At 53.3% G+C, this 230,686-nt stretch carries 197 protein-coding genes, 3 tRNA genes, 3 pseudogenes, 1 riboswitch and 1 other annotated feature (1 of these 205 running past the window's edge); of the genes and pseudogenes, 62 read left to right on the forward strand and 141 right to left on the reverse strand.

The window, feature by feature from the left end:
- From DFO57_RS12635 to DFO57_RS12755, 24 genes are all read right to left on the reverse strand, one after another.
- Positions 1-1,206, reverse strand: a 1,206-nt coding sequence (locus tag DFO57_RS12635) for a type VI secretion system Vgr family protein (RefSeq protein ID WP_146206690.1), incomplete at its 3' end; no start/stop codon positions are given.
- A gap of 47 nt (positions 1,207-1,253) precedes the next feature.
- Entirely contained in the window at positions 1,254-1,646 is a 393-nt protein-coding gene (locus DFO57_RS12640; RefSeq protein WP_014605535.1) for a DUF4150 domain-containing protein, read from the reverse strand.
- A 9-nt stretch (positions 1,647-1,655) separates the two neighbouring features.
- The gene (locus tag DFO57_RS12645) at positions 1,656-2,261 is read right to left on the reverse strand and encodes a DUF3540 domain-containing protein (RefSeq protein ID WP_014605534.1); all 606 of its coding nucleotides are present in this window, start codon (positions 2,259-2,261) and stop codon (positions 1,656-1,658) included.
- Positions 2,262-2,273: 12 nt separating this feature from the next.
- Positions 2,274-3,344, reverse strand: coding sequence for a pentapeptide repeat-containing protein (locus DFO57_RS12650; protein ID WP_014605533.1), 1,071 nt, complete (start codon positions 3,342-3,344; stop codon positions 2,274-2,276).
- On the reverse strand, positions 3,341-5,881 hold the full coding sequence (locus DFO57_RS12655; protein WP_110015391.1) for a DUF2169 domain-containing protein: 2,541 nt from the start codon (positions 5,879-5,881) through the stop codon (positions 3,341-3,343). The genes DFO57_RS12650 and DFO57_RS12655 overlap by 4 nt, the downstream gene beginning before the upstream one ends.
- Before the next feature lie 371 nt (positions 5,882-6,252).
- Positions 6,253-6,639 carry a DUF3592 domain-containing protein gene (locus tag DFO57_RS12660; RefSeq protein WP_014605531.1) on the reverse strand — a complete coding sequence of 129 codons (387 nt, stop codon included), beginning with the start codon at positions 6,637-6,639 and terminating at the stop codon, positions 6,253-6,255.
- Positions 6,640-6,733: 94 nt separating this feature from the next.
- Positions 6,734-7,108: a hypothetical protein gene (locus tag DFO57_RS12665; RefSeq protein ID WP_014605530.1), complete on the reverse strand. Its 375-nt coding sequence runs from the start codon at positions 7,106-7,108 to the stop codon at positions 6,734-6,736.
- A 201-nt stretch (positions 7,109-7,309) separates the two neighbouring features.
- Positions 7,310-7,690: a hypothetical protein gene (locus DFO57_RS12670; RefSeq protein WP_014605529.1), complete on the reverse strand. Its 381-nt coding sequence runs from the start codon at positions 7,688-7,690 to the stop codon at positions 7,310-7,312.
- Between the two features lie 9 nt (positions 7,691-7,699).
- Positions 7,700-9,943 carry a type VI secretion system Vgr family protein gene (locus tag DFO57_RS12675; protein ID WP_110015392.1) on the reverse strand — a complete coding sequence of 748 codons (2,244 nt, stop codon included), beginning with the start codon at positions 9,941-9,943 and terminating at the stop codon, positions 7,700-7,702.
- An 11-nt stretch (positions 9,944-9,954) separates the two neighbouring features.
- Positions 9,955-11,418 carry a serine/threonine protein kinase gene (locus DFO57_RS12680; RefSeq protein WP_014605527.1) on the reverse strand — a complete coding sequence of 488 codons (1,464 nt, stop codon included), beginning with the start codon at positions 11,416-11,418 and terminating at the stop codon, positions 9,955-9,957.
- 29 nt (positions 11,419-11,447) lie between these two features.
- Complete coding sequence (gene tssH, locus DFO57_RS12685) at positions 11,448-14,057, reverse strand: type VI secretion system ATPase TssH (RefSeq protein ID WP_013026233.1); 2,610 nt, start codon at positions 14,055-14,057, stop codon at positions 11,448-11,450.
- 53 nt (positions 14,058-14,110) lie between these two features.
- Positions 14,111-15,160, reverse strand: a complete 1,050-nt coding sequence (tssG, locus tag DFO57_RS12690) for a type VI secretion system baseplate subunit TssG (protein ID WP_014605526.1) — start codon at positions 15,158-15,160, stop codon at positions 14,111-14,113.
- Entirely contained in the window at positions 15,157-17,034 is a 1,878-nt protein-coding gene (gene tssF / locus DFO57_RS12695) for a type VI secretion system baseplate subunit TssF (RefSeq protein ID WP_013026235.1), read from the reverse strand. Before tssF ends, tssG begins: the two co-directional genes overlap by 4 nt.
- Before the next feature lie 2 nt (positions 17,035-17,036).
- On the reverse strand, positions 17,037-17,612 hold the full coding sequence (gene tssE / locus DFO57_RS12700) for a type VI secretion system baseplate subunit TssE (protein ID WP_013026236.1): 576 nt from the start codon (positions 17,610-17,612) through the stop codon (positions 17,037-17,039).
- Positions 17,602-18,429 carry a type VI secretion system accessory protein TagJ gene (locus tag DFO57_RS12705; RefSeq protein WP_019106469.1) on the reverse strand — a complete coding sequence of 276 codons (828 nt, stop codon included), beginning with the start codon at positions 18,427-18,429 and terminating at the stop codon, positions 17,602-17,604. The genes tssE and DFO57_RS12705 overlap by 11 nt, the downstream gene beginning before the upstream one ends.
- A gap of 16 nt (positions 18,430-18,445) precedes the next feature.
- On the reverse strand, positions 18,446-19,459 hold the full coding sequence (locus tag DFO57_RS12710; RefSeq protein WP_033776385.1) for a hypothetical protein: 1,014 nt from the start codon (positions 19,457-19,459) through the stop codon (positions 18,446-18,448).
- A 10-nt stretch (positions 19,460-19,469) separates the two neighbouring features.
- A complete protein-coding gene (locus DFO57_RS12715; RefSeq protein WP_013026239.1) occupies positions 19,470-20,261 on the reverse strand; it encodes a PP2C family serine/threonine-protein phosphatase in 792 nt (263 codons plus the stop codon).
- Complete coding sequence (gene tagH, locus DFO57_RS12720) at positions 20,258-22,153, reverse strand: type VI secretion system-associated FHA domain protein TagH (RefSeq protein ID WP_110015393.1); 1,896 nt, start codon at positions 22,151-22,153, stop codon at positions 20,258-20,260. The genes DFO57_RS12715 and tagH overlap by 4 nt, the downstream gene beginning before the upstream one ends.
- 133 nt (positions 22,154-22,286) lie before the next feature.
- Positions 22,287-22,688 (reverse strand): lysozyme inhibitor LprI family protein, encoded by a 402-nt coding sequence (locus DFO57_RS12725; protein WP_110015394.1) that lies wholly within the window; start codon positions 22,686-22,688, stop codon positions 22,287-22,289.
- Positions 22,689-22,782: 94 nt separating this feature from the next.
- A complete protein-coding gene (locus DFO57_RS12730; protein WP_072404037.1) occupies positions 22,783-23,334 on the reverse strand; it encodes a hypothetical protein in 552 nt (183 codons plus the stop codon).
- Between the two features lie 595 nt (positions 23,335-23,929).
- Positions 23,930-24,739 (reverse strand): lysozyme inhibitor LprI family protein, encoded by an 810-nt coding sequence (locus DFO57_RS12740; RefSeq protein WP_158279692.1) that lies wholly within the window; start codon positions 24,737-24,739, stop codon positions 23,930-23,932.
- A 155-nt stretch (positions 24,740-24,894) separates the two neighbouring features.
- Positions 24,895-25,446, reverse strand: a complete 552-nt coding sequence (locus DFO57_RS12745) for a hypothetical protein (protein ID WP_022623337.1) — start codon at positions 25,444-25,446, stop codon at positions 24,895-24,897.
- An 18-nt stretch (positions 25,447-25,464) separates the two neighbouring features.
- Positions 25,465-26,322 carry an N-acetylmuramidase domain-containing protein gene (locus DFO57_RS12750; protein WP_015700016.1) on the reverse strand — a complete coding sequence of 286 codons (858 nt, stop codon included), beginning with the start codon at positions 26,320-26,322 and terminating at the stop codon, positions 25,465-25,467.
- Between the two features lie 69 nt (positions 26,323-26,391).
- Positions 26,392-26,874 carry a type VI secretion system tube protein Hcp gene (locus DFO57_RS12755; RefSeq protein WP_013026243.1) on the reverse strand — a complete coding sequence of 161 codons (483 nt, stop codon included), beginning with the start codon at positions 26,872-26,874 and terminating at the stop codon, positions 26,392-26,394.
- Between the two features lie 69 nt (positions 26,875-26,943).
- On the opposite strand from DFO57_RS12755, the gene DFO57_RS22675 reads away from it, so the two are divergent.
- Positions 26,944-27,183 (forward strand): hypothetical protein, encoded by a 240-nt coding sequence (locus DFO57_RS22675; RefSeq protein ID WP_155270043.1) that lies wholly within the window; start codon positions 26,944-26,946, stop codon positions 27,181-27,183.
- A 270-nt stretch (positions 27,184-27,453) separates the two neighbouring features.
- Here the strand turns inward: DFO57_RS22675 and tssC are convergent, their stop codons facing one another.
- From tssC to DFO57_RS12805, 10 genes are all read right to left on the reverse strand, one after another.
- On the reverse strand, positions 27,454-28,953 hold the full coding sequence (gene tssC / locus DFO57_RS12760) for a type VI secretion system contractile sheath large subunit (RefSeq protein ID WP_110015396.1): 1,500 nt from the start codon (positions 28,951-28,953) through the stop codon (positions 27,454-27,456).
- Positions 28,953-29,483, reverse strand: a complete 531-nt coding sequence (tssB, locus tag DFO57_RS12765) for a type VI secretion system contractile sheath small subunit (protein ID WP_014605521.1) — start codon at positions 29,481-29,483, stop codon at positions 28,953-28,955. Before tssB ends, tssC begins: the two co-directional genes overlap by 1 nt.
- 80 nt (positions 29,484-29,563) lie before the next feature.
- On the reverse strand, positions 29,564-30,586 hold the full coding sequence (gene tssA / locus DFO57_RS12770; RefSeq protein WP_105079086.1) for a type VI secretion system protein TssA: 1,023 nt from the start codon (positions 30,584-30,586) through the stop codon (positions 29,564-29,566).
- Between the two features lie 10 nt (positions 30,587-30,596).
- On the reverse strand, positions 30,597-31,310 hold the full coding sequence (tagF, locus tag DFO57_RS12775; RefSeq protein WP_013026247.1) for a type VI secretion system-associated protein TagF: 714 nt from the start codon (positions 31,308-31,310) through the stop codon (positions 30,597-30,599).
- A 14-nt stretch (positions 31,311-31,324) separates the two neighbouring features.
- Positions 31,325-34,951, reverse strand: coding sequence for a type VI secretion system membrane subunit TssM (gene tssM, locus DFO57_RS12780; protein ID WP_110015397.1), 3,627 nt, complete (start codon positions 34,949-34,951; stop codon positions 31,325-31,327).
- Between the two features lie 3 nt (positions 34,952-34,954).
- The gene (locus DFO57_RS12785) at positions 34,955-36,196 is read right to left on the reverse strand and encodes a DotU family type VI secretion system protein (RefSeq protein ID WP_013026249.1); all 1,242 of its coding nucleotides are present in this window, start codon (positions 36,194-36,196) and stop codon (positions 34,955-34,957) included.
- Positions 36,197-36,212: 16 nt separating this feature from the next.
- Positions 36,213-37,553, reverse strand: coding sequence for a type VI secretion system baseplate subunit TssK (tssK, locus tag DFO57_RS12790; protein ID WP_014605520.1), 1,341 nt, complete (start codon positions 37,551-37,553; stop codon positions 36,213-36,215).
- A 21-nt stretch (positions 37,554-37,574) separates the two neighbouring features.
- Positions 37,575-38,078, reverse strand: coding sequence for a type VI secretion system lipoprotein TssJ (gene tssJ, locus DFO57_RS12795; RefSeq protein WP_013026251.1), 504 nt, complete (start codon positions 38,076-38,078; stop codon positions 37,575-37,577).
- A gap of 23 nt (positions 38,079-38,101) precedes the next feature.
- On the reverse strand, positions 38,102-38,701 hold the full coding sequence (locus DFO57_RS12800; RefSeq protein WP_014593989.1) for a hypothetical protein: 600 nt from the start codon (positions 38,699-38,701) through the stop codon (positions 38,102-38,104).
- A gap of 1,111 nt (positions 38,702-39,812) precedes the next feature.
- Positions 39,813-41,228 (reverse strand): EmmdR/YeeO family multidrug/toxin efflux MATE transporter, encoded by a 1,416-nt coding sequence (locus DFO57_RS12805; protein WP_024470994.1) that lies wholly within the window; start codon positions 41,226-41,228, stop codon positions 39,813-39,815.
- Between the two features lie 394 nt (positions 41,229-41,622).
- On the opposite strand from DFO57_RS12805, the gene DFO57_RS12810 reads away from it, so the two are divergent.
- Positions 41,623-43,077, forward strand: coding sequence for an AMP nucleosidase (locus DFO57_RS12810; protein WP_014593991.1), 1,455 nt, complete (start codon positions 41,623-41,625; stop codon positions 43,075-43,077).
- An 82-nt stretch (positions 43,078-43,159) separates the two neighbouring features.
- On the opposite strand, the gene DFO57_RS12815 is transcribed toward DFO57_RS12810, so the two are convergent.
- Positions 43,160-43,945: a hypothetical protein gene (locus DFO57_RS12815; protein ID WP_064352415.1), complete on the reverse strand. Its 786-nt coding sequence runs from the start codon at positions 43,943-43,945 to the stop codon at positions 43,160-43,162.
- 337 nt (positions 43,946-44,282) lie between these two features.
- Positions 44,283-45,581: an NCS2 family permease gene (locus tag DFO57_RS12820; RefSeq protein WP_013026256.1), complete on the reverse strand. Its 1,299-nt coding sequence runs from the start codon at positions 45,579-45,581 to the stop codon at positions 44,283-44,285.
- A gap of 447 nt (positions 45,582-46,028) precedes the next feature.
- Between DFO57_RS12820 and DFO57_RS12825 the strand changes: the two genes are divergently transcribed.
- On the forward strand, positions 46,029-46,772 hold the full coding sequence (locus DFO57_RS12825) for a response regulator (RefSeq protein ID WP_024470991.1): 744 nt from the start codon (positions 46,029-46,031) through the stop codon (positions 46,770-46,772).
- On the opposite strand, the gene DFO57_RS12830 is transcribed toward DFO57_RS12825, so the two are convergent.
- From DFO57_RS12830 to DFO57_RS12855, 6 genes are all read right to left on the reverse strand, one after another.
- Positions 46,709-47,761 carry a carbohydrate kinase family protein gene (locus DFO57_RS12830; protein WP_105082185.1) on the reverse strand — a complete coding sequence of 351 codons (1,053 nt, stop codon included), beginning with the start codon at positions 47,759-47,761 and terminating at the stop codon, positions 46,709-46,711. The genes DFO57_RS12825 and DFO57_RS12830 overlap by 64 nt on opposite strands.
- Positions 47,762-48,622, reverse strand: a complete 861-nt coding sequence (locus tag DFO57_RS12835; RefSeq protein WP_014593996.1) for a ketose 1,6-bisphosphate aldolase — start codon at positions 48,620-48,622, stop codon at positions 47,762-47,764.
- A complete protein-coding gene (locus DFO57_RS12840; protein ID WP_022623343.1) occupies positions 48,622-49,314 on the reverse strand; it encodes a D-lyxose/D-mannose family sugar isomerase in 693 nt (230 codons plus the stop codon). Before DFO57_RS12840 ends, DFO57_RS12835 begins: the two co-directional genes overlap by 1 nt.
- Positions 49,315-49,362: 48 nt before the next feature.
- On the reverse strand, positions 49,363-50,301 hold the full coding sequence (locus DFO57_RS12845; protein ID WP_013026261.1) for an ABC transporter substrate-binding protein: 939 nt from the start codon (positions 50,299-50,301) through the stop codon (positions 49,363-49,365).
- Positions 50,302-50,372: 71 nt separating this feature from the next.
- Entirely contained in the window at positions 50,373-51,353 is a 981-nt protein-coding gene (locus DFO57_RS12850) for a ribose ABC transporter permease (RefSeq protein WP_014593999.1), read from the reverse strand.
- A gap of 10 nt (positions 51,354-51,363) precedes the next feature.
- A complete protein-coding gene (locus DFO57_RS12855) occupies positions 51,364-52,878 on the reverse strand; it encodes a sugar ABC transporter ATP-binding protein (RefSeq protein WP_014605513.1) in 1,515 nt (504 codons plus the stop codon).
- 144 nt (positions 52,879-53,022) lie between these two features.
- Here DFO57_RS12855 and DFO57_RS12860 point away from each other — a divergent pair, with 144 nt between their 5' ends.
- On the forward strand, positions 53,023-55,623 hold the full coding sequence (locus DFO57_RS12860) for an ATP-binding protein (protein WP_064352411.1): 2,601 nt from the start codon (positions 53,023-53,025) through the stop codon (positions 55,621-55,623).
- Here the strand turns inward: DFO57_RS12860 and phnE (DFO57_RS12865) are convergent.
- The 16 genes from phnE (DFO57_RS12865) to DFO57_RS12940 all read right to left on the reverse strand — a co-directional run bounded on the left by phnE (DFO57_RS12865) (position 55,577) and on the right by DFO57_RS12940 (position 69,116).
- Positions 55,577-56,461 carry a phosphonate ABC transporter, permease protein PhnE gene (gene phnE / locus DFO57_RS12865; RefSeq protein ID WP_013026265.1) on the reverse strand — a complete coding sequence of 295 codons (885 nt, stop codon included), beginning with the start codon at positions 56,459-56,461 and terminating at the stop codon, positions 55,577-55,579. The two genes, DFO57_RS12860 and phnE (DFO57_RS12865), sit on opposite strands and share 47 nt — an antisense overlap.
- Positions 56,462-56,463: 2 nt before the next feature.
- Positions 56,464-57,318 carry a phosphonate ABC transporter, permease protein PhnE gene (gene phnE / locus DFO57_RS12870; RefSeq protein ID WP_064352410.1) on the reverse strand — a complete coding sequence of 285 codons (855 nt, stop codon included), beginning with the start codon at positions 57,316-57,318 and terminating at the stop codon, positions 56,464-56,466.
- Positions 57,319-57,448: 130 nt separating this feature from the next.
- The gene (phnD, locus tag DFO57_RS12875; protein WP_110015398.1) at positions 57,449-58,378 is read right to left on the reverse strand and encodes a phosphonate ABC transporter substrate-binding protein; all 930 of its coding nucleotides are present in this window, start codon (positions 58,376-58,378) and stop codon (positions 57,449-57,451) included.
- A 25-nt stretch (positions 58,379-58,403) separates the two neighbouring features.
- Positions 58,404-59,234, reverse strand: coding sequence for a phosphonate ABC transporter ATP-binding protein (gene phnC / locus DFO57_RS12880; protein ID WP_013026268.1), 831 nt, complete (start codon positions 59,232-59,234; stop codon positions 58,404-58,406).
- A 173-nt stretch (positions 59,235-59,407) separates the two neighbouring features.
- Complete coding sequence (gene phnP, locus DFO57_RS12885) at positions 59,408-60,178, reverse strand: phosphonate metabolism protein PhnP (RefSeq protein WP_014594004.1); 771 nt, start codon at positions 60,176-60,178, stop codon at positions 59,408-59,410.
- Positions 60,175-60,711 (reverse strand): ribose 1,5-bisphosphokinase, encoded by a 537-nt coding sequence (gene phnN / locus DFO57_RS12890; protein WP_014594005.1) that lies wholly within the window; start codon positions 60,709-60,711, stop codon positions 60,175-60,177. The genes phnP and phnN overlap by 4 nt, the downstream gene beginning before the upstream one ends.
- Positions 60,711-61,847: an alpha-D-ribose 1-methylphosphonate 5-triphosphate diphosphatase gene (phnM, locus tag DFO57_RS12895; RefSeq protein ID WP_110015399.1), complete on the reverse strand. Its 1,137-nt coding sequence runs from the start codon at positions 61,845-61,847 to the stop codon at positions 60,711-60,713. Before phnM ends, phnN begins: the two co-directional genes overlap by 1 nt.
- Positions 61,844-62,563, reverse strand: a complete 720-nt coding sequence (gene phnL, locus DFO57_RS12900) for a phosphonate C-P lyase system protein PhnL (RefSeq protein WP_013026272.1) — start codon at positions 62,561-62,563, stop codon at positions 61,844-61,846. Before phnL ends, phnM begins: the two co-directional genes overlap by 4 nt.
- Positions 62,563-63,324, reverse strand: a complete 762-nt coding sequence (gene phnK, locus DFO57_RS12905; protein ID WP_014594006.1) for a phosphonate C-P lyase system protein PhnK — start codon at positions 63,322-63,324, stop codon at positions 62,563-62,565. Before phnK ends, phnL begins: the two co-directional genes overlap by 1 nt.
- Positions 63,314-64,162 carry an alpha-D-ribose 1-methylphosphonate 5-phosphate C-P-lyase PhnJ gene (locus DFO57_RS12910; RefSeq protein WP_014594007.1) on the reverse strand — a complete coding sequence of 283 codons (849 nt, stop codon included), beginning with the start codon at positions 64,160-64,162 and terminating at the stop codon, positions 63,314-63,316. The genes phnK and DFO57_RS12910 overlap by 11 nt, the downstream gene beginning before the upstream one ends.
- Positions 64,155-65,231 carry a carbon-phosphorus lyase complex subunit PhnI gene (locus DFO57_RS12915; protein ID WP_014605509.1) on the reverse strand — a complete coding sequence of 359 codons (1,077 nt, stop codon included), beginning with the start codon at positions 65,229-65,231 and terminating at the stop codon, positions 64,155-64,157. The genes DFO57_RS12910 and DFO57_RS12915 overlap by 8 nt, the downstream gene beginning before the upstream one ends.
- Positions 65,222-65,806, reverse strand: coding sequence for a phosphonate C-P lyase system protein PhnH (gene phnH / locus DFO57_RS12920; protein ID WP_014594010.1), 585 nt, complete (start codon positions 65,804-65,806; stop codon positions 65,222-65,224). Before phnH ends, DFO57_RS12915 begins: the two co-directional genes overlap by 10 nt.
- The gene (phnG, locus tag DFO57_RS12925) at positions 65,803-66,252 is read right to left on the reverse strand and encodes a phosphonate C-P lyase system protein PhnG (RefSeq protein WP_013026277.1); all 450 of its coding nucleotides are present in this window, start codon (positions 66,250-66,252) and stop codon (positions 65,803-65,805) included. The genes phnH and phnG overlap by 4 nt, the downstream gene beginning before the upstream one ends.
- A complete protein-coding gene (gene phnF, locus DFO57_RS12930) occupies positions 66,252-66,965 on the reverse strand; it encodes a phosphonate metabolism transcriptional regulator PhnF (RefSeq protein WP_028715290.1) in 714 nt (237 codons plus the stop codon). The genes phnG and phnF overlap by 1 nt, the downstream gene beginning before the upstream one ends.
- A gap of 164 nt (positions 66,966-67,129) precedes the next feature.
- A complete protein-coding gene (locus tag DFO57_RS12935; protein WP_014594012.1) occupies positions 67,130-67,819 on the reverse strand; it encodes a cysteine hydrolase family protein in 690 nt (229 codons plus the stop codon).
- Positions 67,812-69,116, reverse strand: coding sequence for a cytosine permease (locus DFO57_RS12940; protein WP_014594013.1), 1,305 nt, complete (start codon positions 69,114-69,116; stop codon positions 67,812-67,814). Before DFO57_RS12940 ends, DFO57_RS12935 begins: the two co-directional genes overlap by 8 nt.
- 492 nt (positions 69,117-69,608) lie before the next feature.
- Here DFO57_RS12940 and DFO57_RS23020 point away from each other — a divergent pair, with 492 nt between their 5' ends.
- Complete coding sequence (locus tag DFO57_RS23020; protein WP_110015400.1) at positions 69,609-71,534, forward strand: phosphatase PAP2 family protein; 1,926 nt, start codon at positions 69,609-69,611, stop codon at positions 71,532-71,534.
- A gap of 69 nt (positions 71,535-71,603) precedes the next feature.
- Here DFO57_RS23020 and DFO57_RS12950 read toward each other — a convergent pair whose 3' ends face one another.
- From DFO57_RS12950 to DFO57_RS13040, 19 genes are all read right to left on the reverse strand, one after another.
- Positions 71,604-72,116, reverse strand: a complete 513-nt coding sequence (locus DFO57_RS12950) for an Lrp/AsnC family transcriptional regulator (RefSeq protein WP_019106483.1) — start codon at positions 72,114-72,116, stop codon at positions 71,604-71,606.
- Between the two features lie 251 nt (positions 72,117-72,367).
- Positions 72,368-73,684, reverse strand: a complete 1,317-nt coding sequence (gene gabT, locus DFO57_RS12955; RefSeq protein WP_013026283.1) for a 4-aminobutyrate--2-oxoglutarate transaminase — start codon at positions 73,682-73,684, stop codon at positions 72,368-72,370.
- Between the two features lie 113 nt (positions 73,685-73,797).
- Entirely contained in the window at positions 73,798-74,931 is a 1,134-nt protein-coding gene (locus DFO57_RS12960) for a M20 aminoacylase family protein (RefSeq protein WP_110015401.1), read from the reverse strand.
- Between the two features lies 1 nt (position 74,932).
- Positions 74,933-75,859 carry a glyoxylate/hydroxypyruvate reductase A gene (locus DFO57_RS12965; RefSeq protein ID WP_013026285.1) on the reverse strand — a complete coding sequence of 309 codons (927 nt, stop codon included), beginning with the start codon at positions 75,857-75,859 and terminating at the stop codon, positions 74,933-74,935.
- Positions 75,859-76,701 carry a GNAT family N-acetyltransferase gene (locus tag DFO57_RS12970; RefSeq protein ID WP_029570232.1) on the reverse strand — a complete coding sequence of 281 codons (843 nt, stop codon included), beginning with the start codon at positions 76,699-76,701 and terminating at the stop codon, positions 75,859-75,861. Before DFO57_RS12970 ends, DFO57_RS12965 begins: the two co-directional genes overlap by 1 nt.
- 10 nt (positions 76,702-76,711) lie before the next feature.
- Positions 76,712-78,043 carry an FAD-binding oxidoreductase gene (locus DFO57_RS12975; protein WP_105082191.1) on the reverse strand — a complete coding sequence of 444 codons (1,332 nt, stop codon included), beginning with the start codon at positions 78,041-78,043 and terminating at the stop codon, positions 76,712-76,714.
- An 89-nt stretch (positions 78,044-78,132) separates the two neighbouring features.
- A complete protein-coding gene (locus DFO57_RS12980) occupies positions 78,133-79,797 on the reverse strand; it encodes an ABC transporter ATP-binding protein (RefSeq protein WP_013026288.1) in 1,665 nt (554 codons plus the stop codon).
- Complete coding sequence (locus DFO57_RS12985) at positions 79,794-80,642, reverse strand: ABC transporter permease (protein ID WP_014605501.1); 849 nt, start codon at positions 80,640-80,642, stop codon at positions 79,794-79,796. The genes DFO57_RS12980 and DFO57_RS12985 overlap by 4 nt, the downstream gene beginning before the upstream one ends.
- The gene (locus DFO57_RS12990) at positions 80,642-81,595 is read right to left on the reverse strand and encodes an ABC transporter permease (protein WP_110015402.1); all 954 of its coding nucleotides are present in this window, start codon (positions 81,593-81,595) and stop codon (positions 80,642-80,644) included. The genes DFO57_RS12985 and DFO57_RS12990 overlap by 1 nt, the downstream gene beginning before the upstream one ends.
- Before the next feature lie 26 nt (positions 81,596-81,621).
- Positions 81,622-83,229, reverse strand: a complete 1,608-nt coding sequence (locus DFO57_RS12995) for an ABC transporter substrate-binding protein (RefSeq protein ID WP_014605500.1) — start codon at positions 83,227-83,229, stop codon at positions 81,622-81,624.
- A gap of 145 nt (positions 83,230-83,374) precedes the next feature.
- Positions 83,375-84,652, reverse strand: coding sequence for an FAD-binding oxidoreductase (locus tag DFO57_RS13000; protein WP_014605499.1), 1,278 nt, complete (start codon positions 84,650-84,652; stop codon positions 83,375-83,377).
- 10 nt (positions 84,653-84,662) lie between these two features.
- Entirely contained in the window at positions 84,663-85,331 is a 669-nt protein-coding gene (locus DFO57_RS13005; protein WP_013026293.1) for a haloacid dehalogenase type II, read from the reverse strand.
- A 32-nt stretch (positions 85,332-85,363) separates the two neighbouring features.
- Positions 85,364-86,833, reverse strand: a complete 1,470-nt coding sequence (locus DFO57_RS13010) for an aldehyde dehydrogenase (RefSeq protein WP_014605498.1) — start codon at positions 86,831-86,833, stop codon at positions 85,364-85,366.
- 354 nt (positions 86,834-87,187) lie between these two features.
- Positions 87,188-88,645: an NAD-dependent succinate-semialdehyde dehydrogenase gene (locus DFO57_RS13015; protein WP_029570234.1), complete on the reverse strand. Its 1,458-nt coding sequence runs from the start codon at positions 88,643-88,645 to the stop codon at positions 87,188-87,190.
- 151 nt (positions 88,646-88,796) lie between these two features.
- The gene (gene cbl, locus DFO57_RS13020) at positions 88,797-89,756 is read right to left on the reverse strand and encodes an HTH-type transcriptional regulator Cbl (RefSeq protein ID WP_013026296.1); all 960 of its coding nucleotides are present in this window, start codon (positions 89,754-89,756) and stop codon (positions 88,797-88,799) included.
- Positions 89,757-89,966: 210 nt separating this feature from the next.
- Positions 89,967-90,884, reverse strand: a complete 918-nt coding sequence (gene nac, locus DFO57_RS13025) for a nitrogen assimilation transcriptional regulator NAC (protein ID WP_013026297.1) — start codon at positions 90,882-90,884, stop codon at positions 89,967-89,969.
- A gap of 788 nt (positions 90,885-91,672) precedes the next feature.
- Positions 91,673-92,698 carry an ABC transporter permease gene (locus tag DFO57_RS13030; protein ID WP_028715298.1) on the reverse strand — a complete coding sequence of 342 codons (1,026 nt, stop codon included), beginning with the start codon at positions 92,696-92,698 and terminating at the stop codon, positions 91,673-91,675.
- A 23-nt stretch (positions 92,699-92,721) separates the two neighbouring features.
- Positions 92,722-94,206, reverse strand: a complete 1,485-nt coding sequence (locus tag DFO57_RS13035) for a sugar ABC transporter ATP-binding protein (RefSeq protein ID WP_013026299.1) — start codon at positions 94,204-94,206, stop codon at positions 92,722-92,724.
- Positions 94,207-94,236: 30 nt separating this feature from the next.
- A complete protein-coding gene (locus DFO57_RS13040; RefSeq protein ID WP_013026300.1) occupies positions 94,237-95,160 on the reverse strand; it encodes a sugar ABC transporter substrate-binding protein in 924 nt (307 codons plus the stop codon).
- A 503-nt stretch (positions 95,161-95,663) separates the two neighbouring features.
- Here DFO57_RS13040 and DFO57_RS13045 point away from each other — a divergent pair.
- Both DFO57_RS13045 and DFO57_RS13050 read left to right on the forward strand, forming a co-directional pair.
- Positions 95,664-95,739: transfer RNA gene (locus DFO57_RS13045), tRNA-Asn, on the forward strand.
- A gap of 797 nt (positions 95,740-96,536) precedes the next feature.
- On the forward strand, positions 96,537-98,081 hold the full coding sequence (locus DFO57_RS13050; protein ID WP_110015403.1) for a methyl-accepting chemotaxis protein: 1,545 nt from the start codon (positions 96,537-96,539) through the stop codon (positions 98,079-98,081).
- 309 nt (positions 98,082-98,390) lie between these two features.
- Here the strand turns inward: DFO57_RS13050 and DFO57_RS13055 are convergent.
- Both DFO57_RS13055 and DFO57_RS13060 read right to left on the reverse strand, forming a co-directional pair.
- Positions 98,391-98,573, reverse strand: a pseudogene (locus DFO57_RS13055) (2Fe-2S iron-sulfur cluster-binding protein); the annotation flags it as partial.
- Between the two features lie 31 nt (positions 98,574-98,604).
- Positions 98,605-100,404: a DNA/RNA non-specific endonuclease gene (locus DFO57_RS13060; RefSeq protein ID WP_022623361.1), complete on the reverse strand. Its 1,800-nt coding sequence runs from the start codon at positions 100,402-100,404 to the stop codon at positions 98,605-98,607.
- Between the two features lie 286 nt (positions 100,405-100,690).
- Here DFO57_RS13060 and DFO57_RS13065 point away from each other — a divergent pair.
- Together DFO57_RS13065 and DFO57_RS13070 are read left to right on the forward strand one after the other, a co-directional pair.
- A tRNA-Asn gene (locus tag DFO57_RS13065) sits at positions 100,691-100,766 on the forward strand.
- Positions 100,767-101,033: 267 nt separating this feature from the next.
- The gene (locus DFO57_RS13070; RefSeq protein WP_110015404.1) at positions 101,034-101,435 is read left to right on the forward strand and encodes a hypothetical protein; all 402 of its coding nucleotides are present in this window, start codon (positions 101,034-101,036) and stop codon (positions 101,433-101,435) included.
- Between the two features lie 302 nt (positions 101,436-101,737).
- On the opposite strand, the gene DFO57_RS13075 is transcribed toward DFO57_RS13070, so the two are convergent.
- On the reverse strand, positions 101,738-102,208 hold the full coding sequence (locus DFO57_RS13075) for an Lrp/AsnC family transcriptional regulator (RefSeq protein ID WP_014605491.1): 471 nt from the start codon (positions 102,206-102,208) through the stop codon (positions 101,738-101,740).
- A gap of 281 nt (positions 102,209-102,489) precedes the next feature.
- On the opposite strand from DFO57_RS13075, the gene DFO57_RS13080 reads away from it, so the two are divergent.
- The 4 genes from DFO57_RS13080 (at position 102,490) to DFO57_RS13095 (ending at position 106,225) form a co-directional block, all read left to right on the forward strand.
- Positions 102,490-103,116: a LysE family translocator gene (locus tag DFO57_RS13080; RefSeq protein ID WP_015699983.1), complete on the forward strand. Its 627-nt coding sequence runs from the start codon at positions 102,490-102,492 to the stop codon at positions 103,114-103,116.
- A gap of 170 nt (positions 103,117-103,286) precedes the next feature.
- Positions 103,287-103,925, forward strand: coding sequence for a TetR family transcriptional regulator (locus DFO57_RS13085; RefSeq protein WP_013026308.1), 639 nt, complete (start codon positions 103,287-103,289; stop codon positions 103,923-103,925).
- A gap of 73 nt (positions 103,926-103,998) precedes the next feature.
- Positions 103,999-105,396, forward strand: coding sequence for a D-arabinono-1,4-lactone oxidase (locus DFO57_RS13090; RefSeq protein ID WP_013026309.1), 1,398 nt, complete (start codon positions 103,999-104,001; stop codon positions 105,394-105,396).
- Between the two features lies 1 nt (position 105,397).
- Entirely contained in the window at positions 105,398-106,225 is an 828-nt protein-coding gene (locus DFO57_RS13095; RefSeq protein WP_013026310.1) for a glycosyltransferase family 8 protein, read from the forward strand.
- Positions 106,226-106,304: 79 nt separating this feature from the next.
- Here the strand turns inward: DFO57_RS13095 and DFO57_RS13100 are convergent, their stop codons facing one another.
- On the reverse strand, positions 106,305-107,426 hold the full coding sequence (locus DFO57_RS13100; RefSeq protein ID WP_022623363.1) for a Gfo/Idh/MocA family protein: 1,122 nt from the start codon (positions 107,424-107,426) through the stop codon (positions 106,305-106,307).
- Positions 107,427-107,746: 320 nt separating this feature from the next.
- Here DFO57_RS13100 and DFO57_RS13105 point away from each other — a divergent pair.
- Positions 107,747-107,822 (forward strand) — tRNA-Asn (locus DFO57_RS13105).
- A 522-nt stretch (positions 107,823-108,344) separates the two neighbouring features.
- Here DFO57_RS13105 and DFO57_RS13115 read toward each other — a convergent pair.
- From DFO57_RS13115 to rhaB, 6 genes and pseudogenes are all read right to left on the reverse strand, one after another.
- Positions 108,345-108,646: pseudogene (locus tag DFO57_RS13115) on the reverse strand (helix-turn-helix domain-containing protein).
- 15 nt (positions 108,647-108,661) lie between these two features.
- A pseudogene (locus DFO57_RS13120) lies at positions 108,662-109,002 on the reverse strand (type II toxin-antitoxin system RelE/ParE family toxin); the annotation flags it as partial.
- 283 nt (positions 109,003-109,285) lie between these two features.
- Positions 109,286-109,600, reverse strand: coding sequence for an L-rhamnose mutarotase (gene rhaM / locus DFO57_RS13125; protein ID WP_015699977.1), 315 nt, complete (start codon positions 109,598-109,600; stop codon positions 109,286-109,288).
- A complete protein-coding gene (gene rhaD, locus DFO57_RS13130) occupies positions 109,590-110,432 on the reverse strand; it encodes a rhamnulose-1-phosphate aldolase (protein WP_013026315.1) in 843 nt (280 codons plus the stop codon). The genes rhaM and rhaD overlap by 11 nt, the downstream gene beginning before the upstream one ends.
- Before the next feature lie 10 nt (positions 110,433-110,442).
- Positions 110,443-111,699 (reverse strand): L-rhamnose isomerase, encoded by a 1,257-nt coding sequence (locus DFO57_RS13135; protein WP_072138140.1) that lies wholly within the window; start codon positions 111,697-111,699, stop codon positions 110,443-110,445.
- Entirely contained in the window at positions 111,683-113,164 is a 1,482-nt protein-coding gene (gene rhaB, locus DFO57_RS13140; protein WP_042676332.1) for a rhamnulokinase, read from the reverse strand. The genes DFO57_RS13135 and rhaB overlap by 17 nt, the downstream gene beginning before the upstream one ends.
- A 288-nt stretch (positions 113,165-113,452) precedes the next feature.
- Between rhaB and rhaS the strand changes: the two genes are divergently transcribed.
- Positions 113,453-114,274 (forward strand): HTH-type transcriptional activator RhaS, encoded by an 822-nt coding sequence (gene rhaS, locus DFO57_RS13145; RefSeq protein WP_029568966.1) that lies wholly within the window; start codon positions 113,453-113,455, stop codon positions 114,272-114,274.
- 14 nt (positions 114,275-114,288) lie between these two features.
- Positions 114,289-115,155: an HTH-type transcriptional activator RhaR gene (rhaR, locus tag DFO57_RS13150; protein WP_015699971.1), complete on the forward strand. Its 867-nt coding sequence runs from the start codon at positions 114,289-114,291 to the stop codon at positions 115,153-115,155.
- Between the two features lie 36 nt (positions 115,156-115,191).
- Here rhaR and rhaT read toward each other — a convergent pair whose 3' ends face one another.
- Entirely contained in the window at positions 115,192-116,226 is a 1,035-nt protein-coding gene (rhaT, locus tag DFO57_RS13155; protein ID WP_014594040.1) for an L-rhamnose/proton symporter RhaT, read from the reverse strand.
- Between the two features lie 830 nt (positions 116,227-117,056).
- Here rhaT and aldA point away from each other — a divergent pair.
- On the forward strand, positions 117,057-118,490 hold the full coding sequence (aldA, locus tag DFO57_RS13165; RefSeq protein WP_014594041.1) for an aldehyde dehydrogenase: 1,434 nt from the start codon (positions 117,057-117,059) through the stop codon (positions 118,488-118,490).
- Positions 118,491-118,710: 220 nt separating this feature from the next.
- Here aldA and DFO57_RS13170 read toward each other — a convergent pair whose 3' ends face one another.
- From DFO57_RS13170 to DFO57_RS13190, 5 genes are all read right to left on the reverse strand, one after another.
- Positions 118,711-118,932 (reverse strand): SymE family type I addiction module toxin, encoded by a 222-nt coding sequence (locus DFO57_RS13170; RefSeq protein WP_013026323.1) that lies wholly within the window; start codon positions 118,930-118,932, stop codon positions 118,711-118,713.
- Between the two features lie 302 nt (positions 118,933-119,234).
- Positions 119,235-120,065 (reverse strand): hypothetical protein, encoded by an 831-nt coding sequence (locus DFO57_RS13175; protein WP_013026324.1) that lies wholly within the window; start codon positions 120,063-120,065, stop codon positions 119,235-119,237.
- A gap of 35 nt (positions 120,066-120,100) precedes the next feature.
- Positions 120,101-120,583, reverse strand: coding sequence for a type VI secretion system tube protein Hcp (locus DFO57_RS13180; protein WP_013026325.1), 483 nt, complete (start codon positions 120,581-120,583; stop codon positions 120,101-120,103).
- A 30-nt stretch (positions 120,584-120,613) separates the two neighbouring features.
- Complete coding sequence (locus tag DFO57_RS13185; RefSeq protein ID WP_013026326.1) at positions 120,614-121,096, reverse strand: type VI secretion system tube protein Hcp; 483 nt, start codon at positions 121,094-121,096, stop codon at positions 120,614-120,616.
- A gap of 480 nt (positions 121,097-121,576) precedes the next feature.
- Entirely contained in the window at positions 121,577-122,599 is a 1,023-nt protein-coding gene (locus DFO57_RS13190) for an LLM class flavin-dependent oxidoreductase (protein ID WP_110015406.1), read from the reverse strand.
- A 269-nt stretch (positions 122,600-122,868) separates the two neighbouring features.
- On the opposite strand from DFO57_RS13190, the gene DFO57_RS13195 reads away from it, so the two are divergent.
- The gene (locus DFO57_RS13195; RefSeq protein WP_072136934.1) at positions 122,869-123,783 is read left to right on the forward strand and encodes a ketopantoate reductase family protein; all 915 of its coding nucleotides are present in this window, start codon (positions 122,869-122,871) and stop codon (positions 123,781-123,783) included.
- Positions 123,784-123,875: 92 nt separating this feature from the next.
- Positions 123,876-124,934: a LacI family DNA-binding transcriptional regulator gene (locus DFO57_RS13200; RefSeq protein WP_015699965.1), complete on the forward strand. Its 1,059-nt coding sequence runs from the start codon at positions 123,876-123,878 to the stop codon at positions 124,932-124,934.
- 100 nt (positions 124,935-125,034) lie between these two features.
- On the opposite strand, the gene tmaR is transcribed toward DFO57_RS13200, so the two are convergent.
- The 3 genes from tmaR to dacD form a co-directional block, all read right to left on the reverse strand.
- Positions 125,035-125,361, reverse strand: coding sequence for a PTS system regulator TmaR (gene tmaR, locus DFO57_RS13205; protein WP_013026330.1), 327 nt, complete (start codon positions 125,359-125,361; stop codon positions 125,035-125,037).
- A gap of 160 nt (positions 125,362-125,521) precedes the next feature.
- A complete protein-coding gene (locus DFO57_RS13210) occupies positions 125,522-126,577 on the reverse strand; it encodes an FUSC family protein (protein WP_024471873.1) in 1,056 nt (351 codons plus the stop codon).
- A gap of 213 nt (positions 126,578-126,790) precedes the next feature.
- Positions 126,791-127,948, reverse strand: a complete 1,158-nt coding sequence (gene dacD, locus DFO57_RS13215) for a serine-type D-Ala-D-Ala carboxypeptidase DacD (RefSeq protein ID WP_014605477.1) — start codon at positions 127,946-127,948, stop codon at positions 126,791-126,793.
- Positions 127,949-128,146: 198 nt separating this feature from the next.
- Between dacD and sbcB the strand changes: the two genes are divergently transcribed.
- The gene (sbcB, locus tag DFO57_RS13220; RefSeq protein ID WP_110015407.1) at positions 128,147-129,568 is read left to right on the forward strand and encodes an exodeoxyribonuclease I; all 1,422 of its coding nucleotides are present in this window, start codon (positions 128,147-128,149) and stop codon (positions 129,566-129,568) included.
- A 47-nt stretch (positions 129,569-129,615) separates the two neighbouring features.
- On the opposite strand, the gene DFO57_RS13225 is transcribed toward sbcB, so the two are convergent.
- The 5 genes from DFO57_RS13225 to ltnD all read right to left on the reverse strand — a co-directional run bounded on the left by DFO57_RS13225 (position 129,616) and on the right by ltnD (position 134,671).
- A complete protein-coding gene (locus DFO57_RS13225; RefSeq protein ID WP_014594048.1) occupies positions 129,616-130,971 on the reverse strand; it encodes a GntP family transporter in 1,356 nt (451 codons plus the stop codon).
- 128 nt (positions 130,972-131,099) lie between these two features.
- Entirely contained in the window at positions 131,100-131,885 is a 786-nt protein-coding gene (locus DFO57_RS13230; protein ID WP_110015408.1) for an HPr family phosphocarrier protein, read from the reverse strand.
- Entirely contained in the window at positions 131,885-132,511 is a 627-nt protein-coding gene (locus tag DFO57_RS13235; protein ID WP_014605475.1) for an aldolase, read from the reverse strand. The genes DFO57_RS13230 and DFO57_RS13235 overlap by 1 nt, the downstream gene beginning before the upstream one ends.
- Positions 132,504-133,766 (reverse strand): 3-oxo-tetronate kinase, encoded by a 1,263-nt coding sequence (otnK, locus tag DFO57_RS13240; RefSeq protein ID WP_013026337.1) that lies wholly within the window; start codon positions 133,764-133,766, stop codon positions 132,504-132,506. Before otnK ends, DFO57_RS13235 begins: the two co-directional genes overlap by 8 nt.
- The gene (ltnD, locus tag DFO57_RS13245; RefSeq protein ID WP_013026338.1) at positions 133,766-134,671 is read right to left on the reverse strand and encodes an L-threonate dehydrogenase; all 906 of its coding nucleotides are present in this window, start codon (positions 134,669-134,671) and stop codon (positions 133,766-133,768) included. The genes otnK and ltnD overlap by 1 nt, the downstream gene beginning before the upstream one ends.
- A gap of 264 nt (positions 134,672-134,935) precedes the next feature.
- On the opposite strand from ltnD, the gene ygbI reads away from it, so the two are divergent.
- On the forward strand, positions 134,936-135,706 hold the full coding sequence (ygbI, locus tag DFO57_RS13250; RefSeq protein ID WP_110015409.1) for a DNA-binding transcriptional repressor YgbI: 771 nt from the start codon (positions 134,936-134,938) through the stop codon (positions 135,704-135,706).
- Positions 135,707-135,756: 50 nt separating this feature from the next.
- On the opposite strand, the gene DFO57_RS13255 is transcribed toward ygbI, so the two are convergent.
- Positions 135,757-137,115: an APC family permease gene (locus DFO57_RS13255; protein WP_013026340.1), complete on the reverse strand. Its 1,359-nt coding sequence runs from the start codon at positions 137,113-137,115 to the stop codon at positions 135,757-135,759.
- A gap of 372 nt (positions 137,116-137,487) precedes the next feature.
- On the reverse strand, positions 137,488-138,906 hold the full coding sequence (locus DFO57_RS13260) for a glutamine synthetase family protein (protein ID WP_181134497.1): 1,419 nt from the start codon (positions 138,904-138,906) through the stop codon (positions 137,488-137,490).
- Between the two features lie 209 nt (positions 138,907-139,115).
- Between DFO57_RS13260 and puuD the strand changes: the two genes are divergently transcribed.
- Genes puuD through DFO57_RS13275 form a run of 3 tightly spaced genes read left to right on the forward strand, consistent with a single transcriptional unit; the run spans position 139,116 to position 141,736 of the window.
- Positions 139,116-139,877, forward strand: a complete 762-nt coding sequence (gene puuD / locus DFO57_RS13265; RefSeq protein ID WP_013026342.1) for a gamma-glutamyl-gamma-aminobutyrate hydrolase — start codon at positions 139,116-139,118, stop codon at positions 139,875-139,877.
- Positions 139,874-140,431: an HTH-type transcriptional regulator PuuR gene (puuR, locus tag DFO57_RS13270; RefSeq protein ID WP_110015410.1), complete on the forward strand. Its 558-nt coding sequence runs from the start codon at positions 139,874-139,876 to the stop codon at positions 140,429-140,431. The genes puuD and puuR overlap by 4 nt, the downstream gene beginning before the upstream one ends.
- Before the next feature lie 27 nt (positions 140,432-140,458).
- A complete protein-coding gene (locus tag DFO57_RS13275; protein WP_013026344.1) occupies positions 140,459-141,736 on the forward strand; it encodes an FAD-binding oxidoreductase in 1,278 nt (425 codons plus the stop codon).
- 33 nt (positions 141,737-141,769) lie between these two features.
- Here DFO57_RS13275 and DFO57_RS13280 read toward each other — a convergent pair whose 3' ends face one another.
- Positions 141,770-142,597, reverse strand: a complete 828-nt coding sequence (locus DFO57_RS13280; RefSeq protein WP_110015411.1) for an SDR family oxidoreductase — start codon at positions 142,595-142,597, stop codon at positions 141,770-141,772.
- Between the two features lie 179 nt (positions 142,598-142,776).
- Here DFO57_RS13280 and hisL point away from each other — a divergent pair, with 179 nt between their 5' ends.
- The 14 genes from hisL (at position 142,777) to DFO57_RS13350 (ending at position 154,498) form a co-directional block, all read left to right on the forward strand.
- Positions 142,777-142,824, forward strand: coding sequence for a his operon leader peptide (gene hisL, locus DFO57_RS13285; RefSeq protein ID WP_100396937.1), 48 nt, complete (start codon positions 142,777-142,779; stop codon positions 142,822-142,824).
- Positions 142,800-142,920 (forward strand) — a sequence feature (His leader region). Its footprint overlaps the gene before it by 25 nt.
- A gap of 52 nt (positions 142,921-142,972) precedes the next feature.
- Positions 142,973-143,872: an ATP phosphoribosyltransferase gene (gene hisG / locus DFO57_RS13290; protein ID WP_013026346.1), complete on the forward strand. Its 900-nt coding sequence runs from the start codon at positions 142,973-142,975 to the stop codon at positions 143,870-143,872.
- 3 nt (positions 143,873-143,875) lie between these two features.
- The gene (hisD, locus tag DFO57_RS13295) at positions 143,876-145,183 is read left to right on the forward strand and encodes a histidinol dehydrogenase (RefSeq protein ID WP_110015412.1); all 1,308 of its coding nucleotides are present in this window, start codon (positions 143,876-143,878) and stop codon (positions 145,181-145,183) included.
- Positions 145,180-146,250, forward strand: coding sequence for a histidinol-phosphate transaminase (hisC, locus tag DFO57_RS13300; RefSeq protein ID WP_013026348.1), 1,071 nt, complete (start codon positions 145,180-145,182; stop codon positions 146,248-146,250). The genes hisD and hisC overlap by 4 nt, the downstream gene beginning before the upstream one ends.
- Before the next feature lie 2 nt (positions 146,251-146,252).
- A complete protein-coding gene (gene hisB, locus DFO57_RS13305; protein WP_014594058.1) occupies positions 146,253-147,320 on the forward strand; it encodes a bifunctional histidinol-phosphatase/imidazoleglycerol-phosphate dehydratase HisB in 1,068 nt (355 codons plus the stop codon).
- Positions 147,320-147,910, forward strand: a complete 591-nt coding sequence (gene hisH / locus DFO57_RS13310; RefSeq protein WP_013026351.1) for an imidazole glycerol phosphate synthase subunit HisH — start codon at positions 147,320-147,322, stop codon at positions 147,908-147,910. The genes hisB and hisH overlap by 1 nt, the downstream gene beginning before the upstream one ends.
- The gene (hisA, locus tag DFO57_RS13315; RefSeq protein WP_014594060.1) at positions 147,910-148,647 is read left to right on the forward strand and encodes a 1-(5-phosphoribosyl)-5-[(5-phosphoribosylamino)methylideneamino]imidazole-4-carboxamide isomerase; all 738 of its coding nucleotides are present in this window, start codon (positions 147,910-147,912) and stop codon (positions 148,645-148,647) included. The genes hisH and hisA overlap by 1 nt, the downstream gene beginning before the upstream one ends.
- A complete protein-coding gene (hisF, locus tag DFO57_RS13320) occupies positions 148,629-149,405 on the forward strand; it encodes an imidazole glycerol phosphate synthase subunit HisF (protein WP_110015413.1) in 777 nt (258 codons plus the stop codon). Before hisA ends, hisF begins: the two co-directional genes overlap by 19 nt.
- Positions 149,399-150,010, forward strand: coding sequence for a bifunctional phosphoribosyl-AMP cyclohydrolase/phosphoribosyl-ATP diphosphatase HisIE (gene hisIE / locus DFO57_RS13325; protein WP_013026354.1), 612 nt, complete (start codon positions 149,399-149,401; stop codon positions 150,008-150,010). Before hisF ends, hisIE begins: the two co-directional genes overlap by 7 nt.
- Before the next feature lie 113 nt (positions 150,011-150,123).
- Positions 150,124-151,440, forward strand: coding sequence for a type II toxin-antitoxin system HipA family toxin (locus DFO57_RS13330; protein ID WP_014594062.1), 1,317 nt, complete (start codon positions 150,124-150,126; stop codon positions 151,438-151,440).
- Entirely contained in the window at positions 151,437-151,772 is a 336-nt protein-coding gene (locus tag DFO57_RS13335) for a helix-turn-helix domain-containing protein (RefSeq protein ID WP_110015414.1), read from the forward strand. The genes DFO57_RS13330 and DFO57_RS13335 overlap by 4 nt, the downstream gene beginning before the upstream one ends.
- The gene (locus tag DFO57_RS13340) at positions 151,759-152,235 is read left to right on the forward strand and encodes a YbaK/prolyl-tRNA synthetase associated domain-containing protein (protein WP_014605469.1); all 477 of its coding nucleotides are present in this window, start codon (positions 151,759-151,761) and stop codon (positions 152,233-152,235) included. Before DFO57_RS13335 ends, DFO57_RS13340 begins: the two co-directional genes overlap by 14 nt.
- 66 nt (positions 152,236-152,301) lie before the next feature.
- On the forward strand, positions 152,302-153,099 hold the full coding sequence (locus DFO57_RS13345) for an ABC transporter substrate-binding protein (RefSeq protein WP_014605468.1): 798 nt from the start codon (positions 152,302-152,304) through the stop codon (positions 153,097-153,099).
- Positions 153,100-153,202: 103 nt separating this feature from the next.
- Positions 153,203-154,498, forward strand: a complete 1,296-nt coding sequence (locus DFO57_RS13350; protein WP_110015415.1) for a succinylglutamate desuccinylase/aspartoacylase family protein — start codon at positions 153,203-153,205, stop codon at positions 154,496-154,498.
- Positions 154,499-154,632: 134 nt separating this feature from the next.
- On the opposite strand, the gene wzzB is transcribed toward DFO57_RS13350, so the two are convergent.
- The 28 genes from wzzB to wbaP form a co-directional block, all read right to left on the reverse strand.
- Positions 154,633-155,649 (reverse strand): LPS O-antigen chain length determinant protein WzzB, encoded by a 1,017-nt coding sequence (wzzB, locus tag DFO57_RS13355; protein WP_064374034.1) that lies wholly within the window; start codon positions 155,647-155,649, stop codon positions 154,633-154,635.
- Between the two features lie 100 nt (positions 155,650-155,749).
- Positions 155,750-157,159 carry an NADP-dependent phosphogluconate dehydrogenase gene (gndA, locus tag DFO57_RS13360; protein WP_064374036.1) on the reverse strand — a complete coding sequence of 470 codons (1,410 nt, stop codon included), beginning with the start codon at positions 157,157-157,159 and terminating at the stop codon, positions 155,750-155,752.
- A gap of 135 nt (positions 157,160-157,294) precedes the next feature.
- Positions 157,295-158,962 (reverse strand): LTA synthase family protein, encoded by a 1,668-nt coding sequence (locus DFO57_RS13365; protein WP_146206688.1) that lies wholly within the window; start codon positions 158,960-158,962, stop codon positions 157,295-157,297.
- On the reverse strand, positions 158,925-160,022 hold the full coding sequence (locus DFO57_RS13370) for a glycosyltransferase family 4 protein (RefSeq protein ID WP_064374040.1): 1,098 nt from the start codon (positions 160,020-160,022) through the stop codon (positions 158,925-158,927). The genes DFO57_RS13365 and DFO57_RS13370 overlap by 38 nt, the downstream gene beginning before the upstream one ends.
- Complete coding sequence (locus tag DFO57_RS13375; RefSeq protein ID WP_078828791.1) at positions 160,022-160,774, reverse strand: glycosyltransferase; 753 nt, start codon at positions 160,772-160,774, stop codon at positions 160,022-160,024. Before DFO57_RS13375 ends, DFO57_RS13370 begins: the two co-directional genes overlap by 1 nt.
- Positions 160,771-161,619, reverse strand: coding sequence for a glycosyltransferase (locus DFO57_RS13380; RefSeq protein WP_064374044.1), 849 nt, complete (start codon positions 161,617-161,619; stop codon positions 160,771-160,773). Before DFO57_RS13380 ends, DFO57_RS13375 begins: the two co-directional genes overlap by 4 nt.
- Positions 161,620-162,660, reverse strand: coding sequence for an EpsG family protein (locus tag DFO57_RS13385; RefSeq protein ID WP_064374045.1), 1,041 nt, complete (start codon positions 162,658-162,660; stop codon positions 161,620-161,622).
- Positions 162,661-162,670: 10 nt separating this feature from the next.
- Positions 162,671-163,537: a glycosyltransferase family 2 protein gene (locus DFO57_RS13390; protein WP_064374047.1), complete on the reverse strand. Its 867-nt coding sequence runs from the start codon at positions 163,535-163,537 to the stop codon at positions 162,671-162,673.
- On the reverse strand, positions 163,527-165,053 hold the full coding sequence (locus DFO57_RS13395; protein WP_064374048.1) for a lipopolysaccharide biosynthesis protein: 1,527 nt from the start codon (positions 165,051-165,053) through the stop codon (positions 163,527-163,529). Before DFO57_RS13395 ends, DFO57_RS13390 begins: the two co-directional genes overlap by 11 nt.
- 68 nt (positions 165,054-165,121) lie before the next feature.
- Entirely contained in the window at positions 165,122-165,670 is a 549-nt protein-coding gene (gene rfbC / locus DFO57_RS13400; protein WP_064374050.1) for a dTDP-4-dehydrorhamnose 3,5-epimerase, read from the reverse strand.
- 3 nt (positions 165,671-165,673) lie between these two features.
- Positions 165,674-166,552 carry a glucose-1-phosphate thymidylyltransferase RfbA gene (gene rfbA / locus DFO57_RS13405; protein ID WP_064374051.1) on the reverse strand — a complete coding sequence of 293 codons (879 nt, stop codon included), beginning with the start codon at positions 166,550-166,552 and terminating at the stop codon, positions 165,674-165,676.
- Between the two features lie 45 nt (positions 166,553-166,597).
- Positions 166,598-167,494, reverse strand: coding sequence for a dTDP-4-dehydrorhamnose reductase (rfbD, locus tag DFO57_RS13410; protein WP_064374053.1), 897 nt, complete (start codon positions 167,492-167,494; stop codon positions 166,598-166,600).
- Positions 167,494-168,579, reverse strand: a complete 1,086-nt coding sequence (rfbB, locus tag DFO57_RS13415; RefSeq protein WP_064374055.1) for a dTDP-glucose 4,6-dehydratase — start codon at positions 168,577-168,579, stop codon at positions 167,494-167,496. Before rfbB ends, rfbD begins: the two co-directional genes overlap by 1 nt.
- Before the next feature lie 142 nt (positions 168,580-168,721).
- Positions 168,722-169,798 (reverse strand): UDP-N-acetylglucosamine--undecaprenyl-phosphate N-acetylglucosaminephosphotransferase, encoded by a 1,077-nt coding sequence (gene wecA / locus DFO57_RS13420; protein WP_064374057.1) that lies wholly within the window; start codon positions 169,796-169,798, stop codon positions 168,722-168,724.
- Positions 169,799-170,308: 510 nt separating this feature from the next.
- Positions 170,309-171,322 carry a UDP-glucose 4-epimerase GalE gene (gene galE, locus DFO57_RS13425; RefSeq protein ID WP_022623396.1) on the reverse strand — a complete coding sequence of 338 codons (1,014 nt, stop codon included), beginning with the start codon at positions 171,320-171,322 and terminating at the stop codon, positions 170,309-170,311.
- A gap of 45 nt (positions 171,323-171,367) precedes the next feature.
- Positions 171,368-172,264 (reverse strand): UTP--glucose-1-phosphate uridylyltransferase GalF, encoded by an 897-nt coding sequence (galF, locus tag DFO57_RS13430; RefSeq protein ID WP_014594076.1) that lies wholly within the window; start codon positions 172,262-172,264, stop codon positions 171,368-171,370.
- 246 nt (positions 172,265-172,510) lie between these two features.
- The gene (locus DFO57_RS13435; protein ID WP_110015417.1) at positions 172,511-173,851 is read right to left on the reverse strand and encodes a lipopolysaccharide biosynthesis protein; all 1,341 of its coding nucleotides are present in this window, start codon (positions 173,849-173,851) and stop codon (positions 172,511-172,513) included.
- A complete protein-coding gene (locus DFO57_RS13440; protein WP_014594078.1) occupies positions 173,848-175,071 on the reverse strand; it encodes a glycosyltransferase in 1,224 nt (407 codons plus the stop codon). The genes DFO57_RS13435 and DFO57_RS13440 overlap by 4 nt, the downstream gene beginning before the upstream one ends.
- Positions 175,072-175,075: 4 nt before the next feature.
- On the reverse strand, positions 175,076-176,338 hold the full coding sequence (wcaK, locus tag DFO57_RS13445) for a colanic acid biosynthesis pyruvyl transferase WcaK (RefSeq protein ID WP_013026376.1): 1,263 nt from the start codon (positions 176,336-176,338) through the stop codon (positions 175,076-175,078).
- A 150-nt stretch (positions 176,339-176,488) separates the two neighbouring features.
- A complete protein-coding gene (locus DFO57_RS13450) occupies positions 176,489-178,699 on the reverse strand; it encodes a phage tailspike protein (protein ID WP_110015418.1) in 2,211 nt (736 codons plus the stop codon).
- A gap of 86 nt (positions 178,700-178,785) precedes the next feature.
- On the reverse strand, positions 178,786-179,820 hold the full coding sequence (locus tag DFO57_RS13455) for a glycosyltransferase family 4 protein (RefSeq protein ID WP_014605451.1): 1,035 nt from the start codon (positions 179,818-179,820) through the stop codon (positions 178,786-178,788).
- Between the two features lie 45 nt (positions 179,821-179,865).
- Positions 179,866-180,618, reverse strand: coding sequence for a glycosyltransferase family 2 protein (locus DFO57_RS13460; RefSeq protein ID WP_014605450.1), 753 nt, complete (start codon positions 180,616-180,618; stop codon positions 179,866-179,868).
- A gap of 81 nt (positions 180,619-180,699) precedes the next feature.
- Positions 180,700-181,617: a glycosyltransferase family 2 protein gene (locus DFO57_RS13465; RefSeq protein ID WP_014594081.1), complete on the reverse strand. Its 918-nt coding sequence runs from the start codon at positions 181,615-181,617 to the stop codon at positions 180,700-180,702.
- Between the two features lie 129 nt (positions 181,618-181,746).
- Positions 181,747-182,883 carry an EpsG family protein gene (locus tag DFO57_RS13470; RefSeq protein WP_041457716.1) on the reverse strand — a complete coding sequence of 379 codons (1,137 nt, stop codon included), beginning with the start codon at positions 182,881-182,883 and terminating at the stop codon, positions 181,747-181,749.
- A 255-nt stretch (positions 182,884-183,138) separates the two neighbouring features.
- Positions 183,139-185,316, reverse strand: coding sequence for a tyrosine-protein kinase Wzc (wzc, locus tag DFO57_RS13475; RefSeq protein WP_014594083.1), 2,178 nt, complete (start codon positions 185,314-185,316; stop codon positions 183,139-183,141).
- A 12-nt stretch (positions 185,317-185,328) separates the two neighbouring features.
- Positions 185,329-185,763, reverse strand: a complete 435-nt coding sequence (locus DFO57_RS13480; protein WP_013026383.1) for a protein-tyrosine-phosphatase — start codon at positions 185,761-185,763, stop codon at positions 185,329-185,331.
- A gap of 9 nt (positions 185,764-185,772) precedes the next feature.
- Positions 185,773-186,912 (reverse strand): polysaccharide export protein, encoded by a 1,140-nt coding sequence (locus tag DFO57_RS13485; protein ID WP_013026384.1) that lies wholly within the window; start codon positions 186,910-186,912, stop codon positions 185,773-185,775.
- A 274-nt stretch (positions 186,913-187,186) separates the two neighbouring features.
- Positions 187,187-188,620 (reverse strand): undecaprenyl-phosphate galactose phosphotransferase WbaP, encoded by a 1,434-nt coding sequence (gene wbaP / locus DFO57_RS13490; protein WP_110015419.1) that lies wholly within the window; start codon positions 188,618-188,620, stop codon positions 187,187-187,189.
- A gap of 777 nt (positions 188,621-189,397) precedes the next feature.
- On the opposite strand from wbaP, the gene DFO57_RS13495 reads away from it, so the two are divergent.
- The gene (locus tag DFO57_RS13495) at positions 189,398-190,975 is read left to right on the forward strand and encodes a TerC family protein (RefSeq protein WP_110015420.1); all 1,578 of its coding nucleotides are present in this window, start codon (positions 189,398-189,400) and stop codon (positions 190,973-190,975) included.
- Here the strand turns inward: DFO57_RS13495 and asmA are convergent.
- The 3 genes from asmA to udk all read right to left on the reverse strand — a co-directional run bounded on the left by asmA (position 190,972) and on the right by udk (position 194,117).
- On the reverse strand, positions 190,972-192,795 hold the full coding sequence (gene asmA, locus DFO57_RS13500) for an outer membrane assembly protein AsmA (RefSeq protein ID WP_072138152.1): 1,824 nt from the start codon (positions 192,793-192,795) through the stop codon (positions 190,972-190,974). The genes DFO57_RS13495 and asmA overlap by 4 nt on opposite strands.
- A gap of 14 nt (positions 192,796-192,809) precedes the next feature.
- A complete protein-coding gene (dcd, locus tag DFO57_RS13505; RefSeq protein WP_013026388.1) occupies positions 192,810-193,391 on the reverse strand; it encodes a dCTP deaminase in 582 nt (193 codons plus the stop codon).
- An 84-nt stretch (positions 193,392-193,475) separates the two neighbouring features.
- Complete coding sequence (gene udk, locus DFO57_RS13510) at positions 193,476-194,117, reverse strand: uridine kinase (protein ID WP_013026389.1); 642 nt, start codon at positions 194,115-194,117, stop codon at positions 193,476-193,478.
- 280 nt (positions 194,118-194,397) lie between these two features.
- Between udk and DFO57_RS13515 the strand changes: the two genes are divergently transcribed.
- The 10 genes from DFO57_RS13515 to yegQ all read left to right on the forward strand — a co-directional run bounded on the left by DFO57_RS13515 (position 194,398) and on the right by yegQ (position 212,778).
- Positions 194,398-195,012 (forward strand): phosphatase PAP2 family protein, encoded by a 615-nt coding sequence (locus DFO57_RS13515; RefSeq protein ID WP_013026390.1) that lies wholly within the window; start codon positions 194,398-194,400, stop codon positions 195,010-195,012.
- Positions 195,013-195,175: 163 nt separating this feature from the next.
- Positions 195,176-198,514: a diguanylate cyclase gene (locus tag DFO57_RS13520; RefSeq protein WP_110015421.1), complete on the forward strand. Its 3,339-nt coding sequence runs from the start codon at positions 195,176-195,178 to the stop codon at positions 198,512-198,514.
- 76 nt (positions 198,515-198,590) lie between these two features.
- Complete coding sequence (gene yegD / locus DFO57_RS13525; RefSeq protein ID WP_110015422.1) at positions 198,591-199,943, forward strand: molecular chaperone; 1,353 nt, start codon at positions 198,591-198,593, stop codon at positions 199,941-199,943.
- 401 nt (positions 199,944-200,344) lie between these two features.
- A complete protein-coding gene (locus tag DFO57_RS13535; RefSeq protein WP_014605441.1) occupies positions 200,345-201,577 on the forward strand; it encodes an MdtA/MuxA family multidrug efflux RND transporter periplasmic adaptor subunit in 1,233 nt (410 codons plus the stop codon).
- Entirely contained in the window at positions 201,577-204,699 is a 3,123-nt protein-coding gene (locus tag DFO57_RS13540) for an MdtB/MuxB family multidrug efflux RND transporter permease subunit (RefSeq protein ID WP_022623403.1), read from the forward strand. Before DFO57_RS13535 ends, DFO57_RS13540 begins: the two co-directional genes overlap by 1 nt.
- Complete coding sequence (gene mdtC / locus DFO57_RS13545) at positions 204,696-207,773, forward strand: multidrug efflux RND transporter permease subunit MdtC (protein WP_028715330.1); 3,078 nt, start codon at positions 204,696-204,698, stop codon at positions 207,771-207,773. The genes DFO57_RS13540 and mdtC overlap by 4 nt, the downstream gene beginning before the upstream one ends.
- Positions 207,774-207,785: 12 nt before the next feature.
- Positions 207,786-209,186, forward strand: coding sequence for an MFS transporter (locus DFO57_RS13550; protein ID WP_078828794.1), 1,401 nt, complete (start codon positions 207,786-207,788; stop codon positions 209,184-209,186).
- A complete protein-coding gene (baeS, locus tag DFO57_RS13555; protein WP_014594091.1) occupies positions 209,183-210,571 on the forward strand; it encodes a two-component system sensor histidine kinase BaeS in 1,389 nt (462 codons plus the stop codon). Before DFO57_RS13550 ends, baeS begins: the two co-directional genes overlap by 4 nt.
- A 6-nt stretch (positions 210,572-210,577) precedes the next feature.
- A complete protein-coding gene (gene baeR / locus DFO57_RS13560) occupies positions 210,578-211,285 on the forward strand; it encodes a two-component system response regulator BaeR (RefSeq protein ID WP_013026399.1) in 708 nt (235 codons plus the stop codon).
- Positions 211,286-211,401: 116 nt separating this feature from the next.
- Complete coding sequence (gene yegQ / locus DFO57_RS13565; protein WP_110015423.1) at positions 211,402-212,778, forward strand: tRNA 5-hydroxyuridine modification protein YegQ; 1,377 nt, start codon at positions 211,402-211,404, stop codon at positions 212,776-212,778.
- 38 nt (positions 212,779-212,816) lie between these two features.
- Here yegQ and DFO57_RS23005 read toward each other — a convergent pair whose 3' ends face one another.
- Positions 212,817-212,948: a hypothetical protein gene (locus DFO57_RS23005; RefSeq protein WP_019106532.1), complete on the reverse strand. Its 132-nt coding sequence runs from the start codon at positions 212,946-212,948 to the stop codon at positions 212,817-212,819.
- Positions 212,949-213,008: 60 nt separating this feature from the next.
- On the opposite strand from DFO57_RS23005, the gene yegS reads away from it, so the two are divergent.
- The 3 genes from yegS (at position 213,009) to DFO57_RS13580 (ending at position 216,265) form a co-directional block, all read left to right on the forward strand.
- On the forward strand, positions 213,009-213,911 hold the full coding sequence (gene yegS, locus DFO57_RS13570; protein WP_014594093.1) for a lipid kinase YegS: 903 nt from the start codon (positions 213,009-213,011) through the stop codon (positions 213,909-213,911).
- 156 nt (positions 213,912-214,067) lie between these two features.
- On the forward strand, positions 214,068-215,534 hold the full coding sequence (locus DFO57_RS13575; protein ID WP_024471930.1) for a mannitol dehydrogenase family protein: 1,467 nt from the start codon (positions 214,068-214,070) through the stop codon (positions 215,532-215,534).
- Between the two features lie 44 nt (positions 215,535-215,578).
- On the forward strand, positions 215,579-216,265 hold the full coding sequence (locus tag DFO57_RS13580) for a GntR family transcriptional regulator (protein ID WP_013026403.1): 687 nt from the start codon (positions 215,579-215,581) through the stop codon (positions 216,263-216,265).
- Positions 216,266-216,299: 34 nt separating this feature from the next.
- Here DFO57_RS13580 and thiD read toward each other — a convergent pair whose 3' ends face one another.
- Together thiD and thiM are read right to left on the reverse strand one after the other, a co-directional pair.
- A complete protein-coding gene (thiD, locus tag DFO57_RS13585; RefSeq protein WP_105076788.1) occupies positions 216,300-217,100 on the reverse strand; it encodes a bifunctional hydroxymethylpyrimidine kinase/phosphomethylpyrimidine kinase in 801 nt (266 codons plus the stop codon).
- Positions 217,087-217,887: a hydroxyethylthiazole kinase gene (gene thiM / locus DFO57_RS13590; RefSeq protein WP_233255863.1), complete on the reverse strand. Its 801-nt coding sequence runs from the start codon at positions 217,885-217,887 to the stop codon at positions 217,087-217,089. Before thiM ends, thiD begins: the two co-directional genes overlap by 14 nt.
- Positions 217,888-217,918: 31 nt before the next feature.
- A riboswitch (TPP riboswitch) is annotated at positions 217,919-218,015 on the reverse strand.
- A 151-nt stretch (positions 218,016-218,166) separates the two neighbouring features.
- Here thiM and DFO57_RS13595 point away from each other — a divergent pair.
- The 4 genes from DFO57_RS13595 to DFO57_RS13615 all read left to right on the forward strand — a co-directional run bounded on the left by DFO57_RS13595 (position 218,167) and on the right by DFO57_RS13615 (position 221,349).
- Positions 218,167-219,237: a lysozyme inhibitor LprI family protein gene (locus DFO57_RS13595; protein ID WP_110015425.1), complete on the forward strand. Its 1,071-nt coding sequence runs from the start codon at positions 218,167-218,169 to the stop codon at positions 219,235-219,237.
- A gap of 6 nt (positions 219,238-219,243) precedes the next feature.
- A complete protein-coding gene (locus tag DFO57_RS13600; RefSeq protein ID WP_110015426.1) occupies positions 219,244-219,783 on the forward strand; it encodes a hypothetical protein in 540 nt (179 codons plus the stop codon).
- A 316-nt stretch (positions 219,784-220,099) separates the two neighbouring features.
- Positions 220,100-220,297, forward strand: coding sequence for a hypothetical protein (locus DFO57_RS13610; protein ID WP_014605434.1), 198 nt, complete (start codon positions 220,100-220,102; stop codon positions 220,295-220,297).
- A gap of 92 nt (positions 220,298-220,389) precedes the next feature.
- Positions 220,390-221,349: an AEC family transporter gene (locus tag DFO57_RS13615; protein WP_014605433.1), complete on the forward strand. Its 960-nt coding sequence runs from the start codon at positions 220,390-220,392 to the stop codon at positions 221,347-221,349.
- 47 nt (positions 221,350-221,396) lie between these two features.
- Here DFO57_RS13615 and ahpF read toward each other — a convergent pair whose 3' ends face one another.
- On the reverse strand, positions 221,397-222,965 hold the full coding sequence (ahpF, locus tag DFO57_RS13620; RefSeq protein ID WP_013026407.1) for an alkyl hydroperoxide reductase subunit F: 1,569 nt from the start codon (positions 222,963-222,965) through the stop codon (positions 221,397-221,399).
- A gap of 71 nt (positions 222,966-223,036) precedes the next feature.
- Positions 223,037-223,600, reverse strand: coding sequence for an alkyl hydroperoxide reductase subunit C (gene ahpC / locus DFO57_RS13625; RefSeq protein ID WP_013026408.1), 564 nt, complete (start codon positions 223,598-223,600; stop codon positions 223,037-223,039).
- Positions 223,601-223,922: 322 nt separating this feature from the next.
- On the opposite strand from ahpC, the gene DFO57_RS13635 reads away from it, so the two are divergent.
- The gene (locus DFO57_RS13635; RefSeq protein WP_014594101.1) at positions 223,923-224,390 is read left to right on the forward strand and encodes a GNAT family N-acetyltransferase; all 468 of its coding nucleotides are present in this window, start codon (positions 223,923-223,925) and stop codon (positions 224,388-224,390) included.
- Here DFO57_RS13635 and apbC read toward each other — a convergent pair.
- On the reverse strand, positions 224,387-225,499 hold the full coding sequence (apbC, locus tag DFO57_RS13640; protein ID WP_110015427.1) for an iron-sulfur cluster carrier protein ApbC: 1,113 nt from the start codon (positions 225,497-225,499) through the stop codon (positions 224,387-224,389). The two genes, DFO57_RS13635 and apbC, sit on opposite strands and share 4 nt — an antisense overlap.
- A 176-nt stretch (positions 225,500-225,675) precedes the next feature.
- On the opposite strand from apbC, the gene metG reads away from it, so the two are divergent.
- From metG to DFO57_RS13665, 5 genes are all read left to right on the forward strand, one after another.
- Positions 225,676-227,709 (forward strand): methionine--tRNA ligase, encoded by a 2,034-nt coding sequence (gene metG, locus DFO57_RS13645; protein ID WP_013026412.1) that lies wholly within the window; start codon positions 225,676-225,678, stop codon positions 227,707-227,709.
- A 119-nt stretch (positions 227,710-227,828) separates the two neighbouring features.
- Positions 227,829-228,221 carry a CidA/LrgA family protein gene (locus DFO57_RS13650; RefSeq protein ID WP_014605429.1) on the forward strand — a complete coding sequence of 131 codons (393 nt, stop codon included), beginning with the start codon at positions 227,829-227,831 and terminating at the stop codon, positions 228,219-228,221.
- Positions 228,214-228,906: a CidB/LrgB family autolysis modulator gene (locus tag DFO57_RS13655; protein WP_014594105.1), complete on the forward strand. Its 693-nt coding sequence runs from the start codon at positions 228,214-228,216 to the stop codon at positions 228,904-228,906. The genes DFO57_RS13650 and DFO57_RS13655 overlap by 8 nt, the downstream gene beginning before the upstream one ends.
- 119 nt (positions 228,907-229,025) lie before the next feature.
- Positions 229,026-229,916 carry a cytidine deaminase gene (gene cdd, locus DFO57_RS13660; RefSeq protein WP_014594106.1) on the forward strand — a complete coding sequence of 297 codons (891 nt, stop codon included), beginning with the start codon at positions 229,026-229,028 and terminating at the stop codon, positions 229,914-229,916.
- Between the two features lie 168 nt (positions 229,917-230,084).
- On the forward strand, positions 230,085-230,686 hold the 5' portion of the coding sequence (locus tag DFO57_RS13665) for an NAD-dependent malic enzyme (RefSeq protein WP_014594107.1). It continues 1,096 nt past the right edge of the window; 602 of the gene's 1,698 nt are visible here — the first part of the coding sequence; its start codon is at positions 230,085-230,087; its stop codon lies beyond the right edge, outside the window.

Below are 230,686 nucleotides of genomic sequence, written 5' to 3' on the forward strand. Positions count from 1 at the left end.
ACCCTTCGCCAGACGGTCCCAGTGGAACTTCACCTTCACCCGGCCGTATTTGTCCGTCCAGATGCTCTCGCCTTTCGGCCCCACCACCTTCGCCGTCTGCGGGCCGTGCGTCTTCGGCCACGGCGTCTCCGGCTTCGCACGGTACGTCACCGCCGCCGGCAGCACCGTGAAGTCGATGTTGTGCCGCGTGGCGCCCACGTCGCCGCTCGCGTAGCTGTTCTCTTCAAAGTCGTAGTGCGCCGACGTCACCAGGTATTTGCCGTTGTCGCTGAAGTGCGGCGCGTTCAGCAGCGAAAAAGTGTAGCCCGGCGCGATGCCCGTCGCCGTGCCGCTCCCACTCACCATGTGGTGCTCCACCTGCCACACCTCCTGGCGGATACGCGCGTAGTATTCGCCGTGACCGTGCTCCACGAAGCGACCCGGCCAGTCGTACACGTCCACCGAGCCCGGGGTCGGCGACACCGGGTTCTGCCGCGCCTGCAGCATCCACGCGTTCGGCTTGCGGAAGTCGTAGTCGTCCGTGCTGTACATCCCCGGCGTCACGCTTTCCGACAGCGCCCACTGGCTCACGCCCTCTTCCGTCACGCTGCCGCCCGACGGCGTCACGTGGTAGGCTATGGTTTCGTAGCCCGGGAACGCCTGGTGCTGGTCCGGCGCGTCACACAGCACCAGCGTGTGCTTGTCCGCCTCGTGACGGAAGAAGTAGTAAATCCCCTCCAGCTCCATCAGCCGGCTGATAAAGTCGAAGCTGCTCTCCTGATACTGCACGCAGTATTCCCACACCCGGTAGCTTCCCGCCAGGCGCGTTTCCACGTTCACTCCGTACTCCTTCAGCAGCGTCTGCACAATCTGCGGCACCGTCTGGCTCTGGAAGATGCGCAGGTTGCGGTCGCGCTTCATCGGCCACAGATCCGACTCCACCGTCAGCCCGTAAACGGCGTAGCGCACGCCGCCCAGCTCCTCGCTGCGCACGCCTATCTGAGTAATTTTGCCGTTGATGTAGCGCGGATTCACCGCGCTCAGCAGACCATCCGTCGGCAGCGTGAAAGTGACCGGCTTGCCCAGCAACGACTTACGATCAATGCGCGCGTCGGTGGAGAGCAGCTCCGCTTGCAGCACGAACGACTGGGACAGCGCTTCGCTGCCGCTCAGACGTCGGAACAGCAGTCCTTGTGCGGGTAACTGGACTGTAATACGTGAAAACATAAAATTCATCCCTGTCAGAAAAGGGGTTGGTAAAAAGGGTTAACGCGTTAAGGCGCAAGCATCAATACTTTGAACTGGCTGGGAACAATACGCATGCCGATCGCATTCGTTGAATTTTGCAGACTCATGCTCGTAAGCCGCGTTGCCGGCGTGCCTTTCAATAACACCGTGAATGAACCGGTAAGGTGACGCGAAGGTCCCATGACCGTTCCCGATGCCACACCGGTTGCGACGCCTGGGTTATCGCCGTTGGTGAGTGGCGTTACGGTTGCCATATTATGCGCAGGCATTCCCATGAAAAGGATATTGAGCGCATTTGGGATTGCCGTCGGCCCCAGCGCAATATCGGGATAAGGAATCGGCACCGGTGCGGGCGTCGGCGTCAGGCACACATCCGGGAAAGCCAGATCCACACCAAAAAGCTGACAGTTTGCAAACATCGTTTCTCCTTAACCCATATGGATCTGTTCAGAATCCACTTTAGTTATCGCTTTCGAGGTGATTACCGTATTGTGAGCATGCAAACGTGCGTAATCTTCCGCTTTCATATCAAGTTGCCCGGCACGGACCTGCTCTGTGTTATGCGTGGTACGCAGCAGGTTATGGCTAATCTGGGTGATGGTTTGCCATACGGATTCTGCACGTTTGCCCACGATACGAGAAAGACTGACCCAGGCAGACAGTTTGTCACCACTGTAATTCATCTCGTTGATATGGCAATCCCCTTGCTCAGCGCTGACGCGCAGCGCGGCACTGCTTAAGCTCAGCTCGCCGGCGCTATTGATATGTAAATCGCCCGGTACGCTGAGTTCGGCCTTTTGCGGATCGCTACGCTCCAGCACGGCCAGTAGCCAAATCTGGTTTTCGACGCTGGTAACTAATACTGTGTCACCCGTTTGCGGCACAATGACGCAACTTGCTGCCCGGCGACAATGCCAGCCTCGCCCTTCACATTCAACTGTCAGGCTGCCATCGACGAAGCAGTGCGTGACAACACCCGCGGCCTGCACCGGCGGTAAAATGGCTTTTGCCAGCGTATGATTGACATTATTCATTGTTTGATCTCCTCAACTGCGGCTCTGGCGCTGCGCGCTCCAGGCTTCAGCTGCCAGTAATTCTTCATCAAATTCAAGAATGCCCTGACGACCAGAGAACTGCGCGTTCTCCTGGCGCGCCCGATGCATGCGCGTTCGGGAAAAGGTTGCACCGCGTAGGTCTGCCATGCTGATATCGGCTGCGGTAAAGTCGCTGTATGTCAGGTCGCAGCGAATGAAGAGCGCCTGAGAGGCCTTTACCTGGTGCAGGATGCTCTGGAAAAAACGACTGCCTGTAAAATCAGTGCGCTCAAGCATGGCACCAACGAAAATGGCCTGATCAAACAGGCTTCCTTTGCATTGTGCTCCAGTGAGATCGGCTTCCATGAACAGCGCCTGGCTGGCGTTTACCTGATTAAGCTGAGCGGCTTTAAGCGAAGCGCCTTTAAAATTGCATTGCGAAAGTTGAGCACCATTAAACAGCGCTTTATCCAGCGCGCAGTCCATGAACTGGCAACCAATAAACCGTTGCTGTGCATAATTCTTTTCGCGTTGGTCGCATTTAAAAAATACCGTGCGTTCAAACTCACCCGCACTCAGGACTGTCTGGCGTAGGTCAATGCTGTAAAAGGTCGTCAGCAGACTTTTGCAGCCCTCAAAGTCTGTTCCATCCAGCACTGAATCAAAAAAGACGCAGCGATCAAACTGAGCCTGTTTAAACTGAGCTTGCGCGAGCGGGCATTGCATAAACTGCGTGCTCAACAAGGTGCTACGCGCAAAACTGCTATTGGTAAGCGCACACTGGTTAAATACGGTTTCGCTCAGGCTTGTCTCATCTGCCATTAACCCCGACATTTCGCACTGGTTAAAGACACTCTGCTCAATTATTGCCTGGCGCAAATCAGCCTGGTCAAGCTCACATTCAGTAAAAACCGTTTCTTTTAAATTGGCACCCTGCAGATTCGCCCCTGTTAAGGACACGTCCTGAAAGATCCCACCAGAAAGATCATATCCCTGCAGATTGAGGCCATTCAGGTTTAATTCGCTGACGACCTCACCTTGTTTGATTCGCCGATGCAGCTCCGCTGGAGTGAGCGCTGTCATACAATTTCTCCATCACGCTTCGGCAACGTTTTGATACGCTTTGTAAAGGCGCCATCAAGTTCCGTGGTTTCGCTGGTAAAAGCCTGAGACAGATCGGCGCGAAAAAGCGTCGTGCCCCGAAAACATGCCCCACCTAACTGGCTTTTTTGCAATATCGCGCCCATCAGATTGGCATCAGTGAAGTCTGCATCGCGAAAATCCGTGCGCACAAACAGGCTGCCTGCTAGGTTCGCTTGCTGAAAATTAGCCCCTTTACAGCTTGCCTCACTCAAATCACTGTTCTCCAGTTTTGCCTGGATAAACACCGCAGCGTTAAGGGGTGTCTGGCGCAGATTACTTTGCCGCAGCGTGGCGTGCGTGAAATCTGCATCATTAAGGGAACTGCCGGAAGCCACCGCACAGGTCAACCATATTGAGCCGCTGAAAGTTGCATGGTCAGCCTGCGTTTCCACCCATGAGCAGCTCTCTAATTCAGCACGGTTAAAAACAGCCTGTTCCAGTGTGGATTTTATAAATGTCGTTTTACTGAGTTTCGCCTCTGTAAAATCAAGACCCGGCAAATCGAGTTCCATAAACACGCAAGCCTGAAGGATGGCGCGTTGAAAACGGCATTGGGTAAACCAGGTTTCCCGGAACAACAATTCACAGAAGGTCGCTTCATTAAAGGTACAGTTATCGAAAAGCGTTTCTTGCAACTGTGTATCTTTAAAGTACGATCCCGAGAAATCACTTTGGCAACACTGGGCTAAAGCAAAGCTGGCACGTTCAAAATTACAGTTGCGTAGCGAACTATGGTGCAATTCGGTTCGCGCCAACATTGCGCTGTTGAAATTGGCCCCGTCCAGTTGGCAGTGACTTAAATCGGCACATTCCAGCAGCGTCTTACTAAAGTCGGCACCGCGAAGATCCATACCCGAAAAGTCCGCGCCGGTCAGATCCATGCCGCTAAAGTTTCCACCCTGAGCAAGCGTCCTTTCCGCACGTTGACGAATGATCTGTGCCAGGTCGCCCTTCAGGCGCAGGGCGGGTGGCTGACTGTTGACGGACATGAGGTACATTTGATGAAGAGCATCACGCATCTGTGCCAGCTTTTTCTCACTTAAGCTCGCTTTGTTGCGCTGGAGCATTTCCTGCATACGAAAAAGCGTTTCCGGACCACGCGGCTGATGTTCGTCACCTTCATTTTGCGGATAACGAGCCTCAATATCGCGTTTACGTTGCTCTGCCTGTGCCTTCATCTCCTCGGCCTGGCGCTCCATTTTTTCGATAAACTCCGGCAGGTCTTCCAGCTTCGGCAGTTCGGGCTCATCGGGTTCGTTGAGTAAGTCACCTATATCTCCACCGGATGCCTCAATACGCGCACGGTGCTGCTCACGAAGAAGTTTTGCCCGCGTTTGCATATTATCCCGCATCGGACTGGGCGTTTGCTCAACCTGGTTATCAATCCAGGGGCCGATCGTGTCATCTGGAATAAGATCCTTTTCGCGGAATGAAAAGAGCGCCCCGCTTTCCTTGTCCAGGCGTTGCGTGAGCACCTTGCGGTAATGGTTGACCGAGCGCGGCGAACCCCGTTTTTCCAGCGCGGGCATCAACTGCAAGACATCAGCCGCGTCATCTTCATTGATGCGCGTGTTCCCTTGCCATAACAGAACCATTTGCTCCAGATGAGGAAAGAACCACACCGTGGTTGCCCGCAGTGAAATTTCCTCAAACAGTGTTTCATCTTCGCGCTGACGATTAATAAAGCAGCGTGCCTGCCAGGGAGGGAGTTTGCCCTCCTGCACCGGCTTTTGCGGATGCATATTCCAGATTCGCCAGGCGGCTTGTTCAGGTAAGGTATCGCGATCTACCCACCATTGATCAGGACTGGCAGCATTAAAGACTTTCCAGTCGATATCGCGCGCAAAACCGGGAAAATCATTTTGTAACCAACTGGAATCGTATTTTTTTCCCATACGACTAAAACGTCGTGGCCAGCTAATATCCAGCGGACCAAATCCAGCAGGTTCAGGCTTTTGTTTAGGCTGCGTAAGACGTCCGCTCATCGCTTCGATGTTAGGTAGGCGGACGAACTCATGGCCCTGATGTATTTCGGGATGAATGCCAATGCCATAGGGATTGTCATCGTGCCCTTCGCCGCCAAAAGCCCGGCTCCAGTCAAGTCGCATCTGTTCAAAGGGCTGCGGCGCTGTGATGTTATTTCCAACCCAGTAGCGATCGCCAAATACCGCCAGCGACTTGCTTAGCGTATCGACTTCGATCTTTACTGCGCAGGCGGTTTTATCGCTTTGATGATGCGTGTAGGCATGGCCGGTCGCCAGAAATTCGGCGCACACTTTTGGCATGGCTAAATCGAGGACGCCGCCGCTGGTTTGTAATTCGCTGGCGGCGAGTTGCCACAGTTCCATTTCCGGGCGGAGTTTAGGATTGTCACTCATATCGGCTAATGCCAGCACGGTGACGCCAAGATGGTTTTTACCCTGCCAGCGAAAAGGACGATTAAGTACGCTCAGGCGGAGAGGTTTAATAATTTTCATGCCTGGGTTTCCTTTATATAAAGCGTGTAGAACTAAGACCCGGCTATCCCGGCCAAGATTTCAGTCAAAGAACAGGACGAGATGTCAGTCAAAAACCAACCAAGATATTTTTGTTACTCTGTTAAACCGACGGTATTCAGTTTGATGATGCCTGGCTGTTTTTCATTACAATGTGGCTAAATTCATTACCGACTTTTTATAGCGGTTAGTTTTCCGCTCAAATAACACAACTTCCTATACCTAAGGCAAACTCGCACTAACATTATGCGTCTTTGCATAATTTACGCCAACCCCATAGCATGCTATAAAATTAGGAAACAAACGCGAATTTTTAATTACAAAAAATTCTTAAAGCCTGATGAAAGTTACCTTTACAATATGAGAGGTTTATCATAGAGCGCAATTCTCTTGGGATTTTTAGCATCATATTTTATGGTCGTACCATTTCCTGGTTTAAACCGTTCAATCTCTTCAAACGTTAAGCTCCGCATTATACTGGCCTCAATCTGTTTATTTTCTAAGGTTCTAAATTTAACACAAATTGTATAAACAGGTTGACCACCACTCCAAACCGTAGTCTGTTGTGTGGAGATAATATCAGCATTAGCGGCAATACCTGTTTTGATAATATTAGCTTGCACGAAACCATTTTTAATAAGCGGCAAAAAAATTCTGGTGGAAACGTTTACCATACGAAACAGAACAACGACTGAAACGGCTGCAGCAAAAATTGCCCATCCCTTCTCTGATGCACTCATAACAACCTCTGAAGCATATTTTCATACCCAAACATAGTCATTCACCGCATGAAGGTTATTCTTGAAGGCTGTCAAAATTATAGGGCAATGAATCTTATTCGAGATTAACCACAGCCATTTTAGGTGGATCACCACAACTGTACTTCACAGAAAGCTTAATTCCTTTTTTTATTTTATGTATTTGACTGGATTTAACGGCACACATAGCAGAATATCTTTTCTTAACACCATAAATGGTAGCATTAAAATAAAAAGTATAAAAATAATCATCGCCGTACTTGGTATCATTTTGACACCAATTTAACGCAGATACGATGATCACGTCACCTGACCAATCGTCACGAGTAACCCACTCTTTAATCCCTTTCAATTGTGATTTATCAGGCTTCAACACAGAGAATGATATCGCAATCGCACAAAGCGTAATGATAACGCCAATCAAAAAAGGGGCCTCAGTTAAAAAAGTCATATATATAACCTGATTAGTTCAGCCATTATGAACGTTACGTTAATCAAAAGGTATAATTCACTAAAAACAAAAATCAATATGATTACAACATTTAAAAATTAAAGATATCAGCGCAAAATCATATAAAATCAGTCATAATCTGCTTTTATACATGACCAGGTAAAGATACAAAGGCATCAATAAAACCAGAGCCTAATATTATTATTTAGCCCTTATTGGTTTCCCGCTCTCATCTTTAACAAATAAAATGCTACTGGTTTTTATATCGAACTTACCGTCATACACATCGCCAACCTGATATTTATCAAGCGCAATTAGCAATACTGTTTCTTCGTGTTTTTCGACTAACCAACTTTTCCCATGTAAGTCCGTTACTCTCAAGCTCATTTCCACTACTGGATTATTATTAAGAAAAAGACCGTTCTGCTTCATCGACAGTATAGTTATCTGCACGTCACTGCCATTCTCAATAATAGTTTGTTCGCGCTGCTGTGAGCCTCGCACTATCTTATTCGCAAAATAATAACATGCAAAAATAACCAGAATAGTTAAAACAACATTCACAATACCTGATATCGACATAAATCCTCTTTACATAATCATGTGGAGAGCAAACAATGCTGTCCTCAGGCTTCCACTGTCAACACGAGCGGCTTCAACTCTTTGAGCATTAATGATGGTCCGACCGAAAGCAAACCCTTGATGTGATATATTCACACCTGTCATGCCATAGTTGACACCTTTGAAAGCCACACTTCCTACCGAAAATGAAACATACTTACTAATAAAATCCATTGCATCTTGTGCAAAGCTATTTTTTTGGACATCGTTTCTTTCAAAAACAGGTGAATCAATAAAAACTTTAGTACTACTTTTTATAGTAATATCTTGCGGCGATTCAATTTTCACACCTGCGGTTGCACTCTGATGCCATAAGCCATTTACGTTAACATTAAGTCCTCCATTTGTAATGGTTAGTGTATCACCGTTATCTATAGTGGCCGCTCTGCTACCTTTAATGTGTTCTTCATCGTTGCCACTTATTTTTCTGGAAAAATGGCCGTCGAGTTTTAAAAACTTATCACCTGTTACTTCACTGTGGCTCCCACCACTAGAAATGATGGTTTTGCGACCATTTTTTACTTTAACACTTTCACCGTTATTAAAATTTTTTGACTCGAGCTGGTCAACTGTTATCGTCCGCTTTTGTTTGTAATGAAAAGTCGCATCACCTGTTACTTCGTCATTCTGCTCTTTGCCAATAGTGGTGGTCCGGGATCCATCAATGGCAACGGTCTTATCATTCTCCACCGAAATATTCATGTCTTTCTCAGCATGCATATTCAGCAGTTCACCGCCCGGCTTATCTTCAAAGAACAGATAGCTGGCATTGGCCTGATGTCCGTCTTTACTCCGTGTCATAAAGCCCATTCGTGTAGCATCGCCGGGGAGATCCCAGGGTGGCATGCTGGCTTCGTTGTAGACACGGCCAGTAATAATTGGCCGGTCTGGATCGCCGTTGATAAAATCGACGACGACTTCATCGCCCACGCGCGGGATCTGCACCCCGCCGAAGCCCTGACCCGCCCAGGCACTCGATACGCGCACCCAGCACGAACTGGTGTCGTCGCCCTTCGCCAGACGGTCCCAGTGGAACTTCACCTTCACCCGGCCGTATTTGTCCGTCCAGATGCTCTCGCCTTTCGGCCCCACCACCTTCGCCGTCTGCGGGCCGTGCGTCTTCGGCCACGGCGTCTCCGGCTTCGCACGGTACGTCACCGCCGCCGGCAGCACCGTGAAGTCAATGTTGTGCCGCGTGGCGCCCGCGTCGCCGCTCGCGTAGCTGTTCTCTTCAAAGTCGTAGTGCGCCGACGTCACCAGGTATTTGCCGTTGTCGCTGAAGTGCGGTGCGTTCAGCAGCGCGAAAGTGTAGCCCGGCGCGATGCCCGTCGCCGTGCCGCTGCCGCTCACCATGTGGTGCTCCACCTGCCACACCTCCTGGCGGATACGCGCGTAGTACTCGCCGTGACCGTGCTCCACGAAGCGACCCGGCCAGTCGTACACGTCCACCGAGCCCGGGGTCGGCGACACCGGGTTCTGCCGCGCCTGCAGCATCCACGCGTTCGGCTTGCGGAAGTCGTAGTCGTCCGTGCTGTACATCCCCGGCGTCACGCTTTCCGACAGCGCCCACTGGCTCACGCCCTCTTCCGTCACGCTGCCGCCCGACGGCGTCACGTGGTAGGCTATGGTTTCGTAGCCCGGGAACGCCTGGTGCTGGTCCGGCGCGTCACACAGCACCAGCGTGTGCTTGTCCGCCTCGTGACGGAAGAAGTAGTACATCCCCTCCAGCTCCATCAGCCGGCTGATAAAGTCGAAGCTGCTCTCCTGATACTGCACGCAGTATTCCCACACCCGGTAACTGCCCGCCAGGCGCGTTTCCACGTTCACTCCGTACTCCTTCAGCAGCGTCTGCACAATCTGCGGCACCGTCTGGCTCTGGAAGATGCGCAGGTTGCGGTCGCGCTTCATCGGCCACAGATCCGACTCCACCGTCAGCCCGTACACCGCGTAACGCACGCCGCCCAGCTCCTCGCTGCGCACGCCTATCTGCGTAATTTTGCCGTTGATGTAGCGCGGGCTCGCCGCGCTCAGCAGGCCGTCCGTCGGCAGCGTGAACGTGACCGGCTTGCCCAGCAACGACTTACGATCAATGCGCGCGTCGGTGGAGAGCAGCTCCGCTTGCAGCACGAACGACTGGGACAGCGCTTCGCTGCCGCTCAGACGTCGGAACAGCAGTCCTTGTGCGGGAAGTTGTACAGTAATACGTGAGAACATAGACATACCTGTTAACTATGGGGATCAAGTAACCAGACGCCTTGCTGATTAATGGTCAACGTTTGTTCACGTTCGCCACCCTGACCTGTTACAGAAAACGTGTAGTTGCCGGGTGCCAGCTGCAGTGCCGCAAAACCATTGGCTGCCGGAACCACTGCCTGAGGCTTGCCATTCACCTGAACACGCTCGCCGGGCTGGAGCTTAATATAAACCTGCGCCACAGGTTCAGGCGGTGGTGCCACCGGCTCCTGAGGTTTTTCCGGCTCGGCCTGGGCGGTCTGGGTTTGCACAGGCGTTGCAGCAGGTTGTTCAGCCGGTGCCTGAGTGGCTGGGGCCGTTTCGGTCTGTGCGACATTGGCAGGTGGATCACCTTCTTTGTCGCCGCCCGCCATCAGGACACCGACGCAAACCCCCACCAACACACCTGCAGCCACCAGGCCCGGCAGAGCAAAGCGGTGACGCATCAGCTTTTTCAGCGGTGTTGCCGGAGTGGCAGCCGCCTCATCCTCTTCCTGAACCGGTACCAACATGGTCCCCGGCCCGCTCTGCTTCATTTCAGGCAGTGGTTCAGGCGCTTTTTCTGGCAGTACCATTGAGGCCGCGAAGGCATCAATGCTCTGCGGGCGATCTTCCGGCTTAAGGGACAAGGCGCTATCGACCGCTGCCAGCAGCGTTGCGCTGTAACCCGCAGGTGCGCGTTGCACGAGCGGTTGATAATTATCTTCAATACTGCGCACCACGCTGACCGGCGGCGGTGCGCCGGTGATTAACGTGTGCAGCACGGCCCCCAGCGCGTAAATGTCCGTCCACGCGCCCTGTTCGCTTTCATCGTTATCGCTGTACTGTTCAATCGGCGCATAGCCCGGACGCAGCATGGTTTCACTTTCATCAGAAAGGTTACCGATGGTTTTGCGCGCGGAGCCGAAATCCAGTAATACCGGATCGCCATTGCTCTGGATTTGAATATTATCCAGCGAGATGTCGCGGTGCAGATAGCCCGCATCATGAATGGTCTTGATGGCACCCAGCAGCGGTGGCAGCAGGCGACGTATCCAGTTCTCATCAATCAGATGGGGATGGCGTTCACGCATGTTAGACAGCGTGGTGCCGCTGTAAAACACCGTGCCCATATAGGCCGTATCGTTTTGCACCCAAAAGCGCAGAACGTGAAGCAGGTTCGGATGATTAAAACGTGCCAGCAGACGGGCTTCCTGAATAAAGCTGTTCAGGCCCGCATGGAAAGTTTTACTGAATCGCTCACTCCGCAATACCAGGTTCAGGTCGTCGCTGCGCACGGCCAGCGACGCGGGCATAAACTCTTTAATCGCGATATCGCGCTCCAGTTGGTGATCCCAGGCACGATAGACAATGCCGAAACCGCCACCGCCGATGACATCTTTGATTTCAAACTCATTAAACCGGTAACCAATCGGGAGGGCATTGGGTACATTCTGGTGATTATCATTTTCCGACATATTCGAAAGCTCTCTGATAACAAACGGCTTTAGACAGCAAACTGGCAAACAAACTCGCCCTGATCACAGCTGACCTGCACGCGACGATAACGTTCATCACGAGCATGGCCGCTGAGCAGTATCTGGCTCATCTGCGGCAACAGGGTATTTGTCAGGATGGCATCGACCATGCGACCTCCAGACTCCACTTCCGTACAACGCTGCACGATCTGGCTGACGACCGAATCGTCAATAATGGCTTCAATACCGTGGTTCTCTTCCAGGCGGCGTACAATGCGCCCCAGTTGCAGCTTAACAATCTCTGCCAGCATCTCGTCACTGAGGGGATAGTAAGGCACCACCAGCAGACGGCCCAGCAGTGCAGGCGGGAACACCTCCAGTAAGGGTTTACGTAAAGCGGTGCTGAGCGCGTCGGGATCCGGCATGAGTTCCGGATCGGCACAGAGCGCACTGATCAGTTGCGTACCGACGTTAGAGGTGAGGATGATAATGGTATTGCGGAAATCAATGTGGCGCCCTTCTCCATCTTCCATCCAGCCTTTGTCGAATACCTGGAAAAACAGCTCATGCACATCAGGATGCGCTTTTTCAATCTCATCCAGCAGCACGACGCTGTAAGGACGACGACGCACGGCCTCCGTCAGCACACCGCCTTCACCGTAACCTACATAGCCTGGAGGGGCACCTTTCAGCGTTGAAACGGTGTGCGCTTCCTGGAACTCGCTCATGTTGATGGTGATGATGTTTTGCTCTCCACCATAAAGCGATTCGGCCAGCGCCAGCGCGGTTTCGGTTTTCCCGACGCCTGACGGGCCACAGAGCATAAACACACCGACCGGTTTATTGGGATTGTCCAGTCGGGCGCGTGAGGTGCGAACGCGTTTGGCAATCAGATCCAGCCCATGACGCTGCCCAATTACGCGCTGATTCAACGTGTCCGCGAGGTTAAGCACGGCGTCAATTTCGTTTTTCACCATCCGGCCCAGCGGAATGCCGGTCCAGTCGGATACCACTGCGGCAACGACGCTGGCGTCAACGGCAGCAAACAGTAACGGGGCTTCACCCTGAACCGCATGCAACTTCTGTCGGGTTTCATCGAGCTGCTCGCGCAGGGAAGTTTCGCCTTCGGTCACGCAACGCGCGCGCAGGGCAATCAGCTGTTCGACCAGCTCACGCTCCTGCTGCCAGCGGGCGTCCAGCGCATCGCGCTCTGCTTCCAGGGCAGCGCGCTGGGCGGCAATCGTGGCCTGGCGGGTTTCATCACCCAGCCCCACTTTGACTTCACGTTCGGCGATCTCCGCTTCGATTTCCAGCGCGGCCAGACGGTGCAGGCAGTCTTCCAGCGCGGCAGGCTGTGCGCCCTGGCTGACGGCAACGCGTGCACAGGCGGTATCCAGTAAGGCTACGGCTTTATCCGGCAGCTGGCGGGCAGGAATGTAACGGTGAGAGAGCTTAACGGCGGCGCTGACGGCTTCATCCAGTAACAGCACCTGATGGTGTTTTTCCAGCGCGCTCACGGTGCTGCGCAGCATCAGAATCGCTTTTGCTTCATCCGGCTCCTGCACCTGAACGGTCTGGAAGCGGCGGGTCAATGCAGGATCTTTTTCGATGTATTTCTTGTATTCCGCCCAGGTCGTTGCGCCAATCGTGCGCAACTGTCCGCGCGCCAGGGCCGGCTTTAACAGGTTGGCGGCATCGCCTGTGCCCTGCTGACCGCCTGCACCGACCAGGGTATGAATTTCATCAATGAATAACACAATCGGCGTAGGGCTGGATTGCACTTCGTTAATCAGGGCCTGTAAACGCGCTTCGAATTCGCCTTTCATGCCGGCGCCTGCCTGCAACATGCCAATATCCAGCAGCCACAGTTGCACGTCACGAAGCGGTGCCGGTACATCACCGGCGGCAATGCGCAGCGCCAGCCCTTCTACCACCGCCGTTTTACCCACGCCAGCTTCACCGGTGAGTAACGGGTTGTTCTGGCGACGGCGCATCAGGATATCCACCATCTGGCGGATCTCTTCATCACGGCCCGCAACCGGGTCGATTTTTCCGTCGCGCGCTCGCGCGGTCAGATCCTGCGCATACTGCGCTAACGTGCTGTCGCCCGCCGCCGGAGGGGCGGCAGCATCGCCTGCGGGCTGAACCAGCGCCTGCTGAACTTCTTTACTGTTCGCCAGCAAGGTATCGAACTGCTCCAGTAAAGCATCGGCGTTCACGCGTGAAAACTGGGGTGAAATGCCTTTCAGGACGCTGGCGAGCGTAAAGGTCTTCAGCATACCTATCAGCAGGTGACCACCGCGAATACGGGTAGCACCGTATTTGAGTGATGCATAAACCCAGGCGCGCTCAACGGCGCTGTCGATGTGTTCTGCGAGATCGGACACCGCACCCGCACCGCGCGGCAGGCGGTCCAGTGCAGCGACGATATCCCGCGTCAGCGCGTTTTCATCCAGTGAAAAATGCTTAATCACCTGCTGAAGATCGCCATCCTGCTGCTGCATGAGCTGATGCAACCAGTGCACCAGTTCAACATAGGGGTTGCCACGCAGTTTACAAAAGGCGGTCGCACTCTCAAGCGAGGTAAATAACAGCGTATCCAGTTTGCCGAATAGCACGGCACGGCTGATCTCTGACATATCGGTTCTCTTTATTGAAAGAAGCGGGCTAACTATCGGGGAAAGCGGTTGGGCTATGACGGCGTAGCTTCAACCTCAAAGGCAAAATCTTCACGATCGACAGGCTGCGGTTGCTGTCCAAGCCAACTGGTGTAGCCCAGCCGCGCCTGACCGCCAAGGGTTAAGCCCTTAACGGCATCGGCTGCCAGAATCAGGCTGAGATCCCACTGCATCTCAATACCCAGATAGTGGCGCACCCAGTCACGCACTTCGCAAGCGCCCTGCGCGTTGGGTAAAAAACGTTCGTACTGCTCGGCGCTCAGTGGACCGATGCGCAGACGAAAACGATGCTGTACATCACGAACGGCCACACCGAGAAAGGCCGATTCACCCAGGCGCGGCATATGGCGACCGGCCGACAGACGGGCCTGATCGCGGCTGTCCAGGGATAACCACTGCGGCACGTTCTGTTGCAGCTTAACCGGAACGGCAAAGTAGTGACGCAAAATGCGTACCAGCCCTTCGGCATCGTGACCGTGGCGGCTGAGATGCCCTGACAGCATGAGGCGCGCATGCAGACTCAGCGAACTGGCTTTCTGCTGGGCCGGTAACCCAATACCGGCCACGCAGGCCAGATAATCCTGAAACCGCCGATCGTCGCGGCGATCCAGGGAGCTGGTTGGCTGTGAATTAGCCCAGGCACGGTAGAACAGCAGCGTGGCACGATGATGAAACAGATCGGCGAAAGCGCTCAGGCTGTGATCCTGATGGTGATCGATACGTCCGCGTACATATTCCGTCAGGTGCGTAGGGAGAGGACCGTTGGGACCAAACAGCCCAAAGCTGTAAATGGAGACGTCGTAGCGTTCGTCCTGCTCACGCGCTTTAACCTGTGACACGGTCGATGGTGCAAAGGCCAGGGATGGCTTTTGCCCAATACGCACGGCTTCAAATTTGGGCAGTGGCGCTTTACCTAAGGCATAACGCTGCCCACTCTGGGCGTCCAGCTTGCGTAACAACTGAAACAGATCATAGCGCCAGGGCGCGGCCATCACGGCCTGCCAGAAACCGTCAGGCAGACGCACCGCCCGCTGTAGGGGAATAACGTGCGCCGTCTCACTCATAGCAGCGCCTTTTTGCCCATGCGCGGCGGCCAGTAGCCCACTTCGCCGCGCTGCTGGCTGCTCAGGGTGAATTCGGTAAAGCTGTTAAGCGCCACGAGGCGAGAAAAGACCCGCTCCAGCACGCTGCCGAACAGCCAGGGGCTGGCACCTGAAAACGCCTGCTCATCCACCTCAAGCGCAATGCTGACCCCGCGCGCAAACACCACGGGGCCCGGCTCGGGCACCCGGCGGTGAACGGCTTTGAGGTTGCAGTGCCGAATTCCGTCAATCTGACGCGTTAGCGGCGTTTCGGCCAGGCTGGCATACAGGCTCAGCATCTGGCGCAGTGCCGCAGCCCCTTCGCCATCGCTGCTGTCCATCAGGCTTAGATAGTTCATCTGCAGATGACTGATGAGTCGCCATGCTGAAAGCCCTTCAGCCAGCGCCGGACGCGGTGGCGTCGGGCCTTTGCACAATTTAAGTTGCCCGACAGGAATGGAATCCGGCATTACAAAGTTGGCCTGCTCTTGCTGTAGCAGCATCAAAGGCAGGTCACGGCTGGTACACATCACTTCCGCAGACAAATAGCGGATATCGCTGTTCCACGGTGTATGATTTTGATCCACCAGGGAGAGAAACACTTCAGAACCGATATAGCCTGTTCGGGTGCCATAGCGCAACGCGTGCTCAGAGAGCGTGCGCTGTTCACGACGCAGGGAGAAGTAAGCGCCATAATCCCCGCCGTCATGGCTGAAGGTGCTCCAGAACGGCCGGAAGATCTGCTCTTCGCGCTGCCCTTCGACAGAGGCAAACAAGCGCTTCACCGAATGGATCTCATAGTCCAGCGGACGGATGTTATCGACCACCAGGTGATACTCGTGCTGACTGTCGCTGACCTTAAGCCGCTCGGCGGTTTTCGGGAACAGGTTAATGACCGGCGTGCAGTGCAGGGCCAGATGGGCGCTGTCGACAACGCTTTCCAGCGCCGCATCGGCCTTATCCAGCAGGATGACGATGTCAAACGACAGGGCGTTATCGCAGCGCTGCAGGAAAGGCGCCAGCTGACGCAGGCTGATAAACTGGAAGCGTGCCGGGAATGCAAAATACTCCTGCAGCAGGCGGTAGCCGTCAAAATTACGCAGATCGTCGGGCAACAGGGCCTGCTCGGTCGAAAAGCCTTCCTGTTGAAGCGCGTCATCCGGCAGAACCTGACGTTGCGGTTTTGCTTCCACGGACTGCAGGATGATTCCGACACGATGCTGCATCAGCAGCTCCATCAGTTTCAGGGCCTGGATATCGGGTCCGCTCAGGAAAAACATCACGTCATCGAGACTGAGCTGGCTTAACGATGAAATGCCTTCGCAGGTGATGCGGATACGGAGGGCGCTGGACGCCGCCGTCGAGCCGCCCGCTTTCAACTCGCCTAACGGGATATCCGCTGGCACGCCACCTAACGACACATCGCTGATACGCAGGGGCTGTAACATCACATCGTGCGCGGTGGTATAGCTGCAGGTGACGCCCGTTTTTTTCAGGTTCTGGCTTTCCATCATTGTGCCGCGCGGCACTAAGAAACCGTTGCTGATATCGCCTTTGCGGCTGTCCGGCGTGAGCTGGGCGATGGCCATCGACGGCGTAGGTGAAAGGTAGCCCGGTGCCACCATTTCCAGCATCCGCTGAGAAAAGCGTGGAAACTCGGCATCCATCTTTAACTGCACGCGTGACGTCAGAAACGCGAAACCCTCCATAAGTCTTTCGACATAAGGATCGGCGACGTCAATGCCGCGCATACCAAGCCGCCCGGCGACCTTGGGATACTGGGCAGCAAACTCCGCGCCCATCTCGCGCAGATAGGCCAGTTCACGGTTGTAGTAATCAAGCAGCTTGCTGTCCATGATTAACCTGCATCCTGTAGTTCAAAATGGCCGCTCTCTAAATCAACCTGAGTGCGGAACAGAAACTCCAGCGGGTACGGCACGCACCATAACCGGCCTTTAATCTCAATCGATAGTACGTTGTGCAGACTCAGAGAGGTCAGGTCGCTTACGCAGCGAACCTGTAAGCCCTGGGGTAAAATGCGTGGCTCAAAGTGCAGAATGGCATCGGTCATTTTCCGTTGCATATCCTGCCATTCGATGTCCGAGATATTCTGTCCGGCCAGGGGGGCCACGCCAAAATTCAGCACGGAACGCTGGACCTCCGTCAGGTCGCTCAGATCGTGCTGCGCCTCGTTATTGATGGTGTTGAATAACCACTGGAGATCGCGCAGAACATTACGTCGCAGCGTACTGTGGGTAATAATCGAACTGTTGCCTGACTCGGTGGTTTTATCTGGCGCGTCGTCTGTCAGCCTGTCCAGCAGGGACGACTGCAGTTTGTCACGCGCCGTCAGCGTGTCGCGATTTTTGCGCGCACGATAGCCGCCATGCAGCTGCGAATAGCCGTCACCGGACGAATTGTCATTACGACTCATGAGGTAACTCAGTTTCGTTGAAAATAAGCTGCTGCAGCGTCAGTAAGGGATAATCTGCTTCATCGCTGAGCCACATCTTTTGCCCGTGACCGATAAACTGACCGTCATCGCTGCCTGATTCCTGCCACTCCGTTACGCTTGCCCGCAGGAAGCGTTCATCAGCCTTGTCCTGAAGCGGGTAGCGCACCGGAATCTGACAAATTTGCTCACTTCCGTCCACCAACTGCAGGCGAGTATGGCGCCAGACCAGATCCGTGACGCTTGCCGGAGCCTGAAACTCTATTTCACTGATGGCAGCAAACGGGATCCAGTAATAATGTCCATTGGCGATGGCCTCACAGACCGGTCCGAAGCGACTGTCACCGTCCATTATCCAGGCGAACTGGCTTTCCCCCTCCTGGGTTGTGGCCGTACCGGCGCTCGCCTCTGCGCTTTCCAACGCCTGAGCACGCAGTGCCGCACCGACGGCCTTGTCGCCAGCTATGTCCGCTTTCAGCGCGGCCAGTAAGACCTGGCACCACGGCCAGGCGCTTCCTGGCAGTTGCGGCTCGGCTTCACCGCGCAAAACCGCTGCACGTTTCTGTTCGCCCTCAATGGCCTGTTGCAGCAAGGTCACGGTGGGCTGCGCCTGAGGCAGCATGGCCAGCCAGGATTTCAGCTGTGTCTGCGCCCTGCTCCAGTTACCGTCAAGGCACAGGAGTTGCACAAACGCCGCCCGTAAATCCGCATCAGCCGGATTCGCCTGGATTTGTGCAGTGATGCTGGACAGGTTTTCCGCCAGGGTGGCATTGGCCAGTCGCTGTTGTAATGAGTCCATTCAAACTCCTTATGCCTTAGTTGATGGTGCGATACACGGCTGCGGCCGGATCTTTGAGTTCCGGATGCAGTTTTTCCACCAACTGCACCTTAATGGATGCAGGGCTGCTTAACCAGGGTGACCAGATCTTACGCACTTCCTGCAGGCGCGCACGCAGCGCATTTTCGTCTGCCGCTTCACTGGCGGGCATCTCAACCACCACCTGGTTTATCGCCTGCCAGCCGTTAAACTGCTGGCTAAATGGCAACACCAGCCAGCTGTCGGGTGACTTTTCATCACTCAGCACCATGCGTTCGCTGTTAACCGTGGTAATGGTCAGTTCATCAACCTGCTGTTTATCGTTCAGGCCCGCAACCGGGAACCCCTGCAGAAAACTCACGGAAACGGATTTGGTCGCGTCTTTGCCCGTCTGGGTCAGTGTGCTGTGCCCGCTTAACCAACCATCTTTCCCGCAGGTGACGCCCTGCTTAGCCGGCACAAACAGGGCGCTGGCCTGCGAGGGCTGATGCCACCAGGTGCGGAAATGGCAACCGTCCAGCAAGCTAAACTGGAGCCACGGTGTGGTATCCGCCGCTGGCGAATTCAGCACGACAGGCGCGGCGGGCGGGCTGACGGGCGCCTGCTGCACCGGCGCCTGTTGGGCGGGCTGAACCGGTTGAACGGGCTGTGCAGCGGCAGGCGGAGTCACCACCGATTTCCACTGCTGCGCTTTCGCGGCCGTACCATTGGCCAGTGCGCCGCCCTCGGTATCGGTTAATTGCCAGTGCAGCTGCTGTAACGGCTTACATTGTGAGGCCATCAAGCCCGCAACGCGCGGCAGGAAATCACTCAGCACCGACGCATCTTTATCGCCATGCGTCACAATGCGCAGGTTTACGGTGCTCTTACACCAGCTCGACAGCTGGTTATCTTTTACATCATCAATCCAGACATCCAGTTTCTGAGTTGGCGACTGCACAATGCGATAGTTCTCTGCAAAGGCATGTGTACTCAACAGCAATGCAGTCAGGCCCACTAATCCATATTTCATGTTGGCGTTCTCAATCTCGAAGAGGGAAAAACTGCGCCGCATCAGACAGCGAGTGCAATAAGGTGGTGTCTTCTGGTGAACCTACCCACACAGCCATGGCGCTGAAGTTGTCTTGTTGACCCCCCTGCGGTTGGCTGTTTTTGATAATTTGTTGCATCAGGGTCAGCCACTCTTCTGGCGTATTCACCATATGCAATGATTGCTGCATTTGTTCCAGAGTCACGCCATGCCAGAAACCATCCGTACACAGCAAAAAGGCATCCCCATCCTCAATAGGCACCACATCGCTGTAACTGGCATCCCGCTGTTCATCGCCCATGCCTAATGCAAAATAGAGCAGGTTACTGTTAATGCCTTCTGTCTGGTGCCCGGCATCTTTCATTTGCTGAATCAGGCTGTGGTCTGTGGTCACGTGGTAGAGATAGCCCCGACGAAACAGGTAAAGCCGACTGTCGCCTGCATGCGCCCAGTAGGCCAGTTCATAGTCTCTGTCGATAAACAAACTCACCAGCGTGGTGCCCATCCGGCTGTGCTGACTGTTTGCCTTTTGCTGTTGCCGAATGGCGCCATTGGCATAATTCACGTAATCGCGAATGGTTTGCGCATCGAGATGCGCATTGCCATCAAAGGCTTCCATCAGGCTACTGCGTGCAATTTTTGCTGCCACGTCACCGCCGGGAAACCCTGCCACACCATCACACACCACAAAGCAAGCCGAACGCTCGCCGATGCTCTCACCGGTTTGATCCTGATTGCTGGCGCGGTCGCCCTGATTCGACGTGGAAGCAGTAGAGATATTCATGCGTCATCCGTGTGGGTTTGTGAGTCTTTATACTGATTTACTTCCATGTCGTACGCGTGCAAGAAGGCTTCGCCAAACAAGGTATGGAAGTCATCTTCAATTTCACCGGCAGTTTCGCCATAGCGCTGGATAAAATGCTCCCACAGCGCGGCTTTACGGCTGCCGGGTAGTCCAATGCGCGATACGGAACCGTTTTGACGCGCTTCTTCTTCGAGCTGATCGGGGTTAAAGGACTGCAGCATGGAAGCAATAATGGCGCGAATCCCGGCAATCATCCCTAACTGGTGCGCCTGGAGGTCAATCAGAGCGTCACGCACGGCCTGGCGTGGCGGCATAAAACCTGGCATACGGCTGCCAAACATCTGCATCAATACGGTTTTACCCGACGGCAGCAGCTTAAACGGGTTGTTAGCATCATCCAGGATCACGGTCATGTCGGCTTTTACACCGCGTTTTAAAATCGATCGGGAAGACAGCAGTGCCACCGTTCCCTGCGAGAACATGCTGAGCATCTGGCCGAACTGCCGCATCTGCTCGCGATCGAACTGCGGTGTCGGTTGCAGATCCTGCAGGCCCATACCTTCCAGCAGTGCATCCAGCAACTCGCCCTTTAAGGCATCGCCGCTACTGGCGTTGCCACTCTGCTCGGTCCCGCCGCTGTTATTGTGCGAGGCAACCGGATCGATGCGCAGCCGCCCTTTTGGCGTGGGCGAAGGCGTGCGTTGCACCGCCTGCGGTGTTGGCAAGGTAATGCCGCCGTAATCAATCGGGCTTTGCGCTCCTTCAGGCTGGGCAGGCTGCGGTTGAGGATCGAAACCGGGATCGTGAGTGACCTGCGTTTCAGTGTGATCAAACAGCGGTGAACTGCTTAAATCAGCCAACTCAACCGGTGCAGTATCCAGGATATCTGGCATCGGCTGGTGATTTTCTTGCGGCTGTAATGGCGCCGCTTGATGGAGTTCTTTCTGCTGCAAGGGTGCAGACTGATGGTTTTCTTTCGGCTGCGATGGCGCAGCCACAGGTTGCGAAACCGGCATATCTGGCTGAGCCAGCGGCACGGCACCGCTCATCATTAACCCCAGCGGATCGTCATGATGACGCGGGTCCGGCGTGGTCTGGCTGCCAAACAGATTTAACGGGTCCACGTCTGTGGAGGTTTCCTCTATTTTGGGCTGCCCTTGCGCATTTTGTTTTGCCGACAAGGTGCTGGGCGTGCGGTCATCAAAAATGCTTTCCTGAGCAAACAGTGCATCCTCTTCATCAAACAGGCTGCTTGTCTTAGGTTGTTGACCGATATCTAGCGGTTTATCGCTCATTAACTGAGCCAGCGGATCTTCGGGATTACGGTTTGCCGCTGTAGAGGTTAACGGATTTGCCTCCGGCATTTCTGGCGCAGCACTTTTACGTTTCGATAAATCATCAGAAATTGAAAACTCTTTGGCAAGGCTGTCCCAGATCTCGCTGGGAATGGCAGCCGTGCTGGCAGCCGGCGCCTGTACAGGGACCGCATTGGGTACGGGCTGCGGCTTAGGTGCGGCTGCAGCGGTCAACGGAGGCTGCTGCGATTGCTGCTCGCCATTAAGATCGTTAACCAGCAGGCGATAGTCGTCGATGCCGAGAATATCTCCGTCCTGCAACTCCACCTGACGTCCACGTTCAAGCGGGATGTCATTCAGCAGCACGCGCGTAACGTTACCGCGGTTGGTCAGGCGACATTCACCCTCTGCAGTAATATGCACGATAGCCTGCAGGCGAGAAATAGTGCGATCGTCGTCGGGCAATATCAGATTATTATCCACGCCTCGACCAATAGTGCCGCCTGGAGGAAGAAAATCGAAACTGATTTGCGGCGGTTCATGGCCGGGTTTAGCGGTTATTATCGTAAAGCGCATCACGGATTCCTGCGGTTAGCTGTTCGACATCTATATCGCGCGTCTCTCGGGGAGAAAGGCGGGATATAGAAGCGTAGTCAATGGTACGGAAGATAAACGCAACCCTAATGTTGCAGATAGCCATCCGTGAAAGTTAATCGTAGGGCATTTCTGATAATTCTTTCGTGCGTAACTCATCAAGCCTGGCGACGCACTCGTTATTAAATACGGTGTGCGCATTGCTGCCTTTATCTGCGGGATGCGCATATAACTGGCACGGCTCGTCACGGTAGGCTAACCAGTGACGCTGGGATTGAATAAACAGGTTCTGGTAGTTCTTTTTAGCTTGAGGTTCACTTTGAAAAACATGTTCGATACGTTTTTTCGTCGCCCCGTAGGCCTGATTTAAATCGTCTTCTGCATGTGCCCGGTTATTCTCGGCACAGCTAAACACATCGGCATCACTGGTCTTTTTAGCGCAGTCATCAAGGGCGTAAACGGCGGAAGAAAAACCAAACATGATAAAAGTCGCACATCCCAAAAAAGATATCTTCATTTTTTATATTGACCTGTTTTAAAGATGTAAAAGCGCATTGTTTAACTGATGTCAGACTACGGTGAGGAACTCGCCTATTAGGGCAAGGCGCAACTCAGGGCATTGTCCTGTAAAGGGTTCGCAGTTCCTTGATCGATTTTGCTCCTGAAGCTCCAATTTTCCTCGTCAGCGGCTCATTGATAATGATCGAGTGATTGGTCAGGTCGACAGAAACGATAATGGCTTCCTGTGCTGTCGTATTGGGAGACGCAACGTCATATATCACCGCGATGATGACTTTATTATCTTTTTCATCGAGCATACCGACAGAGCGAGTCGCATGACATGTTTCCGCTTCCCAGTCACCGAATCCAATTGTTGGTAAAACACGCTCTGCCTGATGAGCGTTGTTTGACCAGGCGACAAAACACACGTCCTTATCTTGTGAGTCGAAACCCTGCCCGGCAATAAAACTGCCCAGAACTTTGCCTTCATTAACCAGATGAAAACTTTGGTGTGGAACTGGAGAACCGCCCTGAATGCCTTTATCAGACGATAATTTATAAATACTTTTCTGATAGGGCGTATCTGCTATAGGAGCAAGGGAAAGCGCAGCCAATACGTGAAAAGGGGTTAATAGCGATATAAACATTAGTACATAGCGCATAATATTTTATGTATCCATTGACGTAATGACCACTTAAATGATGCAAATATCATTGCACCACTATAACGTCATATCAGCCTGTTAAAAAATCAGTATGGCAGCAGTTTAAGTACGGCCGTAAGCTCAGTATCCATTCTATAAATGCAGAGATTCGTTGTGACAGCATATGGATTACTGCCTTCTTCTGCAGCAAAAGCTTCAAGATGACATTGACCATTCCTGCATTTAAGCCAATTACGCTGCGTATCAACCATAATCCCGGCATACTGCTCACCCAGTTTTTTTGAGAGCCGTACATTTTTACAATGCGCTCTCTTGCAAGAGCCTATTCGTGATTTAACTCTTTTTCAACCTGGCTTTTGTATTTAACAGAACATTGATATAGCTCGACATCATTACTTGTTTTAGAACACGGTGTTTCTGCGAAGCAGGAAGCTGAAAAAACAGCGATTGAAGCCACGAAAAACGCTGCGTAAATTTTCATTACTCACTCAACTCCGAAAGTTACAGATCTCATCTCATCAACAAGCGTATTAAGGTAAAGAAAGCGCGCTCGCTTATCTTAAAAGACTCACTTAAACAGGCACTGATCATTTCATTGCTTTGCCAACTCAACGAGTTCATCAACACGATCTTGCATTTTTTTCTTAAGACATGCTGGATTAACAGAACACGCATTTCTTTCGTCAAGCCAGCGTTTCTGTGTTTGACGGAGCTCGACTGAACGTGATTTGACATCAACCCCTGTATTCACAATTTGCTTTAACGCCACATTGTATGCCTCGGCCACGCTTACATCCCAGGAGGACAGATCCGAATCATGACAGATGGTTTTTTCACTGTCGTTTGTAGCTCTTGCGCAGGCGAACGAAGGTTGTAATTTGGCATTGTTAGCGAGTTTTTTTAGTAAAAGATAAGACTGGTTATCCCAGTTCAGGAATATTGACTCTTCATCAAGTTTTACAAGCCAGCGTTCGCTATTTTCACCCGACAGGGTGATTTTTCCATTCTGACAATGAATGCGATAAGGACGAATTTCTAACGTTCCTTTGATGGGAAGAGCATAGCTTTTAGACGGATCGGAGAGCTGCCCTTCTGTCGTCCTGCTCATCAAAGAGTTTATTGATGTCACGTCCATGGAATCATAATCTGGCAAGTCGCAGTGACTAGCTGTTGGTATTGACGTTTTTATTATATCCGGAGTGAATTCAAAAATACGTTCTCTCAGCGTCGGGTCATCAGAAATTAGTGCCATCAGGTTTGTAGAAGTGGAATCTTCGTTAACATAAACATGTTCAACTTTCCAATTACCATCAAGTTTTAAAACACGTCCCTGTTCAGCAGAACACAGTAACGGCATAACCAGCGAAGCGATAAAAAGTAAAAAAAAGCCGGTTCTCTGCATGATGGACGCCTGAGAGTGAGATACAGAAAAGACATTTATTTTTAAATTCATAATTGGCTGTAAGAAACTTTTTTAGCTTGTTGATTCTTTTTACTTCTTCATTTAAATAAGTATAAAGCCTCCTTCTGTTTGCTAAAGAGGCTTCATTAAAAAATCTACTTCTGATAAGCCTTACGAAGTTGAGAGAGATTTTTAATATATGAATTTTGAAACTTCTCAGTAGCACCTTGGTCGTAGTATACGCTGTCACTATCATCTTTTAATCCCAAGATGTAGTAATCATTACCATAGTGATCAGGAGCTTCGGTTGTATAAATAACCGCGATTTTTGTAGCAGGATCGTCTTTTTTTGAAATCAGACCAACTGAATCAACTTTATGGCAACCCACAGTTTCCCAATCCCCCTGACCGATTGTCTGAATAAATTGATCAGATTTTTTGCTATCCTTAGTCCAGGCAATAAAACACACAGGTTGAACTTGTCTTATCCATCCTTTGCCTTGCACAAGAGTGCCTAATACTTTGCCATCTTTTACTAAATCGAAGGTTTGAGCTTTATCTAATTCAACTCGCTCAAGGCCTGCATGCTGAGCTTCTTGAACAATACTTTTTTCGTAATCACTGGAATGAGGTTTAGAAAGGGTTACTGAAGCATTTGCTAAAGGACTGATAACAAGTAATGACAGAACTAAATTGATAATTTTCATTTTTTATAAAACCCTTAATTAATTATGTAGAGCCCGGTCATAATTTTGTGATAAGTGAACATCATAGTTATTCTTTTTATAATCACTACCATTATAATATCTTGCAAAACTTGCCCAGTTTTTAGTACGGATTGCATTCAAGAGCGTAGGTGTATGAGAAACATGATTTACAAAAGCGTATACTTGCCCCGGAATAGTATTCATTCCCTTAACAAACTCTTCAATATTCGCATAACCTGAAGTAACATAGTTACTTCCCATAATTTGGAATGCTCCCCAAGAGGCTGACTGAAGTGCAGCTGCACGATCAAGTGCTATGGCTTTATTTAACTTATCGTATTGCTCGCTAAATTTACCGTAGTGATCATATCTTTTCCCCGATATATCAGGGTGAGTTGCATCATATTTGTTATTGGTCAATCTGCTGAAATAATGTCTTTCATATAAAATGGTCGGCCGACCAGATGAATCGAATGGACTTTGCTTCGTCTCCGACATCACCACGGCTTTTATTGCTGCTGGCTCACAATTTAATGCTTTCGCCATACTGATATACATTTCATCAGTCACTGCAGATGCCGTGGTGTCAAGATTTAACTTAATATTGCTGGCTGGAGTGATATTTCCGTGCAGTCTACGCATCGTAGGACCCTGGGGAGAAATAATACCGTCAGGGTTACGGAGTCCAACAACCTTCTCCTGAAAAACTTTTATTTTAGCAATGGTTTTTTCGCCCATGAAACCATCAACTTTTAATTCATTACCAGGAGAGGTAATAGCCTTATTGGCGTTTAGTAATGATTGAACGGTTTTAACATCTTGTGGTTTATTCGGTTGTCTTATGCCAACACCTTGGCTTATCTGTATTGTAGTCACGTAAAATCCCTCTTGATCCAGCCTTAACAGATCATATGAAAGTGCGCCTCCAGATGGAGGCGCATTCCATTACGCTTCTTTATTCTCTTTGATATTCCAGCCAGCGCTGCTTTCTGCGCCTTTGCCACCGGAAGAACTCTGCTCCCAGTACTGCTGTTTCACTTTCGCAGCCTGGAATGCATAGGTCACGCCCAGGGTATCGTCGTGCTCAGAGCCCACGAACTGTACGTTGGTGACCAGCACGTCTTCCAGGGTGATGCGGGTATACTCGATTTGCGTACCGCCAGCCTTGCAAACTGAAACTTCAACCTTAGTGACGTGCTTACCACTGGCACAGTTTTTCAACAGCGCAGTGACAGCCTTGTCGATTTTGGCATTAATGTGCAGGTCGTTGAAGTTTACTTTACCAGCACCGCCGCCGCCGCCCACGCTCATATTACCCGGCTGATTAGCGCCCCAGGAGAAAGAGGTAATATCAATCCAGCCGGTATGGTTTGAATCTTTAGATTCACCAGTAATACCGTCTACCTTCAAATACATATCAATAGCCATAATATTTACTCTTCGTTATGGAAAAAGTTGTCGCTTTCGAAAAAGCATCTATATGGCAAAGAGAAAAGCATGGGGCTGAATAAAACAGTCCATATTTTACTTTTGCCTCGACTCGGGAGGTTGCTACAGGCTCTCCGAAGTATCCCACCACAATTAACCGCTATAGCAGGAGATTTTTTTGCTGTATTCGTATTTCAAATTAATGTCATTGTGCAAAAAGCCATGACAATTATGGGGCAACCCGATTATGTTGCGCACTTTGTTTCAAGAAAATTACTCTGCTGGAACAAAGTCAAAAAAAACGATTAAAGAAGCCCAAATAATTTTCAGCTCGCCAAAGCCGACATTTTTATATTTTAAACACAGGTCGATCATTATACTGATAAATGTATGATGAAAGCTTCCAGCCATTCGCCAAAGACATCACTTTAGGAAAAGGTTTATTCCGCTTCATCAGCATAATCAAAGTATGAGGGATGACATACATCAGCCATTTTTTTACATACGGCATGTTTTCATGCTTTAGTGCAGTTGCTCGCAAGAAGCACGCTCCGAAGAGCGTGCTTAGCGTTTCAACGATTAGTTTTCGTTCGACTTCAGCGAAGGCAGTTTCGATACCAGACGCAGCGAAACGGTTAACCCTTCCAGCTGGTAATGCGGACGCAGGAAGAATTTCGCGGCGTAATAACCTGGGTTGTCTTCCTGCTCTTCCACATTCACCTCTGCAGCAGCCAGTGGCTTGCGTGATTTGGTTTCCTGAGAAGAGTTAGCCGGGTCACCATCGACATAGTTCATCACCCAGTCGTTCAACCAGCGTTCCATTTCGTCGCGCTCGCGGAACGAACCGATCTTGTCGCGCACAATACACTTCAGATAGTGAGCGAAACGGCAGCAGGCGAACAGATAAGGCAGTCGCGCTGCCAGACGCGCATTGGCGGTGGCGTCAGCATCGTGGTACTCCGCAGGTTTTTGCAGCGACTGGGCGCCGATAAAGGCGGCAAAGTCAGAGTTTTTGCGGTGAACTAACGGCATGAAGCCATTCTTCGCGAGCTCGGCTTCGCGGCGATCGCTGATGGCGATTTCCGTTGGGCATTTCATGTCTACGCCGCCGTCATCGCTTGGGAACGTGTGGCAAGGCAGATCTTCAACGGCCCCACCCGACTCCACGCCGCGAATAGATGTACACCAGCCGTACTCCTTGAAGGAACGGTTGATGTTAGTCGCCATGGCATAAGCCGCGTTGGTCCAGCTGTAGTTGCTGTGGTCGGAACCGTCGGTCTGCTCTTCAAAATCAAAGCTGTCCACGGGGTTGGTGCGAATACCGTAAGGCAAGCGAGAAAGGAAGCGCGGCATCACCAGGCCCAGATAGCGGGCGTCCTCAGACTCGCGCAGGCTGCGCCAGGCAGCATATTCGGTATTCTGGAAGATTTTGGTCAGATCGCGTGGATTCGCCAGTTCCTGCCAGGATTCCATCTGCATTACGCTTGGGGCTGTCCCGGTGATAAACGGACAGTGTGCGGCAGCACCGATACGCGCCATTTCGCCCAGCAGCTCGACGTCCTGCGGGCTGTGATCGAAATAGTAGTCGCCCACCAGGCAGCCAAAAGGTTCACCACCAAACTGGCCATATTCCTGTTCGTAGATTTTCTTGAACAGCGGGCTCTGATCCCAGCCCACACCTTTATAGCGTTTCAGGGTGCGGCTCAGCTCCTGCTTGGAGATGCTCATAAAGCGAATCTTGAGCATCTCATCAGTTTCGGTGTTATTCACCAGATAGCTCAGACCACGCCAGGCGCTTTCCAGCTTCTGAAACTCTTCGTGATGAATAATCTGGTTAACCTGCTGAGACAGCTTTTCGTCAATCTCAGCGATCAGCGCCTGAATGGTGCGGTAGGCATCGCTGGACATGGTCACGGTGTTTTCCAGCGCCTGCTGCGCCAGGGTTTTTACCGCGCTTTCTACAGCTTCGCGTGCCTGGTCGCTTTTAGGACGAAATTCTTTGTTCAGTAACGCGCTGAATTCATCCTGACTAAAGCTGGCGCCGCCCTGCGATTGTGGTTGTTGAGAAGTCTGGTTCATTACTGCTCCTCCTTACCTTCAGGGGCATCCGTTTGCTTAGGCACGTGTGACAGCGCCTGCAGCAGTGTCGGATCCTGTAAAATCTTGCCGATCAGCTCTTCGGCGCCGTTTTTGCCGTCCATATAGGTCAGCAGGTTGGAGAGCTGGGTACGTGCTTCAAGCAGGCTGTTTAGTGGATCGACTTTGCGGGCAATGGCATCAGGAGAAAAATCGTCCATGCTTTCGAAGGTCAGATCGATGTTCAGTTTGCCGTCACCGTTCAACGTATTGTCTACCTGGAATGCCGCACGTGGCTTCATGGCTTTCATACGCTCATCGAAATTGTCGATGTCGATTTCCATGAATTTACGGTCATCAACGCTGGCCTGCGGCTCCAGCGGTTTACCGGCTAAATCGGCCAGAACACCCATGATGAATGGCAGCTGAATTTTACGTTCTGCGCCATAGACTTCCACGTCATATTCAATCTGAACGCGTGGCGCGCGATTGCGGGCGATAAATTTCTGCCCACTGGACTTCATTGTTGGCATGGTTCTCTCCATAAATAATGCGCGGGTATAGGCTCGCAGGAGGCGCGCAGGTCTCGCTGCGTAAAGGCTTGACTGTTAGCTTAGTCGCGGCGTCCAAAAATGTTTTCTAACTGATGTACACCATCGGGCGCGAGATCGCGAATGATGTCCATAAAATCGAGTTCGATAAGGCGCTGTACCCTGTCAATCATCAGCGGTGCCGGGTGGCTCGGCTCATGCTGACTAAAGTACTGTTTGACTTTTTCCAGCATAAGTTGGGCTTCTGCCCGCGAATTCAGTTGGGCACTGCGCCAGTCGGTAGCCGCACGTGGTGCAGCGACGCTGGGCTGTTGCTCCGGTGCGGGTGCGGATTGCATCGCCGCCGCCAGGGAGTGTAACGATTCCATATCCGTGGCCTGACAGCGCTCATTCAGCATTGCCATGCTGCGTTGCAGCTGGCTCATATCCGGCAAGGCCGTTTCATCCAGCTTTTCAATCACGATGCGGCGAATATTTTGCAAACGCTCAGCAATGTTTTGAATCGCTGCGATGCCCGGTTGTTCCCCTCGTGCAAGTTCGTCATTCAGACGCGGCAGCCCACCCGGATAATCTGGCACCTCTGTTTTACTGCCGTCACACAGCGCCGAAGCATCACGCAGCGTAATACCATCGGACGCATAGCGCATGAGCCATGACTGACGAACGGCGGCCGTAAGTGCCGACTGATCGCCCAGCACAGCCAGCGCGTTGATGCGGTAAAACGGATCGTGCTCGCCATCTTCTTCAAGGCGAGGCCAGAGCGGTTCCCAGAACTGCAACATCGCCTGTTCAATCAGTTGCAGGCCCTGTGCATAGCCCGGTAACCCTTTCAGGCGCGTCCAGGCATGTGTCAGGGTCAGCATGACACGCAGGTCTTTGCTGCGGCTCATCAGTTCCAGTGCAAGCTTTTCAACTTTGTTCCAGTCCGCTGGCTCAGCCGGAATAATGGTGTTACCGAACTGCTGTTCGGCTTTTCCCACGCTGGCCTGCTCCATCGCCTGAAAGTCCGCGTCGTACTCCAGGTTTTCACCGCACGGATTATCATGGCTTACCGGTATCAGCAACGTGTCAATATCAATACTCATCCGCTTCGCCTCAGGATTCAAACATCGGGGGATAAAGTCCGTTTCGTCCCGGCTTTGCACCGCCTGCCGGATCAAACAACAGGGAAAATAACTGCGCGGTTAAGTTTCCACTGTGGACATGGGTATAAAGCGGAAAACCGTCGCTCTGATTCGTCCACCAGAAACTGGTCTGGAACTGCGGATCAAAGCTTTGAGACGGCAGATGCCAGCTCAGTGTTGAATCCTGTTCACCGTTGCCGATCACCGCCAGAATATCTGATGACGCCTCATCCTGCTGAGGCTGCGGCAGTGGAATGCTCAACAACGCCTGATCAAACTGTTCGGGCGTACCGCCATCCTGAACCGCCCGCAATAAGGTATTTCCCATCTGGTGATACCAGTCGCCTGAACGCGTCAGCAACAAAGGCATCCACTCCGCTGGGGTAAAATAGCGGAGGGCACAGAGGGGATAATGGCGACCCACGCTATCGCGTGCGGCCGTCAGACAGCCCATTTGAATCAGCTGCGTACCCAACATCGGTGGTACCACAAAATTCCACACCGGGGCTTTAAGAAAAGCCCGAGAAGGCGCATTTTCGCCTTCAGCACTGGTCTTCCAGTGGTGCAATCCCACCTGAAACCAGTTAGACCACTGGCGCTGCAAGGTATCGGGAAAGCGTCGTTTAACAAAATCACCCGAACTAGGCAGTTTGCCGTACCAGCCAGGTGCTGCGTAATGGGTCATAGTCAGGTCCTGTTTCAGGGACAGCTAAATGCGGGTAGCTGGAAAGGATTACGAATGCTGCCTGGCGTGAATGACAGCGTCACATTATGGCCGTCCACACTAAAGCTGGCTTCGCGAGTCAGTCCACCTACCGACGTCACCCGGGCGCGATCAAAGAAGCGATTAAGCGCCCATGGGCCGCTGGTGGTCAGGGTTGAGGTCGTGCCGTTCGTTAGCCCCAGTTGCATGCGCACCTGACTGGTTCCACCTGGTCCGGGCCAACTCACTAACTGCACTGCCTGTGGTCCATGACTGTAGCGCAAAATCTGTCCATCGACATCCAGCGTCATATTCAGGATATCGTTATCCATCTTCACCGTCCTTAACGTGACGCGAAAGGATGGCGTAGTGGCTCCATTGGCAAAGAAGGCGTCGCGAATCGACTGCGCCTGCTGGAAAGGACGCAGCAAGGCTTCTCCGCCTGGCAAGGTTTTGCCATCAATGCCGGGCGTGAAGCGCCATGCCGCACGGGTGGTATCCACTTTGCTGGCCAGATTATCGCGGAAGAAGCTGTCCATCAGTCCGGTGCCCGGCGCAAACATGCGCGCCAGGTCATCAGGCGTGACTTCGCTGCGTGCATTGCGAACCAGCGGGTAACGGCCTGCTATCGCCTGACGGCAGAAGCTGCCGACTTCCATGGTGATGCGCTTGCGAACGTTATCCATGTCGCGACGCTGTGCATCGCTGCTGGCGCCCACTGCCATGCCTGACACCATATTTTGCAGTGAACCGGGCAAACGTCCGGCGCTGGCCTGCAAACGGCTAATGGCATCACTCGCCGGCGGTGGCATACCGCTATTCGCGGCATCCTGCACGGCAGTGAGATAGCGATAGAGATCGTCGATCTGCTTAAGAAAATCATCAACGGCCAGGACCTTACTGCCCTGCTGTAACGGCTGTGCCAGCTCGATGACAGGTGCAAAGTGCGCGGTCACCGCCTGCTCAGGCGTTTGCTGCACCACCGCCTGCTCGCCGTTTGCGCGCGGCGAGGTAAACAGTGCCTGCAGCGTTCGTGTGGCGCTGTTATCCGATGACGCGGCCGTATCTTTGGCATTCTTGTCTTCAGGCTGCGCCCGGGTGAGCGTGAGCTGTTTGCTCAGGTTAATCACTAACTGCCGCAGCGGCGAATGATTCCCTGACAGCAGGCGCGCCGTATTAATACGTTGGGTCAAATCGGCGCTGCTGTTGAGTTGAATATCGCTGAGAAACTGCTCCCACTGGCGGATGTAATCCTGAATATAGAGCTGGCGCACCGCAAGGTCGGTTTGTTTGCTGTCTTCATGGGCCGTCTCTGCACCCAGCACCCAGATATCGTCTTTGTAGAGCGCATCCGTGACCGGCGCGATCTGTTTATCCACATGGTTCCAGTAGCCGTCTGGCGTAAAGAGCCCGGAAACACCTTCATTGACAGACTTACCGCTTTTACGGGAAAAAACCAGTTCACTTTGCGGTCCACCCAGCGCGGACAAGGTAACCGGTGACATTGAGCCATCGCGTTCCAGCAGGCGTTTCAGGCGTCCGTAAACGCGCTGTGACAGCGGCATCTGACTAATCAGCGCCTGCTCGCGCTTTACCAGCGCATCATCCTTCGCATAGGGCGAGGACTGAATCTGCGTTTCCAGTAGCTGTTGCAGATGCCACGCCAGCTGTTTCACCTCAGCCTGAGTCACGTCCTGCGGCAATTCACGCGAGATGTTTAACATCATCCACGCCTGAAGAAACTTACCGTCATAGTGTTTTGGCTGGTACAGCATCTGATAAGCCTTGAGCGCCTCATAGCTGTAGTCAGCGTCACTTCCCGTATCATTGCGTAACCAGCGGGTGATATTCTGCGCAACCTGCGGCATCAGCAGCTGTTTCAGCGCCCTTTCGTACAAGGCCTGGGTCGCATCACTGACTTCCGTTCCGCGATATAGCCCCATCCGGCGCGTGAGCGGCGGATGCTCCAGAGAAAAGGAGGCGCTCTCAGGCAGGTGCAGCAGCGTATTGAGGTAAGGCACCAGTGCAAAGAGGTTGCCGTTCACCTCTTTTTGTAACTTGTCACCGAGCTGCTCAACCTGGGGGCTTTTCGCCGCCATCTCCTGCAGGTAGGTTTTGTTTTTGTTATAGCTCACCAGCCACAGTGCACCGGCAATGAGTACGACAACCAGTAACGCCAGATAACCCGACCACAGGCCCACGCGGTTACGTAGCTCCCACCAGCGGTTACTGCCGGCCAGACCGGACTCCTGGAAGATGACATTTTCCAGCACGCCCTTAAGGAAAAAGCTCTGGCCTTTGTTTTGAGGGATCGGCGCGTCTTTATCCACTTTGTCCCAACTGCCCGACTCACTCTGCTGCTGGCCTGGCAGATGCAGGGCGCGCGTCAGTTCACCCATTACGCGGTCAAAGGGTAAGCCTTCCTGCGTACCGCTGGCAAAGTAGATGCCGCGCGGGGCGAACTGCGTTTCGAAATCGGAACGCGCAAACAGAATATCCAGCGCCTCAGCCAACTGAGGGCGCAATGCCGCAAACTCCTGTGGAAACAGGTAGCTTTCGGCACGTGCCTGGGCATCACTTTCCGCCAGCAGCACATCGGCCAGTCCGGCATCCAGGCGCTGTTGCAGCAGCGAATATTCCTGCTGAAACTGGCTGCTGAGTTCAAATTCAGCCGTTGATGCTTTGGCCCACGGAAAGGTAAAGCCCCAAATCTGCTCGCGCTGTGCCTTATCCAGGCTGGCAAAGTAGCTGCGGAACCCCTTCAACAGGTCGGTTTTGGTGACCAGGACATACACCGGAAAGCGAATACCAAGCCGATCGTGCAGCTCCATCAGACGCTGGCGCAGCGCCACGGCCTGATTGCGCATGGCCTCGGGCGACTGTGATAACAGGTCTGCCACGCTCAAGGTGACGATGACGCCGTTAACCGGCTGACGGCCACGGTATTTACGCAGAAGGTCGAGAAACTGATGCCATTCGCCGGCATCGCGCTCCTGCTGGCTCTCCTGCGTGGTATAGCGCCCCGCCGTATCCAGCAGCACGGCTTCGTTAGTAAACCACCAGTCACAGTTACGCGTCCCGCCGATCCCACGTAGCGCAGCCTTACCGAACTTGTCCGCCAGTGGGAACTGCAAGCCAGAATTCACCAGAGCGGTGGTTTTACCGGCACCTGGCGCGCCGATGATCATGTACCAGGGCAGTTGATAGAGATATTGATGACTGAAGCGCTGCGCCCAGAAAGGCGCACCTTTGCTGCTCTGCCGCTGGAAGTGTGCTTTTTTCAGCATCTCAGTCGCTTCAGAGAAGCGGCTGGCCAGCACCTGATCTTCACTGGTCAGTCGCTTGCGGTCTTCTTCCGGCGTATCCGATTTGCTGGTTTCCAGGCTGGACATCAGCTTACGGTTGAGCCAGTAGTTATAGACACGCGGAATCGCCTGGCTCAGGCCCCAGACAACATAGAGCAGCGCAATACTGATTACGCGGTTCTGTTCTGACTCCAACGGACGGGAGTCCACAATCGAGAACACCGGGCCAATGACCCAGATAATAAACGAAAGTGCGGTGATACCGACAAAGCCCCAGGCCAGACGGCTGGTCAGTACCGCAAATAGTACATTCAGCATGGATTAGTTCCCTCTCGCCAGGCCGTTAACTTCAGCTTGCGTCGTATCAGGTGCAACCTGCAGCGTAATTTCAACACGACGATTACGCGCGCGATTTTCTGCACTGGTATTCGGCACCAACGGATGCGTTTCACCCCGCCCTTCCGCTTTAACGCGTGATGGTTTTGCCAGCTGTTTTTGTAACAGCGTCTGAACAGACTGGGCACGGGCCAGAGACAGCTCATAGTTGGAGGCAAATCGGGCACTGCGAATCGGTACGTTATCGCTGTAGCCCACCACCAGGATTTTCCCGCTGACGTTATTCATGGCTTCAGCTACACGCTGGATAACGGCATCATAACGTCCGCGAACCTCTGTCGAACCGGATGCGAACAAGCCATCGCCTTTCAACGTCACCACACTTTGATCTGCCTCATCGCGCACGGCCACCAGGCCTTCGTCGATTTCAGGTTTCAGGAATGACTTCAGGTTCAGTGACGGCGGCGGCGGCGGTGCCGGATTACGAATCTGCACTTCTGGCAGCGTCGTTTGGTAGATTTTGGCCAGCACGGGCGAGGTGTAATCCCCCAGACGCCAGTTCAGCACGATATAGAACAGGCAGGCAGCCAGGCCCGCCAGAGCCGCACAGGCCCACAGCGGAATCATGGGGCGCCAGAGTTTACGCAGAACCGGCTGATCGGTCGGATGCGGCGACAAGGCGGCGGCAAAGCTGCCCCTGACGCTCCTGATCATCTGCAACAGACGCTGTTTAATCGTATCCAGTTGCGAGCGTCCGTTATCCAGAACCCGATAGCGCCCTTCAAAACCAAGCAGTAAGCAGAAATAGATCAGCTCCAGTAACAGGATGTGCTGACGCGGGTTTTGCGACAGTTTCGCCAGCAGCTGGAAGAATTTCTCCCCGCCCCAGGTTTCGTTGTGGAAGGTGACCAGTAAGCCATTACTGGTCCACACGCCACGGCTTCCCCAAGGCGTCAGTGCTGCGGCTTCATCAAGCGCCGTACACAGACAATAGCGCGCGCCAACGATCACCTCATAGCTCAGTCCGGACTGCTGGCAGGCCAGCTCGAAACGGCGGATCTGGTCAATAAGCTGTTGACGTAAACGTGCGGGATCGTCATGGGAGACGGAGTGACGAATCTGTGGAATCGCGTTAATCAGCGGATTCGCTGCAGCCACCAAACTATTCTGGTGGCTAAGATCCTGCTGAAAAGCATCACTGTTCGGTTTATTTTGTTCCTGCATCATGCCTGCTCAGTTTGAATTATTCTGACTGACTGCGAATGGCCCAGAACTCCATGTTCAGGCCCGGAAACTCACCGGCAAGGTGCAGCGCGAAGGCACCCGATCGCTCCATCTCCTGCCATAGCTCGCTGTTCTTATCCAGCTCAAAATAGCTGTATCCTGCGTGCCATGGGATCTGCGGTGGCGCCCCCGGCATGGCTTTCAGGGCAAGGCCTGGTAGCTGCAGTTGGACGAGATCGCGAATTTTGGTGACGGGGGCGACTTTCATCTGCGCCGGGAAATGCGTTTTCAGCGCGTCGGCCGGGACGTTTGCTTTTACGGCCAGCACAAAACCGAATTCACGCACCATGCTGTTATCCGGCACGGTCGCCACATTCAGGCCGTGTGAGCGTTGCGTCAGCGGCAACTGAATGGCGCTCTCTTCCATCACCTGCGACAGGCCCTGACGGAGTAATAGCGTCAGGCGCGAGAAGCAGCCCTGCAGGTCGTCGTGGTCATAGAGAGGGAAAGCATCCGGCGTACGCGCCTCTGTCCACGTTGCCAGCTCAGCAGCCAGCTGCAGCCAGTGGCTGTAGAGGGTTTCAGGATGTAATAGCGGCAGATGCTGCAGATGCGCATGAAGGCCCAACTGGCGGTTAAGCAGCGCCAGCAGCATAAAATCAACCATATCCGCGCTGTTAAAGCGGCCCGTTCCGGGTGCGCGCTGGCTCAGCTGCTGGCTACGTTGTTGAATCATGCCGTGCAGGTCGGTCATCATGCTCTGAAGCGGACGACTGCCAGCAAGGGTTAACGTGGGAGGGATATAATCATTGTCTAAACGGATATGGTTGTCGCTGCGCTTTTCAACGATCTGAGCAACGCCCATCGCCGTCCATTCCGCCGTGAGATCCTGCTCCAGCATCAAGCGGAGGCGCAGCTTGCCAAACTGAACGGTGGCCGTTCCGACAGCCTGCGCATTGTCATCTTCAACTTCCGCTTCCCAGGCCAGATAGCGAGCCAGCGAATCAGGCGCGTCCTGAAACGTCACCGCCTCGCGACCATTGCGGCGAGCGGGAATGGCCAAAACCACTTTGGCGCGGTCGGTATTGCTGGGAACGTCCAGCGGCGCAGGGCCGTGTTGTGGCTGACTGAAGGCAAAAAACGTTCCATCCGGCAGGCATCCACTGGCGGCGCTCAGTGCCAGTTTACCCTGCCGCAACAGCGCTTCATCAAATTCGAGATCGAAAAATCCCCAAACATAAGGGCGTTGCGACTGGCCCCATTCACGCAGCGAGCTTTGCAGAAAGTTTTCTGCCTGCTGGAAATGGTGAGGACGTAAAAACATCCCTTCCGCCCAAACAACCTTTTCGGCTCTGTTCATAATCATCCTTTGAAGACGGTTTTATTGCTTAACGGGACGCATGCCGGCATCGTCAACGATAATGTTGGCGTTTAACTCACCATCATTGCTTTTCCAGAACTGCCAGAACGAGCTGCTGTCACTGTCTGGGAAAGGCAGCGCAAGTCGCCACACCTTGCCATCCAGCTTTTGATATTCCGCCATGATGCCGATAAAGCGCGCGTCGGGGAGGCTTTTGGCACTCAGCGTTTTACTGAGCTGACCGGACATCAGGAAAAACTGCTGATTGTTGAGCAGCGTATTTCCCAGTGCGGTAGCGGGTTGATTCTGCAGAGTGAAGAAGTCGGCGGACATAAATTCTGCATCAGACGTCAGCAACATCACCCGGACTTTGAGAGGTGCGCCCGAATTGATGGAAGGATGTGCCTGGAAGTGCAGGTTGTATCGCGCAATATCAGGCTTACTGCTACTGCATGCCGTTAGCAGAAGCAGCAGGAAGGGCCAGATCCATTTTGCCAGGCCAACGCGAAAGTAAGTTTGTGCCATTTCTGTCCCTCCCTGCCCCTGACTTAGTTAATGATCCAGGTACCGTTATTCTTGTTCTGGCACGCCTGGCTGTTTCCATCTACAGAAACACAGGTTTTTTTCTTGGCGGCGGCACGCGCACGACGTTTCGGCTGATCGGCTTTAACGGTCTGATCGTACAAATCGCTTTTCACCACGGCGCGGAAAGGCACATAACCAACAACTTTTATCGCGCTGGTTGTGGCCTGAGCCGGTGCCGCTTTGCTGTCAGTGGCTTTGGCATCGCTGGCTGCTGGTGGCGCTTCAGCCTGCGCTTCTTCACCTAATGCCAGCCAGTTATTTTCAACCTGACCCACAACGGTGTAGGTTTCACCTGTTTTCAGGGTTTCGACGACTTTGCCGCCGAAGTCCGGACGCGTCATCACCGATGCAGGATATAAAGCGCGATAGGATTCATTTAATGCGGAGAACTGCGCCGGCGCAGCAACGGCATGACGATGGATCAGGGTTGTGCCATCAACGGTGCTGCTCACCATTGTGTCATCAGTCATTTTTGGCGGTGTTTTACAGCCTGCAACAGCAAAGACAAACATCAGGCTTAATGCAATTCGAAAGTTCACCATTTTCTTCATATTTAGTTCCATTAATACCCAAACAAGTGGCCATTGGCCGGTGTCAAGCAAACCCTGTTGCAGAACGAGCGATGCTGGCTGCCATCTGGAGCCAATACACTGATTAACAACACAATTTGCCTGAATGAGATGAGGTAGTGAGTTTAAAATTTTCTATTCGATGAGAGTGAGCAGGTGTGAAACTGCCCATGAAACCTGATGACCGGAACAAGACGGCTGAATTCGCGGTTAAACATTCAGCAAACTGACAAATTCCTAAACGCAAACGTCATTAAGGCAGCCTGGTTAAGCGTTGCGCAAAACCGATTCATAAAGCTGAATCGTTAAGTTTAATAAGGCTGATTAATCGTTATAAGTGTGGGGAGAATGGCAACATCCTGCTTAAATTCCAGTCGATCTCACACAAATAGCAATAAATCAATGGCTTACAAATTAAACTGCAGCACCATAGCTACCGCACGAGCCTCAACATCCTGCTCGCCTGTGTAAAGTTCTTTTCCATTTCTTAACATCTTACACAGCTTTACATAATGCCTTAAAAAATTCAACACAGCCCCGAGCGAGCTTAAATAGTAAAAATATTAATGTATAGTATTATCTCAAACTTCAGGCACTTGTTAACCAAATGCTATCGAGGCGATAAAAAACCGCGATTTAGCCCTGTCAGCCGCTTCGTTTAGATAATTAAACATTAGTAGTATGAATATTTAATCATGGTAAAAAGGGATAAAACGGCCAGCGAAGCGCCCTGAAGCTGATTTTCTTAAGTCTGAGATCGTAATTAAGTCAAATTTTTAGAAAACACGAAGCGTGTCATTTATTAAAAAACCAATAAATACAAAAAGTTAAATATTTTAAGTATTGCTAAATTAAGAATTATCTTAAGTAATATATCGGGGAGCAGTGTTGGTTTTAGCCGCAAGCTGGATCAATAAAAGGCAATGTGAGTGATTTTAATACAGCCAGAGACTAAGCCGCGGTGGATTGCACAAGCGCAGGACGTGCCAATGGCCCGATGTGAACAGCGGTATGGGCTGAAATCACTCAGGCATTGAATGGCACAGTATTTATCGTCGCCACCTGGGTTAAAGCGGCGACAGAGATAACAAATCAGGAAAAGGAATTAGGATGGCCCGGCTTTCGCGATCATTTTACGGTAATTATTCAGCCATTTACCGCTGGTGAACCTTCCCCAGAAAAACAGCCCTCTCACTGTCCAGTCGAGGAACATGCCAAGCCAGACGCCGATGACGCCCATTCCCAGTTCAATGCCCAGCAAATAGCCAGCCACGACCCTTGCACACCACATACTAAACATAGAGACGTACATCGTGTAACGTGCGTCACGCGCGCCTTTCAGCCCAGCCGGTAAAACCCACGACGCTGCCCAAATCGGCATAAACAAGGCATTGAGCCAGATGAGGTGTTTCGTGACATTTATCACTTCAGGATCGCTGGTATAGAAACGTGCCAACAAGCCCGCCAGCGGAACGGTCAGGGCCGCAACGCACGACAGGCAAATGGTTGCCAGCCAAAAAACATGCTTCGCCTGTCGTTCAGCCTGAAATACCTGGTATTTACCTAGCCGCTTTCCGGTGATGATGGTTGAAGCCGATCCAAGCGCGTTACCCGGCAGGTTAATCAGCGAGGCAACAGAAAACGCAATAAAGTTACCCGCGATCTCATTGGTGCCCATGCCAGCCACAAATACCTGGGTCAGCAATTTACCGCCGTTAAACAGCACAGATTCGATACTGGCAGGCACGCCAATGCTCAGTACTTCATAAAGTATGCTGCTGTTCCAGCGACGAAAATAGCTGGAAAGCGTGATTTTAAGCGAAGCATTAAATCCAATCATTAACACATAAATAATGGCGAAAGCGCCGATGTAGCGGGTGATGGTTAACCCTAATCCAGCGCCGACAAACCCCAGTCCATCCCATGAAAAGCAGCCGTAAATAAGTACGCTGCTGATCATGATATTGAGGATGTTCATCCCGCCATTAATCAGCATCGGGATCTTGGTATTCCCTGCCCCACGCAACGCGCCACTGCCGATTAGCGTGATGGCCGCTGCCGGATAGCTCCATGCCGAAACCTGGAGATAGCTCAGCGCCAGCGCTTTTACTTTCGGTTCGGCAGCGCCGGCAATGGCGTCAATAATCAGATGGCCCCAGAACTCAATCGCAATGACCAGAATTAGCGCCAAAATGGTCATCATCGCCAGCGACTGCCGCGTAGCGGCACGCGCCCGTTTACCATTACGCCTTGCCAGACTGAAAGCGACCACCACCGTGGTGCCCAGATCGATGGCGGCAAAAAAGGAGATGATGACCATATTAAAACTGTCAGCCAGGCCAACGCCTGCCATCGCCTCTTTACCTAGCCAGCTGACCAGGAAGGTACTGAGCACGCCCATTAACAGCACGCAGGCATTTTCAAAAAAGATCGGGACTGCAAGAGGCGAAATTTCACGCCAGTACAGCGTGCGGTAAGAACGACGTTTGGGATACCACGCCGTGCGCTTAATCGCCTGCACCACTGCTACGCCGGGATTTTGCAAAGGAGTACCAAATATGAAGAAGTCGGGGAAAGAACTCTAATGATGGTAGCCTGCGGGCAAATATGCAAAACGTTTTGCATTCCTGTTAAATCATCGTTACACACTTTTTTTACCTTTTTCCTCACCTCGTTGAATCATCGCGTTGCCGATGTCATCGCACGATCATGCCCGGAAACGGCCCTCTTCTTTACCAAAAAGCGGAGGCAGGCGTCAGGTTTATCTGCATTTTGATGCAAACCCACGCACCAGCGCTAAGCCTCGCCTATAACTGGCGGCAGCAAAATGCGCTTGATCATAGATTCTTCACCAAATCCTGCGTTAAACCCGCTAAGCTTGGGGAAATTGTCGTAAGAACGTTAAAGGAGAGGTTATGCCAGCCCAACGGAAAAATCTGACACGCCAGCAGGCTCTTGATACGCTTGAGCAGATGTATGATGAAGCCGTCAACGCTCTGCGCGCATCAATTAAGGCCTATACGGAAGAAGGCTCGCTACCCGATCCCGTTGCCCGCGCGCAAGGTCTGTTTGTTTATCCTGAACTACGCATTACGTGGCAGGGCGACGGGCCTCAGCAGAATCGCACCCGAGCCTGGGGCCGCTTTACCCATACTGGCAGTTACAGCACCACGGTGACGCGCCCTGCTCTGCTGCGCCATTACATCTCTGAACAGCTGGCCATGCTGGAAAAAGAGTACGAGGTGACGATCGACGTCGGTCCTTCGCGTCAGGAAATTCCCTATCCTTATGTCATAGACGGGTCCGATCTGTCGCTGGATCGCACCATGAGTGCGGGGATTGCGCGTCACTTTCCAACGACTGAACTGTCGCAGATTGGTGATGAAACGGCAGATGGTTTATTTCATGCCGATGCGACCTTTCCTCTGTCTCACTTTGACGCATTGCGCACAGATTTTTCGCTTGCCCGCCTGCGCCACTATACCGGCACGGCGGTTGAGCATTTTCAGCCTTTTGTCCTGTTTACCAACTACACGCGCTACGTAGACGAATTCGTACGCTGGGCCATTGAACAGGTTCGCGATCCTTCAACCCCTTTCGACAGCCTTGTGTGCGCGGGCGATGTCGTTCTGACGGCGAGTACAGAAGACAATGAAGCCATGCTGTCTGACCTGGCCTGGAAAAAGCATCAGATGCCAGCCTGGCACCTGACCTCACCCAATCGCCGGGGCATTACGTTGATCAATATCGGCGTGGGCCCGTCCAATGCTAAAACAATCTGCGATCATCTGGCGGTCATTCGTCCTCACGCCTGGCTGATGATAGGGCACTGTGGCGGCCTGCGCGAGAGTCAGCGCATTGGTGACTACGTGCTGGCTCATGCATACCTGCGCGACGACCACGTGCTGGACAGCGTTCTGCCGCCCGACATTCCGATTCCAAGCATTGCCGAAGTTCAGCGGGCTTTGTATGACGCAACCAAGTCCGTGAGCGGTATGCCAGGCGAGGAGGTAAAAGAACGGCTACGCACCGGAACCGTTGTGACAACAGACGATCGTAACTGGGAGCTGCGCTATTCAGCCTCTGCCCTGCGTTTTAATCTGAGCCGGGCCGTGGCTGTCGATATGGAAAGTGCAACGATTGCTGCTCAGGGATACCGTTTCAGGGTGCCTTATGGCACATTGCTGTGTGTTTCGGACAAGCCGCTGCACGGTGAAATCAAACTGCCGGGCCAGGCAAACCGCTTTTACGACGGCGCGATTTCAGAGCATTTACAGATTGGTATTCGCGCGGTTGAATTATTGCGCGCCGAAGGTGATAAGTTGCATTCACGTAAGTTACGTACGTTTAACGAACCGCCTTTCCGTTAAACAATAATGAATGAAAAAGACGGTATTAATGCGAAAACCCTTCCCGTTAATACCGTCTCGTTAATTAAGACGATATTACGAATCAGGCCGCGTTCAGAACGGCGGTATTGATGAACCAGGCAAACACCGCAAGAATAGCCGGTACCATGAGCGTCCAGATAAGGCGGTTATTAAGGCTTTCAAAGCGTAAATCCAGTTTATCGAATCGTTCATCAATCCTGTCGAATCGCTGGTCCATGGCATCCATTCTCCGGTCCATCGCATCCAGTCGCCGATCGATACCATCAAGCCTGATATCAATACCATTCAGTCTCATATCAATGCCGTCCAGTCTCTTGTCGATGCCGTCGAATCTCTTATCGATGCCATCAAACCGTATATCCATTGCGTCGAGCCGAGCGTCAATGCCGTTAAATCTCACCTCATTAGCAGCGAATTCTTTGTAAACATCATCAAACTTGGCATTGATAATGTTAAAACTTACCTCGATGGCATTAAATTTATTAGCAAAATTGAATAAGATGCCATCGATTGCTGAAAGTTTGCCTTCGATGCTGACCAGCCTGCCATCAACATCGTCAAACCGGATGCTAAACTGTTGGACTTTCTCTTCAAGCAGCGTAAATCGCTGAACCCTTTCAACATGAAACACCGCCTGTTCCGCACGCAGAAGCTCAAGATCGGCTTTGGTCGCAAACGCCATAGCCTGCCCGCTAAAAAGCGCCAGGTCGATTTTTATTTGATGGTTGTCTTCTTCAAGCCGCTCAAAGCGCATCTCAAAATTTTCCATTTTTTTGCCTCCTGTCCAGCGATGACTGAGGGTCAAATGCGGATTACCGCGATTCCGTTTTCCATACAGATTGCCCATGAGCTTTTCCTGACAGGCGGATTAACTTAATCCATTAACGTAAGTCGCAACCTGCTTCAGCATTATTGAAGCAAAGTCTTGCGCAATAAACATTACCTGATTGAATAAAAAGGAAAAATAAAAAGGAAAAATAAAATGGGAATTGTTCTTTTCCTTTATTCACAATGTTGAGTCAAAGAATAAAAGCACGGCCGCGCGAAGAAAAGGGCGTAGATCGATATTCTGGAAGGGTGCGCACAATGATGGAAAATAACAGAGAAAACAACCGCAAACGCTTTTTGAGTTCTAATGTTAAAACCGTTACAGCATATTCAATATGCTGTAACGGTTGGGTTAATCAGGCGCTCAGCCAGCCGAGCTTAATCACAAATAATACAGACAGAACAATCAGTGCCGCATTAATCTCTTTGGTGCGTCCGCTGAGCAACTTCACCAGGGTCCAGGTAATAAAGCCAAAGGCAATACCGTTAGCAATGGAGTAGGTCAGCGGCATCGTCAGCGCGGTCACGGTTACCGGGGCAGCAGTGGTGATGTCTTTCCAGTCAATTTCGGCCAGCCCGGACGTCATCAAAACCGCAACAAACAGCAATGCTGGCGCGGTGGCATAAACCGGCACGCTTGACGCCAGAGGAGAAAAGAACAGCGCAAGCAGGAAAAGCACCGCAACCACAATCGCCGTCAGGCCGGTACGGCCGCCTGCGCTCACTCCGGCGGCAGACTCGACATAACTGGTGGTCGTAGAGGTGCCCAGCAGCGAACCAAACAGCGCAGCCGCACTGTCCGCAACCAGCGCGCGTCCCATTTTGGGCACATTGCCCTGCTCGTCAGCCAGCCCGGCGCGTTTGGTTACACCCAATAGCGTGCCGGTGTTATCAAACACATCCACGAACAAGAACGCGAAAATCACGCTAATTAAGCCGACGTTAAATGCACCCGCAATATCCAACTGCATGAACGTTGGTGCGATTGAAGGCGGTGCAGAAAATACACCGCCAAATTTCGTCAGACCAATTCCCATCGAGATAAAGGTGATGATCAGAATGCCTATTAAGACCGCGCCCGTGACGCGACGCGCTTCCAGTACCACGATGATGATAAACCCTAACATCGCCAGTAAGGGGCCCGGCTTCGTCAGATCGCCAATCCCCACCAGGGTAGCCGGATTATCCACAACGATACCCGCGCCTTCCAACGCGATAATCGCCAGGAAGAGACCGATCCCTGCGGCAATACCGGCGCGCAGCGGCAGCGGAATGCTCTTGATAATCCACTCGCGAATCTTAAATATCGATAAGGCGAAAAAAATCACTGCGGACAGGAATACCGCGCCCAGCGCAATCTGCCAGCTGTAGCCCATGTGCAAGACAACGGTATAGGTGAAAAAAGCATTCAGCCCCATGCCCGGTGCCAGCGCAATCGGGTAGTTGGCAATCAGTCCCATTAACACCGAACCAATTGCGGCTGCCAGACAGGTCGCGACAAAAACAGCCCCTTTATCCATGCCGGTTGCACCCAAAATACTGGGGTTAACAAACAGAATGTAGGCCATCGCCAGGAAGGTGGTGATACCGGCGATGACTTCAGTGCGTACAGTTGTGTTGTGCGCTTTTAATTTAAATAGTTTTTCTAACATCATTATCTCTCGATGATAGAGACGTCACTCAGGTGCGCGTTCTCTTGCCAAGGTTATGGTCATGCTGTTTGTTGTGATACTGAGGGGCCGCCAGTGCTGTCGCATGCCAGCCCGACCACCCGAAATACGGTTTTCGCTTTCCTTTGTCACATGAGCAATTGCAAAGGCTAAAGCAATTGCTGTGCCAGCCCGATACGCAATCGATTACCTGGATACGCGTCAGCGAGCCTTAAGATAATTCTGAACCAGATCAGGGCGAGATTATGGTGCATTGCCCCCTAAATGCGCAATCGTTTTCCTTTTACCTCCCTGCCCGGCAAAATTATGCGTTTCCGCACGCTTCAGCAATTTGTCAGGCGACGCTGGTCACGTTTCAGCTGCATCAATCAGCAGGCCATGCTGGAATGTGTAAACTCGCATTTAACCCTTCAGTAACATTGAGGTCACACGATGAAGCCAGCAATTTTGGTGGTGGATGACGACCATGCCGTCTGCGATTTGTTGCAGGACGCACTCAGTGAACATGCGTTGTTGGTTTATCGCTGCCATCAGGGGAAAGATGCCCTGACGATGGTGTGCGAACATCCGGATATTTCCCTGGTTATGCTCGATATGATGTTGCCCGACACCAACGGTTTACTGGTTTTGCAGCAGCTGCAGCGACTGCGGCCTGATATTCTCGTGATTATGTTGACCGGTATGGGTTCGGAAGCGGAAATGGTGGTAGGCCTGGAGATGGGCGCGGATGATTATATCGCCAAGCCCTTTAATCCACGCGTTGTGGTTGCGCGGGCGCGGGCGGCTCTCCGGCGCAGCGGGCGCGTGGTGTTGCCGGAAACTGACCTTGAGGGATGGCGCTTTAATGGCTGGCTGCTTGATGAAACGCGCTGCCAGTTGCTTAATCCGCAGCGAGAAACCGTGCCGTTAACGCAGGGTGAATATACCTTGCTGCGCGCGATGGTGCGGCACGCGCGTAAGGTCCTGACGCGCGACCAGTTGCTGGAACTCACCCACAGCGAAACGATGGACGTGTTTGACCGCACCATCGATGTGCTGATTATGCGGTTGCGGCGCAAAATCGAAGCAAATCCCCATCAGCCCGGCCTGATCCGCACGATTCGTGGGCTGGGTTATGTTTTCTCGGCGGACGTGGTCAAACCTGAAGGTTTGCGGCTCTCCACGCAAACGGCCTGAACCATCCACTGCCGCATGTCGGTCAACGGGCGAATACCGTCGATTGCATTGGCCGCGCGCAAATTAAACCGGGCGCAGGTATGCGCAAGTTGCAGCGTTGCCAGCATGTCATCCCCTTCATGGCTGGCATAGAGTACGCCCGCACAGAATGCATCACCTGCGCCAACGCTGCCCACAATCTCGTCGGGTGCCAGCTGCCACGCAGGCTGCCAGATGCCCTCGCCGCCGACTTCCTGCCCCCATGCCCCTTCGGGCGCGTGTATCACCACGCGCTGACGCACCCCCTGCCCGGCCAGCCACTGCGCAGCCAGGGAAAAGGCTGCGGGTGGTTGAATACCGTTATCATCCCGCAAAACGACGCCAGACAACGCCTGGGCTTCCAGTTCGTTAATAACCAGGTAATCTAACCAGCGCAACGCAGGCAATACCTGTGGTCGGTAATCCCCGGCACGGGACGCCAGATCGAGCGAGGTAAAATAGCCACGCTGCTGCATCTGGGCCAGCAAACGGGCGCTGCGCGTGCCGAATTCGCTGTCCGCGCCGTCCAGCGTTTCAAGCAACAGTAAATAGCCCAGATGAAAGATGCGCTGCGCATCGTCTACAGCAGCGAAATGCGTTCTGTCCAGCAGGGCATTTGCGCCAGGGGAAAAGAAAAACGTTCGTTGCCCGTCCGGTGCGGTCATCACCTGCGTCATCGCGGTGGGTTTATCGCAGGTACGTTGAACCCAGCGATGATCGATCTGCGACGCCTGCATGATAGCCAGCAGGTAATCACCGTCGGCGTCATTGCCCAGCAGGCCAATCGCCACCAGCGGAAGCTGACACTGCATGCGCGAAAGGGTAAGTAAAACATTCAGCGGTGCGCCGCCTGCCGCCTTTTCGCTATGCTGTACCTCAGCCAGCCAGCCCTGTTCCGGCCAGTGGCTAATACGATGAACGTAATCCACCAGCATCACGCCAGCGGCCAGAATGCCGCGCCGCGCGCCCATTTACGCCTGCCCTACGCTGCCGAAAATCTTCATCTGCTGCATCACGGTTTCACAAATTGCGTTCTCCACCGCCATCAGCAGTTCGGCAAACTCGTCATAGCGGGTGTTGCGTGAGGCCAGACTGCGTTCCACCGCGTCGAGTGCCGCCTGCGACATGCCGGTATAGAAGTTGATTTTATGGATGCCGAGTGAGATCGCCCGCCGGAAATCCGCGTCGCTGATGCCTGAGCCACCGTGCAGCACCAGCGGTACGCCGGTTTGCTCGCGGATAGCCGCCAGCCGGTCAAAATCGAGTTTAGGCTCCCCTTTGTATTTCCCGTGGGCGTTACCGATAGCCACCGCCAGCGTATCAATGCCGGTTTCACGCACAAACTCAGCAGCCAGCCGTGGATCGGTAAATTTTTCGCTGTCGGCTTCGCCAAATAACGCGCCCCCTTCGTCTCCGCCCACCGCGCCCAGTTCTGCCTCAACCGACACGCCGACGGCATGTGCCGCTTTGACCACTTCACGCGTCTGGCGAATATTCTCTTCATAACTCAGCGTTGAGCCATCGAACATTACCGAGGTGAATCCCAGACGAATCGCCTGCATCACCGCCTCAAAGTGCAAACCGTGATCCAGGTTGAGCACCACCGGAATCGCGTGCTTCGCCGCTTCAAACTTTATCGCCTCAACCAGCTGGTCGAGCGTGACGTATTTAAAATGCACTTCCGCAATATTGATGATAAAAGGCGAGCGTTGCTGCTCTGCGGCCGCAAACAGCGCGCGCAGAAAATGCGTGTCCAGAACGTTAAAGGCGCCCAGCGCGTACCCCTGCTTCTGCGCATGGGCCAGCCCCTGTGCCAGAGAGATCAAAGCCATTATTCACTCCTCAGATTGAGCCAGTGGGAATAGTCGTTACAGAGAAGCCGGTGCGGTTCCTGATCCTCATCAAGGGCGTTAAAGCGCGCCAGCGGCGTAAAAAATACGTTATCGTTGTCATCATCGTTAGGCATCGAGACTTCGCCAACCAGCACATCGCCAAAGCCGTTTTCGCCCCAGAAGCTGTGCCAGACGCCGGCGATTAACGTCACGCTTTCGCCCGGAGACAGCCTGAGTTGCGAACCGGCCGCATGGGTTTGTGTGATGCCATCCAGCGATACCGTCACCGGCGAGTTCGCCTTCTCATTGCCTTCACGGTTATACAGTTCGACGATCAGATTGCCGCCCCCGCGGTTGATGATGTCTTCCATTTTGCGGGGATGATAATGCATCGGCGTGACCTGCCCTTCACGCACGTGCATGACTTTTTCAGCATAAGGTTTGTGCCACGGCTTGCCGCCCGGCGAGCCGTTGCGCAGCGTAAAGAGCGTCAGGCCGGTTTGCAGAAAATCATCGGCGCCAAAGCTGGTGAGGTCCCAGCCCAGCCGTAACGCGATAATTTCCTCAATGTCGCCCTGCTGCTGACGCCACTGACTGAGGTCGTAATCAGCCCAGGGTGGCAGATGGATATCCTGGCGTGTAAAAAAGTCCTGCGTGTTTTGCAAAAACACATTCACTTCGGAGCGTTGCATCGTCAGCTCTCCCGTTAAAGCGGCACCCGACGATGCCGCGCGCCGGTTTTATTTCACTGTCCAGCCCTTGTAGCTGCTGACGTTATTGCGATCGATTAATTTAACCGGGATCAGCACGGGTTTATCCGGTGCCGGTTTGCCCTGAAGGATGTCGTAACCGATCTCGACGGCTTTGGCTGCCATCACCTGCGGATCCTGGGCTGGCGTAGCGGCGAACAGCGAGTTCTTACGTTTCAGCGCTTCCTCACCATCCGGCGAACCATCCACACCGACGATAAAGAACTCGTTACGCTGGGCCTGTTTTGCCGCCAAATCGGCACCGATCGCGGTCGGATCGTTAATCGCAAATACCGCGTCGATTTTTGGATTGGCTGACAGCAGGCCGGTCATCACTTCCAGCCCGCCTTCACGGCTGCCTTTGGCGTTCTGATTAGAGGAAAGCAGCTTAATGTCCGGATGGCGTTTCAGTTCGGTCATGCAGCCTTCCACGCGGTTTTGTACGGCAGAGACCGGCGGGCCGTTGATGATCACCACATTGCCTTTGTCTTTCAGGCGATCGGCGATGTATTTACAGGCCATTTCACCCGCCTGGGTGTTATCAGAGGTGATGGTGGCGTTAGCGCCATCTGCGGCGACGTCGACCGCAACCACAACGATACCCGCATCACGCGCGCGCTTGACCGCAGGGGCAATCCCTTTTGAGTCGGCGGCATTCAGGATAATCATGTCCACTTTTGCCGCAATGAAGTTATCAATCTGTCCCACCTGCTGCCCGAGATCGTAGCCACTCGACACCAGCGTGACTTTTACGTTATCCCCGGCCAGCTGACGCGCCTTCATCTCTGCACCTTTGGTGATCTGCACAAAGAATGGGTTAGCGAGGTCGCCTACCGTTACGCCAATCGATTTCAGTTCTTTTGCCTGAGCCACACCGGCACTGAGCAGCGTTGCCGCCAGCAGCCCGGTTACAATCGGATTAAAACGCATAGATCTTCTCCTGCTGTGATTTATCTGCCAACTGCTGAATGGCGCTTTGTTTGCTCTGCGCATGGGGGCTGTCAGCCCACATGATGACGAGTACGATATTTATCGATCAGGACGGCGATGATGATGACCGCACCTTTAATAACCAACTGCCAGAAGTAGGAGACGCCCATTAATGTCATGCCGTTATTCAGCGTGGCGATAATCAACGCCCCAATCAGCGTGCCGGTGATGGTGCCGATGCCGCCGACGAAACTGGTGCCGCCCAGAATCACCGCGGCAATGGCATCCAGCTCATAACCCACGCCCAGATTGCCGTTGGCGCTGTAGAGGCGCGAAGCACTCATCAGGCCGCCCAACCCCGACAGCAATCCGCTCATGCCGTACACAAATATCAGCACCAGGCCCACTTTGATGCCGGTCAGTCGCGCGGCCTGAATATTGCCGCCCACCGCATAAATATGAACGCCCAGCGTGGTGCGACGCAGAATGAACCAGCAAATCGCGATAACGGCGAACGCGATGACGATCAGCCAGGGCACCGGCCCCAGGTAGCCATTGCCTATCCACTCAAAGTTAATATCGGAATTGATCACCGTGGTGCCATTGGCCAGCAGATAGGCCGCCCCGCGCAGTGCGGTATAGGTGCCGAGCGTGACGATAAACGGAGGCAGTCCGGCCCAGGCCACGAGAATGCCGTTAAACAATCCCATCACCAACCCGGCGCCCAGCGCCATCGGAATAGTTAGCGACGCCAGCATCGGGTCCAGCGACGTCAGCAGCGCCACCACCGCCGTGGTGCCCAGCATCGAGCCCACGGACAAATCGATACCGCCCGTCAGGATGACAAAGGTCATGCCTGCGGCCAGCACGATATTGATGGAGGCCTGACGCGTAATGTTGAGCAAATTGGCTTCGGTAAAGAAGTTAGGCGTGACAAAACCAAAGACCGCCACGATTAAAATCAAAATCGGTAAAATGCCCACGGTCTGCATAATGTCGCCCATCAGAGCGCGTTTGACCGTCGGTGGATTAACACGTGCCGTTTGTGTCATTGTTTTATCCTCATACTTCAAGCGGTGATGCGCTGTGCGCACCGGTTGCCAGCGTCATGATGTTTTCCTGAGTGATCGTATCGCCCGCCAGCTCACCGGCGATGGCACCCTCATGCATCACATAAACCCGATCGCTCATGCCAACAACCTCCGGTAATTCGCTGGAGATCATGAGAATGGCTACGCCCTGACGCGCCATTTCCTGCATCATGCGATAAATTTCGCTTTTCGCGCCGACGTCAACGCCGCGCGTTGGCTCATCCAGAATCAAAATACGGGGACCGATGGCGATCCAGCGGGAAATCAGCAGCTTTTGCTGGTTGCCGCCCGACAGGCCCCCCGCACGCACCAGCGCGTGGGGCACGCGAATATTGAGCGAGGAGATCGCTTCGCTGGCAATTTTCCGCGATTTACCGCGATTAAGCATGCCGTAGCGGGCATCACGCTCCAGCGTGGCCATGACGATGTTTTCCTGCGCGGCCATCTCCAGAAACAGCCCCTGCTCTTTACGGTTCTCGGTAAGAAAACCAATGCCGTGCGCAATCGCCTCACGTGGCGAGTGAATATCCACCTTCTGACCATCGATCCAGACGTCGCCCTGTTTAAGCCGGTGCACGCCAAAGATCAGCTGCGCCAGCTCGCTCCGTCCCGCGCCCACCAGGCCGGCCAGGCCGACGATTTCGCCCGCCCGAACCTCAAGGCTGCTGGGATGCACTTTGTCGCCGTCGGACAGATGATTGACAGCCAGCCGGACGGCCCCGCGCGCGATCGTGCGATCTTTATTGAACAAGTCGCTGAGCGGCCGCCCCACCATCATGCGCACCAGCTCGCTGGCATTCAGATTGTCGCGCGTCAGGCTGCCGACATACTGTCCGTCACGCAGCACGCTGACGCGATCTGACAGCTCATACACTTCCGCCATACGATGACTGATGTAAATAATGGCCATGCCTTCGCTACGCAGGCGCTTGATCAGGGCAAACAGTTGTTCGGTTTCACGGTTCGAGAGTGCGGCAGTCGGCTCATCCATCACCAGAATCCGGCTGTTACGGTGTAAGGCGCGCGCAATTTCCACCTGCTGCTGCTCAGCAATACTCAGCCTGCTGACTTTGTCGGTGGCGCTGAACTGCGCGCCCAACCGGTTGATCACCTGCTGCGCCTCATCCGCCATCTGATGACGTTTCACCATGCCTGCACGGGTAATTTCACTGCCCAGAAAGATGTTTTCCGCCACGGTAAGATTGGGCGCCAGATTGATTTCCTGATAGATCAGCGTGATTCCGGCGGCTAACGCCTCTTTAGGGCCTTTCAGCTGCCAGGGTTTGCCATCAATTAGCACCTCGCCGCTGCTGGCCGCATAGGCCCCCGCCAGGATCTTCATCAGGGTGCTTTTACCCGCGCCATTTTCGCCCATCAGGGCATGGACCTCACCGGGATACACCGTGAGATCCACCCCTTTCAAGGCGTAAAAATTACCAAAGCGTCGGGTGATCTCGCGCATTTCGAGTATCGGCTTTGCTGTCATCTACCCGCTCCTGCTGGTTATGGATAGCAGCGAGTTAAGCAGTGTCAGATAAATGGAAAATGTCAGAGGCCATTCATATTTGTCATATTTCGCCTCGTCCTCACTCCTATACTCGGCTCATCGTCGCACGAGCGGAGAGTCTTTATGCAACGCAGTTCACCGTGGCAGGTCGGGGCGCGCGGTCGCCTGTTGCTGTCTCATTTATTGGTGGTGTGCGTCACCTTAATGGTGAGCGTGGTGGCGGTGACCAGTTTTCGCCATGCGGGCACCATTCAGGCCCAGGCTCAGGCGCAGACGCTGGCTGATATGAACGGCAGCCTTGCCCTGGCGCGCGATACCTCCAATGTGGCCATCACGGCAGTGCGGTTGTCCCAGGTGGTCGGTGCGCTTGAGTATCAGAGCGAATCACGACGTTTACAGCAGAACCAACAGGCCCTACAGCACTCACTCTCTTTACTGGCGAGCACGCCGCTTGCCGCGCGTGAGCCTGAACGCGTGGCGCGCCTGCGTGCGCGTAGCCTGATGCTTGAGCAGTCGGTGAGTATGCTGTTGCGTCAAGGCCATGAACGCCATTTACAGCGCAACAGGGTGCTAAGCGGCTTGTGGCAGTCACAACTGCTGCTTGAACGCATTAATGATCTGACACAGCGCGACGGCATCAACGCACCCGATTTAACGCTGCGCCAGCAAACCGGCAGGCTACTGGATATCGCGATTCGCACGCCGTCATCGACGGCGGTCATCGAGCACCTGCAACAGGTGATGATGCAATGGCGCAGCGTGGTCGCGCCAGGTGCACTGGGCGACAATGTACAGCAGTTGCTGGAAACACAGCGCGGCCTGGTCCCGTTGGCCGCAGAGCTGGAGGAGAGTGACCTGGCGATTGCCTATGCGACTTACCGTATCAAGGCGCTGGTGGCGGCGCTGAATGATGACATTACCGCTTACGTCCAGCAGGTCGCGCAGCAAACGGAAAGGCGTAACATCGCCACCCATCATCAACTCGACTCGGTTAGCAGCTTTATCATGCTGTCTGCCCTGCTGGCGCTGGCCATCACCCTCTATACCGGGTACTACATTTACCGCAATCTGGGCTCCAGTCTTACCGCCATTGCCGGTGCGATGACCCGGCTGGCACAGGGAGAGCAGAACGTCAGCGTGCCGGGATTACAGCGTCGGGACGAACTGGGTGAACTGGCGCGCGCGTTTAACGTTTTTGCGCGAAATACCGCCTCTTTGGCCCAGACTTCTCGCCTGCTAAAAGAAAAAAGCACCCAACTGGAGTCAACCTTCCTGGCCATGCGTGACGGTTTTGCCCTGTTTGATAACAGCGGAGAACTCGTGGTATGGAATGCGCAGTATCCGGCGCTGCTGGGCATCGCTCCCCGCGATCTGCATCGCGGTTTGCACTATCAGCACTTGCTGGCGCCGCTTAATGTGCAGTTGCACGATTTAGCGGAACCCCAGGAAGTGAGGCTGGCAGACGGCCGCACGCTGGAACTGCGTTTCAGCCCGGTACCACGGCGCGGAATGGTCAATACGGTGCTGGAGCGCACTTCGCGTAAGGTGCTGGAAGAGGCGCTGGTGCACAGTCAGAAAATGAAAGCGGTGGGCCAGTTGACCGGCGGCATCGCCCATGATTTTAATAACCTGCTGGCCGTTATCATCGGCAGCCTGGCGTTAACCGAGGGGCAACTGGCACCCGGCCCCGTCGCCAGCCGGATTGAACGAGCCCGCCAGGCGGCAGACAGAGCGGCGCTTCTGACCCAACGGCTGCTGGCCTTTTCACGCAAACAAACCCTGAATCCCCACGCGGTTTCCGTGGTGACATTGATCGAGAATCTGCAGGGGCTGCTTCAGCATTCGCTGCTGCCCGGTCAGCATCTGATCATCGATGCCCAGCGCCCCGGCTGGCCGGCCTGGATAGATGCCAGCCAGTTGGAGAATGCGGTGATGAATCTGGTGGTCAATGCCAGGGATGCAATGGGTGGCCAAAGCGGCGAAATCCGCCTGCGCATCTGGAATCAGCGGCGAAGCGAGCAAGGGGAAAAACGTGACCGGGTGACTATCGAAGTGATCGATCACGGCTGCGGCATGTCCGACGAGGTGCGTGCTCAGGTGTTCGAACCCTTCTTCACCACTAAGACCACCGGAACCGGGAGCGGGCTGGGACTATCGATGGTGTACGGCTTTGTCCGCCAGTCGGGTGGACAGGTGGAGCTGGAAACGGCCCCCGGTCAGGGCACAACGGTGCGGCTGTTGCTGCCGCGCGCGCCCGATGCCGCAGCCGCCCGGCCCCCCGTCCCTGCCCCGTCTCACCCCGCGGCTGCAGACGATCGTCTGATTCTGGTACTGGATGATGAACCGGCGGTGCGGCAAACCCTGTGCGAGCACCTGCATCAACTCGGCTATCTGACGCTGGAGTGCGCGACCGGCGAAGAGGCGCTGGCGCTGTTGCACCAGACACCCGATATCGATCTGTTAATCAGCGATTTGATGTTGCCCGGTGAGATAAACGGCGCAGAGGTGATTCGTCAGGCGCAGCAAAAGTGGCCACAGCTGGCAACCTTGCTGATCAGCGGCCAGGACCTGCGCCACCAGCCCGTTACGCTGCCGCTGTGTGAGCGGCTGGCGAAACCCTGGCAGGCGGCACAGTTGGTGGAGGCGCTGCAGCGCGCCTGGCAGCGGAGTGCAAGGCTTAATCGTGCCCGCCAGGCTGCCACAACGGCACCGGTTTCCCAATGATATAACGCTTACGCAGGCGGCTTGAGATGGCATCCATGATCATCACCACGACCACCAGAATCAACGTCAGGAACATCACCACATCCCAGTTCCACAAACGCATATTCTCAGCATAAACCAGGCCGACACCGCCTGCGCCAACAAAGCCGAGCACCGCTGCTGAGCGAGTATTCGACTCGATTTGGTAAAGGCTGAGCGCCAGAAACTGCGGAAACGACTGGGTGAAGATGCCGAAACGGTGTTTCTGCAGGCTGTTCGCCCCCAGTGCACCCAGCCCACGACTCGGCGAACGCTCCACCGCTTCATGTCCTTCCGAATAGAGCTTACCTAACAGGCCAACGTCCTGCAGGATAATCGCCAGCACCCCGGCTAACGGCCCCATGCCGACGGCACGCACAAAGATCAGGCCCCAGATCGCCATATCAATGCCGCGCAGCATGTCGAACAGGCGGCGCATCAGGAAAGCAATCGGTCTGGCAACTTTATCGTGCATCACATTACGCGCCGCCAGAAAGGACAGCGGCAGCGCCAGCAGCGTGGCGGTTATCGTGCCGGCAAACACGATCGCCAGCGTAATCCCGACCTGAGAGAAATAGTAGCCAAAGGGCCAGTTCGCAAAGTCTTGCCAGACAAACATACGCAAAAAATAGCGTCCCAGCTGCTGGCAGCCAACCAGCAGGCGGCCCCACTCAATACCGTAGACCATAAAGAAAAAGACGTAATAGAGCACCAGCGCCAGCGCCAGCATGGCCAGACGGCGCAGATAGCGGTGCTGCGCAGCGAAGAGTTCATGATGCTGCTGCTTCATCGCCGTGATATCCGGCGCGAGAGTAACCATATTTATTCCTCCACGACACGGCGGCGCAGGCGGCCAGAAACCGTATCCAGTAACGACACCACAATCAGAATCAACAGCAGCGTCATGCTGACCTGATCGAAGCGATCCAGCTTAATGTTGGTCATTAACTCCTGGCCGATCCCGCCTGCCCCGACCAGCCCCAGAATGGTCGATGAGCGGAAGTTAACCTCCAGGCGCATAAAGCTGTAAGACAAAAAGGTGGGCTTGACCTGGGGCCAGAACGCAAAGCGCATCCGTTGCAGCTTGCTGGCTCCGCAGGCCGCCAGCCCGCGTACCGGCTTATCCGACGCCGATTCGATGGCTTCATAAAACAGTTTGGTCAGGCTACCGATAGTATGCAGGGCCAGCGCCAGAAAGCCGGGAATCGCCCCGATGCCAAACGCCATCACAAACATTACCGCCCAGGCCAGTTCAGGCATGGTGCGTAAAAATGCGACAAAGGCGCGAATGCCCATGCGCAGGCTGGCGGGCGTTTGCGTATTATCGGCCGCAAAAAACGCCAGGACACCGGCAATCACCACGGCAACCAGCGTGGAGGCCAGCGCCAGCTGCAGGGTTTCCCAGATCAGCGGTAGCTGAATATTCAGACGATAGCCCCAGTAGGCCAGCGACCCTTCCGTTTTGCCATCGGCAAACAGGAGCGGCAGATGCAAAACGGGCATGATTTCACGGATATAATCAAAAAAATGCGGCAACGACTGCCAGATGGTCACCAGATTGAACTCTGCCATATTGGCCGCCGCCAGATAAATCACGACCAGCACCAAAGACCAGATAAGCGAGTCACGCTTCTGTTGGCGGCGGATACGTTGATAATAGCGTTCGAAGTCGGTCACGTGAGGTGTCTCAGATTGATGTGTTACAAAGCCATCCAGGCAAGGTTGACGCGCAGACTAGCCCGCCGGTGAGGTCGTGCCGCCCCCTTATTCAGGGCGGCACGATGGCTGCAAGCAAACTGCCCTGCCGTTAGCCGCGCGCGCCTTTCATCAGCTCGCGTTTCATATCGATGATGTTCTGGAAGTCCGCTACCGAGGTATTGCCAATGTGCTGCTGGCCCCCTACGGCTTTGGTGAAACAGGCGTGATCGTCTTTATCCAGTTTTTTGATCGCGGCGATGACTTTCGCTTTGAAATCCGCTGGCAGTTTATTGCTCACCAGGATAGGACCGTTAGGAATTAACGGCGACTGCCAGATAATCCGAATCTGTTTCATCAGGTCCGGATGGTCCATGCGGATCAGGCGGCCAAAGGCACCCGAGGTGTAGCCCGTGTTGTAATCACCGACCATAGAGGTCCAGGTCACCGCGCCGTCGAACTGATTATTCAGCACGCCCAGGATGTCCTGCTCATGACCACCTGAAAAGGTCACGCTTGAAAAGAAGTTGTTGTATTTATTGTCGATGTTGCCGCCAAACATTTTCTTAAACGCCTGGTTTGGCACGAGGAAACCGGATGTGGAATCGGGATCCGCCATACCAAAAGATTTGCCTTTCAGATCTTCCAGCTTCTTATAAGGGCTGTCGGCTTTCACAATCACCACGGAGTGATAACCGCGAGACTGATCTTTGTCATCCACCACAATGCCCACTAAATCGACGGCCTTGGGATCCTGAATATACACGGACGCATACGAGGAGGGAGACATACTCAATACCAGATCCACTTTACCGCCCAGCAGCCCCTGAATCACGCCGGAATAGTCTGAAGAGTTGCGGATTTTGGTATCCACGTTCAGTTCTTTATCAAAGAACGTTTTCACACACTGGTTATCACCAATCTGCTGAGTCGCGTTCTGACCGCCCAAAATACCCAGATTCAGCTCTTTTGGTGCGTCCGCTGCGTTAACGCCAAAGGTAAGCAATGCTGTAGTCAATAACGCGAAAGCTTTCATTTTCATTAGCCTTGTTCTCTTGCTGTGATAGTTAGTGGATCTGGTTAAATTCGTCGCCGTACAGCTGATGCAGCAAGCCGTCGGTAAGTGCGGAAGGATGACCGTCGAACAGCACCACACCGCGCTGAATACCTATCACGCGCGTGCAGTAACTTTTTACTAATTCAATCGAGTGCAGATTCACCATCACGCTGATGCCCTGATCGCTGACCTGACGCAATACATCCATAATACGGGTGGTATTTTTAGGATCGAGCGAGGCAACGGGTTCATCCGCTAACAGAATTTTGGGGTTCTGCATCAGCGCCCGACAAATCGCTACGCGCTGCATTTGACCGCCGGAGAGGTTTTCGGCGCGCTGTAAAGCCTGCGGCAGCATGTTCATCCACTCAAGCAGTTGAATGGCGCGGGCGCGATCGGTGTCAGAGAACACTTTGAAAAACGATTTCAGCGTAGAGGTCTGGCTGAGACGCCCCAACAGCACGTTGGTCAGCACATCAAGGCGAGGCACCAGGCAGAAATCCTGAAAGATCATGCCGCACTGGGTGCGCCATTCACGCATCTGGCGGCTGCTGAGATTCACCACATCGCGATCGGCTTCGCCGTGGTGCAGGCTGACGATGGCGCCCTGTGAGGCGGAGATTGTGCCATTCAGCATGTGCAGCAGCGTCGATTTGCCTGCGCCAGAGCGGCCGATTACCGCCACCAGTTCACCCGCATGCAAATCGAAACTGACATTATCGAGGACTTTGTTGTTACCGTAAGCTTTGCTCAGTCCCTGAACAGATAACACTTTTTGCCCGCCTGACTGGGTCAATGACGAGACGTTATCGACCACCGTTTTAAGCAGTGCCTGTGCCATGATGTTCTCCGTTATTGCAGTTTACGTTCTGTACCCGCGCCCCATTAACCCATCTGGTCGGTACTGTCTGGCGAGAGTCATTATCTTGCGTTTGTGGCTCACGCCGCCGGAACCTGACGAGAGACCGCTATATTAAGAACACGGGGGATGAAGGCTGTATTACGGTTAGATGATTAAACTGTGACAGGCAAATCGGCACCCAGAGACAGCGACAAGCCGTCACAGGCTGCCCGAACCCCATCGGGTAAGGCGTGCTCTGCCAGCCAGTTATCCATGTGATGGCTCAGATGAATCAGCCAGGCCTGGTGCGGTTTCAGTTCATCAATGATGTTTAGCGCGGCGGTCAAATCGTTATGATTGCGTCCGCCCTGCCCGGGGGGATCGTTACAGTCTACCAGCAGGTGATCCAGCCGTTGTCCACGCAGGAAATCGGCGGTGTCCGGCGGCAGACCGCAGGTATCGCACAGCCAGGCCAGACGCGATCCATGCCAGTCAAACAGATAGCCGTGGGTCAGTCGTGAATGTTGAAGCGGCAGTGGTGTCACCTGTAATTCACCGAACTGATGTGCCACGTAAGGCGTTAAAGCCGGGCGGAAATCCAGCAGTCCGGGATGCTTAAACAGGTCATCGCAGCCCTTGTCGTCCGGCGGTCCCCACACAGGAATAGATTCGCCCTCGCCCCAGCGCAGAGTGAACAGCCCCTGCACATGGTCCATATGATAATGAGTCAGCAAAATTCGGTTAATTTCGCCAGGCTGAAAGCGCTCGGCCAGCAATGGCAAACCGGCATCCAGTAAAATACGTTCGCGTCCGGCCTCAATTAACGCGCTGGTGGGGGCGCGGCGATAGCGGGAAGCGTCGCGGGCGCGCAAACAGGCATGACAATCACAACCGAACACCGGCGCGCCTGTCACACCGCCGGTACCAAGCAAGGTCAGTTTCATGGGAATTCCGCCAGCAGCTGTCGTAACTGTTGTACCGTATCCACCAGCGCACCATCATTGTTCAGCCGCAGGCAGCCCTCTGGCTGATGTTGCGCCGCGCGCGCCAGTCGTTGAACGATCTCCTCTTCACTCTCACGTCCCCGCTGTCGTAAACGCGCGGCCAGCACCAATGGCGAAACCTCAATGCACAGCGGCAACAGCCGTGCGCCGTAACGCGCACGAACCTGTTCCAGATGCTGACGGGAGCCGTTTACCAGCACGTTCTGCCCGCACGCCAGCCAGCCATCGATTTCACTCCCGATACCGTAATGAAAACCGTGGGCCTGCCAGCTGACCGCAAATAACCCCAGCGCCTTGCGCCGGATAAACTCCGCTTCCGTCAGAGCCACGTGGTTTTCGCCCCCCACATCGTGAGGGCGGGTGATATAGCGGTGCGCAATCAGCAGGCCGTCAGGCGGCGCCTCGCGCAGCAGGTCCAGCAGGCTGTCCTTTCCTGAGCCGGACGGGCCGATGAGCCAGATAAGCCGGGCCATCAGTACACCTGCCGGCCTTTGCTCCAGACATGGCGGATGTGGGGATGACCATGTTGGGTATGCGCCAGTACCAGGTCCGCGCGGCAGCCTTCCGTAATCACGCCACGATCCTCCAGCCCCAACGCGCGCGCCGGATTACAGGTGACCAGCGAAACAGACTGGGACAGTGACAGCGTGTTCCGCTCATCCGCCGCTAAGCGGAAGGCCGCATCCAACAGGCTACCGGGATAATAGTCCGATGACAGAATATCCAGCATTCCGTGTGATGCCAGCTCCCAGGCGGCTACGTTACCAGAGTGCGAACCACCGCGAACAATATTCGGTGCGCCCATTAACACCTGCATGTTGCAATAACGTGAGGCCTTCGCCGCCTCCAGCGTGGTGGGGAATTCAGCTATGGCGCTGCCCACGCCGTGCGACTCTTCCACGTGCGCTTCGGTCGCATCATCGTGGCTGGCAATCGCAATACCATGATCCCGGCACAGCGCGGCAATCGCCAGGCGGTTGGGCTGTGACCACTCTCTGGCCAGCGCCAGCTGATCGCGCTCAAACTCGTCCATCTGCTCGTCATTGAGCTGATATTTTCCCTGATAGTACTCGCGATACTTTTCCAGCGATGCGTACTGGCGCTGGCCCGGTGAATGATCCATCAACGACACCAGCGACAATTCTGGTGAGGAGATGAGCGCCTCAAACAGCGGCAGCGTGGTGTGATGCGGCAGTTCGCAGCGCAGATGTAATAAATGCTCGGCGCGGTTGAGCCCCTTGCGGTTACTGTCACGAATCGCGCCAATCATTTTGCTGAGGTTTTCCAGCCGGTGCCCCCCATCGCGTACATCACCCACGCCGATGGCATCCAGCACGGTGGTGATGCCGCTGGCCACCATCAGCGCATCGTGGCTGCTCATGGCGGAATGGGCCGGCCAGTCAACCTTAGGCCGCGGGGTGAAGAACTTATCCAGGTTGTCCGTGTGCAGCTCGACCAGGCCGGGCAACAGAAACGCGCCCTCTCCGTCCAGCGCGCCGGCGAGCTGGCTGGCGGTTTCGCTAAAGTTGGTAATGCGGTCTTCACGAAACTCCAGCGATCCCTCTACCACTTCGTTTTCCAGCACCAGCTTTACATTATTGATGATCATGCTTCTGCCCCTGTTTTGAAGGGCTGCATCACGTGCAGGCGATCGGCCACACGCTCCCGCACCGCTTCATCATGAAAAATACCGACAATGGCCGCGCCACGCGCGCGCGCCTGTTCAATCAGACTCACGACTGCGGCGCTGTTAACGCTGTCGAGCGATGCCGTAGGCTCATCCAGCAGCAGCACGGGATAATCGGCAATAAAGCCACGGGCGATGTTGACGCGCTGCTGCTCTCCACCGGAGAACGTCGAGGGTGCCAGGGACCAGAGGCGTTGCGGGACGTTGAGCCGGGTCAGCAGATCTTTGGCGCGCGCTTCGCAGAAGCTGCGCTCAACGCCGCGTTCCAGTAACGGCTGCATGACGATCTCCAGGGTCGGCACGCGCGGGATGACCCGCAGAAACTGACTGACCCAACCGATGGTATCCCGGCGAATGGCAATAATCTGGCGGGCGGGTGCCTGTGCCATATCGACCCATTCGCCCAGATGCTGCACCCAGATACTGCCGCTGTTGGCCTGATAGTTGCCATACAGGGCACGGAGCAGAGTCGATTTTCCGCTGCCCGAATGCCCGTGCAGCACCACGCATTCGCCCTCACTGACTTCCAGGCTGGCATCCTGCAGCACCGGCAGAGCCGCCCCGTTCTGATTGTGCAGCACAAAGGTTTTGCACAAATTTTCCACGCGCAGTTGCGTCTTCATAGTCGCTGTCGCCATTAGTTAAGCACCGATGAAACCAGCAGTTGCGTATAAGGATGATGCGGATCATCCAGCACGCGGTCCGTTAAACCACTTTCCACGACCCGGCCCTGCTTCATGACCAGCAGCCGATGCGCCAGCAGGCGCGCCACGCCCAGATCGTGGGTCACAATGATCACCGCCAGATTCAGTTCGCGCACCAGCGTACGCAGCAGGTCCAGCAGTCGCGCCTGCACCGAGACGTCCAGCCCGCCTGTGGGTTCATCCATAAACACCAGTTTCGGCTGGGTCACTAAATTGCGGGCGATTTGCAGACGCTGTTGCATGCCGCCGGAAAACGTCGTCGGCAGGTCATCGATACGGTTCGCTGCGATTTCCACCGCCTGCAGCCAGTGACTCGCCTCGGCGCGGATCTCGCCATAGTGACGATGGCCGACGGCCATTAAACGTTCACCGATATTGCCGCCCGCCGTGACCTGAGGACGCAGTCCTTCCAGCGGATGCTGGTGTACCACGCCCCACTCCGTGCGCAGTAAGCGGCGGCGGTCGCTTTCGCTCATCTGGTAAAGATCGCGCTGCAGGTAATGAATTGCGCCTGCCTGCGGGGCCAGCCGGGCAGACAGGCTGCGCAGCAACGTGGTTTTACCCGAACCGGACTCACCCACAATCCCCAGCACCTCGCCCGGGTAGAGATCAAAGCTGACCTCTTCGAAACCTTTGCCTGGTGCGTAAAGATGCGTGAGGTTATTGACCGCGAGCAGCGGTTGTTCACTGTGCATGTTGTTGTTCCTGCTGCTGGTGGCAAAAATCGGTATCTGAGCACACAAACATGCGCGTTCCCTGATCGTCCATCACTACCTCGTCCAGATAGCTGTGACGCGATCCGCACAGCGCACAGGGTTCGTCCCACTGCTGCACGGTGAAGGGATGATCGTCGAAGTCGAGGCTTTCAACTTTGGTGTAAGGCGGCAAGGCATAGATGCGCTTCTCGCGTCCGGCACCAAACAGCTGCAGGGCGGGCATCATGTGCATCTTCGGGTTATCGAATTTGGGAATCGGCGACGGATCCATCACATAGCGATCGTTGACCTTCACCGGATAGGCATAGGTGGTGGCGATGTGGCCGAAACGGGCGATATCTTCGTACAGTTTGACCTGCATGATGCCGTACTCTTCCAGCGCATGCATGGTGCGGGTTTCCTTCTCGCGCGGCTCAATAAAGCGCAGCGGCTCGGGAATCGGCACCTGAAAAATCAGGATCTGATCTTCTTCCAGCGGGGTTTCCGGAATACGGTGACGCGTCTGAATCAGCGTGGCATCCACCGTGCGTTCCGTGGTGGCCGCGCCGCTCACTCGCTGGAAGAAACGACGGATGGAGACGGCGTTGGTCGTATCGTCCGCGCCCTGGTCGATGACTTTCAGAACGTCTTTGTCGCCAATGACGCTGGCGGTGATTTGAATCCCGCCGGTGCCCCAGCCGTAAGGCATCGGCATTTCGCGTCCGGCAAAGGGCACCTGATAGCCGGGAATCGCCACCGCTTTTAAGATGGCGCGCCGGATCGTGCGTTTGGTTTGCTCGTCAAGGTAGCCGTTGTTATAGCCGCTGAGTTCAGCCATTTTGCTGCTCCTGATAGTCCTGACGCAGACGTTTCAGCAGTTCCAGTTCCGCCTGGAAATCGACGTAGTGCGGCAGTTTTAAGTGGGAAACAAAGCCTGCGGCTTCAACGTTATCCGCATGCGACAGAACAAATTCCTCATCCTGCGCCGGGCTGGTGATACGTTCATTGTGCTCGCGCGTCTGTAAGGCGCGATCCACCAGCGCCATGGACATGGCTTTACGCTCTGCCCGACCAAAGACCAGTCCATAGCCGCGCGTGAAGTGCGGGGCGCTTTCCCCATCGTGGGTAAAGCCGTTGACCATTTCACACTCGGTCAGCAGCATTTCCCCAATTTCCAGCTCAAATCCCAGTTCTTCCGGGCAAACGCTGACGCTGACATAACCGGTCCGGATTTCTCCGGCAAACGGATGGGTGCGGCCATAGCCGCGCTGGGTGGAATAGCCCAGCGACAGCAGAAAACCTTCATCGCCGCGCACCAGCTGTTGCAGTCGTGCGGCACGTGAGGCGGGAAAGCCCATCGGCTCTCGGGTGATGTCGGTGGGTTCGCTGCCGTCGTCGCTTTCACGCTCTGCTAAGCCTTCGTCGCTCATCATGCTGAACATGTGCGGGCAGTGTTCGGGCAGCGCCTGCTCGCTGCGCGGCGGCAGAGGCGTTTCCCCGTTAGCCATCAGGGTAAAGTCCAGCAGCCGGTGGCTGTAGTCATAGGTTGGGCCTAAAACCTGACCGCCAGGCAAATCCTTATAAACCGCGGAGATACGCCGCTCGATCCGCATGTTGCCGGTGTCCAGCGGCGTGCTTTGCGCCAGGCGAGGCAGGGTTGTGCGATAGGCGCGCAGTAAAAAAATGGCCTCAACCAGATCGCCGCTGGCCTGTTTAATGGCTAACGCCGCCAGCGCGGGATCGTAAATGCCGCCTTCGGTCATCACACGATCTACCGCCAGGCCAAGCTGCTGCGCGATCTGATCGCAGGATAACTCCGCGACCGCACGGTCGCCCCGACGAAGATCGGCCTGAAGATGATGGGCATTGGCAATGGCTTTTTCGCCCCCTTTAACCGCTACGTACATGAGCACACCTCAACATGGGTTGTCCGTGGCACCGCCATCATCGCTTCGCCACAGGTAAAGATGAGATCCACGCCCTGAGGGAACGGATGCGGTCGGGCGCGCAGGTATTCGAGCACGCTTTCCGGCAACTGGGGCGCAATGGCGCGCGCTTCACGCAGGCCCGGGCCAGACAACCGTAGCGCCAGCCCACCGTTCAGTGCGGGCACCTCAATAATCAACGTGGTGCTTTTTTCCGGTGCCAGATTGTCGCCTGCGGCGAAGTCTGCAGGATTGGGCTGAGCGGTCGCGTGGCTGAGCGCAAAGGCTGCGTCATTGCTGTCAGTAAGGGGCGCACCAGTATGGAAACGCAGGTTATCGCGCAGTTCCTGATTATCGACCTGGGGATCCAGCCACAGCGGGCTCTCCTGATCCACCAGCGTCAGCAGCACGGCGGTGGCGGCAGGCGAAAGTGCGCCCCAGCCCTGTTGCAGCGGCAGGGAAACCATCACGCCAGGCTCGCTCATGGCTTTCAGGATGCGGCGGAAGGCGTGCTGCGCGTCCGCAACCGGGTGATTAAAACTTGCCAGTAAAGTCATTCATTGTCTCCGCGTACCAGCGTAAAGAAGTCCACTTTGCTGCTGGCGATTTCACGTGCGCGCAGCTGACGCTGCTCTTCACGTGAGGCCGCCAGCGGGATAATCATTTTTTCCTGCAGCAGTTCAGCGGTGTCGGCCTGTTGCAACAGGGCATCCATCAGGGCACAGCGTTCGGCATGGGCTTTATCCCGGCCGAGCAGATAGCTGTAACCCAGGGTGCCGTCGTTCAGCCGCACCACCGCACGCGTCACGGTGGCATCGCCCACCACAAAGCGTTTGCCGGTGGCGCCCATGCGGGCCTGCAGACGCGTCAGGCCAATCTCGGCCGGGCGAATCAGGGTAAATTCGGGCTTGAGGTTGAGCGGCTGCCAGTACGCGTCAAGCTCGGCTGCGCTGCTGTGTGCCAACACCGAAAGCCAGTGCTGGCGGGCCGTTTGCTGTTTCATTAATGCTCCAGAGTGAGTTCGATCATGTCGCCACGCGTGAGGCTGACGGAGTATTCCGCCATCGCGCCATCGGTGGTTTTATTCAGCGTCCGCACGCACAACAGTGGAGAGTGCAGCGCGATTTCCAGTTGCTTACACTCTTTGGCCTGGGCCCGGCGGGTGCTGATGCGCGTCTGGCTGCGTACCAGCTGCTTACCGGTGTGCAGCTGCAGATAGTCATGAAGTGAGCCGCTGTTAAAGCGCTGCAGCTGTGGCCACCAGCTGAGATCGGCAAGGAAGTGGTTGATCAGGCAGACCGGCAGGCCATTTACACGGCGCAGGGTTCGCAGGTGAATAACGTTATCGCCTTCACTGACGCCAAGCGCGGCGGCCACGTCGGCACTGGCCGGGCGCAGCACCGCCAGCAGACGTTCACTGGTGGGATCGCTGCCCTGCTCCATCAGGTTCTGGCTGAAGCGAGCCTGAGCGTGTAACGGATAGTCGTAGGGGCGCATCAGCACTAAAATGCCGACGCCATGGCGACGCTGCAGCAGGCCCTTGTTCACCAGTTCGTCTACCGCCCGACGCAGCGTGTGGCGGTTCACCGCATAGTGATCGGCCAGCTGCTGCTCAGAGGGTAAATAGTCACCGCTGCGGTAACGTTCCTGAACAGCCTGCTCCAGTTGCGCGGCAACAGCCTGATAGACAGTGGTCGGATGTCTGGATAACTCCATCACAATTAAATCCTCACATCAGTAGAGGGATTTCACAGCGAAGATGCTGCGGGATGGAAACAGAGTGACGGGATCAGATGACAGCGAGGTGACGAGACGGTGACGTAAAAATGAATTTGCGCCAGCCTGTCCCGCTCAGGGCGACAGGCTGGCAGAACAGCCCGTTAAGGCTGACCGAGCGTGTCCAGCAGCGCGGCAGAGGTGGCAACGGCACCAAAGATGCCGCCCTGCATGTGGATCATGCTCAGCGCGGCTTCATGATGGCGTTGCTCTGTGGCGGCACAACAGTCGGACAAAACCAGGCACTCATATCCGCGATCGTTGGCCTCTCTCAGCGTCGTATGAACACATACATCCGTCGTGATACCGGTAATAATTAAATTCCGAATGCCGCGACTGCGTAAGACCAGCTCAAGGTCTGTGGCATAAAAGGATCCTTTACCGGGCTTATCAATGATCACTTCTCCTGCTAAGGGGGCGAGCTCGGGGATAATCTCCCAGCCCGGCTCACCGCGCACCAGGATACGGCCGCACGGCCCTGCACTGCCGATCTCCGCCTGCATCCTGGCCGAACGCCAGCGCTTGTTTGCCGGTAAGTCACTCAGGTCCGCGCGATGCCCTTCCCGGGTGTGAATGATGGGAAACTGAAGCGCCCGCATACGTGCCAGTAACACTTTAAGGGGTTCGACAGGCGCACGCGTCAGGCCAATGTCGTAGCCCATCCTGTCAACGTACCCCCCCGGGCCGCAAAAATCGGTTTGCATATCAATGACGAGGAGAGCCGTGTCGGCCGGACTAAAATGGCCATCAAACGGCCAGGCATAAGGGGTGGAATTCACACTGTACTCAGGCATTGTTCTTCTCCAGTCGCGGCGTGGGGGAACGTAATTTAATAATCAGGGTGTAGCTGAGTGCGGCCGTCACCAGACCGATGACCGCTTCGCCAAACTGGGGGAACGCCAGATGCGCGACGACCGCGCACAGGCTTCCCAGCGCCCAGGCCGCGAAAGCCGCGCCATGGAAGCGTTGCGCCGGGCGCTGTTCACTCAGCTTTGCCATAAAAATCAGATCAACAATCATGACCGCACCAAACGGCGGCACCACCACGCCCAGCAGACTCAGCCACTCGAGAAAATATGACCAGACGCCTGCCAGTGCCAGCAGACCGCCGATGGCGCCAAGAATCAGGGTCCAGCGGCGCATCTTGCTGTTAAAGAGATGGCTAAACCCGACTGCACCGTTATAAAGACAGTGCGTACATACCGAGCCAAGGTTGATAAACACAAACAGGAAAGCCACCAGGGTCAGGACATCACCATGGCCCATCAGCATGGGCAGAAAGTTGCCGCCGTTGGTCAGCGGATCGACCGCCGCGCCAACCGAGACGATAATCACGCCAAACAGATAGGCGATCAAATTCGCGACCGGAAAGGCCGAAAAGGCGGCAATGACCGCAGCACGTCCACTCTTCGACCAGCGGGTGAAATCGGCGGTCATGGTGCCGGAATCGGCAAAACCCGCCACCACCATGGTGACCGCCGTGCCCATGCTCATGGCCCCCGCCACCGCCGGGCTGCCTTTCCAGTGAAACATGCTGGAAAATTCATGCGTCTGCCCCACGAAGTACAGCGCGACAAACCCCAGAATCACAAACATCGGCGCAGCAATCATGCCCAACACCGACAAGGCGCGCACGCCCAGGAAGGTCACGGCCGTAAACAGCACCATGGCAAATGCCGTCACCGACAGGGCATTCCAGCCGAAGGTCTCATGAATCACCGTGCCGGTCAGTCCGGTCTGAAAGGCGTACCAGCCAATCACCACGGTCGAGAGGAAGCCCGACACGAGGATGTAACCTTTGCTGCCAAAGGTTCTTTTCGCCTGCAGGGCAAAGTTCATACCGGTATTACCGGCAAACCAGCTCAGCGCACCGACGTAGGCAAACAGCACCAGATTGCCCATCACAATCGCCAGCAGCGCAGGCCAGAAGCCAAGGTGCCAGGTGATGATGCCGCCAAACAGCGCATTCGTGAGGATCATAGGAAAACCAAACCAGACGGCCGAAACCGACCGGGTCGGATGGCGATGTGAGAGCGGCACGGGTTCGTGCTCAAACTCCTGTTCTAACGTTGGGGAAGCCTGTTTTTTCATTTGTCAGTTCCTGGTCAATGTCAGTCCACGGGTAGCCGCGTTGGGGCACTGTTTTTCATCCTGTACTCGCCATCGTTATGACGAAAAACGTGCCGTATCGCCGCCGACATGTGTGCATTGCGTGGCGTTGATGTGCCGCCTTGCCGAGGTGTTAATCCGTTTTCCACGCCTGTGTTCTACTGGATAGGGCTTACCGGACAGAAACTGCATGAAGCATGCCAGGAATCGCCACCGCGACGTCATGGGGCGTGAATGCCTGTCGGGATACGGCCTTGGATACAAGATCGAATTCTTATGATAAGACGCGCTGAACCCCCGGCAGCGTCACGGTGGTTCAGGGCACGCTTGTGGGGCAGACTGCACAACAAATGGGAAACTTTATAACTCCATCTGGAAAGCAATTTTCACGTCAGATCGTCACGGGATTGTCATGTGTCATTAACGCTTTGCGGCCACAATACCGGGCCATCATTCGCCCTGAAGGTTTTCATCATGTCTGCTGCTGTTCGTTTTGGCATTTATCTGGCGCTGTTTTCTGGCATGGTTTCGACGCCTGTTTTGGGTCAGGATCGGCCCGCTACCGCACTGCCTGTCCCGCCGAGGGATCCGGGCTTCACCGACAGCGCGCCTGCGGCAGACGTGCCCGCTTTTATCGACAATATCGCCACGAACCAACGTGGTGATGCCCGGTTTGCGACGCTCGACACCAATGCCGGCGTGCGCGTGGTATCCGGCTTTCTTGCCCTGTGGCGCCCACGCACGCTGAAGGTCGATGCGGGAGTTACCGCGCCGGCCCGTGAGGGTTTTGCAGCCATTACGCCTTCTGACTGTACGGGACTGCCTGACAAAGCCCCCGTATGCGGCACAATCCTTAATTCTCACGTCCTGACCGCGAATGTTCAGTATGTGGTGAAAACGACACGACGCCGCACGGCAGCCCAGGCTGAGGCGGCCTATTACGATGACCGTCGTGGCAAAGGCTACAGCGTCACAGATGGCATGGGGCCACTGACGGGCGCATGGCGCAGTGCTGCCCAGCAGGTCACAACCCTGACACGCATTCCGACTGATGCCACCACCGTGCTGTACGTGGATAAGGGCAACAATACCGGCGTGGGCAGTCAGGAAGGCAATCGCGACTTCGGTCTGGTGGTGGATTTTCTCAATGAAATGGGCAACAACGCCTCGACCGAACCGGTGAAGCGCTTCTATAAATATGCGCGTCCGTATCGCTGGCGTTCTGCGGTGGAGGTTGTTCCTGCCCTTGTGCCTGCGGAGAATCCACAGCCCGCCACCGACGGCGGATTTATCAGCGGCCACACGGCGGAAGCCGTCAGAGATGCCCTTACCATGGCGTGGCTGGTGCCGGAGCGCTATCAGGAGATGGTCAGCCGCGGTATGGAGCTGGGCGAAAACCGGATCGTGGCCGGAATGCACTCGCCTCTGGACGTCATCGGCGGGCGCATGCTGGCGCTGGCGGTGACCACCGCAAATCTGACGGCTTATCATGAGGATGCCAGGCGTGCCTTCACCCAGGCGCATCAGGCATTATGGCAACGCACTGCGACGCAACCGGCCACCTTCTTTGCCTATGCCCATGCCGCGCCGCCGAGCGCCGATCGCTTCGCCGATCCCACCCTTAACCGCCTTCAGGCGCTGCGGCGCATGACCTTTGGTTTCGCCCCCATCGGCCCTCGCCACCGTCCCCCCGTGGTGCCCAAAGGGGCCGAGATTTTGCTGGAAACCCGGTTTCCCTATCTGAGCGCCCTGCAACGGCGCGTGGTATTAAAAACTACCGCGCTGGCCTCAGGCTACCCGATCATGGACGATGCTGAGGGCTGGGGACGCCTGAACATTGTGGCCGCCGCCGACGGATATGGTCAGTTTACCGGCAACGTTAAAGTGGCAATGGACGCCGCTAAAGGCGGTTTTAATCAGTCCGACAGCTGGCGGAATGCGATCGGCGGTCAGGGAAAGCTGACCTTACAGGGTTCAGGCACCCTGAGGCTGACTGGCGCGAACCGCTACAGCGGCGGTACGGAGGTTCAGGGTGGCGTGCTGGAAGCCGGTTCAGCCCGCGCCTTTGGCGTGGGTGATCTCTATGTGGGCAATCAGGGCCGCGTGCGCATTGCTGCCCTGTCGCCGGTACAGGTGAAAAGCTACACGGCGCTGCCCGAAGCCAGTCTTGAACTGGATATTGATGGTCAGGGCGGTGGCCGTCTCATCGTGAACGGGCCTTTAGTGGCGGGGGGGACGCTGCTGGTGAAGTTTGTCAAAGGCTATCGTCCCGAAGCGGGCGATCTGATCCCATTGATGCAGGCAGGCTCACTTGCGGCGCACTTTAGTCGCATCGTTGTCGAAGGCTATCAGGCTCGACCTGTCAGCAGCGCGACGCGACTAGGTATTAAGCTGCTCTGAACCTGATAAGCCCTGGCAAGGCGCGCGCAGGCAATGAGGTTGTCAGATTCCTGCGCGCTTAACCAAAAGTCAGACGCCGAACTCCATCGGGTTATGCTTGCTAATCAGTGAGCGCAGCGGCACGCTGCTCTTCATGACGGGTGATTTAATCACGATATAGCTGAAGTACTTATCGATACCAATTTGCGCATCCAGCATCTTCTCAATCACATCCTGATAGTGCTCAATGCTGCGGGTAATAAAACGCAACAGGTAATCGTAGCCGCCGGTAATCAAGTGGCACTCCATCAGTTCATCAACTTCACGCATCGCAGCTTCGAACTTCATAAAGTCTTCGCGACGATGTCCGTTCAGGGTGACTTCGGTAAACACGGTGACGGAATCGGTAATTTTGGTGAGATTAACGTGCGCTTCGTAGCCGGTAATAAAGCCGGCCTGCTCCAGCCGTTTTACCCGCTGCAGGCAGGGACTCGGGGACAGCCCCACTGCATCGGCGAGATTGACGTTGCTGATACGGCCATCTTTTTGGAGTTGCACCAGAATATTGATATCGATGCGGTCGAGTTTCATTAAGCCGTTCATAGCACCCCTCATTGTTTACAGCTGTACTGGATGTTCGCTCCTACCCGGCGATAATCTGCGTACACGAGCGTAAAGCGCACTTTTAGAAATACTTAAAATACGCCACTTTAAAATAACAAGTACGCCACTTTTTTGTAACACAAAAAATTCCCGGCCTGTCACGCTTTGCAAAAAATGCGCCAGCGTTGACCCCGGCTGCGCGCACGCTGGCGGCACTGCCGGGATGATGCCTTTCCAATGAGAGAGAGCGGCTATCCTAAGCGTCCGGTCGCACGCGCCAGCGCAATATCAAAGATATGCAGCGCTTCTTCGAGTTGCGAATCGGTGGTCACTAACGGTGCAAGGAAGCGGATGGTGTTGCGATGCAAACCACATTTGATCAGCAGCAGGCCTTCCTGACAGGCGCTGTCGAGGATCTTTTGTGTCAGCGCGCTGTCGGGTTTATGGGTATCCACATCCAGAATTTCTACTGCCTGCATAAAGCCCACGCCGCGTACATCGCCGATGCAGGCATATTTATCCGCAAGCTGGCGCAGACGCTGGTTTAACTGCTCGCCCAACTGGCAGGAACGCGCCAGCAGGTTTTCCTGCTCAAAGATATCCAGTACAGCCAGTGCCGCCGCACAGGCCAGCGCATTACCACCATAGGTACCGCCCAACCCGCCTGGGGCCGGACTGTCCATGATCTCGGCTTTGCCCACCACGCCGGAAATCGGCAAACCACCGGCCAGGCTCTTCGCCGTGGTGATCATGTCGGGTTTGATGCCGAGTTGCTGGAAGGCAAACATGGTACCGGTACGGCCAAAGCCGCTCTGAATTTCATCACAGATCAGCATAATGCCGTGCTGGGTAGTAATACGACGCAGCGCCTGCATAAATGCCGGACCTGCAGGTAAGAAGCCGCCATCGCCCTGAACGGGTTCGATGATAATCGCGGCGACGCGCTCCGGCAAAATCTGCACAGAAAACAGCTGATCAAGTGCCTTCAGACAGTCTGCCTCAGTCACACCGTGCAACGGATTCGGGAACGGCAGGCGATAAACATCCCCCGGGAACGGACCAAAATTCTGTTTGTATGGCGCAGACATGCCCGTCAGCGTCACGCCAAGCAGGGTACGTCCGTGGAAGGCCCCGTCAAACGCAATGATGCCCGGCCGTTGCGTATAAGATCGGGCGATTTTCACCGCGTTCTCTACCGCTTCTGCACCGCTGGTGAAAAACACGCTTTTATAGTGCTCGTCACCGCCCACCAGCTTATTCAGGCGCTGGGCCAGCTCAATGTATCCCGGATAGGCCGCCACCTGAAAACAGGCATGGGACACCATGCCCAGTTGGCGGGTGACGGCGTTAACCACGGCCGGATGGTTGTGGCCTACGTTAAGGACGCCAATACCGCCCACAAAATCCAGATAGCGGTTGCCTTCCACATCCCATACTTCGCTGCCTTTGGCTCGCTCAATCACCAGCGGATGAGCGGTAATAATGCCACGCGGCACATTGTGATCTCGGACATCCAGCAACTGGCTGTTGTCCGCATAGGTTTGCTGCTCTGCCAGGACATTCTGCATTTTTATACCTCATCCACGTCGTGTTCGGTTGGCTTAAGTATCGCAATCTGTTGGTCAATGACGCTGCCGTAATTCCGTCAGCCGCGGCATTTCGTGTCAAAATCCCACGGATTTCAGCCGGGAAATGTTGCCCCTGTTGCATAACAGGCCAGCGTGACAAAGGCCTGGATTCCGTAGGGTATGAGCGCGTCGTTAAAATCATAGGCGGCGTGATGGAGCGGCTTGCTGGGTGCCGATCCTATCCACAAATAAGCGCCAGGCTTTGCCTGTAACATAAAAGCAAAATCTTCTGAGGTCAGCGCAGGCTGAGGGGCCAGCCGGGCTGTCATGCCTGCCGCCTGCAAGGCCGCGAGGGCCTGACTTGCCTCAGACTCGCTGTTGATGGTGGCTGGGTAATAACGCAAATAATTCACCTCGGCGTCCAATCCATGCGCCGCCGCGATGTGCCCGGCCATGTGCCGCAGACGTGATTCGATGATGTCCTGTGCCGCTGGGTTGAACGTGCGTACCGTGCCGGTGATATTGGCTTCCGCAGGGATCATATTGTGAGAAAATCCGCCCTGCATGCGCGTCACGGTCAGCAACGCCGGTTCGCAGGGATCAAGCGTCCGGGGCACCAGAGTGTTTAACTGCACCACCAGTTCACTGAGGGCAAGCAGCGTATCGTGCGTGAGATGAGGCTGTGCGGCATGGCCGCCAGGCCCTTTCAGGGTGATATCAAATCGGTCTGCCGCGGCCATGATGGCACCGGGGCGAGTCTGAATTTCACCCAAGGGTAATTCAGGCCAGTTATGCAGGGCAAACACCGCATCGCAGGGGAAGCGCTGGAACAGACCGTCGTCAATCATGGCCTTCGCGCCCGCCAGGCCCTCTTCTGCTGGCTGAAAAATAAAGCAGACCGTGCCGGTAAACTCGACCTCGCGCGCCAGCTTTGCTGCCGCGCCAAGCAGCATAATGGTGTGGCCATCGTGACCGCAGGCGTGGCTGCAGTTCGGCGTCTGGCTGGTCCAGGGCACCTCGCCGTTGTCCTGCATGGGCAGCGCATCCATATCAGCCCGCAGTCCAATCATGCGTGAACCGCTGCCTTTTTTCAGTACGCCCACCACGCCCGTTTTACCGATGCCGCGATGCACCTCAATGCCGAGATCCTCTAAAAACCGCGCGACAATATCGCTGGTCCGCGCTTCATGAAAGCCCAGCTCCGGATGACGGTGCAGATCACGGCGCAATGCCACTAAAGGGTCCATTTCAATATCCTCGTGAACGATCAACGACGCCGACCAGCGGCTCGCCGCGCTGAAAGCGACGCAGGTTAGCCAGAAGCGCCTTAATCGCGCTGTCATTCTGCGTCTGGCTGGCGATGTGCGGCGTCAACCACACAGCCGGGTGCGTCCAAAATGCGTGACCGGCAGGCAAAGGTTCGGGATCGGTGACATCGATCACCGCAGCCCGTAACTGGCCGCTGTCGAGCGCATCCAACAGGTCCTGATGATTTAGCTGAGGGCCGCGTCCCACCTGAACCAGTGCGGCTCCCGCAGGCAACTGGCCAAACAGCCCGGCATTCAGGCGTCCCTGGGTGCTGGACGTTAGCGGCAGCAGGCACACCAGAATATCGCTGCGCGCCAGAAAGTCGGACAGCTGATCGTCACCGTGCCAGCACGGCACGCCCGCAATATGATGCGGCGTACGGCTCCAGCCGCCGCAGTCAAATCCCATCGACTGAAGCTGCGCCAGCGCCGCGCGGCCCAGTTCGCCCAGGCCCATAATGCCGATGCGACGCTGACTGGCGGGCATCGCCAGATGCGCCTGCCACTGCTGGTGGCGTTGCTGCTGAAAATAGCGTGGCATGTCGCGATGCAGCCCCAGCACCGCAAAGGTGACGTATTCCACCATGCCCTGCGTCAGGCCAGGTTCAATCGTTCTGACCAGCGGGATGTGGCCAGGCAGCGTGGACAGATCAAACTGCTCAGCCCCTGCGCCCACAGAAAACAGGATTTTCAGATTGGGAAAACAGGCCGCAAGATCCTCCGGCGGCAACCAGGCGACCAGTGCATCAACCTGAGCCGCATCACCGGTTTCCGGCCAGAGATGTAAGTGGATATCGGGAGCGTGTTCAGCCAGCCAGCGCTGCCAGTAAAGGCCGCGCTGGGGTTCAGATTTATAGACAACGTGCATCAGGCCATGGCCTGCGTGGTCAGACCAAACGCCTGCATACCTTGCGCTACCCACACCTCACCGCGCACCATCGTGACGGGCGCATCAACATTCGTGAGGCCCAGACTCTCCAGCCAGGGAGCCAGCGGTAAAGCCGCATCCGTATCCATGCGCAAATACTCGCCCTTCATGCCCTGCATCAGCGCAGCCGTCAGCGCCTGCGCAACCGGAAAATCTTCTGCAATAACGGGGCCAATGACCCAGCCACGGCCAAAACGGCGCAGGCTGGCAAAGCCCTTAAGGCGTTGCTCATCATCCTGCAATATCACGGTCTGATTGTCGGTAATCAGATGCGCCACCAGCGCCGGGCGGAAAAGCCCGTGGGCGGCCTGGTCCATGTTTACCAGCGCATCCCGGTCGTCAAGGGTGGCGCTGCGCAACGTCAACCCAGCCGGGATCGCGACCCTGGGCAGCGTCGTCAGGGAAGGCGTCTGGTACTGAAGGATCTTACCGCAGGCAACGAAGCCGAGCTTTTCATACAGGCCTTTCCCCATCTCGGTGGCGTGCAGACGCACATTGTAGCCGGGAACTTTCTCTAACAAGGCCAGCATCAGCTGCTTGCCCAGCCCGCGCCCCTGATGTGAGTTTGCGACAATGACCAGACCGATGGTGGCGGCTTTGTCGCCCCAGCGCCAGAGAATCGCGCTGCCAATCACTTCACCCTGATCTTCAATCACCACGCCTTCGCCAAGCTCAATGCCGATCGCCCAGTCTTCATGGCGGTGCGGCCAGTTTAGCGTCTGGCTCATCGCATAAACCTGCGGAATGTCTTCGGTCGTCATGCTACGAATATCAAATGTCATTTTGCTTTCCTTACATCATGCCAGGTGCATCAAGTCCGCTGCCATCAATAAAACGGCTGTAACGATAAGGGGTGGGATCCACCACCGGCGTCGCGTCCGTCGCCAGTTCAGCGGCGAGGCGGCCCGCGCCGGGGCCAATACCAAAACCGTGTGCGCTGAACCCCGCCGACAGCACCAGGCCAGGCAGTTTTGCCACCGTTGAAATAACCGGAATGGCATCCGGCGTACTGTCAATCATTCCCCCCCAGGCCTGGGCGACTTTGAGATTCGCCAGGGCAGGAAATTCGCGGCGCATGGCGGCCAGTCCGCTTTCCACGACCCAGGCATCGGCAGCCGGATCCAGAATACGCATCCGCTCGAAAGGCGAAACGGCATCCAGATCCCAGCGCCCCATCGCCTCAGGGCCGTGAAAGAACGGCTTCACCCCCAGATTCAGGGTAAGATTTTTACGACGACTTTTGAACGTGGGATAAAACTGACGCAGATATCGCAAGCCCTGAGCACCGGGCTCCAGCCGTCCACGGCCCGATACGGAAACGGTATAGCTGCCATCCAGCTGCGGCCGACAGGCGAAGCTTTCGGTATAAAAAGGAACGGCAATGGCCTGCTCGATGGGCTGAGTCCGAAAGGCGGTGCCAATCACATTCCCCAGCGGCAGATCGACGCCGTGCCGACGGCAAAACATCGAGGTCCATGCACCCGCTGCGCAGATCACGCGGGGGGCTTTGACGACTCCCCGTTCGGTTATCACGCCGCTGACGCGTCCTGCTGAAATATCCAGCCCGCGCACTGCACATTGCTGAAACACCAGCGCCCCTTTTTTCTGTGCGCCAATCACTATACCCGGCGCGGCCAGTCTGGGCTCTGCTGCACCGTCGGTGGGGGCCGAAACGCCGCCCAGCCAGTTTGTAGTGCTGCCCGGCGTCAGGGCTTTCGCCTGCTGCGCATTTAATATGTCGCTGCGTACGCCGTACTGTTTCGCCATCTGGCCCCATGTATCCCAGGCGGCGATGTCCGCTTCACTGCGGGTGGCGTAAACCAGTCCGCTGCGGCGAAAACCCAGCTCTTCACCGGTTTCCACACTGAGTTCTTCCCAGCCTCGTAAGGCTTCAATCACCAGCGGCAGTTCACGTTCATCGCGATTCTGCTGACGGCACCAGCCCCAGTTGCGACTGGATTGTTCAGCCCCGACCAGGCCCTTCTCAATCAGCACCACCTTCAGGCCCTGCTTTGCCAGATACCAGGTGGCAGCGGCACCGGCGATACCGGCACCAATCACCACCACATCAGCGGCATCCGGGAAGTCCGGGCTGTCCTGTACATAACGAATCGGTGCAGGCATGACGTCACAACCTCGTCGTGTATTGGGGCAGAATGACCCTGGTTCAGCTGCCCCAAAATGAGTTTTGCTTGCCAAAATGGCGGTGCCGGTTATTCGGCTTTCAGAATCTCTTCATGCTCGTCCAGCCAGCCCTGACGTAGCTCAGGAACCGCACGTTTCAGGCGTTCGAAATAGAGCTCACTGGTCGGTTGATCGTAGTTACCGCGTGCCAGCTGGGTCACGATAGCGCCATTGCGCATCACAACGATCTCGTCACACACGGCACGCACGGCGTGCATATCGTGGCTGATAAACATTACCGACAATCCCAGCTCACGGCGCAGTTCACTGATCAGATCCAGCACCGCCGAGGCCACTACGGTATCAAGCGCCGAGGTCACCTCATCACAGAGAATGACATCCGGTTCTGCCGCCAGGGCACGTGCCAGATTCACACGCTGCTTTTGCCCACCGGACAACGACCAGGGACGGCGCGAGAGTACCGTGCGCGGCAACTTCACCAGATCCAGAAGTTGATACAGCCGGTTCTGCCGGGCGATGCCGCTCAGACCATGAAACAGCGTCAGAGGACGTGACAGAATCCGCTCCACGCTGTGCGCCGGATTGAGCGCCGTATCAGCCATCTGGAAAACATACTGAATCCGGCGCAGCTCGTTATCCGTGCGCTTTTGCATCTGATCGGCCACCGTGTAGCCATTAAACAAGATTTGCCCCTGGCAGGCCGGATTGAGGCCAGCGATAGCGTGAGCCAGGGTGGTTTTGCCCGATCCGGATTCACCAATAATGCCGATGGCCTGACCTTTCCAGAGCGTCAGATTGATGTTTTCCAGAATGCGCACTTTGGGTAAGCCATCGCTGCCTTTCGGGCCGTAACCGGCAGACAGATCGCGCACTTCCAGTAGCGGCAGTTCACCGGCTTTCGCCGGGCACCAGTGGCTGGGCCGCTCTTTCTGCTGAGCCGCATCCATCAACAGGCGCGTATAGTCCGCTTGCGGTGCGCCAATCAGGTGCGCAGTGGTGCCGTACTCAGCGATTTTACCTTGCAGCAGAACAAGGATGCGATCGGCCATTTGTGCCACCACGGCCAGGTCATGACTGACATAAATTGCCGTTACGCCGCGCTGTTTGACCACCCGACGAAAGGCTTTCAACACTTCAACCTGGGTGGTGACATCCAGCGCCGTCGTGGGTTCATCCAGAATCACCACGTCCGGATCGCTGATCAGCGCCATCGCCGTCATCAAACGCTGTAACTGCCCGCCCGAGACCTGATGGGGGAAGCGATCGCCAATCGTATCCGGGTTGGGTAACGCCAGCTCACGAAACAACGCCAGCGCTTTGGCCTTCGCCGCCTTGCGCGTCATGGTGCCGTGAATCACGACCGGTTCAATGACCTGATCGATAATTTTCATGCCGGGGTTAAAAGAGGCAGCCGCACTCTGGGCAATGTAGGCGACTTTGTTGCCGCGAAAAACGCGCAACTGTGCGGGGGTAAGATTCATGATGTTGGTCCCCGCAACATGAATATTGCCCTCGGCTATTTTACAGCCGTGGCGTGCATAGCCCATGAGCGCCATCGCAATAGTGGTTTTACCCGAGCCGGATTCGCCAATCAGCGCCAGCACTTCGCCTTTTTGCACCGTGAAGCGAATATCGGACACGATATCCAGCTCATCCCCGTTGTCGTTATGCGCCGTTACGCGCAGGTTATCGACAGATATCACAGGCATTGCCGTATGTTGCGTCACGTTCATGCCCCCTCCTTTGCCAGCGTCAACGGACGCATGCTTTGCAAGCTGTCAATAAACAGGTTAACGGCGATGGTCAGGCTGGCAATGGCCACCGCGGGCATCAACACGGCCGGTGAACCATCAAACAGCCCCTGAATATTTTCACGCACTAATGTTCCCCAGTCGGCATAAGGTGGCTGAACGCCCAGGCCAAGGAAGCTCAGCCCGCTCAGCAGTAAAACGATATACACAAAACGCAGGCCAAAATCGGCCAGGACCGGGTGCACCATATTGGGCAGAATATCGTGGATGGCGATGTACCAGCGGCTTTCTCCCCGCAGTCGGGAGGCGCGGACATAATCCATATTGCGCAAGTTGCTGGCCAGGGCAAAGGCGATACGAAATGCGCCGGGCCAGTAGGTGAATACCGCGGTAATCAGCAGCATCGGCAATGAAGATCCGAACACTGCCACGATCATCAGCGCCAGGATTTTCCCCGGTAACACCAGCATGGCGTCGTTGATACGCCCCAGCAGCTCTTCCAGCCAGCGTCCGGTCACCGCCGCTAACAGCGCCAGCAGGGTGCCAATCAGGCTGGCCAGCACCGCAGCGCCCAGCGCCAGGCCAAGGGAAAATTTCGCCCCGTACATAATGCGGCTGAGCATATCCCGCCCCAGGTAATCCGTACCCAGCAGGTTTTCATGCGTAAATCCCCCCATTAACGGGCCCGCACCAATGTCGTCGAGATTGTGGGGCGCCCACCAGGTGCCGAAGAGCGCGATAATTAGCCAGAACAAGGTCACCACCAGGCCTAACTGGCCCGATAAAGACAGTGACTGAAAAATGCGCCAGGGAAGCAATATTTTCATCAGCTCCTCCATTTCGGGTTAAAGGCGATAGTCAGGATATCGGCCGCCAGCAGCAGAAGCAGATAGCAGCTGGCAAACAGCATCACACAGAGTTGAACTACCGGCAGATCGCGGTTGCTGACCGCATCGACCATCTGACTGGCCAGGCCGGGATAGCTGAAGATGGTTTCGATAATGATGACCCCACCAAACAGGTAAGAAAGACTGAGGGAAATGGCGTTAGCGATAGGGCCAACAGCATTTGGTAAGGCATGACGGAGCACCGCCCGCATCGGGGAAACGCCTTTCAGCAAGGCCATTTCCAGATAAGGGCTGTCGAGCTGGTTAATAATGGCCGCGCGGGTCATGCGCGCCATTTGTGCCACCAGGCCGCAGCATAGCGTTATCACCGGCAGCGCATAGGCTTTAAGGTAGCTGGCGAAGTCCATATTGGGGCTGCCCAGCGACATGGCCGAAACCCAGTGCAGCTTCACCGCAAAAATCAGGACCGCGACGGTTGCAACCAGAAACTCCGGTACCGCAACCGTTGCCATGGTGCCAATCACCAGGGCACGATCGAGTTTTGAGCCACGATTCATGGCCGCCGCGATGCCAATAATCAGCGACAGCGGGACACAAATCGCCGTGGTGGTGGCAGCCAGTTCAAAGGTGGCAGGCAAGCGCTGCGCCACCAGCTGTGCTACCGGCAGATGACTGGCAAATGAGGTGCCAAAATTCCCTGTCAGCATACCGCCAAGCCAGGTGAAATAGCGCACCAGCAGGGGCTGATCTAAGCCTAACTGCTGGCGCAGGGCCGCCACGGTTTCCGGCGTGGCGTTTTGCCCCAGGATCATTTGCGCCGCATCGCCCGGCAGCAGGCTGGTGATAAAAAACACCACCGCCGAGACGATAAGCAAGGTCAGGATGCCAGCGCCAATGCGCCGGGCAATCAGGAACATCATGTATCGGTTCATCGGCGAACTCCTTCTTCAGACGATTATCAGGCTGAAAGCCAGGCGAACTCATGGAAGCGATAGCCCATCAGCATGCCCGATGGCCAGGCTTCAAGTCCGTTAACCTTCTTGCTGTAACCGTCCATGGAACTGATAAATGCCGGGATGAGCGTACCGCAGTGGTCATAGATCAGGGTTTGCATATCGCCGTACATCTGCTTGCGTTTGGCTTTATCACGTTCGCCACGTGCCGCAATGACCAACTGATCGAACTGAGGGTTTTTCCAGCCGCTCTCGTTGGTGGATGAGCTTGACAGGTAGAACTGTGAGAACAGCATATCGAGCGTTGGGCGCGGGTTGATCGAGCCGTAGCCCACCGGATCTTTCATCCAGTGGGTGCCCCAGTAGCCTTCATAAGGCACGCGACGCACGTTGACGTTCAGGCCTGCATTGCGTCCTACCTGCTGAATCAGCTGTGCCCCTTCCGTTGCGCCTTCCAGCGGCGGAGAGGTCACAATCTCAATGGTCTGCCCGGTCATGCCCGCTTTGTTGATATAAAATTTGGCTTTTTCGGGATCGAGCGGACGCGGTTTAAGATCGGCGTTAAACAGCGGATGCCAGGGTGGAACCGGCGTGTCATTACTCACGTCGCCAAAGCCCTGCAGCACGGTTTTCACGATGATTTCTCTGGGCTGCAGATATTTCATCGCCAGCACGAAATCCGGGTTGCTGCCGGGTTTGATATCGGTTCGGATAATCAGGTTGGTGTACATGCCACCTTTGGTTTCAAGCACCGCATGGTCCGGCGTACGGCTGATGCGCATACTGTCCGGCGCTTTCAGGCCCGAGGCCACCTGGATATCGCCCGACAGCAGCGCGTTGACGCGGGCGGCCTGATCGGTCACACCCAGCAGTTCCACTTCATCCAGATGCGGTAGCCCCGGTTTAAAGTAGTTGGGGTTTTTGGTGCCCACGGTATTGACCCCGGGCGTAAAGCTTTTGCACACGAAGGGGCCGGTGCCGATCCCTTTGCTGAAATCTTTGGTGCCATCCTGAACGATCAGGAAGGGAGATGTCGTCAGCATGTAAGGAAGGTCAAAGTTAGGTGCCACGAGAACAAGCTGAACTTCATTGTCGTTGACAGCTGTAAGGGTCTTGAACTGTTCGGCAAGCTTGAATGCACTTGAGGCCACGGCGGGATCTTTATGGCGGTTAAGCGAGAAAATCACGTCTTTCGCGGTAAAGGGCTTACCGTCGTGGAACGTGACGCCTTTGCGCAGTTTGATGCTCCAGGTGATACCGTCGTCAGAATCCACCGACTCTGCCAGGCCGGGCTTAACCGACATTGACTTGTCGACCTCTGTCAGACAGCTGTAAAACATAAACTGGCGCGTGTAGTCGGCGCTGTTGCTGCCTTTTGCCGGATCAAGCGTATCAGTCGCAGACGCGTTAGACATGCCGACACGTATTTTTCCGCCCTGAACCGGTTTGCTTTCTGCCAGCGCCATGCCGGGAAAGCCGATCAGTCCGGTGCTCATCACCGCACCGGCGGAAAGCAGCTTCATTAAACTGCGACGGGACAGCGTGCCCTCCGTGATCATCCGCGTCAGAGCAGGATTGGTTACGTCAGATTCTTTATTATCAATTTTACTCATCTGTACACCCTCATTACGTGTTCGAGAGAACATGGAAACATCCCCTGCGTCATTCAGACGGCGCATGCTGGCTGGCCGTTCCGCTGCCGGGCTGGCGAGTCGTCATTCACTGCGCGCCCAGAGCGGCCTGAAAAACAGTGTGAATTTATGAAAGGCGATCCTTTGCTTTGTAGTAGAGCCCGGCGAGCGGCAAAAACCACGGTTTTCCGTGATAGCCCGGCAGTGCAGGCCATGCCTCGCGCTGCCAGGGGTTATCGCGAGATTTCTCGCTTATCAGATCGGCCATCACCCGGCCCATCCATACCGACATCTGGGTGCCATGCCCGCTGTAACCCAGCGAATAAAACACCCCGTCTTGTTCACCGGCATGTGGCAGACGATCGGCACTCATATCCACCATGCCGCCCCAGCAGTAGTCGATCTTCGTGTTAGCCAGTTGGGGGAACATTTTCGCCATTGCCGCATGCAGGATGTCGCCGCTGCGTGAATCCGACGTCGGATTGCTGATGGCGAAGCGCGCCCTGCCGCCAAACACCAGACGGCTATCCGCCGTGGTACGGAAGTAGTTACCGATGTTCATCGAGGTCACGTAGTTGCGGTTTTCGGGCAGCAGCGCATGAAGCAGCGCGTTATCCAGTGGCTCAGTGACGACAATAAAACTGCCCACCGGCACAATACGACGCTGAAACCACGGGAACGGGCCTTCGCTGGAGCAGCCGGTTGCCATCAGCACTTTGTCGGCCAGGATTTCGCCCTGGCTGGTGACCACCCGGTGACGATAGCCGTCGAGCCGTACCAGCTGAGTGACGTGATGATGGGTATAGATTTTTGCGCCACTGCGCACCGCAGCTTCGGCCAGGCCCACACCAAACTTGCCCATGTGCATCTGGCCGCCATGCTGTTGCAAGAGTCCACCATGAAAGTCACCACCGCCAATTTCACGCTGAACCTCATCTTTGCTCAGTAACTGGATATCGGGATCCACGGTGCGGCGCATCAGTGTCCAGGCGTCCTGCAGGCCGGAGAAGTGGGATGCCTTGCTGGCCAGTTTGAGCTTGCCGCACAGACGAAAATCGCAGTCGATCTGCTCTTGTTTAATTAACTGCTCAACATAGGTCACCGCATCGTCAAATGCCTTGTAGAAGCGACTGGCCTGGTCAAGTCCGTGGCTGCCAACCAGCGAGGCAAAGTTTTGCGCCACGCCGGTGTTGCAATGGCCGCCGTTGCGTGACGAGGCCTGACTCATCACCTCTCCGCTGTCCAGCACCACCACATTAATTCCGCTACGCGCCAGCGTCAGCGCTGCGGACACACCGGTAAAACCCGCCCCAATCACGACCACATCGGCCTGTGCAGGTAAGGGGGCTTTAGCGGCGGCGCTGAACGACGGGGCGGTGGCTTGCCAGTACGATTCCAGTTTCATGACGGTGTCCTCAAAGACCGACGACGCCAGGCAGGCCGCCAATATCTTTAATTTCGGTGTATTGATAATAGGGATTGGCCGGTTCATGCCCGCGATTGACCCAGACCTTATGCTTAATGCCCAGGTCGTGCGCGGTCATCAGGTCATAACGGAAACTGGATGACACATGCAGAATTTCGTCTGGACGGCAGTCCAGTTTTTCCAGCATGTATTCAAAGCCTTTCATCTGCGGTTTATAGGCACCGGCCTCTTCCGCCGTAATCGCCATATGCACAGGCGCGCCAAGACGAGGAATGTGATGCGGAATCAGATCGTTCATCGAGTTAGTCAGCAGCACCAGCGGGAATTCTTTCGCCACTTTGGCTAATCCGGCGGGCACATCCGGATGCGGTCCCCAGGTGGCGCAGTCGGTGTAGATAAAATCACTGTCTGCCTGCTCCCATTTCACGCCCCATTTTTTACAGGTGCGCTGAATCGCATTGCTGACCACGTCGTAATAAGGCTTCCAGGCACCCAGCACCTCATCCAGACGATAGCCCGAAAAGTCAGCGACAAAGGCATCCATGGCATTCGCGTCCACCCGCTCCGCAAAACAGCGCTTTGCTGCACCTGCCATATCAAAAAAGATCAGCGTGCCGTAACAATCAAAAGTGATGAATTTGGGTTTAAACAGTGCCATGGAATTAACCTCGTTATTGTCAGGTGTGGTGCTTAAAAATCGATAAGTACGCTTTTCTGGCGCTGGCAGGCCTGGAACGCCTGGCGTCCCAAATCTTTACCAATACCCGAGCCCAGAAAACCGCCGGTTGGAATGATGAAATCGCCGGACCGTCCATAGCGATTGACCCACACGGTACCGGCGTCAATCGCCCGTATCGCCCGCATGGCCCGTGGCAGGCTCAGCGTATGCACACCGGCACACAGGCCGTACGTATCATGTGCTGCCAGCGCCAGCCCCTGCTCTTCATCATCGAAGGTCTGAATGGTCAGTACCGGACCAAAAATTTCCTGCTGTACCGCCGGATTATCCTGCTTCACCTGGCTTAACAGCGTGGGTTGCCAGAACCAGCCCTCATCGGTATCCGCGAAGCGTTCGCCGCCCACCAGCACCTCAGCGCCCTGCGCTTTGGCATCTTCAATGACCGAACGCACTTTATTGCCCTGGCGCGCATCAATCAGCGGTGCATAACGCGAGGTGTCCTGCCATGTAACGCCTGGCCTGGCCTCACGACATAACGCCGCCAGCCGTTCCGTCAGCGCATCGGCAATGCCGCGCTGCACGATTAAGCGCGTACCCGCAACGCAGGCCTGGCCGCCATTTGCGGTGAAGCCGCGCAGAATACGCTGCGCCAGCACCTCAATATCCCCTGCATCATCGAAAACCAGTTGGGGGCTTTTACCGCCCAGCTCCAGCGTAACGGGCTTCATGCCAAACTGTGCGGCATCGCTCATGATGCGCGCGCCGGTCAGGGTGGAACCGGTGAAAGACACTTTGCGCACGCGCGGATGTCTGACGAGCGCGCTGCCCGTTACCGCCCCGCTGCCCTGCACGATATTCAGGATGCCTGCGGGTAAACCAGCCTGAACCGCCAGCTCTGCCATGCGCACGGTAGAAAGCGGCGTGAGTTCAGAGGGTTTCAGCACCACCGCATTTCCTGCCGCCAGGGCCGGCCCGCATTTCCACGAGGCCATCGACAGGGGGAAATTCCAGGGCGTAATCGCCCCGATCACGCCATAGGGTTCGGCAATCAGCATTCCCAGGCTGCTATCCCGCGTGGGAAACAGGTCACCGCTGTATTTGTCAGCACATTCGGCATAGAAACGAATGGCTTCGGCGGTGAAGGGAATTTCATGCTGCACCACGTCGGCGATCGGACGCGTTGAGCCAAGTGCTTCAAGCTGGGCCAGCAGCAGATCCTGTTCGATTAAGTCCGCCCAGCGGCGCAAAACCCGACCGCGTTCACGGGGGGAACAACCTGACCAGCCGCTGGTTTTTAGTGCCTGATGCGCCGTCATCACGGCACGATCAACATCGTCCGCCTGCGCTTCATGCAGGGTGGCAAAAACACGACCATCTGAGGGGCGTTTAACGGCAAAAGATTCGCCTTGTGTTTGCACATGTTTCCCGCCGATATAATGGCCTAACGGGAGTGGCACGCTTTCCGGGTCGAAACTCAACATGGAAGAATCCTTATTTGTTACACCCATCACACTCTGGATTGGTTAAATTTCGGCAATGCTTTTCTGAATAAGTAATTAGGTAATGCAGAAAGTATGCCAGCCGTTAAAAAAATAAAAATGCGTTTAAAACGACGCAAAAAAATTTTTCTGCCGTATTAATGACGGATTTATTGCGGAATTGCCGAAGCGTTAAACAGATGATTTACCTCACAAAAAACCCGCCTTGCTTTGGTGCACTGCGCATGAAACTTGCACTAAAAAGGAGAAAAGGCGCAAAAACCAGATCTGACGCACAAAAAAAAGCGCCAGCATAACGATTATGCTGGCGCCTGAATTCAGGTATTACGTCTTAAATTACAAACTGCCGAGATGGAATGTTTTTTGTTCCAGATATTCATCAATTCCGTAACGTGAACCTTCACGACCGATTCCCGATAATTTAACGCCGCCAAAGGGCGCCACTTCTAAAGAGATTACGCCCGTATTAAATCCTACCATGCCAAATTCCAGCGCTTCCGCTACCCGCCAGGCGCGTCGAATATTCTCCGTAAAGAAATACGCGCCCAGGCCATAAGGCGTGTCGTTCGCCATCGCCAATGCCTGCGCCTCATCGTCAAACACAAACAGTGGTGCCACCGGGCCAAAGGTCTCTTCCTGCGCAATGCGCATCTCACTCGTCACCTGCCCCAGAACGGTAGGCTGAACCCAGGTTCCCGCTCCGCTGCTGATGCCGCCCGTTAACAGCGTCGCCCCTTTCTGTAAGGCATCGTCGATATGTGCATTGACCTTTTCAACCGCGGCGGTATTGATCAGGGGCCCGAGGGTGCTACCGGCCGCAAATCCGTCGCCCACCTTGAGGGTGGCCACGGCTTCCAGTAAGCGGGCGGAAAAGCGTTCATAGATGTTGCGCTGTACCAGAATCCGGTTGGCGCAGACACAGGTTTGCCCGGCGTTACGGAATTTGCTGGTCATGACGCCAGCCACCGCGATCTCAATATCGGCGTCATCGAAAACGATTAACGGCGCGTTGCCGCCCAATTCCAGACTCAACCGTTTTACGCTGTCGGCACATTGTTTCATCAGTAACTGACCCACACGGGTTGAGCCGGTGAATGAAATTTTACGCACCAGGCGGCTTTCGGTCAGTGCGGCGCCAATTTCCGTCGGCATACCGGTGACCACCTGCAAAACACCGGACGGAAAGCCGGCGCGCTCTGCCAGAACCGCTAGCGCCAGGGCAGACAGCGGCGTCAGGTCAGAAGGTTTAACGATAATCGGACAACCCGCCGCCAGCGCAGGCGCCACCTTGCGGGTAATCATGGCAATGGGAAAATTCCACGGCGTAATGGCTGCCGCTACGCCGACCGGCTGTTTTAACACGATGATTCTGCGGTCGGACGTGGGCGCGGGAATGGTATCGCCGTAAATGCGACGCGCCTCTTCGGCAAACCACTTAACGAAACTGGCACCGTACAGGACTTCGCCTCTGGCTTCCGCCAGCGGTTTGCCCTGCTCGGCCGTCATGATGATGGCAAGATCGTCGGCGTTATCGACAATCAACTGATACCACTTTTCCAGCAGTGCGGCGCGTGTGGCATTGGGTGTTTTGGCCCAGTCATGGCGTACCGACTCCGCATGATCGATCGCCGCCTCGGTTTCTTTCCGCCCCAGCGCCGGAACCGTCGCCAGCGTCTCACCGGTTGCCGGATCGATAACCGGCAGCGTTTCGCCCTGATAACCGTTCTGCCATTGACCCGCAAACAGCGCCTGCTGACGCAACAGCGTGTGATCTTTTAGTTGTATACGTGACATCGCATCCCCCTTTGTTCAGATCTTTCCACTTTATCGGGAGGGGAGAAGCGCAGGATGTTGTTATTGCCGGCCAGAAAGCGTTCGCTGTGAGGATTTACGGCAGAAAAAAAATTTTATGCCGTTGCGCCAGGGCGCTGGATGTCCGGGGTCACTAAATCTGAAAATCGATGACCGGCTCATCGTCACCCGCGGAGGACAGTGCCTGCTCTTTAATCTCTTCAAGCGATAAGTTGGCGTTGCACAGCTCCAGAAATTGCCAGACATAGTTGCGCTGCAGTTGGCCCCGTTTCAGCCCCAGCCACACGGTATTAGCCTCAAACAGATGCGTGGCATCCAGCCTGACCAGTTCACCGCCCGGTTCGGTTTCACAAGCCTGATCGGCCAGAATACCGACACCAAGGCCAAGTTTGACATAGGTTTTCACCACATCGGAATCCTGTGCGCTGAGCACGATGTCCGGCTTTAAGCCTGCCCCCTGGAAGGCCCGGTCCACACGTGAACGCCCGGTAATCCCCTGGCGATAAGTAATGAGCGGATGGTGACTGAGCGCATTGAGCGATACCGGCTGTTGCTGCACCAGCTCGTGATCGTGCGGCACCAGCAGGGCATGATGCCAGCTAAACCACGGAAACGCCGCCAGGCTGCTGTTATTCACCAGCATCTCACTGGCAATTCCGACATCCACCTCGCCTGCCAGCAGCATGTTCACAATTTCCTGCGGTGAGCCCTGGTTCAGTTCAAGCCTGACGTTGGGATAAAGCTGGCGAAACGCCTTGATGACGGGCGGCAGACTGTAACGCGCCTGCGTATGCGTGGTGGCGATGGAAAGGATACCGCTGGATTCATTGGTAAACACGTCTGCCAGACGGCGGACTTTACCGGCTTCGTCCAGAATGCGCTCCGCAATGGTTAATAGCGCTTTCCCGGGCTCTGTCATGCCAAGCAGCCGCTTGCCGCGCCGGATAAAGATTTCAACCCCAAGCTCATCTTCCAGATCGCGAATATGGCGACTGACGCCCGATTGCGAAGTAAATAGCGTGCTTGCGACCTCGGTAAGGTTGAACTCCCGTCGTGCCGCTTCGCGGATAATTTTAAGTTGCTGGAAATTCACACTATTTACCTCTCTTTACACAATCTGATAAACAGAGGGTAAAAAGGATTTTCGATAACTGGAAATACTAAAAAAGTTTTATTTATGCATTTGAAGCATATAGAACAGGGCGGGAGACGTTGAGCTGCATTCTGATGGACAGTCACAGAAAGGGCAGCGGCGCGATATCTACGCGCCCTGCTTCAGAGAAAGTGGGTCAGGACAGGCGTTCTAGCTGACCAGGGTGAGTTCCCGTTTTTCCGTCAGCGGTTTGTTCAGCAGCGACAGCAGGATATTTTTAACGGCCTGCGCCGGGGGCGATAAAGGTAACCGATGTGAAAGGTTGAGCGATAACGGCAGGCTGATCGTCGGGCTGGTAATACGCGCCATCCATGCCTGGGTGGATCCCACCAGCGCCCGGGCGGCGGATTCCGGCAATACAGTGACGCCCATCCCGCTGGATATCGCGGCGGTCAGCGTGGAAAGCGACTCTATTTCACCAATAATACGCGCACTCAGGCGGCGCAGTGAAAATGCCTCGTCAACGCGCTGACGCACGGCACTGTAATCGCGTGGCAAAAACAGGCTCATCTGTGCCACTTCAGCCAGATCCACATTGGTACCCGGACAGGCAGTGGTGCCGACCAGATACAGATCTTCTTTGAGCAGCGGTAGACTGTTGATCCCTGCCGTCGGCGCACGGTCATACAGCACGGCCATATCCAGCTGCCCGCTAATAATGTTTTCATTCAGGGCGCTGCTGCTGTTTTCATGCAGATAAACAATGATATCCGGATACTGTTCCCGTACCGTTTGCAGCAATGGCATCGTCAGCGAGGAGGCGGCCGTTCCGGGAGCCAGTCCAATGGAAACCTGCCCTTTCACCACTTCACCGGCATTCATCACCGCTGACTGTGCCAGCTCACACTGTCGCAGAATAACGCGCGCATGGCTGTAGAGTAATTTTCCGGCTTCCGTAGGTGTTACGCCGCGTTTGGTGCGATTCAGAAGCTGCTGCTCCAGCTCACCTTCAAGCGTAGCAACCTGCTGGCTTAACGCAGGCTGGGCAATATGCAGCACTTCTGCTGCCCGCGTCAGGCTACCGATATCGACGATTTTCACAAAGTATTTCAGCCGTCTTAAATTCATCTTGCCTCCGTTGCTACGTCAAGGTTTCTGGCTGATCCGTATCAACCAGCCTGTATACAGATGAATTGCAATATGCAGACCAGGTTTATTCAGATCGCGAAACATGTCGGGAAATAATTGCTAAGCATCAGAATAAACAGCGTTTCTCTGTACCTCCAAAGAGGTAAGTCGGGGAGCACCGCCGCATTCAGGCGGCGACACAGGGTGAGCTGCACCTCAATAGTGCGAAACATGTCAAACCAGCGTGCAGCGTCGGCCCTGTGCCAGCAAAGGTTATCGACGTGCCAGCGTCCGGCTCGGTTATGCAGGAGAAAAAGCAGAAAGAGAGTGAGATGCGTGGCTGCGTTGCTGCGTTGCTGCGTTGCTGCGTTGCTGCGTTGCTGCGTTGCTGCGTTGCTGCGTTGCTGCGTAAAAGTCTAAGACTGTTGGCTGAGGAGAAACAGGTTTATTGCGTGAGCGGTTGATCGATTCGAAACGTCTTCCCACCTGTAACGCTCAATACGCTAACGGTTTTTTAAAAGGTCAGAAAGGCGACTACGCAAACGCATGTATTTTGTAGCAAGGCGGCGATTCTCTGGCACCAGAGAAAACCCCCACGGGATTCCGTTTAAACGCTTTTTGGATTTGCTGTCTTTTGTTCACCCCAGCCAGCGAAGTGCGAATACGCAAACGCATTTGTGTTGTAGCAAGGCGGCGCCAGGCGCTTAGGCCCAGGAGCATAGTAAACTATGTGACTGGGATAAGCGCCTGGTGCCAACGCCGCTACGGCGCAAAGGCGGCAGCGTATTTTAGCGTTTAGCGCGATTGCGTCGCATATCGATGGTAACTGCGGCAACAATGATGATGCCTTTGATGATGTCCTGGATATAGGCATCCACCCCAACAAAGGTGAATCCGCTTTTAATCAGACCAAGAATTACCGCACCAATCAGCGTGCCGGTAATACGGCCCACACCACCCATCAGGCTGCTGCCGCCGATCACCGCTGCGGCAATCGCATCCAGTTCATAGCCCACGCCCATGCTTGACTGGCCGCTGCTGACGCGTGCCGCCAGCACTACGCCCGCCAGGCCTGACAGCGCACCCGCAATGGTGTAAACGATGATCAGGTATTTGTTGACGTTAATGCCGGACACTTTGGCCGACGTCATATTGCCGCCGATGGCATAAACATATTTGCCATAACGGGTATGTTTCAGCGCAACGTGAAACACCAGCGCCACAACCAGAAAAATCACCACCGGCATGGCGCCCTGACCAATAGAGGTGAATCCATCGGACAGAAAACTGATGGGGTTACCCTGGGTGTAATACTGCGCCAGACCGCGCGCAGAAACCATCATGCCCAGTGTGGCAATAAAAGGTGGGATGCCGGTGCGGGTAATCAATACGCCATTGATCAACCCGCACAGTAAACCGACGCCAATGCCGGCAGCAATCGGCACGGCCGCAGGCATATTCACCAGGGATGGAAACATCGGCGTCAGCGTATCTGAGGTTTGCGCCAGGCTGGCAGCCACCACCGCAGTCAACGCAATCACCGAACCGGAAGAGAGATCGATACCGGTCGTAATGATCACCTGGGTTACACCGACGGCGATGATACCGATGATAGCGACCTGCAATACGATTAAAATCAGGCGGTTCGTGTTCATCAGGAACGACTGATCGCGAACATACCAGCCAAAAATTTCAAAAATTAAGGCAATCCCCACCATTACCACAAAGATGCCGGTATCCTTTGGAACCCGGTGACGCAGGCTTGCCAGGAAAGAGGGTTGTTGCTGAGAAGCCTGAGCGGCCGTGGCTTTCATATTACTCATCGTGGTTTCGCGCCTCATTCGGATGCTAACGACAAAATAGTTTCCTGATCGGCCTCTTCTTTATCGAGGATGCCGGTAATGCGCCCACCATGCATCACCATGATGCGGTCACTCATGCCCAGAATTTCAGGCAGCTCTGAGGACACCATAATGATGGCAACGCCACGGTTGGCAAGCTCACTAATCAAACGATAAATTTCTGCTTTTGCCCCAACATCAATGCCGCGCGTCGGCTCATCCAGGATCAGGATTTTCGGTTGAGCCAATAGCCAGCGGGCGATAAGCACTTTCTGCTGATTGCCGCCGCTCAGGTTATTGATGATTTGATCCATGGTAGGGGTTTTAATATTCAGACGGCGAATTTGATCCATGCAGTCCTGAGCCATTTTGACATGGCTGACAAAGCCGCTTTTGCCGCTGTATTCCGGCATGTTGACAATGCTCATGTTCTCCAGCACCGACAACACCAAAAACAATCCTGACTTTTTACGATCTTCAGTCAAAAATGCCATGCCCTTTTCGATGGCGACCGACGGTGAGTCAATATTCGCCGGGATGCCGTCAATCAGAATTTCGCCGCTGTCAAAATGCGTCATGCCAAACAGGCTTTCCATCACTTCGCTGCGCCCGGCTCCGACCAGGCCTGCCACACCGAGAATTTCTCCCCGGCGCACACCGAAACTGACGTCGGTGAAGCGGTCTTTGCAGCTCAGATGACGAACGGTCAGCACCTCTTCCCCGATGGCATTGTTGAATTTAGGGAAAAGCTGTGTCAGCTCACGCCCGACCATTTTAGTGATCAGAGACTGGCGCGTGAACGCACTGGTGCTGTCGCTGCCCACCCAACTGCCGTCACGAAACACGCTGATCTCATCCGTGATGGAAAAGATCTCATCCATTTTGTGACTGATATAAACGATGGCTTTACCCTGTTCGCGCAGATCGCGAATGATGGTAAATAAATGTGCGACTTCGGTTTCCGTCAACGCGGAGGTGGGCTCATCCATAATGACAATGTCGGCATCCCAGGACACCGCTTTGGCGATTTCCACCATCTGCTGTGAGGCGATGCTCAGTTCGCCTACCATGCGGTCGGCTTTCAGTTTGATATTGAGCCGGTTAAGCAGCGCCTGCGTGTCTTTATTTAGCCGGGCATGATCGACAAAACCAAATTTCATCGGCTCCCGACCCAGCCAGATATTCTCGGCCACGGTCATGTGCGGCACCAGATTCAGCTCCTGGTGGATCATTGACACACCCGAACGTAACGCATCCATGGTGTCCCTGAACTGCACTGGCTCCCCTTTAATCTTGATGGTGCCCTGATCGGGACGGTAAATCCCGATCAGGCACTTCATTAAAGTGGATTTGCCCGCGCCATTTTCACCCATCAAAGCATGTACCGTTCCAGAGCGGACGCGCAGCGACACATTGTCCAGTGCCTTCACACCCGGAAAGAACTTGCTGATGCCTTCGGCTTCAAGCGCAAAAGCGGTCATACATCACCTCCGTACTACGGGTTCAGACGTTTATTTTTGGTTCATGCTGGTATATTTGGTGTAGTTGTCTTTGGTGATCAGCTGGAATGGGATATCAACAATCTTCTGCACTTTTTCACCGTTTGCCAGTTTGATTGCGGTCTGAACAGCGCCTTCACCCTGCCCTTTTGCATCCTGGAATACGCTGGCCACCATCTTGCCGTTCTTGATCATCTGCAACGCATCCGGTGTGCCATCCACGCCTGCCACCAGAATGTGTTTATCGTTCTTGCCTAATGCCTGAATGGCACCAATCGCCATTTCATCATTGTTTGACGCGATGGCATTGATATCATCGCCAGCGGTCATCCAGTTGCTCACGACATCTACCGCATCGTTGCGGCTGAATTTCGCCGTCTGCTTTTGCACCACTTTAATATTCGGGTATTTCGCCACTACGGCTTCCACGCCTTTGGTGCGTTCACGGGTCGATTCGTTAGCCAGATCACCTAATAAAATGGCAACGTTGCCCTTGCCGTTCATCGCCTTCGCCAGGGCTTCCATCTGCAGACGGCCCGCCAGTTCAGAGTCAGAGCCCACAAACGCCATTTTGTCTCCTAGCTGGGCCTGGGGTTTACGGTTAACAAATACCAACGCCACACCGGCCTTGGACGCCTGATCGATAATGGGTTTTACAGCGTCAGTGTCGACGGGGTTAACAATGATGGCGTCAACGCCCTGTCCAATAAAGTTCTGTACCTGCTGGAGCTGCTGGGCCACATCGCCTTTGGCATCTTCGATCTGGCCTTTGACGCCATCTTTTTTCATCTCATTTTGTACAGCGTTACGCACAATCGTCAGAAAGTTGTCATCAAACACCGCCATAGAAACACCCACGGAAATATCTTTCGCCATCGCAGCGGCGGGCAACATGCAGGCTAACAGTGAGGCAACAATCGTTTTTTTGATGTTCATAGGGACCCTTCTTATTTGTTAACTTGCTAGCGATTTACGTTTTGAATGAAAAATATCTTTTACATTCACACCGCCTCGCCGGCGTTTTTATGGAAAATTTGAGGTAAGACGACTACGTTGATGCTTTTGCTAAAATCACCACTGCTTTTCTTATCCGCATGATTTTACTTAACATGCTGACGGTATCGTCCTGGCGCTGGTACGTCCATCCCACTTTCAGGCACCAAGCAGTTTTTTTATTCCATATATTTCTTTTTTGAAATTTTTATCATAAAAGCACTGAAACAAGCGTTTTGATATCGTCAAATAACAAAACTTTGACATGCGTCTAACATCTACTGAGAAATGGCGTTAAAGTGAGATCCTGTTAGCAGTTTGAAAAGCAAGCGAATGTGTCTGATATTCACCAATGCGCTGCTTTTACGAGCACTTAAACGCAAACCATGAAAGAGGGCTTTGACATCCCTAACCGGCGCCGCTACTATTCGCCCCGTTCTGACAATTCCTCTGTAGTTCAGTCGGTAGAACGGCGGACTGTTAATCCGTATGTCACTGGTTCGAGTCCAGTCAGAGGAGCCAAATTCTTGTTTTCAGGCATGCTTTAAAGCCTTTCAATCCGGTTTTATTACGTCTGCGTGAGAAATTTTTCCGATGCGTAGTGGGGTTAACCTGCGCATTCGGCAAAACAGCAAGTCTGATTGGCATCATTCCCGCTCGATAATAGCGTCATAAATCTGTTCCCCAGCCCTACGTGAAAAGCCTCAGCATCCCCCTTGTGATCGCCTTTTATACTGACTGATACACAGCGTCTTTCTCTGCTTGTCCATCCTGACGGTTCACGCCGCTGTCCTCTCCGAGAGCGCCTCGACCAAAAAGAATCCCGCATTGCATCAGGTGCCCGTCACTGACTCCGTCTGCCATCCGCGCGACGCTATGCGTAACTGGCTGAAAAAGAAGATCAATCCCGCATAACCGCACTAAACTGGAAAAGTTGGTTCAGATTCCGACCTGCAGGCTGGCGCAGTAACAGGAGGTATCCTGTTGAAAGCTGGGTTTTTCCGCGCTGTTCTGCGCCCGGTTTGGCTAACGTCTACACGGCCAAGGCTTTTTGTTTGTGAAGCGTGGCGCTGTCCGCGACAGCATTGGGCAAGGAAGCGCTACCCATAGCGCTGGCGTGGTCAGGTATGTTTACAGGCAACAGAAGTCTTGAGTCATGTGTTGATATAAAAATAATGGCTTTTATGGCGTCAGCTCCTGCCGATATCCCCTCCGTCTTAAAAAAGCGTCGTTCTGCGGTTTCTGAAAAGGACACTTAGGTTCACTCGTTCTTTGCCGAAAACAACATGGGTACGACAACACCATAACCGGAGAGAATGATGAAGGTATCGACACGACTGTCTGCTGGCTTTGCTTTTTTGATACTGCTTTTCGTCATCAGTTCAGCGGTTGCAATCAGCAATCTGCTTGAGACGCGTCAGAATATTGATGAGATCGTCAACACCAACCTTAAAAAAGTGACTTTGTCTAATGATGCAGGTACGGCGCTGAGAAACATGCTTGTTGAGGTGAGAAACATGGCGCTCTTCTCTGATCAAAAAGCAATTGAGAATGAGTGGGGCCGCTTTGAAACTCAGAAAGGGGTTTATACCCAGAAACGCACTGAGCTTGCATCCATGATCGAACGCGACCACAACCAGCAGGAAATTGGTCTACTCAGGAAAGTACAGCAGAATGAACAGGCCGCGCTCACGACACTCGCGACGGCGGCAAACATGGGCAGGCAGAGACAACTGAATGGCCTCGCAGATTATCTGACCAACGTTGTTCGTCCCCCTCAGCAAATCCTTATCTCCAGTCTCAACGAACTCACGGACATGCAGCGTGCCTTTGCTGAAAACACCGCCGTGGAAAGTAACGCATCCGCCAGCCGCGTTATCAAAACCTTTATTGTTCTCATCATTGCAACCGTCATTTCCGGCGCCCTGATTTGTCTCGTCATCAGCAGGAAGCTGATGCGCCAACTGGGCGGTGAACCTGCACAGGCTCAGGCGCTGGCCGCGACCATCGCTTCCGGGGACCTCACCTCCACCGTGCTGCTGCGTCGCAACGACACCAGCAGCCTGCTCGCCTCACTGGACAGCATGCAGGCCAGGCTGCGCGGCCTGGTATCGCAGATAAAGGATGCTTCCACTTCCGTGGCGCTGGCGGCCGACGAAATCGCCCAGGGCAACACCGAGCTGTCGTCACGAACCGAGCAGCAGGCCGCCGCCCTGCAGGAAACCGCTGCCAGCATGGAGCAGTTGACCGCCACGGTGAAGAGCAACACCGCTGGCGCGCAGCAAACCGCTGAATCGGCCCGCGATACGGCCCGCCTGGCCCGTTCGGGTGAGGCCGACGTGCAGCGGATGTCTGGCACGATGCAGGATATTTCCGTCAGTGCCGCTAAAGTCCGGGACATTACCTCGGTCATTGAAAGCATCGCGTTTCAGACCAACATCCTGGCCCTGAACGCCGCGGTGGAGGCGGCGCGCGCCGGCGAGGAAGGCCGCGGTTTTGCCGTGGTGGCCGGTGAGGTGCGCACGCTGGCGCAGCGTAGCGCCACGGCGGCCCGCGATATCAAAGTCCTGATTGAACAGGCCGTTGAGCAAGTGGAAAGTGGCGTTGCCGTGGCCTCCTCGACCGGGCAGAGCATCATCAAAATTGTAGGGATGGTCGGCGAGCTGGCGGAGGCCATGGACTCCCTCTCTCTGACGTCCTCCGAGCAGATGCAGGGGATTTCACAGGTCAGCGTGGCGGTGAGTCAGATGGACGGCGTGACGCAGAACAATGCGGCGCTGGTCGAGGAGTCGTCTTCAGCCTCGCGTTCGCTGTCTGAACAGGCGCAGGCGCTGCGCGGTATGGTAGCGGCGTTTCATGTCTGAAAACGGGTTGTGGGTTCATGGTGAAGCATATTTTCTGTTTTCGTAGCGCATCCCGGTTCAACGGGTGCCGGCACAGGAATAAAGCCCTGATCCACAGCACAGAAAATCACAGGGTTCAGGCTGGCATTGCTGCCGTTGTTGCGCACGTATGACAACAATCGCCACACCCGGAGTAGCCCCCCTTTCACGCGCTCCCGCCTGCTTTTTACAATGGCATTACACAGCGAATCTCGATGAGGTTCGCTGTTCACTGACGCCTCAACGTCGGAAAAAAGAGGATGCTCCCCGCAAGCCTTCGTCTGCATGGGGTTAAAACTCGACGACAATATTGCCTTTGGGAATGCTACAGCACGACAAAATATAGCCCTCTTCTACGTCCTCATCGGTGATGCCGCCGTTGTGGTTCATCTCCACTTCCCCTTCCAGGCATTTCACCTTGCAGGTGCCGAAGATGCCCATACCGCACGCCTTGGGAATATGCAGCCCCAGCTTGAGGCGTCAGCCAGTGACGTTTTCTTCGCGTTTACAATAGCTCCGGCCACGTCATAATCAGTTTTGCCTGCACAGGCTCGGCCAGCAGGCTGGGATCGGGCTGCCAGCTGTCCCAGTCGCGAAATGCGCTGAAATCAAGCCCGGTCAGGGTTTCCAGTGAACGAACCGCCACGCGATATTCATCCACCTGCGGCACCGCTTCCGGTTGTAAAAGCGGCAACACGCGGCGAGGCTCATCCAGCAGCTTATCCTGACTGACCAGCAGTGCGGTGGCCTGCGGCGTGCCCTGTGGACCGATGCGCAGAACGACCTTCCAGAACAGCAGCGGGACCTGCAAATCCCCGTACTGCCGATGTTGATCGTTCAGTACCGGGCCGGTCAGTACACTAATTTGCTGTTTGGTTTTTAACACACCATATTCCAGGATATAGCGCTCAACCCCTTGCCAGTACTGCACGCTCTGGTTAAAGCGAAAATGCTGCGGGGAACAATTAGTGAAGTGGAACGTGTCTTTATTGGCGCGCACCGCCTCAGCCGCCGTGCCCCAGGTGGGATCGCTGCGGCGGGTGAGATGACCGCGATCGAACCAGCGACTGAACGCGCTATAAAACGACTGACCCGTAACATAGCGGCTGTCGATGCGGCTGTCTTCATACCAGCGGTCACCTTCGGGCAACAGCGAAGGTTGCCCACTGCCGCGGTCAATGTTGATATAGCGTGCCCCATCGATATTGGTGGCGGTAAAAAAAGCCAGCCGTCGTTCGGCATTCATCAGCAGAGAAAAGTGCTCGTAATTCAGCCTGGCATCAGCGCCGTTGCGCCCGTCACGCAGAGGGGCGACTTCCCCTGCACGCGGCGCGATAATCTGTGCCATATCGACAGGATTGTCCGCCAGAAAGTCTGCCTGAAAACCGTCGCGATTAGCGTAGTTTTCATCTGGCGCGGCGGCACTGGACTCAGGCAGTAGCGGTGCATTATCGGCCGTGAGCGCCTGCATCAGGATTGCCTGCCCATGCGGGGACAGCGCTGGCAACTCGCCCTTCAGCCAGTCGGTGAGCGCACTCATGCGAATGCCTTCGTTAACCCATTTTCCGCTGTCTTCTGTGGCGCCATGATGAAGGGCCACCAGCTGCCAGCCGTCGTTGAAGACCGGTGCACCTGACGAGCCGCCTTCACTGTCGGCCTCATAGTGCAGAAACTGTTCGTGACGTGCTAACAGGGCATTGTTGCGCAGCGTGATTTGCTGTGGCGCACCACCCGGATGATGGATGAGATTGAGGCTGATGCCCAGCGCATGTTTATCATTACGATCGTTAAGTGCCAGCGGCAGCGGTTGCTCACCGCTGTCGGTAAGCGCCTCGCCAAGCGCTATTAACGTACAGTCGAACGCCTCCGTTGGGCTGGAAAGCCAGAAGCTGTCGGCATCCACCGCATAAAGACGTCCTGGAAGAATTTCGCCGGATTCGCCCTGGCGATAACCGAACTGCAGCGTGATGCGCCCCGAAATGGCGGCTTCAGGCAGCACGTGATGATTCGTGACGAAGAGGTTGCCATAGGTCAGAAATCCACTTCCCTTAGGTATGCCATCTTCTCTGACCAGCGCGACGGCGCGGGCTGCGCGTAACCCCTGCTGTAAAAATGACACCGGCAGCAAGTCGTTAGCGCCCATAATGACGCTCTGGCGTGCCCGCTGTTGAAACGCATAGCGCTGCGCTCGTCGTGAGTCCGGTTCCGCCTGCTGGCCCTGGCTGAGCGCAGTGCGCGTCTGCTGCCGTTGCCCGGCCGTAATCGCCAGCCTTGAGGCTATCTGCGCTTTCAGTTGCTCGTTCATTCGCATCTCCATGGTTGGGTTTGCTCTCTTTAACCATAGCCGTTTATCACGAAACAGGCGGCACATTGCGGCGCTGCGACACAGTGGCTAACCTGCAGAAAACATCGTATAAGACCGTTTGAGCGTCTTAAACTGGCCTTTCCTGACGATTTGAACGGCCCTGCCATGCGGTAAACTGTGGATGAAACAACCAGGCTGCTGAATCCTTCAGCAAACGATCCGAAAGCGGGTAAAACCGCTTTGACTCAGCATGCCGACTCCATTACTATGCGCCCTGTAGCACGATTCCTCTGTAGTTCAGTCGGTAGAACGGCGGACTGTTAATCCGTATGTCACTGGTTCGAGTCCAGTCAGAGGAGCCAGATTTAAAGAAGCCCGCTCAGGGAAACCTGAGCGGGCTTTTTGTTGATCTTTATACTCTCCAGTCGCCTCTGAACGACGATTGCTGCCAACATCAGGTTCCCAGAACAAGCCAGTACACCCTTCGCTTTTTCCCATTTGATCCATGCACATGACCAACTGATTACTGAATATAAATTATCCGTTCATCAACGGTTTATAGACCGAAATATAAACCGGGTGCTAGTGTTTCGCTCTATAATAAAAAACGTCCCCCTAAGAGGCTATGGATGAGAAATCCCATTCTGTATTTTGCTTTAACCATGATGTTGACAGGATGTGTAGCACGCTCCCATGAACCCGATCCCCTCCAAGTGCAGCTCGCCAACTACGGTACGCTGCCAGACACTTATAAAACGGATGTCAGAAATACGTTTTATTATCACCTGAAAGATCCTTACAGCGCGCATTATCGCTTTTTTAAACCTTTTAAAGGGTATACCTGGGTAATGAATGTGCCCGAGGATAAAGAAGAACTGATGTTTGGCTGGGTCATCCCGGGCGTGATTAACGCAAAAAACAGTTTTGGCGCCTATGTTGGCGCGCGCAGATTCGTGGTGATTTATTCAAATGGTCACTATCACAATCTTTACTACATGAAAGGCAAGAAAAAAATCGGGCGGGCCATTTAAAACAGCCCGCGATTTTCCGAGCCTTTAACACGTCATCGTCAATGGCGTATTTAAATGACAAAGGCAGGTGATATCGCGTTGTGAGTTTGCAATGATGATATTCGCCTGCCTGTCGTAGAAACGCGCTAGCCGTATTCAAATCCCTAAAGGGCGAACGTCTTTTACCGGCCTTTAGGGTGCAAAAACCGGACATTATAACTCACCGGCTAAAACAGACCTGCACGTTAAGCGCCGTGTCGCAATATCGCATTAAAATAACAAAGGCCTTCTGACAAACACGGCATAAGCGTGAGCCAATCATCTCATCGGGGGTTTTTAACCGGATAGGCCGTCAGCGGTTTAATCTCTTTCAAAACAAACATACTTTGCATCTCTTTAATGCGCGGCAGCCTGCGCACCACCGACATGGCAAACTCGGCGTAAGAGTCGAGGTCGGTTGCCACCACCTGTAACAAAAAATCGGCATCGCCGCCGATACTGTAGCAGGCCACAACATCCTCCAGCGCGGTCACCTGCTGCTCAAACTTTTCCGCTTCAGCTTCGCTGTGGCAGTCAATGACCACCCGAATAAAAACCATAACGCCCGAGCCGGTTTTCTTACGGTCCAGCACTGCCCGATAGCCCTTGATCACGCCCTGCTCTTCCAGTTTGCGGACTTTGCGCCAGCAGGGCGAGGCAGACATACCGATCTTATCGGCAAGCTCCTGATTGGTCATCCGGGCATCATCCTGCAAGATGCTTAAAATTTTCACCTCTGTCTTATCAAGCGGCATATCAGTCATATCCTTTCTGTTTAACCTATTTTACAGGCAAATTATTGCCATAATTACGGCACAGAAGCGAGATTCAGACAACGTATTTCTGCCCAGCTCAGGCATACTTTAATCAGGCTGTATTGCGCAGCAGAGGAATGGCATTAAACGGCACAGAGCAGGTTCTTATGCTCAGAAGCGGGATGAGCAAGCGGCATCGCATTCTTTCCAGAATGCACGCTCTGTTAACGCAATCACGCCTGTAAACAACGTTCTTATCCCTATTGAATGAAGGAAACATCATGTCGCTTCAAACTGAATTACTGCCTTATATTTTGGCGCTGGGACTGGCCGCCGCGATTCCGGGCCCCGGGATGACGACGATCGTTGCGCGTAGCATCAATGGGGGTTCCCTGGCAGGCTTTGCTGCGCTTATCGGCGTGATAATGGGCGATGTGTTTTATTTAACCCTGGCCGTATTTGGTCTGGGCATTGTGGCCAAGACCTACACCGCGCTCTTTACGTTGATTAACTGGGCGGCGGCGCTTTATTTGGGCTATCTGGCCTGGCAGTTCTGGTCTTATCAACCCCGTGCTATCAGCATTGACCAGAAGGTTACCCGTCAGCAACTGGTCTCCGCCTGGCTGTCGGGGCTGAGTATTACGCTGGGCAACCCCAAAACGATTGCCTTTTATCTGGCAATACTGCCGCTCGTTATTTCCCTGGAGGCAATTTCACTGAAATTCTGGGGTGCCGTACTGGTTCCCGTTACCGCTGCCGTATTACTGGCCGTGGGCGCGATGTTTATTTTGGCGGCGGTGAAAGTCCGCGTGTTTCTGACCCGCCCGCGCTCGCTGCGGATCATGTACCGGGTCGTGGGCGTGATGATGCTGCTGGCTGCCATGGGTATGATTGTTAAAACGCTGTAACTCGGCGAAATAACAGGTAGGTGACGGCTGCCTTGTGGATAACGGGGCTTCAGAACAGGCTGATTCATCCTGCTTAAAGGGGATTTTACTGCTGTATCCCCACCCGCATGGTTACGCTGTGGTAATATCGCCCCCTTACCTTCTCGTTACCTGGCAACCCACTGAGCACTATGACGGACACGACAAAACGCAAAAACGATCCTGAAGGGCTTAAAAAACGCATTCTGGCTGGCGCACTCAAAATCTTTGCTGAGTTCGGCATGCAGGGCGCCCGGCTGGAGCAGATCGCCGAGAGTGCTCAGACGACGAAACGCATGGTGGTCTACCACTTTGGCAATAAAGAGCAGCTCTATATTGATGTGCTGGAGCAGGTTTATCAGCAGATCAGGGAACATGAAACCGGCCTGAATCTGGCGGCAATGGAACCCGGACAGGCCATTACGAAACTGGTTGAGGCCAGCTTCGATTATCACGTTTCGCATCCTGATTTTATTCGGCTGATCTGCATGGAGAACCTCTCTCGCGGACGCTACATCTCACAATCCGTGCGGCTGAGCCAGCTTAACCGCAGCGCGCTGGATCTGCTGGATGACATCCTGACGCGCGGTCAGCAGCAGGGGCTGTTTATTCAGCCGCTGGACACGCTGGATGTACATCGCCTTATCAGTAGTATCTGCGTACATCAGGTTTCTAACCGGTTCACGTTTAATACGCTGTTCAGTCCGGACAAAAGTGAAGAGGATATTATCAGCCGCAATCGCCAGTTAGCGGTGACGGCCACGCTGCGTTATATCTGTCGGCATCAGTAGGCTCACAGGGCGTTGAAAGCGATAGTCTATGCTTAAGGGGTATTCTTAATATCACTTAAGTAAGGAAAGCAGTTTGAGCAAAGACGCCAACCTTTATCCGCTTCGCCAGACCCACCTTGATCCACAAGATGATGCAGTCTGGAACTGGGCGCAAAACGCACAGATTGGTACGCAGCAGCAGGTTAAACGCCCTGCTGACGAGGCCGCACTCCGGCAGTTACTGCGTGAGTCAAGCGGCAAAGTGCGCGTAACCGGTAAAACCTACTCCCCAGGCAGAATGCTGGCCGTGCACCCCGATGATTTGCTGCTGGATCTGAGTGCACTGTCCGGCCTGATCCGCAGTGATGCACACAGCGTCACGTTCGCCGGCGCGACCCCGCTGGAACAAATCTACAGTACCTTAACGGAAATGGATCGTATGCTCGCCTCCTCACCCGGCGTGATTTCGGTTCAGACGCTGGCTGGCGCGATGGCTACCGGCACTCACGGTCAGGGCCTGCACCAGAGTTCCATTGCCGATGAGGCTGAGCACATTCGCATGGTGCTGAGCGACGGCTCGGTCCGTGAGCTGTCACGTGGCGATGCAGATTTTCCTGCCGCACTGGTGTCGCTGGGCGTGCTGGGTATTGTGACCGAAGTGACCCTGCGCACGCAGCCGTTTCGTATTTTCACCTGCCATAAAAATGCGGTGTCGGCGGACAGCCTGGAAAGTGATTTGCTGCGCTGGAATGATGAATACGAACTCAGCAAAGCCTGGTGGTTTGTGGATGACAATTTTATCCACGTCTGGAATGCACATCAGGCCAGCGAGGAGGAGAGCCACCATTATGCGCAGAACGATCGTGAGGTGGTGGAACACGCCGATGAAGGCGACGACAGCCTCAACGACACGATCGATCAGACGCTGGAACACATGCATCGCGACACCCAAATTCACGGCAAGGGCGGCAAACAGTTCCGTACCGTAACGCGCTTTCGGGATTTTACCGATGTGACAGGCGACATCTATCAGCTGTTCTGTCGCGGTATCGCCGTGCCGCAGATCAACGTCGAAATTGGCGTACCGCTGGAAAAAACGCCAGCAGTCATCAGCAAAATCAAACGTTGGTACGCCGACAATCGCCCGCATATGCACTATCCCATCATCCTGCGTTGTACCGGTGCGTCATCGGCATGGCTCAGCCCGGCCTTTGACCAGCCCACCTGCTTCTTTGGCTTTGTGGTGTATTACGCGGATGACGGCTCCCTTTCAGAAGCGGGCCTGCACTTTTTAAGTGAGGTGGAGAAGCTGCTGGCAGAAGAAGGCGGTCGCCCTCACTGGGGCAAGTACTACGACGCCTCGCTGTACCGCTGGCAGGATCTCTACCCGCACTGGGCGTCCTTCCGTGCTCTGCGTGAGCAGTTCGATCCGCAAGGCCGTCTGAGCAACGACTACACCGCTGCACTGTTTAATCAATTCGATAAGGGATGATATGTTTGCCTGGGTAACCTTACTGACGCAACCGGATTATCTGGTCGGCGTAAAAGCGCTGCACCGTTCACTCACTCAAAGTCAAACGCGTTGGCCCCTGGTCGTGATGGCAACCGCTGCCATTGATGAGCAAGACTGCGCGATCCTGGAAGAGGAAGGCTGCGTAATCCACCGTGTGGAGGGGCTTTATCCGCACAGCGATTTGAACCCGCAGTATGCATCTGAACGTTTTGGTGAAGTCTGGACCAAACTGCGCGCCTGGCAGTTAACCGACTATCAGCGGGTGGTCTTTCTGGATGCCGATATGCTGGTATTACAGAATATGGATGAGCTGTTCTCGCTGGATCTGGGCGGTCATGCACTTGCCGCCTGCCACGCCTGCCGCTGCAATCCGAATCAGATCGAGGCCTATCCAGACAGCTGGCAGCCCGAGTTCTGCCACTACACCTGGCAGGAACGTGAGGAGTCGCCGCCCGCACATGTGGATTATTACCTCAACGGCGGCTTTCTGGTGCTGGAGCCTGATAACGCCGTTTTTGAAAAACTTGAAGCGCGCATTGCCGCTATAGAGGACCTGAGCCAGTACGCCTTTTCAGAGCAGGATTTGCTGAACGAGGCTTTTAAAGGTCAGTGGCTGCCGCTCTCCTATGTCTACAATGCCCTAAAAACGCTGCGTTTCCAGCACGATAAGCTGTGGGAATGTGAAGAGGTGAAGAACCTGCATTACATTCTGGATAAGCCGTGGCAGCGCGATTTGTCTCAGCCGGTTAGTCAGCGTGATCGCTATTATGCGATGGATAAACTGTGGTGGGATAAAGTCTCTGCCTGATCAGCATCAACCGGCCCCGGCATTAAGCCCGGGGCCACATCCGGATCATGGACTGGTTTTGTATAATGTCACTAAAAGGCTATACCGCCATCCAGCGCCTTTCTGCCGCCGACAGCGCGATGGCCTCAAGCACCTTCTGCACCTGCAATCCTTCTGCAAAATCAGGCCACATAGGGTCGCCAGCGGCAATGCCATTAATGAGATCGCGAATTTCTACCGTTTTCTGATCGTTAAAGCCAATACCATGACCTGCAGAGACGCAGAAGTTAGCATAGTCTGGATGCGCAGGGCCGGTCAGCAGGGTTTTAAAGCCCTGCCGCCCCGTCGGTTCATCATGGATATACAGTTCCAGCTCGGCCATGCGCTCCTGAGTGTAACGCAGAGTACCTTTGGTGCCGGTCACGACATAGGTCAACCCCATTTTAGCCCCACAGGCGATACGCGAGGTTTCAATCACACCGTGCGCACCGTTGTGAAAGCGCAGCAAGGCGCTGGCCTGATCTTCATTTTCCACCGGCAACTGACGGCTGAGATCCTTTGGGTCAGGACGAGTTTTAATCACCGTCATCATATCCCCACTGACTTCCGCAATATTGCCCACCAGGTAGTGCGCCATATTGACGATGTGCGCCGCCAGATCGCCCAGCGCACCTAACCCGGCCAGCGCTTTCTGGCAGTGCCAGTCGAGTGGCGTTTCCGGTTTCGCCAGATAGTCTTCGTTGTGCGTGCCGTAAAAGTGCACCACCTCGCCGATTTCACCGCGCGCGATGATCTCTTTTGCCAGTTGACTGGTCGGATTCTTCATATAGTTGAAGCCCACCAGGGTTTTAACCCCTGCTGTATTGGCCGCTTCAACCATTTCCCGCGCATCGGCCACCGTCAGGGATAACGGCTTTTCGGAATACACGTGTTTGCCGTTAGCAATGGCGGCCAGCGCCATCTCTTTATGCAGGAAATTGGGCGCGCAGATGTCCACAACATCAATATTCGGGTCGCTCACCAGCTCGCGCCAGTTGCCCGTAGAGCGGGAAAAACCAAAGGTGGCAGCCTGCTTTGCGGCCAGTTCGGGATTAACCTCTGCCAGCATTTCACGCACGATCTCCCCTTTTAACGCAAACACCGCGGGTGCCTGGGCATAGGCAATCGCGTGGCAACGACCGATATAGCCGCTACCGATCATGCCGATTCTGACTTTGTTCATTTTAACTCCGGGCTGACAGAGAAAGGATTAAATGAAATTTAAATTCCATTTACGAGTATTTCAAATTAAAAATGAAATAAATGTGACGAACATAAAGAACATTCGTGAGGGAATGTCGTGCAAAGCTTTATAAAAATGAAACGGAGATTCTGTTTACTGAATAAAAGGTGCAAAATTACAGCTATTCGATTGCGTCAGTACGCTAAGCGAAACGGTCAAAACGCGGGAGTTGGCGAGTATTTCAGCAATTAGACAGTTTTGTGAAAAAGAGCTTTGACAAGCCCGCGGGACGTCGATAATATGCGCCCCGTTCAAACGATTCCTCTGTAGTTCAGTCGGTAGAACGGCGGACTGTTAATCCGTATGTCACTGGTTCGAGTCCAGTCAGAGGAGCCATCTTACTGTTTTCAGGCCTACTGATACGTACCTGCTCAGCCAGGTTGCCGTAAGTTAGCGTGAAAATGTTCCCCGACGCGTATTGACCTCCCCTGCGCGTCCGGCGAAATGAGTTGTACGATTCCTTTTATTTCACTTAGATAATGGCATGACAAACCTGCCCCCTGTCAGCCCTGAAAATCCGTAGTATCACGTCCCGCAAAACCCCTGAACTGACCGATTCTTATGGTCCGTCTCTGCTTGTTCATTCAGGCGATTCACGTCTTTGGTATTCAACTATCGCCTCATCCGAAAAGAACCCTATATCGTGCGGGAGCCCGTCCGCAGGCTTTACTTTCTTTCCGATGCCCGCAAGCAGCGCGAGTTTATCCGTTAACGACTGACAAAGAACAGCTGTCTCGCGCAGCAACACCTGGCTGAGAGCGTCGCCGCGCGAATGGAAAATGCGTTGAGGCCGTCGCGCAGGCATCGTGCAAAACCCTAAGAAACGATCGGCTGGCTACGTTGAACGGCCCTGCGGGTTTAAAGCACAAAAGCGTAGTGAGAACCATCCGGCAGTTCAACATCAAGGCGAAGCTTGCCACCGGTCGCTTCAACATAGCGTTTGAGCGTGGACAGCTTCAGGTCGCGCCCCGGTTTTTCCATTCCTGCAACGGTAGGTTGTTTGATGCCCAGCACCTGCGCCATTTCTACCTGCGTTTTTGTACTTTCTCACGCAGTTCGGCAAGGTGAATATTGAGCAGGATGTCCGTCGCCATCGCCTGAGCTTCATCCACGACGTCATTTTTTTCATCCGCAATAAGCTGTTCCAGCGTTCTGCCCATCGCGTTACTCCTTATTTTTAATGCGTTAAGCCAGTTCGTAAATTCCCGGTCAGCAACCGGGAGCATCGCGTCGTAAAAACGTTTTTCATTGCCGACCTTATTTCCAGCACAAAGCACAATGCCGGTTCGGGCCGGCTCAAAGGCAAAAATGCCCGTAAAGGATCGCCCCGGCTCTGGATACGTCGTTCTTTCATGTTGCTATAGCGGGAGCCTTTGAGCGTATCGGCATAAGGTCTGGACAAACCCGGCCCCTTCTCCCGCAGGACCAACAATGCTGCAAGCACGTCAGCCCTGTCGATATCGCTAAGCGAGGTAAACCAGCAGTCAAACGTATCCGTTGTTTTAATCGGCCACACAACCCCGGGATATAGGTTAAATGCTATATAGGTGTAAAGCGATAAAGAGAAGTATGGCGCGAAGGAATGAGGGGTTCATGCGGTATTGCTGCAAAGCTGAAAGCGCATTCGGTTGTTTCAGTGAATGGCTACGAGGACATTCAGCGTTTTACGATCTGTATCAATAAACCCGCTCAGGGAAACCCGAGCGGGCTTTATGTTTTTTGCCATTTGGCTAGCGCGCCATGGCTAGCGGGTTTGGTTATGCGCGGTTCGGGATTGTGTCGTTCTGTTCATCAGCTCCCTAAGGCAGAAAAAACATCGGTTTAAGCTCTGCACTTATCGGGCTGTTATCCGCATTAGACGGCATTAAATCTTTCATCGATGCCCACCAGCGCTGGCAAACCTCGGTTTGCGCCACCGCGAGCCAGCGGGCTTCTGATTCAATCTCAACGCTGGCGAACAGCAGGTTACGATCGGCATCCAGCCAGATAGCATAGTGATGGGCACCATGCGCTTTTAGCGTCTGTTCCAGTTCCGGCCAGATGGGTGAATGGCGACGCAGGTATTCATCGTGGCAGTGAGCATGCACCTGCATGACAAAAGCTTTACGTAACATCGCTGCGCTCCGCATCCAGTGCTGCCTGCCAGGGTTTAACATTAAAGCGTTCACCCAGCGCGATCAGCTGCGCGGTAGTGATGCTCTGACGAATACCGCCCATAGATAGAGCTTTTACGACAACCTCCGATGATTTTTCAGCGGTGTCGATCAGACCAAAGGTCTCATCAAGATTAGGACCCGCGCCAAAGATGCCGTGGAAGGGCCACATGACCAGGCTGTGGATCGCCATCTCATCTGCCGTTGCCTGACCGATACCGTCAGTGCCCGGCACCATCCATGGCAAAATGCCCACCCCGTCCGGGAACACCACCAGACACTCTGTGCTGCCTTCCCACAACAGGCGCGTAAAGCGTGCCGAATCCAGATTTACAACGTAGCTCAGCGCCATAAAGTGAGTAGCATGGCAGTGCATAATCACCCGATCGCTTCCCTGAGTCACCTGCTTGCGTACGCTGTGCGACTGGAAATGCGCCGCCAGTTCAGAGGTCGGCAGCCCACCGTTGCTTAATCCCCAGTGAATTTTATACGACAACCCCTGGTCATCCACCTGCAGCAGCACCAGACTGTCTGCCGGGTCGAGCTGCACGTTACGAAAAAACTTGCCAGACCCGGTCACTAAAAACCAGTCGTTAGCTAACGCCGGTGCCGGTTTACTCAGTTCAATGCAGCGCGGTTCGGCATAAAAGTCGCTGGCGAAGTCCTGCACTTCTTCGGGAAGCAGGCGCAGGCTAACGTTACCGCCGTTACGCTCATCCCAGCCTTTCAACCACATATCGCTGGTGGCTTTTACCATCCCCTGTACGAACCAGGATGTCAGAATGTTTTGCATGGTTTATCCCTTAGCGTTGACGCAAAGTATGTTGTTCGTAATGACGGACGTCGCTCAGCCAGCTGGCATCGGCAGGAACGTCATGACGCAGGCACCATGCTTCCCACACCGCCTGCCACGGCAGCGACTTTTGCTCTTCCAGCAGGGCCAACCGTGTGGTGAAATCCCCTTCACTCTCCAGCCTACGCAGCCGATCGCTGGGCTCCAGCAGCGCCCGCAGCAACGCTTTTTTGGCGTTACGCGTACCAATGACCCAGGCGGCAATGCGGTTGATTGAGGCATCAAAAAAGTCGAGACCGATATGCACCTTATCGAAGAGTTTCTGGCGGGCGATCTCATGCGCAATCGCCTGGGTTTCATCATCGAGCAGCACCACATGATCGCTGTCCCAACGCACCGGACGGCTCACATGCAGCAGCAGGCGCGGCACGTACAGCATCGCGGTAGAGATTTTGTCGGAGATCACTTCAGTCGGGTGGAAATGCCCGGCGTCCAGCGTCAACGCAATCTGCCGGCTGCTGGCGTAGCCAAGGCAGAATTCGTTGGAACCCACGGTGTAGCTTTCCGCACCAATCCCGAATAGTTTGCTTTCCACAGCATCAATATGGTGTTGCGGGTTGAGTTGCTCACTGATGATCGCGTCAAGCGCGCTGGCAAGGCGCTGGCGCGGCGCAAAGCGGTCGATGGTGAGATCTTTCATGCCGTCCGGCACCCAAATGTTCATCACGGAAGGCGTACCGAGCTGTTCACCAAAGTAAGCCGAAATATGGCGACTGGCTTTACAGTGGTCGATCCAAAACTGGCGAATACCTGAATCGGCGTGCGACAGCGTAAAGCCATCGGCACTCTTTGCATGTGAAAAGCAGGTGGGATTGAAATCCAGCCCCAGCCTGTTGCTTTTTGCCCACGCTACCCAGTTGCTGAAGTGTTTCGGCTCGATGGCATCGCGCTCAACGGGTTGGCTGCTTTCAAGATAGATCGCGTGCAGATTCAGACGTAAGGCGCCCGGAATCAGCGATATGGCTTTTTCAATGTCGGCGCGCAATTCGTCGGCGTTGCGTGCCCGTCCCGGATAGTTGCCGGTGGCCTGAATACCGCCGGTGAGTTGCCCGTTGGGATTTTCAAAACCGCGCACGTCATCACCCTGCCAACAGTGCATCGAGACCGGGATCTCATCCAGTTGCGCCATCACAAGGTCCACATCAACGCCATTCTCAGCATAACGTTGTTTCGCCAGGTCAAAGGCCTGTTCAATCAGCTTTGTCATATGCAAGTTCCTTAGCAGGTTGGAGCAGCGCGGTGAAGCGCGCCTGATGGGCCGCAAACGCGCTGTTGTCGAGCGGTTCAAAGATGTCTGACGGGAAATTACGGCTGATGCAGCGGCGCAAATCCGCGACGTCACGCAGTTCACCTAGCGCGATGAGCTGGCAACCCACATTTCCCAGCGTGGAGGCTTCTACCGGACCGGCAATCACCGGCAGTTGACAGGCATCGGCACACAGCTGGTTGAGTAAAGGATTCTGGCTGCCGCCGCCCACGATATGCAGCTGCCGTAGCGGTGTGCCGCGTAGCTGGCCGAGTTCCAGCATTGTCTGGCGATATGAAAGCGCCAGACTGTCAAAGAGGGTGCGTGCCAGTGCGGCCGCAGTGTGCGGTATCGGCATCGCCTGTTCAGCACAGGCATGTTGGATTGCCTGCACCATGTTGTCTGGGTTAATAAAGCGAGGGTGGTTAGGATCAATGAGCGAGCGGCAGGCTGGCTGCTTTGCGGCATCCGCAATAAGCAGGGGCAAGTCGCGGATGTTCAGTTCGCTACAGACGCGCTGTAAAAGCCATAGCCCCATAATGTTTTTCAGCACCCGGTAACCTTCCGCGCCGCCTTCATTGGTTATGTTGGCCTGTAAAGCAGTCGCATTCACATAGGGTTGGAGACTTTCAATCCCCATTAGCGACCAGGTACCGGAACTAAGATAGGCTGCATCGTTGTGCATCAGTGGCGTGGCCAGCACCGCGCTGGCCGTATCGTGCGTGGCTACGGCAATCACCGGGATCCGCTTGCCGCTGGCGCTGGCCCAATAACCCACGTTATTGCCCGGTGCATGCGGTGTGCCGAACCAGGCGGAGTCGACGCCAGCCCAGTCCAGCAAGTCACGATCCCACTCACCACTTTGAATATTCAGTAACTGCGTGGTGGTGGCGTTGGTGTATTCCCAGTTCATTTCGCCGGTGAGGCGATAGTGCAGATAGTCCGGAATCATCAGCGCATATTTCACCCGCGCCTGCCAGTCCGGCTGCTGCAGATGCAGTGCGCGCAGTTGATATAGAGTGTTAAATGGCAGAAACTGAATGCCGGTGCGCTGGTATATCGCCTGCTGGCCAAGATCGTCAATCGCCCGGGCCATCAGGCCCTCAGTGCGTTTGTCACGGTAGCTCACGGCTTCGCCAACGCGATGTCCGTCTGCATCCAGCAGTACCAAATCAACGCCCCAGGTATCAATACCCATGCTGTCCGGCACGATGCCTTCATCATCCAGTTGCTGCAGTCCGGCGCGAATGTCCTGCTCCAGACGATCCAGATCCCAGCAGTCATAGCCGCCGCGCTGAACCCGCTGATTCGCGAAACGACGGACTTCACGCAGGGCGATTTTCTGGCTGTCCGACGTCCACTGCGCAAGCATGACGCGCCCACTGGATGCGCCTAAATCAATGGCAACGATGTTACGCATATTCATGGCATGTTTTCCTGAAATGACATGGCTACAGAATAAAAAGCCTGCAGGCCTGCCACCTTAGGCGCAGTGCCAGCAGAGGATCTTCGCTGGCAGGTTTGCAAAGGTGTTCGTGAGATAGCTCACAGAACCGCGTGACGATAGAGTTGTGAGCTTTGCCGCATTTCTATCAATCACTTAGGCGATCTTAAATAATTCGCCATTTTCTTGCGCCGCCCCGTTCAAAATTCAAGGTGATGTCCGCAGCGCCTGCGTAGACTCAGTTGCAACATTGTTAACGGAGAGCAAGCCATGACCGTTCTGCATAGCGCGGATTTCTTTCCCGCCGGAAATTACGCCATTGCCATTGAGCCACGCGTGCCACAGCAGGCTTTTCCAGAGCATCATCATGATTTCCATGAAATTGTGCTGGTTGAACAGGGATCAGGTATTCATGTGTTTAATGGTCAGCCGCAGGCGTTGAGTGCCGGTTGCGTGTGCTTTGTACGCGACCACGATCGCCATCTGTATGAAAAAACCGACAACCTTTGCCTGACCAATGTGCTGTACCGAAGCCCGGGGGCGTTCCGCTTTCTTTCCGGGCTGCAGGCACTATTGCCGCGTGAAGAGGACGGCCGGTACGCGTCGCACTGGCGCATTAATCAAAAAGTGATGGGGCACGCTTTGCAGTTGGTGACACAGATGAAGCAGCAACCTCTGTGGTCACTCGAACGTCAGGCACATCAGGAGCAACTCTTTCTGCAAATGCTGGTGTTGCTACGTGAGGCCGCTCGCAATGACAACGCGCAGGACCAGGAAGCCAGACTGCACCGATTGCTTGACTGGCTGAATGAGCATTACAGTGAAGAGATCGCATGGGAGGCGCTGGCCGACAGCTTTTCACTGTCGCTGCGTACGCTGCACCGCCAGATGAAGCAGCAGACAGGCAGTACGCCACAGCGTTATTTGAATCGGCTGCGGTTATTGCAGGCGCGTCATCTGCTTCGCCACAGCGATATGCGTATAACGGACATCGCCTATCAGTGTGGGTTTGGTGACAGCAACCACTTCTCCACGCTGTTCCGGCGTGAATTTGGCTACGCGCCCCGCATGGAGCGTCAACAGATGTGGTAACTGGAGCTTTTAATATGTCGCTAATTCTGTCGCGCGAGGACTACTTTCCTGCCAGAAACCTGCCCATTGCAGTGGCCGAACGTATGCCACAACCCTCTTTCCCGCCTCATCAACACAGGTTTAGCGAGATTGTGATTGTCTGGCGCGGCAACGGGCTGCACATCCTCAACGATCGCCCCTGGCTGATTACCTGCGGCGATGTGTTTTATATTCACGACAGCGACTGCCATAGCTATGACAGCGTTCATGACCTGGCGCTCGACAACATTCTTTATTGCCGCGATCGCTTTCGGCTCGATCTTGACTGGAGCCAGCTTATACCGCCTCAGGAAGAGAATGCTCAGTCCGGTTGGCGATTAACCACCCAGGGTATGGCGCTAGCGCGTGGCGTCATCAGCCAACTGGAGCGGGAAAGCCGCAAAAACGATCCCTTGTCCATTCAGCTTTCTGAAGCCTTGTTTTTACAGCTGGCGCTGATTCTGCGCCGCCACGGTTACGCGGCCGATCGTTCCTGGGCGCTACCGGAAGGCGAACAGCTTGATCTGCTGATGTCGTCGCTGCTGGCCGATATCAGCCGTCCGTTTGACCTCGCCTACTTTTGCGAGCAGCACCAACTCAGCGAGCGAGCGCTTAAACAGCTGTTTCGCCAGCAAACCGGCATGACAATTGGCCACTATTTGCGTCAGCTTCAACTCTGTCAGGCAAAATACTTACTGCGCACCCAGGAAAGTTTAATCAGCGAGATTGCTTCACGCTGCGGCTTTGATGACAGTAACTATTTTTCGGTGGTGTTTACGCGTGAAACCGGCATGACGCCCAGTGCCTGGCGGCAACGTTTTGTACCGCAATGCGCCACGCTAACTGATAACGCAAAAGCCTGATACGCGTTAACGCATCAGGCTTTTATCTCTGCGGAGTCAGGCAGCCATGCCAAGCCCGACAATATTGGCAGCGATGATAATGACTATGCAGCCAATCGACAGAACGCTAACCGGACGACGCCCGACAGATTTCCACTCTTTCAGCATCAGTCCGACCAGACCACCACACAGCACATACAGACTCATGTGCAGCATCCAACTGACAAAGTCATATTGCGGTGGAATTTTGGCATGGCCCCATGCATAGAAAAAGAACTGCAGATACCACATGGTGCCGCCAAGAATAGCGAAAGCGATATTGGCAATTAACAGCGGTTTTGCCACGGAGAAGTCCCGGCGGAGGGAGAGCTCCGGCTTAACCGCCAGGCGGATAAAGCAGTACGCCAGGTTAATCAGCGCACCACCGCCCATAATCACCACATAGCTGGGTAGCGCCACGTACAGCGGATTAATACCCAGATTAGCTGCCGCAACATGCATCGGCTTTGCGGCATCCATAGCGAAGGACATGCCGGCTGAGAAAATACCGCAGATAACCGCCAGTATCAGCCCTTTCTTCAGATTGAATTCTTCGGCGTTAATGCCCAGCGCGCGCTCTTTCAGCAAACCTGCTCGCGATACAATTGCCACGCCAATCAGCGCGACCAGAACGCCAAGCAGCGTCATACGGCCACCAGCCGAGCTAAAGAGCGCGACAAAACGGCCCTGCAGCAACGGCGTCATGAGTGTCCCGACGACTAACGTAATGCCGATAGCAATACCGATGCCTAACGACATGCCGAGATAGCGCATGGTCAGGCCGTAGTTAATATTGCCGATGCCCCACATTGCACCAAACAAAAACACAGGTAGCAGCTGTGACAGACTGAAACTACTGTAGTACGCCCAGAAATTCGGCAGCAGTACGGCACTGACTGCCCATGGCAAAATCAGCCACGACATCAAGCCACCTACTGCCCACATGGTTTCCCATGACCATTTTTTGACCTGTTTAAACGGCGCATAAAAACATGCGGCACTGGCGGCACCCACCAGATGCCAGAAAATACCGGCAATAATGGCACTGTTCATTGTTATTCCTTCGCAAGGTTGAGGCCAAACAGGAAACCGACGTTTCCTGATAAGCAGCAGTCTAGAGGGAGCTGCTTTCACTCAGCCTTTGAATGGCTGCCGGAAAACACAGGCCGCTGGCAAAATCCGGTGAATTTTCAACATAAAGATCACAAATTCACATTTAAGGACAGTAACCGGACGTTTTACCTAAACCGCTTATTATTCGAGATATTTTTGTTGTTTGTTGTGTTGATCGGCACAGTTTTAATCTTACTGCCAGCACGCTTATTAACGTGGCAATGACATAAAGTTGAGCTGCGGGTTCGCTGCAAAGATGGTTTGGCGGACGAAGAGGGAAAACGGTCGGCAGAAAAGGTTTGTGATATGACTCAAGGCTAGTGGGGATACTGTGATCAGCGGGAGATCGCATGATGTTGGATAAGCACTCTACGATTCAGCGCAGTAGTCGCTGCGCGTGTTATTAACTGCAGTCACGCAATGAGACGTTTGCGTGGCAGGGCAAACCGAAAGGACAATCGGCCAGGGATGCCTACCGTCAAAAGCCTACCGCTTCGTCATTGACTGCGCGGGCAGGCACGGGCTTATCGCCATCCCAGGCGTTCCGGCATTTGCTGGCGAATACAGGGTTTCAGCCCGTCGCCCCTTCTTATAAGACGCTGACCGCTCAGATAACAAAACACGCTGTGGAAATGCTGGCTTCGTCGTGTCTTTCTTCCCTTCCCTGCCATCTGCAGTGCGGCTTTGGCAAAGATAAAAAGGTGTATCGTCGTGATCTGTTTCACTCTGTTTTCACATAACGTTAACGAGTTAAACGCGGAGCCCTGCATATGACAACACATCATCAACATTTCATTAATGGTGTTTTTGTGCCTAATCACAACGAAAAGTGGATTGAAGTGATTAATCCTGCTACCGAAGCGCTACTGTCACGCATTCCTCAAGGCACGCGTCAGGACGCCGCAGACGCTATCGCCGCTGCCGATGCCGCGCAGCCGGGCTGGGAAGCCTTACCGGCCGTGGAGCGCGGCAGCTGGCTGCGTAAAATTGCCACAGCCATTCGTCAGCGTGAACCCGAACTCAGCGCCACTATCGTGGCAGAAGGCGGTAAAACCCAGGGGCTGGCAAAAACCGAAGTGCTTTTTACCGCTGATTACCTGGACTACATGTCCGAATGGGCGCGACGCTACGAAGGTGAGATTGTGAACAGCGATCGTCCTAATGAAAATATTTTCGTCTTTAAAAAAGCGATTGGCGTCACTACCGGCATCTTACCGTGGAACTTCCCGTTTTTTTTGATTGCGCGTAAAGCGGCGCCGGCACTGATTACCGGCAATACGATTGCGATAAAACCGAGTGAGTTGACGCCCAATAACGCGGCCCTGTTTGCACAGATCGTTGCGGATATCGGCCTGCCAAAAGGTGTGTTCAATGTTGTTTACGGCTACGGCCCTGAGATCGGTCAGGAGCTGGCTGGCAACGAAAAAGTGGGGTTGGTAAGCCTGACGGGCAGCGTTAATGCCGGGATTGCCGCCATGGAAGCGGCAGCAAAAAACGTTACCAAAGTCTCTCTGGAGCTGGGGGGTAAAGCGCCGGCCATTGTAATGGATGATGCCGACCTCGATCTGGCAGTAAAGGCCATTGTCAGCTCTCGCGTCATTAATACAGGTCAGGTCTGCAACTGCGCAGAGCGGGTTTATGTACAGGAAGGGATTTATGACCGCTTTATCAGCGCACTGACAGAGGCGATGCAACACGTGACGTTTGGCAATCCGGCTGAAAAAAACGATATCGATATGGGGCCACTGATCACCGCCGCCGCGCTGGCGCGGGTTGAGCAAAAAGTTGCCAGGGCAGTAGAAGAAGGCGGCAGGGTTGTGTTGGGCGGTAAACGGGCGGGGCGCGAGGGCTTTTACTTCGAGCCCACGATTATTACCGGCGTACGCCAAGAGATGGAGATTATGCGTGAGGAAATTTTTGGCCCGGTGCTTCCTGTAATGACCTTTAAAACGCTCGAAGAAGCTATCGCACTGGCCAATGACTGTGAGTACGGCCTGACTTCCTCAATCTACACTCAGAACCTGACCACCACGATGACCGCCCTGCGTCAGCTGAAGTTTGGTGAAACCTACGTTAACCGCGAGAATTTTGAAGCCATGCAGGGATTCCATGCCGGCTGGCGCAAATCTGGCATCGGCGGTGCTGATGGTCGTCATGGGCTCGAGGAATATCTGCAAACGCATGTTGTGTATTTGCAGTGTTAACGACGGCGGTTTGCGGCCCTGCCGGGTCGCACCCTGAGGAGGTTAAAACGGATGGCATTTCCTTATTGGCAACTGAATTCACGCGGTGAAGGAAACCGCGTTATCTGTTTGTTCTGCCAATAAAGTAGGCCAGGCGGTTTTATGCTCACCTGACCTGAATTCAAGGGGCAACCCGCAACGCTGCCTTTGAGAAGTGAGCAATCAATCACACCTTTCCGTTTTATGACTTATCGACCCGCAGCACAATGCATCCTTCGCTAATTTCTGCCGAGACCCGCGTGCCGGTATCAAATCCGGCTTCACGCAACCATTTGCCGCTGATATTCAGCGCAGGCGTGCTGGTGTCGCCAAAATTAGGTACGTAGCCGACTTTGTACCGGCGCTGAGTTTTTGAAATCGCGGAAGACGGTTTCTGAACAAGATTAAGCGTGGTAACAGACATTGAATAATCTCCCTTATTTGATGATGGTGTATTTACACAATGCGCCAGCCATGGCTGTAAAAAATTAAAAGCATATCTGTTAAAAATTTATGCTGGCTGTCTGGCCAGTAGCGTTTTTAGCGTCCCGTTATCTGCTTTTACAAAGCAGATAAAACATAGCGCCTAAAGTAGATGATAACAAGCCAGGTGCTGGAACCCGGCTCGCACAATTTGACTTATGCCCCTTTTATCAAGGATCATTCATCCGGGTTGCCGAAGCGTTAAAATGCACCATCTGGAGGTTTAGATTGACGGGCGCGGAATTAGGGAATGTCCATCGCAGTCAGGTAGCCATATTCAATCTTTGTTAAAGTCAATTGCTCATTCTGATTAAAAAACAGCTTCACAAAATTCGCACTATCACCAATGAGCTCGACGCGCTGATACTCTGTAAAAGTAAATTGATTTAAAATATACGACATTCTTTCACGGTGTGCTGCTGGAATAGGGTTTTTAGATATGACCTCCCCTGCAAAAGTCGGCTCTGTGTCTTTGGAGGGTTTAAAATTATGTTTTTTCAACTTTGCCTTCTGAGAAAAAGCAACGAGCGCATCATGCGCGCTGTTAAAATTGTCTGCCAGATTTTTCAAATGTGCAGCTAATTGATTAATTGACAGGGTGCGGTTATTTGAATGGTACGATAAACCAATTCCGCCAAGACTCGCCACAGCAGGGACGATACTTCGTCCAACGATGCTAAATAAACCTGCAGTTGAGGTCCAAAAGATTGCCAATAAGGTGGCTGAACTTAACGCAACGGCTCCCATTGAAGTGGTATTATAATGCTGTACAGGAATGCCGAGTATGCGATTGTTAATATGCTTTATCTCACCATTCGGCCGCCGCCCTGTAGCCTGCTCTGTGGGAGGGTTTTTAAAACGACTGTTACTGTTATTTTTATAATCGTTCAACGCACTGGCAATAACACTGGTTTCCCTTTTAGAAAGACTGGCAATTTCCATCGGCTCAAGCGAACTCATCAGAATCAATGATTCTTTGAGAATTTCAGAGGGTAAAAAGCTGCCTGAAGTATCAGAATTTAAACTGGGATTCGTCGTGAGTCCCTCAATCACATGTATGCCTGGAAATGCCATAATAACCTCTTTTTAAGATGTAACAGTTCCTTTGATTAGCTTTCTTTATTTTGCTTGATATCCCAACCCATCTGCACAGAAGCGGCTTTCGTTCCCTGAGAAGCCTGTTCCCAGTATTCCAGCGCTACCTTGCTGGCTTGAAAGGAATACTGCATACCCAGCGTGGACGCGTGACCAATGCCGGTAAAGTCAGTCTGCGTAACCAGCACATCTTCAAGCGTGATGCGAGTATATTCCACTTCCTGCCCGCCTGCCTTGCAAACAGACAGCTGAATTTTTGGCAGATGTTTACCACTGGCACAATATTTCACTAACGCCGGTGTGGCCTTATCGATCAATGCCTCAACGCTTAAATCGCGATAATTCACTTTTCCCGCACCGCCACCACCGCCAACGGACATATTACCTGGTTGCTGCGCGCCCCAGTTAAATGACAGAACATCTATCCATTTTTTATGGTTTGCATTTTGCGACTCACCTTCAATTCCATCTATTTTCAAAAAGATATCAATAGCCATTTTTCACCTTTATTTTAAGGGCGGATTAACTCAGCTCTCTTTATTTTGTTTAATATCCCAACCGGCTTTGCTTTCCGCCCCTTTGGTACCGCTGGCACTTTGTTCCCAGTAGCTGGTAGACACTTTGGATGCCTGAAAGGCGTAGTCCACCACAATGGTGTCACCTTGCCCTACTCCGTTAAAATCCGTTGCCGTAACCAGTACATCTTCCAGCACAATCTTCGTGTACTCAATTTGGTTGCCACCGGCTTTGCAAACCGACAGTTCTACCTTTGAAACATGCTTTCCGCTGGAGCAGTATTTAAGAATGGCAGCAGTGGATTTGTCGATTAACGCTTTAACACGCAGATCGTTGAAATTCACTTTTCCTGAGCCGCCACCGCCACCTACCGCCATATTACCGGGTTGCGAAGCCCCCCAGTTAAATGAGAGCACGTCGGTCCATCCTTTATGATTGCTGTCCTGTGATTCTCCAGTAGTCCCTTCAACTTTCAAATAAATATCAATCGCCATTAATTTTTTCCGATTACGCTGTGATAATGATGAAACGGGTGTTGCAATCCGTTATATTCGGCAGGTTCAGACAGAATTTAGAGCCATTTGAATTAAGAAACAGGCAGCAGCATATCAATGCTGTTGCATCGTGCTAACAGAAATAGTAACGCCTGAGAGTTTTCTCAGTAAATATGAATATGTCAGGTAACCAGAATACAGTTAACCTTGAAGGCCTTTATACATTAATAAAATTAACACAACTTCATGTCAATTCATTTACAACTAACAATGTATTATTGAGATAAATCTGAAAGCTGATGTTTTCAGCGGCTGATAGTTTCAGAGGTTAATAACGCTAAACATCTCGCTGCACTGGCCAGCAATATTATCGGCGGGGAATGTGAGAAATATTACAGTAGAAGAGGCATTATTATTTTAGTAAAAACCCCACGCAGCGAGGACTGTGTGGGGTTATTAATCTGGCAAGATCAAGCAGGCTTAACGCCAGCCCAGCTCCGGCGCCACGTACTTCAGAATCGATTCAATGACGTGTGCGTTGTAGTCCACGCCCAACTGATTCGGTACAGTGAGCAGCAGTGTATCCGCTTCGGCAATCGCCTCATCCTCTGCCAACAGTTTGATCAGTTTTTCCGGCTCGGCGGCATAGCTGCGACCAAAGATGGCACGGGTTTTCTCATCCAGAAAACCGACTGAATCCTGATCCTGTCCACTGCGGCCAAAGTAAGCCCGATCCATATCGTTCACCAGCGCAAAAATACTGCGACTGACGGATACCCGTGGCTTACGCGAGTGTCCTGCCGCTTTCCATGCTTCACGGTAGGCGCGGATCTGTTTTGCCTGCTGGATGTGGAACGGCTCGCCGGTTTCGTCATCTTTCAGCGTCGAGCTTTGCAGGTTCATGCCCATCTTCGCCGCCCATACTGACGTGGCGTTGGAGCCCGAACCCCACCAGATGCGATCGCGCAGGCCTTCAGACAGCGGCTCAAGACGCAGCAGGCCCGGTGGATTCGGGAACATCGGCTGTGGATTCGGTTTGGCAAAACCTTCGCCACGCAGCGCATCAAGGAAAACTTCTGTGTGGCGACGGCCCATGTCCGCACCCGTCTCGCCTTCCTGCGGCGCATAACCAAAATAGCGCCAGCCCTCAATCACCTGCTCTGGCGAGCCGCGGCTCAGGCCCAACTGCAGGCGACCGTTGGAAATCAGATCGGCAGCGCTGGCATCCTCCACCATATAGAGCGGATTTTCATAGCGCATATCGATAACGCCAGTACCTATTTCAATTTTTTTGGTGCGAGCGCCGACCGCTGCCAGCAGTGGAAACGGCGAGCTAAGTTGGCGGGCGAAGTGATGCACACGGAAATAGGCACCATCGGCCCCGAGTTCTTCTGCCGCTACCGCTAAATCTATAGACTGCAGCAACACGTCCTGAGCAGAACGCGTGGCGGACTGCGATGATGGCGTCCAGTGGCCGAATGAGAGAAAACCAATCTTTTTCATCTGTAACGTCTCCTGACGAAAGAACAATGCTTTCGCGTGATAAACCTCAATGAAATAAGGTTACGCCAGCCGCGCCGTGACGGATAGTGAATATCCTTAAGCGCTACATTCAAGAATTTTGACATAGCTTGCGCTGACCTGACTGTGGTCAGTGCACTATTCTGTGTGGGTGCAGATTGTAATAATGCTTGCGGGCAGATTGGGTTTTAACGCATAACGTAAATCACTGCCCTGCATCTGGGCAGATGCGTTCAATGGAGGAAGAAGGGATGCGTATTTTGATTGTAGGTGCGGGGGCAACCGGCGGCTATTTTGGCGCACGGCTGATACAGGCCGGGCAGAATGTGACCTTCCTGGTCCGTGAAGGCCGTTTTAATCAGTTACAACAAACCGGCCTGGTGTTGCAGACCCGCTCAGGGCAGGAAACGCTTGAACCCCAGTTGGTCACCGCCGCCAGGCTTGACGCGCATTACGACTTAATCATCTTAACGGTTAAAAGTACCGGCCTGGCGCAGGCGATTCACGACATCCAGCCGGCTGTCGGGCCACAAACCCTGATCATGCCGATTCTGAATGGCATGCGGCATATTGACACCTTGCTCACCCACTTCGGTGCCGATCGGGTGATCGGTGGCTTGTGCAAAATCAACGCCACGTTGAACGATAAAGGCCATGTGGTGCAGTTGACGCCCTTACACCAGATCTATTACGGCGCACTGGATGGCAACAACGATGACCGACTGCAGCAGGTCGATGCCGCGCTACGTGGTAGTGCCGTGGAAACGTTTTTTTCCGACAATATTATCGGTGAGTTATGGGAAAAATGGCTGCTGTTAAGCACGCTCGGCGCGGTGTGTTGTCTGGCGCGGGGGAATACGCAACAGATACTGACCCAGGCCGGTGGCGAGATGCTGCTTCAGGGCATTTACAGTGAGGTGCTTCAGGTTATCTGCGCGGAGGGCTATCAGCCCCGCCCTGCCGTTACCGCAAAAATTTATGAATTGCTGAACGATCCGTCGACGCCGATGACCTCCTCCATGTATCGTGATTTGACCCAGGGTTTTGCTATTGAAGCCGATACGATCATTGGCGACCTGCTGCTACGAGCCAGTCGTCATGGTATGACTGTGCCACTGTTGAATGCGGTAAATGTTAACCTGCAAATCTATCAACAGAACCGTTAAACACGGATGTGATGGGAAAGCAGCCGCGCCGTCGCAGGGCGCGCGAGTAACGGAATTTTGTTACACTCGCTGCCTCATCTTTTGGAGGAATAATGACGTCCCGCTCTGTGACCCTTGATGATGTTGCCCAACTGGCTGGCGTTTCCTATCAAACGGTTTCTCGCGTGCTTAACCGCTCTGAGCAGGTTTCCCCCCGCACCCGTGAAAAAGTTGAAGCGGCGATGCAGCAGCTTAACTATGTGCCCAATCGGGTCGCACAGCAGCTGGCGGGAAAAGCGACCCGAACCTTAGGCCTTGCAACCAGTAACCTGGCCCTGATGGCCCCGGCGCAGATTGCTTCGGCCATTCAGCAGCGCGCCGCCAGCGCCGGTTATCACCTGGTGATCGCGATGGACAGTGAGGATAATGCGGAAGCGACAGTGAATGAACTGATGGCCCAGCGCGTGGATGCGGTGCTGATCAATATGCCGTTAGAGGCGGCCGAGGCGGAAAAAATCCGCGTGATGTGCGGTAAAAAGCCGGTGCTGTTTCTGGATGCCGATCCCCATGCTCTCGTATCTCATTGCCAGTATTCAAACGAACAAGGGGCGCGTGCCGCCGTTGCACATCTGATTGCGCTCGGGCACCGGCAAATTGGCCTGCTGAATGGCCCGGTGCGCTCAGTGTCGGCTCGTCAGCGCGAAGCGGTCTGGCGTCAGGCGCTGGCAGAGCATCAGTTATCTCCCTGCTGCGTCCTGCGCGGCGACTGGAGCGCCAAATCCGGCTATCAGGCGATGCTGGCGCAACTCCCGAATGCCCTGCCCCAGGCGCTTTTAGTGGCGAATGATGAGATGGCGCTGGGCGCGATGCGGGCGCTACATCAGCACGGCGTGGCGATTCCGGGCGATATTTCTCTTGTCGGCTACGATGACACGGCAGAAAGCGCCTGGTACCAGCCGCCACTGACCACCATTCGCCAGGATCTTCAGCAGCTCGGCACCCACAGCGTGGATCAGGTGCTGGCCGAACTGCGGGGTGAAGCGGTGGCGTCACGTACCCTGGAGCCGATGCTGGTGATCAGAGAAACCACCGCAGCGCCCGCCAGCCAAAACCTGGACTTATCGGATCTGGCGCGTCAACTCCAGCAGATTGCACGTAGGCTGACCCGCTAAGTCTTCACCGACGTCTCTCAGCCATAAAAAAAGCCCGCCCAACCTGAAGGTTGCGCGGGCAGGTTATCCGCAGCGAAGGGTTTCCGTTATTCGCGCACCCTTACGGCGCTTTGGTTTCACCCACGCCCATGGTCTTGAGCTTTTTAGACAGCTCACGGCGCTCTTTCGAGAGGTCGGCGTTTTTGATGATGTATTCATCCACGCGATCTTCATAGTCCGCACGCATGCTGGCGATGATTTCCTGTATCGCTTCCACGCTCATGCCGGGTTTAATGTATTCGCTCAGGTTGTCCAGCAGCAGAACACGCTTTTGGTTGTCACGAATTTTCTTCTCATTATCGACAATTTCACGCTGCAGTTTGTTCTTGCGGCGAAACGTACGGACAAACTCAAGTACGTCCTGAAATGATTGCTTGGCATTTTCCATGATGGCACCTTTCTTTAAGCCTGCTAAAGCAGGGAGAGAGTCAAAACGATCAGCTTAGCGGCTAGCCAGCCTTAAGGGCAATTCTCACAGCTAAATTCGGACTGGCTCTTATCTTAGCGCAAAAAAACCGGGTTTCGCATTAAGTCATTGTCTGAGGTGATTATTTACGCAGCGCCAGACGCAGTAAGTCCGTCATGCGCTCCAGTTGCTTCGCCAGCTCCAGACTCAACCAGACATAGCCATAAATTGGCGTTTCCTCCAGACGGTCACTGCCGCTGGCGATCAACTGCTTAAGTTCATTGACGATTTCCGTTAACTCATGGTTGGCCGCGATGATGTCATAGGTTTCCCCTTTCACCGCCATCTCCGACAACGTTCGTAGCGCGTTTTCCGTCATCTGCTGAGTACGGCGCAGCGTCGGCGCATTCAGCATAATCAGATGGCTTTCCCTTGATGCCCACCAGGCATTAATTTGCATCTCAATGGTGTACACCATATTACGGTTTATGGTCTGAATCGCTTCAAATACCGATTTAGGAATACGCGTTTCTTTGCTGGACGGCTCCAACAGCGCGCGCATTTTGATGACGCTGGAGAGCAACTTCCCAAAGGGCTTATTCAGTCGCGGCTTTTCCACCAGGTTAGCGGAAAAACCTGCATGATAGATTTTTGCCATCTCGCCCAGCGTATCCGAAAGCTGGATACGCCAGTGAATGTAGGCGCGCTGTGCCCAGACAGCGGTAAATATCAGCGCCAGCAGCGAGCCTAAAATCACATCGCCGCCACGCCACATGGCGACGGTGAAATCCCCCATTGGCGCGCCGACCACTACGCAGAGCGTAATGCCAATCAACAGCGCCATATAGGGATGCTTTCCCAGGGTCAGATAGCCGCTGATAAACATGATCAGCGCGCACCAGGCCAGCATGCCCGGTAGCGAAATCATCTCCAGCTTGAGCGCAATCAATCCCGAAATTGACCCGGCAATCGTGCCGCCAATGCGCTGAATGGCGCGGGGAAACACATTGCCCCACGTGGAAATCGGCCCCATCACCACCACCAGCGTAATCAGCGGCCAGGTGCCTTCGGGAATGCCGGTCATCCGCACAAACAAAAAGGCAAAAAGAAACGCCACCGCGATGCGCAAGCCGTGCACGCTACGGTAATGGCGATATAACCAGAATTCCAGATTAGAGATGGGCTTATCAGAGCGCAAGATAGCTGTCCGCGGGTAAAGAGATGATTCTACGCGATGCACCGTGTGAGTCCTGGCGCGCCGTCAATATTTTAGTCAATACGTGACACATTGGGCCATTATCACCAACCTGTGGCGGTAAATCAGCAAAATAAAACGTTCAGGTGGCAATAGGGTCCTGCGATGCGAGCCCTCGCGGCACCTGCCCGGCAGGCAGGTGCGCGTGGCCTGAGATTAAAACTTACGTTTCAGATAGTCGGAGAGGCGGCTAAACATGCCGGCTTCGTTAACGGCACTGAGCGCCACCAGCGGATAACTGGCAATCTGCTTGTCTTTATCCATGACCTGAATCTCACCAATGTTCTCATTGGCTTTCAGCGGTGCTTCCAGATCGCTACGGTTAATCACGTATTTGGCTTTCACGTTCGGAATTTCACTGCGCGGGAGCGACAGGTAAACATCATTTGCCGTGCCCACCTCAACCTGATGCGGATTGCCGTACCACACGTGTTCGCTGCCGATCTTCTTGCCCGCATGGAACAGTTGGACCGTGTCGAACGTATTCTGGCCCCAGACCAGCAGTTTACGCGCCTGCTCTTCGCGCCCTTTCGCGCTTTTACCGCCCATCACCACGGCAATCAGGCGATGCTGACCGACCACATTTGAGGCGATGATATTAAATCCTGCGGTTTCGGTATGACCTGTTTTCAGACCATCCACGTGAAGACTGTTATCCCACAGCAGACCATTACGGTTGTTCTGAGTGATGCCATTCCAGGTCAGGGTTTTCTCACGGTACATGGCATAGAAATCCGGCTCGCCGTCGATGATAGCGCGAGACAGCTTTGCCATGTCCAGCGCACTGGAGAACTGTCCTGGCGCATCCAGACCGTGGACGGTTTCGAAATGGGTATTGGTCAGGCCCAGTTTCTCCACGTAATGATTCATCAACTTCACAAAGTTGTCCTGGCTGCCCGCGACATAATCGGCCAGCGCCACGCAGGCATCGTTACCCGAATCGATAATGACACCGCGGCTTAAGTCGCGCACGCTCAGCTTATCGCCCGGTTTCAGGAACATGAGCGATGAACCTTTAAAGACCGGATTGCCTGCGGCCCAGGCGTCTTTCCCCACGGTGACCATATCGTCGCGCGTAATTTTCTTTTGATCGATGGCGCGGTCAACGACATAGCCCGTCATTAACTTGGTCAGGCTGGCCGGATTGCGGCGTTCGTCAGGATTGCCCGCCGTAAGCACCTGCCCCGTGGTGGCATCCATTAGCACCCATGATGCGGCATCGATCGCCGGTGGCGTCACGGGAAACGGCATATCGTCGGCCTGTGCCAGCGAAGCCCAAAAAACAGTTACGGTAATTAACAGACGCCTTTTCAACACTTCATCCTTAGTTGCACAAATAAAACAGACGGGAACAGCCGGACGTTTTACGGCAAAAGCCTTAAGAAGGTTTAATTAAATTGAAAAAAAATATGAACTGCCGGGTGCCACCACGCAGCTTTGGTCAGTACGGTTGTGCTGGCGAGCGCAGAAGACTATCCTGAACGTTGATTTTTTTGCAGACAGGACAGCGACGTGCCCGCCTCTGAATTCACTTTCTTATTCCATGATTACGAAACCTTCGGCACCAGTCCTTCACGGGATCGTCCGGCGCAGTTTGCCGGGTTACGTACCGACAGCAACTTTAATCCGGTTGGCGAGCCAGAGGTGTTTTACTGCCGTCCGCCGGACGACTATCTGCCCCAGCCTGAAGCGGTAATGATTACCGGTATTACGCCGCAAATTGCCGCCTCGCGGGGCGTCAGCGAGGCCGAGTTTGCCGCCCGCATTCATGCCCTGTTCACCGCCGAACAAACCTGCGTGGTGGGCTACAACAACGTGCGCTTCGACGATGAAGTGACACGCAATATTTTCTACCGCAACTTCTACGATCCCTATAGCTGGAGCTGGCAAAACGGTAACTCTCGCTGGGATTTGCTGGACGTGATGCGTGCCTGCTATGCGCTGCGGCCCGAAGGCATCAACTGGCCCGAAAATGAAGACGGTTTTCCCAGCTTCCGGCTGGAGCACCTGACCAAAGCCAACGGCGTAGCCCATGAAAACGCCCACGATGCGATGTCGGATGTCTATGCCACACTCGCAATGGCGAAACTGGTGAAAGAGAAACAGCCTAAGCTGTTCGAGTTTTTGTTTACGCATCGCAACAAAAACAAACTCATGACCCTGATCGATATTCCACAGATGAAGCCGCTGGTGCACGTTTCCGGCATGTTTGGCGCAGCACGCGGCAATACCAGTTGGGTGGTGCCGCTTGCCTGGCATCCGGATAACCGCAATGCGCTGATCGTGGTCGACCTGGCCGGCGATATGACGCCGCTTTTAACACTGGATGCCGACAGCCTGCGCGAACGTCTCTACACGCGCAAAAGCGAGTTGGGCGATCAATCAGCCATTCCCGTTAAGCTGGTGCACATCAATAAGTGCCCCGTGCTGGCTCCGGCGAATACCCTGCGGCCTGAAGATGCCGGGCGGTTGGGCATCGATCGCAAGTCTTGTCTGGATAATCTGGCGACGCTGCGTCAGCATCCTGAAATACGTGAAAAGCTGGTGGCGATATTTGCCGATGCGGAACCCTTTACGCCGTCGGATGATGTGGATACCCAGCTCTACGATGGCTTCTTTAGCGATGCCGATCGGGCGGGCATGAACATTATTCGCCAGACGGCGCCGGCTAACCTGCCCGCGCTGGATCTGACGTTTGACAGTCCGCGCGTGGCGAAGCTGCTGTTTCGTTATCGGGCGCGGAACTTCCCCGGCACCCTGGATGATGCTGAACAACAGCGCTGGCTGCAGCACCGTCGCGAAGTACTGAATCCGGATAAGGTGCAGTCGTTTTTGATGGAGCTGGAATCGCTGGCCAGCCTGCATGAAAGCGATCAGGAAAAGCTGGCCCAGTTAAAAGCGCTGTATCTGTATGCGCAGGAACTGGTGTCCTGACGCTCAGACTGGCCGGGAAACGCGAATCGCCTTTCCCGGCCAACATATCAAATCACAAACCACAGCGCCCACGTCAGAACAAAACCGGTCATCCCCATCAGGGTTGTCAGTACCGTCCAGGTTTTTAATCCATCCGCTACCGACAGGCCCAGATAGCGCGTCACCACCCAGAAGCCCGCATCGTTGACATGAGACAGTCCTAGCCCGCCGAAGCACACTGCCAGCGTGACCAGAACACGGTGCATATCATCAATGCCGGTCACGGCCTGCGTCAGTAGTCCGCTGGTGGTAAGAATCGCGACGGTAGCCGACCCCTGCGAGGCGCGCAGCGCCAGCGACAGAATAAAGGCCGCGGGGATTAATGGCAGGTGCAGCGTTTCCAGCGCTAGCGCCAGCGCTTTACCGACGCCGGACTCCACCAGCACCTTCCCAAAGGCCCCACCCGCGCCCGCCACCAGAATCACGCTCGCCGATCCGGGGATGGCCCGGCCGGTCAGATCTTCCAGCTTATCTTTGCTCCAGCCACGGCGGATGCCCAGTAGCCAGGCGGCCAGGCCCAACGCAATCAGCAGCGCTATGGGCGGTGTGCCAATCACCGTCATGATTTTACCTGGCAGGCTGTCCTGCGCCAGCAGCGAGTGAGACAGCGTACCTAATACAATCAGCACAATTGGCACCACGATCAAACCGCTGATGGTCAGCGCACCCGGCGGTGCAGGTTCATTTTTCTTCTGCGCGCCTTCCGGCTTCGCCATCTGCAGCTGCTCCAGCACCTCGACCGACAGATGATACTGGCGACGGTTCATCACCTTTGCGACGTAATAACCTAAAATGCCGACCGGCACCGAGACCAGAATCCCCAACATCATCAGCCAGCCCATATCGGTGTGCAAAATGGCCGCAGCGGCCGCGGCACCCGGATGGGTAGGCAGCGCCACGTGTACCGTTAACATCACACCGGCCATTGGCAGGCCAAACTTCAGGGGAGAAACCCGCGCCACTTTGGTAAAGCCGTAGATCAGCGGGATAACAATGATAAAACCCACTTCAAAAAACACCGGGATGCCCAGAATAAAGGCGGCCATGGTCAGTGCAGCAACAGTGCGTTTCAGGCCCAGCGTTTTGCTGAAGCGCTGGGCCAGCGACTCGGCGCCGCCCGAAGCTTCGATAATCGCCCCGAGCATGGCTCCCAGCACGATAATGATGGTGATGTGCCCCAGCAGTCCACCCATACCGCTGATGATGGTTTCCATGATTTTTTCAGCCGGAATACCGGTGGCGATCGCCACCAGCAGGCTGACAATCAACAGGGCGACAAAGGGATGGACTTTGGCTTTAATGACCAGCAACAGCAAAATCACAATGCTGGCGGTCGCAATGGCTAACAGCAACGCAGTCGTCATAGTAAACCTCTGGAATAGTTATCTTTTTTAGCGTTTTTTGGCTACAGCTCTACCTGGTGCTGGTCCGTTTTAAAGACGACCAGAACTGCACCGCTGCCGCAGCACCGGTGTGATTTTTTAACCTTAACTCAGCGGTGTTTCGCCCAGGGCGCCAGCCAGCTCAGCCCTTCCACGGTGTCCCCGCGCGGAAAATATTCGCAGCCGATCCAGCCCTCGTAACCCACCTCATCAAGCAGGCTGAACAGCCAGGGATAGTTGATCTCGCCCTCGTCAGGTTCATGACGACTGGGCGCGGCGGCGATTTGCACATGCTGATAACGCCCGGCGTAGTGGCGAATGAGGTGGCTGAGATTGCCGTCCACCATCTGGGCATGGAACAGATCCAGTTGGGTAAAGACGTTGGGACGATCGATGAGCTCAACCATCTCCAGCGTCTGATACTGGCTGGCATAGAGATAATGGGGTTTAGTGGTGGGATTTAACGCTTCGATTAACAACCGGATGTTGTGTGGGGCGAAGCGTTCTGCTGCATAACGCATATTACCGATGAACGTCTCAACATACTGCTGGCGATCGGCACCGGAAGGGACGGTTGCCGCCATGATGTGCACCTGTGGGCAATCCAGCGCCAGCGCGTAGTCCAGTGCCCTGTCGATATCGGCTCTTGCGTCCGCTTCCCGGCCGGGAATGGCTGAAACCCCCCATTCCCCTGCAGCCACGTTGCCCGGTGCGGTATTGAACAGCACCAGTTTAAGCCCGTTGTCATCGAGCAGCGTTTTCAGTTGCTCAGCCGGATAGTCGTAAGGAAACAGAAATTCAACCGCGTCAAAGCCCGCCTGTGCAGCGGCGGCAAAGCGCTGCAGGAAAGGCACCTCATTGAACTGGGTGGACAGGTTAGCTGCAAACGTTGGCATTATCGGCTCCTGAGTTCGGCGACTTCGTCGGCGGTAAGATAGCGAATGGCCCGGTCGCCCAGGGTAAACATCAGGCGTGCGGTTTCTTCCAACTCTTCGGTATTGTCCGCGGCTTCCTGCAGGGATTTGCCCACCACCACCGGACCATGGTTCGCCAGCAGGAAAGCACGGTAGCGCGGCGCCAGAAGAGCCAGATCTTCCGCCAGTCGCGCGTCGCCGGGTTTATAGTAGGGCACCACCGGCACATCGCCCACCCGCATTACCACGTAGGGCGTAAACGGGCGGATGCAGTTCTGGCTGTCCAGATTTTGCAGGCATGAGAGCGCGGTCAGGTAGTGACTGTGCAGGTGAACCACCGCCCGGCAGTCGGGGTTATTCAGGTAGAGCGCCCGGTGAAAGGCGATCTCTTTTGAGGGTTTATCCCCGGCTATCCACTCCCCCTGTAGCGTCACTTTAGACAGGCGCTGGGCATCCAGTTCGCCCAGGCAGGAGCCGGTGGGCGTCGCCAGCAGAGTGCCATCGTCCAGCAGCAGCGACAGATTACCGGCCGATCCGGTGGCATAACCGCGCTGGAAGAAAGATGCGCCCAGCCTGACCATCTCTTCACGGGCCTGTTGTTCAGTCATGGGAAAACTCCGTTTGTGCGCGGCGGAAAAACTGTTCATCACCAAAATTGCCTGACTTCAGCGCGAGTGACAACGGCTGCCCGATATCTCTCACCCAGGGCACGCCGGGCGAAATCACCGGACCAATATGGAATGCAGTCACGCCCAGGCTTTGGGCGACCACGCCAGAGGTTTCGCCGCCTGCGACGATAAAGCGCTGCCAGCCCCGGGACTTCAGCGTGCGAGCTATCTGGGCAAACAGCTGCTCCACCGCCTCACTGCTGCGCTGTGCGCCATAGTGCTGTTGAATCGACTGCAGCTGTTGCGCATCCGCGGTGGCATAGAGCATGGGTGCGAGGGGCTCATCAGCATGCTCTGCGACCCAGTCGCATAACGCCTCGGCGTACTTTTCGTCGCTGAGGCAGCGCGACACGCTGATCTCCTGGGCGGATGCCTGCTGGCGATAGGCATTGACCTGGCGGTTGGTCATTTGTGAGCAGGAGCCCGAGAGCACTACCGCCCGTTGGCCCTGTGGGTAACCCGCGCGCTGTGCTTGCGGGTCATCGCGGTGGGTCGTTGACCACTGGCGCGCCAGGCCAATCGCCAGCCCGGAGCCGCCCGTGACCAGCCGCATCGAGGTGAGTGCTTCGCCCTGGTTCAGCAGATGTTGCTCAGTAAGCGTATCAAGCACCGCGTAATTCACCCCCTGAGCACGCAGCTGCTCAAGTTGCCGTGATATCGCGCCTGCACCCTGCTCTATCGTGGTCGCAGAGATGAGCCCGGCTTTTCCCGTGCTCTGGCTCTCCATCAGCCGTAGCAGGTTACTGTCGGTCATTGGCGTGACCGGATGATGGCGCATGCCGGAATCCGACAGCAGCTGTTCACCCACAAACAGATAACCCTGATAAACGGTGCGCCCGTTCACCGGCAACGCCGGGCAGATCACCGTCAGCGTCTCATCCAGTGCGGCCATGAGCGCATCCGTCACCGGACCGATATTGCCCGCGGAGGTGCTGTCGAACGTGGAGCAGTATTTAAAATAAAAGCGCTCACAACCTTGCGCCTGCAGCCAGCGCAGCGCGTCAAGCGACTGGCTGACGGCCTGCGCGGGCGGGCAGGATCGCGATTTCAGGCTGACCACAATGGCCTGTGCATCCGGCACAGCGGCCTGTTTCGGGATGCCGTTAAACTGAAGGGTAGAAAGCCCGTTCTGTACCAGAAAGCTGGCAATGTCGGTTGCGCCGGTAAAATCGTCGGCAATGACCCCTAACCGCATCAGATTTCCCCCTCGCGTTGAGGCAGCGTAATGCCGCTGAAGATTTTAATGACCGCACTGTCATCCTCACGGCCATAACCGGCATTGCTGGCCTCGGTGAACATATTCAGTGCGGTGGAGGCCAGCGGCAGCGGGAAATGCAGGGCTTTCGCCGTCTCGGCGACCAGGTTGAGATCTTTGACAAAGATATCTACCGCGGATGTCGGTCGGTAGTCGCCATCGACGACATGGCGCATACGGTTTTCGAACATCCACGAGTTGCCGGCCGCATTGGTCACCACCTCATACATCGTCTCCAGCGGGATCCCGGCGCGGGCGGCCAGCGCCATGGCTTCGGCCCCGACGGCAATGTGCACGCCAGCCAGCAGCTGATGAATAATCTTGACCGTCGATCCCTGACCGATTTCCGTGCCGACGCGATAAACCTTCGCGGCCACCGCATCCAGTACCGGTTGCAGGGCAGCAAACGCCTCGTCGCTGCCGGACGCCATCACGGTCATCTCGCCGCTGGCGGCTTTGGCCGCCCCGCCGGATACCGGTGCATCCAGCATCAGGAGGTGATAGTCCGCCAGTTTTGCGGCGATCTGCTGTGCATCCTGCGCGGACAAGGTGGAAGAAACCATTACCGCCGTGCCTGGCTTCAGCCTGGCGGCCAGCCCCTGCTCGCCAAACAGGATCGTGTTAACCTGTTTGGCATTCACCACGAGCAGCAGCACAGCATCAAGCTGGCTGGCAAAGGCATGCGCCGACGTCTGAGCATCGCGCGCGCCCGCCTGACGCAGCGCATCCAGCGCCTGCGGATTCAGATCCACGCCCCAGGTTGACAGCCCGGCACGAATGCAGGACTGCGCGGCGCCCATTCCCATTGAGCCTAAGCCTATGACACAAATATGTGAAACTGGCATCGCTGGCCTCCATTGTTAATTTAAGTGAATTTTTGATTTCTGTTGTTAATAGTGCCAATAAACGACGCGCAAAAACGTGTCCTTATTCACATAAATTAACTCAAAGAGGCCACTGTAAAACATTTTTTCACATCACTCACCGCTTGCTATTCCCCCACCCGGGCAGTGAATGCGCGGTTTTTCAGGAAAAATAGAGTCAAAATTTCCATGTTTCTTCACATGACGATGCTCTACAATGTGAAAAAATGATAAAACGAGGTGGTTATGATTCCGGTTGAGCGTCATCAACAGATTCTGGCTCTGGTGGCAGAGCGCGGCGTAATGAGCATTAACGAGCTTACGGAGCGTTTTGGCGTGTCACATATGACCATTCGCCGGGATGTGCAAAAGCTGGAAGAACAGGGCGCGGTACTCTCGGTGTCGGGCGGTGTTCGTTCCGCTAACAGGCTGGCGAGCGAGCCCTCACATCTGACCAAAACGGCCCTGTTCAATGAAGAAAAAAAAGCCATTGGCAAGTTAGCCGCTCAGCTTATTCCGCCTGACAGCTGCATCTATCTGGATGCCGGCACCACCACGCTGGCGCTGGCGCGGGAAATTGCCGATCGGGAGGATCTGCTGGTCGTCACTAATGATTTTATGGTGACCAATCTGCTGATGGAGGCGAGTCGTTGTCGGGTGATTCACACCGGCGGTACGGTGTGCCGGGATAACCGCTCCTGCATTGGCGATGCGGCGGCACGCCACCTGCGTCAACTTGCGATAGATATCGCTTTTGTGTCCACCTCAAGCTGGGGGCTGCGCGGATTGTTTACACCGGATGAAGACAAGGTGGCGGTTAAACAGGCCGTGTGCGAGGTCAGCAGCAAACGCATCCTGCTCAGCGACAGCTCTAAGTACGATAAAATCGCGACGTGGCTGGCCTTACCATTGGAGAAGTTTGATGTGATCGTGACGGATGATCAATTGAATACCGCAGCACGAAATGCGTTACAGGCAGGAAGTTGGGAACTGATGATGGCCGGAAAAAACGAATAAGAACAGCCCTGCTCTGTCCCGTTATTGGGCACAGAGCAGGACCAGGGGGATTACACTTCTTCGCTAAACTGGGGAACCGGATTGCGGAAACTGCGGGTCACAAAGGCCAGGTAGAGAATACCAATGGCGGCCCAGATCAAGCCCAGAACCATCGAGCTCTGCTCCAGGTTAACCCACAGCGCACCAACGGTCAGCGCGCCCAGCATCGGCAGAACCAGATACTGGAAGTGATCTTTCAGGGTTTTGTTACGTTTTTCACGTACCCAGTACTGCGCAATCACCGACAGGTTAACGAAGGTAAACGCCACCAGCGCACCAAAGTTAATCAGCGCAGTCGCGGTAACCAGATCGAAGTTGATGGCCATCAGCGCGACGGCACCGACCAGAATCACGTTCAGTGACGGCGTGCGCCATTTCGGATGGATATAGCCGAAGAAACGCTCCGGGAATACGCCATCACGGCCCATTACGTACATCAGACGCGATACGCCCGCGTGCGCCGCCATGCCGGAAGCCAGTACGGTGACCACGGAGAAGATCAGGATACCGACCTGCAACGCTTTGCCCGCGACGTAGAGCATGATCTCCGGCTGTGAGGAGTCCGGCTCTTTAAAGCGCGAGATGTCTGGGAAGTACAGCTGCAGGAAGTAGGAGGCCACGATAAACATCAGGCCACCAATCAGCGCGGTCAGGAAAATCGCACGCGGAATGGTACGTTCTGCATCTTTCGTTTCTTCCGACAGCGAACTGATGCCGTCAAAACCCAGGAAAGAGAAACACAGGATGGTCGCTCCCGTAATCATCGGCACCACGTGGGCGTTTTCCGACCAGAACGGTTTGCTGCTTACCACTGTTCCTGCACCTTCACCGTGCGCCACACCGTAGATCACCATGGCAGTAATACCGACCATCACCACAACCTGCAGGATCACGATCACGCTGTTGAAGTTGGCGACGGTTTTGATTCCCTTAAGGTTGGAGAGCGTCATAAAGCCCACCAGCAGCACCACGAAAATCCACGAGGGGATACCTGGTACCAGGGTTTCAAAATAGTTTTTTGCCAGCAGGATGTTGATCATCGGCATGAACAGGTAGTCCAGCAGCGATGACCAGCCCACCATAAAACCGACGTGCGGACTGATTGCCTTTTGAGCGTAGGTATAAGCGGAGCCCGCAGATGGGAAGCGGCGTACCAGCTTACCGTAACTCACGGCAGTGAACAGAATCGCAATCAGGGCGAAAGCATAGGCGGTGGCAACGTGACCATCGGTCAGGCCCGACACAATACCAAAGGTATCGAACAGGGTCATAGGCTGCATGTAGGCTAAGCCCATCATGACGACCGGAAGTAAAGTCAGCGTTTTTTTCAGTTGGGCACGTTGTGGTGCAGCAGAGGTATTAAGCGACATGCTTCAGTCCTCCTTGCGCAGCAACCTGACTGGGTTGATTCACAAGGATACTGCGCATTAAGCGACAGGGAGTAAGGTTTGCGGCAGCGGCGCCGTAGTCATCACGAAAACGTGTACCAGCCTGCGCTGGCAGTGTGTTAAACAACCCCATCTTTACATCCTCAATCTCACGCGGGTGCGTGTTTTCAGTGTTTATCTATCCGGGTACGCGCCCGGCCTCGTTTGTGTCAGTGAAAATTCACTCTGTTGTAACATGCAAAAAAATAACCGACGCGGTGAGCGTCGGTTATGTTCTGAATTTGCAGGAGGCGTATTTTGCCCCAACCCAACGCATTATTTCAAGACGTTGTCGCAGAGAATGCAAAAAATTAATCAGGCATTCTTTAACATCCAGTCGATTTCTGTGGCAGTGATTAACCTTTCAAACTGCATTAGCTCATAATTTTTACAGCTAAACCACACTTTGGCAAATTTCTCACCCAGTAATTTTTGTAAAGGATAGCTGCTTTCAAACTCGGTAAGGGCATCACTTTGACGGATGGGTAACGCTAACCCTTCCGCCTCGTGACCATTGCCTTTAACCGGCTGCGGCAAAGGCAGTTGCGTATCCAGACCGTGCAACATGCCAGCTAAAATCGCGGACATCACCAGATAGGGGTTAGCATCCGCTCCCGCCACTCGATACTCGATTCGGCGGCTTTCAAGATCCCCACAGGGAATGCGCAACGCCACCGTGCGGTTGTTATGGCCCCACGAGGCCTGCAACGGCACGTACGCCTCCGGGACAAAACGGCGGAAGGCATTGACGTTAGGGGCTAGCAACGCCATGGAGGCCGGCATTAAATCGATCATACCGGCCAGGGTTCGCTTCAGCAGCGGAGAGTCGCTGCCGTCGTCGCAGGCAAAGGCGTTGTGATCGGCCGCGTCCAGCATACTGATGTGTACGTGCATCCCACTGCCCGCATAGTCTTCATAGGGCTTCGCCATAAAGGTAGCGGTCATACCGTGATTCTCAGCCACCTGCCGGATAAGGCGCTTAAGCTGAATGGCATGATCGCAGGCGCTCAGGACATCCCGGGTGTGATGCAGGTTAATTTCAAACTGCCCCGGTGACGCTTCCGCCAGCGCGCCGTCGGCAGGAATGCCCTGCAGGCGGGCCAGGGTATCGATATCCCGTAAGACTTCAGAGAAGTGATCAAGATTGTCCAGGGAATAGACCTGGCTCTGCATATTGCGATCGTCGCTGCCCGGTGCGCAGGGCGGCTGAATAAAACCTTCCGCGTCGCGCTTTTTATCGACCAGATAGAACTCCAGCTCTACCGCTACCACCGGAAACAGTCCACGGTTACGCAGCTGTTGCCACAGCCGGTTCAGGACATTTCGGGGTTCAACGTCAAAGGGAGTGCCATCTTGGTTGCACATGGTTAGCAGCAGTTGTGCAATGTGTTGCGGATCGGCGGCGGAGGGAACGAGCGTGCCGGGAACAGGAAGGCAAAGATTATCGGGCTCACCGAGGGATTGTCCCAGTCCGGCCTCTTCAACGGTGTTGCCAAGAATATCCATGGCAAAGACCGAGGCGGGAAAGTAGCAGCCCTTTTCCAGCTTAGCCAGCGCGGAGACGGGAATACGCTTACCGCGAAAAACACCATTTAAATCATTAAGTAAAATATCAACGTACTGGGTTTCAGGGTGGCGCTCCAGCCAGTTTTTAACCTCTTGCTGGAACGCGCTGGTTCGTCTCTCTTCACTGTGCAACGTGAAGTCTTCTACTTCTACCAGGTTAGTCATGATTTCATCCGCCTTTAACCACAAAATGGGAGTGCGTAATGCTCAAAAAAACCGCCACACCTCTAACATAGCGCTAACACAAAAAGTGTGCAAATGTAACAAATCTGTTTGAAGATCCGGCAGTGGGTTGCTAGATTGACAAAATATTGCACACTTAACCATCAGATATGCCCTTTTCGTCAAATATTTCGAACAGCTGTTGAGGGGGAAAGATGGGCATTATTTTTGACAAGCCGTTGATCGGCGTAGTGATGTGTCAGACGCATCATCACGGGCATCCGGTTCAGTCGGTGCACAATAAATATCTTGATGCCGTCGTTACCGCCGGTGGCGTGCCGCTTGCGCTGCCTCATCAGCTTATGGCTGCCCCTCATCTATCAGAAAACGCTATGGCTGCGCTGGACGGAATTTTACTGACCGGCAGCCCCAGCAACCTTGAACCCTGGCTGTATGGTGAAGCAGGCGAAGAACCCGACGCGGATGTCGGACGGGACAGGCTGGCCTTTAATCTGATCACACACGCCGTGGGTAAGCAACTCCCGCTCTTTGGCATCTGCCGCGGCATGCAGGAGCTGGTGGTAGCCAACGGCGGCGCACTTTACCGTCATCTTAATCAGCATCCACAGTTTCAGCGCCATCACGACGATGACGCTGCCCCGCTGTCGCAACAGTACGCACCTGCCCATGATGTGAATATTGAACCCGGAGGGCTACTGGCCGCGCTGCTCGGCCCGGCGCCGTTAATCGTGAATTCCGTTCATCATCAGGGGATACGCGAAACCGGGCCACAGCTGCGCATTGAAGCCCGGGCGCCAGATGGCCTGATTGAGGCGGTCAGCCTCAGCCGGCATCCTTTTGCGTTGGCAGTACAGTGGCATCCCGAGTGGCAGTTGAAACCCGCAACGCCGTCCTTTGCGCTGTTTAACGGCTTTATTCAGGCCGCGCGTCATTATCAACGGGAAAAGCAGCAATGAATGATGCGAATCAGGCTCCCGGACGTCGGCTGTCGCAAATTCGCCAGGCGATGGGATTATCTCAACGGCGCGTCGCTGAACTGGCTGGCCTGACGCACAGTGCCATCAGCACCATTGAGCAGGACAAGGTCAGCCCGGCGGTCAGCACGCTACAAAAACTGTTGAAAGTTTATGGTCTGTCACTGTCGGAATTTTTCTCCGAACCTCACAGCCAGGATGCGCCCAACGTGGTTGTCCGGCCCGAGGATCTGCTGGAGATCGGCAGCCGGGGCGTTTCACTGAAGCTGATTGATAACGGCACCCCAAAGCGCGCCCTGGGCATGCTGCTGGAGACCTATCTTCCCGGTGCCAGTACCGGGGAAAAACTGCACCACGCGGGCGAAGAAACCGGTACGCTGCTGGAAGGTCAGATCGTTCTGGAGATAAACGGCCAGCAATTTCACCTGTCTGCCGGTGAGAGTTACGTCATTGATACGGGCCTGCCGCACAGCTTTACCAACTTTGCCGATGTGCCCTGCCGCATCGTCAGTGCCCATACGCCCGCCAATTTTTGATGGGGGCCGTCTGCCAAGGAGCTAAATATGAATTATGTGGAAAATTACTACACCGCAACAATGAATCCACATGCGCCCTGGCCAGTATTACAGGAAAGCATTCAGTGTGACGTCTGCATTATCGGCGCGGGCTTTACTGGCCTGTCAGCCGGTTTGTTTTTAACCGAGGCGGGCTATGATGTGGTACTGCTTGAAGCCGCACGGGTCGGTTTTGGTGCCAGCGGTCGCAACGGCGGACAGGCAGTGAACTCCTACAGCCGGGATGTAGATGTGATTGAACAGCGTTATGGCAAAGACACCGCGAAAATGCTGGGCAGCATGATGTTTGAAGGCGGGGATATTATCCGCGATCGTATCGATCGTTATGCGATCGCCTGCGACTACCGCCCGGGTGGCATTTTTGCCGCCTTTAATTCTCGTCAGATGGCGCATCTGGCGAAACAAAAAGCTGCCTGGGCGCGCTATGGCAATCATGAGCTGGAACTGCTGGACGAACGGGGCATTCGGCGGGAAGTCGCGACAGAACGCTATGTCGGCGGATTACTCGACAAACGTGGTGCGCATCTGCATCCACTGAATCTGGCGCTGGGCGAAGCCGAAGCGATTCGTCGTCACGGCGGACGCATTTATGAGCATTCTGCTGCGTTAAGCGTTGACTATGGTGCGCCAAACCGGGTGAAAACAGCACAAGGTGAAGTGCGTGCCACTTTTCTGATCTTCGCGGGTAACGCCTATTTACCTTCGGAGCTGGAACCACGCCTGAGCCGGAAAAGCATGCCGTGCGGCTCGCAGATTATCGCGACCGAACCGCTGTCGCGCGATCGGGCGCTTGCGCTGTTACCCAATAACTATTCGGTCGAGGACTGTAACTATCTGCTGGATTATTTCCGCCTGACCGCAGATAACCGCCTGCTATACGGCGGCGGCGTCGTTTACGGCGCGCGGGAACCTGGCGACGTGGAGAAAATGATCCGTCCCAAGATGCTGCGCACCTTTCCGCAGTTGCACAACGTAAAAATTGATTTCGCCTGGAGCGGCAATTTTTTGCTGACGCTGTCGCGCATGCCGCAGTTTGGTCGGCTGGAAAACAACGTTTATTTTATGCAGGGCGACAGCGGTCACGGCGTCACCTGTACTCACCTTTCCGGCAAGCTTATCAGCGAAGTGCTGCGCGGCGATGCGGAGCGCTTCGACGCCTTTGCGAAGCTTCCGCATCTGCCCTTCCCTGGCGGACGGCGGTTTAAAGTGCCACTGACGGCGATGGGCGCCGCATGGTATGCGCTGCGCGACAGGCTCGGCGTGTAAATACCGGGTTGCGCGTGCAGGGCAGCGCCAGCGTTATTCCAGCGGCATTTTTTGGGGATCGTCGTAGCGGTACTCAAAACCCAGCTCATGACAGATACGCGAACCGTCTATCAGCTTACCGCTGTCGTCACTCGCCTCGGCGGCGAAAGTCGGCGGCGTCATGCCGAGCTGGCGTGACACGCCGGGATAAAAGTGCGCGCGGGACGGATGTTTCAGAGAGCACAGGTTAAAGGTCCGGCCGCCCCTGGGCGTTTGCAGCAGCAGCATGATCGCTTCCACCACATCATCAAGGTGAACCAGATTGACCCCGTGGGAACCGTTGGGTAGCGCCTGCTTACCGGCCAAAAAACGTCCCGGATGACGCTTAGGCCCCACCAGCCCCGCCAGACGCAGAACATCCACGCTGGTACCGGGCAGATCGTGCAGCCAGTTTTCCAGATCCACCAGCGTTTTGCCCGCTGTAGTTTCCGGCTGCAGCAGGCTTTTTTCCGTTTTGATCCCCGAACTGCCGCCGTACACGGAGGTTGAGCTGGTGAAAATAATGCGCGGTACGCTATGGGCCAACGCCGTGTCTACCACGTTTTGTACCCCCTGGACGTAGGCGTCCCCGCCCTCTGCCGTGCGACTGGCGGGTAAGGTAACGACCAGGGCGTCAACGTCGAACAGCACATCCAGATCTTCAGCATCGCAGATAAGGTCGGGCGTCAGTTCCAGTTGAAACGCGTCTAACCCGCAGCGACGGGCCGCTTCAACGCCATCCGGCGTGGTTTTGCTGCCGGTCACCTGCCAGCCTCGGGCGCTCAACGCCATGGCTAACGGCATGCCCAGCCAACCCAGTCCTACTATTGCGACCTTTTTCATGTTGTCTCCTGCTGCAGACTCAAAGATTCTTCCATCTTAAGCTCCCCCTGAGTTGCAAACCAGTTCAAAGTGTTTCGGCGCTTTGCGAATATCAACATTAAAAAAGAGTTGCCAATTTCAACTATCTTCGTTAGGTTAATTCCACACAAATGAATAAGATTTCATTAATCGAGAATTTTATGACACGCGTTCAGTTCAACCATCATCACCACCATCACCCTGACTAGTCTTTCAGGCGATGTGTGCTGGAAGACGTCTAGGATCTTCCAGTGGTGCGAACGCAAGAGAACCCCCGGAAGATCGTCTTCCGGGGGTTTTTTTATGGGCTGACGCAAATCAATCATTCAGGACAGGTCAATCAAGGGGACAGGAACAATGTTAGACAATAGCCGTTTACGCATAGCTATGCAGAAATCAGGTCGATTAAGCGATGATTCACGCGAGCTCCTGGCGCGCTGTGGTATCAAAATTAATCTTCAGCAACAGCGTCTGATCGCCTTTGCGGAAAATATGCCTATTGATATCCTGCGGGTGCGCGATGACGATATTCCGGGACTGGTGATGGACGGCGTAGTGGATCTGGGCATTATCGGCGAGAACGTGCTGGAAGAAGAGATGCTGGACCGCCGCGCGCAGGGCGAAGACCCGCGTTACTTCACGCTACGTCGCCTGGATTTTGGCGGCTGCCGCCTGTCGCTGGCAATGCCGGTTGATGACGAATATACCGGCCCACAGTGCCTGAATAACGCCCGTATCGCCACCTCCTATCCTCACCTGTTAAAGCAGTACCTCGACAAGCAAGGCATCAATTTTAAATCCTGTTTATTAAACGGCTCGGTCGAAGTGGCCCCGCGTGCCGGTCTGGCCGACGCCATCTGTGATCTGGTGTCCACCGGCGCGACGCTGGAAGCGAACGGCCTGCGCGAAGTCGAAGTCATCTATCGCTCGAAAGCCGTGCTGATTCAGCGCGACGGCGAGATGCCAGCGGCCAAGCAGGAGCTGATTGATAAAATGATGACCCGTATTCAGGGCGTGATTAAAGCGCGCGAATCCAAATACATCATGCTGCACGCGCCGAGTGAGCGTCTGGAAGACGTGATCAGCCTGTTGCCTGGCGCCGAGCGCCCTACCGTTCTGCCGCTGGCGGGCGATGTCAGCCGCGTGGCGATGCACATGGTAAGCAGTGAAACGCTGTTCTGGGAAACCATGGAAAAACTCAAAGCGCTGGGTGCCAGTTCAATTCTGGTGTTGCCAATCGAAAAAATGCTGGAGTAAACGATGAGCAGAATCATGACGCCCGTGAACTGGGAAGCCTGCAGCAGCGAGGCGCAGCAGGCGCTGTTGGCACGCCCTGCGCTCGCCTCGTCTGAGAGCATCAGCCAGATCGTGCGCGATGTGTTGGTCAGAGTGAAAGAGGAAGGCGATGCGGCTTTACGAGAATTCAGCGCGCGCTTTGACAAGATTGAAACAGACGACCTGCGCGTTACGCCACAGCAGATGCAGGCGGCCAGCGATCGCCTTGGTGACGAGCTGAAACAGGCGATGGCCGTGGCCATTGGCAATATTGAAACCTTTCACCGTGCGCAGATCCTGCCGCCGGTGGATGTGGAAACGCAGCCCGGCGTGCGCTGTCAGCAAATTACGCGCCCGATGAAATCGGTGGGCTTGTATATTCCGGGCGGTTCTGCCCCGCTGTTTTCTACCGTTCTAATGCTGGCTACCCCGGCGCGGATTGCGGGCTGTGGTCGCGTGGTACTGTGCTCGCCCCCGCCGATTGCTGATGAAATTCTCTACGCGGCCAAACTTTGCGGTGTGGAAGAAGTGTTCCAGGTGGGTGGATCACAGGCGATTGCCGCCCTGGCCTTTGGCACCGAAAGCATCCCTAAGGTAGATAAAATTTTTGGTCCGGGCAACGCGTGGGTTACCGAAGCCAAACGTCAGGTCAGCCAGTGCCTTGATGGCGCGGCGATTGATATGCCCGCTGGCCCGTCGGAAGTGCTGGTGATTGCCGATGAAGGTGCCACACCGGCCTTCGTTGCCTCTGATCTGCTGTCGCAGGCGGAACACGGCCCTGACTCGCAGGTGATTTTACTGACGCCTTCGCTGGCGCTGGCCGAGCGCGTCGCCGAGGCGGTGGAGGATCAGCTGGCCCAGTTGCCACGTGCGGCGACAGCCCGCCAGGCACTGGAAAGCAGCCGCCTGATCGTCGCCCGGGATATGCAGCAATGCATTGCGATCTCCAACCGCTATGGTCCGGAGCACCTGATTCTGCAAACCCGCACGCCACGGGATCTGGTGGAACAGATTACCAGCGCCGGTTCGGTTTTCCTGGGCGACTGGTCACCGGAATCCGCAGGAGATTATGCTTCGGGCACCAACCACGTGCTGCCGACCTATGGCTACACCGCGACATGCTCCAGCCTGGGCCTGGCCGACTTTCAGAAACGCATGACGGTACAGGAGCTGACGCCGCAGGGCTTCCTGAACCTGGCGGCGACCATCGAAACCCTGGCGGCCGCTGAACAGCTGCACGCCCACAAAAATGCCGTCACGTTGCGCGTTGCCGCACTCAAGGAGCAAGCATGAGTCAGGAAATTGAACAGCTGGCACGCGCCAACGTGCGTGCGCTGACGCCCTATCAGTCAGCTCGCCGCCTGGGGGGCAATGGCGATGTCTGGCTGAATGCCAACGAATTCCCGCTGCCGGTGCCCTTCGAGCTGTCGCAGCAAACCCTGAATCGCTACCCGGAGTGCCAGCCGAAACAGGTTATCACCCGCTATGCGGCCTATGCCGGGCTTACGCCAGAGCAGGTACTGGTCAGCCGTGGCGCAGATGAAGGCATTGAGCTGCTGATGCGTGCCTTCTGCGAGCCGGGCAAAGATGCCATTCTTTTCTGCCCGCCGACCTACGGCATGTACAGCGTCAGTGCCGAAACCATCGGCATTGAATACCGTACCGTTCCGGCGCGGGAAGACTGGCAGTTAAACCTGCCCGCCATCGCCGAACAGCTGGACGGCGTGAAAGTCGTTTATATGTGCAGCCCGAATAATCCCACCGGTAATCTGATCGACCAGGACGCTATCCGTCAGCTGCTGGCTATGACCGCCGGAAAAGCCCTGGTGGTGGCGGATGAAGCCTATATTGAATTCTGTCCCGAGGCGACGCTGGCGGGCTGGTTAAAGGATTACCCGCACCTGGTGATCCTGCGTACGTTATCAAAAGCCTTCGCGCTAGCGGGCCTGCGCTGTGGCTTTACGCTGGCCAATAAGACGGTTATCGATCTGCTGATGAAAGTTATTGCGCCCTATCCGCTTGCCACCCCGGTCGCCGACGTGGCAGGCCAGGCACTGAGCGAAGAAGGCATTGCCCTGATGCGTCAGCACGTAGCCGAGCTGAATGCCAATCGCAGCTGGCTGTTTGAACAGTTACCGCGGATTCGCGCGGTCGAGCAGGTATTTCCCAGCGAAACCAACTATATTTTGGTGCGCTTTACTGACTCGCCCAGGGTATTTAAAACCTTGTGGGATCAGGGCATTATTTTGCGTGACCAAAACAAGAACCCCGGCCTTGCAGGCTGTCTGCGTATCTCTGTAGGAACCCGAACAGAGTGCGAGCGCCTGATCGCCGCGCTGCAAGCCTTATCTCTGGAGTAAGCATGAGTCAGAAGACCCTTTTTATTGACCGCGACGGCACGATTATCTCTGAACCTCCGCAGGATTTTCAGGTAGATCGGATGGATAAGCTGGCGTTCGAACCTGATGTTGTCCCCGCCTTACTGGCATTACAGGACGCGGGCTATCAGCTGGTCATGATCACCAATCAGGACGGCCTGGGCACGGACAGTTTTCCTCAGGCCGATTTTGATGGCCCGCATAATCTGATGATGCAGATTCTGGCTTCCCAGGGCATTCGCTTTAGCGATATTTTGATCTGTCCCCATAAGCCAGAAGATGACTGCGACTGCCGCAAGCCAAAAACCAAAATGGTGGAAGCCTGGCTGGCAGAGGGCGCTCTCGACACGGCTCAGAGCTATGTGATTGGCGACCGTCAGACCGATATTCAGCTGGCCGAGAATATGGGCATTCAGGGTATTCGCTATGGTGCAGAAGGTCAGGACTGGAAGGCCATTCAGCAGCAGCTGACGCAACGCGATCGTTACGCACTGGTGCAGCGCAACACCAAAGAAACCCAGGTTCGCGTTGAACTGTGGCTGGATCGCGAAGGCGGCAGCAAGATTAACACCGGTGTGGGCTTCTTTGACCACATGCTGGATCAGATTGCGGTGCACGGCGGCTTTCGCATGAATATCGAAGTGAAAGGCGATCTGTATATCGACGACCACCACACGGTTGAAGATACCGGTCTGGCGCTGGGCGAGGCATTGCTGAAAGCCCTGGGCGACAAGCGCGGCATTGGCCGTTTTGGTTTTGTGCTGCCAATGGACGAGTGCCTGGCGCGCTGCGCGCTGGATATCTCTGGTCGTCCACATATCGAATTCAAAGCCGAATTCAGCTACCAGCGCGTGGGCGATCTCAGCACGGAGATGGTGGAACATTTCTTCAGTTCGCTGTCCTACGCCATGATGAGTACCCTGCATCTCAAGACGAAAGGTAAAAACGACCATCACCGCGTAGAGAGCTTGTTCAAAGCCTTTGGCCGCACGCTGCGCCAGGCCATTCGCGTTGAGGGAAATACCCTGCCGAGCTCGAAAGGAGTGCTCTGATGAACGTGGTGATCCTGGATACGGGCTGTGCCAACCTGTCGTCGGTAAAATGGGCTGTTGAGCGTCTGGGCTACGCGCCGGAAGTCAGCCGTCATCCTGACGTGGTGCTGCGCGCCGATAAGCTGTTTTTGCCGGGCGTGGGAACCGCGCAGGCCGCGATGAACCAGCTGCTGGAGCGCGAGCTGATTGAGCTGGTCAAGGCCTGTACGCAACCGGTATTGGGTATTTGTCTGGGTATGCAACTGCTGGGCAGCCACAGTGAAGAGAACGGTGGCGTGCCGACGCTGGGCATTATCGACCATCCTGTCTCGCTGATGGATACACAGGGATTACCGCTTCCCCACATGGGCTGGAACCAGATTACCGCTCAGGCGGGCAATCATCTGTTTCGCGGCATCGACGAAGGCAGCTATTTCTATTTCGTCCACAGCTATGCCATGCCGGTGAATGCCAGCACCATTGCCCAGTGCCACTATGGCCAGGCCTTTACCGCCGCAGTGCAGAAAGATAACTTCTTTGGCGTGCAGTTCCACCCGGAACGCTCTGGCAAAGTGGGCGCACAGTTGCTGAAAAACTTCCTGGAGATGTGATGATTATCCCCGCTTTAGATTTAATCGATGGCAAGGTCGTGCGCCTCCATCAGGGTGATTATGCGCAACAGCGTGATTACGGCAGCGATCCGCTGCCCCGGTTGCAGGACTACGCCGGCCAGGGGGCAACGGTATTGCACCTTGTTGATCTGACCGGTGCCAAAGATCCGGCTAAACGCCAGATTGCCTTACTGAAGAAGCTGCTCAACGGCGTTGAGGCGGTCGTGCAGGTTGGCGGCGGTATCCGTAACCGGGATGACGTAAAAGCGTTGCTGGATGCCGGTGCCAGCCGGGTGGTGGTCGGTTCGACTGCCGTCAAACAGCCTGAGGAAGTCAAAGCCTGGTTTAACGAATTTGGCCCGGACGCCATCGTGCTGGCGCTGGACGTGCGCATCGATGCGGCGAACCGCAAAGAGGTCGCCATCAGCGGCTGGCAGGAAGCGTCCGGTATCACGCTGGAAGAGGTCATCGAACAGTTTCAGCCCGTTGGCCTGAAGCATGTTCTGTGCACAGATATTTCCCGTGACGGTACGCTCAGCGGTTCTAACGTCGACCTGTATAAAGAAGTGACCGCACGTTTTCCGCAGATCGCGTTTCAGTCTTCGGGCGGTATTGGTGAACTCAGTGATATTGCCGCCTTACGCGGTAGCGGCGTTCAGGGCGTGATTGTCGGACGTGCGCTGCTGGAAGGCAAATTTACAGTTTCGGAGGCAATAGCATGCTGGCAAAACGGATAATTCCCTGTCTTGATGTACGCGACGGTCAGGTGGTTAAGGGCGTTCAGTTTCGCAACCATGAAATTATTGGCGACATCGTGCCGCTGGCGCAGCGCTATGCGGGAGAAGGTGCCGATGAACTGGTGTTTTATGATATCACCGCCTCATCGGACGACCGCGTTGTAGACAAAAGCTGGGTTTCACGCGTGGCGGAGGTTATCGACATTCCTTTCTGTGTGGCCGGCGGCATTAAAACCCCGGAAGATGCGGCCCGGATTCTGGAGTTTGGCGCGGATAAAATCTCCATTAACTCCCCTGCTCTGGCCGATCCTTCGTTGATTACCCGCCTGGCTGACCGCTTTGGCGTGCAGTGCATTGTGGTGGGCATTGATACCTGGTTCGATGATGCCAGCGGTAAATATCACGTTAACCAGTATACGGGCGATGAATCCCGGACGCGCGTCACCCAATGGGAAACGCTGGACTGGGTACAGGAAGTGCAAAAGCTGGGCGCAGGCGAAATTGTCCTGAATATGATGAATCAGGACGGCGTACGCAACGGCTATGACCTGGTGCAGCTCAAGAAAGTCCGTGACGTGTGCAAGGTGCCGCTGATTGCTTCTGGCGGAGCCGGTACCATGGCCCACTTCCTTGAGGCCTTTGAGCAGGCCAACGTTGACGGTGCCCTTGCGGCTTCGGTGTTTCACAAACAGATTATTAATATCGGCGAGCTGAAACGCTTTCTGATCGACAACGGTGTGGAGATTCGCGCGTGTTAACTGAACAACAGCTGTCCCGGTTAGACTGGGAAAAGACCCAAGGCATGATGCCGGTTATCGTCCAGCACAACGTGTCGGGTGAAGTTCTGATGCACGGTTATATGAATCAGGATGCGCTGAATAAAACCCTGCAGGACGGTAACGTGACGTTTTTCTCACGCACCAAAAACCGCTTGTGGACCAAGGGTGAAACCTCAGGCCACTTTTTGCAGGTCGTCAGCATCACGCCGGACTGCGACAACGACACGTTGCTGGTGCTGGCGAACCCGATTGGCCCAACCTGCCACTTAGGCACCTCCAGCTGCTTCTCGCCTGCTGCACCGGACTGGACGTTCCTTTATCAGTTGGAACAACTGCTGGCCTCGCGCAAAAGTGCCGATCCGGACAGCTCTTACACCGCGAAACTCTATGCCAGCGGCACCAAGCGCATCGCGCAGAAAGTCGGTGAAGAAGGCGTTGAAACCGCACTGGCGGCGACGGTGAACGATCGCGAAGAGCTGACTAACGAAGCCTCGGATCTGATCTATCATCTGCTGGTTTTGCTACAGGACCAGGATTTAGATCTCAGCACGATCATCAGTAATCTGCGCGCCCGTCATAAATAACGGTGCAATATACTGCTCAGAATTCCACTTTTATGCGGATTCTGAGCAGTATCCTTCTCAAAAAATTAATTAAACGCTATTATTGAGCATAATGTTGCTCAACAGGAGTTGTCATGCTCACACTCCAGCTGTTTATTAAGGGCCGCTGGCATGATGCTGCCCAGCTCAATATCCAACATCCCCACCAGGGACGTGAAAGTCCCGCTTTACTCGCCTATAACTTTGACTACGCTGTTGAATATCTTGATCGGAATGATTATGCCAGCTGCAGTCTGAATTACCCGGTCATGCTTATTGGCAGCTATGCGGCTCGTCCGTGGTTTACCTTTCTGGATGACATTATGCCTGCAGGTGCCAGTAGACGTTACTGGATTCAGCAGCTTGGGTTACAGGGAAAGTCTGCCGCTGAGCAGGATTTCTGGTTGCTGAAATCTGGCACAATTGCACCAGTGGGAAACCAGCGCATCAAAGAGTCGATACCCGCGTTACCCGCGCAAAGTCAGCTACGTGACCGACGTTTTCCGTCTGAATGGGCCATCGAACGTGACAGTGATTTTCTGGCGTACGCTCAGCAAATGGGTGCAGCCAGCGGTGGAGCGACCGGGGCTGGCGGTGAAGCGCCAAAACTCTTATTGCGCTATACGCCACAGGATGAGGTATGGATAGATACTTGGCAGGACGATGTACACAATCAGGATGCGCATTATCTGGTGAAGTATCCGCGCGGCGCGCGCAGCGCGATCGATTGCGACATACTTCGCGCCGAATACCACTACTATCATGAATTAGCGTCGATGGGTTTCGACACCATTCCCTGTGAAAAAATGAAGTTGTGTGAAGGTAGCCGTTATCCTTCCTTATGGTTACCCCGCTTTGATGTGTCTTACATCGCGGGCGAAAAAGTGATGTATGGTCTGGAATCTGTCTATTCAATAATGCGAAAACCGCCAGGCAGCTATCTCAATCATTTTGAGGTAATTAGCACGCTGATTACACACCTTAATCCTGACAGACGCGCGCAAGAGGCGTTCGTCATTGAGTGGGTAAAACGTGACATGCTGAATATTGCGTTTGGCAATTCTGATAATCATGGTCGTAACAGCGCGATTCTGAAAAAGGACACCGGCATGTGGCTTGCACCCATCTATGATTTTGCGCCGATGAAAGCGGATCCTGAAGGCGTGGTACGCACGACGCAATGGGGGGCGCCTTTTGAGGAGGGGGGACAATATCAATGGCAACAGATTGCTGCCGCATTGGATGACCTGGTGCCATCGGACAGATTACTGGCTGAGCTGGCCGTACTGGCCCGACAGCTTATCGGACTCAAAGAGCGTCTGCTTCAGCGAGGTATACCAGCATCAATTCTGACTATGCCGGCTCTTGGGTTTGATTATCTGGATCAGCGTATTGAAGGCTGGCAACTATGAAGAAAACGCTGTCACCGTTTGAACGTGAGGCAATGCTGCTAAACCTTCTTCAGCAGTTTCTTGAAGAAAAATTGTCACAGGGTGAACTCCTGATGCAGCTTCGCAAAAACGTGCTGGGATTTTCACAGGAACGCTATGCAGCGCTGGCAGGAATTAGCCGCCGGACACTATCAGATATCGAGCAGGACAAAGAAAATACGACCCTGAGTACGCTCAACCGGGCCTTAAGACCGCTGGGTCTGAAAACTGGCGTGCTACCGCGTCAACCACATATGCTGCAGACACTGATGCTGCAACTCACTGCTCAGGAAGAGAACCGTGACTACTCATGAAAAATTAATTGCCCTACTCGACCAAAATCGCGCACGTTATCGCCTGATGCAGCACGAAGCGACCGGCAAATGTGAAGCGGTGGCAACGATTCGTGGCACGGAAATCGGTCAGGGTGCAAAGGCGTTGGTGTGCCATGTGAAAGGCAATGGGATCAAACAGCATGTTCTGGCGGTACTGCCCGCCGACCAGCAGGCCGATCTCAGTAAAGTGGCCTTAGCGGTGGGAGGACGTCGGGCATCCCTTGCCTCGCCTGCGGAGGTCGATGCGCTGACGGGCTGTGTATTTGGTGCGATTCCCCCGTTCAGTTTTCATCCTGATTTGCTGCCGATAGTCGATCCGCTGCTGTTTGAACGTTACGATGAGATTGCGTTTAATGCGGGCGTGCTGGACCACTCAGTGATCCTGAACATCAAGGATTACCGTGCACTTTGTGGGGCTAACACTGTGAAAATCATCCTCTAATTGCCATCATCCCGGTCGAAAGGTACTCTGCGTAATACAACATTACGACAACAGAAGATCTGAACTATGGCAACGAAAACCCTCAAAATTCGCCTGCGCGCTGCGCTTGCACTGGCCGTGCTTGCTGGTTGCGCATTCGGCGCACAGGCAAAAATCGAACAGGTCCGCTTCGCCGTCGATCCCACCTATCCGCCTTTCGAATCAAAAACCCCGCAGGGCAAACTGGTAGGGTTCGATATCGACTTAGGCAACGCCCTGTGTGCACAAATGCAGGCGAAGTGCGTGTGGGTGGAAAGTCAGTTCGACGGCATGATCCCGGCACTTAAAGCCCGTAAATTCGATGCCATCCTGTCTGACATGGGCATTACAGAAGAGCGTTTGAAGCAAATAGACTTTACCCAGCCGCTTTACGATACCCACGCTCAGCTTATCGCACGCAAAGGGTCTGGCCTGTTACCGACGCCAGAGTCGCTGAAAGGGAAAACGGTGGGTGTTGAACAGGGCACGGTGCAGGAACGTTATGCCCGCGCAAAATGGCAGCCGCATGGCGTGACTGTGGTGCCTTACGGCGATCAGGCTCAGGTGGAAAGCGATTTAGTGGCCGGACGCCTTGACGCGGTCTTTACCGACGCGGCGCAGGCCGCCAATGGTTTTCTGAAACAGCCGCAGGGCAAAGATTTTGCGCTGGCAGGCCCGATTGTTCAGGATCCGATTATTGGACCGGGCACGGCGATTGGTCTGCGTAAAGGGGATGCCGAGCTGAAGACCGCGCTGGATACAGCCTTTGATGAAATTAAGAAAAATGGCACCTTTGATAAGATTCAGAAGCGCTATTTCTCAACCGATATTTCGATTCAGAAGTAACGTCATGGCGGGCTTTTTCGCTCTCCTGCCTGTGCAGGGCTATACTCAATGACTTTATGGGCGGCCCTTGTGCCCTGAACCGACAAAAGGACATTAACACGGTATGTACCAACAACATCACCCCTTGTTAAGCGCCTCTCTCGGCACCCAGCGTGAAATTATCAGTTTTCATTTTGGCGATGACGCTACGCGACAGGTTTATATCCAGGCTGCCTTACATGGCGATGAAATACCTGGCATGGCGGTTGCGTGGTACCTGAAACAACGTCTGCAAACGCTGGAGTCAGCCGGACGGTTAAAAGCCTCTTTCACCCTGATCCCGGTTTCAAATCCTATTGCGCTAGGCCAGCACTGGCATGGCAACCATTTGGGACGCTTCCATACGCAGACTGGACAAGACTTTAACCGTAAGTTTCCATCACTCGGCACCACGCTGGCTAACGATCTGGCTGGCGTACTGACGCCAAACGAAACCCAAAACAAGCGACTGATTCGTGATGCAATCGATCGCTACTACCGCGATACCGTACCGAAAACGGAGCTGGAAGCGCAGCGGTTCACGCTCATGCGCATGGCGAGCCAGGCGGATTTAATGATCGATCTACACTGCGACTGGGAAGCCCTGCCGCACCTCTATACCACACCGCACGCATGGCCTGCGGTCGAACCGCTGGCACGCTGGTTAGGTAGTGAAGTTCAGCTGCTGGCACAAGTTTCCGGCGGGGAGCCATTTGATGAAGCCTGTTGTGAGCCCTGGCTGACGCTGGCAGAACGTTTTGCCGAACAGTTCCCCATGCCGCAGGGTTTATTACCCGTAACCCTTGAACTCCGTGGCGTACGCGACGTGTCGCCAGAGCAGGCGGAACAGGATGCCGATGCGATTATCAGCGCGCTGCAGGAATCGGGCTACATTACCGCCGATGAGGCTGCCGTTTCTGTCGAGGTCGCGGCACCGGTGATTGGCGGGGATGAGCTGGTATCCGTCGCCAGCGGAGGCGAAGATTTAGTCGGCGTTGATGAGAGCGGTACAGGACTCGGGGCTCCGGGTCTTGCTCAGGCTGCCGATGAAAGCAGGATTATTAAGCAGCGTCACACCGAGGGTACGTCAGCATCATCACCTGCGCTGAAAAATCCGCCCACCCCGCTTGCCGGTTGCGAATACGTTCACTCGCCCGTCTCGGGACTGATTCTGCATCGTAAACCGCTGGGCGCCCTTATCAGGCCAGGTGAAGTGGTGGCGGAGATTGTCGATCCGGTAACGGACCATATCACGCCACTGGTGGCGGAGTTTGGCGGGATACTTTATGCCCGGCACTGGGCCAGATTTGCCACGGCAGGGATGCTGGTGTTGAGGCTGGCGGGAGAGAAGTCGGTGCGGAGTGGGGATTTGTTGGTTTAAAATGGCATTTAATCATAATAGAATGCGTAATTATCTTCTTTTAGATTAGATCATTGATAAACGAAGTTATATGGCTCAAGCCTGAGCACAGAAAATAAAAGGTTGGTCAAAATACAGGCCAACCTTTCAAATTTTTACAGGCCCCGATTACGATAAATAATGAGTGAATTACGCCCAATAACTATAAATGATCCTAGAAGCGCGCCAATTATAAATGCAAGAATCAAAGCTAAGCCTTTTTTAGGACTAACGCGTTTAAGTGGTAAGTCAGGCTGCGAGATGTAACGAAAAGACTGTAGGTTATCAACCTCAATTTTTAAATGCGTGACAGCAAGTAAAGCACGTTGCGCGTCATAATATTCTTTGCTGAAATCTAATGGTTTGGAGTTTTCATTCTCTACCATAGCTTTAAGTGCATCACTCCCCAATAAATATAAAGTATCATCAGAAAGAAACTCTGCCTGATTAACTTGTAACTTACCTACATTAGATGCATCGGCGATTTTCAAAGCCTGTTTTATGACATCAAGACGGTGCTCTTTTTGGTTCAATGCAACTTGCTTATAAGTATCTAAGGTATTGGTGAGCTCACGTGTTTTAACGCTTAAATTTCTTTTAATATCATCGCCATAGTCTTTAACAACCTCATCGTTGACCTGGGAAATATATTGAGTCAGTTGCATTTGGGCTTCTCTTGCGCTTTGTCCGACAAATGAAATGCTTACCGCGTCGTCACTACCCTTGACGGGCGTTAAAGTCAACGTTAGAGGCTTTTCAAGGTTAGCGAGAGCCCCAGCTAACGCGCTCATTGAAGCAGTAAAACGATTAAACATTTGAGTTTGGAGCCCAGTGAGCGAAGGTTTATCCTGCGGAGAGTCAGCATAAACGATACTCAATGCAGCATTGTAATTCGCGACCTGCCCAGCGGCAGGAAGAGTTACCGTCGATGTAGAAACCCACTTTTCTTTCACGACGTTGATGTAAACCAAACCAATTAAAACAGAAATAATAACGGTAACAATGATTACAACCTTACCGCGCCATAGCTGTAAGACTAAATCAAATAAATCAATATCGGAATCAGGCTGCTCTTTCACGTACCCACCATGTAAGGATGAATGCTCGTCGTTTGTATTGCTTTTATTAGTCATAAATTCATTAATTCAGCTCGAATTACCTTTAATTGTGAGTCAAAGAGCCAGAGTGACAATAATTAAAAAGCCTCCCTTAGAAAAGAGGCTTTATTATATTTTATTCGAGCCACTCCGTATGGAACACACCTTCTTTATCGATGCGTTTATAAGTATGCGCACCAAAGAAGTCGCGTTGTGCCTGAATTAAATTAGCAGGCAGAACTGCTGAGCGATAGCTGTCATAATACGCAACTGCTGACGAGAAGGTTGGTGTCGGGATTCCGTTCTGAACGGCAAAAGCAACAACATCACGTAGTGCCTGTTGATATTCATCAGCAATTTTCTTGAAGTAAGGCGCTAAAAGTAAATTAGCAATATTCACATCCGCGGAATAAGCATCAGTAATTTTCTGAAGGAATTGAGCGCGGATAATACAACCTGCACGGAAAATTTTGGCAATTTCACCATACTGCAGATCCCAGTTATATTGATCTGATGCAGCCTTTAGTTGAGAGAAGCCTTGTGCATAAGAAACAATTTTACCCAAATACAAAGCTTGACGAACTTTTTCAATAAATTCAGCTTTATCTCCGGTGAAGTTTTTGGCTACTGGCCCACTTAAAACTTTAGAAGCAGCGACACGTTGAGATTTAAGAGAAGAAAGGTAACGAGCAAATACAGATTCTGTGATTAATGATAACGGCTCACCGAGGTCGAGAGAACTCTGGCTCGTCCACTTGCCTGTCCCCTTATTAGCTGCTTCATCTAAAATGACATCAACTAAATAATTACCATCTTCATCTTTTTTGGTGAAAATATCTTTAGTAATGTCTATGAGATAGCTGCTTAACTCACCATTATTCCATTCCGTAAAGGTATAGGCTAACTCTTCATTTGTTAAGTTAAGTGCACCTTTTAACAGAGAGTAGGCTTCTGCGATTAACTGCATATCACCATATTCAATGCCATTATGAACCATTTTAACGTAATGGCCTGCGCCATCAGAACCAATATAAGTCACACAGGCTTCACCATCTTCGGCACGCGCTGCGATTTTATTAAGAATAGGCGCAACAAGTTCGTAAGCTTCTTTTTGACCACCGGGCATAATCGAGGGACCTTTAAGCGCCCCCTCTTCTCCACCAGATACACCTGTACCAATAAAATTAAATCCTTTATCGGAGAGCTCTTTATTTCTACGAATAGTATCTTTATAGAAAGTATTGCCACCATCTATTAAAATATCACCTTTATCAAGATGTGGTGTCAGAGATGCAATAGTCTTATCAGTAGCTTCTCCAGCTTGCACCATTAATAAGATACGACGAGGCTTCTCAAGAGAATCGACGAAATCCTCAACAGAATAAAATGGAGCTAATTTTTTGCCTGGATTTTCAGCAATTACTTCATCAGTTTTTTCACGCGAACGATTGAAAACTGAAACAGTATAACCGCGGCTCTCAATATTGAGAGCCAAATTACGGCCCATGACAGCCATACCTACAACACCGATTTGTTGTTTGGACATTTTTTACTCCTTTCAGATTTATCGTTGCGACTCAATATGCATAAGCACAGATTAGCATATTCTCGTAGAAAAAAACGACTAAATTTAGTGTAGCACAGCACGCAAAAACTTTAGATTCAAATAACTGTTAAAAATTTAACCACTAATAGTATAATATTCAGAGATATCTTTATTTATCGATTCTGGATTAACCTCATAAATACCATCAGGATTTTTATTAATTATATAAATATCGTCGCCAATAGCAGATATATGCTGAAAAGGGGTATGACAATTATTATCAAATAATGAGCAGCCAATAAAATAATTTGCGTGATTTTTGATACCAAGCATGTTCAGAATCGTTGGGGTTAAAGAAAGACTATTTTTACCGGTACCATCTATTACAGTACGTTGCAAACCAGCGCCAATAATAATCAAGGGGATTTTATCCACAAAATAGTTTGTATCAACGTCAAAACTTTTTTTAAATTCTGGTGCAGGAAAAGAAGCATGATCAGCAGTAATAACTAATATCGTATCATTGTAATATTTAGACTTTTTAAAGTAATTAATAAACTCTCCAAGCTGATAATCATAATTATAAAATTTATTATAGATTTTATTGTTTCCATCTTTATAGCGTACATCTGGACTATCCATTCCGTGATGAGTTCCTGATGGATATACGCCAATAAAAAAAGGTGTGTCTGTGCTATAATTCTCAAGAAGTTGCTTTAAGGATTCAAAGACTTTTTTATCAGACATCCTGTCTCCCTGCTTCCATCCAAAATCTTCCATTCCATAAACTTTTCGAAAAGGCATCGATTTTAGCAAGGCATTAAGATTGCTATCGTTTTCTGTCGAAGCGAGGAAAAAAGTATTGAAATCATTTTCGTTTAGAATAGAGGGTAGAGAAATAAGCCTTCCGAAATAGTTTGTTTCTACCTCTTTATGACTGATCTGAAAAAAACCACCAACTTTATTATTTGTTCCATCTCTGTATTGATATGCGGATGTGAGCTGACCACGCAGCCCACGGAATGTAGCAGCAGTATGATTATAATAATTTTTTACTATAACGCCTTCATCATAGAGTTTATCGATATTTGGAGTAAGATGGAGATCTAAAGTGTTCTCACGATCAATAACACGTGAAGAAAAGCCTTCTGTAAAAATAATAATAACATTTTTAGGTTTACTTTCGATAAAACTAATATGATGCGAGCTCTCATAAACATTAAATTTTAAATACTTCTTTGCAATATCAGGGTAATTATATGATGGTTTGTAGGTTAATTGCTTATAAAAACCATGCAAAGCTGAAGAAAAATTAGAGATAGCACCATCAGTAAAGAACAATGGGATGAAGAGGATAATAAAATGAACTGAAAATTTTGTTTTTCGTGGAATCAAACAGGTCAATGAAACAAGACAATACGTAAATGTAACAAGAAGCGTTTCAATAAACTGAGATTGCCCTATCGCCCTGAACTCCGATAGATTATCCAACGTCAGTGTTGAAACAAAATCCCCAGTCGATCTCAAGGAGGACACCTGAAGACCCAATGTTAAGCCATAAAAAAGACTGATAACAACACGAACAGGGCTGCCTAAAGCTCTGCAGGCAAAACTAAATAAAAGAATTTCGAAATAAATATTTAATTCTACATCTGTATCAAGATTAATTTTGTTTAGTAATAGGTAAGTTAATATTATTAGACCAATGGAATGTAAAAATAAAAAAAATTTATTTTTATTCATTTTCTTTATATTATCTATAAAATTATTTTCTTTCGAAGTAAACTTTGGAATATTCTGCAACCATTCGCTCTTTAGTGAAAGTATCAAGAGTATGTTTTCTTGCCTGATTGCCTAATCTTTTTACTTCATCTGGATGATTGATTAAATACAGCATCTTTTCAGCAAGTTCTTCAGGTCCGTTTTTATAAAGCTGACCTGTAATGTTGTCGAGCACCACTTCTGGTATACCCTCAACGCCATGCGCAATAGAGGGTATTTGAAAAAGTGCAGCTTCAGTAAAAACTAAACCAAAAGCTTCCCACAGCGAAGGCTGGCAAAGTACATCAACGTCATTAAAAAAAACACTTTTGTCAGTAATCCATCCCGGCATCAAAATTTTATCTTCAAGATTGTAATTAGTAATTAATGTTTTGCACTCAGAAAAAAGTTCACCATTACCTGCCAATGTGAATCTAATGTTATTATTGACATGAAATTTATTAACGAGAAGGTTAACTGCTTCAATAAATTCTAATGGGTTTTTCTGTGTGTCCAGGCGGCCTAAAAATGCAAAATGCAAACCACATTCGTTATGAAAATATTTTGTCTCACATTGATAATCTTGGATACTTACGCCATTGTAAATTAAATGACTCTTAACTAAAGGATAGTATGATATGTATTTCTTATTAACGGTAATATTTACATCACCGAATAATGTAGAAAAGTTTTCTAATAAATAATAAAAAATACGTTTAGGTAATACTTCATATTTATGAAACGCCACCCCATGAACCGTATGAATTATTTTATTGATTCCCGCAAATTTTGCAGCTATTCGAGCTACAATTCCAGGTTTAGTTGAATTGGTGTGTACAATATCAAAATTGTATTTCTTAAAGACTTTGTAGAGCGCAATAAAACTTTTTAAATCATCCAGCCCAATATTTCTCTTTATTGAAGGAACAATGATTATTTCTACGCCAGCATTTCTGAACGACTCCACAAACTGTTCTGTTGGATTTTCGCCGCAAATAACATACTTTTCTAAACCACTTTTTTCTAAGCCACAAAGAATATCTAAAGAAATTTGTTGAACACCAGACATTTTTGGTATTACTTGAACATGAGCTATCTTCATCAATTATTCTCATTAACTCTTTTAAAAATTTTTCTAAGAATTGCTTTAATCGTCCTGATTCGATAGCTAACTTTGAAGGATAAACTTGCGCCACTTTTAAAACCCGTCGTTGTCACTGTCGCACTGTGCCTGCGATAGTGAATGAGTGGTTTATCGGTAAATTCGATTTTTCCATATAAAATAGCCGTTAAACCAATCCAAAGGTCATGACCGAGACTTTCAAAGGGAAATGGAAAGGCCTTTTCAACTAATTTTCTGTTAAATGACATACAGCAACCATGGAAAGAACTTTTAAATAATGTTCTAAAAAAACTCGAGCTCGGCTTTATGTATTTAAAATAAGAATCAGCAATTATTTTTTTTTGTTCATCAATAATTTTGCAATTGCAAACCACTAGTCTAGGTTCATTGGCTTTTAAGAACTCGATCGTATTCTCTATGCGCCCTTCAATCCAGATATCATCCTGATCTGACAAATAAATATAGTCACCTTTGGCATTTTTTAACGCATTTTGCACATTTAATGAAACTTTATAAAGTGTATCACGCTGATCATCGCGTTTACTTCTGTAATTTTGAAAAATTTTAATACGTTTATCTCCGATGCTATTAATTTTACTAATTGTCGAATCAGTAGAATTATCATCTGAGATAACTATTTCATCATTGATGTCTAGTTGAGCCAAGATACTCCTGACCTGTTCCTCAATAAATGCTTCACCATTGAACGTTGGGATGCAAACAGAAATCATTTTTGGCCTCGAACATAAAAGCGGGAAAAATAGAGAATAAATTGTCTTTCTTTCGTTCTCAAAGTAAGTTTGATCGCTCTATTCAAAACCATAAAAAAATAAATAGCATCATCAATAAAATTATTTCTATGGCAATTTCTTGCACACTTACAATAGATTTTGAATCTATTTAATAAAGAATTAGTATCAGGTTCATCATTGGAAAGATCCTGTATAACTAATAAAGGCATGACATAGAAACAGTCTACATTTCTTTTTAACTTTTCGATAAATTGAAAATCGCTAAAGTCTAGAAATACTTTTTCTACATATCCACCACATTGAATGGCAGATGATGTATTCAGCATCATGCCACTGTTAATAGGAGAATAGCGATCAAGTGGATAAATTCCCGGTTCAATTTCTTTTAGAACAAATCCCCGATGCAGTGAATATCTTAATGGTGAACATAGTTCACCTTTTGAAGTTTTAAGCCTTGGGGCAACTAGTTTAATATGCGGATTATTCTTTATAGCTTTAACGTATTCCACAACTGATTCTGGAGGGAATTTCGTGTCTTGATCGAGTAGTAATACATACTCATAATTAAGCTCTTTAGCTTTTGATAGTCCTTTATTATAAGCTGCGCTCACACCTGAATTAGAATAATCGGTGATATAATATACTTTCCTGCCACGATAGCTTTCTATTACTTCATTGTTGCCTTCGCGTGCAGGGGAATTGTCATATACAAAGAGCTCAGAAATTAATCCCTCTACATCAGAGTCAAGTATACTATTAATACTGTCTGAATGACTCAAGCCTATTTTATAAAGAACGACAATTGGGAGGAATTTTATGTCCATTTAAAATTGATATCCAGAAATAATTTGATTGTGATATAAGTTTAAAGAAAGAATACAAGCGCTGTATAAGATCACTAAAAGCTTTGCAAGATTCTTTTGCTGACATCTGTAAACGATCATTGGTAGTAATACTATTTCAGCCACGGCAAATATTTCACTCATTCTTATCGCAAAGGCTGGAATAGCTGAAAATAAAACTAAGCAAATGGGTGACAAAGCATATATTTTCAGAAACAAAACAAATCTTTCATCTCCGCTAAACTTTTTATAAGAAGCAAAAACAAAAATAAGAATAAATATACGGAGCAATTGCATTATCGAAAAAACGTTAACTGGTTGTATCATTCCCTGCTGCGTTTGATAATTATATATTCTCAACTTCTCCTGAATAACAGGCACAGGTAAATATCCTAGCAACTCAACGGGGTTAATTTTCCATAGTATCGAGAAATAGCAAAGCCCTATTGAACACAGAATAATATAAATGTATTTGCTACTGATTTTTTTACTATTAAATTTTAGTGCGATAAGCATTACAACCATAGAAAAATGAAAACAACAGGCTGCAATGATGTAATAAATGAACTTTCTTTTATTACCTTCCACCAAAAACTTTAGCGCAAAGAAGCCTATTGCCACTCCAACGCCAATTCTTATTTGTGTCATCTCATGTAAAAAATAAAAATTACTGTAATACACAAGTAATGACAAGAATATATAAGGTGAAAACTGCTTTATATATTTCACTTTATAAAAAAGCGCTGCGAAACAGAATACTATAAAAATCAATTCATATGAATTTGTCAATAAATATGAGACCCAACTCATCAAATAAAACGTTGGTTCTATAGTATAAGGCTCACCATCTATAATGTACTCGTAAATGCTTATATAGGTTTTATAATCTCGGTCGACATCAACACCACGAAAAGCCGCCAATATAAAAAGAGTGGTAATGAAAAAAAAATAAATTTTTTTATTTTGATTATTTAATAGACTAAATAATGCCAACCCAAAAAAAATACATAAATATATTGCCATTATCAACCTGCTAATGATTATCGAATTTTCTTTGGCCTTTACAGAATAGATATTTTGCCAGATAAAATCTTCGCCTGATGCCCCAGAAAACTTTCATCGGTTTTGCCAAAATTTTATTATATAGCCTGACATTAAAACCAACACTTTCAATTTGGTTTTTCTTAATATCAGCGCCCATTAACGTGAAGCATTTAATTTTATCTTCCACATTTTTACTGCTATTCTCTTTATAAGTCTTCCACCCGTGGTGTACGGCTCTTAGCGTACGTGGCGTTCGACAAGAATAGAGTTCTGGTCTGAGATATCGTATATGGTCAGGATAAAGCCCAAAACTATTTATTGACCAATCCCATCGATATAATGCTGCAGTAGTATCAACCGGAGAAATAAATAATTCGCCGATTTTTCGTTTCTCATCGTAAAGCGCTTTCTCTTGTGAAAGGATATTTTCAAAATACATATCGTTTTCAATATCAGCCCAGTCCAGCGACATTCCTAGCTTGCCAATACATTTGTATTGTTCCATATATTTCACCAGAACTGTAAGCCAGCACTCTTTATTTTCATTCAATGATGGGAATTCAATGTCACCATCAGTTAACAAAAAATAGTTTGAACTATGGCTGTCTTTTATTTTTTTCAGGTGCTCGTTAACACCCAAAACCCATAGATTGTTTTTGTTTTTGAGAGTTTTTATATTCTTGTATGCAGCATATTTGTCAAGCAGCGCATTTTGAATAGGTGAATTCGAACTGTTATCAATTACATAAATAAAATAAGGGTATAAGGTATTATTGATTATACTTTCAATACATAACTCAAGAAACTCATCATCATTCCTGGTCATGATTACTATCGGTAAGGCATTATCGTCCATATCGCGCTCTTAACTGGCTTTTGATTAGCCCTCTTAAATCGGGACTCAAAACTGCAAATAATAACGTACATGGGGCGCCTATTATTACAGTGAAAACACAACATTTAAAGAGTAAACTTATGACTCCCTCGACTGGAATGGGATAAACTTTTGCGTAAGATACAAATATGCAACAGAAAAAAACAGCAGTAATTGCTGGCACCCATGAGAGAAAGTAGTCTTTGAAAAACGTATTTAAATCTAACTTGAACCCGTACTTATATAAATAGTACGGCCTGACAATCATTATAATTAGTACATTTGAAAATATGGTGCCTATTATTACTCCATTAATCCCCATGTATTTAATTAAGATTAAAGAGATTATTAGGTTTGCCACACCTTCTATTAGTGGTAAGTGTATATCTGACATGTATCCATACGAAACCTTAAAAATATCAACTGCACTTCTGGATATCAGGAAAAAACAATTTACACTTATTAAAAGGACAGTTCCATTAGCGAGTAAAACTGACTTTCCTAGCCAAAGTGTTATGACATCATTGACCACAAAATAAAATACAATACTCACTACCGAAGCACATAAGAAAAAAAACACATTTACTTGAAGAAATTTTTTGTAAGTTGCTTCTCCCCCTTTATCATGTAAATAATTACCCAATGCCGTACTCAATGGTGCACTCACTGTCGTGATAAGAAACGATAACGCCTGGATAATCATGATATACGAGGAATAAGATGTTACATACTTCAGTCCTAGAAAAAATGAAACCAAAAGGTAGTCAGTATTAAAAATCAACACACCGGAAATTTTATGGATAAATGTTTTTTTCAGTTCTGTAAAAACTTCTTTTCTAAAAATTGTTGTTTCTTCTTTATTTTTTATGGGTTTTAAATGATATTGTTTTTTTACGATGCTTTTAAAGAGAAGTAATTGCAGGATATTAGAAGTTAATTCAATAATACTAAAAACGATTATCCCATACCCTAGTTTTAGAGACAGAATTTGAAGAGAAAAACTTATTACCCTTCCTAAACCATTGATAACTCTTACATAATGTAATTTTTGGTCGGCTGAAAGTAATATTGATTCCGAACTGTAGCTATAAGATAGCGTCGTTGCTAATACAAAAAGCACCCAAGGTATATAAAGCTCAAGATACTGTAACTTATCTTTGACTATTAATGGGAGGAAAAAGGCTATAGCGAAGCCAATTATCAATACAAGAAGCTGTATTTTTTTATAGAGATCTCGGATGGTTGAAATAATTATTGAAAGTTCCGTATTGTCTTTCTTGTGTAAAGGTTTAAATAAAAGATACGTTGATGCAGTCCCAAGTCCTAGTTCAGCTAAATTTATAAAGCCTAACAATTGGTTGATTAGCAAATAAAAACCTGTAAGTTCACTTCCTAACTCATCAAGAAATACTTTCCTCACAAAAAAAGTCATGACCATTATGAGCACTGAAAAGAAAAGCCCATATTTGAATGATTTTATTACGTTTTCTCTTCTCATTATATGCTCATTGAAAAAGCCAGTTTTTAACTGGCTTTTTGCTTCGCTATTATCAATCTTTTATAAAGTTAGTTATTAAATATTTCGCGAAATGACTTCGCTTTTTCGTCTTTTACAGAAAGTTTGTAATGACAATCAATTACCGGCCATTCTATGTTTAGATCTGTATCGTTATAAAGAATACTGTTTTCTGCTTCTGGATGATAATAATTTGTTGTTTTGTAAAGAAACTCAGCATGGTCACTCATTACGGCAAAACCGTGAGCAAAGCCTTCAGGAATCCAGAGCTGCCGTTTATTTTCAGCTGACAAGATAATGCCGAACCACTGCCCGAATGTTGTCGATCCTTTTCTGATATCAACAGCTACATCAAAAACTTCACCTGCAACACACCGCACCAGTTTTCCTTGAGCATAAGGAGCATTTTGAAAATGTAGGCCGCGGAGAACACCTTTCGTCGATTTTGAATGGTTATCCTGTACAAAGTTTATTTTTTTGCCTACAGCCTCTTCAAATGAGCGTTGATTAAAACTCTCAAAGAAAAAACCACGTTCATCACCAAACACTTTTGGCTCAACAATAAGTACATCTGGTAAGGATGTTGTTGCAATCTTCATCAATCAATTACCTTTGATCATATTAAGCAAATATTTACCATATTTGTTTTTTGCGAGTGGCTCAGCTAAATTTTTAACCTGTGCAGCATCAATAAATCCTTTTCTGTAAGCTATTTCTTCTGGGCAGGAAACTTTTAAACCCTGTCGCTCTTCAATAGTTTGAATGAAATTGCTGGCTTCAATTAAACTTTGATGAGTACCCGTATCAAGCCATGCAAACCCTCTTCCCATCATCGCTACAGATAATGTTCCTTTTTCAAGGTACAGTCGGTTGATATCGGTAATTTCCAACTCTCCACGTGAGGAGGGTTTAAGGTTTTTGGCCATCTGGACAACATCATTATCATAAAAATACAAACCTGTTACAGCATAGTTGCTCTTTGGCACCTCAGGCTTTTCTTCCAGACTAATGGCTTTACCGTTTTTATCAAACTCTATAACGCCATATCGCTCAGGATCATTAACATGATAAGCAAAAACTGTTGCACCACTCTCTTGTCCGATTGCCGTTTCCATTAATTTGGGTAAATCATGCCCATAAAAAATATTATCACCCAGAATCAAAGCACAGCTATCGCCACCAATAAATTCTTCCCCAAGTATAAACGCTTGTGCTAACCCATCCGGGCTGGGTTGGACTTTATACTCCAGTTTAATTCCCCATTGGCTCCCATCACCCAGAAGCTGTTCAAAACGAGGCGTATCTTGTGGCGTGCTAATAATTAATATATCGCGAATGCCCGCTAACATTAATGTTGAAAGTGGGTAATAAATCATCGGCTTGTCATAAATAGGTAAAAGTTGCTTACTGACAGCCATTGTGACCGGATACAGACGGGTACCTGATCCGCCCGCAAGAATAATTCCTTTACGCTTCGCCATTCATTTATCTCTTTAAGCAAAAATGCCTGTTACAGGCATTACTTTTTAACGTTCTGAGGTTAATATTTCCGTAAGCATACGCCTGACACCAACATGCCATTCAGGAAGTGTCAATTTAAAAACAGTTTGAAATAATGTATTTTCTAAACGTGAATTTTGAGGCCGTTTTGCAGGTGTTGGATATGCACTTGTAGGAACAGCATTAACTTTTTCAACCTTCAGTGGGATACCAAGCCGACGAGCTTCGTCAAATACATATGTAGCATATAGATACCAGTTCGTGGTACCACTAGCTGAAAGGTGATAAATACCTGCAACCTGGGGTTTTTCCAGTGCTACGCGCAATGCATGTGCTGTACAATCTGCCAGAAGCTCTGCACCTGTAGGTGCCCCGAACTGGTCGTCAATAACAGATAGCACACTTTTCTCTTTAGCCATTTCCAGCATTTTTTTGGCAAAGTTACTACCTTTTGCTGCATAGACCCAGCTTGTTCTAAAAATCAAATGCCTGGTACACTCAGATATCAGATTTTTTTCACCTAGAAGCTTACTTTTACCATAGGTATTTACAGGTTCGGCAATATCCGACTCAGACCATGGCTTTTCACCTAGACCCGAAAACACATAGTCTGTTGAATAGTGCACTACCCATGCTTTGAGCTTCTGCGCTTCTCTTGCTATTACTTCTATACTCTGGGCGTTTAAAAGATAAGCCTCTTCTTTTTGAGATTCAGCTTTATCCACTGCAGTGTAAGCAGCAGCATTGACGATTATAGCGGGCTTTATTTGACGAATGGTCTCAGCAATTTTGTCAAGTTTACTTAAATCCCCACAATAATCTTCAGCATGCCGGTCGAGCGCAATTACATTGCCGAGTGGTGCTAATGAACGTTGCAGTTCCCATCCAAGCTGACCTGACTTACCAAAAAGCAGGATGTTCATTACTGACGTTCTCCATAATTTTCATCAATCCAGCTTTTATAGGCACCGCTTTTGACATTTTCAATCCAAAGACTATTTGTCAAATACCAGTTGACCGTTTTTCTAATACCACTCTCGAATGTTTCTTGCGGCTTCCAGCCCAGTTCTCTAGCAATTTTAGTAGAATCAATAGCATAACGACGGTCATGTCCGGGCCGGTCTTTTACATAAGTAATTTGTTCACGGTAGGAAACATCTTTAGGCACTATTTCATCTAATAAATCACAAATAGTTAGCACCACATCGAGATTTTTTTTCTCATTATGACCACCAATATTGTAGGTTTCTCCAATTTTTCCGGTTGTGACAACCGTGTAGAGTGCCCTTGCGTGATCTTCAACATACAGCCAGTCACGAATCTGATCACCTTTGCCATAAACAGGTAATGATTTACCTTCAAGCGCATTAAGTATGACAAGAGGGATGAGTTTTTCTGGGAAATGATAGGGACCGTAATTGTTTGAACAATTTGTAATGAGCGAGGGCAAACCATAGGTACGTGACCATGCTCTGACTAAGTGATCGCTGGATGCTTTTGATGCAGAGTAAGGGCTGCTTGGCGCATAAGAAGTGTCTTCTGTAAATAAAGACAGCGATGACGACTCTTCTACTTCATCTGGATGAGGCAGGTCACCATACACTTCATCCGTTGAAATATGGTGAAAGCGAAAAGCATTTTTCTTCGACTCATCAAGCTTGAGCCAATATTGACGTGTTGCTTCCAGTAAAGTGTATGTACCTACAATATTGGTTTCTATGAATGCTGCAGGTCCAGATATTGAACGATCAACATGACTCTCTGCAGCCAAGTGCATAATTGCATCGGGTTGATGACGTTCCAGTACAGAAGCTATTTGGCCTGAATTACAGATGTTTGCATGTTCAAAGCTGTAACGTTCACTGTTCTCAACATCTTTAAGTGACTCAAGATTACCTGCGTAGGTCAGTGCGTCAACGTTTACAACGCTATCTTTCGTATTTTCGATTATATGACGAACTACCGCGGATCCAATAAAACCTGCACCACCAGTCACTAAAATTTTCACAATTGCTGTCCAGAATAGTATTTCACATTTCGCATTCAAACCCGACGCCGGAACGGGAGAGTCATAATGCAATTCAATTTGGGTGTAAAATTTACCTTTGCTTCAGCACGCACTGATGCAACCAGCCAGAATAAACGCAGCGTCAGAATTTATCCGCCAACGCTTCGTTTTCATTCTGATTTGAGAGCTTAATTGAGTTTATTCTATGAAACCTTGCTGACTTATTGATGGCCGCATTAAAGGTGAAGAACAGACCAATGAATGCCAGCAATTGCCAACAATCACCTATTCCCATGCTTTCCGATACAATCCCAATCATTGCAAGCATAGTGGCACAGGAGACCATGACAGTAAGTGCACCACGGCCGGTCAGACCTCCTCTCATCAACAAATGGTGAAGGTGCTCTCTGTCAGGCCTGAAAGGGCTGCAACCACGTCGGATACGTGAACTCATTACTCGGACCATGTCCATCAAAGGAACCGCTATTAGCCAGAGCGCTGTTACAGGCCGCATCACTGCCTCACTTCCCTGAGTCGCGATCATAAGTAACCAAATTACTGTAAATCCAATAAGTGTACTTCCTGCATCCCCCATGAAGACTTTAAATTTCTTACCCCATGGAATACCTAGATTCAATAAAATATAAGGCAGGCAGGCCGCCATCAGGCATGTGCACCATAATGCAAGCTTAGGATTACCTCCCAGTTCAAAGACGATACCAAGCGCGCCAAATGTCACACATGACAAAGCTCCTAACAGGCCATCAATACCATCAACCATGTTAAACGCATTAATGGCCCCGATGACGGCAAAGAGTGTAAATGCATAACCAAACATACCCAGCACTAACTGAAATCCAAATAAAATATTACCGAGTGAGTACAGGTAGTAGCCATTCCACATCATGATGCACGCCATCAAAGCCTGAATCAGTATACGAGGAATAACAGGCAGATCGAAACGGTCGTCAATCACACCAACAGTTAACAGCACGGTGGCACAGAACATATAAATGGTAAAGTCAGGTAGCCAGCCAGGCTGCATGACATAAAGTATCCATAGTGATAAGTAGACCGAAACGCCGCCAACTAAGGGAATGTGTCCTTTATGCTGCTTTCGGTCGTTAGGCTTATCGACCAGTCCGACCTTGCGAGCGACCTTGCGCGCAATGAAGAGCAACGCAAATGCACTTAGAAAAACACAAACGATCTCTTGCATGTATGCACCACTGCTAAGTTGTCATATTTTAACCACGCTACCGCCCCTGGCTATCGCAACCACCTGCGTAAACGTAGCTTTAGCCATCGTTAAGCATAGACTGCATTACATAATGGCGTTGTCTTGCCGGGTTAATAATTTCGGAACCCGGGCTAACTGATAAAAAACCTTACGATTCTCGTACTATCCTGGCTTCTAGACAAGGTTTAAAAGGCCACTTTTTGACAATTTTGTAATTACTCCCGCTCCGAGGTTACAAATTTGTGCATTTAATCTACAAAGTTGCTTTTTCAGTTATAAAGTGAGTGAAACGTGAAACCCGTAGCCCATTGATTAAATGTATAGATAACGTCCAATCATCATAAATTTTCACTTAACTTTATGTGATTATTTTTTAGACAAATATCATTCAGACAGATGTTACTTTGGGGGCACAAAAAAACCCCATATTTTCAATTGCTTCTTCAGCGATTGAACGATACGAGGCTTTTTTTGGTAATCGTTCGGTTTTTAACGAAACCCTTCCGGATTCTTCGACTGCCAGTTCCACGTATCGCGCATCATCGCATCGATACCACGCGAAACCCGCCAGTCCAGTTCCTGGTTGGCCAGCGACGCATCCGCCCAGAATGCCGGAAGATCACCGTCACGACGCGGCTTGATTTCAAACGGAATGGGCTTGCCTGAGGCTTGCTCAAACGCCTTGATCATTTCCAGCACAGAGAAGCCTTTCCCACCACCCAGGTTATAGGCTTTATAGCCTTCAATTTTATCGAGGTGGTCCAGCGCTTTCAAGTGGCCTTCAGCAAGGTCAACGACATGGATGTAGTCACGCAGACAGGTGCCGTCTGGCGTATCGTAGTCACCACCAAACACGCCGAGTTTATCCAGACGACCTATAGCGACCTGGGCAATGTAAGGCAGCAGATTGTTAGGGATACCGGTTGGGTCTTCGCCAATCTCGCCCGACTCATGCGCACCGACCGGGTTAAAATAACGCAGCGCAATGGTTTTGAACTTCGGCTCAGCTTTGGCGAAATCCCGAATGATAAATTCGACCATTAGCTTAGAGGTGCCATATGGGCTGGTTGTGCCGCCAATCGGTGTGGTTTCCACGTAAGGCACCGGGGCATTGGCACCATAAACGGTAGCGGAAGAACTAAAAATGAAGTTCCAGACGCCCGCGTTGCGCATCTCTTCAAGCAGTACGACCGTACCGGATACGTTATTTTCGTAGTATTCCAGAGGCATACGCGTGGATTCACCCACCGCTTTAAGAGCGGCGAAGTGAATCACGGCAGAAATGCTGTGGGAGGCAAACAGGTCACGCAGGCAGGCGCGGTCAAGAACGTCGCCTTCGATAAACGTTGCTTTCTTGCCGGCGAGTTTCTCAACCCGATTGATGGCCTCACGCGAGGCATTGCACAGATTATCCAGTACCACCACATCATCACCGCGCTCAAGCAGTGCCAGCACTGTGTGGGAGCCGATATAACCTGCCCCGCCCGTTACCAAAATAGCCATCTCTTCTCCCTTTCTGCCGCGTTAGCCGCGGCGAATGATAGTTGATTACTTCGCCAGAATTTTCTCGATCGCTTCGCGGAAGTCGCGGCCCTGTGCGTTATTGCGCAGACCGTAGGAGACAAATGCCTGCATGTAACCCATTTTACGTCCGCAGTCGAAACTGTGACCCGTCATGAGTGAGACATCGACCGTTTTTTTCTTACTCAGGCTGGCGATAGCATCCGTTAACTGAATACGGCCCCATGCGCCCGGTTCGGTACGCTCCAGCTCAGCCCAGATATCGGCTGAAAGCACGTAGCGTCCCACCGCTGCCAGGTCTGAGTTTAACTCGGCCGGGTGCTCAGGTTTCTCAACGAAGTCAGTAATCGTGCTGACATCACCTGGGTTTTCCAGCGGCTGCTCAGTCGTGATCACTGAGTATTCAGACAGATCGTAGTCGGTGAGGTGTTTTGCCAGCACCTGGCTGTGACCAGTCTCTTCAAAACGCGCAACCATCGCCGCCAGATTATATCGTAAATGGTCAGCGGTGGAATCGTCCAACAGCACGTCAGGCAGGACAACCACAAAAGGATTGTCGCCGATCATAGGACGCGCGCAGAGAATAGAATGCCCCAGGCCCAGTGGCTGCGCCTGACGCACGTTCATGATGGTCACGCCCGGCGGGCAGATTGACTGGACTTCACTCAGCAGCTGGCGTTTAACGCGTGCTTCCAGCAGGGCTTCGAGTTCATAGGTGGTATCGAAGTGGTTTTCTACCGCATTCTTGGACGCATGGGTGACCAGCACAATCTCTTTGATCCCTGCTGCAACACACTCATCAATGATGTATTGAATCATTGGCTTGTCCACGACAGGCAGCATCTCTTTCGGAATGGCTTTAGTCGCCGGAAGCATATGCATACCGAGACCCGCAACCGGGATTACTGCTTTAAGCTTGGTCATAGTTATTCCATCTAATGAAGTGAAGACATGCGTCAATTATGCCGGATGGACCGGAAAAGGAAGTATAATCTTTATCTGAAAAGCCGACACTAACTCGCTGTGAAATCTTACAAATTCGGGATTTTACCTAGAGTAAACACAAACAGTAAAGGCCGACCACATGAGCGGCAGAGAAATTGACGTCGCCGTTTTTGGTGCCAGCCATAAAAAGAAACGGGCGACCTGAGTCGCCCGTTGTTATTGGCATCACAGCCACTGTTCAAACCATTCTGGCATCACGAAAAGGTCAAAGTGATTTACCAGCAGCATCAGCCCCACAAACAGGACCGATACAGATACCCACTGTCGGGCATAAGGGATGAAGCGAATACCAATGACTGGCTTGATAAAGAACGGATGCGCCAGCGCTGAAATCAGCACCTGTGAGATCGACAACGTCAGCGCGACGTAGAGCACGTTTGGCCAGATAAAGGTGGTCGCAAGCACGGCCATGACGACCAGGCTGGCCACGATGTTCCAGTAGAACTCCACGTTGGTTCGGCCATTCGCCTGTGAAATGGCACCGGTCAGTCCACCCATCGGACGCAGCATGCCAAACAGCAGCATCAGCGGGATAAGATGATAAACCTGCTCGTGAGACGCACCATACAGAATGCGTACGATGACCGGAGACAAGATACCGATAGCAAGGTACATGGCACTGCTGAAGAGCATAATCACCAGCGTGCCTTTCAGGAACAGCTTCTTCAACTGCTCGGGATCCTGCTGTTTTTCCGCGAAGCGCGGTAGCGCCAGACGGTTAATCACCGGCGAAACCAACTTCAGGGGCTGCAGTACCAGCTCTTTCGCCAGAGAATAGACGCCGAGCATTTCTGCCCCCATCACTTTACCTACCACCAGCGCATCGGCCTGAGTACGAAGCTGGTTAATGGTCTGCGAACCCAGTTGATAGATACCGTAACGAATCGCACTAAAGAAAGTCTGTTTATCGAACTCCCATGTGGGACGCCATGACTTCTCACCCAGCGCGATCATGCACAGGATGCGGGTAAAGGCGTTAATAAACAGCCCCAGAATCGCGGCGGCCACCGTCAGCGAGGTAAACTCCAGCATCGACACCACGCACAGGAAGGCAAACAGTTTGGTGCCCATTTCGATCTTCGCCAGCGACACCATGCGTTTGGTTTTAATGTAGTGGGCCTGATATTGCGAAAGATGTCCCAGCACCAGAAAGTTCAGGCTGGTCAGCATAATCAACCCTACCAGTTCCGGCAGATGATAGAACCAGGCAACAGGCCAGGCAATCAGCAGCATGACAACGCCGGTACATAAGCTGAGCGAGACGTTGACCCAATAGATGGTGCTCTGTTCGCGTCGGGTAATATTCTGGCGATGGACCAGATAACTGCTCATGCCCATGTCCTGCAGCACGCCCGCCACCGCTAAAATAGCGTTGATGATCGCCAACAGCCCCAGCTCATGGGTTTCGAGTTTACGGGCGAGAATACTCAGTTGAGCAACCTGTAATACCGCAGAGAAACAGGTACTGCCAAACAACCAAATCGCCTGTGACTTTATTCCACTCAAACCATTTGCTCCAGAATCTGTGCCAGCTCGCGATACGCGATGTGCTGATTAAACTCGGTTTCAACTTTATGTCTGGCTGCGGCAACAACCGGTGCCACGTCCACCGCGCCTTCTGACAATTTCAGCAGCGTCTCGGCCAGCGCCTCGGCGTCATCTTCCTTCACTAACCAGCCAGAAACGTTATTTTCGATCAGTTCCGGAATACCGCTGTGGAAGGTGGAGACCACTGGCAGCCCAACCGCCATCGCCTCCATCAGCGCAACCGGAATGCCTTCCATATCGCCATCTGCGGCCGTTTTAGAGGGCAGCAGAAAGATATCGGCTTCGTTGAGGGCCTGACGGATCTCTTCCTGAGGTTTGAAACCCGGCATCGTTACGCAGTCGTCCATCTCTTCGCGCGCAATAAAGTCACGCATCATCTGATCCTGATCGCCATTGCCAATGATGGTGTACTGGAACTGGCCACCGCGCTGTTTCAGAATGGCGCTGGCTTTCACCGCCACATCCAGTCCTTTCTTTTCGGTCAGACGGGCAACGGAAACAATGCGCAACGGCGTATGGAAGGCATCACGCGGCTGGAAATTGAATTTTTCAGGTTCAATTCCCATGCGGGTAACGTGAATTTTTTCAGGCGGGCAGCCCATTTCAATCAGCTTGTTCTGCCAAAGATGGCTGATGGGCAACATCAGCTCACTCTGCTGAAACAGATTACGGTAATCCTGCTTATGCTCGTCGAGGATGTGACGACGAGAGATATCCGCCCCGTGAAACACCGTTGCCTGTTTGCCTTTCAGGATACCCAGTTCACGCAGTTTATTCGCCAGCGCCCCGGCATAGCCGAAATGCACCAGGAAAACATCCGCGACATAGGTCTGACGCGCATTGGCAACGATCGCCGGCAGCAGCAGCTTACTGGACTGTGCGCCATAGCGGCGCACGTTAAGGGAACGGAGTAACGACACTTTGGTGATTTTGGGCAGAACCAGTTTCAGCCGCTGTCCCAGCTTGTCCGTCAGGGAAATTTTTTCTTCGGGTAACAGGTAATGCGTCTTTGCCGCCAGACCATATTCGTCAAATGCGCCGTGGCGGTTGACCAGGTCTCCCGGAAATACCGAGATAATCTCAACGTCGTAACCGGCATCAATAAAATGAGTGACCTGGTTGAGAACAAAGGTTTCAGAGGCAACCGGGAAACGCATCGTGAAAAAAGTCAGTTTCATCACATCATCCTATTACGTTTAGAATCTCTTCAGTGATTCTGTTACCTACTTCCCTTTCATGCGCCACGGCGGTTTCGACGTTTTGCTTGATCGTGTCGTAGTCGGCCAGGATAGCCTGAACTTTATCAATCAGCGAACCGTCCATCAGGCTCTGAACATCGGTAGCCATTTGCGGCAGACCTAGCTGATTCATGACGCCCATGGATTTGTGTTCATAGTTGATGGCGACCGCTGGCGTACCAAAGTTCATTGAGATGATGGCAGAGTGCAGACGGGTTCCGATGGTCAGGTGACACTCGCTGAGGAGGACACCTAATTCGAGGTCATTAAATTCATCCATTACAACGTGGTAGTGCTCTGGCTGCTCAACGCGATCGCGCAAAGTGAGCGCCACCATACGGTCATCTTTGGCGTAGCTGTCGATGCCCGTACAGGTAGATAAGGCGACGACCTGATAACCGCTGGCGATCATGGCGTTGATCACGCGACCAAAGGCGGCTTCGTATTCCTGCTGCGTGACGCCCAGACGCTTATCAAACGGCGCCAGTTCACGGACCGTAATCGCGATGGTTTTGCGGGTGCGAATCACGCTCTGCCAGTGCTGCAGACTGTGGCTGGGGTTTTCAACGTGACGTGCACGTACCAGGAAGGCCGTATCCACACCGGGCATCACCTTTGAGCTGGTCACGCCATCGCGCTTCATCAGGTCAAGGCTAACGGACTCACGCAAGATAAGGCGGTCAACCCGGTCAAACACGAAGTTGGCCAGTTGATTAGTGCGGGCGTTCTGGAAAGGTCCAACGGAGTGGCCAATCAGGTAAAGCGGCTTCTTAGCCAGCAGCGCGCAGAGCGCATGGTCAAACTGAGTCACGCCATACAGATCGACAAAGAATGAACCGCCCACCTGAATGACTGCATCGTACTGCGCCAGACTTTCCGTGAAGGCTTTGAGGTGTGGCGGCACGGAGAAGGATTTGTAGGGTCCACCCTTGCCCAGATGCGCCATCATGATATTCGGCATCAGTCGGTTAGCGACTTTGCGTTTAACAGAGCCAATCAGGCCCTTACCCGAGGAGTTGTTGTGCAGGAAGAGCTTATCCTGCTGAATATGTTGCTGAAGCAGATAACCGGAGCTGGTTGGATAACGGCTTATCACATCAATATCCACATCGTTGCGCGCGGCCTGAATTGAATCAATCAGTCCACGCAGAATCGCGCCATCCCCACGATTCCCACAGGTATGGTTACCCACCAATAAAATCTTCATAAAAACTCCGAATAATTTTTTCTAATTCTACCGACCGCCCAGTTCCGAAACGGGCAAAATGAATAGGGAGAAAAACAGCAAATAAAAATCCTGCACCAACATCCCAGATGCTGTTGGTGTTGGCTGCCGTATCAGGGCAGCCCTCTCTGACTACGATTTAATCGCAAAATACGGTAAGGCGACCTGCTTACCGTTAATAACGACAGACACGAATCCTTCAGGTTTGCTGGTATCCACCTTGTCATCAGACAACGCGCGGGAGGCCAGCAATAAATCCCCCTGCTCATTCGCGCCCACGCCCGCTTTACCGTTATGCAGGCTAAAGCGCTGCGGCGCGGCATGGCTGCCGCTATCCGGCGCAGCCTGGGTCATTTTGGCATCGACCCGCGCACAGCGGCCGGTGACAAAGCGATCTTTCGCCGTGCTCTTGATCATCACCGCTGCCGAAGGCGTCCAGCCTGCCAGCCTGATGAAAACCTGCGTGTCGGTATCGGTTTTAGCGACGTAGCGCACATCCACCACCGGACTGCTGCCTTCCGCCGACCAGCTGGCTTCAGCATGGTCTTTCTTACGTTGAACGTGAATAACCGCCCGGCCGCCGGTGTTTTTCCCACTGATGAGGTTCATCAGCGGCTCACCGTCCGTGCCGTTATTGAACTGCGACTGTCCAAAAATTTCGATTTCCCACGAGTCGCCAACGGTGGGGGAATAAAGATTGCCCAGTTCAAACCACACGGCCTGATTGGTGTTGTTTTCCAACAGCCAGCGTGAGGTCAGATAGTTATATTTCAGGCTGCCATCGATCGCGACGCCGTAGGACTCAACGCGGGTCGATCCCATTTCCCAGGCGCTTAGCCAACGATCGCCCTGCTCTGAGTTGTCAATCCAGCTGCCGGATTGCAGGTTGGTCTGACGCGTATTCAGGCGGGAGTGCCAGGCAATCAGCGGGTTCTTGCAGTCCTCAAGGCTTAAGGCATCGATAATCCATTGACCGTTTGAGATATCGCCGGGATTATCACAGTGCTCAATCCAGCCGTTGTGAATCAGCGACTGGCTGCAGCGCGGCAGGTTGAGAACTTTGCCGCCTTTACAGTGCTGGGCGTTAAAGTTTGACAGCTCAATCGCGGTACTATGGTCCCAGTTCCCCTTTTTCTGACCAGACCAGCCGGCCTGAATCACGTCGCCTGTACAGGCTGAGGCGTACCACTGGTCAATCTTACAATCCAGCGTATCCAGCAGGCTGAGCGCGGTGCCGCCAACCTGGTTGAAGCGCAGGCAGGCCCCACGGAAAAACTGTCCGCCCGGGCAGGTATTACGGAACAATCCCTGCTTATTGGGATGCGTATCCGTATTGCCGTTAAATATCAGGTTAGAGATTTCCACCCAGCGGGCACTGACCTCGAAAACAAACGGCGATTTACCGTCGGAGACGATGCTGGTCGCCGGGAAATACCCAAAGTTGACCATCGCACCGGAGATGCGGAAGAAACGGCGCTCCTCCTCACCGAAGTTACAGGCGGAAACGAAGAACGTGCCCGCAGGGAACTGTACGCAGATAGGCTGATCGCTCTGCTGCGACCACTGGTACATCGCTTTAATCGCGGGCGCACTGTCGGTTTTGCCGTCGGCGATAGCGCCAAAGTCAAACAACGAGAGTCGGTTATAGTCATCGACTACGCGACGCCAGTGAAAGCCGTCGCCGCTGAAAATCACCCCCTGATCGTCCTGCGCCGGCTGGAAACTGCCGACGAATTCGCCGCCCCCCACTTCCAGGCCGGCGTGCCAGCTTTTGAGCTTGATCTTCGCGCCTTCAAACAGCGGTCGCGTCTTGCGCAGATCGTCCACCGAGGGGATCTCACCGATTAGCTGATAACCCGCAGGCTGTGCCAGACGCTGACTAAAGGCAGCCTGGCCCGGCTGGCTGACATCCGGGATGTTAAAGACCATCTGCCCGTTGCTGTCTTCCAGCGCCATAGAGTGAGACGGATTCGCGATCAGCGCCGCATTATCCTTTACAAACTGGTCAAAATTTCCCTTATTCAGGGTAATCGGCTGGGTGATTTGTGCCAGCTTGCCGCTGGCATCGCGCAGGAACACGGGGATCTGGTTACCCGCCTGGCTGGCATCGCTTCCCGACTTACCGATCCATAGTTTTCCCTGGAAGTTTTGCCAGAACTGCGGCGGCATCGCGTAGACATTTTCAGGCGTCAGAATCGGAACATCGCCTTTGGGTACCGCGCTTGCATCAACCGACTTGAGCGCCAGGCCAGTGTTTTTGGCCGCGTAGCTGGAAAAGGTACTCACGGAGAGCGCGCCGACAAGGGCGGAGGCTGCGGTTTGCAAGACTTCTCTTCTTTTCATGCAATTAATCCCGTCGTCATGAAGGCCGTAAACTCAGCCATAAAAGGTGTCCCATGAGGCACATCAAAAGTGAGCGTCTTCAGCCCTTACACCAACGCCAGCCAGCTTTGTTTAATCTGTTTACCGTCAAACTTCAGCGCGGTTTGCTGGGTTTTTTCGCTCATGGCATAGAACAGTGCATCGTCGCTGGCCAGTTGTTCCATCCGCGCCAGAAATTCGCTTTTCTTGTTCATCGGCACCAGGAAACCGTCTTCGCCGTGATTAATAATCTCCTGTGGACCTGTCGGACAGTCATAGGCCACCACCGGCAGCGACCAGGATTTAGCTTCCAGCAGCACCAGCGGCAAACCTTCGTAACGGGAGGTCATCAGCGCCATATCGCTGTCGCGGTAGTAATCGTTGATATTGCTGACCTTACCGACGAACTTCACGCTGGAGGTAATGCCCAGCACGGCTGCCTGATCCTGTAGTTGCTGGCGCAGTTCACCGTCGCCGGCAATCACCAGCGTCCAGTCAGGATGTGCTCTGGAAAAGTCACGCCAGATATCCAGTAACAGGTCGAACCCTTTCTGATTGTCCAGACGGCCCACCGCCAGCGCCTGACGATGGCGCGTGGTACGGTGCCAGGATTTGTACACCACCGGATTAGGAATGGCCTGACTGGGGATGTGCCAGCGCTGAAAGACCTGATGATCTTTATCCGTCAGGACAATGACGCGGTCGTAGAAGCGCAGTAGCAGGAACTTGAGGAACTTAATGGGTTTACTGAAGGAGTTGATGGCAACGTGCTCACAGGCATAGGCCTTGAAGCGCTTCTTTTTTAGCGTCATCAGGTTCCAGAAAGCAAACATCACGCTCAGACGGCCCATGCTGATTAAAAACACGGTGTCGAAGCCTTCCTGCTGAATACGCGCCACGGCACGTTTGATGGGGTTACTTTCACCTTCGAAGCTGACGATCTGCTTGACCTTGTCGAAAGGGTAAAAGGGTTCGCCGTGCCCCTCCAGTGAGTAGATGGTGACCTCATGCGCATCACCAAGACATTCCGACATAAAGTTACAGATATTTTCGGTGCCCGCATACGAGTAAGCGTCTTTGATCACCAGGACGATTTTTTTCATGAAACGTTATCCACCTCAAATTTATACACAATCCTGCCGATCGGCTTAGCGGTGTTTCAGGCTAAACAGCACACCATTCACCATATACCAGGCGTAATAGTAATAGATTTTTAACGGATTGTTTTTATAGATAATTCTTAATAGTTCGAGGTGCCATTTGGCGGCTTTGTTTTTATTACGCGACAGGGAATTTCCTAACTCGTAATAATTCACCAGAATACTCTGAATTACGCGGGCCTGTTTGTAGCGATTAAAGAGTTCGTAGAGGAAAAGGAAGTCTTCGTGACCTTTTCGCTCAAATAAAATCCCGCCTGGCGGACGGCGGAAACAGACGGATGAGAAGCACACCCGATACTGCTTTTTGACATAGCTGTCCTGCTTAAGGTAAGGCTTTGTATAGCGAATATCGTGGTCAGCTTTGCGGGTTTTGTAATGGTATTCCGTGATGACCAGATTGTCCCCATCGGCGATAGCCTGCATCTGCTGGCGAAGCTTATCGCTGTGCCATTCGTCATCGCTGTCAAGAAAAGCGATCACCTCTTCTTGCGAAGCACGTAATCCCACATTGCGGGTTTCGGCCGCGCCCATATTGACCGCATTGTCGAGAATCGTAATACGCGGGTCCTGGCACTGCTCGCGCACCCACGCGAGTGAATCATCGGTGGATTTATCGTTGATCAGATACAGGTGCCAGTCCTGATAGGTTTGATTGATGACGGACTGTACAGCGCGTAATACCGTCTCGCGGGCATTATACATAGGCATGACAATGCCGACGGTACCAGAGTGATTATTCATTTTCATACCTGAATAAATAAAATAGACGGGGCCACCAGATAACCTTCCGGTAGCGTTAAAACGTCACGACATTCAATAGAATCAGGAGAGTGCCTTTTCGCCACCCAACCGCGCTTTCAGTTTGTCTTTCACGCGGTTCAGGAAGTAGGTGCGATTATCTTTATTGGTGAGCAGGAAGTAGCGCGCGAAGCTGACGCTCGCCATCAGCGAGTTACCGTCCATTTTGTAGCGCAGGGGCAGCTTGAATGCTTTGTAGGTGTGAATATCTCGTGCGGTAAGGTGCGGTTTCATCGTATCCAGCCAGAACAGGGAGTACTTGACCGATTCACCTTTGTGTTTGGAGCCAAACTTCGTCACCAGGTGGTAGTTGGCCAGCGGGGCGGCGATCATTTCAAACCGGTAACCCATGCGGTCGGCACGGATGCAGAAGTCATAGTCCTGATGGCGGATAAAACGCGCATCGAACTGAATTTTAGCGGCATCTTCACGCTTCAGCACGATGGTGCTGGTTTGAATAAAGCCATAACAGCCAAACAGATACTCTGCGACAGTTTCATTTTTTGCCGGAGGCTGCATCGGCATAACCTTCAGGAACGCACCGTCCTGATAGATATTTACCTGGCTGAAGATAATGGTATTGTGCTGACCCTGCGCCTCTAGCTCCGCAATCTTTTCACTGACCTGCAGAAGCTTGTCGGCATGCCACTCGTCATCGGCATCCAGAAAACTGACATAGTCGCCCGTTGCCAGCTCAATGCCTTTGTTACGCGCGCCGGCACCGTTGAGTTTCACCTCAGATAAGACCAGATTGATGTCCAGGTCCTGATAGCGCTCACTGCGCACCACTTCCGCCAGCGCGGCGGCATCGGCAGATTTGTCATCCACGATGATGACTTCGAAATGGCGATACGTTTGTGCTTTAACGCAATCCAGCGTCGTGACAATCGATTCTGACGCGTTATAAGCCGGAATTACGATAGAGAAACGAATGTCCTTCATTGCCAGCACCTCATTAAAGTATTCAAAAATAAACAATTCAATCGACAAACGCCGAAGAAAAACCTGTGTTGTTACAGGCGACCGCCCCGCGAAGTGAAGCCGTTCACTGGGGGCGCGCCGCCGGGTCCGTTACCGAATCAGCCAGAACTCCTGGGCCACTTCGTACCCTACAACCGCCTGCTTGGTTGAGATGGTGTTGTAGTAGAGGTAATAGAGCAGGAAGAAAAACAGCATGCCAAACAGCGCCGGCTTCCAGACGCGTCTGGCCTGATAGATAAGCGAGGTCAGAATGATGGGTTCAACCTGTTGCAAATAGTTGGAAAGACGCGAACCTGACGGGAAGTTATACAGGAAGATGCGGATCGCCCCGCCGATAGCAAAACTTAAAATCAGCAAGTAGTTCAGACGATACTGGGCATAGTTTTCGCGCTTCAGTTCTTCAGTCAGCATGAAATAGAAGAAAATAAACACCAGCATGATGTTCTTCAGGTTCGAGACTGACAGGATGCTGCCATCCATTGCATAGGAGGGATCGTTGTTATAGCCCGATGCCCTTTCCCCCAGCGATCCGAGGTGTCCGGCAATCAGGGCGATGAAGCTTGAACCCCCGACGACCGAGAGCGGCAGGCTGACAACGATGATCACCACCGGCCACCAGCGCCAGTCACGAATAAACAGGAAAGGCACCAGCGTTATCACCATAACGGCGGTGTTGTGACTCATGAACGACAGGATAAAAAAGGTAAAGGCCCACCAGTAACGCTTCAGGTAGATCATCCACAGCACGCCGAGGAACAGGGCGGAGCTTAAGCCAAAACGTATCTGATTGATGTCTTTGTTAATAAAGATGTGCGCCGAATACAGCGCCAGCGCCAGTACCGGATAAGGCGACATCTTTCTGAAAAAGAAGGCGTTAATGGATACCGCAATCGCACAGAAGACGAACAGAAACACGCTGGCGTTATGCGAAAACAGACTCGTTATCCACGCCATCGCAAAAATCAGCGGTTCGTAGCGGAAAAACGCGACGGTATTGAAAAAACCGTTGATCTGAATACGCCGTACAAAGTCCTCAAAGAAACTGCGGTACTGGAAGTCATCCATGCCGGTGCCGAGGCCACGAATCCCCCCGAATACGATCAGAATAATGGCCGCAAAGCACAGCAGCCAGGTCAAAATATAATTTGTGCGTTCGTCTTTTTTCACCAGGATTTCGAACAGCGAAATCAGCAGCAAAAACCCTGATATATACCAATATGGAGCCATGGTGTGATTCCTTAAATCCACAAGTTCTCATGCCAACAGTGGCCAGTGCTGATTACCTTCCGGGTTGATCTCTCAGCAGGTCTGCGCCGACATCGCGACAGACAAAAGCGTGTTGATGATGAATTCTGATGATTGACGTTAGATCGTCGCTTATTGTGCGTTGTATCCAGAATCACCTGTGCAAATCGTTACGTGTCGTTATCTTGAGCCAGGGATCAAAAGGGGCGGTCAAACCCGCCCCTTTTCTTTCAGCTCTTAGCTTTTCGTTGGTTTACCGTACTCGTAGTCGTAGTAGTCATAACCATAACCGTACGAGTTAGCCGCTTTACGTACCACGGCGTTCAGGATAACCCCTTTGATTTCGATACCGTTCTGCGCGAAGCGTTTGAAGCTGACATCCACTTCTTTTGTGGTGTTGGTTTCAAAACGCGCCACCATCAGCGAGGTACCGGCCAACTTACCGATGATGGACGCATCCGTTACGGCCAGAATCGGCGGTGTATCAATCAGGACTAAATCATAGTTTTTGCTTGCCCACTCCAGCAGCTCACCCATGCGGCGGTGCATCAACAGCTCTGACGGGTTCGGTGGAACCTGTCCGCGCGGCAGGAAATCAAAACCGTATGGCCCTTGCTGAATCATGGTCGGCGTAAACTCGGTTTTGCCAGACAGGACGTTAGACAGACCAGATTTATTGTCCGCCCCCAGCAGTTCGTGGGTGTAACCGCGGCGCATGTCACCATCGATAAACAACACCTTCTGACCGGCCTTGGCCACCAGGGTAGCGAGGTTAACGCAGATAAAGGTTTTACCAATACCCGGGCTGGCGCCGGTGATCATCAGAATGTTGTTTTTCGCTTCCATCATGGCGAAGTGCAGGCTGGTACGCAGGCTACGAATCGCTTCAATAGAGAGGTCGGTTGGATTACCCAGTGCCAACAGCGTCTCATGCGGATCGGTTTTGCCTTTGTGACCGCGACGCGCCAGTGCTTCGGTATCCTTCTTACGCTGCCACTCAGAGAGCGGTACGCTGGCATAGACGTTCATGCCCAGCTCTTCCAGCTGTTCCGGGTTCTCGATTCCGTGATGCAACAGCGCTTTAAGCAGAACCACGCCGACGGACACCATCAGCCCCAGAATCAGGCTGGCTGCGATGATCAGCAGCTTTTTCGGCGCAACCGGCGAGTTTGCCGTGGCGGCCTGATCGATGATGCGAACATCACCCACGGTGCTGGCCTTACTGATGCTCAGCTCTTGCTGGCGGTTCAGTAACTGCATGTAGATTTCCTGACCTGACTGCACATCGCGGGTCAGACGCAGAATCTCCTGCTGAGTTTTCGGCATCTGCGCAATTTTCTTGTTCAGTTGCGCCTGCTCATCTTCCAGCGTTTTACGCTTTTCCAACAGGGCCCGATAGGTAGGGTGATCTTTGGTGAACAGCTGCGAAACTTCGGCTTCGCGGAACGTCAGCTCGTTAAGCTGGCTCTGCACGCTAACGGATGAATCCAGCGCAGATTTGGCTTCAAGCGACAGGTCAACAGACTCGTTCTCACGGCGGAAGGCGTTAAGTTTGTCTTCCGCCTGATCCAGTTTGCCACGCACTTCCGGCAGTTGCTGTTTCAGGAACTCCAGGCTTTTCTCGGCCTGTTCGGATTTACGCTGCACGTTCTGTAACAGGTAGTTATTCACGATCTGGTTCAGAACTTTGCTGATCTGCTCCTGATCTTCACCCACATACTGCAGTCCCAGTACGCCGGTGTCTTTCCCTTTGTCTGCAACGGTCAGGTTAGACAGGATGCTGTTAATTGCCTGCAGATCGTTGAGTTTGGTGACGGTAAACGTGGTGCCCGGCTCCGCATTGATATCGCTGACCAGCATGCTCACATCGCCGTGTTTTTCGAACTGCCCCACTTTGCCTTTGAACAGCTCATCGCCATCGGCAGAAACGGTGTAGCTGTCTTTACCCGTAACCTCGAGCTCAACACTGCGCTTCTCGATCGTACGCGGAATCTCCAGACGGGAGATCGCGACATTGCCAGGCTTGTTGCCCATCAGGCGCGACAGACCTTTGCCGATAACCGGGAAATAGTTCTGTGAAACCACTGCATCCAGGCCAAGATCCTGAACGGTTTTTCCCAGCACCATGCGTGATTCAAGAATCTGGATTTCGGTATCCGATGCTGGCGTCGTGGGCATCAGCGTCTGTAATTCATTCAGGACGGTGCTGGTATTCTTCTGCTCCACCTGAACCATGGCATCGGCGCTGTAAATAGGCGTCGCAAACAGTGTGTAGAGCGTTGCTACCAGCATGAAAAAAGCGGTGACAGCGACGATAACCCAGCGGTGATCAATAAGCTGTCCCACAAGATGCGCCAGATCCCACCCATTCGATTCCTCGCGCGGCGCGGTCATGACTTTGTTTTTTATATTCATGGATAATCCCAACTATCGGCTTAGTACGCTGACCCATTTCTGAGTGGCGTGTTCCAGTAACCCGTAAACCTCTTCAAAGGCCTCACGGCTTTTTCTGTACGGATCCGCAATTTCCTTCTGATTGAGCCAGTGCCCAAGCAGCATCGTTTTGCCGCGTGCAGCCGGATCGATGCGGTTTACCTGTTCAATGTGGCGCTTTTCCATCACCAGAATCAGGTCATACTCCCGGCACAGGCTGGCCGTTAGCTGCTGAGCCTCATGACCTTCCAGCGATAAGCCTTTTTCGGCTGCCACCTCCGTCGCCGTTTTATCCGCCGCGTGCCCAACCAGGGCGCCGAGTCCGGCGGAGGCCACAGGCAGGTGCGGCAGCGCGCGTTTGAACAGGCGCTCTCCCGTAGGAGAGCGGCAGATGTTGCCTACGCAGACGACTAACACGGACTTAATCATGGCGAAACCTTAGTTCGACCAGTTGCGGATGCGCTGTGCAGCCTGCGTCGCATCGTTAACACCGGCTATGGTTGGTATCAACTGCGATATCACGCGGTTCCAACGCGTCAGCGGCGTCGATGTCACGTAGACGATATCGTAAGGTTCAAGTTGGAATTCGGTACCCATCACCATGGATGCCGCATCTTTGGTATTCAGCTGGTAGATATTGGCGATTTTGCTGCGATCGGAGCCGCGCGTCGGTCGGATAACAAAGACCCCGGTCGCGTCGGACGTGGTTTGATCCATGCCTGCCGCATTACCCAGCGCTTCAGCCAGGGTCATACCGCTGCGGTCCATTTTCAGGGTGGCCTGCTGTTTCACTTCGCCCATGACAAACACTTTCAGGTCGTCGTTACGCGGCACATACAGGATGTCACCCGGATAAAGCAGGTGATTCTGGCTCAGATCGCCGTTCTGCATCAGGGCCTGCAGTGACACGCGCTGCTCACGGCCGTTGTGGGTCAGGATAACGTTGCGCCAGTCTGCGTCCGCCGCTAAGCCGCCCGCTGCGTTAATCGCATCCAGGATAGTCAGCGGTACGTTGGTGATAGGCTGCTGGCCTGAGGTCGTCACGGCACCGGTCACGTAAGTCTTCTGTGACTTAAACGAGGCAATGCTGACGTCAACCTGAGGGCTTTCGATGTACTGCGCCAGACGACGCGCCACTTCATTACGCACGTCACCTACGGTACGGCCGGCAACACGGACGCGGCCGATGTAAGGATAGAAAATCGTGCCGTCGGAATGGACCCAGTTACCGGTGTCACTGGCGCTACGGTACTGACCGGCAGGCGTGGTGAGTTCGGGGTGATCCCACACGGTGACGGTGAGAACATCACCAATGCCGATGCGGTATTCGTAGTTCTGAATTTCGGTTTGTAACGACGGATTAGCCTGTGCCACAAGTGGCTTAGGACGCATTTTCTCCACCAGGCCTGGCGTTAACGGATAAACGTTAACGTACTTGTCGATGTCAAAATTGCTGTCCTGCTGCTCAATGACATCTTTTCCCGAAGTGGATAAATTTTGCCCCGGCACGACAGTACACCCGGCCATAAAAGTTGCAGATACCAGAACAGGTATCATCTTCATTTTCATTGTAATCATTTAGATCTTCGCTATCAGTTAATGTTTGATAGAGGCGAATACGCCGCTGTGTAAGCGCTCGAAAAAAAGTAGGCTATCCTGACTCAGGCCCTGAACATGTCGTTCATTATTCTTAGCTCCTGTCTTGTACCCATCACGCGCTTTACCCGGAACGGAATAAAGCAAAGCAGAACATTTCGGTTTATCAATGCCGTACCGCTTTTTTTTAGAGAAATCTGCCCGCCGGAACCTGAAGTGGCACTTCGGCGCGCGGCTGACAGAGGCTCTTTTGCGGCTAGTAAGCACCATCACGTTTCAAAACCACACCCACGGTTTTGAACAAAATTGCAATGTCGTTCCACAGCGACCAGTTTTTTACATACCATGAGTCGAAGTAGACGCGCGTTTCATAATCCACATCGTTACGGCCGCTCACCTGCCACAATCCGGTCATACCCGGTTTTGCCATCAGGTAGTAATCGACATCGCCCGCATAACGCGCCAGTTCGTCTTCAATAACCGGGCGCGGCCCGACCAGGCTCATGTCGCCGCGTACGACGTTCCACAACTGCGGCAGCTCATCAAGGCTGGTTTTACGAATAAAGTGACCGACTTTAGTAATACGGGGATCGTTTTTGAGTTTAAAATCTTTATCCCATTCAGCACGGGCAACCGGATCGGTTCGCAAGACTTCCTCAAGCACTTCTTTCGAGTTGATCACCATTGAACGGAACTTAAGGCATTTAAATTTACGCCCGTTCAGGCCGACGCGTTCGTGACCATAAATAGGCGGCCCGCCATCACGTCCCACCAGGAATCCCAGCACTAGCAGCGCCGGTAACAGCATCAAAATGATGGAGAGTGCCCCGAAGATATCGAACGTGCGCTTCAGGAAGCGTGAGGTACGTTTGGCCAGGTTATTCTGAACACGCAGGATCATGACTTCATGGCTGAAGATATAAGCCATGTCAGTGCCGTACAGCGGCACCCCACGTAAGGTAGGAATCACTGAAACAGAGCGGCAGTTATGCATCGCCAGCGATTTCAGCCACATGTCACGATACTGACTTTGCTCAAACTCAACCGCCACAATGAACTGGGTTTCACTGTTAGTGAGCCTCCACAGCGCCTGCTCGTCGCGCAGCACCGGAATACCCGAAATCAGCTCTTGTGGGCAGGATCCGTCCACGTCATAGAAGGCAATAACCTCAAAGCCCATAACCTCTTCGCTTTGCAGAGCCTCCCACGCTTCCTGGGCATTTTTATTGCTGCCAATAATGATGGTCTGCTTCTTCCACAGGCCGTATTTATTCAGCAGGCGTTTGGACAGTGCGCGGCACACCGGCATTGCCACCAGGGCGATAAGCCACGTTAACAGCCAGACAAAGCGCGACATCTGCCATTGAGACAGGGCCGTGATCGACAGTTCAATGACGGAAAAAATGAGAATGGTACGAAAAATTTCTTTTAATTCGAACCAAAACGGTTTGCGGTAGGTGTAATGGCGCAGTCTGACCCAAAACCAGCCCACGCAAATTACTGACAGACAGATGTGTGTAGCAACTTTTAAATTAAATTCCCGATCAGACATATCCGATAACAGTGAAGGAGATGTCATATTAATTAGCATCATCGCGATAAATAATGCCGCGTTGAAACATATTAAATCAGAACAAGCCAATAATAATTTGGTGATAATACTTTTAAACGTAAATTCATTATCGCGCATATTTAACTCTTTATTTTATTTCCTTAACCCACCACACCAGACGCTTAAGTAACCAGCATTGTCTCTTAAGCCCGAGCGTTTCTGAGGGGAGCTCCTGCGGCATTTACGCCATTGTCATTGACTATGAAACCAATAATACCGTGCACAATACCAACAGATTACTCTGACTTTATCAGCAATGTGCTGATTAAATATCAAACCGAAGCGGTGACGCAGACACGCTACCGCCCTTGGCTGTCGCTGCCAATACCGCCCTGATAACCTCTGTTTCTCCCTGCGCCGCGCGCGATTGCGCACAAAGCGTCCTTGTGCAGAATGCGTTGACATTCTGCTGCGTACCGAGGCGGTTGATTGCGCAAATTACAGATTCGGGCGCAGGCGTTGTCTAACTCGTTGCTATACTAGTTATTACTGGCATGTTTACAAGTAGACCCCGCCATCCCCGGACTATTTTAGGAAAAAGACTACCAGTAATAAGTATTGAAGCCGCTCATTTTCAGCTTTCAGGTAGGAAAAAATCAGATTTATTCCATGTTCGCACCAGGAATAATCGCATAAGAAATTCCTCTGAATGAGAAATACGGTGACATTAATCTGCAACCTTTATGCGCTACCTTCACCGCCGCATTAATCAATCTGCTGAAGAATTATCCTGTAATTAATGTATGGGCTATTCAATTAAATCGTAAAGACCCTGTAAGCTCGCTATTTGTCCCAAGGCCATCTCTCCACTATCATCAGACAAAGCTTATTTTTAGACATTCAGGTGAATAAAGCATGCTGGAGGTATTGGCCGATCCCTCGCTATGGGCAGGATTAGTAACGCTAATCGTTCTTGAACTGGTACTGGGTATCGATAACCTGGTCTTTATCGCTATTCTGGTCGAGAAGCTGCCGGCAGCCGCACGCGACCGCGCGCGGGTGATTGGCCTGCTGATGGCGCTGGTGTGCCGACTGCTGCTGTTAGCCTCTCTGTCCTGGCTGGTCACGCTGACGCAGCCATTGATTACGCTGGCTAATCACGCCTTCAGCGCGCGCGACCTACTGCTGCTGTTTGGCGGACTGTTTTTGCTGTTCAAAGCGACAACCGAATTGAACGAACGGCTCGAAGGGCAGGACGAGGAGAACGCTCAACAAAAAGGCGGCGCTAAATTCTGGCCTGTCGTGGCGCAAATCGTGGTGCTGGACGCGATTTTTTCGCTGGATGCGGTGATTACTGCCGTCGGTATGGTAAACGACCTGCCGGTCATGATGGTGGCGGTTACCGTGGCGATTTTATTGATGCTGCTCGCCAGTAAACCCCTTACCCGTTTCGTCAACAGTCACCCGACCATCGTTATTCTGTGCCTGAGCTTTTTACTGATGATTGGCTTTAGTCTGGTGGCTGAAGGCTTTGGCTTTGTTATTCCTAAAGGCTATCTCTATGCGGCGATCGGTTTCTCCGTGCTAATCGAAGCCCTGAACCAGCTGGCACAGTTTAACCGGCGCAAGGTGCTGTCGGCGGGTCGTCCGTTACGCCAGCGCACCGCCGAAGCGATATTACGTCTGTTACGCGGCGAAGCCGAACAGGCGGAACTGGATGCAAAAACCTCGTCAATGATTGCCGATGGAGAGGATGTCGCGCTGTTTAATCGCCAGGAGCGCGTGATGATCGCCAGAGTGATGGGGCTTGGGCAGCGTCATGTCGACACCATCATGACGACGCGTCACGATGTTCAGCACATTGATTTAAGCGACGATCCGGCGGAGATCATGGCTAACCTTGATCGTAACCAGCATACGCGCATCGTTATTACGGACAACAGCAAAGAGCCGCTCGGCATTGTGCATGTTAACGATCTGCTCCATCAGTCACTGCATCACCACTCGCTTGATTTACGCAGCCTGATTCGTCAGCCCCTGGTGTTCCACGAGCACATCACCTTGTTACAAGCGCTGGAGCTGTTTCGTCAGGGTCACACACATTTTGCATTTGTGGTCGATGAGTTTGGTTCGGTAGAGGGCGTGGTCACGTTGAGCGACTTAATGGAAACCATTGCGGGAAATCTGCCAAATGAAGCAGGCGAAACCGATGCCCGCTATGATATCCAGCCTAATGGGTCGGGTGGCTGGATTGCCAATGGCCAAATGCCGCTGGAGGATCTGGCGATGTACGTGACGTTACCGCTGGATGAGAAGCGTAATTATCATACGCTGGCCGGATTAGTGATGGATCGCCTGCAGAATATTCCCCAGGAAGGTGAAGAGATCCTCCTGGGGGATTACCGCTTACGTACTCTGCAGGTTGAACAGCACCGGGTTCAGAAGGTTGAAATTCTGCCGCAGCCTGACATGCAACAGCATGCCGCGCCTTAAGGGCGTGCCGAGTCTGGCTGCGTGGCGTTATTTCCTTTTAATTGCTGACGATCAAGCCACTGATTCAGGCGCGATTTCGCCTCATTCTGCAGCTTCTCGCGCAGCATATCGTCAACCGGGAGCGTATATTGCGGATTCTCCCAACTGCCGTAAAGGCGAAACGGGATCACCTGATCGGATAAGGCCGCAACCAGTTTTTCATCCCCGTGCCAGCCGCTCAGCGTCAGGCCCAATGTAACGTCTAACTGCTGCTGCACCATGTTGACGCTCCCATCGCCACGTAACGTCAGCTGCTTGCTTTCGCCGCTGAGATGGTTAAAGGACAGGAGGCCGTTCTTCAGCGCAAGCTGACCGCTGATGTGATCGATTCCCTGTCCCAATACCTGATCGTCGCTGCTGACGCGATCGCTCACGCGCGCCACCGCGCGACGGACCATCTGCTGTAAGTCAATTTGCGCCAGTTTCAGATGGCTCACACGGACATCCGCCTTGCCCTGCCAGCTCTGTTTCGCGTCCTCAAGGGTGAGGTTATCACCGGCCAACTCGCCGTTAAGATCAAGGGTTCCCTGCAGCGACTGAGGCAGAGCCAACGCCTTCAGCAATGGCTGAAGATCAACCTGACTCAACACGGGTTTGAAACTGACGTGCGTAACGGGCTGACGAATATCAATGCTGCCGGGAACGGAGAAACGCCCCTGCCCCACCGTTCCTGACAAGGTATTAAATGTCATCAGTCCCTGTTGGTTAACCGCATCCACAGCCAGTTTTGAGAGCGTAAGACCTCGCCAGACCGCGCTGTCCGCCTGCAGTTTTATGTCCAGATCGATATCGTTGAGCGGCGAGTCCGCATTGGTGGGTTCGCGCTGGTCTGCAATCACCGGCGCAGGGGCAATCTGGCTGCTTTGTCCACTCACCTGCTGAGTTAACGAAGAGATAAAAAGCAGGTTATCCATATCCAGTGAGGTCGCATGAAGATCCAGAGACAGCTTTTGCGGAGCCGTAAGATCGCCCTGCGCGCTGCCGCTGAGAACACTGTCGTTGGCGTTAAGCTTAAGATCGGACAGGGCAACGGTATTTCTGTCGCCATTCCAGTTTCCCTGGAAGCTCAGCGTACCTTTAATGCCCTGCGGTGGCAGGCTGGCCCCGGACAACGCGTAATCCAGTTGTTCGAGCTGACCACTGAGCTGATGGGGATACTGCGATTTATCAAATTGCCCCTTCAGATTGATCATCGCCGTGCGCTGGTTGCGTGTCAGGCTGGTGCTGAGATTGATTGTTGCCAGGCTCGACTGATCCTGCTCCATATTCAGGTTGAGATTACGGAAGGTGAACGCATCGCCGCCAGGCTGTTGCCAGATAAACAGGCTGTCCATCAGCTGGAGTTTGCCGATATCGAAAGACCATCGGTCTGAAGATGCAGGCTCGCTGTTGTGCGGACCGCGCGGGGCATTTTGCGGTACCTGCGCCGTGCTGTCTGGCGTGACCCGCACCACCGCGTTTTTCAGCATCACCTGGCTCACGCTCAGCTGATGTGATAGTAGGGGCAGAAGATTCACATCCAGCCGCATATTGTCTGCAGAGACCACGGGCTGGGCTGCACCGGGCGCGGTCAGGCTCATGCGCCCGGCCAGAATGCTGAGTTTAGGCCAGACGTGCCAACGCAAATCGCCATTGATAGTGAGTTGATAACCGCTGCGCTGTTCGACCTGTTGCACCATATAGCTGCGAAAGTCGTTGGGGTTGACCAGCATAACCAAGGCTGTTAATCCCGCTACGACCACCACCAGTAAGATGGCCAGCGTGGTTATCACTCTTCTCATCACATCCTCATGAATTAATCTTTGTCGATACGACTGGCATCAGCACCCTGCTGGCCACGATATTTAGCATTTTCACGGCGATTATAAGGACGCGCGGCAGGTCCCGAAAGCGGTTCAAAGCTGAGCGCACCAATCAGCATTCCCGGGCGCAGTGCCAGAGGCAGTTTGCCAGAATTATAGAACTCCAGCACGATACGGCCCTGCCAGCCCGGATCGATACGATGCGCGGTCACGTGGACCATCAGGCCCAGGCGGGCAAGCGAGGAGCGCCCGTCCAGCCAGCCAACCAGATCGTCGGGAATGGTCACAGATTCCAGCGTTACCGCCAGGGCCAGCTCGCCGGGATGCAGAAAGAATGCCTCGCCCTCGGGGAGAACGATCTCATCACTCATCACGCGATCCAGGGCCGCGCTCACTTCGTGCTTCGGCCCGCTCAGATCAATAAACGCGGCGGTATGTCCGCTGAATGTCCGGAACTGATTGCCTAAACGTACGTCGACCGTTGCACCGTTGATCCGTTCCACCGGTGGCCGTGGCGTGATCGCCAGTTTCCCGCTATCCAGCCAGGCTTCAATATCGCGGTCGCATAATCTCATTACGGTAACTCCATGAAGTAAGTGTAGCGAACAGGCGGCATCTGTGCTTTTAACCTGCTCGCGTCACGTCCTTTGAGACGTAAACTACTCGAAGAACTGGTTAATTTTGGCTTTAAGAATATCAATAGCAATACGGTTTTTACCACCGCGCGGCACAATGATATCTGCGTACTGTTTAGAGGGTTCAATGAACTGCAAAAACATGGGGCGGACCGTTTTCTGATACTGACTCATGACGGAATCCATTGAACGCCCCCGTTCATTGACATCACGTTTCATACGTCGCATCAGGCAAATGTCGAGCGGCGTGTCCACGAAGATGGAGAAGTTCAGTTCCTGGCGCAGACGCGCATCGGTTAACAGGAGAATGCCTTCAAGAATAATGACTTTTTTAGGCTTAATTTGCAGCGTTTCCTGAGTACGCGTGTGCTCAACATAGCTGTAAACGGGCAACTCAATGTCCTGCCCTGCCTTTACCGCACGTAAGTGCTGCAATAACAAATCATGATCCATCGCGCTGGGATGGTCATAATTGGTTTTAACCCTCTCTTCCATGGTGAGGTGACTTTGATCTTTGTAATAGGCATCTTCAGGGATAACGCCGATGTGCTCATCGCCGACCTGGTCGCGAATTTCACGATAGAGCGTACTGGCGATTAAACTTTTACCGGATGCAGATGCACCTGCAATGCCAACGATCACGCACTGATGGGACTTGTCAGTCATACTTTTAAAAACCTGATACTGGAGCCAGAAACTGTACGCAAACTGCGCACCCAGTTAATGGGGCTGAACGGAGAGGGTGAGTTGGCGCTCAGTATAGGGATTTCGGCCTTTTGATGCCAGAGAAATGGCACCGCGCCCCTTTTCAGACTTTCCCCTTTTAACCTGAAAGGTTTCACCGATAAACTAGCCGCTTCACACAGAACAACGCCGCACAGCACCTGTCGGGCTCGGTATAGCCGATGAATAAGGGCATTTTGCTCAAGAAGAAGAAAGGAAGATTATGCTCTGGAAGACCCTCACCTATTTTGGTGACAGCATGTTATTGATTCCCACGGCGGTGATTATTGCCCTGATTTTACCGTGGAAAAGCGATAACCGTCGCGCCCTGTGGTACTGGCTTCTGGCCTTTGGCCTGGCCGGGCTGGTGGTCAGCGTGTCAAAAATACTGTTTCTTGGCTTTGGTATTGGCAGCGCACGCTTTAACTTCACGGGATTTAGCGGCCACAGCGCGATGTCAGCAACCCTGTGGCCGGTTATGCTTTGGTTAATTTCAGGGCGCTGCTCAAGCCTGTGGCGCGGCCTGGCGATTGGCGTGGGCTATGTGATTCCCTTAATGGTTGGCGTTTCGCGCCTGGTTATCCATGCGCATTCCGTCAGCGAGGTCATTACCGGTCTGCTGCTGGGCTTTACGCTGAGTACCGCGTTTTTACTTTCCCAGCGCGAGACGGCACTTAAAGGGTTCAGCTTGCCGCAAATCGCCGCTGCGCTGCTGGTGCCGGTTCTGCTGCTGGGTCACGGTCGGATTGCCACCACACAACAGTTCCTGGCGCAGTTTTCTGCCCGTCTGGCTGGCATGGAAAAACCTTACACCCGGGCCGATCTTTTCCGGGAATAATGCACATGGTGGCTCGTGCTTCCGCGAGCCATTCAATCCAACGAATAACGCAATTTAATGATTTCCCCCCTGTTTTTTCTATCAAATGTGCTAGCATTCTTCGAATGACAATGGCGATGCAGCGCATGCCATTGCACTATTTTGCCCTCTGCTGGATCGATTAATGATCGTTGAGACACTGGCCTCGTCAGATAAATCACCTAAAAAGTGGCTAAACGCCTGCTGGCTTGGCCTGGCTTCCTTCGTCCTGACGCTATTTTGCCTTGAGCTGATTGTGGTTAGCGGTAAAATTTCACCGCTCTGGTTCTCGACGGCACTGATGACCATCGTGGTGTTTCGCAGCACGTCTCGCCAGCTCCCCCTGTTACTCATCGCCTGCCTTATCGGTACGGCACTGGCGAATGCCTTCATTATCGGTCCCGCCCTCTCTAATTTAAAATTTGCCCTACTTAATCTGCTGCAGGCCATACTGGGCGGGCTGTTATTGCGCGCGTTGCTTGACCGTGAGGCGCCGCTGGTTTCGCTCAATGACTGGATCCGCTTTGTTATCGCTACCGGCCTGATTTCGCCCCTGATTGGCGGCTTACTCGCGCTGTGGATACTGCAGGTTGGAGAGCAGGCCTCATTTGCCTTCTTTTACACCTGGGTCATTTCGGAAATTATCGGCATGTTAGCGCTCGGGCCGGTTTTACTGTTGCTGACCTGGCCGCTGTCGCAGAATGGCCTGAAACGCGCGTCTCTGGTGGAGACGCTCATCACGCTGGCCCTGACGCTTACCGCCAGCTACCTGTCACTGCGGTTTTTACCCTGGCCTTTTACTTTTATTTTAGTAGTGCTGTTCTGGTGTGCCGTGCGGTTGCCGAAGGTGGAAGCCTTTGTGCTGTTTTTTGTTAACGCCAGCTTTATGGCACTGCTGCTGTCACTGGGCTGGATTAACGTCACGCCAACGGCCGCCAGCACCTATGCGGTGATAAGCAGCTGGCTTCCGTTTTTGATGGTCTTAATTCCCTGTCATATCATGGCATTAGTGATGGATGCCTTTCGGCATGAGAAGCGCCATATCAGTGAGAGCGAAACCCGTTTCCGTCATGCCATGGAGTATTCCGCGATTGGCATGGCGCTGGTTTCTGCTGAAGGCCGATGGCTTCAGGTTAATAAATCCCTGTGTGACACGCTGGGCTATCCGGAACATGAACTGACTCAACTGACGTTCCAGCAAATCACTCATCCGGATGATCTTTACGACGTCCAGGGCCGACTGGAAAAGCTGCTGCAGGGCGAGATTTACTCTTATACGCTGGAAAAACGTTATTTCCGCAAAGACGGCGAAATCGTCTGGGTACGGCTAACGCTTTCCCTGGTGCGCGATCAGGCGCAGCAACCACTCTATTTTATCGCGCAGATTATTGATATTTCTGAGCTGAAACAGAGTGAGCAGGTGAACAAACGCCTGATGGAACGCATTACCCTTGCGAATGAGGCGGGCGGCATCGGCGTATGGGAATGGAATCTGACCAGCGGCGAAGTTCTGTGGGATAAACGCATGTATGCGCTGTTTGGCATGAAGCCCCATGAACTGCCCAGCTACGATCTGTGGGTCACGCTGGTTCATCCCGACGATCGCGAACGTTGTGTGCTCACCATTCAGGGTGCCATTGAGAAAAGCAGTTCCTTCCAGATGGAGTACCGGGTGGTACGGGAGGACGGTCAGCACTGGATCCGTTCTCAGGCAAACCGCCTGCTCAGTAAAGAAGGCCGTATCGAACGCATTTTGGGTATCTCTCAGGACATCACCTCATTACGGAACCTGAATGAGGCGCTGTTTCAGGAAAAAGAGCGCATGATGATCACGCTCGACTCGATCGGAGAGGCCGTTATCAGTACCGATCAGGACATGTGCGTGACCTTTATGAACCCGGTCGCGGAAAAAATGACAGGCTGGTCACAAGAGGCGGCGGCGGGCAAACCGGTAAACGAACTGCTGCATATCACGCACGGTCGTCATGGCCCTGAAGTCGATAATCTGCTGCTGTGCCATGTGCCGTCTGAAAAAACCGCGCCCTATCTCTCTGAGGAGTGGGTGCTGCACACGCTCAATGGCGAGCATATTGATATTCATTACAGTATAACGCCGCTGAAATCTGAATCAGGTACCGAGCGTGGAGCGGTGATGGTGATACAGGACGTCAGTGAGTCACGTAAAGTGATGAAGCGTCTGAGCTACAGCGCACTGCACGATACGCTGACCCGGTTACCTAATCGTGCCAGCTTTGAACTGCAGCTTAAGCGGTTACTGTCCGACGCCGTCGAGCATCAGAATCAGCACGTTCTGGTCTTTATCGATCTGGATAAATTTAAGGCGGTGAACGACAGCGCAGGCCACGCAGCCGGGGACGCCCTGTTGAGCGAACTGTCGGATTTAATGCGCCATCGCCTGCGCGGGAGCGATTTCCTGGCCCGCCTGGGCGGGGATGAATTTGCCGTGTTGATGCCCGAATGTTCGTTGGATCAGGCTCGCGACGTGGTGCAGGACATCGTTCGCGCGGTCGGTGACTACTGTTTTGAATGGCTGGGGCGCGCCTATCAGGTCGGTGCCAGCGCAGGCATAACCCAAATCAACGCGCAGAACTGTCAGAGTAGCGATGTGCTGTCTCAGGCAGATATTGCCTGTTACAACGCCAAGCGGAGTGGGCGGGGTCGGTATAAGGTGTATGAGCAGCATGCGCTGGCGCTCATGGGAAGCCATCACTCCGTGGATCTCGCGACCCTGGATGCCTTACAAGTGGACATGCAGGTATGGGCCGTTGCGCCGCCTGGCAAGCCGCATTCCGCTAGCGTCTGGCTGGTTGAGGTTCAGCTATTTTCGCCAGAAGGGTTACTCATTGATGAGCATCTGCTACGTAATAACCTGACTGACGATATGCTGAAACGCCGGCTTGAAGACAATATTGTTAATGCCTTCTTCCGCCAGCAGATTGCAACGATGAGCCAAAAAGGTATCGCACTGATTTTGCCTCTCGACGTGCACGCACTGTACGATCCGGCTTTCGTTGACAATCTCTGCCTGCGCTTCGCCGAATCCGGTCTTGCCCGCAGCCACAGCGGGATCGCGCTTAACGCCTCCAGCGTGCTTTCCAGCGGCGATGGCCTGATCGGTGCATTGATGAAACTGCGCCGGGCGGGCTGCCGCATCGTGTTGCAGCATTTCGGCCGCAATCTGGATGCCTTTAACCAGTTGACCGGTAAAGTGGTGGACTGCCTGATCCTGTCCCCGGAACTGGTGGCTAACCTGCACAACAATTTGATGGATGAGATGCTAATCTCCATTATTCAGAGCCAGACCAGCCAGCGTGATATCACCCTGCTTGCCGGCCCGGTGTCCGTTCCCGCGGTGCTCACCACGCTGATCAGCCTTGAAGTGGACGGCGTTTGGGGCAGTGCCGTTGCGGAACGCCAGCCAATGAGCAGACTTGCGGAAGCCCCCCTTTTCGCTATTCGCTAATTCTGCCGCTCACCGCTTGCCACGACCGATCAGCTGCGCTAAAGTCGCCCCCTTTTTTCCGGCCTGGGGGCGAAAAATGTTCATTGGATTTGATTACGGTACGGCTAACTGCTCAATTGCAGTCAGTGAAAAAGGCGCGCCGCGTTTGTTAGCGCTGGAGAATGGCCAACGCCTGCTGCCGTCCATGATTTGCTCCCCAACGCGTGAAGCGGTGACGGAATGGCTTCACCGCCATCATCAGGTTGCAACACCGGAACAGGAAAGCACCGCGCTGCTGCAGCGGGCCCTGCGCTACAATCGTGAAGAAGATATTGATGTCTTACCTGACAGCGTGCAGTTCGGCCTGACCGCACTTCAGCATTACATGGTCGATCCAGAAGATGTCTGGTTTGTTAAATCCCCCAAATCCTTTCTGGGCGCAACCGGCCTGAAACCGCAGCAGATTGCCTTTTTTGAGGATCTGGTGTGCGCCATGATGCTGCACATTCGCCAGCAGGGTGAAGCGCAGACCCAGCAGCCTATCGACCAGGCGGTCATCGGCCGCCCGGTCAACTTTCAGGGATTAGGCAGCGAAGACGCGAATCAACAGGCACAGGGCATTCTGCTTCGTGCGGCCAAACGCGCCGGCTTTCGGGATGTTGAATTTCAGTTCGAGCCGGTCGCGGCGGGCCTGGATTTTGAAGCGACACTGGAAAAAGAGACCCGCGTACTGGTTGTCGATATTGGCGGGGGCACCACCGACTGCTCAATGCTGCTGATGGGCCCGCAATGGCGCAACATGTCAGACCGGCGTGAAAGCCTGCTGGGTCACAGCGGCTGCCGCGTTGGCGGTAACGATTTAGATATTATGCTGGCGTTTAAAGCCCTGATGCCCCTGCTCGGCGCGGGCGGCAACACCCAAAAAGGCACCGCCCTGCCTGCCCTGCCCTGGTGGAATGCGGTGGCGGTGAACGACGTGCCGGCACAAAGCGATTTCTACAGCGCCGCCTGCGGCAAGCTGCTGCGTGATTTAGTGCGCGATGCAGAAAATCCTGCCGCCGTGGCTCACCTGCTTAAAGTCTGGCAACAGAAGCTGAGTTATCGCTTGGTCCGTACGGCGGAAGAAAGCAAGATCGCGCTGTCTGAGCGCCCTGCGTTTGCGGCGTCACTGGATTTTGTTACCTCCGGCTTACAGGCCGAAATCAGCGTCGCGACCCTTCAGGAGGCGATCGGCCAGCCGCTGGAGAAGATTCTGGAGCAGGTTCATCTGGCGCTGGCGACCAGCCATATCAAACCCGAGGTGATTTATCTCACCGGCGGCAGTGCACGTTCCCCACTTTTGCGCACGGCGCTCCAGCAGGCCCTGCCAGACACACCGATAGCGGGAGGAGACGACTTTGCCTCAGTGACCGCCGGCCTGGCGCGCTGGGCAGAGGTTATGTTTGCCTGACCTACCGGCACAGGCGGAACCGTCCTGTGCCAGCCATGCCTTTTGCCCGCCTCCCTGCGGGCAAAAGGCAGGCGGATGCCCCCGCGCATCACTATCGCCTGGCGAACATTGCCTCTCTGACGTTTACCCGTGTTGCCCTTCATCAAATTTCAACGTGTTATTTCCTGACAACAGCGGCTCATCACCCGTTATCCTGTGGCAAACTTTATGAAACGCATTCTGTTGACGGGCGGCAATTAAACGGCCACGTCTGTTCAGAAAAAGAACATAATTACGCTGTGCTGACAGATATCCTTAATTCCTTCAAATTTTTACCGTCAGGGACGACTACAATTCGTGGTTTGCAGGCTACCGTTTAAGCCCGCGCCCTGGAAAGACATAGCTGGAGAGCAACAACAACAATGAACAACCGATACCCTGTTATGAAAAAAGGTCTGATTGTGCTGGTGGTCATTGCCGTAGCCGCAGGCGGCTTTTACTGGTGGAAACATCCGGCACAGCCCAGCAGCGACGGTGACCTGTCTGGTCAGTCAGCACATGGCAAAAGAGGCAATGGCGCGCACAAACCGCTGGCTCCCGTTCAGGCGGCCAGCGCGGTGACAGAAAGTGTGCCGCAATACCTTAACGGGTTAGGCACCGTGACGGCCGCCAATACCGTGACGGTCCGCAGCAGGGTTGATGGAAACCTGATGTCTATCCACTTCACGGAAGGTCAGCAGGTCAAAGCCGGGCAGTTGTTAGCGGAGATTGACCCGCGCCCCTATCAGGTTGCGCTCATGCAGGCACAGGGCCAGTTGGCACGCGATCAGGCAACTCTGGCTAACGCTCGCCGCGATTTAGCCCGTTATCAAAAACTGGCGAAAACGTCGCTGGTGTCTCAGCAGGATCTGGACACACAGAACGCCCTGGTCAGTGAAACCCTGGGCACCATTAAAGCCGACGAAGGCAGTGTTGCCAGCGCCCAACTGAATCTGACTTACAGCCGCATCACCTCGCCGATTGATGGCCGTGTAGGCCTGAAGCAGGTTGATATTGGCAACTACATTACCAGCGGCGATACCAATGGCTTAGTGGTGATTACGCAAACGCATCCGGTGGACGTGGTGTTCAGCGTCGCTGAGAATAATATTAGTCAGATCATGCAGGCGCAGAAAAGTGGTGAACCCTTGCTGGTAGAAGCCTGGGATCGCAGCAATCAACATTTAATCACCCGCGGTAAGCTGCTCAGTCTGGATAACCAGATCGACGCCACGACCGGTACGATCAAAATCAAAGCGCGCTTTGATAATCAGGATGACCTGCTCTTCCCGAACCAGTTCGTCAACGCCCGGCTGAAGGTGAATACCTTGCAGGATGCAGTGGTTATTCCTGCCGCCGCGCTGCAAATGGGCAATGAAGGCCACTTTGTCTGGGTGATCAACAATGAAGACAAGGTCAGTAAGAAAAGCGTAACCGCCGGACTGCAGGACAGCCAAAAAGTAGTGATCAGCGCCGGACTCAACGCAGGCGACCGCGTCGTTACCGACGGGCTGGACCGCCTGACGGAAGGGGCAAAAGTCGAAGTGGTTGCCGCGCAGAGTCGCGCCACAAAAGAGACCCGTGCCAGCTTGCCGTCAAAAGGGGAATCTGAGTAATGCAGGTTATGCCTCCTGACCACAGCGGAGGGCCGTCACGCCAGTTTATCCTGCGTCCGGTCGCAACGACCTTACTGATGATCGCCATTCTTCTGGCTGGGATTTTGGGTTACCGCTTTTTGCCGGTCTCCGCCCTGCCGGAAGTGGACTATCCCACCATTCAGGTCGTTACTCTCTATCCCGGGGCCAGCCCGGATGTGGTGACCTCTTCGATTACCGCGCCCCTTGAACGTCAGTTCGGCCAGATGTCCGGACTCAAGCAGATGGCATCACAAAGTTCTGGCGGCGCCTCCATCGTTACTCTGCAGTTTCAGCTGACCCTGCCGCTCGACGTGGCAGAGCAGGAAGTGCAGGCGGCGATCAACTCCGCCAGCAACCTGCTGCCCAACGATCTGCCTAACCCGCCGGTTTACAGCAAAGTGAACCCGGCCGATCCGCCGATCATGACCCTGGCCGTTACCACCACCAGCATGCCATTAACCCAGGTGCAGGATATGGTGGAAACGCGCGTGGCACAGAAAATATCACAGGTCACGGGCGTTGGTCTGGTCACGCTGACGGGCGGTCAACGTCCCGCCGTGCGCGTGAAAATGAACACCCAGGCACTGGCCGCTATGGGGCTGACCAGTGAAGCGGTACGTACGGCCATCACGAATGCTAACGTTAACTCCGCGAAAGGCAGCCTGGATGGCCCTACCCGCTCGGTCACCCTTTCCGCCAATGATCAGATGAAATCCGTGGAGGATTATCGCCAGCTGATCGTCAGTTATAAAAATGGCGCCCCGGTGCGGCTGGCCGACGTGGCGACCATCGATCAGGGCGCAGAAAACAGCTGGCTGGGGGCCTGGTCTAATCGTGAACCGGCTATCGTGCTGAATGTGCAGCGCCAACCCGGTGCCAACATTATCGCCACGGCCGATAACATTCGTGCCATGCTGCCGTCGCTGATTGCCAGCCTGCCTAAATCCGTAGACGTGAAGCTGGTGACAGACCGCACCACCAATATTCGCGCGTCGGTCACTGACACACAGCATGAACTGATGCTGGCGATGGGGCTGGTGGTGATGATTATCTACCTGTTTCTTCGCAACGTCCCTGCAACCATTATTCCGGCCGTGGCGGTGCCGCTGTCGCTGATCGGCACCTTCGCCGCGATGTACTTCCTGGGGTTTTCGATCAACAACCTGACGCTGATGGCGCTCACCATCGCCACAGGCTTTGTGGTGGATGATGCCATCGTCGTGATCGAGAACATCTCACGCTATATCGAGAAAGGCGAAAAACCCATGACCGCCGCCCTGAAGGGCGCCGGCGAAATCGGCTTTACCATTATCTCGCTGACCTTTTCACTGATTGCGGTATTGATCCCGTTACTGTTTATGGGCGATGTGATTGGTCGTCTGTTCCGGGAGTTTGCGGTCACGCTGGCGGTGGCGATTCTGATTTCGGCCGTGGTGTCGCTCACCCTGACGCCGATGATGTGTGCACGCATGCTCAGCGCCGAATCACTGCGCAGGCAGAACCGCTTTTCCCGCGCCAGCGAAGCGATGTTTGATCGTATCATCGCGGTTTACGGCCGGGGGCTGAGCCGGGTGCTCAATCATCCCTGGCTGACGCTGTCCGTGGCGCTGGGAACCCTGCTGCTTACCGTGCTGTTATGGATCGCCATTCCCAAAGGGTTTTTCCCGCAGCAGGACAACGGCATTATTCAGGGCACCCTGCAGGCCCCGCAGTCGGTGTCCTATGCCAGTATGGCGGAACGCACCCGCGACGTCGCCTCGGTGATTATGAAAGATCCGGCGGTGCAAAGTCTCACCTCGTTTGTGGGCGTGGACGGCACCAATCCATCCCTTAACAGTGCCCGGTTGCAGATAAACCTTAAACCGCTGGATGCGCGCAGCGAACGTATTCCTGAGATTCAGCAACGCCTGCAACAGCAAGTCAGCAAGATCCCCGGCGTGACGTTATGGCTGCAGGCGGTTCAGGATTTGACAATCGATACCCAGGCCAGCCGAACGCCCTATCAGTTCACGCTGCAGTCCGGGTCGCTGGACTCACTCAGCACCTGGGTGCCCGCGCTGGTAAGTGCCTTGCAGAAACTGCCCGCGCTGCGTGATGTCAGCAGCGACTGGCAGGATCAGGGCCTGGAAGCCTATATCAAGGTCGATCGCGACAGCGCCAGCCGGTTGGGCATCAGCATGGCAGATGTGGACAATGCGCTCTACGACGCCTTTGGTCAGCGGCTGATCTCCACCATTTATACCCAGGCAAATCAGTACCGCGTGGTGCTGGAACAGGACAACAGCGCGATCCAGGGCCTGCCAAGTCTGGATGGCATTCGCCTGACCAGTACCGATGGCGGCAGCGTTCCCCTTAATGCTATCGCCAGTATTGAGCAGCGCCATGCGCCCTTAACGATCAACCACCTGAGCCAGTTTCCGTCTGCCACTTTCTCGTTTGATGTGGCAAAAGGCTACTCTCTGGAAGACGCAACAAAAGCCATCATCCAGGCCGAGGAACAGCTTGGCATGCCGTCAGAGGTGATGACCCAGTTCCAGGGCAGCACGCTGGCCTTTGAGGCCGCATTGACCAGCACGGTGTGGCTGATTGTGGCGGCGGTCGTGGCGATGTACATCGTCCTGGGCGTCCTGTATGAGAGTTTTATCCATCCCATTACCATTCTTTCAACGCTACCTACTGCGGGCGTAGGTGCGCTGCTGGCCCTGATGATAAGCGGTAACGAGCTGGATATTGTGGCGATCATCGGCATCATTTTGCTGATTGGTATCGTGAAAAAGAACGCCATCATGATGATTGACTTCGCCCTGGCCGCCGAGCGGGAACAGGGCATGAAGCCCTATGACGCCATTTACCAGGCCTGTTTGCTGCGCTTCCGCCCCATTCTGATGACCACCCTGGCGGCGCTGCTGGGGGCGTTACCGCTGATGCTCAGCACCGGCGTTGGCGCAGAATTACGGCAACCACTGGGGATTGCCATGGTCGGCGGCCTGATACTGAGCCAGGTTCTGACCCTGTTTACCACACCGGTGATTTATCTGCTGTTTGACCGTCTGGCGCACAATCTGCGTCGCCGCATCGGTCACACGGAGGAACCGTCGTGAAGTTCTTTGCGCTGTTCATCCATCGGCCGGTAGCCACCACGCTGCTCACGCTGGCGATTGCGCTGGCGGGGATACTGGGGTTCCGCCTGCTGCCGGTCGCGCCGCTGCCGCAGGTGGATTTTCCGGTCATAATGGTGTCGGCTTCTCTGCCCGGTGCCTCGCCGGAAACCATGGCCTCCTCGGTTGCCACGCCGCTGGAGCGCTCGCTGGGCCGCATCGCGGGCGTGAGTGAGATGACCTCCACCAGCTCCCTGGGATCGACCCGCATCATTATGGTTTTCGATTTCGATCGTGACATCAACGGCGCGGCGCGGGATGTGCAGGCGGCGATCAATGCCGCGCAGAGTCTGCTTCCCACGGGAATGCCTTCGCGCCCGACCTACCGCAAAGCGAACCCGTCTGATGCACCGATCATGATCATGACGCTGACCTCAGATCTGTACAGCCCGGCTCAGCTTTACGATTACGCGTCCACACAGCTGGCGCAGAAGCTGTCGCAGATTAACGGCGTGGGCGATGTGACCGTGGGCGGCAGCTCTTTGCCCGCGGTGCGCGTGGCGTTGAATCCGCAGGCGCTGTTTAACCAGGGCGTTTCGCTGGATGCAGTACGGCAGACGATTTCCAACGCCAACCAGCGCCGCCCACAGGGCGCGGTGGAAGACGGCCAGCAGCGCTGGCAGCTGCGCACTAACGATGCGCTACAAACTGCCAGTGAATATCAGCCGCTGGTGGTGCACTACAACAACGGCGCGGCGGTGCGCCTGTCGGATGTTGCCACGGTGCAGGATTCAGTCCAGGACGTGCGCAACGCCGGGATGTCGCGCGGTAAACCGGCAGTGTTACTGGTGATACGAAAAACCGCCGATGCGAACGTGATTGAAACGGTGGATCGCATTCGTGCCGAACTGCCCGAACTGCACGAGATCATTCCGGCTGCCATCAACCTTGAGGTGGCTCAGGACCGCTCCCCTACCATCCGCGCCTCTCTTGAGGAAGTGGAGCAGTCGCTGATGATTGCCGTTGCGTTGGTCATTCTGGTGGTGTTCGTGTTTTTACGCTCCGGCCGCGCCACGCTGATCCCCGCCGTTGCCGTGCCGGTATCCCTGATCGGCACCTTCGCCGCAATGTATTTGTGCGGCTTTAGCCTGAATAACCTGTCGCTGATGGCCCTGACGATCGCCACGGGTTTTGTGGTGGATGATGCGATTGTGGTGCTGGAAAACATCGCCCGCCATGTGGAAGCCGGGATGAAACCGATGGCGGCCGCACTGAAAGGGGTGCGTGAAGTCGGCTTTACCGTGCTGTCGATGAGCCTCTCCTTAATCGCGGTCTTCCTGCCGCTGCTCATGACAGGCGGATTGATTGGTCGCTTTTTTGCCGAATTCTCAATCACCCTGTCGGTCGCCATTCTGATTTCCCTGTTTGTCTCGGTCACGCTCACGCCAATGATGTGTGCTTATCTGCTCAAACCCCACGCGCCGCGCAGTCAACCTCAGCGACGGGGCGTTGGACGGCTGCTGCTGGCGGTTCAGCGCGGTTATGCCCGCTCGCTGACCGTTGTGCTCAATCATGCCCGCTGGGTACTGCTCCTGCTGCTGGGCACCGTGGCTCTGACGGTATGGCTGTTTATCAGTATTCCCAAAACCTTCCTGCCCGAGCAGGACACCGGCCGCCTGTCTGGCTTTATTTCGGCCGACCAAAGTATTTCGTTCCAGGCGATGCGCGGCAAGCTGGAAGATTTCATGAAAATTGTTGGCGCCGATCCGGACGTTTCCAGCGTGGTAGGCTTTACCGGCGGCATGCGCACCAACATGGGGTTGATGTTTATTTCTCTGAAACCCCTGTCTGAACGGAAAGACACGGCGCAGGCGGTGATTGCCCGCCTGCGTGCCAAACTGGCGAACGAACCCGGTGCCAATCTGTATCTTAATGCGGTGCAGGATATCCGGGTGGGCGGTCGCGAAGCCAATGCCAGCTATCAGTACTCGCTGCTGTCAGACGACCTTGCTGCGCTGCGCACCTGGGAACCTAAAATCCGTCAGGCCTTTACTGCCCTGCCGGAACTGGCTGACGTCAACTCCGACCAACAGGATAAGGGCAGTGAAATGGCCCTGACCTATGACCGCGCCAGCATGGCCCGGCTGGGGATCAACGTTTCAGAAGCCAACGCCCTGTTAAATGATGCCTTTGGGCAGCGGCAGATTTCCACTATTTATCAGCCGCTGAACCAGTACAAGGTCGTCATGGAAGTGGATCCCCGTTACACCCAGGACATTAGCGCCCTGAATCAGATGTTTGTGATCAACAGCGAGGGCAAACCGATTCCGCTCGCCTGGTTCGCCAAATGGCAACCGGCTAACGCACCTTTGTCGGTCAACCACGAGGGGCTGTCTGCCGCATCGACCATTTCCTTTAACCTGCCAGAAGGCGTGTCGCTGTCGCAGGCGTCGGAGGCCATTGAGCGCACCATGACCGCGCTGGGCGTACCCTCCAGCGTGCGTGGCAGCTTCGCCGGTACCGCGCAGGCTTTCCAGCAGTCACAGAGCAGCCAGCTGTGGCTGATGCTGGCCGCCATTGCGGCGGTCTACATTGTGCTGGGCATTCTTTATGAAAGCTATGTGCACCCGTTAACCATTCTTTCCACGCTGCCTTCGGCGGGCGTCGGTGCGCTGCTGGCGCTGGCGCTGTTTGATACGCCGTTCAGCCTGATTGCCCTGATCGGTATTCTGTTATTAATCGGGATCGTGAAAAAGAACGCCATCATGATGGTGGACTTTGCTCTTGAGGCAGAGCGCAACGGTAACCTGAGTCCGCGCGATGCCATTTTTCAGGCCTGCCTGCTGCGTTTTCGCCCTATTTTAATGACCACCCTGGCAGCGTTGTTTGGCGCACTCCCGCTGGTGCTGACCAGCGGAGATGGCGCGGAACTGCGCCAGCCGTTAGGCATTACCATTGCGGGTGGCCTGATCATGAGTCAGTTGCTCACCCTGTATACCACGCCGGTGGTGTACTTAATGATGGATAAACTGCGCCGTAAAAAGCGCACCCAGACGATCAATGCCACTCAGCATTAAGGGGTCACTATCATGCAGAGCGTAACTGTCCGCTGGCAGTTATGGATTGTCGCCTTTGGCTTCTTTATGCAGGCGCTGGATACCACGATCGTCAACACGGCGATCCCGTCAATGGCTCAGGATCTGGGCGTGAGCCCGCTGCATATGCATTCGGTCATTGTCGCGTATGTGTTAACGGTGGCGGTGACGCTGCCGCTGAGCGGCTGGCTGGCCGATCGGTTTGGCGTCAGAAATATCTTCTTTAGCGCTATCGTTCTGTTTAGCCTGGGGTCGCTGATGTGCGGGTTATCGAACACGCTGGATCAGCTGCTCGTCGCGCGGGTACTACAGGGCATCGGCGGCGCCATGATGGTGCCGGTGGGTCGCCTGACGGTGATGCGCATTGTGCCGCGCGATCAATATATGTCTGCAATGACATTCGTCACCCTGCCCGGCCAGGTGGGTCCGCTACTGGGTCCGGCGCTTGGCGGAGTGCTGGTGGAATATGCCAGCTGGCACTGGATTTTCCTGATTAACATCCCGGTTGGTGTGATCGGCGCCATCGCCACCTTAAAGCTGTTACCCAACTACGCCATGCCGCCACGACGCTTCGATTTTCTGGGTTTTATCCTGCTGGCAGTCGGTATGGCAACCCTGACGCTGGCCCTTGATGGTCAGCGCAGCAGCGGCGGCTCTGCGTTGTTGCTGGCGGCGATGATTCTGACAGGAATGGGGTCACTGCTGTTTTACCTGTTACATGCGCGCCATAACGACGATGCGCTGTTTAGCCTGAAGCTGTTTGATAATCGGGTGTTCTCTATTGGCTTACTCGGTAGCCTGGCGGGCCGCATCGGCAGCGGAATGTTGCCGTTTATGACGCCGCTTTTTTTACAGATCGGCATGGGTTTCAGCCCGTTTCATGCCGGTTTGATGATGATTGCGATGGTGCTGGGGAATATGGGCATGAAACGCATCGTGGTCCGTATCGTTAACCTGTTTGGCTACCGCAACGTGCTGGTGGGATCGACGGTGGGCCTGGCGCTGGTGGTCTTACTGTTTCCGCTGGTGGCGATGCTGGGCTGGACGGCCATGTTGCCGCTGGTGTTGTTTCTGCAGGGCATGGTGAATGCCATTCGCTTCTCCTCAATGAATACGCTGACGCTAAAGGAGTTGCCTGACGAACTGGCCTCCAGCGGCAACAGTCTGTTATCCATGATCATGCAGCTATCCATGAGTATCGGCGTTACCGTTGCGGGCCTGCTGCTGGGCGCCTTCGGCCAGTCGGCGCTGGAGCACCACGGGCTAAGCCATCAGGCCTTTATCTACGTTTATCTCTGTATGGCCCTGATTATTATTCTGCCTGCGCTGGTGTTCTGGCGCGTTCCGAAAGAAGAGAGTAAAAGCGTCGATCTGCGGCGCCGGAGAAGTGAATGAGATCGTTTCTGCGCGTTGGCATTGGTGCCAAGCTGTTTATGGCTATTTTCTCCACCTGCATGCTGGTGCTGATCACCATGCACTGGGGCGTCAGGCTGAGTTTTGAGCATGGCTTCGTGGACTACATTAAACGTGGTAATGAACAGCGACTGAATTTGCTGGGTGCAGCGCTGGCCGATCAGTACGAGCAGCATGGCAACTGGGACTTTCTGCGTAATAATGACCGACTGATTTTTACCATGCTGCGATCGCTGGAACAAAATCCCGACAGCAGTAATCAGCTTCCGCCGCACGGCTGGCGAACCCAGTTCTGGGTGCTCGATCAGCAGTACAAAGTGATGGTAGGCCCACGTTCACAGGTGCCGCCAGAGGGCATACGTCATAACATCACCACCAGCAACGGCAAAATCGTGGGCTGGATAATCAGCTCCCCGCCTGAACGCCTGACGCGCAGTACCGATATTAATTTTGATCAGCAACAGCGACGAACCAGTTGGTATATCGTTGGCCTCTCTACCCTGCTTGCCGCGCTGGTGACCTGGCTGATGGCGCGGGGCCTACTGGCGCCGGTCAAAAGGCTGGTGGACGGCACGCATCATCTTGCCGAAGGGAATTTAGCCACCCGTGTTGAGGTCAGCAGTCAGGATGAGCTGGGTCAGTTGGCCCATGACTTTAACCTGTTAGCCCGTTCGCTGGAAAAAAATGAGAGTATGCGCCGGGCATTTATGGCCGATATCTCCCATGAGTTACGCACGCCGCTGGCTATTTTACGCGGTGAACTGGAAGCCATGCAGGATGGCGTTCGTAAGCTGACGCCCGACGCCATTACCTCATTGCAAAGTGAGGTTGCCCTGTTAACCAAGCTGGTTGACGATTTACATCAGCTTTCTCTTTCTGACGTCGGCGCGCTGGCCTACCGCAAGCAGGCGACGGATCTGGTGCAGCTTATTGAGGTCAGCGCAGGCAACTTTACTGAGCGCTACCGGGCTCATGAGTTAACGCTGCATCTGGACATGCCTGAAGAAGCCCCTTTCTTTGGCGATCCCGATCGCCTGATGCAGTTGTTTATCAACCTGCTGGAAAACAGCCTGCGTTACACCGATGCCGGTGGCGAGGTCCGGGTACGTCTTTGGTATGACGCGCCCGACTGGCGAGTCATCATTGAAGACAGCGCACCCGGGGTGGATGGCGAGCAGCAGGCCAAAATTTTTGAGCGTTTTTTCCGTACCGAAGGTTCACGCAATCGCGCCAGCGGCGGCTCGGGGCTGGGCCTGGCTATCTGTAAAAACATCGTTGATGCGCATGGCGGCACCATAACCGCGACGCACGCTGATTTAGGTGGACTGAAAATCGCGCTACAATTGCGTTATGTTCCTCCCGTTTAGAAGACTATGAATCAGGAAAACGCATATCCGCTGATCCTTGTGGTTGAAGATGAACCCAAGCTGGCACAACTGATGATTGATTATTTACAGGCATCTAACTACCGGACTCATCACCTGGCGCACGGCAATGAAGTACTGGATTATGTTAACCAGACGCCGCCCGATCTTATCCTGCTGGATTTGATGCTGCCAGGTAAAGACGGGCTGACCCTGTGCCGTGAAATCCGGCGCGACTCTGAACTGCCGATTATTATGGTGACCGCGCGTACGGAAGAGATCGATCGCCTGCTCGGCCTTGAAATTGGCGCAGACGACTATGTCTGTAAGCCGTTCAGCCCGCGGGAAGTGGTTGCGCGCGTCAAAACCATTTTGCGTCGCGTCAAACGCTCGCCAGAAGACGCGCCGGTCGCATCGCTGCTGAAAGTGCACGAAAGCCGCTTTCAGGCCAGCTGGCGCGATGAGCCGCTCGATTTAACCCCTGCGGAATTTCGTTTGTTAAAAACGCTGTCCCTTGAGCCGGGGAAAGTCTTTTCCCGTGAGCAACTGTTAAACCATCTTTATGATGATTATCGCGTGGTCACCGACCGCACCATCGACAGCCATATCAAGAACCTGCGCAGGAAGCTGGAAAATCTGGACAGCGAGCAGCCTTTCATCCGCGCCGTGTACGGCATGGGCTATCGCTGGGAAGCCGATATTTGTCATTTGATTTAGATTGATTCAGATCAATTTACTTCCTTTTTCTCACTGCCTACAATTCCGCATCTTTTGCAGGGTTTAGCCCTGCACGTGCCGCCCAGGCGGCATGCTGACCTGATATCAGTGAGTTCATCATGAAACCAGAATTGCTTTCTCCAGCCGGGACGCTGAAGAATATGCGTTACGCCTTTGCCTACGGCGCGGACGCCGTGTACGCCGGCCAGCCGCGCTACAGCCTGCGCGTGCGTAACAACGAATTCAGCCATGAAAACCTGGCGAAGGGCATTAATGAAGCCCATGAACTGGGTAAAAAGTTTTACGTCGTTGTGAATATTGCCCCGCATAACGCCAAGCTGAAAACCTTTATCCGCGACTTAACGCCGGTGATTGAGATGCAGCCGGACGCGTTGATTATGTCCGATCCCGGATTAATCATGCTGGTGCGTGAGGCGTTTCCGTCCATGCCCATTCACTTATCCGTTCAGGCCAATGCCGTTAACTGGGCAACGGTGAAGTTCTGGCAGCAAATGGGGCTAAGTCGGGTGATTTTGTCACGTGAACTGTCTCTGGAAGAGATCGCCGAGATTCGCCAGCAGGTGCCTGAAATGGAGCTGGAAGTGTTCGTACACGGTGCGCTGTGTATGGCCTATTCCGGGCGCTGCCTGCTTTCCGGTTACATGAATAAGCGCGATCCAAACCAGGGAACCTGCACCAATGCCTGCCGCTGGGAATACCAGTTGCAGGAAGCTAAGCAGGATGAGGTGGGGAATATTGTTGAAATCCATCAGCCGGTTACCGTGCAGGACGTAACGCCAACCCTGGGCATCGGCCAACCCAGCGACAAGGTATTTCTGCTGGAAGAGAAGATGAAACCTGGTGAGATGATGAGTGCCTTTGAGGATGAGCACGGCACCTACATTATGAATTCGAAAGACTTGCGTGCCGTGGCGCATGTTGAACGGCTCAGCCAGATGGGCGTTCACTCATTAAAAATTGAAGGCCGGACCAAATCCTACTATTACTGCGCTCGCACCGCTCAGGTCTATCGCAAAGCCATTGACGATGCCGTCGAGGGCAAACCCTTTAATCCCGCTCTTCTGGAAACGCTGGAGGGCCTGGCGCATCGCGGCTACACCGAAGGCTTTTTACGCCGTCATACCCATGACAGCTACCAGAATTACCAGAACGGCTATTCCATCTCGGAACGTCAGCAGTTTGTCGGCGAATTCAGCGGCGAGCTGCGTGATGGCTGGGCGGAAGTGGTGGTGAAAAATAAATTTGCCCTGCACGACAGCCTGGAGATCATGACGCCCGCCGGCAACCTGATTTGTACGCTGGATGCCCTGCAAAACAGCCGGGGCGAGCCGACGGAGGTGGCGCCGGGAGACGGACATCGCGTCTGGATGAAGGTGCCGCCTGATGTTGACCTGCAATTTGCGTTGCTGCTGCGCAACTTTACTGCGGGTCAGGATACACGCGATCCGCACGCCACGCGCGTGCCAGCTTGACACATTTTGACAAAAGCAAGAGTAGGATCACAGACGGCTTAATTTTGCTGTTCTATAGTGCTGCCTGCTACCAATGAGTAACAATTATCAGCAGCTGTAACTGGATCCACCTCATTCACCCGCCCGGCTCCCCCGTGCGGGTTTTCTTTTTTCTCCTTTTCGCCAATCATTTTTCTTCTCCGGCTATGCTATAACCACTCACTACGCTTTAGATCTCCAAGGAACAGATAATGGACAAACAATCGCTTACGCTGCTGATCCTGAACGGTAAAGGCGCAGGCAATGATGATCTACGTGAAGCGGTCACTAAGCTGCGCGATGAGGGCTACAACATTGCCGTGCGCGTGACGTATGAAAAAGGCGACGGCGAGCGCTACGTCGAAGAAGCCCTGGAATTACAGGCTGAAACCGTGGTGGCAGGCGGCGGCGATGGCACCGTCAATGAAATCGCCACCGCCCTGGCGTCCGTCAACGTCGCCGACCGTCCTGTCTTAGGCATTATTCCCCTGGGGACGGCCAACGATTTTGCGACCAGCGTCGGCATTCCTGAAGAAATCGAGCCTGCGCTGCGTCTGGCGATTCAGGGCAAAGCCTACGATATCGACCTGGCCCGGGTGAATCAGCATCACTACTTTATCAACATGGCGACCGGCGGCTTCGGTACACGTATTACCACTGAAACGCCGGAAAAACTCAAATCAGCCCTGGGTGGCGTCTCCTACTTCATTCACGGGCTGATGCGCATGGACACGCTCAAGCCCGACAGCTGTGAAATCACCGGACCTGATTTTAGCTGGCAGGGTGATGCGCTGGTCATTGGCATTGGTAACGGCCGTCAGGCTGGCGGCGGTCAGCGTTTGTGTCCCGCTGCGTTGATCAACGACGGCCTGCTCGACATCAGCGTGGTCACGGCGCAGGAGTTACTGCCTACCCTGCTGCACTCACTGACCGGCGGCGATGAGGACAATCCCAGCATTATTTCCACCCGTCTATCGTCCCTGACGATCCGCTCATCGCATGAGATGACGTTTAATCTCGATGGCGAACCGCTGTCCGGACAGGAGTTTACGATTGATGTTATGCCAGGTGCGCTAAGCTGTCGCCTGCCACCGCAGTGCGCCTTGCTGAGCTAAGTTAACCGGGAGTGAAGACTCCCAGCTTAGATGTAAACAGTTCGTGATTGCATTCACAATTTCGTCACGCCAACTTGTATGGTAGTCGCGGGGCGCGTAATTTTTCATCCTTACCGCCGGAATGGCCTGTCGCTCCCTCCGCCACAAGGATGCATGATGCTGCAAATTGACCACCTTCCCGCTGATGTTAAACGCCCCGCCTACGACCGTAGCCAGCTTAAAACCCGAATGATACACATCGGGTTTGGTGCCTTTCATCGCGCCCACCAGGCGTTATGTAGCGATAAGCTGGCTGAACTGGGCAGCGACTGGGGTTACTGCGAGGTGAATTTGAACAGCGGCGCTCTTATTCAGGCGCTGCGGGAACAGGACCTGCTCTACACGCTGACAGAAAAGAGCGACGATGCTGTAGAAACCCGCGTAATCGGCATTATCACGTCCGCGTTGCATGGCAAAACGGACGGTATCGAGGCCGTCATTGAGGCGCTGTGTCAGCCTGACGTGGCGATTGTATCAATGACCGTGACAGAGAAAGGCTACTGTCATCTGCCCGCCAGCGGCGACCTTGACGTTCAGCACGCGGATATTCAGCACGATCTGGCGCAGCCGGACCAGCCGCACTCTCTGCCGGGTCTGATTGTCGCGGCAATCCGCCGCCGCCGTGAACGGGGAGTCGCGCCATTTAGCGTGATGTCCTGCGACAATATGCCAGAAAACGGCCGCGTAACCCGTAATGTCGTGATGCAGCTGGCCCGGCACTACGATGCCTCCCTGGCTGACTATATCCAACAGAACCTCACCTTTCCCTCCACCATGGTGGACCGTATCGTGCCCGCCATGAATGACGCGGCATTTGACGCCCTGCAACAGCGCATCGGTTCACGGGATCCGGTCGCCGTTGAAGCTGAACCTTTTTTCCAGTGGGTGATCGAGGACCATTTTGTCAGCGGCCGACCGGACTGGGATAAAGCGGGCGCTCAACTGGTGCAGGATGTTCTGCCGTTTGAGCAGATGAAGTTGCGCATGCTCAATGGCAGCCATTCGTTTTTAGCTTACCTTGGCTATCTTGCCGGTTACGAACACATCAGCGACTGTATGGCTGATGACGCGTTTCGCGCAGCGGCACGGGCGCTGATGGTCAATGAGCAGGCACCTACGCTGACCATTCAGGATGTCGATTTATCCGCCTATGCCGATGCGCTTATCGCCCGCTTTGCCAATCGGGCGATTAAGCATCGGACTTATCAGATTGCGACCGACGGGACCCAGAAGCTGCCCCAGCGCTTTCTCGACAGCCTGCGTTGGCATCTGGACCACGGCACGCCGTGTCCCTTGCTGCTGCTGGGCATCGCGGCCTGGATGCGCTATGTCAGCGCAGTGGACGAAAAAGGCGAGCCCATCGAGATCCGCGATCCGCTGAACGCACAACTGGCCACTTGCGTAGCGGAAAGTGATGACGGTGAAGCTCGCGTGCGGGCGTTACTCAACATCAGCAGGGTATTTGGCGACGATCTTGCTAAAAACGATGCGCTGGTGAAACAACTTACCGCCTGTTACCTGCAGCTTGCCGCTCAGGGAGCCCGTGCCAGCGTCCAGCAGGCCATTGCCGGTCCTGAGGTCTGATGCGATCGCCTGATGCCCAGGCCGAAGATAAAACGGACAGCGATATGACACTTTCTTACACCATTACCACCAGCGAACCGGTGAATCAGCAGGTTTACCGCTATCTGCGCCGCGATATCGTGACGTGCGTAATTCAGCCGGGCGCACTGCTCTCGGAAAAAGAGGTTTCCGCCCGGTTCAACCTCTCACGTCAGCCAGTGCGGGAAGCCTTTATCAAGCTCGCGGAGGCCGGTCTGGTTCAGATCCTGCCGCAGCGCGGCACCTTTGTGCGCAGGATCTCGGCTAAACGGGTCGAAGATGGTCGTTTCATTCGTGAGGCCGTGGAGATTGCCGTGGTCCGTCGCGCTGCTGAGGAAATCGCAGAGTCAGGGCTGATGGCGCTGGAGCATAACCTGCAACTGCAACGCATCACCGCTGCCCGTGGCGATAGCCAGATGTTCTTAAGCCTGGACGATGAGTTTCATCGCCTCATCGCTGAGAGCATCGGCTGTCCACTGGCGTGGGAAACGGTTGAAAACATCAAAGCCACCATGGACCGGGTACGCTATTTAACCCTGAATGACGTTGCACCCGCCGAAACCCTGATAGAACAGCATGATGCTATTTTTGCGGCGCTGAAGGCAAACGATCCCGGCAAGGCTGAGGCGGCGTTGCGCCATCATTTGCAGGCCATGATGTTTTCGATCACCCCAGTCATCAAGCAAAACAGCGCCTGGTTTGAAGAGGATTAACGCCTTGCCAGTCTGCAAGGCGAAACACGATGGGCTACCACCACTGATGGAAATGGTGCACCGGCCCAATCCCGTTGCCCACTTCCAGCGAATCTGCCGCCAGTAATGCCTGCTGCAGCCAGGCTTTCGCTTCACTGATCGTCGCTTCCCAGCTGTCATGCCGGGGACGTAAGGCCGCGAGCGCGGCGGACAGCGTACAGCCAGTGCCGTGCGTATGACGCGTGTTTACCCGCACGCTGCTAAAGCGCTGACGCCCTGCCCGGGTCAGCAGCCAGTCCGGGCTTTCATCACCATCGAGATGACCGCCTTTCATCAGCACTGCCTGGCAGCCCAGCGCCAGTAGCGCTTCGCCCTGGGTGAGCATCTCATCTTCATTGAGGGCAACCTGGCATCCCAGCAGTGCAGCGGCTTCGGGCAGGTTTGGCGTAATCAATGACACCTGTGGCAATAAACGCTCTCGCACACAGGCAATCGCATCCGGATTCAGCAGGGCATCGCCGCTTTTAGCCACCATCACCGTATCCAGCACCACAAAGGGAATTTCCCGCCGCTGCAGGCCATGGGCCACCCGCTCGACAATTTCTGTTTCAGACAGCATGCCAATCTTCGCACTGTCGATGCGCACATCATCCAGCACCGAGTCCAGCTGGGCGGTCACAAACTCTGGCGCAACAGGGTATACCGACTGCACGCCGCAGGTATTCTGCGCCACCAGCGCCGTGATCACACTGGTACCGTACGCGCCCAGTGCAGAGAAGGTTTTCAGATCGGCCTGGATACCGGCCCCGCCGCTGGGATCGGTCCCTGCAATCGTCAGGGCATTAATGCGTTTCATCAGGTGCCTCCAGCGTCCAGAGTGCATCCAGGAAAGCAGGCGCAAAGCTACCCGGTCCATCTGCATCCTGCGCGGCCTTTTCTCCAGCCAGCGCCATCACCCGACAGGCGCAGGCGATGTTGATCAGTCGGTCACCTGGCAAACAGGCAAAGGCCGCAACCACCGCTGAAAGCGCACAGCCGGTGCCGACCACCCGCGTCATTAACGGCGAGCCGCCCGTAATCGCCCAGGTGCGCTGCCCATCGGTGACATAGTCTACTTCGCCGGTCACGACTACACAGGTATCAAAAGCTTTTGCCAGCTGTTGGGCAGCCTGCAGCGCGGCTTCGGCCGAATGCAGGCTGTCAACACCGCGTCCGCCTGCTGCCTGCTGCGCCAGCGCCAGAATCTCTGAGGCATTGCCGCGTACCACTGCAGGCGACTGCGCGAGTAGCTGCTTGCAAAACGCGGTGCGCAGCGTCAGCGCGCCGACCGCCACCGGATCCAGTGTCCAGGGCGTGCCCGCCTGGTTTGCTGCAAGCACCGCAGCCTGCATCGCTTGCTTACGATCGTGGGTTAGCGTACCGACATTGATAAGCAGCGCATCGGCAACCGCGCTAAACTGCGCCGCTTCTTCAGCGTCGATGACCATGGCCGGAGAGGCATTAAGGGCGAGTAAAACGTTAGCGGTTAGCGTTTGCACCACATCGTTGGTCATACAGTGCACCAGCGGTGACTGACGGCGAAACTGTTGCAGAATGGGCGCGCATTGCGCATCAGAAAGATGTTGCGGTTGATGTGTCATCATAACTCCCAACCGGCGGACAAGAAGGCGAATGCGGTCAGGCATCAGACTTCCCTACGCTGGCATTATCCAGATCAGGTAATACGGGTTTTTCTCAGCCTTCACAAAGAAGGGCACCCCGAGTCGTCAGGTAAATTCACTTTACCCGTCATCAGCATAAGGTTGAGCCACTGGCAAAGCAACCTTGCCCGCATCAAATCAGATCGTTTAATCCGGGTTTATATTCAACACGCCTTCTTGGGCTTATTCTTGAGATAACAATTATTTACTCAGAGTATCCTGATGAAAACTGGCTTCAGCCTGGTCGCATATTTTATAAAACTGGCGTTACTCATGTCAGGATTGATGCTGGCATTTCAGGCGAGTGCCGCCCCCAGTTTTTCATGTGCGCATCCCAGCGCAATCGAAAAGGTGATTTGTCAGAGCCAGACGTTATCGGCAAAAGATCGGTTAATGGCGCATTTTTTTGATCTCGCGAAAAAAAACGCCACGGCCGGACCTTCGGGGCTCATTACCGCACAACGGCAATGGTTAAAAAACCTGACTAAAATGTGTCTCACTGACCCTCAAGAAAAACGCATTGAAGGATACTACGATCAACGGCTTTTTGAACTCGCTGTCATGGTTCTTTATACCCATCATGGCGAAGCCATTAAGCAAATCCGTAAAACAAATCCCGAGTTAGTGAATATATACGAGGCGATTTATCAGTTTACTTCTCTTCCAGCAGGTTCAACCAGGCATAATAAGGTCACCGAACTCATTCGACCCGCTTTCGAAGTAACAGATAACCACATATTCGAAGATAAAATTCCTGATGCAGAAAGCGCAGCAGAAAATACCAACAACTTCGGCATGTTTCTCTGGCTCATTGCCGAAAATAATCCAGAATCACTTATTATCCCCTGCGAGGCATTTTTACGGCATCCACAAAATATCGTCTGGCTGGAACCGCTGGCCGGTGGTGCAATTGACAGCCGAACCCCCATCAGTGACTGCGAACAAACTCAGCCCACACTGCCGTTGTTTAAGCAATTTATTCAACTGGCGGAAGATGCCACCCCTGTTAGCACAGGGACCATTCGTTTTACAATTTATGCCATTACGCGGGCGGAAATGTCGGCCACGTTAAGTCACAGCATGAAGTATTTAAAGTCCATCCAATACGGAAAAAATAGCTTATCTGACGACGCACAGCAGTTTATCAAGCAGCATACTGAAGGCTACCAGAATAGCCTTATTGAGCTGGCACACTACTACCAACATGCGTTTAACATGCCGGCGGATACGGCGAATAGCGAAGCCAGACGTTCAATCACGATCCTGCTAAATAACATTACCGATGATGAGTAATAAAAAATGCAAAAAGACGATGAATCGCCATCTAATATCAAAGGCTTAATTAGCTTACCGCTGATTATGATTATTGCACTTCTGATGATTATGGCTTATACATCTGTGTCTTCTGGTACATTTATCTTTTCTTTAATAGGGGGCACTTTAATATTAATAAGCTGGGCAATGTGGTTAATATGCGAACTTGTTGCATCTATTTGGGAACGCCGTTGGAAAGATGTCGCGAAAGTTATTTCCCTGCCATTCATTTTCGCTGGCTTACTGTTCCTTTCTGTCACAGAAATTAACTATATCAAGCTCTTTTTTATTTACCCCAGTTATTATCCCCTTTTTGATATTGCACAATACTACACTCATCAGCCAGTCATCATAAAATGGGATGAGTTTAATGAGGGATTTACCGATCTCGTCTATGCACCTGAAGGTCAGTGGCAAGCCGAGTGCATTTTTGACCGCTGTTCAAAAAAACGTGATCCCGAGCTTAGTATCGTGACCCAACCGTTGATTGGCCACTTCTATCTTCAGGATACGTTGTGGCGTTAACGCCTGTTCAACTGATCAGGGTCGTCATCACCTTATGGTTTCTCTCTGCAAAGCTTTGCGTTGATATGAAAAATTCTCTGCAACCTTTTGCATGATCTGGATCAACTCCCTTCCCTACAAAAAAAGGCTTAATGCTGCGGGCTCTAAATTTGCACGTAATAGCCGTGAAAGCCGTTTCACTATTTAACAATAATATTCGCCCCTGTTACATCATCTATTAATAAATTAAACCTGCCAAAAACATCGCACCCTAAAAGTAAACGCATAAACGTAAAAAACAAATAAACAGAGCACTTCATACTTTACAGGAAGCATGATGCGATTCTTAGCGCTTATTCCTCATCGTCACCGATGGACCGACATTAGCATCACCCGTCAGGGTGCGGTTTCTCCTTCTGGCCGATATTATTATTCCACCTATCTTTCTGCCCGCTGCCAACGTTGCGATACGGTTATCCATCGGGTTTATTACCGCGATATCAGTGATGATCAGGCGCGTCGCTGGCTGGGATGATCTGGCTGACCGCGCGCCCTGTTTTGCCAGGTTACGTGGTTGAAGCAATTTGATAGTCTTGCGGTTACTGAGTCACTGGATTGCTTACACTTATGCCATTCCTGCTGGATACACTAGGACACCAGATCTACCTTTCCGCCCCGCTATTTATCCTGATTTTTCTGGGATTCTGCCTTATCCGGTTTGGCAGATGGCCCGTTACCGTCAGCGAAGGCATGAACCGTTTTGTGTTCAATGTCGCCCTGCCCTGCATGCTGTTTCGCATCATGAGTGACTTTTATAACAGTCCACCGGTCGATGTGCGCCTGCTGCTGGCGTTTTTTGGCAGTTGCCTGTTGGTCTTCATTGTGGGACGGATTGTTGCATCGCGCCTGTTTCAGTTGGATGGCGTAGCCGGATCGGTTTTTGCCCTGGGCGGTGTGTTCTCGAACAACGTGATGCTGGGGATTCCAGTTGCTACCGTCCTGCTTGGTCAAGCGGCACTCCCCTCCGTCGCGCTGGTGCTGGTGTTTAACAGCCTGATTCTCTGGACCTTGCTGACAGTATCGGTGGAGTGGTCCAAACAGGGCAGTTTCTCACTGGGGGGCTTTAAACGAACCTTGATCAGCGTGCTGAAAAACCCATTAATCATCGGTATTTTGTCCGGCACGACCTGGAGTCTGCTACAGCGGCCGCTTCCCGTTATTGCCGCTGAACCCTTACGCATGCTGGCCTCGATTGCCGCGCCTCTGTCCCTGATTACCCTTGGCATGAGCCTGGCGCACTACCGGATTCGGGAAGGCTTAAAAGAGAGTTACACCATCTGTGCGTTGAAACTGATTCTGCAACCGCTGTGCGTCTGGGCTATTGCCTGGCTGACCGGGTTACCCGCGCTGGAAAGCAAAGTGGTGGTGCTGCTGGGATCCATGGCGGTGGGCGTGAACGTCTATCTGATGTCGCAGAAATTTAATGTGATAACCGGACCGACGGCCGCGAGCATGCTGTTTTCCACGCTTTTTGCTGCCATTACTACACCGTTATGGATGATGCTGATGACGCTGGCCGGATATTAAAAAGCCCCGCAACACAGGTTACAGGGCTTTCGTCTTACGCGTAAAACTTAGTGCGCAGGCTGGGTGCGAATCAGGTAATCAAACGCGCTCAGTGAGGCTTTTGATCCTTCACCGCTGGCGATGATGATCTGCTTATAAGGAACGGTGGTGCAGTCCCCTGCGGCGAAAACGCCTTTCAGGCTGGTTTCGCATTTCGCATCGATCATGATTTCGCCCATCTTGTTGCGCTCAACCGCGCCTTCCAGCCAGTTGGTGTTAGGCAGCAGACCGATCTGCACGAAAATGCCCGACAGCGCCAGCTCATGAGTAGTCTGGTTAGTGCGATCCAGATATTGCAGGCCCGTCACCTTACTGCCATCGCCTTTCACTTCCGTGGTTTGTGCATTCAGGATCACATCCACGTTTTTCAGGCTGCGCAGTTTGTCCTGCAGCACTTTATCTGCACGCATTTCACTGGCGAACTCCAGCAGCGTCACGTGTTCAACAATGCCCGCCAGATCGATTGCGGCTTCTACGCCGGAGTTACCGCCGCCAATGACCGCCGTGCGTTTGCCTTTAAACAGCGGGCCGTCGCAGTGTGGGCAGTACGTCACGCCTTTGGTGCGGTATTGCTCTTCGCCAGGCACGCCCATGTTGCGCCAGCGCGCACCGGTGGCAAGAATGATGCTGCGCGATTTCAGCACCGCGCCGGAGGCCGTTTCAATAGCGTGCAGGCCGCCTTTCACCGCTGAGGGAATCAGTTTAATCGCGCTCTGGCTGTCAATGATGTCAACGTTGTAATCATCCACGTGAGCGCGCAGGGCACCGGCCAGTTTGGCCCCTTCCGTTTTCTGTACGGAAATGTAGTTTTCAATATCGACCGTATCCAACACCTGTCCACCAAAGCGCTCGCCCAGTAACGCGGTGCGAATCCCTTTACGTGCGGAGTAGATAGCCGCGGCGGCGCCCGCCGGACCGCTGCCCACGATCAGAACCTCGTAAGCCTCACGCTTGTTCAGCTCTTCTGCGGCACGCTTATCTGCATTGGTGTCGACTTTGCTGACGATCTCCGCCAGGCTCATGCGGCCCTGACCGAATTCTTTGCCATTCAGATAGACAGCGGGCACGCCCATCACATTGCGTTCCTGAATTTCATTCTGGAACAGGCCACCGTCAATGGCGGTGTGGCTGATACGTGGGTTTAACACCGCCATCAGGTTTAATGCCTGCACCACATCCGGACAGTTGTGGCACGACAGTGAATAATAGGTTTCGAAATGGAAATCCCCATCCAGCGCCGCAATCTGGTCGAGCAGGCTTTGCGCTTCTTTAGAGGGATGCCCACCGGTCTGTAGCAGTGCCAGTACCAGTGAGGTAAATTCATGACCCAGCGGCGAACCGGCAAAACGCGGCCCCTGATCAGCGCCTGGGTTAGTAATTAAAAACGAGGGCTTACGCACCTGACGATCGTTCTCTTCACGAAAGCTGACCTTGTCAGACAGGCTCGCGATATCGACCAACAAATTGCGAATCTCCGTTGATTTCGCGCCATCATCCAGCGTCGCAATCAACTCCACAGGCTTGGTGAGTTTCTCAAGATAGGCTTTGAGCTGTGTTTTTAAATTGGTATCAAGCATAGTGAGTTCCTGGTCAAAAAATCGGGTGCCGCAGCACCCGATGAGAAAATGATCGACGTATCGATGCGAAATTAGATTTTGCCAACCAGGTCCAGAGACGGTGCCAGAGTTGCATCACCTTCTTTCCATTTCGCCGGGCACACTTCACCTGGGTGAGACGCCACGTACTGTGCCGCTTTCACTTTGCGCAGCAGATCAGACGCGTCACGGCCGATACCTTCAGCAGTGATTTCTACTGCCTGGATCACGCCCTGTGGATCGACGATAAACGTACCACGATCCGCCAGGCCTTCGTCTTCGCGCATGATGTCGAAGTTGCGGGTCAGCGCGCCAGTTGGGTCACCAATCATCGCATATTTGATTTTCGCGATGGTGTCGGAAGAACCGTGCCAGGCTTTGTGGGTAAAGTGGGTATCGGTAGACACGGAATAGATGTCCACGCCCATTTTCTGGAACTCTTCGTAGTGATCCGCTACGTCGCCCAGTTCGGTTGGGCAAACGAAAGTGAAGTCAGCAGGATAGAAGAAGAAAACACTCCATTTACCTTCAACGTCTTTCTCGGTTACATCAATGAATTCGCCGTTTTTGAATGCGCTGTTTTTGAACGGCTTAATTTTGGTATTGATAATGGACATGTGATGGCCTCCTTTAGAATATGTGATGCAGATTACAAATTTTTCGGGCCAACATCTAATAAGCCCTCGTTATCAATAAAATAAACGAAAGCTATCAAACGCCGATCGTCTTGATCTTTCAGGGAAAAAACCGACTTTACGGCGGCAACGCTCGCTGCGAAATCACGTTTTACTTGCTTATGCGTGAAATCCAGCGCCTGAAATTCACCACCCGTTCCTGTCTCCCCAAAAGGCACCGCCCAGCAGTGTACAGTGAAAGAGATGACATTTGTTCTGCTTTTGCTTTTTTGGCAATCCCTGCCATGTTTGTTAAAAAGGATTAATGGAGCGCGATGTGCATATTCGACTCTTTACTGAGGCCGACCGCCCTTTTCTGCGAACCTTGTATCTGGCGGCGCGCCGCCATAACTGGGACTGGATTGAAAACGAGGACTGGCAGCTTGAAGATTTCGATCAGATCATCCCCGGCGAGACGGTTCTGGTTGCAGAACTGGACGGTCATCGGGTGGGGTTTGCCGGGCTGATGGAAAACGATAATTTTCTGCACAGCCTGTATGTCGATCCGGCTTATCAGGGCCGTGGCGTAGGCAGCGCGCTGCTTAATGAGGTTCAGGGGCGCTTCACCTCGACGGGCGCGCTAAAGTGCCTGGAAATGAACAAAGCCGCACAAACATTTTATTTGCAGCGCGGCTGGAAAATCATTTCGCAGGGTGAGAGCGAACAGGGGAATTATGTGTTGATGCACTATCCTCAGCCATCGCTCTACACCAGCGAGGCCAGCGGGCGTTAAAGCGCGCGAAACGCGATATCGCCCGGAATCACCTCGCCCTGCCAGTAGAGCTGAGCCGCCACCCGGCCGGCAAGCTGGCGATAAAGTGCCGCGAACTCGCTGTGTGGACGACGGATCACAGTGGGTTCGCCATCGTCGAGGTCTTCACGCAGGTGAATATGCAACGGTAGCTGCGCCAGCAGCCGGGTACCATAGTCATCCACCAGCCGTTGCGCGCCGCCGGTGCCAAAGATTGGCTCGTGATGGCCGCACTCGCTGCAAATATGAATACTCATATTTTCCACAACGCCCAGTACCGGCACGTTCACCTTCTCAAACATTACCATCCCCTTACGCGCGTCGATAAGCGCAATATCCTGCGGCGTGGTGACCACCAGCGCGCCGGTGACCGGTACGCTTTGCGCCAGCGTAAGCTGAATGTCGCCGGTGCCCGGCGGCATATCCAGCACCAGATAATCCAGCTCTGGCCACTGGGTTTCGGTAAGCAGCTGCATGAGCGCTTTACTGGCCATCGGGCCGCGCCAGACCATCGCATTATCATCTGTTACCAGATAACCGATGGAGTTGGTTGCCAGCCCATGCGACATAACAGGGGCCATATGCTTACCGTCTGGCGACGTTGGCCGCTCTTTTTCACACCCCAGCATGTTGGGCACGGACGGGCCATAAATGTCGGCGTCCAGAATGCCTACGCGTGCCCCTTCTGCGATTAACGCCAGGGCCAGATTAACTGCCGTGCTCGATTTACCCACGCCGCCTTTGCCAGAGCTGACGGCAATAATGTTCTTCACGCCGTTAACGCCGGGATGATTTTTAACCCGCTTCAGTGTGGCGATATCATGACTGAGACGCCAGTCGATAGCCTGCGCGCCACTGAGGCGCAGCAGCTCAGCACTGGTTTCTGCTTTCACCTCTTCAAACGCCCCGTTCCAGGCGAACGGCATCAGCAGTTCAATGTGCAGCGTGCCGTCCAGCAGGGCCACGTGGTGTAACGCCTTGAGAGCAATGAGGTTGCGTTGAAGCGTCGGATGTTCAAAGCTGCTCAGTACGCTGGCCACAACGGCGCGTAAAGCTTCTGGTGTATGCGGTTCCCGGGATTGCGCTGTCATCCCCACTCCTTTTTCTGCTAGGCCTGCGCTGTGTTTCAGCGATGTACTAACAATACTATCAGATGCCGATCGTTTCGCGGGCTGTCGCGCACGGGAAATCCCTTATGTTTACGCGGCTGTGCCCATCGGTTACCATCTAAGCCCGTTTTTTTACTTAACTGAAAGCTACGCAAACTATGACTCAAGTCGCTAAAAAAATTCTGGTAACCTGCGCCCTGCCTTACGCAAACGGCTCAATTCATCTCGGCCACATGCTCGAGCATATCCAGGCGGACATTTGGGTGCGTTATCAGCGAATGCGTGGCAATCAGGTTTATTTCATCTGCGCCGATGACGCTCACGGTACGCCGATCATGCTGAAAGCCCAGCAGCTGGGTATTGCGCCGGAGCAGATGATTGCTGAAATGAAGCAGGAGCATGAAACAGATTTCGCCGGTTTCAACATCAGCTATGACAATTACCATTCCACGCATGGCGATGAGAACCGTGAGCTCGCCGGGCTGATTTACGGCCGCCTGAAAGAGAACGGTTTCATTAAAAACCGGACCATCTCTCAGTTGTACGATCCGGAAAAAGGCATGTTCCTGCCTGACCGTTTTGTTAAGGGAACCTGCCCAAAATGTAAGTCACCTGACCAGTACGGCGATAACTGCGAAGTGTGTAGCGCGACCTACAGCCCGACTGAACTGATCGATCCGAAATCTGTGGTGTCGGGTGCAACACCCGTGCTGCGTGATTCCGAGCATTTCTTCTTCGATCTCCCCTCGTTCAGTGAGATGTTGCGTGCCTGGACCCGTTCAGGCGCCCTGCAGGAGCAGGTCGCGAACAAAATGCAGGAGTGGTTCGAATCCGGTTTGCAACAGTGGGATATCTCGCGCGATGCGCCATATTTTGGCTTCGAAATCCCTGGCGCGCCGGGCAAATATTTCTACGTCTGGCTGGATGCGCCTATCGGCTACATGGGATCCTTTAAGAACCTGTGTGACAAACGTGGCGATATTAACTTTGACGAATTCTGGCAGCAGGATTCCACCACGGAGCTGTATCACTTCATCGGTAAAGACATTGTCTACTTCCACAGCCTGTTCTGGCCGGCCATGCTGGAAGGCAGCGGTTTCCGCAAGCCGACTAACCTGTTCGTGCACGGCTACGTCACCGTCAACGGTGCAAAAATGTCGAAGTCGCGTGGAACCTTTATCAAAGCCAGCACCTGGTTACAGCACCTGGATGCCGACAGCCTGCGCTACTACTATGCGGCCAAGCTCTCTTCACGCATTGATGACATCGACCTGAATCTGGAAGATTTTGTTCAGCGCGTTAACGCCGACATTGTTAACAAAGTCGTCAACCTGGCCTCACGTAATGCCGGTTTTATCACCAAACGCTTTGACGGCAAGCTGTCAGCTGAGCTGGCCGATCCGGCGCTGTATCAAACCTTCCTGGACGCATCTGAGAAGATTGGTGAGGCCTGGGCCAGCCGTGAATTTGGCCGTGCCATTCGTGAAATCATGGCGTTGGCCGATCTGGCTAACCGCTATGTGGATGAGCAGGCGCCGTGGGTGGTGGCGAAGCAGGAAGGCCGCGATGCAGACCTGCAGGCCATTTGCTCGATGGGCATTAACCTGTTCCGGGTGCTGATGACCTGGCTGAAACCGGTCATGCCTTCGCTGAGCGCGCGCGCCGAAGCGTTCCTGAACACTGAGCTGCACTGGGATGCCATTCAGCAACCGCTGCTGAACCATCAGGTTGCGCCGTTCAAGGCCCTGTATGGCCGAATCGAAATGGCGAAGGTCGACGGCCTGATTGAGGCGTCAAAAGCGGATGCGGCAGACGCCAATAAACCCGCGGCGACCGGCCCGCTGGCCGATGCGCCGATTGGCGATACCATTACCATTGATGATTTTGCCAAAGTCGATATGCGCGTGGCGCTGATTGAGAAAGCGGAATTCGTCGAAGGCTCGGACAAGCTGCTGCGTCTTGAACTGGATCTGGGCGGCGAGAAGCGCCAGATTTTCTCCGGTATTCGTGCGGCCTATCCCGATCCGGCGGTACTGGTTGGCAAAATGACCATTATCGTGGCCAACCTTGCGCCGCGTAAAATGCGGTTTGGCGTGTCAGAAGGCATGGTGCTGTCTGCCGGTCCCGGCGGCAAAGATCTGTTTGTCCTGTCCGTAGACAGCGGCGCGGTGCCCGGCATGCCGGTGAAATAGTCCGTTGGCCATCCTCTGCAGTTTACCGCCGGGGATGGCGGCTTCAGCCACACCGCTGATTGCTGGCGGGCCTGACCGTTAGTGCGTATGATAAACCCCGTTAAAAACAGGAGCCTGTCATGCACACCGTGCTAACGATGAGTTGGCGTTATCTGCGCGCTTTTATCATTATCTATCTTTGCTTATATGCCGGAAACGGCGTGGCCCTGCTGCTGCCCATCACCCTGCCCGGCAGCATTATTGGCATGCTGATTCTGTTTGCGCTGCTTGCATCGCAAATCCTACCCGTGCGTTGGGTCAAACCGGGTTGCCATCTGATTATTCGCTATATGGCGCTGCTGTTCGTGCCCATCAGCGTTGGCGTCATGAATTACACCGATATTCTTACCGCGCAGTTCGGTCCTGTTGTGGTCTCCTGTCTTGTCAGTACCTTCGCTGTCCTGGCCATTGTAGGGTTAAGCGCGCATAAGCTACATTCGCGCCCCGTGATCAAAGGGGGCAACGATGAGTGATATCTGGTGGTCATTGCCCCTCACTGTCGGGGCTTTTTTGCTGGCGCGCAAGCTGGCGGCAACGCTGAAAATTCCCTTGCTTAACCCGCTTCTGGTCTCCATGGCGGTGATTATTCCCCTTCTGCTGTTACTGCACATGCCTTATGCCCGCTACTTCGCAGGCAGCGAGATACTGAATCAACTGTTGCAGCCCGCCGTCGTGGCCCTGGCACTGCCGCTGTATGAGCAGATGCATCAAATTCGCGCCCGCTGGAAATCCATTATTGGCGTCTGCGTGATCGGCAGCCTGACGGCGATGATTTCAGGCACCGCCATCGCGCTGTGGATGGGCGCCACACCAGAAATCGCCGCCACGATTTTGCCGAAATCGGTTACCACGCCGATCGCCATGGCGGTTTCAGCCTCACTGCACGGCATTCCCGCCATCAGCGCAATTTGTGTCCTGATTGCGGGCGTGCTGGGCGCCGTGTTTGGTCATATGTTGCTTAATCTGCTGGGAGTGAAAAGCAAAGCCGCACGCGGGCTGGCGATTGGCAATGCCTCACATGCGTTGGGAACGGCCAGGGCAGCCGAGCTTGATTTTCAGGAAGGTGCCTTCAGCTCGCTGGCGCTGGTGATCTGCGGCATCATCACCTCGTTGCTCGCCCCCTTTATTTTCCCGCTGCTGCTGCACTGGTTTGGCTAAAACTTTGGGAGAGATCTCGCAAAGTTGAAAACTGTAAGACATGTTGCATTGTCAGAGAGACAGAGATCACATATAAACCGATGTCTGGCACATTGCCCTGATGATTGAATGAGGCTTCCATGCATCCACGTTTCCACTCTGCCTTTGAAGTACTTCCAGCCACTCTGCAAACCGCGCTGCGTCCGGTGCTGAGCGAGCCGGGATTTGACGCGATGCTGCAGGCCGATCAGGTCACCTTGTTGCAAGAGCAAACTCAACTGGATGCCGATGCGCTGGCGCTGGCGCTGCTGCCGGTTGCCGCTGCCTGCGCGGTTGCCACGCTTTCACATTTTAACGTCGGCGCGATTGCGCGCGGCGTCAGCGGCAACTGGTATTTCGGCGCCAATATGGAATTTGCCGGCGCGACCATGCAGCAAACCGTTCATGCTGAACAGAGCGCCGTCACCCATGCCTGGCTGCGCGGTGAATCCCGTCTGGAGACCATTACTGTCAATTACACCCCCTGCGGTCACTGTCGCCAGTTTATGAATGAACTTAACAGCGGCACAGATATTCGCATTAGCCTGCCGCAGCGCGCGGTGCATACGTTGGCGCACTATCTGCCTGACGCATTCGGCCCAGGCGATCTGAATATCACCGAACGCCTGATGGATGATGTGGACCAGGGTTATGTTGCAACGGGCGATGCGCTGTCTCAGGCCGCCGTTAAGGCGGCTAATCGCAGCCATGCGCCTTACAGTCGGGCGTTCAGCGGAGTGGCGTTACAGACCGCCTCCGGCCGGATTTTCAGCGGACGCTATGCAGAAAACGCCGCCTTCAATCCCAGCCTGCCCCCTTTGCAGGCCGCGCTGATTCTACTGAATATGGCGGGGGAATCTTGCCACGATATTCAGGCCGCCGCATTAGCCCAGACGCCGCAGCCAGCCCTGGATCAGTTCTCTGCAACTCAGGCCACCCTGCACGCCCTGGGTTGCGATAACCTGACGCACCTTACGCTGGCAAAAGCGTAAGGTGCGGCACGGTTTTAAACAGTTTCTAAATCTTTTATTTACAAAAGCTGTACATCGGCCAGAAATTTCATAGGATCTGGCGCCAGGTCTTCGTCATCACAATAAAACTGGCGTCACCCTACTCTTTGATTATTGCGCCAGGAAAACTTGCAACCGGAGCATGACTGCATGGAACTCGAATACGAAAGTAAACGCCCGCTATATATTCCTTATGCTGGCCCTATATTGCTGGAATTTCCGCTGCTGAATAAAGGCAGTGCCTTCAGCATCGAAGAGCGCAATGAATTTAACCTCAATGGCTTACTGCCAGAAGCGGTAGAATCCATCGAAGAGCAGGCAAAACGCGCATGGCGTCAGTTTCAGGACTTCAAAAACAACAACGATAAACATGTCTACCTGCGCAACATTCAGGATACCAACGAAACGCTGTTTTATCGTTTGCTGGACAACCATCTCGAAGAGATGATGCCGATTATCTACACGCCAACCGTCGGTGCCGCCTGCGAACACTTCTCAGAAATTTATCGCCGCGCGCGTGGCGTGTTCATCTCCTATCCCAACCGTGCGCACATCGAAGACATGCTGCAAAACGCCACCAAACAAAATGTGAAAGTGATTGTGGTCACTGACGGTGAGCGCATCCTTGGCCTGGGCGATCAGGGCATCGGTGGCATGGGCATTCCAATCGGTAAGCTGTCCCTGTACACCGCCTGTGGCGGCATCAGCCCGGCTTATACCCTGCCGGTGGTGCTGGATGTGGGCACCAATAA

This window comes from Pantoea sp. AG702 (genome assembly GCF_003182295.1).
Classification (GTDB): domain Bacteria; phylum Pseudomonadota; class Gammaproteobacteria; order Enterobacterales; family Enterobacteriaceae; genus Pantoea; species Pantoea ananatis.

Coding starts and splice junctions, on each gene's coding strand:
- DFO57_RS12640 (WP_014605535.1), bottom strand. CDS start 1,646: ATGTTTGCAAACTGTCAGCTTTTTGGTGTGGATCTGGCTTTCCCGGAT.
- DFO57_RS12645 (WP_014605534.1), bottom strand. CDS start 2,261: ATGAATAATGTCAATCATACGCTGGCAAAAGCCATTTTACCGCCGGTG.
- DFO57_RS12650 (WP_014605533.1), bottom strand. CDS start 3,344: ATGACAGCGCTCACTCCAGCGGAGCTGCATCGGCGAATCAAACAAGGT.
- DFO57_RS12655 (WP_110015391.1), bottom strand. CDS start 5,881: ATGAAAATTATTAAACCTCTCCGCCTGAGCGTACTTAATCGTCCTTTT.
- DFO57_RS12660 (WP_014605531.1), bottom strand. CDS start 6,639: ATGAGTGCATCAGAGAAGGGATGGGCAATTTTTGCTGCAGCCGTTTCA.
- DFO57_RS12665 (WP_014605530.1), bottom strand. CDS start 7,108: ATGACTTTTTTAACTGAGGCCCCTTTTTTGATTGGCGTTATCATTACG.
- DFO57_RS12670 (WP_014605529.1), bottom strand. CDS start 7,690: ATGTCGATATCAGGTATTGTGAATGTTGTTTTAACTATTCTGGTTATT.
- DFO57_RS12675 (WP_110015392.1), bottom strand. CDS start 9,943: ATGTTCTCACGTATTACTGTACAACTTCCCGCACAAGGACTGCTGTTC.
- DFO57_RS12680 (WP_014605527.1), bottom strand. CDS start 11,418: ATGTCGGAAAATGATAATCACCAGAATGTACCCAATGCCCTCCCGATT.
- tssH (WP_013026233.1), bottom strand. CDS start 14,057: ATGTCAGAGATCAGCCGTGCCGTGCTATTCGGCAAACTGGATACGCTG.
- tssG (WP_014605526.1), bottom strand. CDS start 15,160: ATGAGTGAGACGGCGCACGTTATTCCCCTACAGCGGGCGGTGCGTCTG.
- tssF (WP_013026235.1), bottom strand. CDS start 17,034: ATGGACAGCAAGCTGCTTGATTACTACAACCGTGAACTGGCCTATCTG.
- tssE (WP_013026236.1), bottom strand. CDS start 17,612: ATGAGTCGTAATGACAATTCGTCCGGTGACGGCTATTCGCAGCTGCAT.
- DFO57_RS12705 (WP_019106469.1), bottom strand. CDS start 18,429: ATGGACTCATTACAACAGCGACTGGCCAATGCCACCCTGGCGGAAAAC.
- DFO57_RS12710 (WP_033776385.1), bottom strand. CDS start 19,459: ATGAAATATGGATTAGTGGGCCTGACTGCATTGCTGTTGAGTACACAT.
- DFO57_RS12715 (WP_013026239.1), bottom strand. CDS start 20,261: ATGAATATCTCTACTGCTTCCACGTCGAATCAGGGCGACCGCGCCAGC.
- tagH (WP_110015393.1), bottom strand. CDS start 22,153: ATGCGCTTTACGATAATAACCGCTAAACCCGGCCATGAACCGCCGCAA.
- DFO57_RS12725 (WP_110015394.1), bottom strand. CDS start 22,688: ATGAAGATATCTTTTTTGGGATGTGCGACTTTTATCATGTTTGGTTTT.
- DFO57_RS12730 (WP_072404037.1), bottom strand. CDS start 23,334: ATGCGCTATGTACTAATGTTTATATCGCTATTAACCCCTTTTCACGTA.
- DFO57_RS12740 (WP_158279692.1), bottom strand. CDS start 24,739: ATGCAGAGAACCGGCTTTTTTTTACTTTTTATCGCTTCGCTGGTTATG.
- DFO57_RS12745 (WP_022623337.1), bottom strand. CDS start 25,446: ATGAAAATTATCAATTTAGTTCTGTCATTACTTGTTATCAGTCCTTTA.
- DFO57_RS12755 (WP_013026243.1), bottom strand. CDS start 26,874: ATGGCTATTGATATGTATTTGAAGGTAGACGGTATTACTGGTGAATCT.
- DFO57_RS22675 (WP_155270043.1), top strand. CDS start 26,944: ATGGGGCTGAATAAAACAGTCCATATTTTACTTTTGCCTCGACTCGGG.
- tssC (WP_110015396.1), bottom strand. CDS start 28,953: ATGAACCAGACTTCTCAACAACCACAATCGCAGGGCGGCGCCAGCTTT.
- tssB (WP_014605521.1), bottom strand. CDS start 29,483: ATGCCAACAATGAAGTCCAGTGGGCAGAAATTTATCGCCCGCAATCGC.
- tssA (WP_105079086.1), bottom strand. CDS start 30,586: ATGAGTATTGATATTGACACGTTGCTGATACCGGTAAGCCATGATAAT.
- tagF (WP_013026247.1), bottom strand. CDS start 31,310: ATGACCCATTACGCAGCACCTGGCTGGTACGGCAAACTGCCTAGTTCG.
- tssM (WP_110015397.1), bottom strand. CDS start 34,951: ATGCTGAATGTACTATTTGCGGTACTGACCAGCCGTCTGGCCTGGGGC.
- DFO57_RS12785 (WP_013026249.1), bottom strand. CDS start 36,196: ATGATGCAGGAACAAAATAAACCGAACAGTGATGCTTTTCAGCAGGAT.
- tssK (WP_014605520.1), bottom strand. CDS start 37,553: ATGAACAGAGCCGAAAAGGTTGTTTGGGCGGAAGGGATGTTTTTACGT.
- tssJ (WP_013026251.1), bottom strand. CDS start 38,078: ATGGCACAAACTTACTTTCGCGTTGGCCTGGCAAAATGGATCTGGCCC.
- DFO57_RS12800 (WP_014593989.1), bottom strand. CDS start 38,701: ATGGAACTAAATATGAAGAAAATGGTGAACTTTCGAATTGCATTAAGC.
- DFO57_RS12810 (WP_014593991.1), top strand. CDS start 41,623: ATGCCAGCCCAACGGAAAAATCTGACACGCCAGCAGGCTCTTGATACG.
- DFO57_RS12815 (WP_064352415.1), bottom strand. CDS start 43,945: ATGGGCAATCTGTATGGAAAACGGAATCGCGGTAATCCGCATTTGACC.
- DFO57_RS12820 (WP_013026256.1), bottom strand. CDS start 45,581: ATGATGTTAGAAAAACTATTTAAATTAAAAGCGCACAACACAACTGTA.
- DFO57_RS12825 (WP_024470991.1), top strand. CDS start 46,029: ATGAAGCCAGCAATTTTGGTGGTGGATGACGACCATGCCGTCTGCGAT.
- DFO57_RS12830 (WP_105082185.1), bottom strand. CDS start 47,761: ATGGGCGCGCGGCGCGGCATTCTGGCCGCTGGCGTGATGCTGGTGGAT.
- DFO57_RS12835 (WP_014593996.1), bottom strand. CDS start 48,622: ATGGCTTTGATCTCTCTGGCACAGGGGCTGGCCCATGCGCAGAAGCAG.
- DFO57_RS12840 (WP_022623343.1), bottom strand. CDS start 49,314: ATGCAACGCTCCGAAGTGAATGTGTTTTTGCAAAACACGCAGGACTTT.
- DFO57_RS12845 (WP_013026261.1), bottom strand. CDS start 50,301: ATGCGTTTTAATCCGATTGTAACCGGGCTGCTGGCGGCAACGCTGCTC.
- DFO57_RS12850 (WP_014593999.1), bottom strand. CDS start 51,353: ATGACACAAACGGCACGTGTTAATCCACCGACGGTCAAACGCGCTCTG.
- DFO57_RS12855 (WP_014605513.1), bottom strand. CDS start 52,878: ATGACAGCAAAGCCGATACTCGAAATGCGCGAGATCACCCGACGCTTT.
- DFO57_RS12860 (WP_064352411.1), top strand. CDS start 53,023: ATGCAACGCAGTTCACCGTGGCAGGTCGGGGCGCGCGGTCGCCTGTTG.
- phnE (WP_013026265.1), bottom strand. CDS start 56,461: ATGGTTACTCTCGCGCCGGATATCACGGCGATGAAGCAGCAGCATCAT.
- phnD (WP_110015398.1), bottom strand. CDS start 58,378: ATGAAAATGAAAGCTTTCGCGTTATTGACTACAGCATTGCTTACCTTT.
- phnC (WP_013026268.1), bottom strand. CDS start 59,234: ATGGCACAGGCACTGCTTAAAACGGTGGTCGATAACGTCTCGTCATTG.
- phnP (WP_014594004.1), bottom strand. CDS start 60,178: ATGAAACTGACCTTGCTTGGTACCGGCGGTGTGACAGGCGCGCCGGTG.
- phnN (WP_014594005.1), bottom strand. CDS start 60,711: ATGGCCCGGCTTATCTGGCTCATCGGCCCGTCCGGCTCAGGAAAGGAC.
- phnM (WP_110015399.1), bottom strand. CDS start 61,847: ATGATCATCAATAATGTAAAGCTGGTGCTGGAAAACGAAGTGGTAGAG.
- phnL (WP_013026272.1), bottom strand. CDS start 62,563: ATGGCGACAGCGACTATGAAGACGCAACTGCGCGTGGAAAATTTGTGC.
- phnK (WP_014594006.1), bottom strand. CDS start 63,324: ATGCACAGTGAACAACCGCTGCTCGCGGTCAATAACCTCACGCATCTT.
- DFO57_RS12910 (WP_014594007.1), bottom strand. CDS start 64,162: ATGGCTGAACTCAGCGGCTATAACAACGGCTACCTTGACGAGCAAACC.
- DFO57_RS12915 (WP_014605509.1), bottom strand. CDS start 65,231: ATGTACGTAGCGGTTAAAGGGGGCGAAAAAGCCATTGCCAATGCCCAT.
- phnH (WP_014594010.1), bottom strand. CDS start 65,806: ATGACTTTACTGGCAAGTTTTAATCACCCGGTTGCGGACGCGCAGCAC.
- phnG (WP_013026277.1), bottom strand. CDS start 66,252: ATGAAACAGCAAACGGCCCGCCAGCACTGGCTTTCGGTGTTGGCACAC.
- phnF (WP_028715290.1), bottom strand. CDS start 66,965: ATGGAGTTATCCAGACATCCGACCACTGTCTATCAGGCTGTTGCCGCG.
- DFO57_RS12935 (WP_014594012.1), bottom strand. CDS start 67,819: ATGCCTGAGTACAGTGTGAATTCCACCCCTTATGCCTGGCCGTTTGAT.
- DFO57_RS12940 (WP_014594013.1), bottom strand. CDS start 69,116: ATGAAAAAACAGGCTTCCCCAACGTTAGAACAGGAGTTTGAGCACGAA.
- DFO57_RS23020 (WP_110015400.1), top strand. CDS start 69,609: ATGTCTGCTGCTGTTCGTTTTGGCATTTATCTGGCGCTGTTTTCTGGC.
- DFO57_RS12950 (WP_019106483.1), bottom strand. CDS start 72,116: ATGAACGGCTTAATGAAACTCGACCGCATCGATATCAATATTCTGGTG.
- gabT (WP_013026283.1), bottom strand. CDS start 73,684: ATGCAGAATGTCCTGGCAGAGCAGCAAACCTATGCGGACAACAGCCAG.
- DFO57_RS12960 (WP_110015401.1), bottom strand. CDS start 74,931: ATGGACCCTTTAGTGGCATTGCGCCGTGATCTGCACCGTCATCCGGAG.
- DFO57_RS12965 (WP_013026285.1), bottom strand. CDS start 75,859: ATGCACGTTGTCTATAAATCTGAACCCCAGCGCGGCCTTTACTGGCAG.
- DFO57_RS12970 (WP_029570232.1), bottom strand. CDS start 76,701: ATGACATTTGATATTCGTAGCATGACGACCGAAGACATTCCGCAGGTT.
- DFO57_RS12975 (WP_105082191.1), bottom strand. CDS start 78,043: ATGCCTGCACCGATTCGTTATGTACAGGACAGCCCGGACTTCCCGGAT.
- DFO57_RS12980 (WP_013026288.1), bottom strand. CDS start 79,797: ATGAACGTGACGCAACATACGGCAATGCCTGTGATATCTGTCGATAAC.
- DFO57_RS12985 (WP_014605501.1), bottom strand. CDS start 80,642: ATGAAAATATTGCTTCCCTGGCGCATTTTTCAGTCACTGTCTTTATCG.
- DFO57_RS12990 (WP_110015402.1), bottom strand. CDS start 81,595: ATGAACCGATACATGATGTTCCTGATTGCCCGGCGCATTGGCGCTGGC.
- DFO57_RS12995 (WP_014605500.1), bottom strand. CDS start 83,229: ATGAGTAAAATTGATAATAAAGAATCTGACGTAACCAATCCTGCTCTG.
- DFO57_RS13000 (WP_014605499.1), bottom strand. CDS start 84,652: ATGAAACTGGAATCGTACTGGCAAGCCACCGCCCCGTCGTTCAGCGCC.
- DFO57_RS13005 (WP_013026293.1), bottom strand. CDS start 85,331: ATGGCACTGTTTAAACCCAAATTCATCACTTTTGATTGTTACGGCACG.
- DFO57_RS13010 (WP_014605498.1), bottom strand. CDS start 86,833: ATGTTGAGTTTCGACCCGGAAAGCGTGCCACTCCCGTTAGGCCATTAT.
- DFO57_RS13015 (WP_029570234.1), bottom strand. CDS start 88,645: ATGTCACGTATACAACTAAAAGATCACACGCTGTTGCGTCAGCAGGCG.
- nac (WP_013026297.1), bottom strand. CDS start 90,884: ATGAATTTAAGACGGCTGAAATACTTTGTGAAAATCGTCGATATCGGT.
- DFO57_RS13030 (WP_028715298.1), bottom strand. CDS start 92,698: ATGAAAGCCACGGCCGCTCAGGCTTCTCAGCAACAACCCTCTTTCCTG.
- DFO57_RS13035 (WP_013026299.1), bottom strand. CDS start 94,206: ATGACCGCTTTTGCGCTTGAAGCCGAAGGCATCAGCAAGTTCTTTCCG.
- DFO57_RS13040 (WP_013026300.1), bottom strand. CDS start 95,160: ATGAACATCAAAAAAACGATTGTTGCCTCACTGTTAGCCTGCATGTTG.
- DFO57_RS13050 (WP_110015403.1), top strand. CDS start 96,537: ATGAAGGTATCGACACGACTGTCTGCTGGCTTTGCTTTTTTGATACTG.
- DFO57_RS13060 (WP_022623361.1), bottom strand. CDS start 100,404: ATGAACGAGCAACTGAAAGCGCAGATAGCCTCAAGGCTGGCGATTACG.
- DFO57_RS13070 (WP_110015404.1), top strand. CDS start 101,034: ATGAGAAATCCCATTCTGTATTTTGCTTTAACCATGATGTTGACAGGA.
- DFO57_RS13075 (WP_014605491.1), bottom strand. CDS start 102,208: ATGCCGCTTGATAAGACAGAGGTGAAAATTTTAAGCATCTTGCAGGAT.
- DFO57_RS13080 (WP_015699983.1), top strand. CDS start 102,490: ATGTCGCTTCAAACTGAATTACTGCCTTATATTTTGGCGCTGGGACTG.
- DFO57_RS13085 (WP_013026308.1), top strand. CDS start 103,287: ATGACGGACACGACAAAACGCAAAAACGATCCTGAAGGGCTTAAAAAA.
- DFO57_RS13095 (WP_013026310.1), top strand. CDS start 105,398: ATGTTTGCCTGGGTAACCTTACTGACGCAACCGGATTATCTGGTCGGC.
- DFO57_RS13100 (WP_022623363.1), bottom strand. CDS start 107,426: ATGAACAAAGTCAGAATCGGCATGATCGGTAGCGGCTATATCGGTCGT.
- rhaM (WP_015699977.1), bottom strand. CDS start 109,600: ATGTTACGTAAAGCTTTTGTCATGCAGGTGCATGCTCACTGCCACGAT.
- rhaD (WP_013026315.1), bottom strand. CDS start 110,432: ATGCAAAACATTCTGACATCCTGGTTCGTACAGGGGATGGTAAAAGCC.
- DFO57_RS13135 (WP_072138140.1), bottom strand. CDS start 111,699: ATGACAAAGCTGATTGAACAGGCCTTTGACCTGGCGAAACAACGTTAT.
- rhaB (WP_042676332.1), bottom strand. CDS start 113,164: ATGAATATGCGTAACATCGTTGCCATTGATTTAGGCGCATCCAGTGGG.
- rhaS (WP_029568966.1), top strand. CDS start 113,453: ATGACCGTTCTGCATAGCGCGGATTTCTTTCCCGCCGGAAATTACGCC.
- rhaR (WP_015699971.1), top strand. CDS start 114,289: ATGTCGCTAATTCTGTCGCGCGAGGACTACTTTCCTGCCAGAAACCTG.
- rhaT (WP_014594040.1), bottom strand. CDS start 116,226: ATGAACAGTGCCATTATTGCCGGTATTTTCTGGCATCTGGTGGGTGCC.
- aldA (WP_014594041.1), top strand. CDS start 117,057: ATGACAACACATCATCAACATTTCATTAATGGTGTTTTTGTGCCTAAT.
- DFO57_RS13170 (WP_013026323.1), bottom strand. CDS start 118,932: ATGTCTGTTACCACGCTTAATCTTGTTCAGAAACCGTCTTCCGCGATT.
- DFO57_RS13175 (WP_013026324.1), bottom strand. CDS start 120,065: ATGGCATTTCCAGGCATACATGTGATTGAGGGACTCACGACGAATCCC.
- DFO57_RS13180 (WP_013026325.1), bottom strand. CDS start 120,583: ATGGCTATTGATATCTTTTTGAAAATAGATGGAATTGAAGGTGAGTCG.
- DFO57_RS13185 (WP_013026326.1), bottom strand. CDS start 121,096: ATGGCGATTGATATTTATTTGAAAGTTGAAGGGACTACTGGAGAATCA.
- DFO57_RS13190 (WP_110015406.1), bottom strand. CDS start 122,599: ATGAAAAAGATTGGTTTTCTCTCATTCGGCCACTGGACGCCATCATCG.
- DFO57_RS13195 (WP_072136934.1), top strand. CDS start 122,869: ATGCGTATTTTGATTGTAGGTGCGGGGGCAACCGGCGGCTATTTTGGC.
- DFO57_RS13200 (WP_015699965.1), top strand. CDS start 123,876: ATGACGTCCCGCTCTGTGACCCTTGATGATGTTGCCCAACTGGCTGGC.
- tmaR (WP_013026330.1), bottom strand. CDS start 125,361: ATGGAAAATGCCAAGCAATCATTTCAGGACGTACTTGAGTTTGTCCGT.
- DFO57_RS13225 (WP_014594048.1), bottom strand. CDS start 130,971: ATGACGACTGCGTTGCTGTTAGCCATTGCGACCGCCAGCATTGTGATT.
- DFO57_RS13230 (WP_110015408.1), bottom strand. CDS start 131,885: ATGCCAACGTTTGCAGCTAACCTGTCCACCCAGTTCAATGAGGTGCCT.
- DFO57_RS13235 (WP_014605475.1), bottom strand. CDS start 132,511: ATGACTGAACAACAGGCCCGTGAAGAGATGGTCAGGCTGGGCGCATCT.
- otnK (WP_013026337.1), bottom strand. CDS start 133,766: ATGCGGTTAGGGGTCATTGCCGACGATTTTACCGGCGCAACCGACATT.
- ltnD (WP_013026338.1), bottom strand. CDS start 134,671: ATGCCAGTTTCACATATTTGTGTCATAGGCTTAGGCTCAATGGGAATG.
- ygbI (WP_110015409.1), top strand. CDS start 134,936: ATGATTCCGGTTGAGCGTCATCAACAGATTCTGGCTCTGGTGGCAGAG.
- DFO57_RS13255 (WP_013026340.1), bottom strand. CDS start 137,115: ATGTCGCTTAATACCTCTGCTGCACCACAACGTGCCCAACTGAAAAAA.
- puuD (WP_013026342.1), top strand. CDS start 139,116: ATGGGCATTATTTTTGACAAGCCGTTGATCGGCGTAGTGATGTGTCAG.
- puuR (WP_110015410.1), top strand. CDS start 139,874: ATGAATGATGCGAATCAGGCTCCCGGACGTCGGCTGTCGCAAATTCGC.
- DFO57_RS13275 (WP_013026344.1), top strand. CDS start 140,459: ATGAATTATGTGGAAAATTACTACACCGCAACAATGAATCCACATGCG.
- DFO57_RS13280 (WP_110015411.1), bottom strand. CDS start 142,597: ATGAAAAAGGTCGCAATAGTAGGACTGGGTTGGCTGGGCATGCCGTTA.
- hisG (WP_013026346.1), top strand. CDS start 142,973: ATGTTAGACAATAGCCGTTTACGCATAGCTATGCAGAAATCAGGTCGA.
- hisD (WP_110015412.1), top strand. CDS start 143,876: ATGAGCAGAATCATGACGCCCGTGAACTGGGAAGCCTGCAGCAGCGAG.
- hisC (WP_013026348.1), top strand. CDS start 145,180: ATGAGTCAGGAAATTGAACAGCTGGCACGCGCCAACGTGCGTGCGCTG.
- hisB (WP_014594058.1), top strand. CDS start 146,253: ATGAGTCAGAAGACCCTTTTTATTGACCGCGACGGCACGATTATCTCT.
- hisH (WP_013026351.1), top strand. CDS start 147,320: ATGAACGTGGTGATCCTGGATACGGGCTGTGCCAACCTGTCGTCGGTA.
- hisA (WP_014594060.1), top strand. CDS start 147,910: ATGATTATCCCCGCTTTAGATTTAATCGATGGCAAGGTCGTGCGCCTC.
- hisF (WP_110015413.1), top strand. CDS start 148,629: ATGCTGGCAAAACGGATAATTCCCTGTCTTGATGTACGCGACGGTCAG.
- DFO57_RS13330 (WP_014594062.1), top strand. CDS start 150,124: ATGCTCACACTCCAGCTGTTTATTAAGGGCCGCTGGCATGATGCTGCC.
- DFO57_RS13335 (WP_110015414.1), top strand. CDS start 151,437: ATGAAGAAAACGCTGTCACCGTTTGAACGTGAGGCAATGCTGCTAAAC.
- DFO57_RS13345 (WP_014605468.1), top strand. CDS start 152,302: ATGGCAACGAAAACCCTCAAAATTCGCCTGCGCGCTGCGCTTGCACTG.
- DFO57_RS13350 (WP_110015415.1), top strand. CDS start 153,203: ATGTACCAACAACATCACCCCTTGTTAAGCGCCTCTCTCGGCACCCAG.
- wzzB (WP_064374034.1), bottom strand. CDS start 155,649: ATGACTAATAAAAGCAATACAAACGACGAGCATTCATCCTTACATGGT.
- gndA (WP_064374036.1), bottom strand. CDS start 157,159: ATGTCCAAACAACAAATCGGTGTTGTAGGTATGGCTGTCATGGGCCGT.
- DFO57_RS13370 (WP_064374040.1), bottom strand. CDS start 160,022: ATGAAGATAGCTCATGTTCAAGTAATACCAAAAATGTCTGGTGTTCAA.
- DFO57_RS13375 (WP_078828791.1), bottom strand. CDS start 160,774: ATGATTTCTGTTTGCATCCCAACGTTCAATGGTGAAGCATTTATTGAG.
- DFO57_RS13380 (WP_064374044.1), bottom strand. CDS start 161,619: ATGGACATAAAATTCCTCCCAATTGTCGTTCTTTATAAAATAGGCTTG.
- DFO57_RS13385 (WP_064374045.1), bottom strand. CDS start 162,660: ATGGCAATATATTTATGTATTTTTTTTGGGTTGGCATTATTTAGTCTA.
- DFO57_RS13390 (WP_064374047.1), bottom strand. CDS start 163,537: ATGGACGATAATGCCTTACCGATAGTAATCATGACCAGGAATGATGAT.
- DFO57_RS13395 (WP_064374048.1), bottom strand. CDS start 165,053: ATGAGAAGAGAAAACGTAATAAAATCATTCAAATATGGGCTTTTCTTT.
- rfbC (WP_064374050.1), bottom strand. CDS start 165,670: ATGAAGATTGCAACAACATCCTTACCAGATGTACTTATTGTTGAGCCA.
- rfbA (WP_064374051.1), bottom strand. CDS start 166,552: ATGGCGAAGCGTAAAGGAATTATTCTTGCGGGCGGATCAGGTACCCGT.
- rfbD (WP_064374053.1), bottom strand. CDS start 167,494: ATGAACATCCTGCTTTTTGGTAAGTCAGGTCAGCTTGGATGGGAACTG.
- wecA (WP_064374057.1), bottom strand. CDS start 169,798: ATGCAAGAGATCGTTTGTGTTTTTCTAAGTGCATTTGCGTTGCTCTTC.
- galE (WP_022623396.1), bottom strand. CDS start 171,322: ATGGCTATTTTGGTAACGGGCGGGGCAGGTTATATCGGCTCCCACACA.
- galF (WP_014594076.1), bottom strand. CDS start 172,264: ATGACCAAGCTTAAAGCAGTAATCCCGGTTGCGGGTCTCGGTATGCAT.
- DFO57_RS13440 (WP_014594078.1), bottom strand. CDS start 175,071: ATGAAACTGACTTTTTTCACGATGCGTTTCCCGGTTGCCTCTGAAACC.
- wcaK (WP_013026376.1), bottom strand. CDS start 176,338: ATGAAGATTTTATTGGTGGGTAACCATACCTGTGGGAATCGTGGGGAT.
- DFO57_RS13450 (WP_110015418.1), bottom strand. CDS start 178,699: ATGAAAAGAAGAGAAGTCTTGCAAACCGCAGCCTCCGCCCTTGTCGGC.
- DFO57_RS13455 (WP_014605451.1), bottom strand. CDS start 179,820: ATGAAAAAAATCGTCCTGGTGATCAAAGACGCTTACTCGTATGCGGGC.
- DFO57_RS13460 (WP_014605450.1), bottom strand. CDS start 180,618: ATGAATAATCACTCTGGTACCGTCGGCATTGTCATGCCTATGTATAAT.
- DFO57_RS13465 (WP_014594081.1), bottom strand. CDS start 181,617: ATGAAGGACATTCGTTTCTCTATCGTAATTCCGGCTTATAACGCGTCA.
- DFO57_RS13470 (WP_041457716.1), bottom strand. CDS start 182,883: ATGGCTCCATATTGGTATATATCAGGGTTTTTGCTGCTGATTTCGCTG.
- wzc (WP_014594083.1), bottom strand. CDS start 185,316: ATGAATATAAAAAACAAAGTCATGACCGCGCCGCGCGAGGAATCGAAT.
- DFO57_RS13480 (WP_013026383.1), bottom strand. CDS start 185,763: ATGATTAAGTCCGTGTTAGTCGTCTGCGTAGGCAACATCTGCCGCTCT.
- DFO57_RS13485 (WP_013026384.1), bottom strand. CDS start 186,912: ATGATTACAATGAAAATGAAGATGATACCTGTTCTGGTATCTGCAACT.
- wbaP (WP_110015419.1), bottom strand. CDS start 188,620: ATGCGCGATAATGAATTTACGTTTAAAAGTATTATCACCAAATTATTA.
- DFO57_RS13495 (WP_110015420.1), top strand. CDS start 189,398: ATGCTGGAGGTATTGGCCGATCCCTCGCTATGGGCAGGATTAGTAACG.
- asmA (WP_072138152.1), bottom strand. CDS start 192,795: ATGAGAAGAGTGATAACCACGCTGGCCATCTTACTGGTGGTGGTCGTA.
- dcd (WP_013026388.1), bottom strand. CDS start 193,391: ATGAGATTATGCGACCGCGATATTGAAGCCTGGCTGGATAGCGGGAAA.
- udk (WP_013026389.1), bottom strand. CDS start 194,117: ATGACTGACAAGTCCCATCAGTGCGTGATCGTTGGCATTGCAGGTGCA.
- DFO57_RS13515 (WP_013026390.1), top strand. CDS start 194,398: ATGCTCTGGAAGACCCTCACCTATTTTGGTGACAGCATGTTATTGATT.
- DFO57_RS13520 (WP_110015421.1), top strand. CDS start 195,176: ATGATCGTTGAGACACTGGCCTCGTCAGATAAATCACCTAAAAAGTGG.
- yegD (WP_110015422.1), top strand. CDS start 198,591: ATGTTCATTGGATTTGATTACGGTACGGCTAACTGCTCAATTGCAGTC.
- DFO57_RS13535 (WP_014605441.1), top strand. CDS start 200,345: ATGAACAACCGATACCCTGTTATGAAAAAAGGTCTGATTGTGCTGGTG.
- DFO57_RS13540 (WP_022623403.1), top strand. CDS start 201,577: ATGCAGGTTATGCCTCCTGACCACAGCGGAGGGCCGTCACGCCAGTTT.
- DFO57_RS13550 (WP_078828794.1), top strand. CDS start 207,786: ATGCAGAGCGTAACTGTCCGCTGGCAGTTATGGATTGTCGCCTTTGGC.
- baeS (WP_014594091.1), top strand. CDS start 209,183: ATGAGATCGTTTCTGCGCGTTGGCATTGGTGCCAAGCTGTTTATGGCT.
- baeR (WP_013026399.1), top strand. CDS start 210,578: ATGAATCAGGAAAACGCATATCCGCTGATCCTTGTGGTTGAAGATGAA.
- DFO57_RS23005 (WP_019106532.1), bottom strand. CDS start 212,948: ATGATTGGCGAAAAGGAGAAAAAAGAAAACCCGCACGGGGGAGCCGGG.
- yegS (WP_014594093.1), top strand. CDS start 213,009: ATGGACAAACAATCGCTTACGCTGCTGATCCTGAACGGTAAAGGCGCA.
- DFO57_RS13575 (WP_024471930.1), top strand. CDS start 214,068: ATGCTGCAAATTGACCACCTTCCCGCTGATGTTAAACGCCCCGCCTAC.
- DFO57_RS13580 (WP_013026403.1), top strand. CDS start 215,579: ATGACACTTTCTTACACCATTACCACCAGCGAACCGGTGAATCAGCAG.
- thiD (WP_105076788.1), bottom strand. CDS start 217,100: ATGAAACGCATTAATGCCCTGACGATTGCAGGGACCGATCCCAGCGGC.
- thiM (WP_233255863.1), bottom strand. CDS start 217,887: ATGATGACACATCAACCGCAACATCTTTCTGATGCGCAATGCGCGCCC.
- DFO57_RS13595 (WP_110015425.1), top strand. CDS start 218,167: ATGAAAACTGGCTTCAGCCTGGTCGCATATTTTATAAAACTGGCGTTA.
- DFO57_RS13600 (WP_110015426.1), top strand. CDS start 219,244: ATGCAAAAAGACGATGAATCGCCATCTAATATCAAAGGCTTAATTAGC.
- DFO57_RS13610 (WP_014605434.1), top strand. CDS start 220,100: ATGCGATTCTTAGCGCTTATTCCTCATCGTCACCGATGGACCGACATT.
- DFO57_RS13615 (WP_014605433.1), top strand. CDS start 220,390: ATGCCATTCCTGCTGGATACACTAGGACACCAGATCTACCTTTCCGCC.
- ahpF (WP_013026407.1), bottom strand. CDS start 222,965: ATGCTTGATACCAATTTAAAAACACAGCTCAAAGCCTATCTTGAGAAA.
- ahpC (WP_013026408.1), bottom strand. CDS start 223,600: ATGTCCATTATCAATACCAAAATTAAGCCGTTCAAAAACAGCGCATTC.
- DFO57_RS13635 (WP_014594101.1), top strand. CDS start 223,923: ATGGAGCGCGATGTGCATATTCGACTCTTTACTGAGGCCGACCGCCCT.
- apbC (WP_110015427.1), bottom strand. CDS start 225,499: ATGACAGCGCAATCCCGGGAACCGCATACACCAGAAGCTTTACGCGCC.
- metG (WP_013026412.1), top strand. CDS start 225,676: ATGACTCAAGTCGCTAAAAAAATTCTGGTAACCTGCGCCCTGCCTTAC.
- DFO57_RS13650 (WP_014605429.1), top strand. CDS start 227,829: ATGCACACCGTGCTAACGATGAGTTGGCGTTATCTGCGCGCTTTTATC.
- DFO57_RS13655 (WP_014594105.1), top strand. CDS start 228,214: ATGAGTGATATCTGGTGGTCATTGCCCCTCACTGTCGGGGCTTTTTTG.
- cdd (WP_014594106.1), top strand. CDS start 229,026: ATGCATCCACGTTTCCACTCTGCCTTTGAAGTACTTCCAGCCACTCTG.